Origin of the sequence: Neorhizobium sp. S3-V5DH (assembly GCF_004343065.1) — a bacterium.
GTDB lineage: Bacteria > Pseudomonadota > Alphaproteobacteria > Rhizobiales > Rhizobiaceae > Neorhizobium > Neorhizobium huautlense.
This window is the reverse complement of record NZ_SMCL01000009.1, coordinates 1-191,294: the sequence shown is the minus strand read 5'-3', so window position 1 is coordinate 191,294 and position 191,294 is coordinate 1. Positions and strand designations below refer to the sequence as shown.

Annotated in this window: 142 protein-coding genes, 1 tRNA gene, 1 pseudogene and 2 riboswitches; of the genes and pseudogenes, 64 read left to right on the top strand and 80 right to left on the bottom strand. The window is 58.8% G+C overall.

Annotated features, from left to right (window positions below; translation table 11 throughout):
- Window positions 1–268: 268 nt before the first annotated feature.
- Both EDE09_RS15170 and metA read right to left on the bottom strand, forming a co-directional pair.
- On the bottom strand, window positions 269–1,300 hold the full coding sequence (locus EDE09_RS15170) for an aldose epimerase family protein (protein WP_132411369.1): 1,032 nt from the start codon (window positions 1,298–1,300) through the stop codon (window positions 269–271).
- A 99-nt stretch (window positions 1,301–1,399) separates the two neighbouring features.
- Entirely contained in the window at window positions 1,400–2,320 is a 921-nt protein-coding gene (metA, locus tag EDE09_RS15165) for a homoserine O-succinyltransferase (protein ID WP_105374667.1), read from the bottom strand.
- 56 nt (window positions 2,321–2,376) lie between these two features.
- Window positions 2,377–2,454: riboswitch (SAM riboswitch) on the bottom strand.
- A 167-nt stretch (window positions 2,455–2,621) separates the two neighbouring features.
- Here metA and EDE09_RS15160 point away from each other — a divergent pair.
- From EDE09_RS15160 to EDE09_RS15130, 7 genes are all read left to right on the top strand, one after another.
- The gene (locus EDE09_RS15160) at window positions 2,622–3,272 is read left to right on the top strand and encodes a thiamine diphosphokinase (RefSeq protein ID WP_132411367.1); all 651 of its coding nucleotides are present in this window, start codon (window positions 2,622–2,624) and stop codon (window positions 3,270–3,272) included.
- Between the two features lie 3 nt (window positions 3,273–3,275).
- Window positions 3,276–5,093, top strand: coding sequence for an ABC-F family ATP-binding cassette domain-containing protein (locus tag EDE09_RS15155; RefSeq protein WP_132411365.1), 1,818 nt, complete (start codon window positions 3,276–3,278; stop codon window positions 5,091–5,093).
- Window positions 5,094–5,241: 148 nt separating this feature from the next.
- Window positions 5,242–5,691 carry a response regulator gene (locus EDE09_RS15150; protein ID WP_132411363.1) on the top strand — a complete coding sequence of 150 codons (450 nt, stop codon included), beginning with the start codon at window positions 5,242–5,244 and terminating at the stop codon, window positions 5,689–5,691.
- Between the two features lie 42 nt (window positions 5,692–5,733).
- A riboswitch (TPP riboswitch) is annotated at window positions 5,734–5,839 on the top strand.
- Between the two features lie 37 nt (window positions 5,840–5,876).
- Window positions 5,877–6,887: a thiamine ABC transporter substrate binding subunit gene (thiB, locus tag EDE09_RS15145; protein WP_132411361.1), complete on the top strand. Its 1,011-nt coding sequence runs from the start codon at window positions 5,877–5,879 to the stop codon at window positions 6,885–6,887.
- 7 nt (window positions 6,888–6,894) lie between these two features.
- Complete coding sequence (thiP, locus tag EDE09_RS15140) at window positions 6,895–8,517, top strand: thiamine/thiamine pyrophosphate ABC transporter permease ThiP (RefSeq protein ID WP_132411359.1); 1,623 nt, start codon at window positions 6,895–6,897, stop codon at window positions 8,515–8,517.
- The gene (locus tag EDE09_RS15135; protein WP_132411357.1) at window positions 8,510–9,217 is read left to right on the top strand and encodes an ATP-binding cassette domain-containing protein; all 708 of its coding nucleotides are present in this window, start codon (window positions 8,510–8,512) and stop codon (window positions 9,215–9,217) included. Before thiP ends, EDE09_RS15135 begins: the two co-directional genes overlap by 8 nt.
- Before the next feature lie 346 nt (window positions 9,218–9,563).
- Window positions 9,564–11,030, top strand: a complete 1,467-nt coding sequence (locus EDE09_RS15130) for a M48 family metalloprotease (protein WP_245423015.1) — start codon at window positions 9,564–9,566, stop codon at window positions 11,028–11,030.
- 11 nt (window positions 11,031–11,041) lie between these two features.
- Here EDE09_RS15130 and EDE09_RS15125 read toward each other — a convergent pair whose 3' ends face one another.
- The 5 genes from EDE09_RS15125 to EDE09_RS15105 all read right to left on the bottom strand — a co-directional run bounded on the left by EDE09_RS15125 (window position 11,042) and on the right by EDE09_RS15105 (window position 17,256).
- Window positions 11,042–11,905, bottom strand: coding sequence for an RNA polymerase factor sigma-32 (locus EDE09_RS15125; protein WP_105384511.1), 864 nt, complete (start codon window positions 11,903–11,905; stop codon window positions 11,042–11,044).
- Between the two features lie 288 nt (window positions 11,906–12,193).
- The gene (locus EDE09_RS15120) at window positions 12,194–12,766 is read right to left on the bottom strand and encodes a CarD family transcriptional regulator (protein WP_105374659.1); all 573 of its coding nucleotides are present in this window, start codon (window positions 12,764–12,766) and stop codon (window positions 12,194–12,196) included.
- A gap of 389 nt (window positions 12,767–13,155) precedes the next feature.
- On the bottom strand, window positions 13,156–13,494 hold the full coding sequence (fdxA, locus tag EDE09_RS15115) for a ferredoxin FdxA (protein WP_105374658.1): 339 nt from the start codon (window positions 13,492–13,494) through the stop codon (window positions 13,156–13,158).
- 209 nt (window positions 13,495–13,703) lie between these two features.
- The gene (locus tag EDE09_RS15110) at window positions 13,704–14,123 is read right to left on the bottom strand and encodes an RNA-binding S4 domain-containing protein (protein WP_132411355.1); all 420 of its coding nucleotides are present in this window, start codon (window positions 14,121–14,123) and stop codon (window positions 13,704–13,706) included.
- A 4-nt stretch (window positions 14,124–14,127) separates the two neighbouring features.
- Window positions 14,128–17,256, bottom strand: a complete 3,129-nt coding sequence (locus tag EDE09_RS15105) for a helicase-related protein (protein WP_132411353.1) — start codon at window positions 17,254–17,256, stop codon at window positions 14,128–14,130.
- Between the two features lie 699 nt (window positions 17,257–17,955).
- Here EDE09_RS15105 and EDE09_RS15100 point away from each other — a divergent pair.
- Both EDE09_RS15100 and EDE09_RS15095 read left to right on the top strand, forming a co-directional pair.
- Window positions 17,956–18,111 carry a DUF3309 family protein gene (locus EDE09_RS15100; protein WP_105374655.1) on the top strand — a complete coding sequence of 52 codons (156 nt, stop codon included), beginning with the start codon at window positions 17,956–17,958 and terminating at the stop codon, window positions 18,109–18,111.
- Between the two features lie 38 nt (window positions 18,112–18,149).
- Window positions 18,150–18,404 carry a YMGG-like glycine zipper-containing protein gene (locus EDE09_RS15095; RefSeq protein WP_105374654.1) on the top strand — a complete coding sequence of 85 codons (255 nt, stop codon included), beginning with the start codon at window positions 18,150–18,152 and terminating at the stop codon, window positions 18,402–18,404.
- A 246-nt stretch (window positions 18,405–18,650) separates the two neighbouring features.
- Here EDE09_RS15095 and EDE09_RS15090 read toward each other — a convergent pair whose 3' ends face one another.
- Entirely contained in the window at window positions 18,651–19,379 is a 729-nt protein-coding gene (locus EDE09_RS15090; RefSeq protein WP_132411352.1) for a beta-ketoacyl-ACP reductase, read from the bottom strand.
- 124 nt (window positions 19,380–19,503) lie between these two features.
- Entirely contained in the window at window positions 19,504–20,685 is a 1,182-nt protein-coding gene (locus EDE09_RS15085; RefSeq protein ID WP_105374652.1) for an acetyl-CoA C-acetyltransferase, read from the bottom strand.
- 248 nt (window positions 20,686–20,933) lie between these two features.
- Between EDE09_RS15085 and phaR the strand changes: the two genes are divergently transcribed.
- Complete coding sequence (gene phaR, locus EDE09_RS15080; RefSeq protein ID WP_105374651.1) at window positions 20,934–21,509, top strand: polyhydroxyalkanoate synthesis repressor PhaR; 576 nt, start codon at window positions 20,934–20,936, stop codon at window positions 21,507–21,509.
- Here the strand turns inward: phaR and EDE09_RS15075 are convergent, their stop codons facing one another.
- From EDE09_RS15075 to mtgA, 4 genes are all read right to left on the bottom strand, one after another.
- Window positions 21,510–21,917: a hypothetical protein gene (locus tag EDE09_RS15075; RefSeq protein ID WP_105374672.1), complete on the bottom strand. Its 408-nt coding sequence runs from the start codon at window positions 21,915–21,917 to the stop codon at window positions 21,510–21,512.
- Between the two features lie 123 nt (window positions 21,918–22,040).
- The gene (gene rpmF / locus EDE09_RS15070; protein ID WP_003535764.1) at window positions 22,041–22,226 is read right to left on the bottom strand and encodes a 50S ribosomal protein L32; all 186 of its coding nucleotides are present in this window, start codon (window positions 22,224–22,226) and stop codon (window positions 22,041–22,043) included.
- A gap of 148 nt (window positions 22,227–22,374) precedes the next feature.
- Window positions 22,375–23,022: a glutathione S-transferase family protein gene (locus EDE09_RS15065; RefSeq protein WP_132411350.1), complete on the bottom strand. Its 648-nt coding sequence runs from the start codon at window positions 23,020–23,022 to the stop codon at window positions 22,375–22,377.
- Between the two features lie 72 nt (window positions 23,023–23,094).
- On the bottom strand, window positions 23,095–23,841 hold the full coding sequence (mtgA, locus tag EDE09_RS15060) for a monofunctional biosynthetic peptidoglycan transglycosylase (RefSeq protein ID WP_207914851.1): 747 nt from the start codon (window positions 23,839–23,841) through the stop codon (window positions 23,095–23,097).
- A 130-nt stretch (window positions 23,842–23,971) separates the two neighbouring features.
- On the opposite strand from mtgA, the gene EDE09_RS15055 reads away from it, so the two are divergent.
- Window positions 23,972–24,886 (top strand): polyprenyl synthetase family protein, encoded by a 915-nt coding sequence (locus EDE09_RS15055; protein ID WP_132411346.1) that lies wholly within the window; start codon window positions 23,972–23,974, stop codon window positions 24,884–24,886.
- A 15-nt stretch (window positions 24,887–24,901) separates the two neighbouring features.
- Entirely contained in the window at window positions 24,902–25,534 is a 633-nt protein-coding gene (locus tag EDE09_RS15050; protein WP_207914850.1) for a LysE family translocator, read from the top strand.
- Between the two features lie 25 nt (window positions 25,535–25,559).
- Here the strand turns inward: EDE09_RS15050 and EDE09_RS15045 are convergent, their stop codons facing one another.
- From EDE09_RS15045 to EDE09_RS15025, 5 genes are all read right to left on the bottom strand, one after another.
- The gene (locus tag EDE09_RS15045; protein WP_105374648.1) at window positions 25,560–26,219 is read right to left on the bottom strand and encodes an OmpA family protein; all 660 of its coding nucleotides are present in this window, start codon (window positions 26,217–26,219) and stop codon (window positions 25,560–25,562) included.
- A 173-nt stretch (window positions 26,220–26,392) separates the two neighbouring features.
- Window positions 26,393–27,643, bottom strand: coding sequence for a flavodoxin-dependent (E)-4-hydroxy-3-methylbut-2-enyl-diphosphate synthase (ispG, locus tag EDE09_RS15040; RefSeq protein WP_132411344.1), 1,251 nt, complete (start codon window positions 27,641–27,643; stop codon window positions 26,393–26,395).
- 129 nt (window positions 27,644–27,772) lie between these two features.
- Complete coding sequence (locus tag EDE09_RS15035) at window positions 27,773–28,963, bottom strand: MFS transporter (RefSeq protein ID WP_132411342.1); 1,191 nt, start codon at window positions 28,961–28,963, stop codon at window positions 27,773–27,775.
- 217 nt (window positions 28,964–29,180) lie between these two features.
- Window positions 29,181–32,642: a pyruvate carboxylase gene (gene pyc, locus EDE09_RS15030; protein WP_132411340.1), complete on the bottom strand. Its 3,462-nt coding sequence runs from the start codon at window positions 32,640–32,642 to the stop codon at window positions 29,181–29,183.
- 128 nt (window positions 32,643–32,770) lie between these two features.
- Window positions 32,771–33,511, bottom strand: a complete 741-nt coding sequence (locus EDE09_RS15025) for a LuxR family transcriptional regulator (protein ID WP_132411338.1) — start codon at window positions 33,509–33,511, stop codon at window positions 32,771–32,773.
- 306 nt (window positions 33,512–33,817) lie between these two features.
- On the opposite strand from EDE09_RS15025, the gene EDE09_RS15020 reads away from it, so the two are divergent.
- Window positions 33,818–35,587, top strand: a complete 1,770-nt coding sequence (locus tag EDE09_RS15020) for a glucan ABC transporter ATP-binding protein/ permease (protein WP_105374644.1) — start codon at window positions 33,818–33,820, stop codon at window positions 35,585–35,587.
- A 76-nt stretch (window positions 35,588–35,663) separates the two neighbouring features.
- Here the strand turns inward: EDE09_RS15020 and EDE09_RS15015 are convergent, their stop codons facing one another.
- Complete coding sequence (locus EDE09_RS15015) at window positions 35,664–44,159, bottom strand: glucoamylase family protein (protein WP_132411336.1); 8,496 nt, start codon at window positions 44,157–44,159, stop codon at window positions 35,664–35,666.
- A gap of 406 nt (window positions 44,160–44,565) precedes the next feature.
- Here EDE09_RS15015 and EDE09_RS15010 point away from each other — a divergent pair, with 406 nt between their 5' ends.
- Complete coding sequence (locus tag EDE09_RS15010; RefSeq protein ID WP_245505148.1) at window positions 44,566–45,729, top strand: M20 aminoacylase family protein; 1,164 nt, start codon at window positions 44,566–44,568, stop codon at window positions 45,727–45,729.
- 73 nt (window positions 45,730–45,802) lie between these two features.
- Here the strand turns inward: EDE09_RS15010 and EDE09_RS28850 are convergent, their stop codons facing one another.
- The 6 genes from EDE09_RS28850 to EDE09_RS14985 all read right to left on the bottom strand — a co-directional run bounded on the left by EDE09_RS28850 (window position 45,803) and on the right by EDE09_RS14985 (window position 52,530).
- The gene (locus EDE09_RS28850) at window positions 45,803–45,937 is read right to left on the bottom strand and encodes a hypothetical protein (protein ID WP_281033654.1); all 135 of its coding nucleotides are present in this window, start codon (window positions 45,935–45,937) and stop codon (window positions 45,803–45,805) included.
- Window positions 45,938–46,113: 176 nt separating this feature from the next.
- On the bottom strand, window positions 46,114–47,088 hold the full coding sequence (locus EDE09_RS15005) for a threonine/serine dehydratase (protein ID WP_132411334.1): 975 nt from the start codon (window positions 47,086–47,088) through the stop codon (window positions 46,114–46,116).
- A gap of 80 nt (window positions 47,089–47,168) precedes the next feature.
- Entirely contained in the window at window positions 47,169–47,999 is an 831-nt protein-coding gene (locus EDE09_RS15000; protein ID WP_132411332.1) for an endonuclease/exonuclease/phosphatase family protein, read from the bottom strand.
- A gap of 73 nt (window positions 48,000–48,072) precedes the next feature.
- The gene (locus EDE09_RS14995) at window positions 48,073–49,533 is read right to left on the bottom strand and encodes a phosphatidylserine/phosphatidylglycerophosphate/cardiolipin synthase family protein (RefSeq protein ID WP_132411330.1); all 1,461 of its coding nucleotides are present in this window, start codon (window positions 49,531–49,533) and stop codon (window positions 48,073–48,075) included.
- 74 nt (window positions 49,534–49,607) lie between these two features.
- Entirely contained in the window at window positions 49,608–50,963 is a 1,356-nt protein-coding gene (locus EDE09_RS14990) for an aspartate aminotransferase family protein (protein WP_105373081.1), read from the bottom strand.
- Between the two features lie 133 nt (window positions 50,964–51,096).
- Window positions 51,097–52,530, bottom strand: a complete 1,434-nt coding sequence (locus EDE09_RS14985; protein ID WP_132411328.1) for a M20 family metallopeptidase — start codon at window positions 52,528–52,530, stop codon at window positions 51,097–51,099.
- 502 nt (window positions 52,531–53,032) lie between these two features.
- On the opposite strand from EDE09_RS14985, the gene EDE09_RS14980 reads away from it, so the two are divergent.
- The 5 genes from EDE09_RS14980 (at window position 53,033) to EDE09_RS14960 (ending at window position 58,436) form a co-directional block, all read left to right on the top strand.
- Entirely contained in the window at window positions 53,033–54,628 is a 1,596-nt protein-coding gene (locus EDE09_RS14980) for an ABC transporter substrate-binding protein (protein ID WP_105373083.1), read from the top strand.
- A gap of 159 nt (window positions 54,629–54,787) precedes the next feature.
- Window positions 54,788–55,792, top strand: coding sequence for an ABC transporter permease subunit (locus EDE09_RS14975; protein ID WP_105373084.1), 1,005 nt, complete (start codon window positions 54,788–54,790; stop codon window positions 55,790–55,792).
- Between the two features lie 15 nt (window positions 55,793–55,807).
- Window positions 55,808–56,725, top strand: coding sequence for an ABC transporter permease subunit (locus EDE09_RS14970; RefSeq protein ID WP_132411326.1), 918 nt, complete (start codon window positions 55,808–55,810; stop codon window positions 56,723–56,725).
- A gap of 2 nt (window positions 56,726–56,727) precedes the next feature.
- Entirely contained in the window at window positions 56,728–57,597 is an 870-nt protein-coding gene (locus EDE09_RS14965) for an ABC transporter ATP-binding protein (RefSeq protein WP_112800557.1), read from the top strand.
- On the top strand, window positions 57,594–58,436 hold the full coding sequence (locus tag EDE09_RS14960; RefSeq protein ID WP_132411324.1) for a dipeptide ABC transporter ATP-binding protein: 843 nt from the start codon (window positions 57,594–57,596) through the stop codon (window positions 58,434–58,436). Before EDE09_RS14965 ends, EDE09_RS14960 begins: the two co-directional genes overlap by 4 nt.
- Before the next feature lie 94 nt (window positions 58,437–58,530).
- Here the strand turns inward: EDE09_RS14960 and pbpC are convergent, their stop codons facing one another.
- The 12 genes and pseudogenes from pbpC to EDE09_RS14905 form a co-directional block, all read right to left on the bottom strand.
- Entirely contained in the window at window positions 58,531–60,612 is a 2,082-nt protein-coding gene (pbpC, locus tag EDE09_RS14955; protein ID WP_132411322.1) for a penicillin-binding protein 1C, read from the bottom strand.
- A gap of 15 nt (window positions 60,613–60,627) precedes the next feature.
- Complete coding sequence (locus EDE09_RS14950; protein WP_132411320.1) at window positions 60,628–66,063, bottom strand: alpha-2-macroglobulin family protein; 5,436 nt, start codon at window positions 66,061–66,063, stop codon at window positions 60,628–60,630.
- Window positions 66,064–66,200: 137 nt separating this feature from the next.
- The gene (locus tag EDE09_RS14945) at window positions 66,201–66,947 is read right to left on the bottom strand and encodes an SDR family NAD(P)-dependent oxidoreductase (protein WP_132411318.1); all 747 of its coding nucleotides are present in this window, start codon (window positions 66,945–66,947) and stop codon (window positions 66,201–66,203) included.
- Window positions 66,948–66,956: 9 nt separating this feature from the next.
- Window positions 66,957–67,274 carry a DUF296 domain-containing protein gene (locus EDE09_RS28665; RefSeq protein ID WP_245505150.1) on the bottom strand — a complete coding sequence of 106 codons (318 nt, stop codon included), beginning with the start codon at window positions 67,272–67,274 and terminating at the stop codon, window positions 66,957–66,959.
- A gap of 534 nt (window positions 67,275–67,808) precedes the next feature.
- Window positions 67,809–69,452 (bottom strand): annotated as a pseudogene (locus EDE09_RS28660) (acyl-CoA synthetase); the annotation flags it as partial.
- On the bottom strand, window positions 69,449–70,618 hold the full coding sequence (locus tag EDE09_RS14935) for an acetyl-CoA acetyltransferase (protein ID WP_105373092.1): 1,170 nt from the start codon (window positions 70,616–70,618) through the stop codon (window positions 69,449–69,451). The pseudogene EDE09_RS28660 and the gene EDE09_RS14935, both read right to left, overlap by 4 nt.
- Window positions 70,619–70,634: 16 nt before the next feature.
- The gene (locus tag EDE09_RS14930; RefSeq protein WP_132411316.1) at window positions 70,635–71,516 is read right to left on the bottom strand and encodes an IclR family transcriptional regulator; all 882 of its coding nucleotides are present in this window, start codon (window positions 71,514–71,516) and stop codon (window positions 70,635–70,637) included.
- A 35-nt stretch (window positions 71,517–71,551) separates the two neighbouring features.
- A complete protein-coding gene (locus EDE09_RS14925; protein ID WP_132411314.1) occupies window positions 71,552–72,571 on the bottom strand; it encodes a TRAP transporter substrate-binding protein in 1,020 nt (339 codons plus the stop codon).
- A gap of 47 nt (window positions 72,572–72,618) precedes the next feature.
- Window positions 72,619–74,475, bottom strand: coding sequence for a TRAP transporter large permease subunit (locus tag EDE09_RS14920; RefSeq protein ID WP_132411375.1), 1,857 nt, complete (start codon window positions 74,473–74,475; stop codon window positions 72,619–72,621).
- A 301-nt stretch (window positions 74,476–74,776) separates the two neighbouring features.
- Window positions 74,777–75,580: an SDR family NAD(P)-dependent oxidoreductase gene (locus tag EDE09_RS14915; RefSeq protein ID WP_132411312.1), complete on the bottom strand. Its 804-nt coding sequence runs from the start codon at window positions 75,578–75,580 to the stop codon at window positions 74,777–74,779.
- 144 nt (window positions 75,581–75,724) lie between these two features.
- Window positions 75,725–76,303 (bottom strand): DUF2239 family protein, encoded by a 579-nt coding sequence (locus tag EDE09_RS14910; protein WP_245505147.1) that lies wholly within the window; start codon window positions 76,301–76,303, stop codon window positions 75,725–75,727.
- A 49-nt stretch (window positions 76,304–76,352) separates the two neighbouring features.
- Window positions 76,353–77,441, bottom strand: a complete 1,089-nt coding sequence (locus tag EDE09_RS14905; RefSeq protein WP_132411308.1) for an acyltransferase — start codon at window positions 77,439–77,441, stop codon at window positions 76,353–76,355.
- A 191-nt stretch (window positions 77,442–77,632) separates the two neighbouring features.
- Here EDE09_RS14905 and EDE09_RS14900 point away from each other — a divergent pair, with 191 nt between their 5' ends.
- A complete protein-coding gene (locus EDE09_RS14900) occupies window positions 77,633–78,445 on the top strand; it encodes an MBL fold metallo-hydrolase (protein WP_105373097.1) in 813 nt (270 codons plus the stop codon).
- A 71-nt stretch (window positions 78,446–78,516) separates the two neighbouring features.
- Here the strand turns inward: EDE09_RS14900 and EDE09_RS14895 are convergent, their stop codons facing one another.
- The 11 genes from EDE09_RS14895 to mprF form a co-directional block, all read right to left on the bottom strand.
- Entirely contained in the window at window positions 78,517–79,440 is a 924-nt protein-coding gene (locus EDE09_RS14895; protein ID WP_132411306.1) for a methylenetetrahydrofolate reductase, read from the bottom strand.
- 89 nt (window positions 79,441–79,529) lie between these two features.
- The gene (locus EDE09_RS14890) at window positions 79,530–80,942 is read right to left on the bottom strand and encodes an aminomethyltransferase family protein (protein ID WP_105373099.1); all 1,413 of its coding nucleotides are present in this window, start codon (window positions 80,940–80,942) and stop codon (window positions 79,530–79,532) included.
- Window positions 80,943–81,070: 128 nt separating this feature from the next.
- Window positions 81,071–81,775 carry a GntR family transcriptional regulator gene (locus EDE09_RS14885; RefSeq protein ID WP_112800583.1) on the bottom strand — a complete coding sequence of 235 codons (705 nt, stop codon included), beginning with the start codon at window positions 81,773–81,775 and terminating at the stop codon, window positions 81,071–81,073.
- A gap of 187 nt (window positions 81,776–81,962) precedes the next feature.
- Window positions 81,963–82,835 (bottom strand): NAD(P)-dependent oxidoreductase, encoded by an 873-nt coding sequence (locus tag EDE09_RS14880; protein ID WP_132411304.1) that lies wholly within the window; start codon window positions 82,833–82,835, stop codon window positions 81,963–81,965.
- A gap of 15 nt (window positions 82,836–82,850) precedes the next feature.
- The gene (locus EDE09_RS14875) at window positions 82,851–83,906 is read right to left on the bottom strand and encodes a 4-oxalomesaconate tautomerase (RefSeq protein WP_132411302.1); all 1,056 of its coding nucleotides are present in this window, start codon (window positions 83,904–83,906) and stop codon (window positions 82,851–82,853) included.
- A 25-nt stretch (window positions 83,907–83,931) separates the two neighbouring features.
- Window positions 83,932–84,603 (bottom strand): 4-carboxy-4-hydroxy-2-oxoadipate aldolase/oxaloacetate decarboxylase, encoded by a 672-nt coding sequence (locus tag EDE09_RS14870; RefSeq protein WP_207914848.1) that lies wholly within the window; start codon window positions 84,601–84,603, stop codon window positions 83,932–83,934.
- Window positions 84,603–85,331: a PIG-L deacetylase family protein gene (locus EDE09_RS14865; RefSeq protein ID WP_105373104.1), complete on the bottom strand. Its 729-nt coding sequence runs from the start codon at window positions 85,329–85,331 to the stop codon at window positions 84,603–84,605. The genes EDE09_RS14870 and EDE09_RS14865 overlap by 1 nt, the downstream gene beginning before the upstream one ends.
- Before the next feature lie 15 nt (window positions 85,332–85,346).
- Window positions 85,347–86,303: a VOC family protein gene (locus tag EDE09_RS14860; RefSeq protein ID WP_132411298.1), complete on the bottom strand. Its 957-nt coding sequence runs from the start codon at window positions 86,301–86,303 to the stop codon at window positions 85,347–85,349.
- A gap of 266 nt (window positions 86,304–86,569) precedes the next feature.
- The gene (locus EDE09_RS14855) at window positions 86,570–87,223 is read right to left on the bottom strand and encodes a TerC family protein (protein ID WP_105373106.1); all 654 of its coding nucleotides are present in this window, start codon (window positions 87,221–87,223) and stop codon (window positions 86,570–86,572) included.
- Between the two features lie 352 nt (window positions 87,224–87,575).
- Complete coding sequence (locus EDE09_RS14850; RefSeq protein ID WP_132411296.1) at window positions 87,576–88,937, bottom strand: AcvB/VirJ family lysyl-phosphatidylglycerol hydrolase; 1,362 nt, start codon at window positions 88,935–88,937, stop codon at window positions 87,576–87,578.
- Window positions 88,934–91,516 carry a bifunctional lysylphosphatidylglycerol flippase/synthetase MprF gene (mprF, locus tag EDE09_RS14845; RefSeq protein WP_132411294.1) on the bottom strand — a complete coding sequence of 861 codons (2,583 nt, stop codon included), beginning with the start codon at window positions 91,514–91,516 and terminating at the stop codon, window positions 88,934–88,936. Before mprF ends, EDE09_RS14850 begins: the two co-directional genes overlap by 4 nt.
- A gap of 276 nt (window positions 91,517–91,792) precedes the next feature.
- On the opposite strand from mprF, the gene EDE09_RS14840 reads away from it, so the two are divergent.
- The 10 genes from EDE09_RS14840 to EDE09_RS14795 all read left to right on the top strand — a co-directional run bounded on the left by EDE09_RS14840 (window position 91,793) and on the right by EDE09_RS14795 (window position 104,123).
- A complete protein-coding gene (locus EDE09_RS14840) occupies window positions 91,793–94,141 on the top strand; it encodes a bifunctional salicylyl-CoA 5-hydroxylase/oxidoreductase (RefSeq protein WP_112800600.1) in 2,349 nt (782 codons plus the stop codon).
- A gap of 10 nt (window positions 94,142–94,151) precedes the next feature.
- Window positions 94,152–94,949, top strand: a complete 798-nt coding sequence (locus EDE09_RS14835) for an SDR family NAD(P)-dependent oxidoreductase (protein ID WP_132411292.1) — start codon at window positions 94,152–94,154, stop codon at window positions 94,947–94,949.
- On the top strand, window positions 94,946–95,794 hold the full coding sequence (locus EDE09_RS14830; protein WP_112800605.1) for an enoyl-CoA hydratase family protein: 849 nt from the start codon (window positions 94,946–94,948) through the stop codon (window positions 95,792–95,794). Before EDE09_RS14835 ends, EDE09_RS14830 begins: the two co-directional genes overlap by 4 nt.
- Window positions 95,794–96,969 (top strand): acyl-CoA dehydrogenase family protein, encoded by a 1,176-nt coding sequence (locus EDE09_RS14825; RefSeq protein WP_112800607.1) that lies wholly within the window; start codon window positions 95,794–95,796, stop codon window positions 96,967–96,969. The genes EDE09_RS14830 and EDE09_RS14825 overlap by 1 nt, the downstream gene beginning before the upstream one ends.
- A gap of 9 nt (window positions 96,970–96,978) precedes the next feature.
- On the top strand, window positions 96,979–97,410 hold the full coding sequence (locus tag EDE09_RS14820; protein WP_132411290.1) for a thioesterase family protein: 432 nt from the start codon (window positions 96,979–96,981) through the stop codon (window positions 97,408–97,410).
- Window positions 97,388–97,783: a RidA family protein gene (locus EDE09_RS14815; RefSeq protein WP_112740622.1), complete on the top strand. Its 396-nt coding sequence runs from the start codon at window positions 97,388–97,390 to the stop codon at window positions 97,781–97,783. Before EDE09_RS14820 ends, EDE09_RS14815 begins: the two co-directional genes overlap by 23 nt.
- A gap of 7 nt (window positions 97,784–97,790) precedes the next feature.
- Window positions 97,791–99,752, top strand: coding sequence for a 3-hydroxyacyl-CoA dehydrogenase NAD-binding domain-containing protein (locus EDE09_RS14810; protein ID WP_132411288.1), 1,962 nt, complete (start codon window positions 97,791–97,793; stop codon window positions 99,750–99,752).
- Between the two features lie 155 nt (window positions 99,753–99,907).
- A complete protein-coding gene (locus EDE09_RS14805) occupies window positions 99,908–101,302 on the top strand; it encodes a M20 family metallopeptidase (RefSeq protein ID WP_132411286.1) in 1,395 nt (464 codons plus the stop codon).
- A gap of 181 nt (window positions 101,303–101,483) precedes the next feature.
- A complete protein-coding gene (locus EDE09_RS14800) occupies window positions 101,484–102,170 on the top strand; it encodes a response regulator transcription factor (RefSeq protein ID WP_105373116.1) in 687 nt (228 codons plus the stop codon).
- A 12-nt stretch (window positions 102,171–102,182) separates the two neighbouring features.
- The gene (locus EDE09_RS14795; RefSeq protein WP_132411284.1) at window positions 102,183–104,123 is read left to right on the top strand and encodes an ATP-binding protein; all 1,941 of its coding nucleotides are present in this window, start codon (window positions 102,183–102,185) and stop codon (window positions 104,121–104,123) included.
- Window positions 104,124–104,168: 45 nt separating this feature from the next.
- On the opposite strand, the gene EDE09_RS14790 is transcribed toward EDE09_RS14795, so the two are convergent.
- Window positions 104,169–104,537 carry a hypothetical protein gene (locus EDE09_RS14790; RefSeq protein ID WP_105373118.1) on the bottom strand — a complete coding sequence of 123 codons (369 nt, stop codon included), beginning with the start codon at window positions 104,535–104,537 and terminating at the stop codon, window positions 104,169–104,171.
- Between the two features lie 242 nt (window positions 104,538–104,779).
- On the opposite strand from EDE09_RS14790, the gene EDE09_RS14785 reads away from it, so the two are divergent.
- From EDE09_RS14785 to EDE09_RS14765, 5 genes are all read left to right on the top strand, one after another.
- Window positions 104,780–106,657, top strand: coding sequence for a mechanosensitive ion channel domain-containing protein (locus EDE09_RS14785; RefSeq protein ID WP_132411282.1), 1,878 nt, complete (start codon window positions 104,780–104,782; stop codon window positions 106,655–106,657).
- 97 nt (window positions 106,658–106,754) lie between these two features.
- A complete protein-coding gene (locus EDE09_RS14780) occupies window positions 106,755–107,993 on the top strand; it encodes an alpha/beta fold hydrolase (RefSeq protein ID WP_157949062.1) in 1,239 nt (412 codons plus the stop codon).
- Between the two features lie 58 nt (window positions 107,994–108,051).
- Complete coding sequence (locus tag EDE09_RS28195) at window positions 108,052–108,336, top strand: EF-hand domain-containing protein (RefSeq protein WP_157949063.1); 285 nt, start codon at window positions 108,052–108,054, stop codon at window positions 108,334–108,336.
- A gap of 33 nt (window positions 108,337–108,369) precedes the next feature.
- Window positions 108,370–109,482 (top strand): efflux RND transporter periplasmic adaptor subunit, encoded by a 1,113-nt coding sequence (locus tag EDE09_RS14770; protein ID WP_132411278.1) that lies wholly within the window; start codon window positions 108,370–108,372, stop codon window positions 109,480–109,482.
- 20 nt (window positions 109,483–109,502) lie between these two features.
- Window positions 109,503–112,724 (top strand): efflux RND transporter permease subunit, encoded by a 3,222-nt coding sequence (locus EDE09_RS14765; RefSeq protein WP_132411276.1) that lies wholly within the window; start codon window positions 109,503–109,505, stop codon window positions 112,722–112,724.
- Here the strand turns inward: EDE09_RS14765 and kdgR are convergent.
- The gene (gene kdgR, locus EDE09_RS14760; RefSeq protein ID WP_105373183.1) at window positions 112,721–113,515 is read right to left on the bottom strand and encodes a DNA-binding transcriptional regulator KdgR; all 795 of its coding nucleotides are present in this window, start codon (window positions 113,513–113,515) and stop codon (window positions 112,721–112,723) included. The genes EDE09_RS14765 and kdgR overlap by 4 nt on opposite strands.
- 188 nt (window positions 113,516–113,703) lie before the next feature.
- On the opposite strand from kdgR, the gene EDE09_RS14755 reads away from it, so the two are divergent.
- The 8 genes from EDE09_RS14755 to EDE09_RS14720 all read left to right on the top strand — a co-directional run bounded on the left by EDE09_RS14755 (window position 113,704) and on the right by EDE09_RS14720 (window position 122,581).
- Window positions 113,704–114,822, top strand: coding sequence for a glycoside hydrolase family 88 protein (locus EDE09_RS14755; RefSeq protein ID WP_105373124.1), 1,119 nt, complete (start codon window positions 113,704–113,706; stop codon window positions 114,820–114,822).
- Between the two features lie 117 nt (window positions 114,823–114,939).
- Entirely contained in the window at window positions 114,940–116,223 is a 1,284-nt protein-coding gene (locus tag EDE09_RS14750) for an extracellular solute-binding protein (protein ID WP_105373125.1), read from the top strand.
- Between the two features lie 72 nt (window positions 116,224–116,295).
- Window positions 116,296–117,189, top strand: a complete 894-nt coding sequence (locus EDE09_RS14745; protein WP_105373126.1) for a sugar ABC transporter permease — start codon at window positions 116,296–116,298, stop codon at window positions 117,187–117,189.
- Window positions 117,190–117,316: 127 nt separating this feature from the next.
- Entirely contained in the window at window positions 117,317–118,087 is a 771-nt protein-coding gene (locus EDE09_RS14740; RefSeq protein ID WP_245422947.1) for a carbohydrate ABC transporter permease, read from the top strand.
- Window positions 118,088–118,099: 12 nt separating this feature from the next.
- A complete protein-coding gene (gene ugpC / locus EDE09_RS14735; protein WP_105373128.1) occupies window positions 118,100–119,194 on the top strand; it encodes a sn-glycerol-3-phosphate ABC transporter ATP-binding protein UgpC in 1,095 nt (364 codons plus the stop codon).
- Entirely contained in the window at window positions 119,191–120,486 is a 1,296-nt protein-coding gene (locus EDE09_RS14730; RefSeq protein WP_105373129.1) for a Gfo/Idh/MocA family oxidoreductase, read from the top strand. Before ugpC ends, EDE09_RS14730 begins: the two co-directional genes overlap by 4 nt.
- Before the next feature lie 5 nt (window positions 120,487–120,491).
- On the top strand, window positions 120,492–121,514 hold the full coding sequence (locus EDE09_RS14725) for a Gfo/Idh/MocA family oxidoreductase (RefSeq protein ID WP_105373130.1): 1,023 nt from the start codon (window positions 120,492–120,494) through the stop codon (window positions 121,512–121,514).
- The gene (locus EDE09_RS14720) at window positions 121,511–122,581 is read left to right on the top strand and encodes a Gfo/Idh/MocA family oxidoreductase (protein WP_132411274.1); all 1,071 of its coding nucleotides are present in this window, start codon (window positions 121,511–121,513) and stop codon (window positions 122,579–122,581) included. The genes EDE09_RS14725 and EDE09_RS14720 overlap by 4 nt, the downstream gene beginning before the upstream one ends.
- Before the next feature lie 51 nt (window positions 122,582–122,632).
- Here EDE09_RS14720 and EDE09_RS14715 read toward each other — a convergent pair whose 3' ends face one another.
- Both EDE09_RS14715 and EDE09_RS14710 read right to left on the bottom strand, forming a co-directional pair.
- A complete protein-coding gene (locus tag EDE09_RS14715) occupies window positions 122,633–124,219 on the bottom strand; it encodes a glycosyltransferase family 39 protein (RefSeq protein WP_105373132.1) in 1,587 nt (528 codons plus the stop codon).
- 27 nt (window positions 124,220–124,246) lie between these two features.
- Entirely contained in the window at window positions 124,247–125,278 is a 1,032-nt protein-coding gene (locus EDE09_RS14710; protein WP_132411272.1) for a glycosyltransferase family 2 protein, read from the bottom strand.
- A 294-nt stretch (window positions 125,279–125,572) separates the two neighbouring features.
- Here EDE09_RS14710 and EDE09_RS14705 point away from each other — a divergent pair, with 294 nt between their 5' ends.
- The gene (locus EDE09_RS14705) at window positions 125,573–126,694 is read left to right on the top strand and encodes a hypothetical protein (RefSeq protein ID WP_245422938.1); all 1,122 of its coding nucleotides are present in this window, start codon (window positions 125,573–125,575) and stop codon (window positions 126,692–126,694) included.
- 261 nt (window positions 126,695–126,955) lie between these two features.
- Here EDE09_RS14705 and EDE09_RS14700 read toward each other — a convergent pair whose 3' ends face one another.
- The 4 genes from EDE09_RS14700 to EDE09_RS14685 form a co-directional block, all read right to left on the bottom strand.
- Window positions 126,956–127,669, bottom strand: a complete 714-nt coding sequence (locus EDE09_RS14700; RefSeq protein ID WP_245422948.1) for a response regulator transcription factor — start codon at window positions 127,667–127,669, stop codon at window positions 126,956–126,958.
- A gap of 262 nt (window positions 127,670–127,931) precedes the next feature.
- Complete coding sequence (locus tag EDE09_RS14695; protein ID WP_165924184.1) at window positions 127,932–129,137, bottom strand: glycosyltransferase family 4 protein; 1,206 nt, start codon at window positions 129,135–129,137, stop codon at window positions 127,932–127,934.
- 476 nt (window positions 129,138–129,613) lie between these two features.
- Window positions 129,614–130,951, bottom strand: coding sequence for an oligosaccharide flippase family protein (locus tag EDE09_RS14690; RefSeq protein WP_245422939.1), 1,338 nt, complete (start codon window positions 130,949–130,951; stop codon window positions 129,614–129,616).
- A 174-nt stretch (window positions 130,952–131,125) separates the two neighbouring features.
- A complete protein-coding gene (locus EDE09_RS14685; protein ID WP_132411268.1) occupies window positions 131,126–137,671 on the bottom strand; it encodes a type I polyketide synthase in 6,546 nt (2,181 codons plus the stop codon).
- A gap of 308 nt (window positions 137,672–137,979) precedes the next feature.
- Between EDE09_RS14685 and EDE09_RS14680 the strand changes: the two genes are divergently transcribed.
- Both EDE09_RS14680 and EDE09_RS14675 read left to right on the top strand, forming a co-directional pair.
- Complete coding sequence (locus EDE09_RS14680) at window positions 137,980–142,590, top strand: MupA/Atu3671 family FMN-dependent luciferase-like monooxygenase (RefSeq protein ID WP_132411266.1); 4,611 nt, start codon at window positions 137,980–137,982, stop codon at window positions 142,588–142,590.
- Between the two features lie 2 nt (window positions 142,591–142,592).
- A complete protein-coding gene (locus tag EDE09_RS14675; RefSeq protein ID WP_112800647.1) occupies window positions 142,593–143,243 on the top strand; it encodes a 4'-phosphopantetheinyl transferase superfamily protein in 651 nt (216 codons plus the stop codon).
- A gap of 5 nt (window positions 143,244–143,248) precedes the next feature.
- Here EDE09_RS14675 and EDE09_RS14670 read toward each other — a convergent pair whose 3' ends face one another.
- The gene (locus EDE09_RS14670; protein WP_162712453.1) at window positions 143,249–144,049 is read right to left on the bottom strand and encodes a WecB/TagA/CpsF family glycosyltransferase; all 801 of its coding nucleotides are present in this window, start codon (window positions 144,047–144,049) and stop codon (window positions 143,249–143,251) included.
- Between the two features lie 184 nt (window positions 144,050–144,233).
- On the opposite strand from EDE09_RS14670, the gene EDE09_RS14665 reads away from it, so the two are divergent.
- Entirely contained in the window at window positions 144,234–145,532 is a 1,299-nt protein-coding gene (locus EDE09_RS14665) for a glycosyltransferase family 2 protein (protein WP_162712455.1), read from the top strand.
- A 29-nt stretch (window positions 145,533–145,561) separates the two neighbouring features.
- Here the strand turns inward: EDE09_RS14665 and EDE09_RS14660 are convergent, their stop codons facing one another.
- A complete protein-coding gene (locus EDE09_RS14660; protein ID WP_162712457.1) occupies window positions 145,562–147,148 on the bottom strand; it encodes a GMC family oxidoreductase in 1,587 nt (528 codons plus the stop codon).
- Between the two features lie 321 nt (window positions 147,149–147,469).
- On the opposite strand from EDE09_RS14660, the gene EDE09_RS14655 reads away from it, so the two are divergent.
- Window positions 147,470–148,912, top strand: coding sequence for an exopolysaccharide biosynthesis polyprenyl glycosylphosphotransferase (locus tag EDE09_RS14655; protein ID WP_245505146.1), 1,443 nt, complete (start codon window positions 147,470–147,472; stop codon window positions 148,910–148,912).
- A 6-nt stretch (window positions 148,913–148,918) separates the two neighbouring features.
- On the opposite strand, the gene EDE09_RS14650 is transcribed toward EDE09_RS14655, so the two are convergent.
- The 6 genes from EDE09_RS14650 to epsE form a co-directional block, all read right to left on the bottom strand.
- Complete coding sequence (locus EDE09_RS14650; RefSeq protein ID WP_132411262.1) at window positions 148,919–150,175, bottom strand: type III PLP-dependent enzyme; 1,257 nt, start codon at window positions 150,173–150,175, stop codon at window positions 148,919–148,921.
- Window positions 150,175–150,408 (bottom strand): phosphopantetheine-binding protein, encoded by a 234-nt coding sequence (locus EDE09_RS14645; RefSeq protein ID WP_105373145.1) that lies wholly within the window; start codon window positions 150,406–150,408, stop codon window positions 150,175–150,177. The genes EDE09_RS14650 and EDE09_RS14645 overlap by 1 nt, the downstream gene beginning before the upstream one ends.
- A complete protein-coding gene (locus tag EDE09_RS14640; protein ID WP_132411260.1) occupies window positions 150,405–152,042 on the bottom strand; it encodes an AMP-binding protein in 1,638 nt (545 codons plus the stop codon). The genes EDE09_RS14645 and EDE09_RS14640 overlap by 4 nt, the downstream gene beginning before the upstream one ends.
- Window positions 152,043–152,069: 27 nt before the next feature.
- Window positions 152,070–152,687, bottom strand: coding sequence for a serine acetyltransferase (locus EDE09_RS14635; protein WP_132411258.1), 618 nt, complete (start codon window positions 152,685–152,687; stop codon window positions 152,070–152,072).
- Window positions 152,684–153,682, bottom strand: a complete 999-nt coding sequence (locus EDE09_RS14630; protein ID WP_112800730.1) for a glycosyltransferase family 61 protein — start codon at window positions 153,680–153,682, stop codon at window positions 152,684–152,686. The genes EDE09_RS14635 and EDE09_RS14630 overlap by 4 nt, the downstream gene beginning before the upstream one ends.
- A gap of 180 nt (window positions 153,683–153,862) precedes the next feature.
- Window positions 153,863–155,113: an exopolysaccharide biosynthesis GT4 family glycosyltransferase EpsE gene (gene epsE, locus EDE09_RS14625; RefSeq protein ID WP_132411256.1), complete on the bottom strand. Its 1,251-nt coding sequence runs from the start codon at window positions 155,111–155,113 to the stop codon at window positions 153,863–153,865.
- Between the two features lie 427 nt (window positions 155,114–155,540).
- Here epsE and EDE09_RS14620 point away from each other — a divergent pair, with 427 nt between their 5' ends.
- From EDE09_RS14620 to EDE09_RS14605, 4 genes are read left to right on the top strand one after another with little or no spacing between them, the layout of a single operon-like run.
- On the top strand, window positions 155,541–156,758 hold the full coding sequence (locus tag EDE09_RS14620; RefSeq protein WP_162712459.1) for a polysaccharide biosynthesis/export family protein: 1,218 nt from the start codon (window positions 155,541–155,543) through the stop codon (window positions 156,756–156,758).
- Window positions 156,759–156,813: 55 nt separating this feature from the next.
- A complete protein-coding gene (locus tag EDE09_RS14615) occupies window positions 156,814–158,307 on the top strand; it encodes a hypothetical protein (protein WP_112800665.1) in 1,494 nt (497 codons plus the stop codon).
- A gap of 56 nt (window positions 158,308–158,363) precedes the next feature.
- On the top strand, window positions 158,364–159,149 hold the full coding sequence (locus EDE09_RS14610; RefSeq protein ID WP_112800667.1) for a hypothetical protein: 786 nt from the start codon (window positions 158,364–158,366) through the stop codon (window positions 159,147–159,149).
- Complete coding sequence (locus EDE09_RS14605; RefSeq protein ID WP_112800669.1) at window positions 159,149–160,138, top strand: glycosyltransferase family 2 protein; 990 nt, start codon at window positions 159,149–159,151, stop codon at window positions 160,136–160,138. The genes EDE09_RS14610 and EDE09_RS14605 overlap by 1 nt, the downstream gene beginning before the upstream one ends.
- Before the next feature lie 15 nt (window positions 160,139–160,153).
- Here the strand turns inward: EDE09_RS14605 and EDE09_RS14600 are convergent, their stop codons facing one another.
- Complete coding sequence (locus EDE09_RS14600; protein WP_112800670.1) at window positions 160,154–161,368, bottom strand: glycosyltransferase; 1,215 nt, start codon at window positions 161,366–161,368, stop codon at window positions 160,154–160,156.
- A gap of 210 nt (window positions 161,369–161,578) precedes the next feature.
- Between EDE09_RS14600 and EDE09_RS14595 the strand changes: the two genes are divergently transcribed.
- Window positions 161,579–162,592: a glycosyltransferase family A protein gene (locus EDE09_RS14595; protein WP_112800672.1), complete on the top strand. Its 1,014-nt coding sequence runs from the start codon at window positions 161,579–161,581 to the stop codon at window positions 162,590–162,592.
- A gap of 74 nt (window positions 162,593–162,666) precedes the next feature.
- On the opposite strand, the gene EDE09_RS28190 is transcribed toward EDE09_RS14595, so the two are convergent.
- Window positions 162,667–163,446 (bottom strand): O-antigen ligase family protein, encoded by a 780-nt coding sequence (locus EDE09_RS28190; protein WP_165924182.1) that lies wholly within the window; start codon window positions 163,444–163,446, stop codon window positions 162,667–162,669.
- Between EDE09_RS28190 and EDE09_RS28185 the strand changes: the two genes are divergently transcribed.
- The 3 genes from EDE09_RS28185 to EDE09_RS14585 all read left to right on the top strand — a co-directional run bounded on the left by EDE09_RS28185 (window position 163,429) and on the right by EDE09_RS14585 (window position 165,823).
- Window positions 163,429–164,022: a hypothetical protein gene (locus EDE09_RS28185; protein WP_165924181.1), complete on the top strand. Its 594-nt coding sequence runs from the start codon at window positions 163,429–163,431 to the stop codon at window positions 164,020–164,022. The genes EDE09_RS28190 and EDE09_RS28185 overlap by 18 nt on opposite strands.
- Before the next feature lie 22 nt (window positions 164,023–164,044).
- The gene (locus EDE09_RS28180; RefSeq protein ID WP_165924180.1) at window positions 164,045–164,182 is read left to right on the top strand and encodes a hypothetical protein; all 138 of its coding nucleotides are present in this window, start codon (window positions 164,045–164,047) and stop codon (window positions 164,180–164,182) included.
- A 402-nt stretch (window positions 164,183–164,584) separates the two neighbouring features.
- Entirely contained in the window at window positions 164,585–165,823 is a 1,239-nt protein-coding gene (locus tag EDE09_RS14585) for a glycosyltransferase (protein ID WP_105373156.1), read from the top strand.
- 485 nt (window positions 165,824–166,308) lie between these two features.
- Here EDE09_RS14585 and EDE09_RS14580 read toward each other — a convergent pair whose 3' ends face one another.
- From EDE09_RS14580 to EDE09_RS14565, 4 genes are all read right to left on the bottom strand, one after another.
- Window positions 166,309–167,649: an HlyD family type I secretion periplasmic adaptor subunit gene (locus EDE09_RS14580; protein WP_112800676.1), complete on the bottom strand. Its 1,341-nt coding sequence runs from the start codon at window positions 167,647–167,649 to the stop codon at window positions 166,309–166,311.
- 9 nt (window positions 167,650–167,658) lie between these two features.
- Window positions 167,659–169,824, bottom strand: coding sequence for a type I secretion system permease/ATPase (locus EDE09_RS14575; protein ID WP_132411254.1), 2,166 nt, complete (start codon window positions 169,822–169,824; stop codon window positions 167,659–167,661).
- 11 nt (window positions 169,825–169,835) lie between these two features.
- Window positions 169,836–171,905 carry a hypothetical protein gene (locus EDE09_RS14570; RefSeq protein ID WP_132411252.1) on the bottom strand — a complete coding sequence of 690 codons (2,070 nt, stop codon included), beginning with the start codon at window positions 171,903–171,905 and terminating at the stop codon, window positions 169,836–169,838.
- 106 nt (window positions 171,906–172,011) lie between these two features.
- On the bottom strand, window positions 172,012–173,703 hold the full coding sequence (locus EDE09_RS14565) for a hypothetical protein (RefSeq protein ID WP_132411250.1): 1,692 nt from the start codon (window positions 173,701–173,703) through the stop codon (window positions 172,012–172,014).
- A gap of 748 nt (window positions 173,704–174,451) precedes the next feature.
- Between EDE09_RS14565 and EDE09_RS14560 the strand changes: the two genes are divergently transcribed.
- Window positions 174,452–175,147 carry a response regulator transcription factor gene (locus tag EDE09_RS14560; protein WP_157949068.1) on the top strand — a complete coding sequence of 232 codons (696 nt, stop codon included), beginning with the start codon at window positions 174,452–174,454 and terminating at the stop codon, window positions 175,145–175,147.
- A complete protein-coding gene (locus tag EDE09_RS14555; RefSeq protein ID WP_245422946.1) occupies window positions 175,089–175,622 on the top strand; it encodes a hypothetical protein in 534 nt (177 codons plus the stop codon). Before EDE09_RS14560 ends, EDE09_RS14555 begins: the two co-directional genes overlap by 59 nt.
- 105 nt (window positions 175,623–175,727) lie before the next feature.
- Here the strand turns inward: EDE09_RS14555 and EDE09_RS14550 are convergent, their stop codons facing one another.
- The 3 genes from EDE09_RS14550 to EDE09_RS14535 all read right to left on the bottom strand — a co-directional run bounded on the left by EDE09_RS14550 (window position 175,728) and on the right by EDE09_RS14535 (window position 177,615).
- Window positions 175,728–176,021 carry a hypothetical protein gene (locus EDE09_RS14550; RefSeq protein ID WP_132411248.1) on the bottom strand — a complete coding sequence of 98 codons (294 nt, stop codon included), beginning with the start codon at window positions 176,019–176,021 and terminating at the stop codon, window positions 175,728–175,730.
- Window positions 176,022–176,454: 433 nt separating this feature from the next.
- The gene (locus EDE09_RS14540; RefSeq protein ID WP_132411246.1) at window positions 176,455–176,652 is read right to left on the bottom strand and encodes a hypothetical protein; all 198 of its coding nucleotides are present in this window, start codon (window positions 176,650–176,652) and stop codon (window positions 176,455–176,457) included.
- A 651-nt stretch (window positions 176,653–177,303) separates the two neighbouring features.
- Complete coding sequence (locus EDE09_RS14535; protein WP_132411244.1) at window positions 177,304–177,615, bottom strand: hypothetical protein; 312 nt, start codon at window positions 177,613–177,615, stop codon at window positions 177,304–177,306.
- A 353-nt stretch (window positions 177,616–177,968) separates the two neighbouring features.
- Here EDE09_RS14535 and EDE09_RS14530 point away from each other — a divergent pair, with 353 nt between their 5' ends.
- The 5 genes from EDE09_RS14530 to EDE09_RS14510 all read left to right on the top strand — a co-directional run bounded on the left by EDE09_RS14530 (window position 177,969) and on the right by EDE09_RS14510 (window position 182,054).
- Entirely contained in the window at window positions 177,969–178,178 is a 210-nt protein-coding gene (locus tag EDE09_RS14530; protein ID WP_105373168.1) for a cold-shock protein, read from the top strand.
- Between the two features lie 112 nt (window positions 178,179–178,290).
- The gene (locus EDE09_RS28175; RefSeq protein WP_165924179.1) at window positions 178,291–178,464 is read left to right on the top strand and encodes a hypothetical protein; all 174 of its coding nucleotides are present in this window, start codon (window positions 178,291–178,293) and stop codon (window positions 178,462–178,464) included.
- Between the two features lie 507 nt (window positions 178,465–178,971).
- Entirely contained in the window at window positions 178,972–179,643 is a 672-nt protein-coding gene (locus tag EDE09_RS14520) for a response regulator transcription factor (protein ID WP_132411242.1), read from the top strand.
- Window positions 179,643–180,980, top strand: coding sequence for a HAMP domain-containing sensor histidine kinase (locus EDE09_RS14515; RefSeq protein ID WP_207914847.1), 1,338 nt, complete (start codon window positions 179,643–179,645; stop codon window positions 180,978–180,980). Before EDE09_RS14520 ends, EDE09_RS14515 begins: the two co-directional genes overlap by 1 nt.
- A 225-nt stretch (window positions 180,981–181,205) precedes the next feature.
- Window positions 181,206–182,054: a DUF3313 domain-containing protein gene (locus EDE09_RS14510; RefSeq protein WP_245505149.1), complete on the top strand. Its 849-nt coding sequence runs from the start codon at window positions 181,206–181,208 to the stop codon at window positions 182,052–182,054.
- A 17-nt stretch (window positions 182,055–182,071) separates the two neighbouring features.
- Here EDE09_RS14510 and EDE09_RS14505 read toward each other — a convergent pair whose 3' ends face one another.
- The 5 genes from EDE09_RS14505 to EDE09_RS14485 are packed head-to-tail and all read right to left on the bottom strand — an operon-like array spanning window position 182,072 to window position 187,032.
- Complete coding sequence (locus EDE09_RS14505) at window positions 182,072–183,136, bottom strand: DUF2218 domain-containing protein (protein WP_132411236.1); 1,065 nt, start codon at window positions 183,134–183,136, stop codon at window positions 182,072–182,074.
- Complete coding sequence (locus EDE09_RS14500) at window positions 183,133–183,960, bottom strand: ABC transporter ATP-binding protein (RefSeq protein ID WP_132411234.1); 828 nt, start codon at window positions 183,958–183,960, stop codon at window positions 183,133–183,135. Before EDE09_RS14500 ends, EDE09_RS14505 begins: the two co-directional genes overlap by 4 nt.
- On the bottom strand, window positions 183,957–184,991 hold the full coding sequence (locus EDE09_RS14495; RefSeq protein ID WP_132411232.1) for an iron ABC transporter permease: 1,035 nt from the start codon (window positions 184,989–184,991) through the stop codon (window positions 183,957–183,959). The genes EDE09_RS14500 and EDE09_RS14495 overlap by 4 nt, the downstream gene beginning before the upstream one ends.
- A 2-nt stretch (window positions 184,992–184,993) precedes the next feature.
- A complete protein-coding gene (locus tag EDE09_RS14490; RefSeq protein WP_165924178.1) occupies window positions 184,994–186,037 on the bottom strand; it encodes an iron ABC transporter permease in 1,044 nt (347 codons plus the stop codon).
- Window positions 186,034–187,032, bottom strand: coding sequence for an iron-siderophore ABC transporter substrate-binding protein (locus tag EDE09_RS14485; RefSeq protein WP_132411228.1), 999 nt, complete (start codon window positions 187,030–187,032; stop codon window positions 186,034–186,036). The genes EDE09_RS14490 and EDE09_RS14485 overlap by 4 nt, the downstream gene beginning before the upstream one ends.
- A gap of 315 nt (window positions 187,033–187,347) precedes the next feature.
- Here EDE09_RS14485 and EDE09_RS14480 point away from each other — a divergent pair, with 315 nt between their 5' ends.
- Window positions 187,348–189,504 (top strand): TonB-dependent siderophore receptor, encoded by a 2,157-nt coding sequence (locus EDE09_RS14480; RefSeq protein WP_132411226.1) that lies wholly within the window; start codon window positions 187,348–187,350, stop codon window positions 189,502–189,504.
- A 47-nt stretch (window positions 189,505–189,551) separates the two neighbouring features.
- Here EDE09_RS14480 and EDE09_RS14475 read toward each other — a convergent pair whose 3' ends face one another.
- Together EDE09_RS14475 and EDE09_RS14470 are read right to left on the bottom strand one after the other, a co-directional pair.
- The gene (locus tag EDE09_RS14475; RefSeq protein ID WP_207914846.1) at window positions 189,552–190,445 is read right to left on the bottom strand and encodes an AraC family transcriptional regulator; all 894 of its coding nucleotides are present in this window, start codon (window positions 190,443–190,445) and stop codon (window positions 189,552–189,554) included.
- 366 nt (window positions 190,446–190,811) lie between these two features.
- Window positions 190,812–190,888 (bottom strand) — tRNA-Met (locus EDE09_RS14470).
- Window positions 190,889–191,294 lie beyond the last annotated feature (406 nt).

Sequence of the window (191,294 nt, the reverse complement as noted above, 5' to 3'; positions counted from 1 at the left end):
TTTGGACAGACCACGTTTTATCATCAGCTCGAAGCGCAGCACCTCCTGCATCACCGTGGAAGATGAGGCGAAAGCCGAATACCCCATCTCCGGTACGAAACGTCACCTATCTCTCAGGTCGGGCACTACGAAATCCCCAATAAACGCAGCCTCGGCGGGCAATGATTTATTCGGCTTAGATGCCATACGAGTCGAGAGACCACGACATGGCGCAGGCGGCCAGTCGCGCGGCCTACAAGATCAAGCCGCACGTCCTCATGCTTCCCGCTTAGTGCTTTGAAAAGACGTAGTCGGTCTCCTGCCGCAAGACCTCACCGGGGCGCAGGACGGCATTGGGGAATCTGGCATGGTTGATCGAATCGGGCCAGACCTGGGTTTCGAGGCAGAAGCCTGCGAAGGGGCCGTATTGCCGCCCGTCAAGTCCGGTCACCGGAAGCTTCTGCAGCTTAAAGGCCGCATAGAACTGCAACCCAGGTTCGGTCGTGCGCACTTCCATCGCAAGGCCGGAATAGATGCTGCGCACCAATGCCACGGGTCGTTTGGCTGTGCGTTCATGCGACAGGCAGAAATTGTGATCGAAAAGGACCTGATCGCCGCCGCCGAAGCGTTTCATCGGCCCCATTTCCCGCAGATCGAAAGGGGTGCCGGCAACGGCTAAAATCTCGCCAGTCGGCACCTGCCTGTCGTCGAGAGCAAGCACATGGTCGGCCGCGATCATGATGTCATGGCCGAGGGCGTCGTCACGGCCATCAAGATTGAAATAGGAATGCTGGCAGATATTGGCGAGTGTCGGTTGATCGGCCGTCGATTCGTAGATGACCGACAATACGCCGTCAGCGTTGAGCTGATAGGTGGCGGTGATGGTGCAGTTTCCGGGGTAACCGGCACGGCCATCCGGATCGGTGATGCGCAGCACCACCTTGTCGGGCGTGCAATCAACGATCGTCCAATTGCTGCGGCCGATGCCATCCGTACCGCCATGCAGGTGCGTAACGCCGCGTTCGTTGAGTTCAAGCTGATATTGCCTACCGTCCAAGGAGAAACGGCCGCCGCCGATGCGGTTGGAACACCTGCCGGGGGTCGCGCCGAAATAGGGCGAGTGTGCGAGATAGTCTTCGAAGCGCTCGAAACCCAATACAAGCGGCGGTTGATGTCCGTCGAGCCGCAGATCCTGGATGACTGCCCCCCAAGTGATGACATGCGCCGTCAGCCCACCGCCGGAAATCTTGAGGCGGTAGACCGCCTCGCCCTTCTCCGTCTGCCCGAAAACCTCGAAACCCTGCTTCGCTTGATCCGCCACGGCCTGCTCCTCCGAATTGTCGGCGTGCAAACTGCGCGATTTGTCCGGCAGCCGCAACGTCGTTGCGAACAAAATTATCCGCCGTCATCGGATCCAAGCTTATTGCGCGCCGATCTTCTCCATATCGTAGGGCGTCGTCTGGTAGATCTCATTGATCCAGTTGCCGAACAGGAGATGCGCGTGGCTGCGCCAGCGGTTCAAGGGTGTCAGCGTGTCGTCGTTATGCGGGAAGTAGTTATGCGGCAGCTTGATCGGGATGCCGGCGTTCACATCCCGGAAATATTCGTCCGCCAGCGAGGTGGAATCATATTCGACGTGATTGAACATGTAGAGCCGTCTGCCGGCCTTCTCATGCACCAGGCAAATGCCCATCTCCTCGGATTCCATCAGGATTTCGAGATCCGGCACCTTCTCGATGTCTTCCCGTCGAACCTCCGTCCAGCGCGATACCGGAACCTGGAAATCGTCGGAAAATCCGTTGAGATAGACGGACGACGGGCAGAGATTGCGGTGGCGGTAAACTCCGAACGCCTTCTCTTTCAATTCGTATTTCGGAACGCGATGGAAGTGATAGATGGCGGCCATCGCCCCCCAGCAGACATTCATGGTCGAATGGACATTGGTGGTCGTCCAGTCGAGGATCTTCTCCATCTCATCCCAATAGGTGACCTCTTCGAACGGCAGCGTTTCAATCGGCGCCCCGGTGATGACGAAACCGTCGAATTTGCGGTGTTTCACCTCTTCCCAGGTCTCGTAGAAGGCAAGCAGATGATCCTCGGAGGTATTCTTGGCCCTGTGGTTGCCGACGCGCACCAGTGAAAACTCGACTTGCAGGGGCGTCGCACCGACGAGGCGCGCCATTTGCAGCTCGGTCTTGATCTTGTTCGGCATGAGGTTCAGGAGCCCGATCTGAAGCGGACGGATGTCCTGCCGCACCGCCGCGGTTTCAGTCATCACTCGCACACCCTCTTCAACGAGGGTACTGAACGCGGGCAGCGTATCGGGAATCTTGATCGGCATGGCTCAACCCAACAAAAACAAAGCCGGCGGCGAAAAATCGCAACCGGCCCGTGGGAAGACATCTTCTCGCGGCCCTTTAGCGACTTTTTTAACGTGGCTGCAAGCCGGCCGGCCAAATCACCACGGAATTATGAGCTTTCAAATAATCCTTGCTAAGCCCCGCGTCAATGGTAGCAAAATCTACCTCACTTCCCGCAAGGAGCGTTCTGGCCGCGAGATCCGGCGCAAAGCGCTCGAAATTAGCGAGACAAGCTTGTGGCGACTTTCCCTTCGTGCCCCGTTTACGCTATGGGCAGTGGGCATGACCCATTCAACCTTTGCCATCCTGCTCGGCGGAAACCTCACCGTCACCGACCGCTTGAAAAAGGCGCTCGCAGACAGCCGCTTCATCGCGGCAGATAGCGGTATGCGGCACGCGGCGATACTTGGCGTGGAACCCGAATTGTGGGTTGGCGACTTCGACTCCACCGATGCCGAGCTTGCAAGGCAATGGCCGGGTATCAAACAGAAGACCTATCCCCCGGAAAAAAACGAGACCGACGGCGAAATCGCCACGGCCGAGGCGGTCGACCGCGGAGCCACACGGCTAGTTTTCGTCGGTGCGCTCGGCGGCGAGCGGAGCGACCATGCCCTCCAGCACCTGTTACATGCAATGAGTCTCGCCGAGCGCGGCGTCGATATCGTTCTGACCTCCGGCGAAGAAGAAGCCGTACCTCTTTTGCCAGGCAGGATCAGCCTCGATCTTCCAAAAGGCTCGTTGTTTTCCGTCATCGGTTTTTCTGCCCTGGAGGGGCTCGATATCATCGGAGCTCGGTATCCGCTGGTAAATTTCTCACTTCCATTCGGTTCTTCGCGCACGGTTTCGAACGTTGCAGAAGGGCGCGTCGAATTCCATCTAAGAAGCGGCAAGGGCATGATACTCGCCCGCCCCTATGACATGACAGGAGCCTGACTTTTGGCGCCCCCAATTTTGAAACTGGACGACATCTTCCTGAGCTTCGGCGGCGCACCGCTGCTTGCCGGCGCGGGATTGCAAGTGGAACCGGGCGACCGGATCTGCCTCGTCGGCCGCAACGGCTCGGGGAAGTCGACGCTGATGAAGATCGCCGCTGGAATGGTCGAGCCCCAATCCGGTGAGGTCTTCCGTCACCCCGCCGCAACCATCCGCTATCTTGAGCAGGCCCCCGATTTCGCGGATTTCAAGACGGTGCAGGCTTATGCGGAGGCCGGTCTTGGTCCCGGCGACGATCCTTACCGCGTCACCTATCTGCTCGAACATCTGGGATTGACGGGCCAGGAGGATCCGAAAAACCTTTCGGGGGGGGAATCCCGCCGCGCAGCGCTTGCGCGCGTCATGGCGCCGGAACCGGATATCCTGATGCTGGACGAGCCGACCAACCATCTCGACTTGCCAACGATCGAATGGCTTGAAGAGGAGCTGCGCAAGACGAGAAGCGCGCTGGTTCTGATCTCCCACGACCGGCGGTTCCTGGAAAAGGTGTCAACCGCCACCGTTTGGCTCGACCGCGGCACCTCCCGGCGGCTCGACAGGGGATTTGCTCATTTCGAAGCTTGGCGTGATGAAGTGCTGGAAGCGGAAGAACTGGAGCAGCACAAGCTCGGAAAAGCCATCGAACGCGAGGAGCACTGGCTGCGCTACGGCGTGACAGCGCGCCGCAAGCGCAATATGCGCCGGCTCGGCGAATTGCAGACCATGCGTTCGAATTATCGCGGTCACAAAGGCCCGCAAGGTACCGTGCAGGCAAAAATCACCGAGGGCCGGGAGTCCGGCAAATTGGTGATCGAGGCCGAGAACATTACCAAAGCTTATGATCGGCCTATCGTAGCACCGTTCTCGATCCGCGTGCATCGGGGCGATCGGATCGGCCTGGTCGGCCCGAACGGTGCTGGAAAGACGACACTTCTGAAGATGTTGACCGGCCAACTTTCACCCGATAGCGGAACCGTGAAGTTCGGTACCAATCTGGAAATTGCGACAGTCGACCAGAAACGCGAGGACCTGGACCCTGAAGAGACGCTGTCCCACTATCTGACGGACGGCCGTGGCGAAACCCTGCTCGTCAATGGGGAACAGCGCCACGTCGCCGGTTACATGAAAGATTTCTTGTTTCAGCCGGAGCAAATCAGGACACCGATCAAGAACCTGTCCGGCGGAGAACGCGCCCGCCTGATACTCGCCCGTATCATGGCAAAGCCATCGAACCTGCTGATCCTTGACGAACCGACCAATGATCTCGATATCGAGACGCTCGACCTGCTCCAGGAGATCGTGGCAAGCTACAACGGTACCGTCATCCTCGTCAGCCACGACCGCGATTTCCTGGATCGCACTGTGACCTCGACCATCGCGCCGGCCAATCCCGACGCACCGGATGGGCGCTGGATCGAATATGCAGGCGGCTACACCGACATGCTGGCACAGCGCAAAGGCGCTTTGGAGGAAAGGCGCAGGGCCGAAAAGGCTGAAAAGCCGAAGGCCGAATTGAACGCTTCCGTAGAAGCGCCGAAGGGCAAAGGCAAGCTTTCCTACAAGCAGAAATTCGCGCTCGAAAATCTGCCGAAGGAGATGGCGAAGACTGAAGCGGATATCGCCGCACGGGAGAAGAAGATGGCAGATCCTGCTCTCTTCACCAAAGACCCTGCCGCTTTCAACAAGCTCGCAGCTGAAATGGAAAAACTTCGGGAAAACCTGACAAAGATGGAAGAGGAATGGCTGGAGCTCGAAATGCTCCGGGAGGAGCTCGAGGGATAATTTAATAATTTGTTATGCTTAACAAATAGTTAGGCAAGAAAAGCATGTACCGGCCCGGAACAATCTCCCTCCTCTGGCGTTCGAAAGGCAATCAGCGCCGGGACGCACCTCACGTGCCGGCATAGTGAGAACCGAATTGGGGACATTCATGCTGACAAATGTTGAGAGTGGTCGGCTGGCCCGCGAGGCGCCAAGTCAACGCGTACTGATTGTCGAAGACGAGTTCCTGATCGCCCTCGACATTGCCGAAACGGTTGAACATATGGGACTGGAGGTCGCAGGATTTGCGCATGGCCGCCGGAATGCTCTCGAATTGGCACCGGAGGCGGATATCGCCATTGTCGACGTCAATCTCGCTGATGGGCGGACCGGGCCGGATATCGGTCGCATGCTCGCTGAACGTTACGGGGTCACCGTCATTTATATGACCGGGAATCCGGAAGACGTTGACGGTGTGAGGGGGCCTCTGGGTGTTCTGACAAAACCGGTGCTCCCCCATGTGGTCGAGCAGTCGATTGACTATGCTGTGGCAAACCGCCTCGGCCGTTCCGCGAAAGTGCCGCGTGAACTCAAGGTTTTTCGGCAAGGGCGGGCCTGAACCGGCCCCTTGCCAGCGGAACTTCCTACCGTTAAATCTTTCTCCGCTCTAACGGGGTGCCACACGATTTCATGTGGCTGAGAGGCATTGCCAACCCGCGGAACCTGATCCGGTTAGCACCGGCGGAGGGATTAGACGGCTTGTTGCCAGCGCCTATTCCCCAAACTTTTGAAGAGGAGGCGCTGATGCGCAATATCATTCTGTCGATGTTCGCGGCCGCGGCGGCGCTGTCCCTTTACACTGTCGCGCACGCTCAAGACAAAACGCTGACCGTCTATACCTACGAGAGCTTCCTTTCCGACTGGGGCCCTGGCCCCAAGGTCAAGGAGGCTTTCGAGAAGACGTGTGCCTGCAATGTGAAATTTGTCGGCGTGGCGGATGGCGTGGCGCTGCTCACACGCCTCAAGCTGGAAGGCCAGGATACTGATGCGGATCTCGCACTTGGTCTCGACACCAATCTCGTTTCCGAAGCCAAGGTTACGGGGCTTTTCGACGCGCATGGCCTTGATCTTGCGGCGGTCAAAGTACCTGGCAGCTACAGCGATGACACCTTCGTCCCCTATGACTATGGCCACTTCGCAGTCGTCTACGATACGGAGGCGATGAAGAACCCGCCGAAAAGCCTTCGGGAGCTTGTTGATGGAGACCCATCGCAGAAGATTGCGATTGAAGACCCTCGCACCTCGACACCTGGTCTCGGCCTCCTCCTCTGGGTAAAGTCTGTCTATGGCGATAAGGCCCCGGAGGCCTGGGCAAAGCTCAAGAACCGCATTCTGACGGTAGCGCCCGGCTGGTCCGAAGCCTACGGCTTGTTCACCAAAGGCGAAGTCCCGATGGTGTTTTCATACACGACCTCTCCCGCCTATCACATGGTCGAGGAAAAGACCGAACGTTATCAAGCAGCGTCCTTTGCCGAAGGCCACTACATCCAGATCGAGGTGGCCGGCATCCTGAAGGGCGCTTCGGAAAAAGAACTGGCGAAAGAGTTCCTGAAGTTCATGGTCTCGCCTGCCTTCCAGGATATCATTCCCACCACCAATTGGATGATGCCCGCCGCGAAGATATCCGGCGCTCTGCCGGACGCCTTTAACAAGCTGGTCCAGCCGCAGAAGACCTTCCTCATGGGATCGGACGAGGTCGCCAGGAACCGCCAAGCCTGGATAGACGAGTGGCTGACTGCCATGAGCATGAATTAAGAAGATCATGTTGCTGACGCGGGGAGAGCGAAGAAGGGGCATCGCCTGGGGTCTTATGAGCTTCGCCTCTATCGCCCTCTTCGTCGCCATTGCCGTTGTTGCATTGCTTTCCTGGGATGCCGACGGCGCCCAATCCCGGCTCTTTACGGCCTACACATGGCGAATCCTGCGCTTTACGCTTTGGCAGGCGATGCTGTCGACATTGCTTTCCGTAGGGCTTGCACTTCCCGTGGCACTCGCTCTTGCCCGCCGGCCCGACTTTCCCTGCCGAACCTGGATCGTCCGCCTCCTGGCGCTGCCGATGGGGCTGCCGGTTTTGATCGGCGCGCTAGGGTTGATCGGTATATGGGGGCGTCAGGGCCTGATCAACGGCCTGCTGTTGACGCTCGGCCTAGACCAGCCCATCAGCATCTACGGTCTTTCCGGAATCCTGCTCGCACATGTCTTCTTCAACCTGCCGCTCGCCACGAGGCTGTTGCTCGCGGCACTGGAGCGCCAGCCGGCGGAATACTGGCTTCTATCCGCAAGCCTCGGCATGAAACCGCTCTCGGTCTTCCGGTTTGTGGAATGGCCCGCCGTTAAAAACGTCATCCCAGGCATCGGCGCGCTCGTCTTCATGCTGTGTGCCACGAGCTTTACGCTGGTGCTGCTGCTGGGCGGCGGACCGGCAGCGACCACGCTCGAAGTGGCGATCTACCAATCGCTGCGTTTCGATTTCGACCCGCCGCGGGCGGTCGCCCTGGCGCTGCTGCAAATCGTCATAACAGGCGTTATTCTGCTCGGCATGGCATTATTGCCGACGCCGGATGACCCGGGTGCAGCCTCGGGCCGTACAAGCCGCCGCTTCGACGGTCAGGCGTTGTCTGTACGTCTTTGGGATTCATTTGCCATACTTGCTGCCACGGTATTCCTGATCATGCCACTGGCTTCGATCCTTGCCGCCGGGCTTAGAGCAAATCTCTGGAACCTCGCATCGAGCGCCGCCTTTCTTACCGCCGCCTGGACGAGCTTCTCCATCGCTTTGAGTGCCGGAATGCTGACGATTGTGACCGCGCTCGCCATAATCGCAGGAAGGGAAGCGGTGGCAGACATGAAAAAGCCCGCGGCGAGCGCTCGGGGCTTCGCTGCAATGCTTGCGGGCACGTCCTCGCTTGTTTTGCTGGTGCCGCCGGTCGTCCTCGGCACCGGTTGGTTCCTGGTGCTACGACCCCTTGGGGATGTTGGTCGCTTTGCCCCTCTGCTGGTCGCGGTGATCAACATGCTGATGGCGCTGCCTTTTGTGATGCGGGTGCTGGAGCCGGCCATCGAGACCCATCGTCAGCGGACAGCCAGGCTTTCCGCAAGTCTCGGCCTCTCCGGTCCTTCGCGGCTTTGGCATATCGACCTCCCTGTGCTTTTAAAGCCCCTGGCGACGGCACTTTCCTTCGCCATGGCACTGTCGCTCGGTGATCTCGGGGCCGTGGCTTTATTCGGTTCCAACGATCTCGTCACGTTGCCCTGGCTCGTTTACAGCCGGCTATCCAGCTACCGGACCAATGACGCCGATGGCCTGGCGCTTATGCTGGGCATCATTTGCCTGCTGCTGACCATATTGGGAACGACCGGCCGGAGAGGGGCGGAGAATGGCTGACGGCATCAAGCTGGAGAATGTCGAATTGAGGCTCGGCACCACGGATTTCCGGTTTGATTGCGCTCTTCCCTCCGGCGCGGTGACAGCCATTACTGGGCCATCAGGGTCGGGCAAATCCACTTTTCTCAATATCATTGCGGGTTTCGAAGTTCCCGACATGGGCCGCGTCTTCGTCGCTGGAGAGGACGTGACGGAAAAACATCCGTCCGAACGACCGGTTTCGCTGGTTTTCCAGGACCACAATCTTTTCGCTCATTTGAACCTCTTCACCAATATCGGTCTCGGCATCAGTCCTTCGCTGACCCTTTCGCCCGAACACCGAAAGGCAATTTCGCAGGCGTTGGAACGTGTGGGGTTAGGCGGATACGAAAAACGCATGCCAGGCACGCTTTCCGGGGGCGAGAGACAGAGAGCCGCCTTTGCGCGCGCCTTGGTGCGCAACAAGCCCGTACTGCTGATGGACGAACCGTTTGCTGCGCTCGATCCGGGTCTTCGCATCTCGATGGCGGGCCTTCTGCTCGACCTGCATCGGGAGACGGGCAATACCGTGCTGATCGTCACCCATGATCCGAAAGAACTGAACCGCTTGGCCGATCACGCCCTATTTATTGAGCAGGGACAGATCACGCTGGAGGCACCGGCAGAGGAATTTCTGGGCCGTCGCGACATCCCGTCACTCCTCGAATTTCTTTCGAGCTGATCGCTCCCGGCTCTCTTGAAGGAGTGTCTATCGACCTTTTTGACCGATCACGCCCGGAGACTCTTGCAAAAGCTCCGTTACATTTGCCGCCACAATTTGGACGTGGCGCAATGGCATCGCGAACTGGCTGTGGGGATTTTCTTTGCAAACACGCCGATAAGACATATCTCAATAATGTCTGTGCATGTGGTGCGAAAATCGCTAAGCGAACATGGAGAACAAACTCGCTTTGGTTCGAGAGAGCCATCCTAAAGCCGGATGGCAGACCTTGGAAATGACGGTGCGTGAAACGAGGACGATGAGGCGCGATACGGCTGGTTCGATGGTCTTGCCAAGGGCTCGCTTCATGCTGGGCTTTCGGACTGCGGGCGCCTTGCTGCTCGGGGGAACCCTGCTGGCCGGCTGTCAGTCCATCTTCGAGCAGGCCTATACTCCGAACGTCTCTCCTTCCGACTCGCCGCAGATCGTCGATGAAGTCCAGAAGAACGATCCCCGAGCGCAAATGGGAGCGCGGGAGCATCCCCGCATCGTCGCGAGCTATGGCGGAGAATATCGCGATGCCAAGACCGAACGGCTGGTCGCCCGGATAGCCGGCGCCCTGACCGCTGTCTCGGAAAATCCCAACCAGTCTTTCCGCATCACTATCCTGAATTCGCCGGCGATCAACGCCTTCGCGCTGCCCGGCGGCTATCTCTATGTGACCCGCGGGCTTCTCGCCCTGGCAAATGACGCTTCGGAAGTCGCAGCGGTCCTCTCCCACGAAATGGGGCATGTGACCGCTAACCACGGTATCGAACGGCAACGGCGCGAGGAGGCGGAAGTGATCGCCAGCCGCGTTGTCGCCGAGGTCCTTTCGAGCGATCTTGCCGGCAAGCAGGCGCTTGCCCGCGGCAAGCTCAGGCTTGCAGCATTTTCCCGCCAGCAGGAGCTGCAGGCTGACGTGATTGGCGTGCGAATGCTAGGCGAGGCAGGATATGACCCCTATGCGGCGGCGCGTTTTCTGGATTCCATGGCAGCTTATGCCAGGTATTCATCCGTCGACCCTGACAGCGACCAAAGCCTGGACTTTCTGTCAAGTCATCCCAATTCCACGCAGCGTGTCGATCTTGCGCGCCGCCATGCGCGCAATTTCGGCCAGGAGGGCACAGTCGGCGACAAGGGCCGCGACTATTATCTCGCCGGCATCGACGGCCTTCTCTACGGGGACAGCCCACAGGAAGGTTATGTGCGCGGCCAGACCTTCCTGCATGGTGGGCTCGGCATCCGTTTCGACGTGCCACCCGACTTCCGTATCGACAACAAAGTGGAAGCGGTACTGGCGACCGGGCCGGGTGAAACGGCAATCCGGTTCGATGGGGTCGCCGCCGGCGATAACAACAGCCTGACCAATTACCTGACGAGCGGTTGGGTGGCGGGGCTGCAGCCCGAGACGGTGCGGGAAATCCAGGTCAATGGATTGCCCGCGGCAACCGCTCGCGCTTCAGCCGACCGCTGGGACTTTGACGTTACGGTCGTCCGGGTGGGCGAGCAGATATTTCGCTTTCTCACCGCGGTGCCGAAGAACAGCGCTTCACTGCAGACCACGGCCGATCTGCTGCGCAGCACGTTCAGGCGAATGACGCCGGAGGAGACCGCAACATTGAAACCTCTGCGGGTCCGGATCGTGACTGCCGCTCAAGGCGACACGGTGGCTTCTCTCGCCGCCCGCATGATGGGAACCGACCGGAAACTCGATCTTTTTAAGCTGATCAACGCGCTATCGGCCGGCGCCACTCTGTCGCCAGGCCAGAAGCTGAAGATCATTTCCGAATAGCCCGCCGAATATCAGCAGACAGCGGCCATTTGCGGGTTGGCTGAAACCAGCGCCATCTTGAGTTTTTCGATCGCGCGACTCTCGATCTGACGTACGCGCTCTTTGGAAATGCCGAGTTCGGCACCGAGCGCTTCCAGCGTCGCACCTTCATCCGTGAGGCGGCGTGCCCGGATGATCTTCTTTTCGCGATCATTGAGCTTGGTAAGTGCACCCTGAAGCCATTTCAGGCGCCGTTCGCCGTCTATCATTCCGGAAACCTGTTCATCGGGCAGCGGCTCGGCACTGGCAAGCATGTCCAGCCGTTCGCCGCTGTCGGCGTCGCCGGCGATGGACGGAGCCTGTAGCGAAGCGTCATTGCCGGAAAGGCGGGCATCCATGGTCTGAACATCCGCGACACTAACCCCGAGAGCTACGGCAATTTCCTCGTGGATGGCGCGCGCCGTCAGATTGGAATCCCCACGGGCAAGCTTCGCACGCAACCGACGAAGATTGAAGAACAAGGCCTTCTGCGCCGAACTGGTGCCGCCGCGAACGATGGACCAATTGCGCAGGATATAATCTTGCATGGAAGCGCGGATCCACCAGCTAGCATAGGTGGAAAAACGTACATCACGTTCCGGTTCAAACCTTGCCGCAGCCTCGAGCAGCCCTACATAACCTTCCTGTACGAGGTCGCTCATCGGCAATCCAAAGCCGCGGAACTTGGAAGCCATGGCGATTACGAGCCGCATATGAGCAAGCGCGATCCGGTTGCGAGCGTTCTGGTCTTGATCGTCCTTCCACCGTACCGCCAGATCTCGCTCTTCATCTCGTGCAAGATAGGGTGCCGACATCGCTATCTTGATCATAGTGCGGTCTGCGGACATGGCTGTCATCGTGCTCTCCGTGAACGGTCTGATCCGACAAAAAGCAAAGCCCAACTCCAGCACCGTGCCTTCGAACGGCGATGAAGATTTTAAGGCTGCGCTTTTCTCCCCTCGTTGAATTCCGCGGGGATTCATCCGGCCGACAAGCCAAAAATCCGCCCGCACTGCTTCCCGCGGACGCGAATGATGCCGTTAACGCAATTCGCCATCCCGGCGGGACAACGCTGCAGCACGGAAAAAGTTCCAATAAAAAACCCGGCTGGAAGGCCGGGTTTTAAAAACAGGCGCAATAGAAGCTTAGGCGGCTTCTTCCTGTGCCTCGTCTTCTTCGATTGTCTTGCCGCGCTTGGGACCCTTGGCAAGATTGATCTCGACAACGCGAACGGCTTCCGTTTCAGACATTCTGTTAACGGCAGCGATTTCACGAGCCATGCGGTCGAGCGCGGCTTCGTAGAGTTGGCGCTCGGAATAGGATTGTTCGGGCTGGTTCTCAGCACGATAAAGATCGCGCACCACTTCCGCGATCGAGATCAGGTCACCAGAATTGATCTTGGCATCATATTCCTGAGCGCGGCGCGACCACATGGTGCGCTTCACGCGTGCCTTGCCCTGGACCACCTTGAGGGCACGCTCGACAAAATCCGTTTCGGACAACTTGCGCATGCCGATGTTCACGGCCTTGGCAACAGGCACCTTAAGGCGCATCTTGTCCTTCTCGAAATCGATTACGAAAAGTTCGAGCTTCATGCCCGCCACTTCCTGCTCTTCGATGGCCGTGATCATTCCCACGCCGTGAGCGGGGTAGACAATCGATTCACCGGTCTTGAAGCCCTGGCGCGCGGGAGAATTCTTCTTCTGCTGAGTCGTCATTCGTTTCACAAACTCCCTATTACTCACCCGTGTTTCGGGTCGGGGAAACCGGGTCTGTCAGGCCCGGATGAGACGGGGGAAACCGTCGGGTCACTCCATACTGGTCCGACCAACGCTAGCGAAAAACAAACCCCATCGCGAACTGCGACCGCCAACATTCAAGCGTTGCAATGTCACTTGTACCGCGTTTTGGATGATCTGTTGCTTTCGTGATGTTTTTTGGGCACGCGAGTGCCGCCTTGTGGAACAGTTCTTATTACCTACCACAAAAAAGTGCGGAAATCAATAATTTGCTTTTGCATGTGCACACAAGGCCACATTCGTCCTGTGCTCAACAAAAAGGCAATATGATTCCAGATGGCTGCCGAGCCATGCGAGGAAGGTATGGATCAATCGCCCTTGCCAGGCTCCGGCGAGAAGAATTGCTCGTATTTGCCAGCCACGCCGTCCATCTCTTTGGCTTCCGGTAAAGGATCGCGCTTGACGGTGATGTTGGGCCAGACCTGCGCAAAATCCGCATTCACCTTGAGCCATTTGTCCAGCCCCGGTTCGGTGTCCGGCTTGATTGCCTCGGCGGGACATTCCGGCTCGCAGACGCCGCAATCGATGCATTCATCCGGGTGAATGACGAGGAAGTTTTCACCTTCATAAAAACAATCGACCGGGCACACCTCGACACAGTCGGTGTATTTGCAACGGATACAATTGTCGGTCACGACATACGTCATGCGGCACCCCAGCAATATCTCGGATCAGCAACACGCCGGCAACAGGATGAGTGCCAGCATGCCGGAAAGCCGGGACAGGCGAAACCCTAACTGCAAAGAGGACAGGAGGCAGGCATTCCGGCTTTTCGACTGTCAGGTAAAGCCTTTGGCTTTGCTTAGCAAGGATAAAGCGTCCTGAAAACCGCAGCTCGGCAGGCGATTTTTCTAATCTAATCGCTATCTGCGTCCGGAAGCAGCCGGTCGGTTTCCCGACGCTCCTTCTTGGTGGGCCGTCCGCTTCCCTGCATGCGCTGCGCCTGCTCGAAGAGCGTCAGCCGCTGCCTCCCTTCCGGTGGCGGGCTGAGATCCTCGTAAAGAAGACGCGCCTCCTCGAAAGGGCCGCGCCGCTCGCCGCCCGACCTCACTACCAGCACGACATCGCGACGTTCAAGCGCAAGCTCAATGCGGTCCCCCGGCTTCACCTGGGAACTCGGCTGGGAAACAAGCTCTCCGTTCACCCGGACATGGTTCGAGCGGATAAGGTCCTGAGCGATGGAGCGTGATTTCGCCATGCGGGCAAAAAAGAGCCACTTGTCGATGCGCTGGCGCGAACCGCTCAACGACGCCGCTTGTGGCTCCTTTTCCGTCATAGCCTTACTTCTTCATTTGCTCCTTGAGAGCAGCGAGCTTTGCAAAGGGCGAATCCGGATCGATCGGCTTCTCCTTGCGCGGGGGCTTAGCCTCAAAACGCGTCGGCTGCGACCCTTTGCCGCGCTCGTTACGATCCTGGCGTGGGCCGCCCTCCGGGCGTTCGCCGCGGTTTGGCCGATCGCCACGGTTGTTGTCAGGTCGGCGATTGTTGTCGCGGTTCTGCCGGCCGCCGTCGCGGCGCTCACGATCCCGGTCGCCGCTTGGGCGCCCTTCCCTGCGCTCTCCATCGCGACGATCGTCACGGCGCCCTTGAGCACCCTGAGCCGCTTCACCGCCGGCCTGGCGTTGGCCACCGCCGTGGCCGCGCCGATCACCGTGTTGCTGGCGTCCAGTTCGCTGATTGTTGTCCCGACCACCACCAGGCCGCCACAGAAGAACGGGCTTCGGCTCCTCGGACTCATCAGCCTTTGCCGCATCAGCAGGGTCTGCCGAAGGCGTTTCCTCTACTGCCTCCGGTACCGCTTCGGATTGCGCCGTTTCAACAGCCGTATCGGGCGAAGCCTCTGCCGTTTCGGAGGCGTCCGCGTCGTCAGCCTCTCCGGTCTCCTGTGCGGCTTCGGCAGATGCCGGCGCTACACTATCGGCAGACGCCCCGCCTTGAGCAGCCAGGAAAGCCTGCGCCTCTTCCGCCTTGACGGCATCCGCACGGTAACCCAACCCCTTGAGGATCTCTTCCATGTCGTCTGGTGTGGCGCCTAGGATGGAAAGCATCGCGGTCGTCGTCGTGAACCGGCGGCCGTCATAAGCGCCCTCCGGACGTGGGGTGGTGCCGGGCTTCCACTGGAGGAGCGGACGGATCAGATCTGCCAGGCGCTCGAGAATATCGATACGAACCGCGCGTTTTCCGAGGAAGCGGAAGCCTGCCAGTTTGTAGAACATGCGTTCGAAAGCCGGATCCGCGACAACCGAAGTACGGCCGGCGGCAAGTGCCGGAATAAGGTCGCCGTAACCCGGCTTGTCGAGGCCGTCATTCTTCAAGGCCCAGAGAAGCGTGATCAGTTCGGCTGGAGCCGGTTTCAGAAGCGTCGGCATGAAGACGTGATAGGCGCCAAAGCGGATACCGTAGCGCCGCATCGAAGCGCGCGCGTCCTGATCCAGCGACTTGACTTCTTCTGTGACATCGCGCCGGAAGAGAACACCCAGATTCTCGACAAGCTGGAAAGCCAGCCCCTTCGCAAGACCCTGAAGGTCTTCGGCCCGCGACAGATCATCGAGCGGCTTCAGGATCGTGGCGACATGATGATTGACGAAGCGCTCGATGCGGGCAACCACATGATCGCGGGCATTGCCGGTGAGCTGTTCGTCCGACAGCAGGATAACGCGCGGACGCATGATATGATCGCTCGCTGTAAGACGGGCGACAGGTTCGCCCAGCCAACGCACGAAACCATCGGATCCCACGGCGAGATCGCCGTTGCCGGAGGCATAGAGCCTTGCGGCGCGGGCCTCGAATTCGAGGGCCAATGCCTTCTGGGCAGCCGCCTGCACCGCCCTGGCATCCGGCCCCTCGGCCCCTGCGACGGGTGTGAAGCGGAATCCCGCCAACTGCCCGACGTGATGTCCTTCCACAAAGACATCACCATTCACACTGATTTCAGCTTCCAGCATAGCATTCTCTCTCAGGCGCTTCATGAGCACAGATGTCCTGCGATCAACGAAGCGTTTCGTCAACCGTTCATGTAGTGCGTCCGACAACCTGTCCTCAATTTCCCGCGTCTTTTCTTGCCAGTGTGTCGGATCGGCAAGCCAGCCGGGACGGTTCGAGACATAGGTCCAGGTCCGAATTTGCGCAATGCGTGCCGACAGCGTGTCGATTTCGCCATCGGTCCGATCGGCACGGCGGACCTGCTCCGCCATGAAGTCCTCGTTCACAGTACCGAAGCGCACAAGATCGGAGAAAAGAGTCGAAATGAGGTCCGCATGCTGCGCCGGCGCAATCCGCCGATAATCGGGAAGAGCGCAGGCTTCCCATAGTTTCTCCACGCGTTCCGGCGTTGTCGCCGCGTCCCGAATCTCCGGATATCTCGAAAGATGATCAAGGGCTTGGCTATCGGTCGCGGGCAATGCTCGGGTAAGACCGGAAACCGTGGGCGCCGCATCGAGGCTTTCTCGCAAAGCTTTGAGCGAAGAAAAATCCAGGTTCTTCGAACGCCACTGAAGCACCTTCACCTGATCGAATTGATGCCCTTCGATTCGCTCGACCAGTTCATCGTCGAAGGGTGCAACCTGACCGGTGACACCAAAGGTTCCGTCTCTGACATGTCGCCCGGCGCGGCCGGCGATTTGGCCGAGCTCCCCAGGATTGAGATTTCGGAACTGGTAACCGTCGAATTTCCGGTCCTGGGCAAACGCGACATGATCGACGTCCAGGTTGAGACCCATGCCGATCGCATCCGTCGCAACCAGGTATTCAACATCGCCTGACTGATAAAGACCGACCTGAGCATTGCGCGTACGGGGACTGAGCGCGCCGAGAACGACGGCCGCGCCGCCGCGCTGGCGCCGGATGAGTTCTGCGATGGCATAGACCTCGTCAGCCGAAAACGCCACGATGGCAGAACGCTGCGGAAGACGGGTGATTTTCTTCTGGCCCGCATAAAAGAGCTGAGACAGGCGCGGTCGCTCAACGATCGTCACGCCCGGCAATAGCTTTTCGAGAATCGGACGCATCGTCGCGGCACCCAGCAGAAGGGTCTCGTCGCGCCCGCGAAGATGCAGGATCCGGTCAGTGAAGATATGTCCGCGCTCGAGATCGCCGGCCAATTGCACTTCATCGATTGCGACAAACGACGCTTTCGTCTCACGCGGCATCGCTTCGACGGTACAAACGGAAAAGCGGGCGTTCGGCGGAGTTATCTTTTCCTCGCCGGTCACTAGCGCCACCTGGGAGATCCCGACTTTTTCCACCAGGCGCGTATAGACCTCCCGCGCCAGAAGCCGGAGCGGAAGACCGATCACACCCGAACCATGGGCGACCATTCGCTCGATGGCGTAATGCGTTTTGCCGGTATTGGTGGGTCCGAGCACGGCGGTAACGCCGCGCCCACTTGTAATCAAGGGCTGAAAATTCAAAGCCTAGGTCCGCGCATATGTGGACCGGTCATTACATGAGAAAAAGCCGGCCACGCCACACATGGCGATCCCTGCCGATAAAGGCAAGCCTCCATTGCGGTTTTGCACGCCAGGTACGGGGTTTTCCGCGCGATTTAATCATCTCCTTCCACAAGGAAAATCGTAGCAAAGAACAGACGCGAACGAATCGGAGACGAATCGCAGACTCCACAGGATTCAACGTTTGTTCACGGCTATATATTGATGCACACCTGCTCGCACACACGACATCCTGAATCTCGTGCCGATTCCTACCGCTTTTGATGGATGCTCCGGCGAAATCGCCGTCACTCACAGAGAAAGACCGGAGTCAACATATTGATATAGTTAATTTTTGATAAACCAGCAACGCATGACTCCACTCCTAAAAGCGCCCGAATTAACGTTCGGGTCAAAGCCAGAACGAAACGTTGACGAATCAGAGACCGATCTTCTTTCCGGTTTTGTTCTCACAACATCTAGTATCTGCCAAGCCGCGTCCGACTCTAAAAATCCGAGGCGCAGTTAATCGTTAACGGTGGTCTCCGATGCGGGTGTTAACCCCGCCTAACATCCGTTAATCACACGTGAGAGACTGCGCTTCCGCCTCTTGGAACAAAAAACGCCAAGCCACGTTTCCTCGCCACATCCGAACCGGATTGCCCAGTGGAGTAAAAAGCCATGCTCGGAACCATATTGCTTATCATCCTCATCCTACTGCTCATTGGCGCTTTGCCGAATTGGGGTTATAGCCGAGGTTGGGGCTATGGTCCGTCCGGCGGATTGGGCCTCGTAGTACTGATCATCATCATCCTGCTATTGATGGGCAGGATCTAAAACGGCGTAGCCGTGCGTAAAAGGGAAGGGAAAATCACATGAAGAAGATTCTGGTAGTAGGCTGCATGATCGGCACGCTCGCCTCCTGCACGTCCACTGAACGGGGCACGGCAATCGGTGCAGGCACCGGTGCCGTTATCGGCGGTGCTGTGACCAACAGCTGGGGCGGCGCAGCGGTCGGCGCTGTCGCGGGCGGTCTCGTCGGCGCGGCAATCGGCGAGTCCGAAAAGCGGCGCGGCTACTGCGTCTACCGCGACCGTTACGGCCGCACCTACGAGGCTCGCTGCCGCTAAGCCGCACGAGCGGAAGATATTGGCGACCGGCGTAGGGCAACCGACGCCGGTTTTTCTTTGCCTTAACGCGCTGGCGTCAACCTTTGGAGTAAAGCCGGAACAAATCGCTGACGAATCGGCGACATCGGCTGCTTCTCGGTTTGTTCACCACAATATCTCGTATTATAACAACACGTTAACCATATTGGCAGGCGGGATCGCCTGCCAATATGGCCCCTAGTCACGGCAGACGGTTAATGGCGGAAATTATCCGGCCATAAACTGGCCGCCGTTTGCCGAAAGCGTCGACCCGGTAATGAAGCCTGCTTCGTCGGAAGCAAGGAAAACGACGCAGCGGGCTATCTCCTCCGGTTCGCCAAGACGACCGACCGGAATCTGCGGAATGATCCGTTCGTTGAGCACCTTTTCCGGAACAGCTCGCACCATCTCTGTGCCGATATATCCCGGGCAAACCGCATTGACGGTGATGTTCTTCGCCGCTCCCTCCTGAGCAAGCGCCCTGGTGAAGCCGAGATCACCTGCCTTGGCCGCGGAGTAATTCACCTGCCCCATCTGGCCTTTCTGGCCATTGATGGAAGATATGTTGACGATGCGACCGAACCCGCGGTCACGCATCCCGGCCCAGACCGGATGCGTCATGTTGAAAAGTCCTGTAAGATTGGTACCGATCACCTCGTTCCATTGTTCCGGGGTCATCTTGTGGAACATGCCATCGCGCGTGATACCGGCATTGTTCACAAGGACATCGATCGGTCCGAGTTCTGCTTCGACTTTGGCGATACCTTCAGCGCATGCTTGGTAGCTCGATACGTCCCATTTGAAGACCGGAATTCCCGTCTCGTTATAGAAGGCTTTTGCCTTCTCCTCATTGCCGGCAAAGTTGGCCGCCACCCGATAACCCGCGGCCTTGAGCGCAATTGAAATCGCCGCCCCGATACCACGCGTTCCTCCCGAAACCAATGCAACCCTGCTCATGCCACTTCCCTTCCCTTTGTGATACGGTCCTTCTGCGTAACCAAATGCTTACGGATTTTGACAGACTCGCGCCAGGAACAACTCCGCCTTCCGGCTTCGAGCAAGCGGAGCTATCCCGCGAAAATCACATTGCTTCGAGACACATGGCAACGCCCATACCGCCACCGATGCAAAGTGTTGCGAGACCCTTCTTGGCGCCGCGACGCTTCATTTCGAAGAGAAGCGTATTAAGAACGCGGGCACCGGATGCCCCAATCGGATGGCCGATGGCAATGGCACCGCCATTGACGTTGACGATCGAGGGATCCCAGCCGAGGTCCTTGTTGACCGCGCAAGCCTGCGCCGCAAAGGCTTCATTCGCTTCGACAAGATCGAGATCATTGACAGACCAGCCGGCTCTCTCCAGCGCCTTGCGGGAAGCAGGAATCGGGCCGGTACCCATGATCTGCGGATCGACACCGGCGGTAGCCCAGGAAGCGATGCGGACCAAAGGCGCAATGCCTCGGCGCTTGGCTTCTTCTTCTGTCATGAGCACGGTGGCCGCCGCACCGTCGTTGAGGCCGGATGCGTTGCCGGCAGTGACCGTGCCTTCCTTGTCGAAAGCCGGGCGGAGCTTTGTCATCGCGTCCATTGTTGCACCCGCACGGATGTACTCGTCGTTATCGACGGTCACGTCGCCTTTTCTCGTTTGAATGACGTAGGGAATGATCTCATCCTTGAAACGGCCTGCAGCTTGCGCCGCTTCTGCCTTGTTTTGGGAAGAGACGGCAAACTGATCCTGCTCTTCGCGGGAGAGCTGCCACTGGCGCGCAATGTTCTCCGCCGTAATCCCCATGTGATAGCCGTAGAAGGCGTCTGTGAGCCCGTCCTTGATCATCGTATCGATCATCTTGAAATCGCCCATCTTCACGCCACCGCGCAGATGAGCGCAGTGCGGAGCCATGGACATGGACTCCTGGCCGCCTGCGACGATGATCTTTGCGTCACCCAAAGCAATCTGCTGCATTCCGAGTGCCACGGCACGCAGGCCCGAACCGCAAAGCTGATTCACTCCCCAAGCGGTTGCCTCCTTGGGAACACCGGCTTTCATCGCAGCCTGGCGCGCCGGATTCTGGCCTTCGCCCGCCGGCAGCACCTGCCCAAGGATGACCTCGTCCACGTCGGACGCATCGACACCGGCGCGGGCAAGCGCGCCTTTGATCGCCGCAGCGCCGAGTTCGTGGGCCTGGACATTGGCGAAGGCACCGTTGAACGAGCCGACGGCAGTGCGGGCAGCCGATGCGATCACGATGGATGGATTAGCCATGGGAGGTCTCCTCTTATTCGATATTGCTCACGAGACTGGCAAAGCTTGGCCGCAGAGTCAAACGCCGGGGCGCATCAGCAGGCTGTGTTGGAAATTGGCCTTGAGATTTCGCGGATTTGCTGCGCAACAAAGCAATCGCCGCGCCGCACAAATCGATTGTCAGCCTGCTTCATTTAGGCTTACATTCCTCTTGGGAGCGCAACGCCATCGACAAAAAACAACCACGTTGACGGGAGCAGGAGGCAATTATGGCGAAGACCGAAGGCGAAATCATAATCAAGAAATATGCCAACCGACGCCTCTACAATACAGGCACCAGCACTTATGTGACGCTGGAGGACCTGGCAAAAATGGTCAAGAAAGGAGAGGAGTTCCTGGTTCAGGATGCCAAGACCGGCGAGGACATTACCCATTCCGTTCTGACGCAGATCATCTTCGAGCAGGAATCAAAGACGGGGAACACCCTGCTGCCCATCTCGTTTCTCCGGCAGTTGATTTCCTATTACGGCGACCAGATGCAGATGGTCGTGCCGACTTTTCTCGAACACTCGATGAAGACCTTTACGGAGCAGCAAACGCAGATGCGGGAGCAGATGGCCAAGGCCTTTGGCGATACGCCGCTCAGCAAAAACCTGCAGGCGCCGATGCAATTGATGGAAGAGCAGGTGCGTCGGAACACTGAGATGTTCCGTCAGGCGGTGCAGATGTTTTCCCCCTTCACGGGCCAGCCACCAGCCGCAGCTCAAAAGAAGGCGGATTCGAAGGATATCGACGAACTGAAAGAACAGCTTCGCAACCTTCAAAGCCGGCTCGACAATCTCTGATTAAAGCCCGATCGATACATCCCGCCCGGCCGAACGGATCGCGACTGCAAAGCCGCCGATGACGTCGATGAATGTTATGATCATCAAGATGAAGAATATCTGCGTTGCAGCATCTCTGACCAACAGGAATTCCGTCAGATATCCGACGAAGGTCAGCATTGAGAGCATGTGATTGAAAAGCGAGCCGCGACCGTTGCGGCTCGCCTTCAGGATTTCCACGAAGAGAAAAAACAACGCAACCACGATCAGAACGTCGCCCAGCGTCATCGTCCACTCCGCGCCGGAGAGCATCCGCAGCGAGATCAAGACATTGTCGAGCGAAGCCACTCCGCCCCCGCCCATCGTTCCCAACATCGCAAGATTGTAGAGAACGAACGGAATGATCATCAACGGCAGGGCAGCGAGCATGGCAGACTCCAAACAATGATTGGTCGGCCGGACTGTGATGGCTGCTCGCGCTTTCCGCAAGACATCGCTGAAACAAAAAAGGCCGGCAAAGCCGGCCCTCATGCAAACTGCCTGCTAAAACGCTTACGCGTTTTCCTTCGGCGTCAGAACCTGGCGGCCACGGTACATACCGGTCTTCAGGTCGATGTGATGCGGACGGCGAAGTTCGCCGGAGTTCTTGTCTTCGATATAGGTCGGAGCCTTGAGCGCGTCGGCGGAGCGGCGCATACCGCGCTTGGACGGGCTCGTTTTTCTCTTCGGTACAGCCATTTTCGTTACTCCACTTTCGTGCAAAACATGATCCCCGGCCGGAACTGAGGCCGATTGGGCATGTCTCGATCTCGGAAATTTGGGCGGCTTATACATGCCCTGCAGGGGTTTGACCAGTCCTCAGCGGGATTTTTTGTAAATATGAGGCTTACGCCTCGTCTTCCGGCACGATCCAAGTTTCGGCAAGCGCCGCTTCCTGCCATTGGAGCCAAGCGGGATGGGATTTCATCGCCGCCATGTAAGCGAGCGTATCTGCATCCGACACAAGATCATAAACGTCAAACCGATTAACGACCGGTGCGAACATCGCATCCGCTGCGGAGAACTCGCCGAATAGAAATGGCCCGCCGGACGTCGCGCGCAGTTCCCGCCAGATCGCGGAAATCCGGGCTACGTCGTCCATCACGCCTTCGGCCAGTTCAATTTTGCGCTTTGGCCGTCGGATATTCATCGGGCAGGCGTTGCGCAACGCTCTGAACCCAGCAAGCATCTCAACCGAAATCGACCGGGCTATCGCTCGGTCGGGCGCCGCTTTTGGCCAGACGCGCCTTTCGGGGAAAAGCTCGGCGACATATTCAATGATCGCCAGCGACTCCCAGACGCGCAGGTCCCCATGATGCAGCACGGGCACCTTGCCGGTTGGCGATATCGGCTTGAACCTCGGATTCCCTGCTGGAAAATCGAACGGTATCAGCACCTCTTCGAACGGAATCCCAGCTCCCGTCATCGCAATCCATGGGCGGAAGGACCATGACGAATAGTTCTTGTTGCCGATATAAAGGATGAGCTTTTCCACGACGGCGCCTCCAGCAGGTTTTACCTGCCTATAATCGGCCCGCCGGACAACAACCAATGAAATTGCGCGAAGTCAGCCATAAATGCATTTGATATAATCGGCGGAGCTGCGGGCACGCCGCTCGACGACTGCGGCCAAGCGCTGCATTCCGCGGCCGGGCTTGCCCGCGGCCCGGGTGATGGGATTGGGAAGCGCCACAGCCAGAAGCGCTGCCTGCCGCGCGTTGAGCTTTGCGGCCGGCACTTTAAAATGATATTGGGCTGCCGCCTCTGCCCCGTAGATGCCAGGGCCCCATTCAGCGATATTGAGATAAATCTCCATTATCCGACGCTTCGACCACACGAAGTCGCCGCCGATTGCGAGAGGCAGTTCGAGACCTTTGCGGATGAACGAACGACCATTCCAGAGGAACAGGTTCTTGACCGTCTGCATGGGAATCGTGCTGGCTCCGCGTGTCGCTTCGCCGTCAAGGGCATCCTCCACCACACCGCGCATCTGGGCCCAGTCAACGCCACCATGGAAGCAGAACTGTCCGTCTTCCGACATCATGACCGAACGCACCAGGTTGGGCGAGATGTCGTCGAGACTAACCCAGCGCCGATCATAGCCACGGAAAAGGATCAGTTCTGAGAGCATCAAGGTCGAGACAGGGCGAGTAAACGGTATGGCGTAGACCAGGATCAACAGGTAGGGCAGCACCAGGACGACGACCGCAATTGAGAGAAAGCGACGCGTCAGCCTATTGGACAACAGACGGTCCCGCCGCGTCCTCATGACGGACTCCTCTTCGTCCGCGTGCTGTTCGGGTGAAATGTCCAATATCCCGCTTATCCCATGCTTAGCAATTTCATAACCGGTGAATGCTTCCAAGGCGAGTCCGGCGCCGAAACTTCCGGTGTACTGGTAAATCTCCGTTGCTTGCCAACGGTTGGCATGCCAAACAGCGGCCATGACGGACACCAAACCTGCATTTGACGAGCGCTTACGACAAAGCGCTTCCGAGACGGAAGCCTTGCTTGCTTCGGTGCTTTCCGATGCCGCCCTGCCGGATGAGATCGCACGCCCGGCACACCTGATGGCAGCCATGCGGCACGGCTCCTTGAACGGTGGGAAAAGGCTTCGGCCCTTTCTGTTGCGCGAAAGCGCGGTTCTTCTCGGCGGGTCATCCGATGCCGCGCTTCGTGTCAGCGTGGCGCTCGAATGCCTTCACTGCTATTCGCTGATTCACGACGATCTTCCGGCCATGGACGACGACGATCTGCGGCGGGGCCAGCCGACCGTTCACAGGGCTTTTGACGAAGCGACAGCTATCCTCGCCGGCGATAGTCTTCTGACCTATGCTTTCGACATCATCGCGGCTCCGGAAACCACGCTTGCGGACAGGCTCAAGACAGAGCTTGTGCTGGCACTGGCGCGGGCAGCAGGCCCTGGCGGCATGGCAGGCGGACAGGCTCTTGACCTTGCCGCAGAAAAATCAGCGCCGGATGAAGCCGGTATCGTGACCTTGCAGGCAATGAAGACCGGTGCGCTGCTGCGGTTTGCTTGCGAGGCAGGCGCCATCGTCGCCGGGTCGCCGGCGGCCGATCGGGAAAGACTTCGTCTTTTCGGCCAAAAGATCGGCCTTGCCTATCAGCTCGCCGACGATCTGCTCGACCTCACCTCCGATGCCTCCACCTTGGGGAAGGCGGCTGGCAAGGATGCCGCGCGCGGCAAGGGAACGCTGGTCGGCCTCCATGGCAGGGATTGGGCTGAAAAGAGGCTCGAAGTACTGACCAATGAAGCTATCGGCCTTCTTGCGCCCTACGGAGAAAAGGCGCTTATTCTGCAGGAAGCGGCGCGCTTCATCGCCAGCCGAGACAATTGACCCCGAGGGAAGACCTTGCCTGAGATCCTGATCTATATGTGGCCCGCCTATGTCGCCTATATCATCAACGTCGCAAGCCCCGGCCCGGCCAATTTCGCGATCATCGGCGCCTCGATCTCGCAAGGCCGCCGCGCCGGGTTGATCACCGCACTCGGTATCGGATGCGGTTCTTTCACCTGGGCCTGCGCCGCAGCGCTTGGCCTAGCGGCGCTGCTGCGCAACTATGCGCTTGCACTGGAGATCCTGAAAATCCTTGGCGGGCTCTACCTGATCTATCTCGCCTGGAAGGCTTATAAATCCGCACGCTCACCGGATGCAAAAGCCGCAATCGGCAATGCCCGGACGGATTATACGGCACGCCAGCTTTGGTTGCGCGGCTACATGATCCACCTGACCAATCCGAAGGCTATCTTTGCCTGGCTGGCGATCATTTCGCTGGGTCTGCCCGAAAACGCGTCGACTTCGGCGATCATCCTGATCATTGCCGTCTGTATGATATCCAGCCTGACGGTCTTCACCAGCTATGCAATGGTGTTTTCGACGTCCCGCGCGCTGCGCGGCTACAGGGGGGCGCGGCGCTGGATCGAAGGCACGATGGCCGTCTTCTATAGCGTTGCCGGGTTCAAGCTTCTGACGAGCCGCATCTAGACGACTCGTCAGAGTTTTTCAAAAATCAGCCCTGCGTAATCGGAGCGATCGCCACTTCGACGCGGCGGTTCTGCGCGCGACCATCCGAGGTCGCGTTAGACGCAACCGGTTGCGACGGACCAAAACCCATCGTCGACATGCGGCGCTGGTCGACCCCGCGGCCTGCCAGATAGTTCGCAACCGACGCAGCACGGCGTTCCGACAGCCCTTGGTTATGCGAGAGGCTGCCGGTCGAATCGGTATGCCCGTTTACATCGATAAAGGTCTTGTTGAACTTGTTCAGCACGACCGCTACCGAATCGAGGGTTCTGTAGAATGGCGGGATCACCTGATCCTGGTCGGTCGCAAAGGTGATGTTGGACGGCATGTTGAGGATGATGCGATCGCCGACGCGCGTCACGGAAACGCCCGTGCCCTGAAGCTCGGCACGTAATTCCGCTTCCTGATTGTCCATATAGGCGCCAATCCCGCCGCCGGCCAGCGCACCGATACCGGCGCCGATCAGAGCATTGCGACCCGCATGGCGTCCTCCCGTCAGCCCGCCGGCAAGTGCGCCCAGGCCGGCACCGATCACGGCACCACCAGCGGTGTTGGAAACCTTTTGTTCACCCGTATACGGGTCGGTTGTGGTGCAGGCAGAGAGATAGGTCGCGCAAAGTGCGACGATTGCGATTTTCTTGAGCATGAAGTTGAAGTCCCCGTCGTCAATGGTGACATCTCATTTACCACGAATTGCGGCAATAGCGAGGAGAGGCTTCGGCACTCGGTAGCCCCTTTTGTCCAACAGCTGGCATTCCGGGACTGACCAACCTCGTCGACGATTGCAACGTGTTGGCGTGGCGGCTCTTGGGAACCAAATTACTCTGCAGCCGAGCGGTGCCCGAAGCGCTGTTCGATATACTCGATGACGAGTTTCTCGAAATCGGCGGCGATATTCGGGCCGCGCAGCGTCATAGCCTTCTGGCCATCGATGAAAACCGGTGCCGCCGGCGTCTCGCCGGTGCCGGGCAGCGAAATCCCGATATCGGCATGCTTGCTTTCGCCGGGCCCGTTGACGATGCAGCCCATGACGGCGACGTTAAGCGCTTCGACGCCTGGATATTTCTCGCGCCAGACCGGCATGTTCTTGCGGATGTCGTTCTGGATGTTCTGCGCCAGCTCCTGGAAAACTGTCGACGTCGTGCGGCCGCAACCGGGACAGGCCGCGACCACCGGCACGAACTGGCGGAAGCCCATGACCTGCAGCAGTTCCTGCGCCACCTGAACCTCGCGGGTGCGGTCGCCGTTCGGCTCCGGCGTCAGCGAGACCCGGATCGTGTCGCCGATCCCATGCTGCAGCACATAACCCATTGCCGCAGACGAGGCGACGATGCCTTTCGATCCCATGCCGGCTTCGGTGAGGCCAAGGTGCAACGCGTGGTTGGAGCGCTCGGCAAGCATGGAATAGACAGCGATCAGGTCCTGCACCTGGCTGACCTTAGCCGACAGAATGATTCGGTTGCGTGGCAGGCCGATCTGCTCGGCAAGCTCTGCGGAAATTAGCGCGGATTGGACGATGGCCTCATGCATGACCTGACGGGCGGAAAGCGGCGAACCCTCGGTGGCGTTGCGGTCCATCAACGTGGTCAGGAGATCCTGGTCGAGCGAACCCCAGTTGACGCCGATGCGCACCGGCTTGTCGTAGCGGATCGCCATCTCGATGATGTCGCCGAACTGCTTGTCCTTTTTGTCCTTGAAACCGACATTGCCCGGATTGATGCGATATTTAGCCAGCGCTTTGGCGCAGGCCGGATGGTCGGCAAGCAGCTTATGGCCGATATAGTGGAAATCGCCGACCAACGGCACGTCCATGCCGAGCCGCAACAAGCGCTCGCGGATTTTTGGTACCGCTGCAGCACTCTCGTCACGGTCGACGGTGATGCGGACGATTTCCGAACCAGCCTTGTAGAGCGCGGCGACCTGCGCGACCGTCGCATCAATGTCGGCAGTATCCGTATTGGTCATCGACTGAACGACGACGGGCGCGCCGCCGCCGACGATGACGCCACCGACATCGACCGCAACGGTGGCACGCCGCGGCTTGGGATCATAATCGACGGGTGAGGACATGGAGCTTCTCGTCGCCTTGAAAATAGGAGCGCCTTTCAGGTGGCGTATGGTTTGCGGGTTGTCAACCGGCCCGCCACGCACTTTATCGCAGCAGGCGCTCTTCTTCCATCAGCGCGCGATTGCGCCTTTTTAGTGATGGGCGTTGTCGGCGTGCCTTGCAAGCGGTGACAGCAGCAAGGCCACTGCGATCAGGATGGAGAGGGCTGCAAAGATCACAGCAAGCCCGGTGTGCTCGGCAATGAAGCCGATTGCCGACGGCGCCACGAGAATGCCGGAATATCCCATCGTCGTAACGACCGAGAGACCGACACCGGGTGCCATCCCGGGCAGGTTGCCGGCGGCGGAAAAGGCGATCGGCACAATGTTGGAAATGCCAATACCCGTCAGCGCAAAGCCCGCGATCGCCATTGCCGTATTCTCGGCAAAGCCGATCAACAGCAGACCAAGGATTGCAATCACTGAACAGACGCGAAGCGTCATGACGGCGCCGAACCGGTCGCGGATGAGGTCACCCGCAAAACGCATCGCCGCCATGGTCAGAGAGAAAGCAGCGAACGCGAAACCGGACAGCGTGACGGAGGCCGCAAGTTCGTTACGGAGATAAAGCGCACCCCAGTCGAGGATGGCGCCTTCCGGTATCATGCAGAACAGGGCCATGATGCCAAGGAGCCAGGGAAGCGGCGAAAGCGGCAGGCGACTCTTGCCATGATGCCCCTCGTCGGGATGCGGTGCGTCATGCAACACCGTCCGCCAAGCCGCGACGATCATCAGCGCCGCCAGTGCTGTGACGAGGATCGCATGGGGGGAAACCCCTATATGCTCGATCAGGAAGCCGCCGGTCGAGGAGCCGATCAGGCCGCCTAAGCTCCAGAAGGCGTGGCAGGAGGACATGATGGCACGCCGCATGCGCTTCTCGACCGACACCGCATTCGCATTCATCGCGACATCCATTGCCCCGATCAGGCCCCCAAAAAGGAAGATGGCGATTGCCCCGGTCCAGATCCCGCCGACCCAGGTGAGAAACAGCAACGTCGGCGTGAGCAAAACCGCCGTCCATTTGGAAACCTGGCTCGATCCGAAGCGGGCGATCTGGCTGCCGGCGAGCGGCATCATCACGATCGATCCGAGCCCGAATGTCAGGATCATCAACCCGAGAGCCCCTTCGTCCAGGCTGAGACGGCTTGCAAATTCCGGAATTTTTGGAGCCCATGCGCCCACCATGAAGCCGTTCATCAGGAACAGCAGCGATACGCCTACCCTTTCGCGGGTAATGAATTTTTCAGACCGAATAGGAGGGTTGAGAGGTGCGCGAGTATCCATACGTCCAATCCTTCTGGTTGTCGCGACCATATTTAAATCGATTGAAATTGCAACGGCGCATTGGCGGCCCGTCTCTCACAAATTATGTGCGAACGAAACCGGCGACGATCCAAAAGGTTCTCAGGATTGGCCGCAGGACAAAAGATTGGAGGCGCCATTCCGAATGGATGGCGCCTCTGGCCTCGATGCATTTCAAGAAATAACGTCAGTAAAAGAATCAGCCGCCGTAAACGATCAGCAGATCCTTTGCATCGATCTGGTCGCCAGCCTTGACAAGGACCTCAGCGATCACGCCGTCCTTTTCCGCATGAAGCGCGGTCTCCATCTTCATCGCTTCGATAGAGAGCAACACGTCGCCAGCCTTGACCGATTGGCCGGTGGAGACGGCGACTGTCGAGATCACGCCAGGCATGGGCGCGCCGAGATGCAGACCATTGCCAAGCTCAGCCTTGCGGCGAATCGCGCCCCCGGATGCGCCATGCGCCCGGTCCGGCACCTTGATGCGGCGCGGCTGACCGTTCAGTTCGAAGAAGGCCGTCACCATGCCCTGCGCATCGGTAGCGCTCATCGCCTGGTTGACGATGACCAGCGTCTTGCCTTTCTCGATATCCGCAAACAGTTCCTCGCCATCTTTCAGCCCGTAGAAATACGCAGGTGTCGGCAGGACGGAAACCGGTCCATAGGTATCGATCGCCAAGGCAAAGTCGGTAAACACCTTGGGATACATAAGATAGGAAGCGAATTCGAAGTCGTCGATCTTTCTGCCGAGCTTCTCCTCGATGACCTTGCGTTCTGCATCGAGATCGGCTTCCGCCAGCAGCGAGCCCGGACGCGCTGTATAGGGCTCTTCGCCCTTCAGCGCCTTCTTCTGCAACGCTTCCGGCCAACCGGACGGCGGCTGGCCAAGATCGCCCTTCAGCATGGAAACGACCGATTCCGGAAAGGCGATATCCTTGGCTGGGTTCTCGACATCGGCCACCGTCAGGTCCTGGGAGACCATCATCAGCGCCATGTCGCCGACGACCTTCGAGGACGGCGTCACCTTGACGATGTCGCCGAACATTTGGTTCACGTCGGCATAGGTCTGGGCGACCTTATGCCATTTCGTTTCAAGGCCGAGCGAGCGGGCCTGCTCCTTGAGATTGGTGAACTGGCCCCCCGGCATTTCATGGAGATAGACTTCGGAAGCCGGTCCCTTGAGATCGCTTTCAAAGGCTGCATATTGGCCCCGCACCGCTTCCCAATAGAAGGAGATGCGGCGGATCCATTCCGGATCAAGACCCGGGTCACGCTCGGTGCCCGACAGCGCCTCGACGATCGATCCGAGGCACGGCTGCGAGGTATTGCCAGATAGCGCATCCATGGCGGCATCGACGGCATCGACGCCTGCGTCGACTGCGGCAAGCACGGTGGCAGCAGATATGCCGGACGTGTCATGCGTATGAAAGTGGATCGGCAGGCTGGTGGCCTCGCGCAGCGCCTTGAACAGGACGCGAGCGGCGGCGGGCTTCAGAAGGCCTGCCATATCCTTCAGCGCGATGATATGGGCACCTGCCTTTTCCAGTTCCTCGGCCAAAGCGACGTAATATTTGAGGTCGTATTTCGGCCGGGCAGAGTTCAGGAGGTCGCCCGTATAGCAGATCGCCGCTTCACAGAGCCTGTTTTCCTCCTGAACGGCATCCATCGAGACACGCATGTTCTCGACCCAGTTCAGGCAATCGAAAACGCGGAAGAGATCGATGCCGCCTTTCGCCGCTTGGCGGACAAAATATTTGACGACGTTATCAGGATAGTTCTTGTAGCCAACGCCGTTGGCTCCGCGCAAAAGCATCTGCAGGAGCAGGTTCGGAGCCCCCTCGCGGATCAACGCCAACCGCTCCCAGGGGTCTTCGGTCAGGAAGCGCATCGAGACATCGAAGGTCGCCCCGCCCCAGCACTCCAGCGAAAAGAGAGTGGGAAGCGCCCGTGCATATACGCCGGCGACGCGGGCGATATCATACGTGCGCATCCGGGTCGCGAGCAACGATTGATGTCCGTCACGCATCGTCGTGTCGGTCATCAGCACGCGCTGTTCACTTCGCATCCATTCGGCGAACTTCTTCGGACCAAGGGCATCGAGGCGTTGTTTCGTGCCGTCTGGGATATCACCGTTGATGTAAGGGATGATCGGCTTTGCCATCTGTTCTGAAGGCACTGGCCGGCCCTTGGTTTCCGGATGGCCGTTCACCGTTACGTCGGCAAGATAGGTCAGCAGCTTGGTTGCGCGATCCTGCCGTTTGACCTGCTCGAAGAGCTCAGGCGTCGTGTCGATGAACCGCGTCGTATAGGAATTGTCGCGAAACTTCGGGTGACCGATGATCGCTTCGAGGAAGGTGAGATTGGTCGCCACGCCGCGAATCCGGAACTCGCGCAGCGCCCGATCCATGCGGCTGATCGCCTCCTGCGGCGTCGAGCCGGCGGCTGTCACCTTGACCAGCAACGGGTCATAATAGCGGGTGATGACCGCGCCCGAATAGGCCGTGCCGCCATCGAGGCGGATGCCGAAGCCGGCCGCCGAACGATAGGCGGTGATACGGCCGTAGTCCGGAATGAAATTGTGCTCGGGATCTTCCGTTGTGATGCGGCACTGGAGCGCATGACCGTTGAGGCGGATATTTTCCTGGGTCGGTACGCCCGATTCCGGCGTGCCGATCGCAAAGCCTTCGAGGATATGAATCTGCGCCTTGACGATATCGATGCCGGTGACAACTTCGGTCACCGTATGCTCGACCTGGATACGCGGATTGACTTCGATGAAGTAGAATTTGCCGGTTTCGGCATCCATCAGATACTCGACCGTGCCGGCGCCGATATAATTCGTCGCCTTGGCGATCTTCAGCGAATAGTCGGCCAATTCCTGCCGCTGCGCTTCCGACAGATAGGGGGCCGGGGCACGTTCCACGACCTTCTGGTTGCGCCGCTGGATCGAACAGTCTCGCTCGAAAAGATGCACGGCATTGCCGTGGGTATCGCCGAGAATCTGGCTCTCCACGTGGCGTGCCCGCTCCACGAGCTTTTCCAGATAGACCTCGTCCTTGCCGAAGGCAGCCATGGCCTCGCGCTTGGCTTCAGTCACCTCGCGGGCGAGATCTGCTTCGGCGCGGATGACGCGCATTCCGCGCCCGCCGCCGCCCCAAGAGGCTTTCAGCATCACCGGATAGCCGATCGTCGCTGCCATTCTGGCCACTTCCGCCAAGTCATCCGGCAGGGGCTCCGTTGCCGGAACGACCGGTACGCCGACTGAAATCGCCAGATTGCGGGCAGCCACCTTGTTGCCGAGCTGACGCATCGTCTCGGCCCTCGGGCCGATGAAGGTGATACCGGCAGCGTCGCAGGCTTCGACAAATTCCGGGCTCTCCGAAAGAAGCCCATATCCGGGATGGATGGCGTCCGCGCCGGACAATTTGGCAACGCGGATAATTTCGGGGATAGAGAGATAACTTTCGATCGGGCCCAGGTCCCGCGGAAGATGCGGGCCGCGGCCAACCTGATAGCTTTCGTCGGCTTTGAAACGGTGCAGCGAGAGTTTGTCCTCCTCCGCCCAGATCGCAACCGTTTTAATACCCAGTTCGTTCGCAGCCCGAAAAACGCGGATCGCAATTTCAGACCGGTTGGCAACGAGAATCTTCGAAATCGGCAAAACGGACCTCCCCAGGCGCCATCGAAATGCTGCACTGCGAAGAACCCATATCGCCTTAATCGCCTCAGTGCAATTTCCCTGGAAGCCTGGCGCTAAATTAATGTCATAATTCGGTCATCGGCGGTTGCTCAAGTCACCAATCCCATGCGGAAGGCAGAGGCAACGACATGCTGACGGTTCTTTGCCCGCAGCTTCTCCTGCAAACCGTTGATATACCAGTCGACGGTATGGCTGGATATCTCCAGCGACTTTGCGATTTCGTTGGAGGTCAAGCCCTCTGCAAGCAATCCGACGACTTCCATCTCTCGGCGCGTAAGCTGCGTGTCGACTTGGGTTGCGGCCTCAAGCGCTGCAGCCTCACCCCGCATCTCCATAAAGCGCCAGAAGACCTTTTTCGCTGCCGCATCGAAAAGCGCTATCTCCGCAGGCGAAAGATCGACGGGCCTGCCACCGACCGTCATCGTTCCCAGAAGCCCGTTACGACCATAGACCGGAAAGATGTAGCCGTCCTGTAGACCGTAACGAATTCCTTCCTGCATCATTCGTTGCATGCGCTGCCGGTGCGGATCGTTCCTGAGCGTAAAAAGCGCGTCGCGCCAGCGGAACGGCCTTTGGGCGATGCTCAACATCCGGATGGTCGGATCAATGAGAACATATCTGCGGGTGACATACACCTGCGGCCAACCGCTGGGCCAACGGCCTGCCAACAGCAGGTCCATAGGATTTTCGTTGATCCGGGGCTGTATCAGCACGCCATAGTATTCAAAGCCATAGGCGGCCAGCAGGGATTCTAGCTGGGCCGTCAACTCCGCTTCCGCCTTGGTCTCGCCTGCCAATACCAGGAGCTGTATGATCAGCTGAATGTTCAAGACTGCCCCCGAAATGCCCATCTGGCGTCTTTGCTTGCGTGAAATTTCAGTTAATTCCCCGGGCCATAGTTGACCAGCATAGTTATCATTCGTTGAAGGTATACCGCAAAATTTAGCCTCTTGACGGCTTGAAAAGAGTTACTTCGGGGTTAGCCGGGAGGTCAGGTTTACAAAGGCTTGCCGTATAAGGAACATTTCTGGCAGAAGGGCTATTAATCGCCCGCTTCGTCGCGGAATTGCCGTTTCCGATCTTTAAGTACCAAGCACGACCGCAGTTGCGGCTCCATAAGAATGAGGTGGTATTCGTTGACGCTGTTCCAGGTTTACGCCCGAGCACTGAAATATCTGGCGAAGAACAAATGGCGGGTTACCGCAGTGGTTGTCGCCAATATCGTGCTCGCGATCATTACTATCGCCGAGCCGATCCTTTTCGGCCGAATCATCGATGCCATTTCCTCAGGTGGCAACGTTACCCCTGTGTTGATGCTCTGGGCTGGATTTGGTGTTTTCAATACAATCGCCTATGTGCTTGTTGCAAGGGAAGCTGACCGGCTTGCCCATGGCCGCCGCGCATCCTTGCTGACCGAAGCCTTCGGCCGAATCATCTCCATGCCGCTCGCGTGGCACAGCCAACGCGGTACGTCGAATGCTCTGCACACCCTGCTGCGTGCCGCCGAAAGCCTGTTCGGTTTATGGCTCGAATTCATGCGCACGCATCTTGCCACGGCAGTCGCTTTGGTTCTCTTGGTTCCGACAGCCATCTCCATGGACTGGCGATTGAGCCTCGTGCTTCTGGTGCTGAGCATTCTCTACTGGATCATCGGCGTGACGGTGATGAATCGCACCAAGGAAGGGCAAGCCTCCGTTGAAAGCCACTACCACACAGTCTTTTCACATGTGAGCGACGCCATCAGCAACGTCTCGGTGCTGCATAGCTACAATCGAATTGAAGCAGAAACCAAGGCGCTAAAGAACTACACGAAAGACCTGCTCGCCGCCCAGTATCCGGTGCTCGATTGGTGGGCTCTTGCCAGTGCTTTGAATCGCACGGCCTCGACAGTATCGATGGGTGTTATTCTTGTGATCGGCACCGTGCTCGTCCAACAGGGCGAACTGCGTGTCGGGGACGTCGTCGCCTTTATCGGCTTTGCAAATCTTCTCATCGGGCGCCTCGATCTTCTGCGCCAGTTCGCCACGCAGATTTTTGAAGCCCGCGCCAAGCTCGAAGATTTTTTCGCACTTGAGGATTCGGTTGAGGAACGCGCTGAACCGGTCGATGCCGGTGAGCTCTCCGACGTTCGAGGCGAGGTGGAGTTTCGAAACGTCTCCTTCGGCTTCGCCAGCACGAGCCAGGGCGTCCACAACATCTCCTTCACCGCAAATGCCGGGGAGACGGTTGCGATCGTCGGCCCGACAGGTGCCGGCAAGACGACCCTTATCAACCTCCTGCAGCGGGTCTACGATCCCCAGGAGGGCAAGATCCTCATCGACGGCACCGATATCAGCAAGATCACGCGCAAATCGCTCCGCCAGTCCATTGCCACCGTGTTCCAGGACGCGGGACTGTTGAACCGTTCGATCAGCGAGAATATTCGCCTCGGGCGCGAGGGCGCCACCGAGGAGGATATCGCGAGAGCGGCCGAAGCAGCGGCGGCGACAGAGTTCATCGAAAGCCGGTTGGTCGGTTACGAGACCCCGGTCGGAGAGCGTGGCAATCGCCTCTCGGGCGGCGAACGGCAACGAATTGCCATTGCCCGCGCCATCCTCAAGAACGCACCTATCCTCGTTCTCGACGAGGCAACCAGTGCATTGGATGTGGAGACGGAGGCACGTGTGAAGGCCGCGATCGACAGGCTGCGCCAGGACCGTACCACCTTCATCATCGCCCACCGGCTCTCGACCGTTCGCGATGCCAACAAGGTGATCTTCCTCGACAATGGCCGGATCATCGAGATGGGCACCTATGACGAGCTCAGCCAGAGCGGTGGCCGTTTTGCTTCGCTTCTCAAGGCCAGCGGTATTCTCAATGACGAGGATGAGAAACAGCCCGAAGGGCCGCTGCCGCAAACGGCCTGAACCGTAGCGGACGACGCGACAAAGCCCGCCGTCATTTCCATGGCGGCGGGCTTTTTTGTTTCACCGTGACCTGATCTCAGTTGGTGAACTCAGTTACTCGTGTCGACGACGTATTGAGGAGGAACCCTTCTCCCTCGCTGACGGACTGCCCATTGATGGTGACTTTGCCACTTTCCACCGCGATCTTGTGCGCGACTTCATCAATGGTGATTTCAGCAGTGAAGCCGTTCCAGCCTGCCGGCAGCACGGGATTCACGAACAACCGGTCGCCTTGGCGCCGGATGCCGAGAATGCCTTCGACTGCAGCACGATAAAGCCAGCCGGCGGAACCCGTATACCAGCTCCAGCCGCCTCTGCCGGTATAGGAGCCGTGCCCATAGACGTCGGCGGCAACCACATAGGGTTCCACGCGATAGGTATCAGCCGCCTCACGGCTGAGCGCGTGATTGATCGGATTGAGGATCTGGAAGCATTTCCAGGCATCCTCTCCCCGCTTCAAAGCAGCAAGAGCCAGCACCACCCAGATCGCCGCGTGCGTATACTGGCCGCCGTTTTCGCGGACGCCGGGCGGATAGGCGCGGATATAGCCGGGATCTTTGCGCGTTTCCTGGAAAGGCGGGGCGAAGAGACGGATGATCCCTGCCTGCTCGTCAACGAGCTTTTCCAGAACGGCGTTCATCGCTTGGCTCGCCCGCTCGGGATCGCCTTCGCCCGAAAGCACGCTCCAGGACTGTGCCAGCGAATCGATCCGGCATTCGTCGCTCGAAATCGAGCCAAGCGGAGAACCGTCGTCGAAGTAACCGCGGCGGTAATAGCTCCCGTCCCAGCCCGCTTTCTCCAGCGCCTGCTTCAGAGTCTCCAGATGCGCCGTCCAGCTTTCGACACGCGGTTGGTCGTTTCGCTCGGAAGCGTATGGCAGGAAGCTCCGCAAGGCACTTGCCAGGAACCAGCCTAGCCAGACGCTCATACCGCGGCCGCCTATACCGACACGGTTCATGCCGTCGTTCCAGTCGCCGCCGAGGATCAAAGGCAGGCCTTTTTCCCCGGTGCGGGCAACGGCAATATCGAGTGCCTTGGCGGCATGCTCGTAAACGGTAGCCGTTTCTGAGGATATCTCCGGCTTGAAGAACGAGTCGTGCTTGTGTTTTTCGAGAATAGGACCTTCAAGAAAAGCAACCGGCTCATCCAGCAGCGATTTGTCGCCTGTCGCCGAGACGTATTGATGCGCCGCATAGGCGAGCCAGACCACGTCGTCCGAAATCATCGTGCGGACACCGGCGCCGGAATTCGGCAACCACCAATGTTGCACGTCGCCTTCGTGGAATTGGCGCGACGCGGCGTGAAGGATTTGATGCCGCGCCAGCGACGGCTCCTGAACCAAGAAGGCCAAAGTGTCCTGCAGTTGGTCGCGGAAGCCATAAGCTCCGGACGACTGATAGAAGGCGGTGCGCGCCATGATGCGGCAACCGAGCGCCTGATATGGAAGCCAGTGGTTGACCAGGTTATCGAGAGACTTGTCCGGCGTGGAAATCTTCAGGCGACCGGTAAATCCTCTCCAAAACTCGCGATTTGCGTCGAGAACCGTTTCGAAATCCTCTGCCCGCAGCTCGGCGACAAGCGCCCGAGCGTCTTCCTGGGTCTCGGCATCGCCCAGGAAGAAGGTTATCCTCTTCTCTTCGCCGGGCGCCAACTCGATGTCATAGGAGAGTGCCGCGCACGGATCGCCATCAAGATCGAGAGAACCGCTAAGAGCGGAAGCGGACACGACTGCCGCGGGCAGCTGTACCGAACCGAAGCGGCCGATGAATTCGCGCCGGCTTGTCGTAAAGCCGGATGGCATCTCCCGCATGGCCATGAAGGCAAAGCGGCGGTGGTCGATGCTGTAGGGATTCGTGGCAAAGAGCGTGCCCGCTTCCTCGTCGCGGGTAGACAGAATGAACGGGATGGTCCGGGCAGGATTGTTACCCAGCAGCCATTCCGCATATCCGTACACGCGCAGCCTGCGAACTTCGGAACCGATATTGCGGAGGAAGAACGACGTGAGCTTTGCCGGGCGCGTGCGGTCAACCGTCTGCGTCAGCTCGAGTTTCAAACCGTTGTCTTCTGATGCGAACACCGAATAGCCGAGCCCGTGCCGGGCTTCGAATTTTATTTCCGGCTTGCGCGACAGAGCCGCGAAGGGGGTCGACACAGTGCCGCTGTCCTGGTCGCAGACGTAGAAGGCCTCGCCCGGCCGATTGATGACCGGATCGTTGCTCCACGGCGTAAGCTGGTAGTCGCGAGAGTTCCGAGCCCAGGTGAAGCCTGCCCCTTCCGCCGACACATGGAAGCCGAACTTTTCGTTTGGGATCACGTTGATCCACGGCTGCGGGGTTGCCTGCCCGCCCCTGAGGCGCACGACATATTCGCCGCCGTCCTTTGAGAAGCCGCCATATCCGTTCCAGAACTCAAGGTCGGCAGGTGCTTCCGCCTCAGCGGGCGGCTGGAAGACTTCGCCGTTCAGCAGCGGACGCCGGTCTATCTCGATTACCTGATCCTTGGCGGGTGCGAAAATGGATGCTGTCCGGTTGAGCTGGTCACTGATCTTGCCGTTGCGCGCATGCAAAACGACGCGCGATGCGGCTACAAGACCTTCCGACGCCGTCTCGTCCAGGATGTCGCGGCGAAGGGAGAAGACATGCTGACGCTGCCCTTCCTGCTGACCGAGACGACGGGCATTCTCCGACAGATACTCGATCGCGTGCTGCATTTCCTGCGCATAGGAGGCCGCGCGTTCGTTGAAGATCACCAGATCCGAGATGACGCCACGCGAACGCAGGTATTCCTGAGCGCTCATCGCCTCCTTCGCGACCGCCATATCAGCATCGTCGTTGATACGCAGCGTGAAGATCGGGAAATCGCCCGAAATCGCCGAAGGCCACAGAGACGATTGCGGCTGCATTGAAGTCTGAATCGTCGCCTGGTCCGCCCGGAGCTGCATATCCGGATAGATCAGGTAACGCGCCAGATGCTGGAAGGCCGCGGCATCCTGGGACGATACGCCGAGATGGCGCATCTGCACCTGCGTACGGGTCCAAGCCTGCGTCAGTTCAGCCTGGAAAGCGTCCGGATGACGATACCGCTCGATCGCCTGGTCAAGTTCCTCGCGTTTGGGAGCGGCAATCGTCCAGAAGATGACGCTCACCTTCTTGCCCGCCGGTACCCTCACGACGCGGCGCAGCGACAGGATCGGGTCGAGCGTAAAGCCGTCCGTTCCGGAAAGCGTCGCGCCGGGGTCGAAGGCTGCCGCTTCCGCAAGCGTGCGACCACGGCCGAGGAACTTCCGTCTGTCGGTCTCGAACTCCGTGGGCCGTGCAGACCCTGCGTTGTCGGCAGCAAGATGCGCAATCACCATGTCGGGATCGCCGGGATTTCGCTTGTTGCGCCACGCCCGGATCACATCGCCGCGTTTGCCGATCTCGGTGCGGACAAACATCCGCGAAAAGACCGGGTGGGCATTGTCGTCATCTTCTGACGCCAGCACGGGCTCCATATAGGAGGTGACCTCGATGAAGCGGTCTTCCGTGCCCATGTTCAGCAAGGTCAGGCGGCGACCTTCCGCATCGTGCTCGGTCGCGACGATGCACTCCACGGTGCTGGTAAAATCGCCGATGGTCTTGTGGAACTCAGCGCGCTCGTCGCTGAATATCGCCTTGCTCGTCTCGCCCTCCGCACGACGGGGTTCCGACGTTGCAGACCACCATTCGCCGGTCGCGGTATCGCGAAGGAACAGGAACTGGCCCCATCGATCTTCCGTGGGATCCGGCTTCCACCGGGCAACCGACATGCCGTTCCAGCGGGAATAGCCGGAGCCGGTTGCGGTGAGCATCACCGAATAGTGACCATTCGACAGAAGAACCAGTTCGCGGTCTTTGGTCGCCGGATTGGTGATCGTGCGGATTTCTGGACGCAGCAGCTCGCCCTGACCCTTGCCAGGCGTTTCCTCGTGCTTTGCGCTCATGACCGGTATGTCGCGCGGAGCTTTTTCCTGCAGAAGCAGTTCGGCTGCCTCGATCACGGGATCGGAATGGAAGAATTCGCGCAGCAGACCGTTCATCACGACGTTGGCGATCGCAGCAATCGACATGCCGTGATGGTGCGCATAGTAGTTATACACCACCGCACAACGCTGCCCCTCCGGAACGCGGGTCGGCGTGAAGTCGACGGCGTCGTGGAAGCCAAACATGCCGAGCGCGCCGAGGGAGCGCAGCTCCGCCAGGTTTTCAGCAGCCGAGATTGGATCATATTGACTGGCGAGGATCGAGGCATAGGGAGCGATAACGGCGTTCTGGCCGAGCCCTCGCTTGAGACCGAGCGTCGGCACACCGAAATTCGTGTACTGATAGTTGAACAGATGATCGCGGGCGTTGAAGGCCGCTTCCGAAATGCCCCATGGCGTGCCAAGCCGCTTGCCGTGGTTCATCTGCTCCTTGACCACGAGATTGTTGGTCTGGTTCAGGATGCCCCCTTGCCGCTCCTGCATGACGAGCGGCGGCATCAGATATTCGAACATCGAGCCCGACCAGGAGACCAGGGCCCCCTGCGCACCGATCGGCACGACCTGACGACCCAGGCGATACCAGTGCTCCGTCGGCAGGTCACCCTTGGCGATCGCAAACAGGCTAGTCAGGCGGCATTCGGACGCCAGCAAATCATAGCAAGCTTCGTCCAATTCGTTGCTGTCGACACGATAACCGATCGAAAGCAGCCGGCGTTCCTTGCGGAACAGGAAGCTGAAGTCCATCGAGAACGCGATCGTCCGGGCACGGTCCCTCAACGCAGCCAGCCGCCCGCGCAGTGACTCCATATTGGAATTATCAAAGACGTTGTCGGCGATATGCGCTTCGCAAACGTTGACGAGGGATGCTGACCAGCGGGTTACCTCGTCACTCTGAACCGAACGAACCTCATGATCGAGATTGGTCGCCAGTTTCTGGATCTCACGCGCCAGAACCGTCAGGTTGATGATCCGGATCGAAGCAAACTCGTGCTCCCGTTTGACGGCGGCAAGCGCGTTTCCGAAGCCGGCGATGCGCTCCTCAAGCCGGCGGCGCAACGGGCGCACTGTCTTGCGGTCATCGGGCAGAGCGGTCAACGTTTCGGCGAGGATGCCGGCGACATCGCCGATACCATCGAGATTGCCCTGCAGGTGAGCTGACGGCGCTTCGGCCCACATGCGGCAGGCGGATGAAATCGCAATCAGATGACCGGCAAGATTGCCGCTGTCGACTGCCGAGATATAGGGTTGGCCAAGCGGCTTCAGCGTATCGCTATGATACCAGTTGTACAGATGCCCACGGAATTTCTCCATTTTTTCGATCGTCGAGATCGTCTGCTCGAGACGCTCGATCGTATCCGTGAAGCTGATCCAGCCAAAATGGCGCGCCGAGATCGTCGACAGCAAGTAGACCCCGATATTGGTGGGCGAAGTGCGCTTGGCGATGATCGGATCCGGGCGTTCCTGGAAATTGTCCGGCGGCAGGTAGTTCTGCTCGAGCGTTACAAAGGTCTCGAAATACCGCCAGGTGCGGCGAGCGATCTTGCGCAGTTCAACGGAGACCGTATCCGGAACGAAAAGGCGATCTTCCGTTTCCGCCGACTGGCTCACATACCATGCAACGAGCGGCGAGAAGATCCAGAGCACCGCGAAGGGAATGCCCACCAGGAACGCGTTGTCGCCGGGCAAAGCTGAGAGAATGATGCTGAGAACGGCAATCGTGGGCGCGTGCCACATCGCGCGATAGTAATCCTGAGGGCTTCCCTGAGCGCTCGACTGGATCGATGCGGCCGTACGCCATTCCAGCATCAGCTTGCGGCTGAAGAACAACCGGTAGAGGGAGCGAGCGGTCGCGTCCGTCATGATGCAGGCGGTATCGGCAATGAAGACGATGCGAAGCGCAACCTGAGCGTTGGCCGAGCGCATATCCGACCAGAGCGAATAGAAATGCGCTCCGGGCACGATATCAGTCGAGCGAGGCAGCAGACCAGTCACCAGAGAAAGCGTCGGTGCCACAAAGAGCAGGAAAATCAGCAGGATCTGCCAGATCAACGCACCGAGCGGGTCCATGAAATACCAGCCTAGAACCGATGCGAAGAACCAGGCGATCGGAGTAAGCGAGCGACGCAGATTGTCGATCATTTTCCAGCGGCCGAGTGCAGTCACGCCGCGCGTCGGATCGAGAATATAGGGAAGCAACTGCCAGTCGCCACGGGCCCAGCGATGCTGACGGGAAACCTCGACCTCGTATCGAACCGGGAAGTCTTCGACCAGTTCAACGTCGGTGATGAGCGCGCAGCGCGCGAACGAACCTTCCAGAAGGTCGTGCGAAAGGACGGAATTTTCGTCGATCCGGCCTTTGAGCGATGCTTCGAAAGCATCGACATGATAGAGGCCTTTACCGGTAAACGTGCCCTCGCCGGTCAAATCCTGATAAACGTCGGACACCGTGAAGACATAGGGATCCAGCCCTCGGCCGACAGAGAAGACGCGCTGGAAGACGGATGCCTCCTTACCGGTCGTCAGCGATGGCGTGACGCGCGGTTGCATCAGCCCATAACCATGGATCACGCGATTGCTCTTCGGATCGAGCACCGGCCGGTTGATCGGGTGATGCATTTTGCCGACGAGCTTCGTCACCGCATCCCGCATCAGGCGCGTATCGGCGTCGAGCGTCATGACGTATTGGACGTCCGCGGGAACCATGTTGGCGCCCGGCAGATAGGTTGTATCCTGGTCACCCCGAAGCAGCAGGTTCAGTTCGTGCAGCTTTCCGCGCTTGCGCTCCCAGCCCATCCACGCGCCTTCGTTCGGATTGAAGAGGCGACGCCGATGCAGGAGATAGAAACGCGTCTTGCCGTCATGAGCATATTTGGCGCTGAGTGCCGCAATCTCGCGCTTGGCATAGTCGAGGATTTCCAGATCCGCATCCGTCTCCTCGAGCTTGCTGTCACGCCAATCGCTCAAAAGCGCGAAGTAGATTTCACCGCGCGGGTTGGCGAGATAATGGACTTCGAGGTTGCGCACGAGCTCGTCAACCGTGTCGCGGTCGGTGATCAGGCAGGGCACGGCGACGAGCGTTCTGGCGTCGTCAGGAATGCCTTCCTTGAATTCATAGCCCACAAGGCGGGCCGGACGCACCACATAGGTCACGAGCGTATTGAAGAGGCCGGTGGCACCTTCCGAAGCAGGGAGGGCGAACATCAGCAGAAAGAAGAACACGACCGGCAGCGGCATATTCGCCTGGACGAGGAACCAGCCGGCAATTGCCATCGCCAGCACGGTCAGGAATATGACCGGACCCGCAATTGCGAACCAGTTGAGCCGTCGAACAAGACGGACCGTCTGCTGCACGATAAGCGGCTTGTAACCGACTGCAGCTTCCAGTTCCCTGCGCCGGCGTCCGACGATGAAGGCGCCGATATTGCTTTCGCGTGGATCGTCGCTTTCCCCGGCTGCTTGCTCTGCAAGGCTGATGGCCGCATTGGCGACCTCGCTTTCGCTCCTGCGGGAGCGGCGGGCGATCTGTTCGATACGGTTGCGGTAGGCGTTTCGCGAACCGAAATCGAGGGCTTCGTAATCCGTGCGGTCTCGGAAGATCTTGTCGATCTGCGAAACTTGTTCGAACCAGACGCTCCACTCCGTGTCATCGATGTGACGCAGGCTCTTGATGATATTGCCCATCGTCACATTGCCGGACGAAAGCCGGTTCTGTTCGGCGAGCATCACCTCTTCGACATCGGTGCCGGCCTGCTCGAGCCGCTGCTCCAGCCAGGTTACCGCAAAACCTGAGGTCTGGGAGGCATTGCGCAGACGATAAAGAAACTGGGTGATGAACGTGTTGTCGCTGGTGAGCGCCTCAATGCTCTTGAGCACATCCGCACTGGCGGCCTCGTCGTTCAGCCTGATGACTTCGTCGGCTACATCGTTCGCACGACGGCGCATGTTGCGGGAACGGTCGACGCGGGTGGCGATACGACGAAGGTTTTCGATTAGAACGAAGCGGATAAAAGACGGCAGAGCCCAGAGTTCACCGATCTCGAGCGGCTCTTCGACCTGGAATCCGTCGACCATGGCAGCCAGAGCGTCCTGTGAAACGCTGCTGTGGGTGTGGGCGACATAGAGCCATGCCACCGCGAGCACGCGGGGAATTTCCTGCCCCGCGACCGTCATCGTCGGAAGCTGCCGATAGAACTTTTTGGGGAAGTCGCGGCGGACTTCCTGGATCGCTTCCTCGACAATGTAATAATTGTCGAGAAGCCACTCGGCGGCGGGCGTGATCGACGCTCCGGCATCCACATCCGCAGCGGTTGCGCGGTAGACCCGGAAGATTTCCTTCTCGTTCTCCTGATGGCGCTTGAAGAAGTCGAACTCCAGGAAACCGGGTAGGCTGGAAGTGCCCTCCTTGCCGAGCTTTTCGCCGCACTCCCTCAACGCGTCTATGTTGAAATAAGTCGAACGGATCGAATCGTTATGATCGATCTGCTTGGCTTCGGTATCGCGCGAGGAAGCTGGCTGCGGATTCTGAAAGGACATGGACACGGGCTTCTGGGTGAGAAAACTTTAAGGGTTCGTCGGCCTCGCCTTACTCGGCCTGCATTGGAAGCGCCAGTCATCATTTTGATTATGGTGACTGGCCCGACGCAAATTCGCGAAGAGGGGAAATAGAGGGCAGTAACGATATTGCAAATAACTGACCAAAATCTATTGCCCGCTTCTGGCGGATTAACACATCAACGCCTCTAATGGCGCAAGCCTGAATGAAAGCTGAACAACAGCAGGGCCTTGATAAGACGGAAGATTCACCTTCGGCGACGACCACGGGCCGCCCACACGAAATTTGATCCGGAACTGGGTTACCTCCGTACGACGGCGCTGCTATCCATGGTGGAGCGGAAGGTTTTCAAGCGCCGCAGACAAACTAGCGAAGGCAGTTTTTGCGATGACGGTACAATTTTCAAACTACATGGCCGAGGTGGTGGCAACCCGCCGCTATCTTCATCAGCATCCGGAACTGGGACTTTCGGAGTTCAACACGTCCGATTTCGTGGCCCGGCAGCTCACGGAGTTCGGCTACGAAGTCACGCGCGGCCTCGCCAAGACCGGACTTGTAGCGACCTTGAAAAACGGCACAGGTAATCGGTCGGTCGGTATCCGCGCGGATATCGACGCCTTGCCGATCGAAGAAGAGACAGGCGCCGAATACGCCAGCAGGAACAAGGGTCTGATGCACGCCTGCGGGCATGACGGCCACACGGCGATGCTGCTCGGCGCGGCGAGGATTCTCGCTGAACGAAGGAATTTCGACGGTACGATCCATTTGATTTTTCAACCGGCAGAGGAAAATTTCGCCGGCGCAAAATTGATGATCGAGGACGGCCTGTTCGATCGCTTCCCCTGCGATGCAGTGTTCGGCCTTCACAACGACCCTACTTTGCCATTCGGAAAGATCGTTGTGAAGGAAGGACCGATACTGGCCGCTGCCGACGAGTGCCATATCGTCATCAACGGGCGGGGCGGCCACGGCGCGGAACCTCAATCGACATCCGATCCGATCGTCTGCGGCGCAAGCATCATCATGGCTCTCCAGACAATTGCCTCCCGGAATATCCATCCGCTCGACCCGGTGGTAATCACCGTCGGGTCTTTTCGTGGTGGTATGGCGAGCAACGTGATTCCGGAACGCGCCGAGATGCGCCTTACGATCCGGTCCTATGACCCTGCGGTGCGCGACAGACTGGAGGAACGTGTCCGCATGATAGCGCAAGGCCAGGCCGCAAGCTTCGGCATGACGGTCACGATCGACTACGAGCGCGGTTACGACGCGACGATCAACCATCCGGCCGAAACCGACTTTGTCCGCGAGCTGGCAAAAGGGATTCTCGGGGAAGAGAATGTCGAAGATCTGGAAAGGACATCGATGGGCAGCGAAGATTTTGGTTTCATGCTGAAAGAGCGTCCCGGCAGCTATTTCCTGCTGGGCACGAAGCGGACCGACAATGACCCGCCGTTGCATCATCCCCAGTTCGACTTCAATGATGAGGCGCTGCCGATCGGGACAAGCTTTTGGGTAGAACTCGCGGAAGCGTATCTGCCGGCGAAATAGCCTTGAAGAACAAAACACCTCCCGAGCCGGCGGAGCGCGGGAGGTGTCGCACAGTCTTGGGAAGACCGGAAGCTTACGGAAAGAGCCCAAGCACTACGGCGCCGACGAAGATGAAGGCTGCGGAAACCAGTGCGGTATTGGCTGCCCACTGCCATTTGCTGGCGCTACCAACGGGAAAGGACCGTGTCTGATGTTGTAGCTGGCGCATAAATGCCTCCCGGGTTCTGGTGCCGCCCTTTGCGAGCGTTCTCTATGCTACCTTATCTCGATAAACCCGATAGAGATAATGTTTCACTCAGCTATGCGTTCCGTAGAAAATCCTTTTTTCTTAACGAGCATTCCAAGGGATTAACGGTTTGTTATTCCCTGAGCCTCGTATCGCTTCTAAATTGCACTCTGGTCGAGGGCCAGACGAAAGACATTCGGGTCAATATTCCCGCCCGAGCAAATGGCTATCACCGTTTCCCCCAGCGTTTCCCCATGGAACAGCGCTGCGGCCAAGGCTACAGCACCTCCTGGTTCCACGACGATCTTAAGGCGGTTGAAGGCTAGCGCCACCGCATGAAGCGCTTCACTTTCCGTCACCACAAGGCCCGAACCGCAAAGCCGCGACATGATTGGAAAAGTAATGGCACCTGGCTGGGGGGTGATGATTGCATCGCAAAGCGAGCCCGACTGGGTAGAATTACGCTCAATCTTCCCGGACGCCAGGGAACGCGTGACATCGTCGAAGCCTTCCGGTTCGCACGGATGCACCACAAAATCGGGGGCTTTGGCTTCCAGGGCCAAGGAGACACCCGAAATAAACCCGCCGCCGCCGGTCGGCACCAGCACATCTGCCTTGTCGATGCCCAGTTCTTTCGCCTGCTCGGCGATTTCCAATCCGGCAGTGCCCTGCCCGGCAATCACATATGGCTCATCGAAAGGCTTGATGAGGGTGAGCTGACGCTCCTGCGACAATCGAGCGCCGATAGCATCTCGATCCTCGCTGGCGCGATCGTAAAGCACCACCTCGGCGCCATAGGCGCGGGTGTTGTCGATCTTGATGCGAGGTGCGTCGGACGGCATGACGATAACGCTCGGAACGCCATGGATCTTCGCCGCCAGCGCGACGCCTTGCGCATGGTTACCTGAAGAGAAGGCGATCACGCCTTTGGCACGCACCTCAGGCGAGAGAGCCGATATCGCCGACCAGGCGCCGCGGAACTTGAAGGAACCGGTATGCTGCAGACATTCCGGCTTCACGAATATGCGCCGCCCTGCAATCTCATCGAGGAATGGAGAAGACAGCAACGGCGTGCGGCGCACCTGCCCATCCAATCGGGCCTGCGCGGCTTCGATCATGCTGATATCGGTCATATGGAAATTCCAAGGAAAGACGAAGCAGATGGCCGACAGCCTATCGACGCTTTCCGTCCTGGTAAAGGCTGTAGAACATATCAGCCGGCTTCAGCGTGATCGCTGGCAGGCAGCATGCCGAGCTTCAACACTGCCTTGATCGGCAGGTGGTCGGAAGCAAGCCTTGCGAGGGGCGTGTCGTGGGTCTCTACGGTGTCCAGCAGACCCGGCCGGTTCGCCATGATTCGATCAAGAGCCAGCACCGGCAAACGCGACGGAAAGCTCGGCACAGCCGCCGGCAAACCGAACACGCTCGCGAGCGTGTTGAGGGAGGACCGGTCTCCCAGCCGCCATTCGTTGAGATCGCCCATCAGAACGGTCGGCTGTTCATCACGCGATCGCAGGATGTCGATGATGACGCGGGCCTGCTGGTGTCGCGAGCGGTTGAGAAGCCCGAGATGGGCGGCGATGATGCGGAAGGCACTGCCGTCCTTCAATTCCAGTTCGGTGATAAGGGCCCCTCGTGGCTCGAGCCCCGGCAATTTGACCTGATGCACGTCGCGCACCAGCCCTTCACGAAAGAAGACAACATTGCCGTGCCAGCCATGCGCCTTGGCAACGCCGCTGATCGGAACAGGAAAGAGCCCGGTTTCACGCTCCATCCAGGCGAGGTCGAGCAGCCCGCGCCGTTCGCCGAAGCGGGTATCCGCCTCTTGAAGAGCGATCACGTCGGCGCCTATCTCGCGGATGACATGGCTGGTTCGAGCGGGATCGAACTTGCCGTCGATGCCCACGCATTTATGCACGTTATAGGAGGCAACCAGCATGCCCTTGGCCCGGTCATGCGGTGCATGGACGCCGGCTCCGCGGTCCTTGCGGGCGCGGATTGATGCCAGGATGTTTGTGGGAAGATTGGTGCGCTTTTCCCGCATGGTTCCGAAGGTTATTCGCAAAGAGGTGGATTATACGACAATCCGCTCATTGATCTAGCATTTCCAGCTCAGTCTAAAGATAGGGTGACCCGAGCCATAGCACGCGCTCAATGAGACGTACCACAAAGGGTCTTGCCATCAACGCCTCAAGCGTCACTTCAGTTGCGGAGGAAATCGCCAGGTCGATCCTTCGCTCCAAAGCTACCACAAACGCGCAATCCAGAACTTCGAGATCCACCTCGAAATTAAGCCGAAGGGAGCGGGGATCGAGATTGGACGAGCCGACATAGCCCCACCGACCATCGATGGCCATGAGTTTCGAGTGATTGAAGGGACCGGAAGCTCGCCAGATCCGACAATGGTTTTTCAACATCTGGTCGAATTGCGCAGTCATCGCCCGGTCGACTAGAACGAGATTGTTGGCAGTCGGTACCACTATATCAACCGTTACACCTCGTCGCGCCGCAGTGACCAGCGCGGTGATCAGCTCCCGATCCGGCAAAAAATAAGGCGAGACAATACGGACGGAGGACCGCGCCACCGAAAAGGCGCCCATCAACATCTTGTGGTTCGTCTCCACGCTGCGGTCGGGGCCGGATGACACAGCTCGCACGAAGACGGCTTTTCCCGGCTCCGTTTCCGGCGGATCAAGAGCCCAGGCCTCCTCGTCCAACATCTCGTCGGTAGCGAACCGCCAATCGGCTGCCGCAATCGCGAAGAGATCGGCCACGACCGGACCGGTGACCCTGAAATGCGTATCGAAGGAGCACATGTCTCCGCTGAATTCGCTTGAAAAGCCTTCGCGGATGTTCATGCCGCCCGTAAAGGCTGTCTTGCCATCGATCACCAATATTTTCCGGTGCGTTCTGAGATTGGCATAGGGCAATCTAAGTCCCATGATGACATTGCCGTTGAAGACGTCGACGATGACGCCGCCGTCGCGCAACCGGCCGAGAACGCTCGGGACGGAATACCGAGCGCCAACCGCATCAATGAGGACACGGACCTCAACGCCGCGTTTCACGGCCTCGATCAAGGCGCGGGCGAAACGCTCACCGATCCTGTCGCGATCGAATATGTAGGTTTCCAGGATGATGCTTCGCTGAGCACCGTCGATGGCACTGAGCATCGCGCGATAGGCCTCGTCCCCGGTATCAAGCGCAATGATCAGATTGCTGGTCGTCAAGCGATGATGCGTCACACGATCGCCAAGCGTCTTCATGGCTACGAACCGGCGGCCGAATCCGTCGGCGACTAGGTCGTCCGTAGCATCATAAGAAGCGAAATGGGCACGAATCTCCCCCTGAAGCAGCGCGCGGCGATCACTGATGACGGTGCGTCGGATGCGGTTGATCCCAGCAATCAGGTAAAGCAGGGCTCCGATGATCGGGGAAAGGATGATGACGCCGACCCAGCCCACGGCCGAACGTACTTCCTCCTTTGTCATCGCGGCGTGAATTGCCGCCGCCGCCCCCGCCAGGACCGATGCAGTGAAGAGGATGTGCGGCCAATAGCCCTCGGCGAGATCAAGCATAACGCTCAATATAGGAGCGCAAGTGCTTTCCGCAATCGAGCCGGATCAAGAGGTTATCCAGATCCGGTACGATGTCAGGCGGCGAGCTGTTTCTGGAACAGGTCAAGCGAAGCTTCAAAGGTGTCGAAAATGGCGTCTACCTGCTGCTCGTTGACGATCATCGGTGGGCAAAGTGCCATGGAATCTCCGATCGCGCGGGAGATGAGGCCCTTTTCCACCATGATCGAAAACAGCTTCGGACCAAGCTGTCCGGCGGCAAAACCGTCACGCGGCTTCAACTCCAATGCGCCGATCAGGCCGACGCCGCGCGCTTCGATCGCCAGCGGATGGCCTTCCAGCGCCTTCAGGCGGCTCTGGAATTTCGGCGCCAAGGCCCGCACGTTACCGACGAGATCGCGCTCCTCTATGATCGCGATGTTTTCCAGCGCTACGGCGGCCGCCACTGGATGCCCCGCGGCCGTCACCCCATGGCCGAAGGTGCCGATCTTCGCCGATTCATCGGCGAGCGGTTGGTAGACGTTCTCGTTGATAAGCAGTGCCGAAATGGGTTGATAGGATGAGGAAATCTGCTTGGATAACGTCATGATATCCGGCTGAAGCCCGTATGTCGTCGTGCCGAACATCTCGCCAGTCCGGCCAAAACCGCAGATCACTTCATCGGCGATCAGAAGAACATCATATTTCTTCAACACCTTCTGGATCGCTTCCCAATAGCCGGCCAGCGGCACGATGACCCCGCCGGCACCCATGACCGGCTCACCGATAAAGGCCGCCACGGTTTCCGGGCCCTCCTTCAGGATCAGATCCTCAAGGTCCTTTGCGCAGCGCTCCACGAACGCTGCCTCGGTCTCGCCTTCCTGCTTGAAGGTGCGATAATGCGGGCAGGTCGTGTGGAAAATTCCGGGCAATGGAAGATCGAAGGAACGATGATTGTTCGGTAGGCCGGTCAGGCTCGCAGCTGCGATCGTCACCCCGTGATAACCCTTGATGCGGGAGATTATCTTCTTCTTTTCCGGTTTGCCGAGCGCATTGGAGCGGTACCAGACCATCTTGATCGCGGTATCGTTGGCCTCCGAGCCGGAATTGGTGAAGTAAGCCTTCGACATCGGAACCGGCGCCATCTGGATCAGCTTTTCGGCGAGCTCAATGGAAGGTCCGTGGCTGCGGGCCGTAAAAGTATGATAGTAAGGCAGCTTCGCCATCTGCCTGGTGGCCGCATCAACGAGACGGCTTTCGCCAAAGCCGACGGCGACGCTCCAAAGCCCTGCCATCGCTTCAATGTATTTCTTGCCGTTGTTGTCGTAGACGTAGATGCCTTCGCCGCGATCCATCACCAGGGAACCGTCCCGTTCCAATGCGCGGGCATTGGTATAGGAGTGAAGGTGATAAGCCTTGTCCCGGGCTTCGATGGAGTTCGGCTGAATAGTCACGGGTGACCTCCTTTGAGACATACCACGATAGATGGATTTTCATAGGAGCAAACCACGGCGTTGGACAGTCCCAATTGCCGTTTTCAGCCCAGTGAACGGTCAAAAGAATTGACGGTTCGATCAATGGATTTGGCTATTTCACCGTCATCGCCGCGACTGGCGGCTCGGCACCCGGCGGAATTGGGCTTGTATAAACCTGTCCCTTGCGCCGTCTCTTCAAGTCGGCCCAAGCGGCTTCGCGGAGCTGCTCGCTCTCGATCGCGGCAAGACCGGTAGCAGCCATAGCCTTGGCTGCAGAGATCATTCCTTTATGGGCAAGCGGGCTCTTGCCCTGCGCGACGACCTGCCACGTGTGAAGTTGGGTCCCTACGGCAAGCGTTGCGCCGTAGGCCTGCACCGTCGGCACCACCCAGCTGACATCGCCCACATCGGTGGAACCGCCCATCTGGCGATTTTCGCTGTGAGCCGGCAGGATGAAATCCGCAAGCGGGACATCCCGTTCCTCCAGCCGCTCCTGGTTCCAGCTCGCCGAAATGTCCTCCGGGGTTAATGTTGCGCGGATTTTTTCCGCGAATATTCGATCTTCCTCATCGAATGGAGGCGGGCCAATGCTGTCCCAGACGTCCTGCATCACGTCCATCAACGGCGTGTTGACGATGAGGTTGGATACGCCCGCAAGGATGGTGCTCTCGACCTTCGTCTCGGTCATCAGAGCCGCGCCCTCCGCGACTTTCTTCACGCGCTCGATCAGTGAGAGGAGGCCCGGCAGTTCCGGCGCGCGGACGACATAACGAACCTTGGCATAAGCCTGCACCACATTCGGCGAAATGCCGCCGGCATCAAGCACCGCATAATGTATGCGGCAATCGGACGGCATGTGTTCACGCATATAGTTGACGCCGACATTCATGAGTTCCACCGCATCGAGGGCGCTGCGCCCAAGCTCCGGCACCGCGGCTGCATGAGCGGCGCGTCCAGTAAAGCTGAAATCGATCCTGCAATTGGCGAGCGAAGTCTCGCGCTGCACGCCTGCAAAGTTGCTGGGGTGCCAGCTGATGGCAATATCCACGTCTTCGAAGGCGCCGGCGCGAACCATGAAAGCCTTGGCCGCACCGCCTTCCTCCGCGGGGCAGCCGTAGTAGCGCACGCGGCCGGGCGTTCCCGTCTCTTCCAGCCAATCCTTGAGCGCCGTCGCCGCAAGAAGCGAGGCGGAGCCGAGGAGATTATGGCCGCAGCCATGCCCGTTTGCGCCAGCAACGATCGGCTCGTGGTGGGAAAGTCCCGCCTTCTGGCTCAGTCCTGCCAATGCATCATATTCCCCGAGGAAGGCGATGACCGGACCACCTTCACCCGCTTCCCCGATCAGTGCTGTCGGTATGTCGGCCACATCTTCAGTAACGGCGAAACCTTGAGCTTCCAGCATTTCCCGATGCGCCGACGCTGACAGCTTCTCCATGTAGCAGGTTTCAGGCGTCTCCCAGACCCGGTCCGCCAAATCGATAAAAACCTCGGTCTTGCGGTCGATGAAATCCCAGATAAGCGGGAGATTGGAATTGCCTGTCCTCATGAACCATCGCCTCGATGCAAGTAATGCTGATTGGAGGGCCGAACCGTACTCCATTCTCACCCGATGGCAATGCGCCAATGCAGCACTCGTCAGGATCACACATCTGAAATGAAAAAGTGACCGAAAAGGCGAATTTTCGCATCTCGACAACAGAATGATAATCGCTATGCTCCCGCGCCGTTGCCGGTCGAGAATCTAAAGATCGGGCCAAAAATGGTAAGAACACATGGGGATTGTGTCGAACTTGCGGAAAATTTTCTAAGAAACGCTGTCGCTACAAAAATAGACGGAGCTGTAGCCTTGCGAAAACTTGGCGCTCTGGAATTACGTGGACGTAAAATGACATCCGCCGGAAGGAACAATCGAAGCACACGCGGGTCCAATTCGCCCACCGGGAGGTAAATAACAAGAATATCAAGCTTGAAGCGCACCGTTGCGCATCTAGTTCAATGACAGATTACCTGGGCCGCAAGAGGCCACAGGTCACACGGGAGAGACTATCATGAAATACAAACTGACCCTTGCCGCGGCGCTGCTGTCGGCGACCTTCTTCGCGGGCGCTGCCAGCGCCAAGACCTTCGTTTACTGCTCCGAAGGTTCCCCGGAAGGCTTCGACCCCGGCATCTACACGGCCGGCACCACATTCGACGCTTCGGCTCATCCGATCTACAACCGCCTTCTCGAATTCAAGCCCGGCACGACGCAGCCGGAGCCAGGCCTCGCCGAGAGCTGGGAAATCTCCAGTGACGGCACTGTCTACACCTTCAAGCTTCGCCCGAATGTGAAATTCCAGACCACCGACTTCTTCACCCCGAGTCGCAACCTGAACGCCGACGATGTTGTCTTCTCGATTGGCCGCCAGATCGATACCAAAAACGCCTGGAACCAGTATATCCCGGGTGCCGCCTGGGAATATGCCGCCGGCATGGGCTTCCCGGAACTCATCAAGTCGGTGGAAAAGGTCGATGACCTCACCGTCAAGATCACGCTGAACAAGCCGGAAGCGCCTTTCCTCGCCAACCTCGCCATGCCGTTCGCATCGATCATGTCGAAGGAATATGCCGACAGCCTCGACAAGGCCGGCAAGAAGGAACAGCTTAACCAGATGCCGGTCGGCACCGGTCCGTTCACGTTCGTCGGCTATCAGCAGGACGCGGTTATCCGCTACAAGAAGAATGCCGACTACTGGGGTCCGGCTCCGAAGATCGACGATCTGGTCTTCGCAATCACCACCGACGCAGCCGTTCGCTATCAGAAATTGCAGGCTGGCGAATGCCACCTCATGCCGTATCCGAACGCAGCCGACGTCCAGTCCATGAAATCCAATCCGAACCTCACGGTTCTGGAGCAGGAAGGCCTGAACGTCGCCTATCTCGCCTACAACACAACCCAGGCTCCATTCGACAAGGTCGAAGTCCGCAAGGCGCTGAACAAGGCGATCAACAAGAAGGCGATCGTCGATGCCGTCTTCCAAGGCATGGCGACCCCGGCGAAAAACCCGATCCCGCCGACCATGTGGTCTTACAACGAGGCCACCCAGGACGACGCCTATGATCTGGACGCTGCAAAGAAGATGCTCGCCGACGCCGGCGTCAAGGATCTTTCGATGAAGCTCTGGGCGATGCCGGTTTCGCGCCCCTACATGCTGAACGCCCGCCGCGCAGCGGAAATCATGCAGGACGATTTCGCCAAGATCGGCGTCAAGGTCGAGATCGTTTCGTATGAATGGGCCGAATATCTCGATCGCTCCAAGGCCAAGGACCGTGACGGCGCCGTCATTCTCGGCTGGACCGGCGACAACGGCGACCCGGACAACTTCCTCGACACCCTGCTCGGCTGCAATGCCGTGGGCGGCAACAACCGCGCTCAGTGGTGCAACAAGGAGTTCGACGAACTCGTGAAGAAGGCCAAGGTCACGTCCAACGACGAGGAACGTACGAAGCTCTATGAGCAGGCACAGGTGATCTTCAAGAAGGAAGCCCCCTGGGCCACACTCGATCACTCCCTCTCCATCGTTCCGATGCGCAAGGGCGTGACGGGCTTCACCCAGAGCCCGCTCGGCGACTTCACCTTCGAAGCCGTCGATATCACCGAGTAATTTAGCGGCTCACAATGTTTTTGCCGCGGGGCGCGTTGCGTTTCCCGCGGCATTTTCTTATGAGACGCCAAAAAATGTGGCACAGACGCCTCAATCGCCGCTTCCATGGCTTGACAAAGCCTTGAACCGGCCAAGACCGAAACCATCGAAGGTTTTAGAATGTTTGGCTTCCTTTTGCGGCGCCTCGCCGTGCTGGTCCCGACTTTTATCGGGGTCTCTATCATCGCCTTTGCCTTTATCCGGCTGCTGCCGGGCGATCCCGTGGCCCTTCTTTCGGGTGAACGAGTCATGTCGCCGGAGCGCCATGCCGTTATCAGTCAGCAACTGGGTCTCGATCGGCCGCTGGTGGTCCAATATCTGGATTATCTAGGCGGCGTGGTGACCGGCGACTTCGGTTCTTCGATCGTGTCGAAGAAACCGATCCTCGACCAGTTCCTGGCCCTCTTCCCAGCCACGATCGAACTATCACTCTGCGCAATCATCATCGCGGTTGCACTTGGCATTCCGGCTGGCGTAATCGCGGCCATCAAGCGGGGATCGTTCTTTGATCAGGCGCTGATGGGCGTCGCTCTCGTCGGTTATTCGATGCCCATCTTCTGGTGGGGCCTGCTACTGATCATCCTCTTCTCGGGCACCCTGCAGTGGTTCCCGGTCTCCGGACGCATCTCGTTGATGTTCTTCTTTCCGCCGGTGACGGGCTTCATGCTGATCGATTCGCTGCTGTCTGGCCAGAAGGGTGCTTTCGCATCGGCACTGAGCCATCTGGCGCTGCCGTCGATCGTGCTGGCCACGATCCCGCTGGCAGTCATTGCGCGGCAAACGCGCTCGGCCATGCTGGAGGTCCTGTCTGAAGATTACGTCCGCACCGCCCGGGCAAAGGGGCTTTCGCCCTTCCGCGTCGTCGGCATCCATGCTCTGCGCAACGCCATGATCCCGGTCATCACCACCATCGGCCTGCAGATCGGCGTCATGCTCGCCGGCGCGATCCTGACCGAAACGATCTTCTCGTGGCCCGGCATCGGCAAATGGATGGTCGACAGCGTCTTCCGCCGAGACTACCCGGTCATCCAAGGCGGCCTGCTGCTCATCGCCGCCATCATCATGTTCGTCAATCTCATCGTTGATTTGCTCTACGGCCTGATCAACCCCCGTATACGGCACTAAGAAGGAGAAAATCCCATGGCCGATACCATCATCGACAAGCCGCCCGCGGCCGTTTCGACCGCCGCCATGCGCCGCCAGATGCTCAAGGAGTTCTGGTTCTATTTTTCCGAAAACCGCGGCGCCGTCATCGGGCTTTTCGTCTTCCTGGCGCTTGTCGTGATCGCGGTACTCGCACCCATCATCGCGCCGCACTCACCCTTTGAACAGTATCGCGATGCGGTACTGGTGCCGCCGATCTGGACCGAAGGTGGCCGCGCCGGATACCTGCTGGGCACTGATCCTGTTGGACGCGATATTCTTTCACGCCTGATCTACGGCGCTCAATATTCGCTGTTCATCGGCGTCTTCGTAACCACACTGTCGCTGGTGGGCGGTATACTGGTTGGTCTGATCGCCGGCTATTTCCGTGGCTGGGTCGACACAGTTATCATGCGCCTGATGGATATCATCCTGGCCTTTCCGTCGCTGCTGCTCGCCCTGGTGCTCGTTGCCATCCTGGGACCCAGCCTGACGAACGGAATGATCGCCATCGCGCTAACGCTCCAGCCGCATTTCGTGCGTCTCACCCGCGCGGCTGTGATGGCCGAGAAGACGCGCGACTATGTGACTGCGGCCCGCCTTGCCGGTGCCGGCCCGTTACGCCTGATGTTCCGTACGATCCTGCCGAACTGCACCGCGCCGCTGATCGTTCAGGCAACCCTTTCCTTCTCGAACGCCATCCTGGATGCGGCTGCCCTCGGCTTCCTCGGCATGGGTGCTCAGCCACCGGCGCCGGAATGGGGCACGATGCTCGCAGAAGCACGGGAATTCATCCTGCGTGCCTGGTGGGTGGTCACCTTCCCTGGCCTGGCGATCCTCATCACCGTCCTTGCCATCAACCTGATGGGCGACGGCCTGCGCGATGCGCTCGACCCGAAACTGAAGAGGTCCTGATCATGGCGCTTCTGCAAATAGACAATCTCACAGTCGAATTCGAAACCGCAACCGGCTGGTTCAAAGCCGTGGACGGGGTCTCGCTGTCGGTCCAAAAGGGTGAAGTGCTGGCGATCGTCGGCGAATCCGGGTCCGGCAAGTCGGTCGCCATGCTTGCGGTCATGGGGCTTCTCCCCTGGACTGCGAAGATCACCGCAGACCGCATGCTCTTTGAAGGCCGCGACATCCAGAAGATCAGCCCGGCCGAGCGGCGTAAGCTGATCGGCAAGGATATCGCCATGATCTTTCAGGAACCGATCGCCAGCCTCAATCCGTGCTTTACGGTGGGCTTTCAGATCGAGGAGGTACTACGCGTCCACCTCGGCCTCGACAGACAAGCCCGCCGCGCCCGCGCCATCGAACTCTTCAAGCAAGTGGGCCTGCCTAACCCGGAAGAGCGGCTGGGCAGCTTCCCGCACCAAATGTCGGGCGGGCAGTGCCAGCGGGTGATGATCGCCATCGCCATCGCCTGTAACCCGAAGCTCTTGATCGCCGACGAACCGACCACGGCTCTCGACGTGACGATCCAGAAGCAGATCCTGGACCTCATCATGTCGCTGCAGGCCAAGAACGGCATGGGCCTCATCATGATCACCCATGACATGGGCGTCGTGGCCGAGACAGCCGACCGCGTGGTGGTGCAATACAAGGGCCGCAAGATGGAGGAAGCCGACGTGCTCTCCCTCTTCGAAAACCCGAAGAGCAATTACACGAAAGCCCTGCTGGCGGCGTTGCCGGAAAACGCCACCGGCGACCGCCTCACCACCGTTTCCGCTTTCTTTGACGGAACTCCGGAACCTGCCCAGGAAACGGGATTGGGAGTAAATGCATGACCGATAACACCATGCTCGAGGTGCGCGACATCAAGCGCGATTACGAACTCTCCAGCGGTCTCTTCAAGCCCAAGAAGATCATTAACGCGGTGAAGGGTGTCTCCTTCAAGCTGGAACGCGGCAAGACGCTGGCAATCGTCGGCGAATCCGGCTGCGGAAAATCGACGCTTGCTCGCATGATCACCTTCATCGACGAGCCGACTGCCGGCGACCTCCTGATCGACGGAAAGAAGGTCGATACGCGCCCGGGGCGCCTCACCCATGAAATGCGTCAGAAGGTGCAGATCGTCTTCCAGAATCCGTATGGCTCGCTCAATCCGCGCCAGAAGATCGGCGATGTGCTCGGTGAACCGCTAGCGATCAATACGGATATGTCGGCGGAAGAACAGCGGCATCGCGCAAACGAGATGCTGAAGAAGGTCGGTTTGGGGCCGGAGCATTATAACCGCTATCCGCATATGTTCTCTGGTGGTCAGCGCCAGCGTATCGCGATTGCGCGCGCATTGATGCTGAATCCAAAGCTCCTCGTGCTCGACGAGCCGGTCTCGGCGCTTGATCTTTCGGTCCAGGCACAGGTGTTGAACCTGCTTGCCGACCTGCAGGACGAGTTCAATCTCACCTACGTCTTCATCAGCCACGATCTCTCCGTCGTTCGCTATATCGCTGACGAGGTCATGGTGATGTATTTCGGAGAGGCGGTTGAATACGGTACGCGCGATGAGGTCTTTTCCGACCCCAAGCACGAGTATACCCGGACACTGTTTGCAGCGACACCTCGCGCGGACGTCGAAACTATTCGCCAGCGTATTGCGAAAAAGAAGGCAATGGCCGCGGCCTGACTACTCCCCTGAAGGAGGTGGGGTGATCCATCTGAAAGATTACACCCCACCCACCGTTTCGCGGCGACCTCCCCTTCGGGGAAGGTTACAGCTTTCACTCCACGAATACCCTGACGCTCGCGGCTCTTCCCACGGCATCAATCACCGTCAGTGTCGAAAAGCCTGCCCCTTCCGGCATCCATTGATTGGTTCGCCGACGCGACAAATCGGTGAGCGGTCTTCCATTCGCCAGCCAGCGGAAGGGCGCCCGCCCGCCCTGCAGTTTCAGTGCCAGCGGCGAGATTTGCCCGGACCGAGCGCCAAGATCGACCCTTGCCCCTTCGGGGGGATAGACGATCTGCGGCGGCGGCTCTCGAGTTGAGGCCGAGATGAGGCCGGCCGCCGTCATCGAAAAGCGTCGCTGGCTGATCGGAAGATCGGCCTGCGCAAGCCGCACGACACCAGCAGGAGCCGACGGCAAAGGCGCGATCGGAACGCCTGATTTGGAAAAGGCTTCGAAGAGGATCGGCGCAGCGGTTTGATAGCCGGCAATGCCCGGCACCGCCCCATTGTCCGGCCGACCGACCCAGACTCCGAGCACATAACGACCGTCATAGCCAACGGACCATGCATCACGATAGCCGTAGCTCGTGCCAGTCTTATAGGCGATGCCGAGTCTCGGGCTCCCCTGTGGCGGCAGAACGTCCGACAGAATATCTGCGACGTGCCAGACAGCCTGCGGCTCGAGCAATGGCTCGCCCTCGATGAGACCCGGCGCCCGATCGACCCCGTTTCCGAGCAAGACGGGCTGTCCCTGATTTGCCAGCGCGGCATAAGCCTGCACGAGATCCTTGAGCGTGATGCCGACGCCGCCAAGCCCGATTGCCAGACCGGGTGCCTCATTTGGTGGCAGGACCGGCCGTATATCGGCTCGCCGGAAACGGATCATCAGCCGTGACGGCCCGACCGCATCGAGCAGACGCACGGCCGGCACATTGAGCGACAATTGAAGTGCCTGCCGTATGCTGACGTCGCCCTGGTAGCTCATGTCGAAATTTTTCGGCCGGTAGCCGAAGAAATCCGCCGGCCGATCTTCAATGATCGTCTCCTGGGAGACGATCCCCTGCTCGAAGGCTAGTCCGTAGATGAATGGTTTCAGGGTCGAGCCAGGCGAGCGCAGAACCCGCGTCATATCGATCCAGCCTGAACGGCTCGCATCGAAATAGTCCGCGGAACCCACCTCGCCGACGATTGCGCCGGTCGTCACATCCGCCATGACCATCGCGAGCGAAACCCGGGGGCTGAGCCTGGAGGTCGCCTCGCGGGCGACTTGTTCCAGTCCCTGCTGGATGCCGCGTCTGAGCGTCGTCTTGTGCTGTTTGATATCCGGTCGCTTTCGAGTAGCCGCTTCGGAAAGATGCGCGGCATAGGCCGGCAATTGCAGCCGCCGCAGCGGGATTGCCTCGCTCAGGGCACGCTCCGCCTCGCCCTCGCCCGTCAAGTCCGCGACGGCCGACCTCACCAGCACCCGCTCACGCGCTGCCTTCGCGCTTTGGGCATGCCGATCCGGACGCCGGCCTTCAGGCGATTGCGGCAGGGCCACGAGCAGGGCTGCTTCCGCCACCGTCAATCGGCGCGGCTCCTTGCCGAAATAGGCGAGGCTTGCGGCACGAATCCCTTCCAGGTTGCCGCCATAAGGCGCGTGGGTGAGATAGATTTCGAAAATCTCCTGCTTGCTCAAGCGCCGCTCTATTTGCAGAGCACGGACAAGCTGAATGAGCTTTGCAGAAAAGGAACGGGTTTCGCGCGGCTCTATCAGCCGAGCCACCTGCATGGAAAGCGTGGAGGCTCCGGAAACGATGCGGCCGTTCGTGATGAATTGCAGCGCCGCCCGGCCGAGAGCCAGAGGGTCGACGCCTGCATGGTCGTAGAAACGCTGATCTTCATAGGCAACCAGCATTTTGATAAACCGAGGATCGACGTCCTCCGCTGCGGTCTTCAGTCGCCAGCGACCTTCCGGCGTGGCAAAGGCCCGCAACAGCACACCATCCGCGTCCAGCACTTCGGTCGAGACGACCTGCGCCTTTTCAAGCGGCGGCGGGAAGGCCCGGTCGGCGGCATCAAGACCGGCGACCAGCCCGGCCACGAGGACCAAGCCGGCACCGATGCCGATCGAGAGCTTCCACCTGCGTTTCATGGGATCGAGCCGCCGCTATTGCGCGGCGAGCACCTCCATCTTGCCAGTTGCAGTCCGCGCCGAGAACTGCGGCCGGTACATATCTTCGACCTGCGCCGCCGGATGGTCATAAACGCCCGGCGTCACGGCGCGCACGACATAGGCGAGCGTGATCTGGCGATTATCGCCGGCGCTGCGATCGAATGCGGCAACGAAACGGTCGTTGCGGAACTCCGTATGCGCAGCCTGAACCTCCTCCAGCCAATCGAAATTCGAAAGGTTGGCGCTGTTGACGACGCTCGGATTGTCGATCTCAAAACCGGCCGGCAGCAGATCGGTCACGACGATGCGCGACGGCCACTCGTTCGTCTCGGTGATGGTCAGCACCGCCACGTAACGTTCATTCTGCTGCGCCTCGCTGACATTCACTTCCTCGCCATCCATATTGTAATAGGTTCGGGAGATTTCGAAACCTTCGCCACCGGCAGGAAGCGGCTGGGCAGGCGCCGCAACCGTGGTGATCGCCGCGGAAAGGGTTTCGCCGCTGTCGTTCCTGATCGTTACCGGATGGTCGATCAGCGCGTCACCCGTCATCTGCGACATCAGCGTCCCGCGGTGAGAAGCGCCATTGACGTTAAGCCGCAGGCTGTCGTCGCCGTTCTGCAGAGCACGGGCGGCGAGCAGCATCCAGGTCTGTTCTTGGGTGCTGGTATATTTCTTGGCGGCCCACTCCTTGGCAACGATATTCGCCAGCGCCGGCACGATCGGCGACACGGGTTTGCTCTCGGCGGCCAGTGCCAGGACCGCTGCGCCGTCCCGCAACGACGAACCATAGTCGGAGCGAGCCAGGCTCACCTTATGGATCTGCGCCTGTTCCGACATCTGCAGGGAATCTGCAAAAATGCTCTTTGAGCGCTGGGCATCCCCGTAAAGCGCCAGCGCCGCAGCAATATGGGCTTTGGCGAGAGGCGTCGGGAAGTCATTGAGCGCCGTGTCCGCGTAGTAGCGCAGATCGCTGATCGCGGCTTTCCGGTTTCGCGCGAGCACGTAGAGCGCATAGGCGATTTCGTTGCCCTGGTCCTTGATGTTGTTGGTATAGCCGAGCGTATTCTGCAGGTTCTCCAACGCCTGAACCAACGTCTTTTCCGGAACGTCGTAACCTTGCTCTCGGGCACGAGAGAGGAAGTCCGTCACATAGGAATCGAGCCACAAATCGCCGCCGCCCGGAGCCCAGAGGCCGAAACTGCCGGCCGAGGACTGGTACGAAAGCACGCGATAGATGGCGTCCTGCACCCGCTTCTTGATATCCGCATTGTCGGCCAACCCGTTCTGCACCGCCATTTCGCTGAGATAAAGAAGCGGAAGCGCGCGGCTCGTGGTCTGTTCGGCGCAGCCGTATGGATAACGGCTGAGGCCCATCAGCAGCGCCGGAATGTCGAAGGCGTTCGACCGGCTGACATTCACACTGACGGAGCCCCCGGGCAGGACACTGTCCGCAAGCAAGTTGGAATCAACTGTGAGGCTCGCCCCGGGCCGAAGCTCAACAAGCCGACGCTCCGTAATGGGCATCGACGCCGGCCGCACCGGGATATCAAGCTGCTGATACACGGAAGGTCCTGAAACGCTCGCCAGACGCACATAGACCTCACCATTGCCCGGTTCGATACCGGAAAGCGGGATTGTGAGATTTGCCTTTCCGCCTGCTGCGAGCTTTAGGTTCTTGCTCCCGTTCTGCCCGACTGAGACCGGATCGGTCGTCATGACAGTAAGCTGATAGTCGCCGGCCGGCGCATCCGTGTTGGCGATATCGAGACGCAGATTGCCCTGATCTCCAGGGGCGAGGAAACGCGGCATGCTTGCGGTTACCACGATCGGGTCGCGGATGATCACATCCTTGACGCCATGTCCGACCCCCAATTTCGACCAGGCGACCGCCATTATGCGGGCGGTGCCGTTGAACTGCGGAATATCGAAGGAAACTTTTGCTTTGCCCTCGGCGTCGAGTTTTACGGGGCCTGAGAAAAAGGCCACCAGCTTCTCCTTTGGCGGGCTCGCCTGCAGGGCAATGCTGCCGCCATCACCGCCGGTGCGCAGGCGGCCGGTGGCGCCGAGCGAGCCGTCGATAAGCCGGCCGTATATGTCGCGAATCTCAATCCCGAGGCGGCGCTGGCCGAAATACCAGTCGTCCGGTGCCGGCGGCTCGTAGCGCGTCAGGTTGAGGATACCGACATCGACCGCGGCGACCGTTACATAGGCGTTTTCATTTGCCCCGGCTCCGGCTACCTGCACGGAAATATCGAGCGGCTGACGCGGCAGCGTCTTTTCAGGCGCATCAACCGAGACCTGCAGGTCCCGATTTTCCGGATCGACCTTCAACCATGTGATACCGATCGCGCGCATCGGCATCCGGCTTTGCTGTGCCTCGCCCGGACGATAGAGCGTAGCTGTTACATAGGCGCCGGCGCCCCAAGCCGCCGTGACGGGAATTTCCACCTCACCGCCCTGCTCGCCCATGCTCGCCGCCTGCACGGTGATCAGCTCTTCAGAGCCTGCCGTCAGCATCAGTTCTCCGGCATAACGCGAGGAGACTTTGAGCTTCGCAGTGTCGCCGATTTTGTAGCTCGGCTTGTCGAGAGCGATTTCCAGTGCATCCGGCGTTTCGGTCGAGGTCGCGGTCACGAACCAGCCGGCGTCGAATTCCACGCTCGACGCGGGTCCGCCGACATCGGCAGTCTCGACCTCGAGCCTGTAACGTCCCCAGCCGACCGGGACGGAGATCCGGCCGCCATCGGCGGTGACGTTGACGGCACCATCGGCAATCTGGCTCGTGCGCGTTACCGGCTCGAAACGCCAGGAAGACCCGTCGCGATACCATTGGTAGTCGCGGTCGACCTTGATGAGCTTCCACGAAAGGCCGCGCATCACCTGCTTATTGCCGTCGGCGCCCACGACGATGACCGTGAAATTGCCGACCGAATTTTCTGCCAGATCTCCCGTAAACTCCGGCTTGATCCCGATACGAGAGCCCTCTGACTTGACGGGTAAGGTCATCGTGCGCTCGACGGCCCGGCCACCTGCCTCCTGCATCCGCACGACAATATCTGCGTTGACAAGCTGCGTGATCGATGGGATTTCGCTCACCAGCGCTTCGATGATCGATTTCCCATCCTCATCGGTCGGCTCCAGCTCATCGAGCGGTATCCTTACCGTCTCGGTTTCCTCTTCATCCGCCAATCCGAATTGATAGCCGGGAAACGCCGAATTTTCCCGGGTAGGCTTCAGCGCAATCTCACCTTCCAGATTGAGACCGGCTGCGGGCGCACCATAAAGGAAGCGCCCGTCGACGTTGATCGACGCCGGCTTGCCCGCTTCGATCTCCTTCGCATCGCTCGCCATCTCGAACTCGATGCGATCAGGCACGAAGTCATCGACGAGGAACGTCTTTTCGCCGATTGCGGAGCCCTTCGGATCCGTGAAGATCTGCATTGTCCAGGTGCCACGCATGGACGTCTGCTGCAGCGGCAGGCTCACGGCATAGCCGCCGAGCAAACCATTGCTGACCATCCGTCGATCCTCGACGCCGTCCGGACGCAGGAAGACAAAGGTGAGCGGTAGATTTTCGATGGCCGCGGCATCGACATCGCGGGCGAGGGTACTGGCGTAAACCGTTTCGCCGGGGCGGTAGATGCCCCGTTCCGTCCAAGGCAGGACATCGATGGCACCCGGCGCCGGGCGGCCTGTTACGCCGCGGTCCGAGAGATCAAAACCGGCGCGGGTCATATCGAGGAAGACGAAATCCTGGCCGCTGTTCTGTGCCGTCAGGACCGCCGGCACCATCCCTGCGGTGCCGCGCATCAAGCCGGCAGTGAAAACCGCGCGGCCATCCGCATCCGTCTTCGCGGTGCCAAGGATTTCATTGTTCTTGGCAAGAAGCTGAAGATCGACGCCGCTGATCGGCTTGGCGGAACCAAGCGAGCGGGCGAAGACATGCAGGCCGTCCGTACCGGCATAGGTGGTAAGACCGATATCGGAAACGACGAACCATTGCGTCGCTTTGCTGTCCCATTCCTGCGAGACCGTATTGGAAGCGGCCGCCGTCAGCACATAGACGCCCGGCTTTCGGGCGGGCAACGCTTCATCGACCGGCAAGCTCGTCACCACATCCTTGTTGAGTTCGGTGCCAATATCAATCGTTCCCTGCCAGACGAGCTCGCCGCTTTGCTGCTCGATCTGGCCGGCATTGTAGCCGTCCATCTGGGTGAGAAACTGCGAATTGGCGAGAAGCGAGGCGATATTCCGGTCGCCTATCCGGTAGAGCTTCAGGTCTGCCTTTTCCGTATTGACCGAAACGATCGGAATGCCGCGGCGGGCCGTCGAAGGCAGGACGAAACTGTCGCCGGTGAAGCGTACCGTCGCCGACCGGTCCTTGACGTAGAGATCAAGATCGATCTGGGCGACGAGCGGCTCGTCGACCGATGACGGGAGGCCGCGGCGGAGCGATAGCTTGTATCGCTGGCCGTGCGTCAGACCTTCGACGCAGATCTGGTTGTCCTTGGCTTCCATAGCCTTCGGCGCCTGGCCGTTGAGCACCACGAACGGAGCGTAATCGACACCGGCTTTCACCAGCGGCTCGGAAAATTGCACGCAGGCGCGCGGATTGGCGCTGTCCGCATCGACCGTATTACCCGTCACGCGGAAACCCTGGCGCTCGCGAAGGTCATTGTAGGCCGTCTGCACGGTACGGGCCTTCACCAACGCGAGGCTCGCTTTATAGGCATTCAGTGCAGAGCGGTAATTCTGCTGCTTGGTAAGCGCTGCTCCAAGAACCGCCAGTGCATCGGCGCGGCTTTGGGCCGTGCGGGACAGCTGGTAGCCGTTGATCGCAGCAAGGGTACCTTCGCTATCGTCCCTTGCGGTGCCGGCAGCACGCGCCAGCTCGATCCAGAGCGCACCATTATCGGGGGTCAACGTAAGCGCACCTTTGAGATTGTAGATCGCGGTATCGACATTGCCGCGGAGGAGTTCCGCCTGGGCGATCGTCTTCAGGTTTTCGACACCATAACCCTGCTGGTTATCCCCGAGCGTCAGGCCCTCTTTCTGCTCCCTGGCCTGCTGCAGCAGGTCCTCGGACAGGAAAGAGAGCTTTTGTGGTGCGCCTATGTCCGGCTCCGTGGCGACGTCAACGATCTTGCCCGCCACGGCGCCGGGAAAGGGATTGAGCTGGCCGTAGTCCGTCTTCAGGAAACACCACTTGGCCTTGACGTTATAGGTGAAGGCTTTGCATGCATTGTCGCCGATGCACGCCGCCTCGCATTGCGGCTGGCTGACGTTCTTCACGGTTCTGAGATCGAAACCGAGATAGTCGCTATCCGGTGTGCTCTCGATACGCCGCTCCGCAGCCGTCAACGGCAAGGCGAGAGCGAATGCGGAAAAGAGAAGAGCGGAAAAGCCGAAAAACGCGCGCCTGGACATGAACCGTCCCCCCAATGGCTGTCGTTGAATGCGCCAGTTTTCCGATGTGTGCGGGAACTTGTCAAACGAAACTAAGGCGGTTCACGCACCCCTTTTCATGAAGATATTGTCATACAGGAAAACTGTGCCGGATCGGATCAGGCCATCAGTCCGGCTGCCGTAAAACCACCATCTACGGCCAGGATCTGGCCGGTCACATAGGAGGACTGTTCGCCGTCAACGAGGAAGGCGATAGCCGATGCAATCTCCTCCGGTTGACCATAACGACGCAATGGAACCGTGCGCTGCCATTCCTCCCGTGTCACCGCAGTATGGTTTTCCTTGACCATCGGGGTTTCTATCGGCCCGGGTGCGATCGCGTTGACGCGGATCAGGTCGTCAGCGAGTTCAACGGCCATGATCTTCGTCAGCGTGATCAACGCGCCCTTGGAAGCGCCATAAGCCGAGCGACCGAGATTGCCTTTTATCCCGGAAACCGAGGCAATATGGACAATCGAACCGCCGCCATTCTCCCTGAGAACCGGGGCCAGCGCCTGCGATAGCGCAAAGGCGCCGATAACGTTGACCTCATAGATCTTCCGCAGCATGTCGGTCGTCGTATCGGCAAAACGCGCATTGGCGGCAATACCTGCGCTATTGACGAGCGCGGCCAGCGGCGCATTGAGCGTTCGGCATCGGTCGGCCAACTGCGCGACCGCCGCTTCGTCCGTCACATCAAGCGGCGCAAGCGTGATCGCGTGACGATTGCTAAGCCGCTCGCCCAGACGCGCGAGGGCCGAGGCATCCCGGTCGGCGGCAATGACATGCCAGCCGGCGTCAATCAGAAGCTCCGTCGTCGAAAGGCCGATACCCGATCCCGCACCCGTCACGACGACACTTCGCATGCCATTCTCCTAGTTTCCGACAATGACCAATTCGAAGGTGACGCCAACCGGATTATCGCCGCGCGCAAGCCGCCCCTGGTAGATGACGCCGTCCGTATCGACGACCGCCGCATCCAGCGTTGCGCGCGGCCCCTCGGCTGTCTGTTCCAGCAGCCCCGTCTCGACAGCGATCTCGGTCGCCAGGCAGGCAACTCGTCTCCCATCCTCGAACACCGGCTCATTGATGCTGCCGATGCCGAAGATCCTCCCGCTTTCAATCCCGTGCTGATGACACACGTCCTCGATTACCGTTGCGATATCTTCGTTCGGCCGCACCCGCAGCAGCATGCCATTGCCTGACCCGCTTTCGCCCTTGGCGGAAAACAGGGTGAAATTTGTTTCCGGGTCGGGGATCGAATCGAAGGTAGCGGTTGCGCTGCCGTAGCCCTTGACCGTGACTGGCTCACTCACCACGCTGTCGAACGGCAGGACATGGCCCATTCGAAGCCTGTTCTCGCCTGTATCCCAGATACCGTGGCAATGAAGGAAGGGCACACCATCGCGTTCGCCGAATATGGCGGTGGCCTTCTCGAATCTGCCGCCCGCCGACGGCGCAAAAGTCGCGCTGTACCAGGCGGCATGGTCCTCGTCCGGGGAAAAGGCCGGAAGCACGTAGCTGAACGGGTCGCAGGCTCCGCCTTCGATATTGACGAAACCGCCTTTGCAGCCCGCATCTGCAAAAACTCGCGCTACGCCGGCGAGAAAGACTTCGCCCGGTCGCAGCTCGCCTTCGACAGGCCTCAATTCAGTCCGCACCGCCTCATGCCGGATTGGCGCTACAGGTCCCGGATGTTTGAGCTGACGCAGCATCGGTTTTTCATGAGCCGGCTTGTGATCAAGCTCGCCTCTCGCCTGAAGTTCTTCGCGGATCATCTTCTTGGTGATCTTGCCATAGGCGGATTTCGGCAGCACATCCCAGAAGATGAAGCGTTTCGGGATCTTGTAGCGAGACATCTTGCCGTCGATGAATGCAAGCATCTCTGCTTCTGTAACGGTCGTGCCGGGCTTTACGACGCAGACCGCATAACCCACCTCCCCCCAAAGCGGGTCCGGCACGCCGAGCACCGCCACCTCACTGATCGCAGAATGGGTGAGCAGCTTCTCCTCGATCTCGCGGGGATAGACGTTCGAGCCGCCGGATATGTACATGTCGGATGCACGCCCGGTGATATAGAGAAAGCCTTGATCGTCCATGTGGCCAAGGTCACCCGTTCGAAACCAACCGTGGCGGAACGCTTTTTCGTTCGCTTCTGGATTATCGTAGTATCCGGCGAAGACCGCCGGTCCGACGACGCAGATTTCCCCAGTCTCGAAGGGCGGGACCTCTTCACCTGTATCATTCTGGATCGACACCTGCATGCCGGTACGTTCCATACCGCAGGTCCCGATCTTCACGCCTTCCCCGTCTTCCGCCGAATGAAGAGCCGGCGGCAGAACGGTGATCGCGCCCGTTACCTCACCGAGACCGAAATACTGCACGATGACGGATCCCAGGCTCTTCAGCGCCCGTTTCTGATCCTCGCGGTACATCGGCGCACCCGCATAAATCACATACCGCAGCGAGGAGTGATCGTATTTCTCCGCCGCCGGGTGCTCGACCAGGAGCTTGAGGATCGTCGGCACGGTGAACATGGTCGAGACGCGCCATTTCTCGATCAGCGCCCATGCCGCATCGATGTCGAACTTTTCGGTCGGCAACAGGATCGTCTTCGCCCCATGCGCAACCTGGGTCAACTGGTGCACGCCGGCCCCATGCGACAGCGGCGCGACGACCAAAGCCGCATCGGCGGAAGTAACGCCCGGCATCAGGTCGCAGAGATGGTTATTAACCACGAAATTCATCTGGCCATGGGTCAACACCGCCGCCTTGGGCCGCCCCGTCGTACCCGAGGTGAAGAAGAACCAGCAAGGATCATCTCTCTCGACCCGCTCATCGAGAGCCGCCCGTCCAAGAAATTCCTCGACAATTTCGTCGTATGAGGGACCGAATTCCGCTTCGCCGATGGCGATCACGAACCCGATCTGGGCACTCGTCTCGCGCGACACGCGCGCGTGATCGGGAAAAGAGACGTTGCAGATCATGCCCTTGGCGCCGCTGGCCTTGGCGAGATAGGCCACTTCTTCCGGGGTCTGCCGAAAATTGGTCGGCACCCAGACAGCGCCAATCCGGAAACAGGCGAACATGGATTCGAACATCTGGTTGCAGTTCTGCGACTGAACCAGGATGCGGTCACCCTTGGAGACCCCAAAGCGCTGTTGCAAGGCAGCGGCCATGGCATCGATACGCGTCTCGAATTCCTCCCATGTCCAGGTCTTCTCCGCCCAGACGAGTGCCACCCCCCGGGGATCGCGGCGCCTGGCCTGCGTCACGAAATGCGCGAGATTCATGACTCGTGTCGAGCAGGGCACAAGCCCTCCCTTCGGCTCGGCAGGATTACTGGCAGACACCGAAGTGACGGCGTTCATTTCGTCCGCTCCAGAATGGAGACGTAGTTGGCGACAGCCGCACCGCCCATATTGAAAACCCCGGCAAGGGTGGCGTTCGGAATCTGCATCTCGCCTGCGTCGTCACAGAGTTGCATTGCCGCCATCACATGCATGGAGACGCCAGTGGCGCCGATCGGATGCCCCTTGGATTTGAGCCCGCCCGATGGATTTACCGGCAAACGGCCATCCTTGCGGGTAATGCCTTCACGAATAACCCGATAACCCTCTCCGGGTGCCGCAAGTCCCATGGCTTCATATTCGATGAGTTCTGCGATCGTGAAGCAGTCGTGCGTTTCGACGAAATCTAGATCGTCGAGCGACACACCCGCCTCACCAAGCGATTTCTGCCAGGCCCTGCGCGCTCCCTCGAAGGCGATCGGATCGCGCCGCGACATGGCGAGGATGTCGTTGGCATGGTTGCGCGCCTTGAAGGCGACAGCCCGTTTCATGCCGGCGGCAACTTCGGGTGTCGCGATGACCAATGCGGCTGCTCCATCCGATACCAGCGAACAATCGGTACGGCGCAGCGGCGCTGCTACGTAAGGATTCTTGTCCGACACGGTGTTGCAGAAATCGAAGCCGAAGTCCTTCTGCATATGCGCATAAGGGTTCTTCACGCCGTTTGCATGGTTCTTCGCGGCGATCATCGCCAGCTCTTCTGAACGGTCACCGTACCGCTGAAAATAGTGGCTGGCGATGCGTCCGAAGAGGCCTGCAAACCCCCCTTCGACATCCGCCTCCTCTTCGCGATAGGAAGCGGAAAGCAATATATCGCCCGTTTCCTTTGTCGGGAGCGCCGTCATTTTCTCCGCGCCCACGACGAGGGCGATCTTGCCTCGGCCGGAGGCGATAAAATCGAGCGCTGAATAAAGGGCCGCCGAACCCGTTGCGCAGGCGTTCTCCATCCGCACCGCAGGCACGTGGTCCAATCCGTCGGCAGCCATCGCGACGAGAGCGCCTTGAAAGTCCTGCTTGGAAAAGCCGTTGTTGAACACCCCGACGAAGATCCCGTCGACGTCCCTTGCCGTGATCCCCGCGTGTTCGAGCGCCGGATTGATCACCTCGGCCATCAGCTCCCTGGTCGATCCGGCTTCGGACTTGCCGAATTTCGAATGAGCCCAACCGACGATCTGTGCTCCTGCCATGACCTTCTCCCTTGTTTCAGACCCGTTCTGGCGCCCGTGTGCGCGCCGCCAGCTGCGGCTTTGGAATCGGCGCTTTTTCGCCGCCGAAAAGCGCCTTCAGCTTGCCTTGGACTCGCTCCACCTCCTGGCGCAGCAGTGCCATCAGTTCTTTCTGCCGCATTTCATTCATGCGGCTGTCGATGGCCGCTATGGACAACGCCCCGGCGAGACGGCCATCCGGCAGCAGGATCGCCATTCCTATTCCCCAGGAATTGGCAATCACTCTTCCTGGGTTCAAGGCGTAGCCCTGTTCGCGCGTCCGGGCGACATCTCTGCCGATGATTTCCGGAGAATAGCCGGGATACTGGGCCGCGACGACCCCTTCTATTCGGTCGATTATCGCCGCCACTTCTGCATCCGGCAGAGCCGCGAGCATAGCAAGCGACCCCGCACCGACACCCAGTGGATTTTGATCGCCCGCGAGAAGAGCGTGCGTTCGGACTGGAAACGCCCCTTCCTCGCGATGCAGGCAGACGGCATAATCGTCGCGCCGCATGGAAACGAAACTGGTGTCGCCTGACGCGGCGGAAAGCCGCTTCAGGCTTTCGCCAGCCATTTCCAGCAGGCCATGCCGGCGCGAAGCCAGCATGCCGAGCACGTAGAGCTCCCCTCCGAGATAATACCGGCGGGTTAGCTCATCCTGTTCCACCAGGCGGGACCGCATCAACGCCATGAGCAATCGCCGGGCGGTGGGTTTGTTCAATCCGCTTTCGGAAACCACATCGCCAAGGGCAATGCCCTTTTCCGCACGGCGGCCGACGATGGAAAGTAGCTGCAAAGCCCGTTCCACCGCTTGCGCGCCGGTTCCCGAAGCCGCGCTCTCCGACAGGATCGACGGGATTTCCACATTCCGCTCCATAGATGAGCCTCTATCTGGCGCCTGGTTAGTCCTGCTTAGCCCAGCGTTTTGCCGACGGCTTTTTCCAGGATCGCCCAGGCTTCGTCACCATACTTGGCTTTCCAGTCCTTGTAGAAATTCGCGCTGCGCAGCTTTTCCTGGAAAAGCGCACCGTCCGGCTTGTTGAATTTCATACCCTTACTCTCGAGCTCCACTTGGACGGTGGCATTCAGTGCCATGACGTCCTTGCGCTGCAGCTCGGCTGCCGCGTTGAAGTGCTTGGCGACGATCTGCTGCAGGTCTTCAGGTAGCGCCTGCCAGGAGCGGCGGTTGAGCAGGATCCAGAAACCGTCCCACATGTGGTTGGTCAGCGAGACATATTTCTGCACTTCGTAAAGCTTCGCAGTCGCAAGGATGGCAAGCGGATTTTCTTGGCCATCGACGATGCCGGTCTGCAGGGCCGTATAGGTCTCTGCGAAGTTAATCGATGCCGGTGCCGAACCAAAGGCGGTGAACATCGAGGTCCAGAGCGGGCTGACCGGCACGCGAATCTTGAACCCTTCGAGGTTTTTCGGAGACTCGATCGGTCCCTTGGATGAAGTGATCTGGCGGAAACCGTTGTCCCAGATCTTCTCAAGCGTCAGCAGGCCCTTCTTCTCGATCTCTCCGCGGACGTATTTGCCGAGCTCGCCGTCCATCGCCGGCCAGACCTGATCGTAGCTGGGGAACGCGAACCCTACACCGTTCAGCGACGCATTCGGGACGAGCGTCGAAAGAATGATCGGCGACAGGCTGAACATTTCGACGCCGCCGGAACGCACCTGGCTCAGCATGTCGGTATCGGCACCGAGCTGGCTCGAGGGAAAGATGTTGATCGCCATGCGGCCGCCGCTCTCCTCCTGAATCTTCGCCACCGCTTCCTTGGCGCGAATGTTCATCGGGTGGGTCAAAGCCTGGTTGTTCGCGAACTTGTAGGTGAACTCGGCGGCATTCGCGGGCCGCGTGCGGATCGAAAATGTGGTGGCGAGACCGGTCGTGGCCGCGCCCAAAAGAATAGTTCTGCGATTGACGTTCATGAAATCCTCCTCCGATTTCAGTTCCCGGTTATGCGTTTCCTGCCCTCTCACAAAAAGGCGGTGGAAAAATAGGGCACAGCTGCGATCACCAGAAGGCCGATCATCAGCGCGCCGATATAGGGCCAGATGGCCTTCATGGCTTCGTCCGGCGAAACATTGCCGATTTTACACGCGATGTAGAAACCGATGCCGATCGGAGGGGTCATGAGACCGATATTCATCGCCGTCACCACCACCATGGAATAGTGAATGTCGTTGATGCCGAGCGAGCGAGCGACGGGGAACATGATCGGTGCCATCAGCACGATCGCCGGCAGCCCTTCGAGCACGCAGCCGAGCACCAGAAAGATGAGGATGGTGACGCCCATGAAGGTCATCCAGCCGCCCGGCAGTCCCTGCACCGCATCAACGAGCTGGGCGGCAAAACCGGTCTGCGTCAGCGCCCACGCCATGGCCGAAGCAGCTCCCAGGATCATCAAAATTGCACCGGAAAGTGCCGCGGTCTCAACCAGCATCGAATATAGCCGGCCATAGCTGATGCCGCCATAAAGCAGGACGCCAATGATCATGGCGTAAAGCACGGCGATGGTCGAAACTTCGGTAGCGGTTGCAATGCCCTCACCGACCGCCGTGCGGATCAGGAAAGGCAGCACGAGGGCCGGCGCCGCGACCAGAAGGGCTTTCTTGACGACCGGCAACGGCGCCCGGCGCACGCCGGCCATGGATTCATGCCGCGATTTCCACCGGGCAAGGACAGCCAACACCAGGAGCAGCACCATGGCGATTGCAAAGCCGGACGTAAACAGGCCCGCGATGGAAACTCCGGCTGCTGATCCCAACACGATCAACACGATCGAAGGAGGCACGGTCTCGGCCATGGCCGCCCCGGTCGCGAGCAGCGCAATCATCTCCGGCGGCTTGTGACCGCGCCGTTTCATTTCGGGAAACAGCGCCGGCGCAACCGTCGCCATGTCCGATACTTTAGAACCGGAAATACCGGAAACGAGAAAAAGCGACCCGAGCAGCACATAAGACATGCCGGCGCGCACATGCCCAAGCAGCGAGGCCAGGAATTCGACGATCGCCTTGCCCATGCCTGTCGCGTCGAGGATGCAGCCGAGAAGGACGAAGATCGGCACCGAGAGCAGGATAATGCTCGACATGCCTTCGTCGATGCGACCGATCATCACGAAAACCGGTACCGAAGTGGTGAAGGTGAGAAAGGCGAGCGTTCCGAGGCCGAAGCAGAAGGCTATCGGCACGCCGAGCACCAGAAACAATCCCACGAAGCCGACCAGAAAGATTGGAATATTCCAGTTGCCGATCTGCTTGAGACTGGGTCCCGCAACCCACAGAAGACCTGTGATTGCCGCGATCAGAATTATACTACCGGCAACGCGCCTGACGCTTGACCCTCTAAGCCCCTTGGCCAGCGCCAGGATCAGCATCAGGGCGATACCAACAGGCAAAGCGGCTGCTCGAAAACTCATCGGGATATTGAGCGCAGCAGACGTAATGAAGGACTCCTCGATTGCATATTCGTAGGCGGGCAGCAGCATGGCCGCGAGGAACACCGCCATTAATAGCATCGTCAGGGTATGGGCCAGGTCCTGCAGCCTTCCGGGCAGCATCCCCACGAACAGGGTAAGCCTCAGATGCTCATTGCGGTCGACCGCCATTGCGGCTCCGAGCATTGCGAGCCAGAGGAAGGAAATCGAGGCAACCTCGTCGATCCAGACGATCGGAAGCGAAAAGACATAGCGCGAAACGACCCCGGTCAGAAGCAAGCCAATCACCGCCACAAGCAGCATGGCTGCGACCCACTCCACGGGACGCATCCAGATCGACCCGCGCTGCTGTGGAGCTACACCTTCAAGGCCGGCAAGCAACGAAGCCTCGTCCATGGACTCGATCACGTTGTTCGCTGCCGTCACAACTCACCCTCCTCCGAACAGGCGCACGCGAAGGCCGAAAGCAGACGGGGAAAGCGGCTCACCGCGAATTTGAAACCGCAACGCCTCCTCACCGGCGTCGCCGTTCCTCCCTGTCTCAGGCTCCTCCAGCCTCAACAATAGTCCACTTTCTGGACCTGGTTCTCTCCGAACTCCCCAAACTCTGCGCGAGCTTCGTCAACTAGGCAAGCGTAAAATCGGTACAGAAGGAAAAATCTTCTTTTCTGGTTCATATCATGGAACAAGAATCAGCTCAGGTGATGCTCCCGGAGACCGTGACATGCAGACCTCCGTCCACCGGCAATTCCACGCCGGTGATGTATTTCGCCTCATCAGAGGCAAGGAAGACGGAGGCCCAAGCAATGTCCCAGCCGTCTCCCTGCTTTTTCATAGGTGCCAGAGCATCGCGTCTGGCTTTCATTTCTTCCGCCGAACCATAATAGCCACTTATCTGCTTCTGGATGTGAGGCGTATCCATGACGCCGGGAAGGATCGTGTTGGCGCGGATGCCTTTTGCGGCATATTCGATCGCGATGGCCCGCGTGAAGTGGTTGAGGCCTGCCTTCGATGCATAATATGAAACATAGGGATAGCCGGTCCACCTGATGGATGCGAGCGACGAGATATTGATAATAGCACCACCTCCCTGCCGCTCCATAATCGGCAAGACCGCCTTGCAGGTCAGGAAAGCGCTGGTCAGATTGACGTCGATCACGCGCCGCCAGCTTTCCTCGGTCGCCTCCGCGGCACCGCCCGGAAGATTGATGCCGACATTGTTGTGCAGCACATCAATGCGACCGAACCGCCCCATGGTCTTTTCGATTACGGCAGCGATATCATCGGATTTGGTCACATCAGCGGCAAGCGCCAGACCGACGCCACCCTCGGATTCGATCACCTCAAGAGTATTCTCGGCAGCGTCCCTGTTGACGTCGACACAGACGACGCTTCCGCCTTCGCGAGCGTAGGCAACAGCCGCCGCCTTGCCGTTTCCGAAGCCAGGTCCTACTGACCCCGCGCCGAACACGACGACGATCTTGTTCTTCATGCGATCCATGCGTTAATCCTCCCGCTCGCCCTCCAGACGGCGAGACGCAACTTAAGCACCTCGGAGCTGCCGGTCCATGTTCAATCCCGAACAGGATATGTGCAGAAACGTGCCCGCTTGGCTGAGCCAGTTGCCGAAGCATTGCCGCAATCGCTATTCTTGCTCAGGGCTCGAAGTCGCGAAAGCACCTTCGGCCAGATGTCTGGCATGGTCGCGGATATCCTTCGGCCATGGCGCGACCAGATCGGCAAACCGGTCAGCCTGCCCTGCATAGAGCGCTCGAGCCGCCTCTTCGTAGCCCGGCTGATCGCCAGCGAGCGCCTGCATGAAGCGATCGGCAGCCTCCTGAGCCTGTCGCTTGCGATTGTCGGGATCACCGGCAGCCCGCGCAGATTCGACCAGTTTCCGCAATGCGACGGATGCACCTCCCGGTTGCCGGTTAAGCCATTCCCAATGCCGCGGCAACAGCGTCACTTCGCGAGCGACGACACCAAGCTTCGGACGCCCCGGCCGCCGTTCCGTCGGCTCAACGGAACTTTCGGCGCCCGTCGGTAGGCGCGCAAGGCACTCCTCCACATCCCCACGCAGGTCGAGATCGACTGGCCGCCCAGTAGCGTCATCGAAGATCAGAACTCCGCTTGTTTCCTCGGCTTTCAATGCCGTGACGACTTCGACCGGCGAGCCGCCGACGATGCGTTTATCGCCCTGAAAGGCGGTCCAACTGAGCTTCACCCCGCTTCTCCTCATTTCGGAAATGATTTATCCGGGTAAAACTGCAGGGTCAATCGGCTTGGATTGCCCGCTGCCTCAGACGAGAGACGCCATCCTCGAGCCGCCGGGCGAATTGGATGATGACCCGCCGAGCGGCCGGTTCCAACCCCCTGGCGATCAGCCATGACAGGAGGAAGAGGACCGCAACCAACGCGACGCCGACTATCCAACGATCATCTTCCGTGCCGAAATGAGCGAAGACGGAGTAGCCGATGTTTTGATGGAGCAGATAAAGGGGGTAGGTCAGTCCGCCCAGGCCCATAGCCAGGCCAGGAGCAATCCGCAGTGACGGCGAGAGCGCGGCAATGGTCATGACCGCAAGCGCTGCCGGACCTATAATGGCCAGGCCGACAACCTGCCGGCTCAGGCCATAGGTCTCGACGAAATCCGATTCGGTGAGGAAAGGCGTAAACATGGCCCAGATAGCGGCTGCGCCGAGGACGCAAAGATTTCCAGCCGAACGATGCCGCTGGGTTTTGTAGAGCACCAAGCCGAAGGCGAAGTAACCGGAATACTCTGTGATCAGCAGTTTTTGCAGGACGCCGCTTCCGATTGCAATTTCATTGCAAGCGGAAATGCTAAGCCACAGCAGGATGAGCATGCGCCAGCCGCGGTCGAAAAAGCCTGTTGCAATCAGCAGAAATATCCAACCGTAGAAGATGATCTCGTACGCAATCGTCCAATAGGCACCATCGAGGAAAGGCTGGCCTAGCGCTCTTGACAGGATGACAGCATGCGCCATCCACTGCTCAAGCGTCGGGGGCTGGAGGGACGGTACCGGCATGGCTGTCAGAACGATGGCGGTAATCGTCGCGCAGACGATAAAAGTCGGCCAGAGCCTGGCCACCCGCCCGACCGCAAATTCGTAAGCCGAACGTCCTTCTGCCGACATCGTGATGACATAGCCGGAAATGGCAAAGAAGATCAGGAGGCCGGTGTCGAACCACATGGCCAGCGGCGCAAGCTCCGGAAAACCGATGCCGCCGCCCTCCCCGGAAATCTGCATGCGGAATCCGTAGTGGAACAGCAGCACCATCAGTGCCGAAATGAGGCGCAGCAGATCCAGGTTAAGGATACGTGGCGTCTTCCCAATCGTCATCGACACCTCTCACAGGACAATTTGCGGCATCTTATGGAATGAGCCTTTGAAAACCGTGAATCCATCGGAAAGAATATGAATAGATCTGACCGGTGAGATCTTCCCGCACGCAACGTCTTCCCTTTCCGCCGTGAATGGCGTTTCCTCTTGTCTTGCGAGCGGATTCGGTCAGGACATCGAGGAGGATTCCCATGACGATCTTTGTTTGCTCCGCCTGCGGCACATCCTTCGATGACGGCGAGCATCCACCAAGAACATGCCGGATCTGCGCCGACGAGCGCCAATATGTGCCGACCTCCGGACAGGTTTGGACGACGCCGGAAAAACTTGCTCTCGCACACCGGAATACGTGGTTTCAACTCGAGCCGGGATTGATGGCCATCCAGACTGTTCCGGCCTTCGCCATCAACCAGCGTGCGCTGCTTCTGCATACGCCGGCCGGAAACGTGCTCTGGGATTGCATTGCTCTGCTTGACGAAGCAACTAAAGCAATTATCCACGCGCTTGGCGGCCTGAGCGCAATTGCCATCTCGCACCCTCACTACTACACGACGATGCAGGACTGGGCCGCCGCATTCGACGCGCCTATTTATCTTCACGCCGCGGATAAAGAATGGATCTGCCGTTCCTCTGATTACATCCGCCTATGGGAAGAGGATGCTCTCGTCCTTTCCTCCGCCGTCACGCTTGTTCATGGCGGAGGACATTTCGCCGGCGGTACCGTATTGCATTGGGCCGGCGAAGATGGGCAGGGCGTGCTGCTTGCTGGAGACATCGTCCAGGTAACTCCGGGAGCAGATCACGTGTCATTCATGTGGAGTTACCCCAACATGCTGCCGCTCAGTGCCGCGGAGGTAGCGGATGTCGCCGAACGATTGGCGCCATGGCCTTTCGAACGAATCTACGGCGCCTTCTCTCACCAGAATGTGCGACAAGGCGGGCAGGATATCGTGGCGCGCTCTGCGCGCCGCTATATCGATCGGATCAAGAACCCCAACCAGTGATAGGCAATCTGTCGGCCGAGAACACTCGTGTCTGCGACATCTGCGATTGATGCCTTGCCCGACTGACGCCATCACGGCGTGATCGCGCGCTCCCCGGATATCTGTTCATTCATCCATTCGGCGCCGGCACGAATACCACCAAGCGGGAAGACATGGATGCGGTCGATCAGGCTTTCCGGATGAGCCGCTTTGTATTCGGCGATCTCCGTCAGAAAATCGGTGGGCTCATATGGCACCAGCAGCTTGCTGAGATCCATCGCACGCCGCTGCAACACGCTTAACGAGGCACCAACACCGCAGGAGACAGCAAACTTGATCAATGTCTGCAGCTTGGTCGGTCCGGCGACGCCGAGATGGATCGGCAACTTGATGCCGGCCGCAGCAATCCGCTCCGCCCAGGCGATCACGGGTTTGGCATCGAAAGCAAACTGGGTGACGATTGCCATCTCCGCATCGGTGCGCTGGGAAAAAGCCTGCTTGAACTGCAGCGCTTCGTCGACGATCTTCGTACCGCCGCCGGTATCTATGTCCTTGTTGCCTTCCGGATGGCCAGCGACATGCAGGCGTTTGAAGCCATAGCGATCGAATAGACCGGATTCGATCAGCTGGATCGAGCTGTCGAAATCGCCTGCCGGCGTCGTCACCCCACCCCCGAGCAACAACGCCTGATCGACACCGGCTTCGTTTCTGTAACGCTTGATCCAATCTTCAAGCGTTGCGACACTTGGAATGATGCGGGATGGGAAGTGCGGCATCACCGCAAAACCGTCCTTGGCCAGACGCTTGGCCGTTAAAACCATATCTTCGATTGGCGTGCCATCGATATGGGCGATATAGACCCGCGTGCCTTTTGGAAGAAGGACCTTGAAGTCTTCTATTTTAGCCGCTGTGCGCGGCATGACTTCGATGGAGTAGTCAGTGATGAGATCCCTGAAGCCAGCCGGCTCGGTGGATTTCTCCTCCTGCTTTCCCTTGAAAAGATTCAAAAGTGCCATAATCGATCCTCCCCCGTCTAATCCGAATGAACCTCCGGCCAAGATGGACGGAGCGGCGTGCGAGACCCATGTTCTCGCACGCCTGAAGATCAGAGGGCTTTCTTTGTGCGCCAGCTTTCGGCGTAATTTTCACGTGCTTCCTGTGCGTAGGGCACTGCAGCGACGCGAACGCGGATCTCGGCCTGGCCGTGGCCTTGCTCAACAGAGGTCTTGGAGGTCCCGCCGTCGGGCTCGCCCCAGACGAGCGTCAGGATATCGTTTTCCTTGATGTCAGCATCAACGACGCCGAGCGACAGCATTGAACGCTCGTTGTAGCTATAGCCGTTGAACATCGACAGGCCGACGACCTTGCCGTCCTTCAGAACCTTGTCGAAGCTCGAGGAGGCGTAGTTGGAGAGTGGGAAGTCGATCCACTTCTTGGCCTGTTCGCCCGGCTGGAAGGCCGAGGCAATTATTTTGACGACGTCGTCGGAATTCCATTCGAAGGTGACCTTGCGGCGCTGCGGGGTTGCCTTCTGCTTTTCGACGGCGGCGCGGCCGACGAAGTCGTGGTCGAACTTGACGTAGACGCCATAACCCAGCTCGTAGGGGTTCAGGTAATAGTCTTCGATATTGTCGGAAACGTAGCTGCCGCCGATCGAGCCGCTGGCTTCATAGCTTTGGGCAGAAAGCCAGTCGCGATATCCTTGCAGTTCATCACCGGTGTAAATCGCCGGAAGCGGCGACGGAATCCAGCCGGATTCCAGGGTGTTTGTGGCGTAGGCGCGGCTGCCGACCGGGCGCAGGTCGACGCCGGCTTCTTCAGCTGCCTTGATGATGGCGGCGCGGACTTCGTCCTTCTCCGCATAGGGACCCCAGATTTCGAGACCCGGAGCGCCGGCCATGCCGTGGCGCAGAGCCTGAACCTTGCGGCCGCCGACATTGATCCAGTCGACGTGGAAGAACTTGATCTCCGGGATCGGCCCGCCGTTCATCTTTTCGAAGACCTTCGGCGCGTCCGGTCCCTGGATCTGGAACCTATAGTGGATGCGGGTGACCTCTTTGCCGTCCGGACGGGAGGGAGATCGCGGATCGTGTGTCAGCTTGACATTATATTTGCCGAGAGAAGCATTGTAGAGCAGCCAATTGGCAGTCGGCGCGCGACCGACGAGAACGAACTTCTCCTCGGTTTCGCGGAAGATGATCATGTCACCTATGACATGACCGGCCGGCGTGACCGGAACGTAGTGTTTGGCGCGGTCGACACCGAAATTGGCGAAGCTGTTGATCGCCAGGCTCTCCAGGAACCTAGCGGCATCGGGGCCTTCGACGACAAGTTCGTCCATGTGATGGGACTGGTCGAAAAGAACAGCCGTTTGCCGCCAAGCAGCTTGTTCGGAGCGCCAGTTGGAGAATTCTGGAGCAACCACAGGGTATACATAGATCCCTGTTTTGGAATTGCGAAGATGCGTGACCGTGTTGCCCGCATCCTTCAAAACTTGGGTGAGATTGGCCTTGGTCATAGAATTCCTCCCTATGGCATGAAGTTTAATGTATACATGACGCCATCTGGGAGGAAATTCAAGGGAAAATATTCGAGGTCAGCGCAGCCTCCGGCCTGCGCCGTCGGAAGTGCAAACGTGGTGCTGCATCAGGAGTTGAGCAGAACGAGGCCGGGGACGGTCAGCAGCAGCTCGGGATTCTCATAGACTGCGTATTCGAGGTTCTTGCGGGCAATGCGCGCATGTTCCCGCGCGAGAAATTCTGCTCGCGCTCCCTCCCGCCCGACGATCGCAGCAACCAGAGAACGGTGCTGGTCCTGAGCGATATGCAGAGACTGCCGGAACGCCGCAACATGCGTTCGGCTGGAAAGAAATGCCGATGGCGACGCGAAGGGCAAGCGCGTCGCTCGCTCCACTTCCCGCTGGATGACTGGGCTGTTGGAAAGTGCGACCAGAGCCGCATGGAATTTTGCATTCGCCTCGGAATAGGCTTCCAGGTTCACCTCGTCCGGGCCATCCCCGAAACATGTCTCGAGCCGCGCCAGGATTTCATGAAGCTGATCTATTCCCGCCTGCGACGCCCCGCGCTCAGCGGCAAGCCGCGCTGCCGTTCCCTCCAGGACTCCGCGCAGCTCAATGGCGTCCACGGCGTCCGCGTAGGTGAAGCTGCGTACGACGAAGCCACCGTTCGTGAGCCGATCAAGCAATCCCTCCTCGGCAAGACGCGACATAACCTCGCGGACGGGTGTGCGGGAAATTTGCAGCGTCTCCGCCAGCGGAACCTCGAAAAGCCGGGTGCCTCCGGGATAATCGCCGCTCAATATCTTCTTGCGCAACTCCATCAGAGCCCGCATCGTATGAGTGTTTCTCGAAGTTTCTTCCAAATCAGCACCTGTGCTCTGCGGCGAGGTCGGCACAGCCCCACCCCTCGATCCCGAAATCTTAGCCACATCTGATCAATTGGCCAAGCGCCATGTATACAGCCTGGCTGTGCATGCCCAGCACCGGCAGATCAGAGACAGGGGCTGGAGGATGAGTACGCTATCTCGACTGACGGCGGGCAGCCAGAACGCGCGCGACTGTCTGCCTGAGATTTCCCGCAGTTTTTGGGCCGGTTGCTGCCATCTCGTCCTGCACGGCGGCAATTTCCCGGGCAAGCCCGCCGTTGAGGCCCAGGGCATCAAGCGTCACGCCGCTTTCCCTCATTTCAGCTGCACGACGGCGGCCATGGCGCGTGGTTCGTTCAAACTGGTAGTCGGCGAATCTGGACCAATCGAGGCCAGGGAAGCTCCGAGACAAGGATGACAATATCTCTTCGAAACAGCCAGATGCCTCTGCCGCCAGGAGGGCCTCGACCGTGATCGCTTCCAGTCCTTTGACAAACACGGAACGCACCATCTTGATGGCAGTCGCCGCTCCAGGCGCGTCACCAACCAAATCCGCCTCGAAACCGAGACTGCGAAAGTGCCCCAACAATTTTCCTGCCTCTCTGCCGGCAAGAAGTACCGGGGTCGCGTGCCCCTTCGGATGGACCGGGGCCATGACGGCCATGTCGAGATAACCGGCGCCCGTCTCGTTGATAAGCGTGGCAGTCTCCCGTTTGCGGCCGGGCGAGACAGAATTGATGTCGATCAGTAGCGCGCTTTGACCGAGATACGGCGCGATCGACTGGGCAGCCTTGAGGCTCTGGTCGGCGGTCACGGCGCTGAAGATCCACTCGGCATCCGCAAGTCCCGCAGGTGATGCTTCCGGCCGGACCCCACGGCTCCCCATCGCCATCCGCATCTCGCCCGCCCTCTCGGCATCATCGAGCAGGAGGTCATAAGCGCGGAATTCGCCGTTATCGAGCTTCGGCGCAAGACTGTCGTGAAAGGCGCGTGCCGCTTCGCCAAATCCCAGAAATGCGATCCTCATAGCCGTATCCTACTCTCAATCGCCGAAAACCACGCCGTCGAACAGTTTGCGCGCCGTGCGCAGCACCGCCGCACGATGCACCTCGCCATCCCTCATCGTGGCGATGACGCTCATCTCGCCGGTGGGGTGCTCGATCGACAGCAGCTTCTCGTCACCGTCTGGAATGACGGCTAGTTCCGAAGCCGGCCCTTCCGGCAGGAGGCAGGCCGTCGCCACGCTGACCGCGCCGAGCACGCCGATCGCGTCGTGGCACGTATGCGGGATGAAAGTGCGGGTCGAAATCGCTCCGCCGGCGGTTGGCGCCGAAACCATGGTCATCTTCGGCACCGATTTTTTGGTGACATCGCCGAGGTTCATCATCGGCCCGGCCTTCAGCCGGATCGCCTCCAGCCTGGCGCGAAGCTCCTGGTTGGCTTCCAGCTCCTTCGGGTCTTCGTCGCCTTTTATGCCGAGCACGTCGGCACGCATGACGACACAGGGCATGCCGTTGTCGATCAGCGTGCAGGCGACGCCTTCGATCCCATCGACCGCATTCCCGGTCGGCAGCAGCGCGCCGCAGGAGGAACCGGCCGTATCCGCGAACACGATCGGCACCGGCGCGGAGGTTCCCGGCACGCCGTCGATCCGGGCTTCGCCCTTGTAGGTCACCCGGCCGCCGGGCGTCTCGATCGTCGCAATGGCGATCTGCCCGGTATTTTCCATGAAGATCGAAACTTCGGTCTTCTCGCCCTTCACCGGCACCAGCCCGCGCTCGATGGCGAAAGGCCCGATGCCGGCGAGGATATTGCCGCAGTTCTGCGCATCGGTGACGATCGGCTGGTCGACGAAGACCTGCAGGAAGAGATAGTCGACATCGACCCCTTCCCGTTCCGACTTCTGCACCACGGCCACTTTCGAGGTCAGCGGATGAGCGCCGCCCATTCCGTCGATCTGGCGGGAATCGGGCGAGCCCATCGCCCGCAGCAGGAAACTGTCGCGATCGGCCGGCAGGTCTTCGGCCAGAAAGTATCCGCCTTTGGATGTGCCACCCCGCATCCACATGCATCGGACGCCGGTTTCGGTTTTACTCATGACCGCCTCCGCTCTTTTGCAGCGCTCAGATATACTTCAGGCCCTTTTCAGCCAGCCGGCCCCGCATCTCATAAATGTCGAGCCCGAGTTCGCCGGCGGCGAGCCTTTTGCGCTTGTCGTCCTCGGCCGCAACACGGGCTTCCGCCTTCTTTGCAACCACTTCAGCTTCCTCGCGCAGCACGACACAAACGCCATCATCATCGGCAACGATCACATCACCCGGGCGAACATAGGCGCCAGCGCATACAACCGGTACGTTGACCGAGCCGAGTGTTTCCTTGACTGTGCCCTGTGCGAAGATCGCCTTCGACCACACGGGAAACTTCATCTCCGTCAGATCAGCCACATCCCGAACACCCGCATCGATGATCAATCCCTTGCAACCGCGCGCCTGCGCAGACGTGGCGAGGAGATCACCGAAATAGCCGTCCTCGCAAGGGCTGGTCGGGGCGAGCAGCAGAATGTCGCCGGCCTTCAGCTGTTCGATCGCCACATGCAGCATCCAGTTGTCGCCCGGAGGTGCGGAGATAGTGACGGCACTCGCCGCGAGGCGTGCACCCGGAAAGATCGGCCGCATATAGCTGGCGAGCAGGCCCTTGCGGCCCTGCGCTTCATGCACCGTGGCAACGCCGCAGGCGGCCAGCCGGTCGATGACCGACTGATCAGCACGCTCGATGTTCTGAACGACAACCGACATCAGAGTTCATCCACAGTACGGGGGAAGACGGACTGGAAGCCTTCGGCGTGGGTGGACTTGCGCCCGCCGGACTGCCCGCCCGAATTGCGCATGAAATGGTTTCCGCGGTTTTCCGCGACGTTCTTGTAGTAGTGCCACAGGTGCTCCTGGCCCTCCATGCACTGGATAGCCGCCCACTTCTTTTCCCAGACGGGCGAGATGTCGAGGAAAACATCCGGTTTCCATTCCATCTGTTCGGTCTGGTGCGGCTCGAACAGGTAAAGCTGCGGCGCGCCGAGAACCTTTTCCCCGGGATTGTGGCCCCAGGCCTGGGCAATCATGCGGGCGTCAAGTGCCACCTGTGTCGCGTACATGTGGTCGGTATTGTACGGGTCCCATTTCGAATGAGAGAGCATGAATTCCGGCTGAACCTTGCGGATCACGTCGACCAGCTTGAACTTGGCGTCCTGATCGACGACCAGTGGATAGTCGCCGAGATCGAAAAACTGGATGTCGGTAACATCGAGCGCTTTTGCCGCGTTTTCCGCTTCCCTGCGGCGCTCGGTCTTCACCTTTTCGAGCGTCATGCCCGGGTTTTTCCAGAGCTTGGCACTTTCGCCGCGCTCGCCATAGGACAGGCAGACTACCGTAACGTCATAGCCCTTTTCCTCGTGCAGCGCGATCGCGCCGCCGCAACGCCAGACGAAATCCGCCGAATGGGCGCTGATGACCAATGCTGTCTTTGCCATGGGATGCCTCTTGATTTACTTATGCAGAGCCGGCGGCGTGCCGTGCGTGTGGAAGGTTTCGATCGTCTTCATCCCCCAGGCCTGGCCCTTCTTGCGGTCGGCTTCGGTCCAGACGACCGGCTTCCAGTCGGGCCGCAAGATCAGGCGGGCGCCTGCATTGGCGAGTTCAACGCGATTACCGGCCGGCTCCCAGACATAGAGGAAGAACGTGCCCTGGATCGCATGCTTGTGCGGGCCGGACTCGATGTGAACGCCATTTTCCAGGAAGATGTCGGCGGCGCGCAGGATATCTTCGCGCTGGTCGCAGGCATAGGTGACATGGTGGAAGCGACCATGCGAACCGGTTTGATCCTCGGAGCAGGCGAGGTCATAGGTCTTGTTGTTGATGGTGAACCAGCAGCCGCCGAGACGGCCGTTGTCGAGCTGGATCATTTCCGTCACCCGGCTGCCGAGCGCCGTGATCATGAATTCTCGCATGAGGCTGACATCGGCGGCGAGCAGATTGACGTGGTCAAGGCGCCGAGGACACGTTCCGCGGCCATGGTAACGCTGGGCGATGTTTTTTAGTGCCGGCTTTTCCTCCGGCGGCGCCACATATTCCCTGGTGTCCCAGTAGAGTTCGAACAGGTGACCGTCGGGGCTCTTGAACTGGTAGGCGCGGCCATGGCCAAGATCGCCTTCCATCCAGCCGACGCCCCAGCCCTTTTCCTCAATTACTTTGACGCGCCGCTCAAGCGCTTCCACGGACGATGTGCGATAGCCGATATGACCGACACCCGTGGTATGGTGCTTGGTGAGCTTCAGGGTATGGAATTCGTAGTCGTCGAAAGCTCGCAGATAAACGCTATCGCCTTCACGCCCATTTTCCGTGAGCCCGTAGATGCGGGTGAAGAAATCCAGACTTTCATCGAAACGATCAGTGTAGAGTTCCACGTGACCCAGATGGGCGACATCGTAACAGGGTTCGGTCATTGGGTCTGTCCCGAGCGGTTAGCTCATAGGCGCCAGGCGGAAAGACGCCTTCTCCTCCAAACGAAAGCCGCGTCCTCCACCTCAACGCGGCCGGCGACGAACGCCGCATCATGGTAAAGGCATAAAAGCAGATCGTCGGCATGACGAATAGGTTCTGCTGCAGGGCCATAAGTTTTGATTGAGGAGGGGATAGGCTCGCGAGCAGCGAGCAAGAGTACCGGTCGTGCAAAGGCGGCGCGGTGAAGATCTCACCGCGCCGCGAATAATCAGCCGCCGAGATAGGGCATGACTTCCACCGCGCCGCGCCAGATCATTTCGAGCGCCACGTAGAGGATCACGGCAAGACCGACATAAGCGATCCACCGGTGCTTGTTGAGGAGACGCGCGATAAAGCTTGCGGCGACACCCATGAGAGCGATCGACAGAACCAGACCGAAGATCAGGACTTCAGGGTGCTCGTGGGCTGCGCCGGCGACAGCCAGGACGTTGTCGAGCGACATTGAGACGTCTGCGATAACGATCTGCCAGGCAGCCTGCGAGAAGGTTTTGCGCGGCGCGCCACCGGCAATGGTGCCGTCTTTATTGAGATCCACCCCTTCGAGCGCCTCAGCCGCCTCGTCCTCCTGCTGATGCGGTGTACGCAGTTCTCGCCACATTTTCCAGCAAACCCACAGGAGCAATACGCCCCCTGCAAGCAGCAAGCCGACGATCTGCAGCAACTGCGTGGTAGCAAGCGCAAACCCGATACGAAGAACAGTCGCGGCAATGATACCGACGAGGATTGCCTTGGCCCGCTGTTCCTTCGGCAGTCCAGCTGCAGCAAGACCGATGACGATCGCATTATCGCCGGCAAGGACAAGATCGATCATGATAACTTGCAGGAGGGCAGATAACGCCTCTGCGGTGAAGATTTCCATCATTTGGCACCCAATCTCTTATGGCGTGGAATGCCTCATGTCGCGATGGTAGTTCAGCAGGAGCATACGACTGACATTTTGCCTGCCGTAGGTTCACTGCCGTTTTCGTTGGAGACCGCCACGAACACCAGGCACCTAACTTGGACGATTCCAGTCCGACATCACAGTTCAAGACGAACTGCCAGAGGGGCCCGGTCTGGTGGCGTGAGATTTAACGGCCCGACGACAGAAACTCAAGTGTTGAGTTGAGGTCTCTGTTGCCACTCCCATATTCCCACTGACCGGCCTAAAGCCAGACAAGATCATCCAGGAACTTCCACTGTTGTCGGGCAGAATAAGCGCGGAATCGCAGGCGCTATTTAAGACGTGTCTGGAGACTGTCGCGAATGCGCTTGCCCAGAGCTTGATAGTTTTCATCGAAGTGATGACCACCCTCGATCGGTGCGACTTCGACGCCTCGATCCTTCAACATGGGACAGGGATCGTCATCTTCATCCGTGCCATAGACGCATTGGATGAGTTTGGGATCGATCTTCGCAATGTCATCCACGGGATCTCCACCCTTGCCGGATCCCTCGGCTCCCAGCCAACCGGTCACGGAAATTTCGTAATCAACCTGGTGCGACAAGCCCAAAAGGGTGATCTGTTTCACTCGTTCCCGGTCCGAAGGCGCGAGGCGATTGTAGGTGGCCGGCAACACGTCCGCACCGAAGGAATAGCCGACAAGGAGGACGTTCTGAACATTCCATTGGCGACGATAGTGCTCGATGATCCTTGCAAGATCTTCCGCCGTCCCCTGGGGGGACCGCTCCGACCAGAAATAGCGCAAGGAGTCCACCCCGATGGTTGGTATGCCCTGCGATTGCAGATAGCCGCCAACCTCGCTGTCCAAATCGCGCCACCCGCCATCGCCGGAATAAATCACGGCCATCGTGTTTATTGCTGGTTTGGCTTCCAGCACGGTCAGCGGCAGGTCGAGCGGCAGGTCGTTCATACTTGCTGCTGAGAGGCCGACCGCCAGCGCTTGGGAGAGCGCCGCCTCGGGGGGTGAGGCAGAATCATCAAGCTGCACTTCCGGATGTTCCTGCTTCAGTCGTTGGGCATGCGCCTTTCCGGCAATATCGGCCGCTGCGGTCGAAATGATCGTAACCGCCGTCGGCAAGGAGCCGCCGTCGAAGCCGTAGATCGTGCGATCACCGACTTTCTGTTTCGGAGCTGGAGTGCAAAGCTCCTTGGAGAGCGGTATGCCCGCAACCGGGTCGACTGCAATCGCCTCGCCAATCGTAGCATTGGGACTCTGCGAGACCATGGCCAGCGCCAGCGCTCCTCCCTCACCGAGGCCAGCCACGATCGGATGGCGATAATTCGAATTGCCGATCCGCCGCTGAATCTGCTGGGAGAGGTCTTCGACATCGGAAACCATGTAGACGCAGCCGCCGTCGTCCGCCGCGAGCGATTTGATGTAGGACGGGAAATCGATACCGACCACTGCGGCACCGGCATCCACTGCAGCCTGCGCCTGGACATCCTCGCGAGCGCTCCAACCTTCGCCGCCGGATATCAGAAAGACAATACCGTTGAGATCGGCGCTATTGGTCGGCAACAGGATACGAGGCGCCGGGATCATTCCCGTATTGAAGCCTGGCTGCTGACCGGCAGCCCCCGTGATATACAACCATGCGGCAAGCGAGATGACGAGAAAACGTATAGACATCATTTGCCGACCACTCCTCTCAAGCCGCCGCTGATCAGAAGCGTCGCGTCCATCATCACGATGGCAGGGCTCACGCCACCTGCAACGGCCAGGTACCGTGGCTTCCAGATCGGATGGAACTTCGACTTGAAGGCCTTTAATCCCCTGAAATTGTAAAACCGTTCGCCATGTTCAAACACGATGCCGCCGATCCGGTCCCAGACCGGCGCTGCCTCGCGTGCAGCCATACCCGAGAGCGGCGCCATGCCAAGATTGAACTGCGCATAACCGGCGTCGCGGAGATATTCCATGATCTTCGCAAATAGAAAATCCATAGATCCCCTGGGAGCTTCGGGCGCAAAACGCATCAGATCAACGGTTCCTTCCTGCTTCGTATCAGTGACCGACAGCGTTGCGAAAGCAACGATACGATTTTCTTTTCGCAAAACGGCAACGGCCTGAGAGCTCACATAGTCGTCGCGGAAGGAACCGAGCGAGAAGGTCTTTTCACGGGTATTATGCTCCGCAAGCCATGCATCGGAAACCGCTTTAAGATCCTCGATCGAAGCCATGACCTCCGGCTGGTCGATCACCGAAAATTCCAGTCCTTCCCGCGCTCCCTTGTTAACCGCTTGACGAAGGCTCGCGAGGCGACTGCCTTTGAGATCGAAACGCGTGAGGTCGACGATTGCAAGTTCACCCAGCTTGAAAGCCCTCAGCCCCGCATCTGCACAATGGGAAAGAAGATCTGGCGATATCTGGTAGAAGACGGCCCGCCCGCCTCGGGCACGTGCCTCCTCGATGAAACGCCACACCAGATCGGCGGTTTCCTCTCGGGCTCCTACTGGATCGAAAAGTGCAATCCAGGATCGGCCCTGAATCCCATACATGATGAACGCATGTCCGCTTTCGGAAAACATCAGCCGCTTATCGCCCATTCGGACCAGGTTGGCGTCGGCGTTGTCCTGCGACATCGCAATCCGAATGGCCGCCTCAAGGTCGCCGGTCGTTGACGGTGGCGAGCGAAATGCCGCCGGTCGGAGCAGACTGAAAAGAGAGAGCATTCCCGCAAAGATCGTAAGACCGAGCGCAGCACGCAGGCCACGTGGCGCCTCTTCGGCAAATTCAAACTGCCACCACAGCTCGTGGGTGTATTGCACCTCGCGATATACAAAAAGCAGGACAGTAACGGCTGCGGCAACAATGACCAGCATTGCGGTCATCCAGCTCGGTGTCAGAACCTGACCAAACATCGAAGACCGCCGATTGAATTGTTTGGCGCTGAGAGCTAGCCCCGCAAGAAGAATGATCAAGAACACTGCTTCGAAAAGAGCAACCGCACGTACAAAGGCAAAGACAAGAGCGAACGCGGCACAAACCAGCCCTGTCCACCAGGCTCCGTCGAGCCTCTGCCCAATGCCGCGCGCAGCGACGAACAACACAAGTCCGAAAATGCTTGACAGGAAATGCGCGCCTTCCACCAACGGCAGCGGCAGATAGCTGGAAAGCAGGTTAAGATCGGAATCCGGCGTCGGAGTGACGCTGGAAAAGATCAGCATTGCCCCCGCGATCATCGCAAAAGTGGCAAGCAGGGGCGGTGCCAGCCGGAATTCCAGCTTTCGCAAGGTCGACGTAACCGGATGATGGGCTAACTGCCGAATTTCAAGACCGATCACGACGAGTGTCGCGATCAGCAGAGGCAGAACGTGGTAGATGACACGGTAGAGGACGAGGCTGCCAAGAACCTCGTCGACTCTGACCGTGCTGCCAAGAGCCGCGATGATTACGGTTTCGAAGACACCAAGACCTGCCGGCACGTGGCTGAGTACCCCAATTCCCACGGCGGTAGTATAGATTGCCAGGAATGACGGCCAACCGATTTCGGTCTGCGGCAAGAGGACGTAGAGGACCGACGACGAAGCGGCGATATCGAGCACAGTGACCAGAAACTGCTGCGACGATGTACGGGTGTCCGGCAGCCGGATGTTCACGCGGCCTATCGCTATGGTCCGACCGTTCTTCCCCAATACAACCAATGCAAAAAGAACCGCGATGATCAGAACCGCCACGGCTCGCACCCAGCCTTGGTCTATATGGACGATTGCCGCGATCCGCGGGGCCGTAACGAGCGACGCGAAAGCAGTAACCGCCAACAATCCGATACCGAAAGCAAGTGTAACGAAGGCGATGACCCGGCCGATATCATCGGGAGAAAGCCCCAGACGCGAATAGGCCCGGAATCGAATAGCCCCGCCGCTGAGCGCCCCGAAGCCAGCGGTGTTGCCGACCGCATAGGCGCTGAACGCGGTCATTGCGACCGGCACCGGCGGCAATGACCGACCGATATAGGCAAGCGCGTTCATATCGTAGCCGACGAGCGCCGCAAAGCTCAACGCGGTAAAGAAGATCGCCAACCCGATCGAAGACCAACGGGTATGGCCGAGCGCCTCAATCACGTCGTCATAGCTGACCTCGGTCGTGAGATCGTAGATCGCAAAGGTCGTAAAGGCGAAGACCAGCAGCACCGCGAGCGCTATGAGGTAAGAACGATACGTTTCAATGAGGTCTCGAAAGCGGTTGGGCTGACGATCCGTGGATTCCATTTTGGTTGCCGATACTGAGAAAGATTTCGCGCCCGGATTTTGATCAGACGCGCAGCAAAAGCAACGGGATCGCGGCTATAATGTGTCTGATATCGTTAAAGCGCAGTCCCAGTCTTCAATATGCCGTCGGGCGCACTGATCCCACCGGCGAGAGGGGCGCTCGCAAGACGACCATAGCCAGAGCCGTTCACGAATTATAAGCTTGACGGCCAGATCCGAAGCCATATAGTTTAAACTTAAAATAATTAAGTGGTGAACTGTCAGGAGGACTTGGATATGCGCATCGTCTGTATCGGTGGCGGCCCAGCCGGCCTCTACTTCGCGCTCCTGATGAAGAAGTTTCATCCCGAGCATTCGATCTCGGTGGTCGAGCGCAACAAACCTTACGACACGTTCGGCTGGGGCGTGGTGTTCTCTGACGCCACCATGGTGTCGATGAAGGCCTGGGACCCGGAAAGTGCCGCCGAAATCGAGGATGCATTCAATCACTGGGACGATATCGAACTGCTGTTCAAGGGCACGCGCCAGCGCACGTCAGGCCACGGCTTCGTCGGCATCGGCCGCAAGAAGCTCTTGAACATCCTGCAGCGCCGCTGCGAGGCGCTCGGCGTTGAACTGGTTTTCGAGACGGAGGCCAACGGCGATATCGACTATCCGGATGCGGACCTGATCATCGCTTCCGACGGCTTCAACTCGAAGATCCGCAACCGTTATCCGGAAGTTTTTGAGCCGGATCTCGTTGTGCGCCCGAACCGCTATATCTGGCTCGGCACCAACAAGCTGTTTGACGCCTTCACCTTCGATTTCCGCAAGACGGACCACGGCTGGTTCCAGGCGCATATCTACAAGTTCGACGACAAGACCTCGACCTTCATTGTCGAGACCACCGAAGAGGCCTACGAAAAGCACGGCCTTGGCCAGATGGACCAGCAGGGCTCGATCGACTTCTGCCAGGACCTGTTCTCGGAAGTGCTCGAAGGCTCCGAACTGATGACCAATGCGCGGCATCTGCGCGGATCCGCGTGGCTGAACTTCAACCGCCTCATCTGCGGCAAGTGGAGCCATTTCAACGGCAACTCGCATGTCGTGCTGATGGGCGACGCCGCCCACACCGCCCATTTCGCGATCGGTTCCGGCACCAAGCTCGCCATCGACGACGCGATCGAGCTCACCAACCAGTTCAACAAGCTCGGCCATTCCAAGGACAAGATCCCGGCGGTTCTCGATACCTACGAGGAAATCCGCCGCGTCGATGTCGCCCGCATCCAGAATGCGGCCCGCAACGCCATGGAATGGTTCGAAGTGGTCGGCCAGCGTTATGCCGATACACTGGAGCCGGAACAATTCATGTATTCGATGTTGACCCGCTCCCAGCGCATCAGCCACGAAAACCTTCGCCTGCGCGATCCGAAATGGCTGGAAGGTTACGAGCGCTGGTTCGCCGGGAAAAACGGCATCGACGTCAGCGGCAACGGCCGCACCCTGCCGCCGATGTTCACGCCCTATTCGCTGCGCGAAACACATCTGCCGAACCGCATCGTCATGTCGCCGATGGCGATGTATTCCGCCAAGGACGGCATGCTGGACGATTTCCATCTGGTCCATCTCGGCTCCCGTGCGCTTGGCGGCGCCGGCCTCGTGTTTGGGGAAATGACCTGCGTCTCGCCGGATGCCCGCATCACCCACGGCTGCCTCGGCCTTTGGAACGATGAACAGGCGGCGGCCTGGAAGCGTTTCGTTTCCTTCGTTCATGAGAATTCCGCCGCCAAGGTCGGCATCCAGCTTGGCCATGCGGGCCGCAAGGGCTCGACCAAGGTCGCCTGGGAAGGCATCGACCAGCCGATCGAAGAGGGTGGCTGGCCATTGATCTCGGCTTCGGCACTCCCCTACCTCAAAAGCAGCCAGACCCCGAAAGCGATGGACCGAGACGATATGGATCGCGTCAGGGCGGATTTTGTACGGGCGGCTGGATATGCGGCCGAAGCCGGCGCCGACTGGCTGGAACTGCACTGCGCACACGGTTATCTGCTCTCGAGCTTCCTCTCGCCGCTCACCAACATCCGCACCGACGAATACGGCGGCAGCCACGAAAACCGCGCTCGCTATCCGCTCGAAGTCTTCCGCGCCATCCGAGAAGTCTGGCCAGACGACAAGCCGATTTCCGTCCGACTTTCCTGCCACGACTGGTTCGAGGGTGGAAACACACCCGAAGACGCCGCCATCTTCGCAAAAATGTTCAAGGGAGTGGGAGCCGACCTGATCGACTGCTCCTCCGGTCAGGTCTGGAAGGAAGAAAAGCCGGTCTATGGCCGCCTCTTCCAGACGCCCTTTTCCGACAAGATCCGCAACGAGATCGGCATCCCGACCATCGCCGTCGGCGCGATTTCCGAGGCCGACCACGCCAACTCGATCATCGCCGCCGGCCGTGCCGATCTTTGCGCCGTCGCCCGCCCGCATCTCGCCGACCCCGCCTGGGTTCTGCACGAGGCAGCCAAGATCGGCCTGACCAGCATTCCCTGGCCGAAGCAGTATTATTCCGGCAAGGCGCAATACGAGACCAACCTCGCGCGCGCTGCGGCAGCGGCTGCCCCTCCGGCCGCCGGCCCGACGGCTGCAGCGAAATAAGGATCACGTCATGACCGAAGCGGCCCCGGCCAGGCTTGCCAACCGCCACGCCCTCGTCACCGGCGCGGGTTCGGGCATCGGCGCGGCGATCGCGACGGCGCTGGTGGAAGCCGGCGCGCGGGTGACGCTGGCGGGCCGGCGGACCGAACCACTGGAGGCGCTGGCCGAAAAGCTCGGTAAGAATAAGGTCTGCGTCGCCGACGGTTTCGACGTAACCGACGAAATCGCCATCGACAACGGCCTCAAGACAGCCCGCGCTGCCTTCGGCCCGGTCGATATCCTCGTCAACAATGCGGGAGAAGGCCCGAGCGCGCCCTTCGAAAAGACCTCGCTGGAGATGTGGAACCGGGTGATGACGGTCGACCTCACCGGCGTATTCCTCATGACACAGGCCGTGCTGCCGGATCTCAAGGCTTTTGGGTCAGGCGCCCGCATCATCAACATCGCCTCGACCGCCGGGCTCACCGGTTATGCCTACGTCTCTGCCTACGTGGCCGCCAAACATGGCGTCGTCGGCCTCACCCGTTCCCTGGCGCTGGAGCTTGCCAGGACCGGCATCACCGTCAACGCCGTCTGCCCCGGCTTTACCGACACACCTCTGATCGCCCGTTCGATCGAAACAATCGTCGCCAAGACCGGACGGACGGAGGAGCAGGCGTTGAAGGAATTTACCAAAAGCAATCCGCAGGGGCGGCTGGTGAAGCCGGAGGAGGTCGCGGACACGGTTCTGTGGCTGGCATCGCCCGGAGCTGCATCAATCAACGGACAGGCAATCGCGGTTGCCGGTGGGGAGGTATTGGCAGGATGAGCGAACAGGCTTCGATGGCGGGACATCTCCGCCCCTTCAAGGACTACCAGCCGAAGCACTTTCTCTGGGAAGTGAGCGAAAATGACCGCGTCGCGACCATCCGCCTGAACCGGGCCCAGCGCAAGAACCCGCTGACCTTCGAAAGTTATGCGGAATTGCGCGATCTTTTTCGCGATCTCGTCTACGCCTCCGATATCCGCTCGATAGTCCTGACCGGTGCCGGCGGCAATTTCTCCTCCGGTGGCGACGTCTTCGAGATCATCGAGCCGCTGACCCATATGGCGATGCCGGATCTGCTGGCCTTCACCCGCATGACCGGCGACCTCGTCAAGGCGATGAAGAAGTGCCCGCAGCCGATCGTCGCCGCCGTCGACGGCATCTGCATGGGCGCCGGGGCGATCCTTGCCATGGCCTCCGACATCCGGGTGGCGACGCCGGAAGCCAAGACCGCCTTCCTCTTCACCCGCGTCGGCCTTGCCGGGGCGGACATGGGCGCCTGCGGGATCCTGCCGCGCATCATCGGCCAGGGCCGCGCCGCCGAGCTTCTGTTCACCGGCCGCACGATGAATGCCCGCGAAGGCGAGGCCTGGGGCTTTTTCAACACGATCCATCCGGCCGATGTCTTGGAAGCCGAAGCCGTGAAGCTCGCCCATTCGCTGGCCGACGGCCCGTGGTTCGCCCACACGATGACCAAAACCATGCTGAACCAAGAATGGGCGATGGGCATCGACGAGATGATCGAATCGGAAGCCCAGGCCCAGGCGATCTGCATGGCCACCAAGGATTTTCGCCGCGCCTTCGAGGCCTTCGCCGAAAAGCGCAAGCCGGTCTTCGAGGGCAACTGATGACCGCGCCAACGACGCTCAAAGGGCCGGCACGCGATTTCCTCGACTGGCCGTTCTTCGACGAGAGCCACAAGGTGCTTGCTGAAAAGCTCGACGCCTTTGCGGCGTCAGGCGCGCTGAGCCATATCGACCATTCGAATACCGACGGCGCCTGCCGGGCGATCGTCAAGGCGCTCGGCCAGGCAGGCCTTCTGGATGCCGCGACCGGTGCCGGCGGCAGCCGGCCGATCGACAGCCGCGCCGCCTGCCTGACGCGCGAGACGCTCGCCTGGCACGACGGGCTTGCCGACTTCGCCTTCGCCATGCAGGGCCTCGGCACCGGCGCGATCGGCCTCTCCGGCTCCGAGGAGCTGCGCCGCACGGTTCTGCCGAAAGCACAATCCGGCGAATGGATCTCCGCCTTCGCGCTCTCCGAAAAGGAAGCCGGCTCGGACGTCGCCGCCATGGCCTGCGCGGCCCGCAAGGACGGCGACCATTATATTCTCGACGGCGAAAAGACCTGGATCTCCAACGGCGGCATCGCCGATGTCTACACCGTCTTCGTCCGCACCGGCGAGGCCCCCGGCACGCGCGGCATTTCCGCCTTCGTGGTCTTTGACGACGATCCCGGCTTCTCGATCGCCGAGCGCATCGACGTCATCGCCCCGCATCCGCTGGCAACAATCCGTTTCGAGAACTGCCGCATTCCGGCTTCGCGCCTGCTCGGGGCGCCCGGCGAAGGTTTCAAGATCGCCATGCGGACGCTCGACATCTTTCGCGCCTCCGTCTCTGCCGCGGCGCTCGGTTTTGCCAAGCGGGCGCTCGACGAAGCCGTTGCTTATGCGAAGAACCGACCGATGTTCGGCAACCACCTTTCCGACCTGCAGCTCACTCAGGCCGCTTTCGGCGACATGGCGGCTGAGATCGATGCCGGAGCACTCTTGACCTACCGCGCCGCCTGGCGCCGCGACGTACAGGGCCTGCCGACCACCAAGGAGGCCGCGATGGCCAAGATGGTGGCGACCGAGAATGCACAAAGCGTCATCGACCGCGCCGTGCAGATCTTTGGCGGTCGCGGCGTAAAAAGCGGCGAGATCACCGAAAGCCTCTACCGGGAAATCCGGGCGCTGCGCATCTACGAAGGCGCGACCGAGGTCCAGAAGCTCATCATTGCCCGCGAACTTCTGAAGGCGTGAGGAACGATCATGGCTTACACGACCTCCCGCCGCCTGAACTTCGGAGATTGCGACCCCTCCGGCATCGCCTATTTCCCCTCCTACCTGAACATCCTGGTCGGGGTTTGCGAGGAGTTTTTCGGCTCGCTCGGCGCGCCATGGCCTGACATGATCACCGACCGCAAGATCGGCGTGCCGACCGTAACTCTGGACGTCGCGTTCAGGAGCCCCGGTTACCACGGCGATATGATGGATTTCACCGTTAAGGTCATCCGGATCGGCAACAGCTCCGCCGATCTCGAATACGAAGTACGGGTCGGCGATCGGCTGCTCTGGACGGCGAAGCAGCGGCTCGTCGCCACCTCGCACGAAACCCATAAGGCCCTTCCTTGGCCGCACGATATGCGCGCAGCGCTGACACAGCATTTGGAGAACGATGATGCACACGATTCTGCAGCCTGAAGGCTGGGCAAAACCGATCGGTTACGCCAACGGCGTGGCCGCCAGCGGCCGCCAGATCTTCGTCGGCGGGCAGATCGGCTGGAATGGCCAATGCCAGTTCGAGACCGACGATTTCGTCGGGCAGGTGAAGCAGACGCTGCAGAATGTGGTCGCCGTGCTGGCCGAAGCCGGCGCAGGACCCGAGCACATCACCACCATGACTTGGTATTTTACCGACAAGGCCGAATACCTCGGCAACCTCAAGGGTATCGGCCAGGCCTATCGCGAAATCATCGGCAAGCATTTCCCCGCCATGGCCGCCATGCAGGTCGTGGCGCTGGTGGAAGACCGCGCCAAGATCGAAATCCAGGCGACCGCCGTCATTCCGGCCTGAGGCAATCATGAACGAGACGATCGAATTTTCCGCCACGGTTTCCGCGACGACCCGCAACGGAGTTCTGGTCGTCACGATCGACAACCCGCCGGTCAACGCGACCTCCGTCGATGTCCGCAGCGGGCTTGCGAAAGCACTCGCCCACGCAGAAGCGGTCGCCGAGGTGACCAGCGTCGTGATTACCGGTGCTGGAAAGACATTTGTCGGCGGCGCCGACATCAGGGAATTCGGCACGCCGGTCATGGAGCCGACCCTGCCGGCGGTCATCGAAAAGATCGAGAACCTGTCGAAACCGGTCGTGGCTGCCCTGAATGGCGCAGCACTCGGCGGCGGTCTCGAAGTCGCACTTGCCTGCCACTACCGCGTCGCCGCACCGGCCGCGCAGGTCGGCCTGCCCGAAGTCAAACTCGGCATCGTCCCCGGCGCCGGCGGCACGCAACGCCTGCCGCGCCTGATCGGCATCCCCGCGGCGCTCGACCTGATCACCTCGGGACGCTCGGTGAAGGCCGAGGAGGCCCTGAAACTCGAGATCATCGACGTGGTAGCCGCAGAGGATCTCGTTGAAGCCGCAATATCCGCTGCTTCGGCATTGGGCAGCAAACCACTCCGCCGCACCGGCGAGTTGACCTTAGCCGCCGCCGATCCCGCCGAGATCGAAAAGGTCTCTGCCAAAATTCTCGCCAGGGCACGCGGCCAGAAGGCGCCGGCCGAAGCGGTCCGGCTTGTCACCTCGTCCAATCGTCCCCTTACCGAAGGCCTGGCGGATGAACGCGCCACGTTCCTCGCACTCCGCGACAGCAGCGAGGCAGCCGCCCTTCGTTATGTCTTCTTCGCCGAACGGGAGTCCTCCAAGGTCGAAGATCTGGAAGGCGTCCAACCTCGCCCGGTGAACACAATCGGCATCTGCGGCCTTGGCCTGATGGGCAGCGGCATTGCCGTTGCCGCCCTTGGTGCCGGTTATTCGGTGATCGGCCTCGACCAGACCGCCGAAGCCGCCGAAAAGGGCAAAGAGCGCATCATCGGCCTGCTGGAACGCAACGTCGCCTCGGGCCGCCTCGATCAGACCGGCTTCGAAGCCCAGAAGGCACGGCTTTCCGTGACTGCGACGGACCCCGAGCTTGCTCCCTGCGATCTCGTCGTCGAAGCAGTGTTCGACGATCTCGCCGTCAAGACCGACCTTTTCCGGCGCCTCGACAAGGTCATCCATCCGGATGCGGTGCTGGCAACCAATACCAGCTACCTGAACCCGGACGAGATTGCCGCCGCGACCGCCCATCCGCAGCGGGTGCTCGGCCTGCATTTCTTCTCGCCCGCCCATGTGATGCGGCTCCTGGAGGTCGTTCGCTGCGCCGAAACGGCGCCGAATGTGCTGGCAACGGGGCTGGCGGTTGCCAAGAAACTGCGAAAGCTGCCGGTCGTCACAGGCGTCACCGAAGGCTTCATCGGCAACCGCATCTTCTCTGCCTATCGCCGCGAAGCCGAATTCTTGCTGGAAGACGGCGCCCTGCCGCACGAGATCGACGCCGCGCTGGAAGACTACGGCTTCCCGATGGGCCTTTTCGCAGTCTACGACATGGCCGGCCTCGAAATCGCCTGGGCCCGCCGCAAGCGGCAGGCGGCGACCCGCGATCCTTCCGCGCGTTATGTCGAAATCGCCGACACGCTCTGCGAAGCGGGCCGCCTGGGCCAGAAGGCCGGCCGTGGCTGGTACGCCTATCCGGATGGCAAGCGCACAATCGATCCGGAGGTCACCGCAATCATAGAAGCCGCTCGGACCAAAAAAGGCATCACACCCCGTACCTTCCCGAGAGAAGAAATCCTTGGTCGCTTGTTGAGCGCTATGGCTGCGGAAGGAAAGGCCCTGCTGGCTGAGGGCATTGCGAACCGTGCCAGCGATATCGATCTCGTAATGATCAACGGCTATGGCTTTCCTGCCCACAGGGGTGGACCAATGTTCCTCAACGGCTGAGGAGTCCAAGGTCACATCTGCCAGAGCGCCTTTTCGCCGCAGAAGGCCGCCGAACCTCATGCATGTTTCGTTGTCACCTCGGCTTCGATCTGTCACATATTTCGACAACAGCATCGCCCGAGTGGGCCACAACGACCTGACAATCCAGGAATTTCATGATGAGGATACCCCCTTCCCGTCAAGCGACCATCGACAAGGCCGTCAGCTATGTGGACGACGGTTCCTTTGAAGCCACGCTGCGTGAGCGGGTCATGATACCCTCGGCAAGTCGCGTTGCCGCCAATCGGCCGGACCTATGGCATTACGTGACAAAGGACATGCAGCCCTTCTTTCAGCGCCTCGGTTTCACCACCAAAATCTATGAAAACGAGATGGCCCCAGGGCCGTTCCTACTCGCTGAACGCATGGAGAATCCGAGCTACACGACGGTCCTGCAGTACGGCCATGGCGACGTGGTCGCCGGACTTGCGGGCCAGTGGGACAATGGCCTCTCGCCCTTCGAGATGACCGAGAGAAATGGTGCCTGGTATGGCCGTGGCACCGCAGACAACAAGGGCCAACATACGGTAAACCTGGCTGCAATCGAGGCGGTGTTGGCAATCAAAGGTGCCCTCGGCTTCAACCTGAAATACCTGATCGAGATGGGCGAAGAGTCCGGCTCGCCCGGCCTGGGGGAGATATGCGCCGCGCATGCCGAGGAGTTGAAGGCTGATGTGTTCATCGCATCCGATGGACCCCGGCTCTCATTTGACCGGCCGACGATATTCCTTGGCGCCCGAGGCGGCATCTCCTTTCATCTGGAAATCAACACGAGAGAGACGTTTCAGCACTCGGGCAATTGGGGCGGTCTTCTTTCCGACCCGGCTATCGAACTTTGCCATGCGATCACAACGCTCGTGGATCGGGCCGGCCGCATCCAGGTGCCCGAGATGACACCGGGAATGATCCCCGAAAACGTCCGGGTAGCCTTAAAGGACTGCCACATCGCACCCGCCGACGGCGACCCGCCAGTCGAACCTTGGTGGGGAGAGCCGGGCCTGACGCCGGAGGAAAAGGTCTTTGCCTGGAGTTCCTTCGATGTCATGGAGATGGAATGCGGCAATCTCGCTCAACCGCTCAATGCCATACCGCCCAGGGCAAGGGCGCGGGTCCAGCTACGTTTTCCGGTAGGCGTTGATCCGGATGCGGTCATCCCCGCCGTCCGCAAGACATTGAAGGCGGCCGGCTATGACCGGGTGGTCGTCAAAGACCCGACAGATGCTACCTTCCGCGCAAGCCGCCTGGACCCGGATCACCCTTGGGTAAAGCGGGTCGCGGCATCCATTGAGAAGACGCTGGGTGCACCACCCGCGATCCTTCCCAACCTGGGAGGCTCGCTGCCCAACAACGTCTTCTCGGACCTGCTCAGACTGCCGACGATCTGGATTCCACATTCTTATCCAGGTTGCTTGCAGCATGCGGCCAATGAGCATCTGCCGATATCCATCGTCAGGGAAGGGTTGGCGATCATGGCGGGACTTTACTGGGATATCGGTTCAGACGCCGTCTGAGCATATAGTTGGATGTATTCCTTCGTTACTTGAAGTAAGTCGCCGACGCTCGTGCAGACCGATGAGTACGGCCGAGCGTGCAACCAAGGGGAATGCACCGCTCCCCATGATCATGGCTGGTCTGGCGGGATGATTTACGCGATAGTCCCGCAGGGCATCAAATGGGCGGAGAGGAATTCAAGTGTCATCCGTACGGTCGAATGGGGGTACCGGCAATCCGGTATCGATTCTGATCGTCGAAGACGACGCGCCGACCCGTTGGCGCATCAGCGATGCACTGTCGCGCGAGAGCGAATTCAGCGTTGCAGAGGCGGCAACCCTCGGCGAGGCCCGTCAGATCGTCAACGCTTCCGTGCCGGACGTATTGCTGACCGATCTCCAGCTTCCTGATGGGAACGGGATGGAGCTGATCCGTGAGGTGAAGCAACGCAACGGCACCACCGAGATTATGGTGATCTCCATACTCGGCGATGAGGAGAGCGTCATTTCCGCAATTCTGGTGGGCGCAAACGGCTATCTGCTGAAGGATGCATTTCCGACGGACATCGCCGATACGGTGCGAAACCTGTTGCGGGGTCATTCGCCGATATCGGCGTCGATCGCCCGCTTCATCGTGAGGCGCACGCAAGGAGGGCCGGGCACCAACTCTCGTGTCTCCGACCTCAACACCGCGAAACTCACCCGCCGCGAGATCGATATCCTCTGGGGCATCGCCAAAGGCTTCAGCTATGCGGACATAGCCGATCATCTTGGGATATCGCGGCAAACCGTTCCGGGTTATATCAAGAACATTTATCGCAAGCTCGAAGTCAACACCCGCGGCGAGGCAGTATTCGAGGCTCTTCAGCAAGGGCTGATCAAATTGTAGAAACAATTTTTAATGACCGATACTTTAACCATTGCTCGCCCGCGGGATCTGAGGCTGCCGACCTATCTCGGTCTGCAGCTCATTATTATGGCTGCGTGTATCTTCCTCCTACAGTTGGATCCACCCAGACCGCCGGCACAATACCAAGTGTTGAGCGCCGAACTTCGCCAGGACGAAGCGGTTTGGCTGGCAATCGCCCTGCCTCACCGGCACCAGCGGACAAGGACCGACGCGCCGCCTTTCATCTACAGAATGAGCTTTGAACGCGCACCCACGGAAGCATCGCAACCTTGGGCGATTTTCCTCCCCAGATTTACCAGTGGGGTGGAGGTGGCGGTCAATGGGGCCACAATCCTGGATAGCCGCCTCAATCCGACCGCTGGACGCGTGGATCGCAACATTCCAGCCATAGCCCCTATTCCATCCGCACTCCTGCGGGACGGGCCGAACGAAATTACACTGCGGCTCTTCGTCTGGGGGCCACTCACGGGATACCTGGACACTATCTATGTCGGCCCGGATACAGAACTGAGGTCTTCGTACGATAAGCGGATGCTCCTGTTCCAGACAATCCCGCTCATCCTGGCTGCCTGGCAGGGAACTGTCGGTGCGATCCTCGGTTTTATATGGCTCAGCAGGCGCCATGAACACGCCTATGGTTGGCTTGCGGCGGCTATGGCGGTGGGGGTTATCCAACAATTCATCCCTTTCCCCACCCATCAGATATTGCATGGCTTTCTCGGCGCATCGGTCCCGCTGGAAAGCGCTCTCGTGCTCCATTTCGCAGCGCGTTTCACTGGCCTTAAGGTCTCGTCGCGGCTGGGATGGTTCGTCTTCCTTCCAAGCCTGATCATCTTGGCAGCCAGCGCGATTGGCGATCCCGAAGTCGTCAGAACAACCTATATGTTGCTGGGACCCGCAAGCATCGGCGTGTTCGTTGTACTGACGGCTGTCATTCTTGGCTGGTCTGCGTTGTTCCGAAGCGAACGAAGCAGCTTTTTCCTCGGATCGACGCTCACTGCAGTCCTGGTTTTCTGGGTCCACGATGCGCTGACCGTGCTCGATGCACTGCCGGGCGAGCGTATATTTCTCGGTCGTCTCTCCTACTCGGTAGTGCTGATTGCAATCGGTATCGGCCTCACCCTGCGCGTGGTCCAGGCCTTGAACCAAGCTGACGATTTTGCGGGCCGCCTGTTCAGGCAGGTCCGGGACGCGGAGGAGAAGCTGCGCGCCAGTTTCGCGCGCGAGGAGGAACGATCCCGCAAGGAAGCATTGGCTGCGGAGCGAACACGCCTGATGCGCGATCTGCACGACGGTTTAGGGGGGCAGCTCGTCAGCATCGTCGCGCTCGCGGAACAGCAACATGGCGGCAGCGCAACAGTGATAGGAGACGCGGCGCGTGCCGCACTGAAAGACCTACGCCTCGTCATCGATGCCATGGAGGAAATCGACGGCGACTTGATGCTGGTACTCGGCTCATGGCGCGAACGCATTTCGGCACAGCTACGCGCACACAGCATTCAACTCGAATGGCAGGTGCTGACGCCGGGTGGTCTGCCTATTTTTCCGGGGTTACGGCCGTGGCACGTGATCCAGGTGATCCGCCTGCTCGATGAAGCGGTCACCAATGCCGTGAAGCACTCAGGGGCCAAGAAGCTCCGGGTTATCATCGAGACCATTCATGATGTCCCTGAGGAGGCAAGCGGGCGGATCAGCGTCGAAGATGATGGCAGCGGGTTCGACCTCTGCATACCGCGCGTCGCTGCCTCACCGGCTCATCCGCGGACAGGGCGGGGACTTCTGAACATGAAGAGGCGCGCCGAGCTGTGCGGCGCACTTCTTACCATATCCTCCGGACAGCAAGGTACGAGGGTAAGCCTGATCCTGCCCAGTCACTTCGGTACGACGCCTTCTGCCGATGACAGGGATGGCGCTGCAGGCGAGCGGCACTGACCGGCATAGGACCTGCCGTCCAAGACGGACAGGTCATACGCCGTCCTATCGTCTGCCTACCCGGTTAACTGGGCCGCCCCGATTCATCGGTGTTCCGACGACGCCCACGCCCGGAGCCCCAACGCGGGGAGCGACAGCAACGGGATGGGGCCGACATCCAACCGGCACGCCGGGTGCAGTGCAATAGATCGCGGTCGCCGTCCTCGGACGAACCACGCAGCCCACGGGAACGCCGGGCGCGGTGCAATAGATCACCGCCGCAGCCGGCGGTCGGACCACGCAACCCTTGGGGATACCTACCGCTTTGCAATAGACCACGGCCGATGCCGGTGCCGGCACCAATCCGGCGATCGACAACGTCGCTAGATAGACGAACGCCAATCCGGCGCGCACGGGACCCGTTTTGCGACCCATCATCTTCCTCCTGTCGAGACCTTCAGAGCCCAAGCCATCCTGAGCGTGAACCTCACCATGCGGAAAACCGTGACGTCGGGACATGCCATGTTCATGGGGTGGCTCGGAAAGTGTTCTCAGGATATTCCGCTCCGGTTCAAACTCGATCACCGCGCATTGGAGAACCTGAAATCGCCGCGGCTGGTTGGAGGAGTCGGGGGTGATATGCAATCGACTGGAGTATCGAGAGGGGGATCGCTCCCGTGAGCGCACCGCCTCAACTGGTGGCGTCAGAATTCGGCTCTCCGCTGCAATTGATTCAAGCCTTTGCCGATCGGCTGGAAGCTGAACTCGTTGCGGCCATACTGGCGTTTCCCCGCCTGCCCGAAGACATTCTCCGGACATTCCAGTCGAACGCCGGGCATGTTTCCGCTCATCTAACCGCAACGGCGACAATCAGTTGTGCGGCGATATTGGCCTTTGCAACGGTTGCCCATCTGCTTCGCGACAGAAGACAGGCTGCGGCACGCGAACGGCTGCCCTTCATCGGCATGCTCAAGCTCATGGGATGGGATCTGCTGCCGCTGATTGCCGCTATCGTCGTCGCACGCCTCTTGCTCGTGCGCTGGTTTGGCTTTGCCCCGGGCGAAGCGACGTTTCCCGTGGATCTTGCCGGGGGAATGATCAGATGGTTGGCAACCCTGACGTTGATGGGCGTGATATTTCGGCCGAATATCTCGTCGCTCAGGCTCATAGCGCTCGATGACGAGGGCGCCCAGAAGGCCGTCTGGTATGGCAGCGCCATCCTCGCCGTCGGGCATCTGCATGCCGTTGTGCTCGAGGCCGCCGGCCGCAACGGATTGCCTCTTGATTCCGTCAAGCTCCTGACCTTCACGATTTCTTCCGCAATGCTGGCCGGCACTTTCCGGCTGTTCCATGTCCTGCGACAGCATGGGCTTCGGCCGGAACTCTATCTGTTCGGCATTTGGCTTGCCCTCCTCACCCTCCTGTTGTGGACATGGGGCTGGATTGCCGACGACTTCGATCTCTATCGAGGCATCAAGGGCACAATTGCCGCCACCTTTGTTACGCTTGTTTTTGATCGAACGCTGGCGCTCAGCATTGCGTTGTCGCGCCGCCCCGCAACCATGCGCCTGCTATTTGTCCTGCGCGTAGCGATCGACAGCATCGCCATCGCGGTAATGTTGCGCGTCATCGCAGAATATTGGCTCGTAGGGACCTTCGGCTTCGTCACACCAGCAGACTGGCCGCATTTTTCGCGACGCCTGACATTCGCTTCCGTCGTGCTGGTGGTCGCTGCCTGGCTTGGGGCTGCCACGCATGTCTGGATCGAAGCACAGATGACGCCACCAGAAGCCCTAGAAGCCGCAGCGGCGAGGGAAACACGACAGGCGCGGCTTTCGACAGTTCTGCCTGTGGTTCGGTTCACGGTCCTCGCATTGATTGCATGCGTATTCTCTTTGATCGCACTCTCCGCCCTTGGCATCGATATCACGCCGGTTATGGCTGGCGCGGGCATCCTCGGGCTTGCGATCAGCCTTGGCTCGCAGGCCCTGGTCAAGGATATCATCAACGGCATTTTCTGCATGCTGGATGACGTATTCCGGCTCGGAGAGATGATCGAAATCGGCGATGTCCGAGGCAGAGTTGAGCAGATCAAGCTCCGGAGCCTCCGGCTGCGCGATGACGATGACCGGTTGCATACGATACCGTTCGGAGAAATTGCGACGGTGGCCAGCTACAGCCGCCGCCTGTCGAGCGTCACCGCGACCGTTCCGGTCGCGAGGCTCCCGAACAGAGCGGACCAGGAGCGATTTTCCCGGCTCGCTGCGGCAACAATCCGTAGCGAACCGGTCATTCAAGCCGCGCTAATCGGCAAGATCAGCACCACCGCGATGAATGATGAACAGGAGCCTGGCGGGCGGCTCCTGTTGTCCTTCCACATGTCCCGCCCTGTTGCGCTGCATTCGGAAGCGTTGATCGCCAGCCTCGTCGAAGAGGCGATCGGCGACGCGGGCTTGGATAAGCTGCTGACCGGGAAGGTGAATGTCTTTGTTTCCGATGTGCGGGAGGCAAATGGCTCAGTCCCCGTCCCCTCGCCACGAGCGTCTACACCATGAACATGGGATAGCCTGAGCGGCAAGCCTTGATAAACCTTCAGCCGCCTGAAGTTCCGTATTCGCGGACGTTCGGCCACTGAATATGGGGGAAGCCAACATGCTGAAGAGGGCCCGTCTTGCGACGGCAGGGCGACGGGGCGCCATAGCGGATCGCCTTTTGAAGAGACCCGACCCAAGGCTCTCGGCTCGGGCGATCAACGGCAGACGCCGGCGCCAGCATGGAGCCGCCGCCATCGTGCCAATGCTTGTCATTGCAGCGATGAGCAGTTGCAGCACGCCGGACGCCGGCGTGCTGATTCCGCTGAAGAGTGGGGCTGATGTAAGTTGGACAAAAACGATTTTGGCGGTCACGACGCGCCGGGCTGCAGAAAAAAGCTCACCCGGTTTCCTCTTCAGCGGAGAGCGCGACAATCGCGTCCATTTCCTGAGCCTGACCATCTCAATGCCACCCCAGCGGGAACCAGGCACCCTGCCTGTGGCTGATGATCACCCGGATCCGAAAAAGGACATCGCTCTCGTCTCCTCAGAAGAGCTGAGCTATTCCGATTTTATCGCGCAAGCGAAAGCGTGGCCCTCCGCTGATCCAGTAGCCAAGCCCCGAGCTCTCGTCTTCACACACGGATACAGTACCCGCTTCGATTCCTCGGTCGTGCGCTTTGCCCAGATCGTCGAGGATACCGGCTTCCAGGGCGTCCCCATCCTCTTCAGCTGGCCTTCACGCGGGCTGACCGCCGCTTACGGATATGACAAAGATTCCGTCAACTTCAGCCGCGACACCATGCAGCAGCTTCTCGAGACGCTGACGTATGAGCCCGCACTGGGTGGCGTGGATATGGTCGCCCATTCAATGGGCGGCTGGCTCACGATGGAAACGCTCCGCCAGATCGCCTTATCGAAAGGGGCGAAGACCCTGGACCGGATCGGAACCGTCGTCCTCGCCGCGCCCGACGTAGACATGGATGTTTTCAGGACACAGGTCAGCCAGCTTGGACCGCTTCGTTCCCGCATTCAGATCTACGTATCCCAGGACGACCGTGCGCTCAGGATCTCCAGACGCCTGTTTGGCGGCAAGATCCGTGCCGGTGAGAATACCGATATCGTGCAGTTTGAAGAGCTCGGCATAACGGCCCACGACATTTCCGGCGTGAAGGGTGGCATCGGCAAGAACCACGGCAAGGCATTCGGTGACGATGCCACCATTGCCGGCATCGGACGAACGCTCGCCGATGGAACCCGCAGCAGCCCGCTTCTCAATGGCTTGGAAACGATCGTGCTCTCCGTTCCCAGACTCGACAATGCCCTGCTCTCCGCTTCCGCGGCGGCGGGACACCGCTGAACGCCGCCCAATCTCGGGTGACGAACGATCAACCGCAAACGACACCAGGAGAAATGCAATGTCTGTAATCAGAACTCTTTCGCCGGCTTTTGCCCTTGCCGCTGCTCTTGTTACCGCACTTCCGGCGGCCGCTCAGGAGCAGGCTTTCCTTACCGCAGATAAAAGCGGTGACGGCTCGCTTACGCAGACCGAATTCAAAACGTTCGTGGATACGATCGCCCAATCAGGAAAGCCGATTGCAGCCAAAATCAAGGCCTCCGGCCGCTATGGGCTCGCCTTCGGCCGCATTGACAAGAACAAGGATGGCCTCGTCTCGGTGGACGAACTCTCATCGCTCAAGTGATCGGCTGACGTAACTGCATCGGGAATCGAAACCATGTGCCGGTCGACAACTGTATTTGCGATCCTGCCTCTCCTTTGCATGCTCAACGGCATCGCCGCCGCACAGGAGGTTCAGAGGAAAGTCGTCGCGCAATCGCCGACGCGCCAACAGGTGACGCGATATCTTCATTCGACCGGCACATTGAAGGCGGTCAACGCCGTCGATCTTGTCGCCAGGGTGTCGGGAACGCTTGAAAAAATCAACTTCGAGGATGGCGCACGCGTGCGCAAGAACGACATCGTCTTCGTGGTCGAACAGGAGCCTTACCGGATCGGTCTGGCGTCAGCCGAAGCGGAACTTGCCCAAGCGCAAGCCAATCTGCAGCAGTCGGATGCCAATCTGATCCGGCAGGAGGCGTTGTCCAAACAGCAGGTGACCGCCCAGGCGGCGCGCGAATCTGCTGTCGCGCAGAATGAGATTGCCAAAGCCCAGGTAGCCGCTGCCGAAGCGAAGGTCCGCAGCGCACAGCTCAACCTCAGCTACACCGAGATCCAGGCCCCGTTTGACGGAATTCTTGCAGCTCGCGCAACCGACATCGGAGCGTATGTCAACGCGGCATCGGCTCCGAAACTAGCTGCCCTCGTCCAGCCCGATCCAATGCATGTGCTTTTCTCTGCCAACGAACGGCAGGTCATCGAAATTCGCAAGGCGCTGGCAGAACGGAATATGACGATCGGCGATCTTAGCAAGATCAGAGTGGAATTTGGCCTCCAGGCCGAGGAAGGATACCCCCACTCCGGCAAGCTCGACTACATCTCTCCCGAGATAGACCCCGCTTCGGGAACTATGACCGTGAGGGGCATCATCGATAATCGTGACTACCTTTTTTCCTCGGGCATGTTCGCAAAGGTTCGCATTCCGCTTGCGACCCATACGGCGTCTGTCGTCCCGGAAACCGCCGTCGGTAATTCGCAGCAGGGGCGGACCGTTCTTGTCGTGAATGCGGATAATCGGGTTGAACTGCGCAAAGTGGTCGTCGGCGAAAATGCAGGAGCCGGTTCCCGGGAGATTGTGGAAGGGCTCTCCGACAAAGACCGCGTTATCGTCCAGGGAGCTGCAGGTGTGCGGCCCGGCGAGACGGTCACGGTGGTCGAGAAACTCCAGTAATTCCACCCTACAGGCTTGCTATGATCGCCAAGTTCTTCATCGATCGACCGATTCTTGCCAACGTCATCGCCATTCTGACGATGATTCTCGGCATCGTGGCGCTAACGCGGCTGCCTGTATCCCAGTATCCCGATGTGGTGCCGCCATCGGTCCAGGTCACCGCTCGTTATCCCGGCGCCAATGCCGAGACCATTGTTCGCGACGTGGCCCTGCCCATCGAACAAAAAGTCAATGGTGTCGAAGGCATGCTCTATATGCAGTCAACCGCGACGAGCGATGGGTCCTATACGCTCACCGTCACCTTCGCGATCGGCACCGATCCGGACCAAGCGCAGATCCTGGTGCAGAACCGGGTGGCAGGGGCCGTTCCCTCGCTACCCGACGCAGTGCAGGCTCAAGGAGTGCAGACCGCCAAACGTTCGACGGCAATCCTTGCGATTGTCGCCCTCTCGTCCTCCGATCCAAGCCATGACAGTCTGTTCATGGCAAACTACGCGACGATCAACGTTATCGACCAGATTTCGCGCATCCCGGGCATTGGCAACGTGGTTGTCTTCGGCGCCGGACAATACGCGGTCCGCATCTGGATGGATCCGGAACTTCTCGCCGCCCGAAGCCTCGTTCCGGCCGACATCATCAACGCGATCAACAGGCAGAGCCGCTCCACGTCGGCGGGACAACTCGGTCTTCCGCCGGTGCCGCAGGGTCAGAGTTTTCAATATACCCTCAGGCTCGATTCCAGGCTGACCGATGTACCCGCGTTCGAAGACATCATCGTCCGCGTGTCGGATGGCGGGCAAGTGATAAGGCTGCGCGATGTGGCGCGTGTGGAGCTGGGTGCCCAGCAATACAACCAGGACTTCTCGATGGACGGCCGGCCGGCCGCAGGGCTCGCGCTCTTCCTGTTGCCGGAAGCTAACGCCCTTGACGTCATGGAGCGCGTCAACATGAAGATGGCGGAACTGTCTGGCGATTTTCCGCAAGGCATGACCCATTCCATTCCCTTCGATACCACCCGTTTCGTCTCCGCCGCGATCGACGATGTCTATCATACGCTGGCGGAAGCGGCGGTATTGGTGCTCGTGGTCATCCTGATTTTTCTTCAAGACTGGCGAGCGACCTTGGTACCGGCAACAACCGTCCCGGTCACCATTATCGGTGCCTTCGCTGCGCTCGCGATATTCGGCTTCACCGTCAATCTCTCCACCCTCTTCGCGATTATTCTTGCCATCGGCATTGTGGTCGATGACGCCATTGTGGTTGTCGAAGCGGCGGCGAAGCACATCCGAGAGGGTCATTCCCCGCGCGACGCAGCCGTTCTCGCGATGCGGGAGCTGACAGGCCCCATTCTCGGCATCACGCTTGTTCTGCTGGCCGTATTTCTGCCAGCTTCCTTTCTGCCCGGCCTCAGCGGCGAAATGTACAAGCAATTCTCGCTTGTGATAGCGGCAACAGCGCTCATTAGCGCGGTCAACGCGATGTCGCTGAAACCTGCCCAATGCGCCCTCTGGCTGAAGGCACGCCCACCCGGATACCGCAAGAACATCCTCTCTCGTGGCTTCAACAGGGTCTACGACGCGAGCGAACGCCTCTATGCCGCTATGGTGGCGCGGATGATCCGTGTCAGCACAGCGCTGACACTCGTCACCGCCCTACTGGTAGCCTTTTCAGTCTATCTTCTGTCCCGCGTGCCGACGGCTTTCCTGCCCGTCGAGGACCAGGGTTATTTTCTGGTATCGGTGCAGCTTCCGGAAGGAGCCTCTTTGGAACGGACCCGCGCCGCGCTCGAAACCGTCCGCAAGCGGATCGAGACCGCGGAAGCCGTTGAGACGGTCATCGCCATCAGTGGACTATCCGCCCTCAACAACAATGCAGGCCTCGCCAACGCCGGAATCCTCTATGTCATTCTCACGGACTGGAGCGCTCGGAAAGACGGAGAAGATCTGCTTTCTCTCTACACGAAACTCCACCAGTTGACCGCCGATCTGCCGGATGGTCAGGCGCTGGTCCTTCCGCCGCCTCCGATCCAGGGCATAGGCAACGCGGCCGGCTTTTCACTGCAGATCGAAGCGCGCGACGGCAATTTCAACTACGCGGCTCTGCAGGAGGTCGCCGCTTCGATTACCGAAGCGGCGCGGATCAACCCGGTCTTTCGCCAGGCATTCAGTCCCTTTAGGGCCGATGCCCCCCAATTCGCCGTATCCATCGACCGAACCAAGGCCGAAACGGCGGGCGTCGACATCGGCAACGCCTATGACACGGTCAGTCAGTTCATCGGCTCTTCCTACGCCGGCCAAGTCAATCTTTTCGGGCGGGTTTTCCAGGTCTACGTTCAGGCAGAGGCGGGCAAGCGGATCGAACTTGCCGACCTCCAGCAATTGAGGCTCCGGAGCGCGACCGGCCAAATGGTGCCTCTCGGCTCATTGGCGGAGGTAAAAGCCGTAAGCGGACCTTCACTGATCAGCCTTTACAATCTTTATCCCTCTGCACAAATCATCGGCACGCAGGCCCAGGGCTACAGCACGGGTCAAGCGCTGGATGAACTGGAAAGGATGACCAGCGATCTACTGCCTGGTGACTTCTCGACCGAATGGACTGCCGTCTCCTATCAGGAGCGCGAACTCGGCGGGCAGATTTACCTGGTCTACGCCCTCAGCCTCATCCTCGTCTATTTCGTGCTGGCCGGCCAATACGAGAGCTGGTACGCACCCGTTTCGGTGATCGCCACGGTCCCTCTTGCGCTGATCGGCACAGCGGCCACGCTTCTGGCCGCCAACGCTGCCGTCAATCTCTATACCCAAATTGGTCTCGTGTTGCTGATCGCACTTTCTGCGAAAAACGCGATTCTCATCGTCGAAACGGCGCGGCATATAAGGCTGACTAGAGGCAGAACGATCCTCGAGGCCGCAGTGGATGCCGCTCGCAGCCGCTTCCGTCCGATCCTGATGACGTCAATTGCCTTCATTCTCGGGGTGGTGCCCTTGGTGCTTCAGACCGGCGCAGGTGCCAGTGCCCAGAAGTCCATCGGCATCGCCGTGCTGACCGGCATGCTTGGTTCCACATGCTTGACGGTTGTCTTCGTACCGTCCTTGTTTGTGGTGATGCAGCGCCTGGAAGAAAAATTCAATCGAAAGCGCCATTTCCTTGCAAACGACTCTGACACCGGGGGCAGCCGACCAATCGCCGGCAAAGTCTCGACGCAACATGAAAACTGCGTCGAAACTCGCAAAGGCGGTATCTAGTTTCTTTCCGGCTGGTAGCCGAGCCCGGTGGAGGCAGCAAGCCCCGCCGCGCGCAAGAGCTCGACATATTCGGATTTCCGGCTTTCATCGAACCGGAACATCGGAAAGGAAATCGACATCGCCGCGACCGGTTTTCCCAAGTAGTTGAAGATCGGCGCCGCCATGCACCGCACGCCCGCCTCGCTCTCTTCCACCTCCTCGGCAAAGCCGCGGCTGCGGGTTATATGCAGTTGTTCAAATAGTTCCTGCGGATCGGTGATGGTGCGCGGCGCGAGCTTCGTCAGTTCCATCTTGTTGATCCGCTCACGGATCTCCTCGTCGTCCCGCCAGGCAAGAAGGGCTTTTCCCAGAGAGGTGCTGTGCAACGGGTTGCGTAGCCCCAGTGTCGATTTCATCGAGAGACTGTAGGCGGAATCGTATTTGTGAATATAAACCACCTTTTGATCGCGGTCGTCGAGAATGCCGAGATTGATGGATTCGCCGGTTGCTCGGGAAAGTTTTCCCATCGCCGGGTCCGCCACACGCAGCAGGTCGGTCTGCTCGGTCAGCGAACGGGCCCCGAGGCTGAAGAGTTTCAGCGTTAAGCCGTATTTTTCCGTCTCCGCATCCTGCTCCACATAGCCGAGATCGACCATGGTCTGCAGCAGGCGATGCGCCGTGGTTTTCGAGGTCATGGCTCGTTGGGCGAGATCCGCAAGGCTCACCTTTTTCCCCTCGACCAAGGCCTCCATCACGGCAAAGACCTTAAGGACGGCAGCGACATTTTCGGTTTTCGAGTGCAGCTCTGACATCGCTTGTTCTATTTTTTTCGAAATCTCATTCTGGAATTTAGAGAAACCGATGTCAAGATAGACAGGCGGCACCCGGAGGCTCCGTCAGGAAGCAGACTGCAGCAGAAAAACATGGTTGAAAAGCCAGCAGGAGTGTGATTTCCTAAAATCCGGAATAACGTTCCGAATATTTTAAAGGAGGCTTCCGGATGCATCCGCTGCTGCGGCAGAAGCAACACCTGATCCAGCGCAGTGATGTGTGCAGCCTTATCGATCGGCTAATTGACAACCTTGTCCATATCGAGGATCGCACCGGCGAATTTCTCCTGCGTCTCGATGACGGCCGCGTTATCGACACCAAGGGCTGGGCGGGTTGGGAATGGACCCATGGCGTCGCCCTTTTTGGACTTCTCAAATATTGGCAGCTGACCGGCAACCAGAAAGTGATGGATATCATCGTCGATTGGTTTGAAGCTCGGCTTGCTGAAGGAACGCCCACGAAGAACATTAATACCGTCGCACCGTTCCTGACGCTTGCCTATCTCTACGAGATGACGGGGGATTCCCGGTGGCGGCCATACCTGGAAACCTGGGCCGAATGGGTGATGTACGAGATGCCGCGTACCCGCGAAGGCGGGCTGCAGCATATCGTCTATAACAGCGTCAACGATCAGCAGATGTGGGATGACACGCTGATGATGAGCGTGCTGCCGCTTGCCAAGATCGGCCTTGTGCTCAAGCGGCCGGAATTCGTGGAAGAGGCAAAATACCAGTTCCTGGTCCACGCCCAATATCTCTCCGATACGGAGACCGGCCTCTGGTTCCACGGCTGGACGTTCGACGGCAATCATAATTTCGCCCGGGCTCGCTGGGCACGCGGCAATAGCTGGATCACGATCGCCATTCCGGAATTCATCGAGCTCCTGGATCTTTCCGAAAACGACCCCGTCCGCCGTCACCTGGTGTCCTTGCTCGGCCGGCAGGCAGCCGCGCTGAAACTGCACCAGCATCCATCGGGCCTGTGGCACACGCTGATCGATGATCCGTCGAGCTATCTGGAAGCCTCGGCGACTGCCGGCTTCGCCTATGGCCTGATGAAGGGCGTGCGCAAGCGGTATTTGGGCATCGAATATCTGGAGACCGCCGAGCAGGCAATGAAGGGCGTGATCGATAACATCAGCCCCGACGGAGAACTTCAGCAGGTATCTTTCGGTACGGCGATGGGCGGCGATCTCGATTTCTATCGGCAGATCAAGCTGACATCCATGCCCTACGGTCAAGCGATGGCCATGCTCTGCCTGACCGAACTTTTGCGCAGCTTCATCTAGCAAGCTGTGCGGACAAGAATGAAGCGTATCCGGCAGGAGGAGCCGTCACGCAAACATGAACGACCGCAACGAATCCGGTGCCGAAAAGGCGCTCCGGATTAGAAGGAGGAGGATGAAATGACCAAACTGACAAGACGTGCCGTGCTGAGCACCATCGGAGCGGCGGCCGCTGCTTCTGCACTTCCAGCCACGCCGCTTTTTGCTGCCGATCGCACGATCCGGCACTATTGGTGGGGCAATCCGGAGCGAGACAAGCGCACCTTTGCAGTCATCGACACGTTCCAGAAGAAGAACGCCGGAATAAAGGTTTCGGGCGAAACGATCGGCTGGGGCGACTATTGGACCAAGATGGCGACTCAGACCGCAGGCCGGAACATGGCCGACCTCGTGCAGATGGACTATCGGTTCCTGTTCGAATACGTCCATCGCGGTGCGCTGAAGCCTCTCGATGAATTCGTCGGCAAGAGCCTGATGATCGCCGATTTCGACAAAGGCCCGCTTGACGGCGGCAAGGTCGATGGAAAGCTCTACGCCCTCAACATCGGGTCGAACAGCCAGGTGATGGTCCATAATACACGCGCCTTCAAGGAGGCCGGTATCGATGCCGACCTGATCAACTGGACCTGGGACGACTTCGGCAAGGTTTGCGAAAAGATCACCGCCAAGTCCGGAGGCAAGATGAAGGGGTCGGACGATCTGTCCCTGATGATCGAGACCTTCGAATCCTGGGTTCGCCAGAATGGCCGGGAATTTTATGGCCCGGAGGGCAAGGTCACGGCGACGGCTGAGGACGTGGCCGGTTGGTGGCAGATGTGGGCCGACCTGCGCAAGGCCGGGGTCGTCCGCGACAAGAACAAGACCGTCATTCTCGACCCGCCGATTGCGGAGTCCGGCATTGCCGTTGGCGACACTGCCATGTCCCACTACTGGTCCAACCAGATGGTCGGCATCCAGGCTGTCGCAAAGGACAAGATCGGCGCCGCCATGGTGCCCCACAAGGCTGGCGGCAAGCCTGGGCAGTTCATCAAGCCCTCGATGTTCCTGTCGCTCAGCCGCGACGCAAAGGACACGGAAGCCGCAATCGCCTACATGAATGCCTGGGTTAACGATCCCGAGATCACCGGTATTCTCGGCCTGGAACGCGGAATCCCTTGTTCGCCCAAGGTCCGCGCAGCGCTGACCCCGAAGCTGACCGAGGTGGAGAAGCTCTCCGTCGACTACTTCACCGCGATTCAGAGCAAGGTAGGCCCGCTGCCGCTGCCCGCCCCCAAGGGAGCCGGAGAGGTACGAGACGCCTTCATGCGTATCGGCACTGATGTCGTGCTGGGCAAGGCGGAAGTTGCGGAAGCCGCGGGCATGTTCATCGAGGACGCCCAGGCAATCGTCGAGCGCGCCCAGTAAGAGGCGCCGGGATATCAAGGCCCCGGTCATTCCTGCCGCCGGGGCCTCTCTTCCGACAACAAGGTCGTTTCGATGAAACGTTTTTTTGCCCGCAATGCACCGGCCTATGTGTTTCTTCTTCCATGGTTGATCGGATTTTTCCTGCTCGCTTTGGGGCCGATCCTGGCATCGCTTTATCTTTCCTTCACCCGCTATGACATGGTGAGCGCGCCCCGATGGATCGGTTGGGGCAATTACGAATATATGTTCACGCGCGACCGGCGGTTCTGGAAAGCGCTGGAGGTGACGTTTACCTACGTTGCGCTGGCTGTGCCCGCTCGCCTGATCATGGCGCTGGGTGTCGCCATGCTGCTCGACAAGGGTCTGCGGACGATCGGCCTTTACCGAGCCATATTCTACCTGCCGTCGCTGCTCGGCGCTTCCATTGCCATCGCCATCCTATGGCGCCAACTTTTCGCTGCCGATGGTGTGGTCAATCAGGTTCTGGCGATGGTGGGAATTCAGGGAGCGTCGTGGATCACCGATCCCGACACCTCGCTTTATACGCTGGTGGTGCTCGCTATGTGGCAATTCGGCTCGCCGATGCTGATCTTTCTGGCGGGCCTGCGCGGCATACCGCGCGATCTTTACGAGGCGGCGGAAATCGATGGCACACCTCGCTGGCGGCAATTCACCCGCATCACTCTGCCGCTTCTTGCCCCGGTGATCTTCTTCAATCTGGTGCTGCAGACCATCGATTCCTTCAAGACCTTTTCGAGCGCCTTCATCATCTCCAACGGCACCGGCGCTCCCGCAGACAGCCTCCTGTTTTATACGGTCTACCTGTTCAACGAGGCCTTCAAGTTCTTCCGCATGGGCTACGCATCGGCGCTAGCCTGGTTCCTGCTGGTCATCATCGCGACCTTCACCGCGATTGCGTTTTTCACGTCTAAATATTGGGTGCACTATGAAAACGAGCGCGACTGATCTGGAACTCGCCATCCAGATGGATGAGGCCGCGCGGGTGGCTCACGAGCTGCGGCTGAAACGCGACCGGCAAGAACGCAACGGTCGGATCCTGAAGCATATCTTCCTGATCATCGTCTCATGTGTCATGCTCTACCCGCTGTTCTGGCTGCTCGCTTCCTCCTTCAAGCCGGAGAACGAGATCTTCGGCAGCCTGACGCTTTGGCCTTCCGAGTTTCAGTTCGAGAATTACACCAAGGGCTGGTATGCCCTGCCCATGTCATTCACGGTCTTCTACGTGAACTCGGCAATCGTCACCGGCCTGTCGGTGATCGGCAATCTGGTCTCATGTTCGTTCGCGGCCTATGCCTTCGCTCGGCTGAACTTCACCGGGCGCAGCTTCTTCTTCGCACTGATGATGATGACCCTGATGATCCCCTATCACGTGGTTCTCATCCCCCAATATGTTCAGTTCCTGAATCTTGGCTGGGTCGATACCTATCTGCCTCTGGTCGTGCCGCGCTTCCTCGCCTCCGATGCCTTCTTCATCTTCCTGATGGTGCAGTTCTTTCGCCAACTGCCGCGGGAGCTGGACGAAGCTGCGATGATCGACGGCTGTTCGCCCTTCAAGATCTATTGGGCGATCATATTGCCGCTTTCGCTGCCGGCCATGGGTACCGCGGCGATCTTTTCTCTGATCTGGGTTTGGGAGGATTTCCTGGCCCCGCTCATCTACCTCAACGACATCAAGAGCTACACAGTGCCCTTGGCGCTTCGACTGTTCCTCGATCAGGAAGGACAGTCCGCCTATGGCCAGATGTTTGCGATGTCGGTCCTTTCACTGGTCCCGGTCGTCATCTTCTTCGTCCTGTTCCAGAAACTCATCGTGCGCGGCATCGCCACCTCCGGAATGAAATAGGGAACAAGACGCATGGCAGGATTGACGCTTCGAAACGTCGGCAAGCGCTATGGAGCGCTGTCCATCATCCAGGGGCTGAACCTGGGCATCCACGATGGTGAGTTTCTTGTTCTCGTCGGTCCATCGGGCTGCGGAAAGTCGACGCTCCTGCGCATGATCGCGGGCCTCGAAGACATCAGCGAGGGAACGATCTCGATCGGTGGAAAGGTCGTTAACGACTTGCCCGCCTCGAAGCGTGAGCTCTCCATGGTCTTTCAAAGCTACGCCCTCTATCCGCATATGAGCGTGCGAAAAAACCTGGCTTTTGGCCTTCAGAATTTCAAAGTGTCGCGCAGCGAGGTGGAACGCCGGGTGGCGGAGGCGGCCCGTATCTTGCAAATCGAGCAGCTTATGGACCGCAAGCCGCGCCAGCTTTCTGGCGGACAGAAGCAGCGTGTGGCGATCGGCAGGTCGATCGTGCGCGAGCCGCAGCTTTTCCTGTTCGACGAGCCGCTTTCCAATCTGGACGCGGAACTGCGCGTCCAGATGCGGGCGGAACTTGCCTCGCTCTACGCACGCCTTGGCACTACCATGATCTACGTGACCCATGACCAGGTGGAAGCGATGACCATGGCGAGCCGGATCGTTGTTTTGCGCGGTGGCAAGATCGAGCAGCTAGGGACGCCCCAGGATCTCTATACCCGACCGCAGAACCTCTTTGTCGCGGGCTTCATCGGCTCTCCGAAGATCAATATGCTGCAGGCGAAAGCGACACGCGAAGCGGGCAGGACCGTGGTGTCAGTGGCCGGCATGCCTGATTTTGCGATTGCCGAGCTTCCAACCGGTGATCAGGCGCTGACTTTATGCGTGCGGCCTTCGTCTCTGCGCGTCGGCAGCGGCGATGTCACGGGCGAAGGCACGATTCGGCTGGTGGAATATCTGGGCAGCGAGACCCTGCTGCATATCGCCCTGTCTTCAGGCCAGGTGCTGCTGGTCAGCGACAATGGGCGCACGTCCTACCGAATGGGTGATCCGGTCACGATCGGATTCGACCTCCCCGACCTCCACTATTTCGATAGCACAGGCCAACGCATCGAACCCATCCAGAAAGAAAGCCAAGCCCAGTGAAGATCGCCATTGTTGGATGCGGCTCGCGGCATCAGATGTTCCGCAATTCCGTTGTTGAAGATTATGCTGACAAACATGAGATCGTCGCGCTCTGCGACAGCAATGCTCATCGTCTTGGAGAGGCAGCGCAGGCGGCCTCGAAGCCCGGGACGAACGGTGTCGCGACTTACCTCGCCGCCGATTTCGACCGGCTGATCGCGGAGCAGAGGCCGGATACGGTTGTCGTCGCCACGCCGGATTTCCTGCACGCCGATTACATTGTTCGTGCCTTCGAAGCCGGCTGCGACGTCATTTGTGAAAAGCCGCTGACGATCGATCTCAGCCGTCTGAAGCAGATCGTCGACGCTCAGGCGCGCACGGGCCGAAAGGTCACCGTGACCTTCAACTACCGCTATTCGCCGGCACGCACCCAGATCAAGGAACTGATTTCATCGGGAGCGATCGGCACCGTCACGGCGGTGGATTTCCGTTGGCACCTCGACCGGGTTCACGGCGCTGATTACTTCCGTCGCTGGCACCGCCAGAAGGAGAATTCCGGCGGGCTGCTGGTTCACAAATCCACCCACCATTTTGATCTTCTCAATTGGTGGCTGGGGACCGTGCCGACGGAAGTCCTGGCTTCCGGGCGCCGCGTTTTTTATCGTCCGGAAATGGCGACGGAACTTGGTCTCGCAGGCCGTGGACCACGCTGCAGCGACTGTCCCGTCGCCTATAAATGCGATTTCCGGCTCGACCTTGCAGCCGACGAAAACCTGCGCAACCTCTATGCCGAGGCTGAGCACGAAGACGGCTATTTCCGCGATCTTTGCGTGTTCGACGAAGAGATTGGCATCGAAGATACGATGCAGGCGCATATCCGCTACGCCTCGGGCGTCACCGCCAATTACACTCTGACGGCCTATTCGCCCTGGGAAGGGTTGGAGATCAAGTTCCAGGGCACCAAAGGCGACATCACCCATCGCCATGTCGAGGTCCATGGGGTGTTCGGTGGCAAACGCGCCCATGCGGATGAAGATGCGATCACCACGGAACTTCACTTGGCCGGCGAGCCTCCGCGCCAGCTTGCCGTCCCGAAGGCTGCGGGGGATCACGGCGGCGCGGATCCGGTCATGCTGGGTTATATCTTTGATCCGGAAAGCATGCAGCCCGACCTCTACGGCCGCGCCTCCGATCATGTCGCCGGCGCCTGGTCCATCCTCACCGGCATCGCCGCCAATGCTTCCATAGAGACGGGTTCGTTGGTCAATATCCAAACCATGCTCCGCGCGCGCGGCATTCAGCTGAACAGGTAAGCTCCATGGCCTTCAACCTTCGCATCGGCGTCATCGGCATAGACCATGGACATATCTACGGCATGATCAACGGCATGCTGGATGCCGGGGCCACGCTCGTTGCGTGGACGACGGGCGAGGAGACCCCGGAGGCGGCTCGCAAGACATTCCAGGAAACCTATCCGGATCTGCCGGCCCGTCCGATGCAGGCCATCCTCGAGGATAAGAGTATAACCCTTGTGCTTTCGGCCGGGATTAACAGCGAACGCGCCGAAATCGCGGTGGCGGCGATGTCGCACGGCAAGGACGTTCTGGTCGACAAACCCGGCTGCACCAGCCTGGATCAGCTGGCAGACATCCAGCGCGCCGTCGGAGAGACCGGTCGGCGCTGGGTCGTATCCTTTTCCGAACGCATCTCCGTCGAGAGCGCTACCCTGGCGGATCAGCTGATTGCCGAGGGCCGCATCGGCAAGGTGGTTCAAACGGTTGGCCTCGGGCCGCACCGCTTGAATGCGCATCTCCGGCCGGACTGGTTCTGGGACAGAGCCCGCTGCGGCGGGATTCTCGCTGATATCTGCGCCCATCAGTTCGACCAGTTCCTGCATTTCACCGGATCGACAGAGGCACGTGTGGTTTCTGCCCATGTGACCAATGTCGCAAATCCGGATCGGCCAACATTTCAGGATTTCGGCGAGGTGCTGCTCGAAGGCAATGGCGGGCGCGGCTATGCCCGGGTGGATTGGCTGACGCCGGACGGTCTTCCAGTCTGGGGCGACGGCAGGATGACCATTCTGGGAGCGGAAGGTTATATCGAGCTTCGTAAATACATTGATATCGCCGGCCATGACGGCCAGGACCACGTTTTCCTTGTCGATAAGTCGGGCGTGCTGCGGTTCGAGGCGAGAGGCGCCGGAAAACCATTCTTCGCCCATTTGGTTGCCGACGTGGAAAGGCGAACCGAGACCGCCATGGCACAGTCTCACGCGTTTCTGGCCACCCGACTGGCATTGGAGGCGCAACTTATCGCGGAAGAGAAAGCAATTCGATGACAGAGCGTATCCGTGTCGCCGTCATCGGCGCGGGAATTGGCAAGGCTCATATCGCCGCTTACGCCGAATTGGCCGATCTGTTCGATGTCCGGTACGTCTGCGACCTTAACCTTCCCCGCGCCGAGGAAGCAGCGCAACAAGCTCCGGGCAGCCGGGCAGTTCCCGATATCAGCGAGGTCTTCGCCGACCCCAAAGTGGATCTGGTCGACATCTGCCTGCCGCCTCAATTGCATGCGCCAATGACGCTCACCGCGCTTGAAGCAGGCAAGCATGTCGTCTGCGAAAAACCCCTTGCCGGTTCAATAACCGAAGTGCGCCGGATCGCCGAGCTTTCCACACGAACGGGACGCCAGGTCTTTCCGGTATTTCAGTATCGTTATGGCGCCGGCTACCGCGCCGCGCATGAACTGAAGGTCCGCGGTCTCCTGGGCCGGCCTTACGTGGTAGCGCTGGAGACGCATTGGCAACGCGGATCTGATTATTACGCGGAACGCTGGCGGGGCACCTGGAAAGGCGAACTCGGCGGCGTGCTCGTCAGCCATGCCTGTCATATCCACAATCTGACGACTCATCTCGTAGGAGATGTGGTGGAGGTTGCCGCCTTCCTTGATACCCGCGTCAATCCGATCGAGACGGAAGATTGCGCTGTGCTTTCGATGCGCACTGCAACAGGTGCGCTGATCACGTCCTCAGTCACTTTGGGTGCGGCTGGAAACAGCTCGCGGCTGCGGATGTGTTTCGAGCATGTCACAGTTACCTCGGGCACCGAGCCTTATCAGATCGGGGCCGGGCCGTGGACGTTCGAAGCCACCGATTCTTCGCGGCAGGCGGAGATCGACGCGGCAACTCGTCAAGTACCCGAGGTCCGTCCACGATTTCCCGGACTATTCGCGGATGTCCATGCAAGACTGACCGGAGAACCGGACCTATATCTGCCATCGATTCAGGAAAGTTATCACTCGATCGAGCTTGTGACAGCAATCTATGCGTCGGCCAGAGAGCGCCAGATCGTGCGCCTGCCGCTTTCCGTGGATCACGCGTTGGCAGCAGGCTGGCTGCCAAAATAAGCAAGGCAATGCCTGCATCGGTTTCCCGCCGATGATCCTTCCAAGATCGAACTATTGTTTCAAGCCGAATTGAAGGTTGCGGCATTTTGTAAGATTGTGCCCCGCCAAAGAAAGTGCGTCGCGTTGCTCAAGCGGGATTTCCGCATCGCCAAGCACGCAATTCTCCGATTTCGGATTGAGAATCCATACCTCTGGGGAAACGGCAATTATGTCCTGCGCCACATAGGGATAGACGTGCCGCTTGCCCACCACGGCATGGTCCGCCTTGCCGAACAACCCGAGGCTTGCGGCTCCGAAGCCATCCAGCTTCTCCCTGAGGCGCAACATGCCATCCCGCACGGGCGGCTGGATCTCAAGTGCGCTGACCCTTCCCGTACCGTCGCCCAGGTAACGCAGAACAGCCCAGAATTCAGAGGGGCCATTGGTCATGATGATGGCATCCTCTGCCGACCGGGCTTCCCAGGCTACGACGACCTCGCGGTACCCCCGTTTTTCGAAGGTCATCGTGTAGTTGACGCCGCCGAAAAGCATCAGGAGGACGATGACCGAAGCCGCCACACGATGAGCAACTATCCTCTCCTTGAAAGCGGTATCCGCATAAAGCGCAAGCGAGATCGCTAAAAACGGGAGGAAGAGGCCAAGCGTCCGGTAGATGAAGACCGGTTTCGCCAACAGAGATATAGCAAGCAACACGCCGATCGGAACGACAACCAGGAAGATTCCGATCCAGCGGTCGCGGGTTTTGGTCAAAGGCAATAGAACCATCAGCGGCAGAGCGAGCAGTCCCGCGATCGTCGGCCATGGAAACTCCAGTCCCAGCAAGGTCAGCGTCAGATGGATGCCAATCGCTGGAAGATCAAATCCTGAAACGCCTTCGGTCTGCCGGACGGCACCAATCGCCAGAGGATAAAGGGCAGCCAGGGCAACGACCACATAGGTGGCTAGCAAGAGACGGAAGTCTCGTGCCGGCGTGGCTTTGAAGAGGCGTAAACCGGCATGAAGGAACAGGAAGAATGTAACAAAGAAGCCGAGGCCATGCGTAAAGGTCACAGCAAGACCGAGGCACAGCGCCACGAACAACTGCCGCATCGTCGCCCGCTTTTCCACAATCATCTGCTGAAGCACATACCAAAGCCCGATCTGCAGCAGGGCAAGCATCGGATACATCCGTACGTTTTCCGCAAAGAAGAGCTGTAGCGGCATCAATGCGAAGATCGCAGCGGCCCAAAGGCCGACAGTCCAGCCATAGATCCGCCGGCACGTCTCGAAAAGCGCTATGATGGCTATGATGCTGAACAGCGTCGAGTTGAGAATATACCAGCGATCACTGTCATCCAGCGCCGCCCACAGGTGCAACTGAACATAATAGAGAGGTGGATGCGTGTCGAAACGTAGCGCCGCCAGAAGCAGATCGGTTACCGGACTTTCGGCCATAGCCACCGAAAATATCTCGTCTTCCCAAAGCGACGCTTCGAAAAGCAGGTTGATGACCCTCAGCGTTATGCCCATAACCACGAGGGCGATGAGGGTGATCGGAAGAACATGTCCCCACGCCAACTCGCGGAAGTTCGGCGACACGGGAACAGCGCGCCAGGAACTTTGGCTCGCAGGCAGCTGATCAGTTGGGGGAAAGCTCACCGCGATGCCCTCCGCTAAATTCGATTTTCATACGGATCTGGTGGACCGGCGGCGGCGCGTGCGCTGGCCTATCGGAACAAGATTGTCTTGCGGCTGTGGGCTGATTTCCCGCCGGACGATATAAATCGGCCGCTGTTTGATCTCGGCGTAAACGCGGCCTAGATATTGACCAAGAATACCGATCCCAATCAGTTGAACGCCGCCAAGAAACAGCATGCTCACCAGCAGCGAAGCATAACCAGGCACTTCCACGCCGAAGTAGAGTGTCTTTATGATCGTCAGGAGCCCGTAGCCGAACGAGAGGGCAGAGATCGATGCTCCGACATAGGTCCAGATTTCAAGAGGCACGCTGGAGAACGAGGTGATCCCTTCGAGCGCCAGATTCCACAGGCGCCAACCGGAAAACTTCGATTGTCCCGCCACACGCGGCTCACGCGCATATTCGACAACAGCCGTCCGGAAGCCCACCCAGGCAAATAGCCCTTTCATGAAACGGCGCCGTTCGGGAAGCTGCCGCAGCGCATCGATCACCTGACGATCCATCAACCGGAAATCACCCACGTCCGGCGGTATCTCCTGGGAAGCGATCAGGTTGTGCAGGCGGTAGAACATCGAAGCGGTGCTGCGCTTGAGAAAGCTGTCGCTCGACCGGTCTGAGCGTTTGGCCACGACCACTTCGTAGCCCTCACGCCATTTGTCCAGCAGCAGCGGGATGACATTGGGAGGATCCTGCAGATCGACATCGATAGGAATGGCGGCATCGCTTCGGCAGGCATCAAGCCCGGCCGTCATCGCGGCCTCCTTGCCGAAATTGCGAGACAGATCGATGATCCGGATGCGAGGCTCGGAGCGCTGAGCCTCGATCAGGCGATCGGCGGTCCTGTCCCGGCTACCATCGTTGATAAAGATGAACTCGAACTCGATGCCTTCGGCATGTAAGGGATCGAGTTCCGCCCTGGTCGCATCCAGGAATGGGCCGATTGCCGCCTCCTCGTTATGGACGGGAATGATCAGGCTAATGACGGAGGTCGATCTGCCGTTGATAGGATTTGTGGACATCGGGGTTCTCGCGGTTCCAGCTCGATATCCTAGGCTGCTGCGCCGAACCTTGCCCACTTATGCTTTGGATGGAGGTGCCGCAGCACCTCGGCCGCTTCTCCCCCAAAAGGGGTAGGAATACAATTGCACCTCTTGGACAGGGTGAAGAGGCGCTTGGCTCCAGTATATGCTGCCACCAGCCACACGTCCCGGCTCTCCTTCTTCCGGCAATTTACGCAAGTCTATGCAATGGAGCGGACGAAGCATGGCAGCCGGGTGGACTAAACCCTGAAACCTTAGGAAAGGCGAAAGCTGGTGATTGCTCCCAAGAAGCCTCTATTTGCCGTTGCCTCTGCCCTTGCATTGCTGCTGGCAATCGACGCGCGACCGCAGGATGGAGGATCACTCGCGGACCGGCGGGATTCCGCCCAGATTTTCTTTACCGGTCACAGCCTCATCGACAATCCGTTGCCGGACTGGGTCGAACTGATCGCGAAGAGCAAAGGCAACAAGATCGCCTGGGAACAGCAGAATATCCCCGGCGCTCCTCTGCGGCTTCGCACCTGGGGCGGCGAGAACGATAAGCCCTGGGCCGGCTACGGCTATGGGAAAAACCGCGACGGCGAAGGCTTGAATGTCGCTGACGAATTGCGTCACGCACGCCATATCAAGACGGGACGACCTTATGACACGCTGGTCATTGCGGAGAATCACGGCGTTCTCGGCAATGTCATTTGGGAAAACGCGATCGGATATCTCCGCCATATCCACGACCGCCTGATGGAAGGCAATCCTCAAGGAAGAACACTCTATGTCCATACATGGCTCGCCGTTGATGAGAACAAGCTGCCGATATGGCTCGAACATGAGAAGAACGTATCCGTCGCGTGGCAATGTGTCGCCGAGAAGGTGAGGCTGACGTTACGGTCGGAAAACCGACCGGCCAATCTATCGGTCGTGCCGGGCGGTACCGCCCTGATTGAGCTCGTGGATCAGGCGCTTCAGGGAAAAATCCCCGGTATACAGGGAAACACCAAGGAAGTCCTCGGCCAGATCTTTCGGGATGACGTGCATCTGACTGATGCAGGCATCTACTTCATGGCAGCTGTTCATTATGCCGCGATCTATCACCAGTCGCCGGAAGGAGCAAAGGCGCCTGCGACAGTTTCGCCTGCCCTGGTGGCCGACTTGCAGAGGATCGCGTGGGAATCGGTGCAGGACTTCCTCAAACGGGAACAGAGACATTCACCAAGCATGGAAGAATGTCGCCAGGTGATCGTCGAAAAAGTATGCCACACCTATTGGACTCTTGCTCGAGAGCCCGATGAGGTCGGCCGCTGCCGGAGCTATTTCGCCGAGACCCGGCCACAAGCGGACGGCAATCCCTTCATCTGGCCGGACCCAAACTGGAAACCTCTCCCGAAACCCTCGCTTTGATTTTGATCCCGCAACGATATCGGCCCGAAAATCGGAATGGATTTTCGGGCCGATGCCGTAGATTCTGTTGAGATAGAGCATCCTTTGTACGTCCGCCTGGACGCACAAAGGACACTCTAAGCGGATTGCTGTGCAATGGCAGCCAATCCTTTCCCCGAACAATTGCCGGCCCCACATGAGCCCGGCGGAGACTTCGATACCACAACTGCGAACCCGCCGTTCGCAGCTGGAATATTCAAGGATAAGCCCAACGGGCAGCGGCTAGTTTACCTGTCCGTACGGAAACATATCATTGAGTTTATAGGCGACTTCCGTTCGGTTTGTAGCCTTCAACTTCTTCATGATGTTCCGGATATGAACCTTGACTGTGCTTTCGCGCAGATTGAGTTCATAGGCGATAATCTTGTTAGCCTTGCCCTTGCGAAGCGCCTCGACCACCGCTTCCTGACGCGTCGTGAACATCCCCGAAAGAGATCGCTGTTCGCTTGTCGGCGAAGTGTTCACCAAATGCCGCATGGATAGGATGCTGCTGGCAGGAATGAAGACACCGCCGGCAACAGCCAAGCTGATGGCTTCAACACAGACACCGATACCGACGCAGGACGGGATGAAACCGCGGATGCCGTATTCCAGCATTTTCACGATTTGCCCGAGATCATCGGAGTCCGAAAGGACGATGATCGGCGGAGATCTAAACTCTGCCATCAATTTGGAAATGTCGTTTGCAAGTGCGGGATCGTCTGCCTTCCGGCTGCCAATGTTGAACAAGACGGCCTGAACCGGAGGATAAAGATCCTTTTCCCTTCTCCATTCTTCGATGGAGCCGACGGCGCAGACCTCCATCTGCAGACCCCGCCCGACAAGCGCTTTTGCGAGGCATTCACGATCAAGAGCTCTCGCATCGATGATGACGAGCGACTCGTTATGACTGAGATCGGCCTTGCTTGCGTTCTCTTTTTCCGCAAGCTTCGGCATTTCACTCATAATTCGAAAGGTTTCAGACACGGCAGGAGAGCGGCCATAGCCGCTTGTCGTTGAACTCATGCTACCCCCTCCCCAGGCAAGGGCGCACCCCCCTGGGAACTGCAGTTACAACTACCCCAAACAGACTGCCATTTTTTTCTTCGACTATTTATGGAGCTTAATATACGACTAAAACGTACTTTAGTCTATATTCAATTACCATTTCCTTTACCAAGAGATCAAAATAAAGTTCTGATAAAGTATTGGTTTCGCTTTACGTAGGGTCATCTACATCCAGAGTTGGCTTGGGAGCACTCTCCACAACCCATTTGTAGATCTGCAACATTTCATTCGCCTTTACATCCCAAGTGTATCGTTGTCGTACACGCAGCGCCGCGCCGTTGCTCAAAAGAGCGACGAGCTCTGGGCTGGCTTCTATCCTCTGGAATGCAGCCAGGAAGCCGGTGGTCAACGTCTGTCGGTCGCTGAAATCTATCGATATTCCAGACTGTTCATCAAGCAACTCCGGCGGCCCGCCGTAGTTGGCAACGATCGGAACGAGCCCCATCGACATTGCTTCCAGGACGACGCCGCCTCCGAATTCGCGGACACTTGGCAGTGCCAGAACGTGAGATTCCGACAGCACCGCAGCCAAATCCTTGTGATGAACCCAGCCTGCAAAACGAACCCTGTCGCCAAGCCCCTTCCGCCGAACGGCGTCCTCCAATTCGCTCCTTTGAGGACCATCACCGATTATCAGCACATCGATCTTCAGGCCGCCGGGATAGGCGGCGACTGCCTCGATCAGGATGTCGGCCCCCTTATACGGAACCAGCCGGCCAACAAAGGCGACAGTCAGCCTGTCGCCAGAAAGCTGACGCAACCGGAACGGAAACAGTTCCGGATTGACCGCGTTTTCAGGAATCAGAAAGGCTCGTTTCTTGCAGCTTTCCGGAAGCTCACTGAACGTGTGACGGGATCCGGCAACAAGCGCTGCGGCGTGCATCCTGGTCGCCCGATAGAAAGGCATTAGCCGATAGAACCTCCTGAATAGCGACAACCATTCGCGTTCACGGCTGCGCACCTCTGTAAAACCCTTCGGCCAGGGCAAGCCTCCATTGAGAGGCCCTAAAATGAAGGGTATTTTGTGTTTGCTCAGTCGGATAGCAATTGGGCTTTGGCTGGTCGGGCTAAGCGGCGTAATCCTATGTACGAGATCGAACTCGCCCGCTTTCAGTCGGCTGCCGAGCAACCGCCAGACCTCTCGCTCAAAGCTGTAGTAGGAGAAGGAAGAAAGCGCCGTGACGACCGTCCAACCTTTGTTCTCCCCTCCTCTCAGATATTTACTGAGCCAATGGAGAAGACGAGCAACCCCTTCGTTGTCGATGGTCAGGAAATCGCGGCCTTCAACGAGACCGGCCCGGAGGAAAGCCTCACGATTTCTGATCTGAGTCACTATAAGGCCGTTGGTCCTTTCCATGATCGACCTTGCGAGGTTCCAGCCGACCAAGGGCACGCTCGTCCATTCCGGGTTGGCTGCCTCTGCAATCAACAGAGGCCGAAGCATCCTGGCGGATGATCTCGAAATGTTATCAGGAAAGCCGCCGTCACAGTCATCGCGGGTAGGGCCACCTATGTCCGGCTCCCGCGATCCGCTTGCCCAAACCCTTTCCACATGCCCCCCTTCCGCGGTCATCTCATGACAGTCCTATCGGTGAGCACGATTGGGCACTGGAACGCTTTCGCTTCTCAGGCACGAATAGCCGGGAGGACATATGCTTCATGCAAGGAGCCTCGATTTGAAAGACGAGCTTGTTCGAATGCGGATAGATAAGCTTGTTCGGCGGCGCTATTGTTACGAGAATAATATTTTCCCTTTATCCGCCAGCAATATACAGGAATGAGAAGTACACTACGTCTTTGGCGGTAGAATTTTACTATCCCTCTCCGCACTCACTAAAAGCTGATCCCGATCATCTCGACCGCCGTCACCGCCAAATGTCCGGCAAGATATCCGACGGGCCAAACAAACAGCACGCTGATCTCATAAAGAGGATTGTTAAGCCGATTGCGTCTGTTGAAGTAAAAGACGAAGGGCAGGATCGGCAGGCTGTGAAGAGCGATTGCCCACAGAGCTCCTTCGAATCCAAATCCATAATAAGCGACAGGCAGGCACACGAAAATCGAGATCGCACGGACAAGATTGAGGACGCTTTGGTTTCGGGGTTCGTTGACGGCTTGGTAGACTGCCGACAACATAAGAAACCGCCCAGCAATTAGACTGAAAGAGAGGATTTCGATAATCAGAGCGGCATCGACATAACGATCGTCATACAGGAACTCGATGAGCATTCGTCCGCCCGAATAGACCGCGCCAGCACTGCCTATAAAAACGAGATCGAAAGGCAGGCGCATTTTCAGGAAGACGGCAGGCAAATCTTCCGGCCGCTCCCTGGCAATTTTGCTCAAGGCAGGCATAGCCACGCTGGAAAAAAGGCGCCCTCCGGCCCCCTCGAGCATCGCAATAAGATTGAGGGCGAGGATATAGAGCCCCAGCATCGTGGGACTGGTCCAACCTGCTAGCAGAATGCGGTCACCATTGGCAGCTATGACCGTTAATATCGACGATAGCAGGATCCAGCGGCCGAAGCGGAGCAGATCGCTCAAAGCTTCCCGCTGCACACGGAAACGGTTCGAAACTCCAGGCAGCCAGACATGACTTAGGATGGTCGTAACCAAGGATGAGACCAGGGCAGAGATCACAAAAGACCAGATTGAGCCGGTGTAGAATGCCAGCAAGACGGCGGTAGCCAGGCTTATGATTTGAGCCACAATCTCGATGACGGTCAGGCGTCCGAGATTGAGATTCCGGTAGGCCGTGATGATCTTTGTGGATTGCAGGCCCATGATGATGGTGCCGAATGATGCGGCGATGATGACTGTCGGAAGTTCGGGCGCAGTATAGACCGATCCTTCAGGAAACCATTCGTATCGGGCTCCATATCCCACGATGATGGCGACCAGGATGCAGGCAAACCAGATCAGGCACCCATGCAGGAACTGGAGCACCCAAGCCGTATCGAGATAGGATTGCTCGTCCCCCATCCTACTCTGGATCGCAGCCGGCCTCAGCCCCAGATCCGACAGCATGGCTATCGAGACCTGCACCATGATGGCGACGCCCATTATTCCGAACATTTCCGGGACCAGCAGACGGGTGAGGATCAGGCTGCTTGCAATCCTGAGAAATTGCGGAAGGACATACCCAATCACCGTCCATCCCGCGGCACGCATGATGAGATTGCGAAAGCCGCGAGACCCCGGATCCGATACCGTCGGAACCGGCTGAATTCCGGATCCCTGATCGTCTCCGGGTCCGGAAGGCTCCGGTTGCCAGTCACGGGAAGTCACTGCTTCGGCCAAAGGAATCTCCTCGCTCCTTGCACCTGCGGATGCAAAATAGGAGCACTATGCAAGTTCGATGACCTGTTGCGGTTCGACCCGTTCTCCATCGCGGGCGTGTGAGGCATCCGTTCTTATCCCAGAGTTTGCCGCAGCGTCGGCCACGACCGCACGCATCCGCTCCGCGAGGACGCGGACATAGGGATCCAGGACCATGCTGTCGTGATCGCCCGGCACCTCCGAAACCCTCAAGGCGCCGACATGCTCGCTCCAGCCGTTGTCCGGCAGCAGAATGGCGCGGTTCTCCCTGAGACAACGTCCTCCGCTGAGGCGATAGAAGACGGCCGGCTTGGGACGGAAGAGCGTGACAGAACCCGCATACGGCTTTACCTGATACTGGAAGGCAGCTCGTCGGAACGCCATCTCGATCTTCTCGTTGTTGAAATGCTCCGTTGTGCCGACCTGCCGTTCGGCCTCTTGCCTGGCAAGGTTTTCAGCCCGGGAGCGCCGGCGGTCGCGGAGATATTTTCCGAGATAATTCCTCTTGTGGCGGCGGATATCCTGCATTTTCATCACCACCCGGTCTAGGAAGGCCAGTTCCGGCTCCCTCGGCTGGGGCGTATCCAGCATGACCACATGCGCAACCTGTTCGCCCGCCTCCACCAGCTGACGGGCAATCTCATAGGCGGCTATGCCGCCGCCCGAATATCCGGCGAGCAGATACGGCCCATGCGGCTGTACCGTTTTAATCTCGGCGATGTAGTCGGCGGCCATTTCCTCGAAAGTGAGATGCGGCTCGTTGTCCCCGTAGAGCCCGCGTGCCTGGAGTCCGTAGACAGGCCTGTCCGCGCCCATGCACATCGCCAGATGGCGCAGGTTCAAGATGTTGCCGAACATGCCCGCGCAGATGAACAAGGGAGCCGCTTCGGCATTGCGGCCAGGATTCATCAAGACCAGGTGAAGTGGTTTACTCCTCGAAACTTCTGCTGCCTTCGTTTCTGGCCGGACTGTCTCGTTTCCTTGCGGTCGCTCGGCAGCAATGCGTTCGGCACATTGGGCAATGGTAGGCGCTTCGAACAACATCGAGATCGGCAGGTCCAACCCGTATTCCTTCTTGATCATGCGGAAGAGTCGAACTGCGATCAGCGAGTGCCCTCCCACATCGAAGAAGCCGTCGTGAATGCCGATCCTGGCAATGCCGAGAAGTTCGCGCCAATATCCGGCCAGTGTCTCCTCGATCGGATTGCGCGGCGCTACAAATTCACTGTCGAGGTCAGGTCTTTCGAAATTGTCGCCGGTCGGCGCTGCCGGCTCGGCGGTTGCAGCAACCCAGTTCCGCAACAATTCAAGATCGATCGAACTGATGATCGGCTGCGGTTCTGACGTCCCCAGCGCACGCAGAAGTGCTGTGAAGCCCTCTTCGGGGAGGATGCCGTTTCTGACCTGTGTGCCGAGCTTCAACAGAGCCGGGGACGGCGTTGCATGTTTTTTATGAGAAGCCGTTGGCACCTCTGGATGAGATATTCCAAGCGCAACATCGCTTTCCAGCCGACGCATGACGAATCGCTCAGCTTCGAAGACAAGATTGCCCAGCCGATCCATGATCATCACATCGAAGGCGGCATATCCCTCGCCGAGATCGCTGCTGTCGGAGAGGCGGACATGGCTGATGATTTCAGTCGGAAGCCGCTTGTGGAGCACTATTCGTCCATAGGCGGCAGGTGCCCAGAGGCCAGCTGCGGCGGCATAGCCCGCCGCGAGTTCCAACGCGAAACCGGTTGCGATATCCAGGAGCGCCGGATGCAGGACCATGCCTTTCGTTAGATCTTCCGCGAAGCAGGAATCCAAACGCAATTCGGCAAGGGCTTCGCGCTTGTGGATCGCCACCGAGTGAAGAACTGCCCAACGGGGACCAAACCGGATGTGGTTCTCCTGCACGGCCCGCAACGTCTCGTCGCCAACCGCCACGCGCCTTTCCCCAAATGAAAGAGCCAACGCCGGAACATCGACAACGCGAGATTCTTGCACTTCTCGGGGCGTGAGCGTTGCTTCGGCATGCTTGACGAAAAGAGCCGTTTCGCCGCCTTCTGCCGGCCCGGCGACAATGGCGACACGAAAACGCTCCCCGACCGATTCAAGCCGAACCCGCAGGGTCTTGGTGTCTCCGTCGGCGAAGACTAGCGGCTTCAGAAAGACGAGATCTTCCATATCGGCCTGCAACGGCAATCCGTACTCCCGCGCCGCCTGCGCAATCAGTTCGAGATAGCCCGTACCGGGCATCACGGCTTGACCTGAAACCAGCCGGTGTTCGTTCAGCATCCATTCGGTCTGTGGGCTGATCGTTGCCTCGAGCCACGGCGTTCCGGTCTCGTCCTCCGTCCAGTGTTGAAAAAATGGGCCGGACGCCGGCCCGGCAACAGGCCGCACACGGTCTTGATCGACTGCCAGACCCAAGGCGCGGGCCGCAAGCCCGACCTCGTTCCAGACCCCCCAATGAAGGGCGATGGTGGCCCGATCGGTTCGGCGTGACCGGCTTTGCGCAAATGCATTGAGATAGGCGTTTGCGGCAACATAGTCGACTTGGCCGGCTCGCACGACGTCGGTGCTGGTGGACGAGAACATCAGGAAGAAGTCGAGTTTCACATTTTCGAAGGCCGCATCGAGTACTGTGGTGCCGAGCACTTTTGGCGTCAGTACTCTCTCGACTTGATCCCGTGTTTTCGTCTGGATAAGGCCATCATCCACCACGCCGGCTGCATGAAACACGCCGTTGATTTCACCAAAACGAGCAAGCGACGCCTCGACGGCATGCGCCATCTGCTCGGGGTTTCCGACGTCACCTTGGAGATAGAGCACCTCTGCACCCTTTTCCTCCATTGCTCGGATCGCCGAAACCGCCCTTCGGATATTGTCATGGCCATGGGTGCGTTCGTAGAAATCCCACTCTTCACGCGGCGGCAAAGCTATCCGGCCCACTAGGACGAGCCGCGCCTGGAACTGGCTCGCAAGCTTTCCGGCGAGCGCAAGGGCGATCTCACTCAAGCCGCCGGAGACGAAATAGACACCATGCCGGCGGAGCGTTGTCCCCTCCGACGCTATCTCTCTTAATGGCATCCGTTGATGGATTTGGGTCCAGCGACGCCCGTTGCGGTAGGCGACCAGCTCGGACCCGGGCTTGGCATGAAGGTCTTCCCAAAGCTGCTCAACGAGCGAGGTCTCGCCCAACATCCCCTGTCCGGAGCCTTTGCCTTTCCGGCGGGAGAAGAAGCCGGTCTTGCCTTCCCCCCCATCTCGCGGCAGATCGACGTCGATCACCTTGACGGTAACCCCGGCCATCTCCTTGGGCATGACGAGGCCCGGGCCGAGGATCGTGGCTTTCTCCGGATAAGGCAACGGCTCGTCGCCCACCTGATGCATTCCGTTGGTCACGAGCGTGAAGTGAACATCCGCGGTCCCGCCCGCGTCACCCAGGGCTTGAGCGAGGTGCAGCAGGCTGTCGAAACCGCATTCCTGATTACGATGAAAGAAGTTCGAACCGGACCGGAAGGTCTCCTGCTGCGTAAGAAGCCACATATGGACGATACGGGTCGGAAGGTTCTTGTCAGCTGCAAGCCCGGCGATCAATGCGTCATATCCTGATCGCCCGAATTCGGGGCAAAGCATGTACGCTGCTGAACCGTGACGAACGAAGGCGTCGCCCAAAGATACGGTCACGACACGGTGGCCTTCCGAGCGAAGCCGCTCGACCAGCCGAAGGCCAAAACCTCCCTCGTCGAGGAAGAAAAGCCATGATTGGCAATCCTTCTCGTTACCGGGCTCATAGTCTGCCAGTGTCCGCTTCCAGGCGGGACGATACCCCCACCGTTCGATATCCGGCTCCTTGGAGAGAATAGACTCGGCAGCCTGTTGACTATTGCTGACGGCCGCGCGGTCAATGAAGAACCGCCGATGCTGGAACGGATAGGTCGGCAGCCGGACACGTCGGGGAGAACGTCCCTCCCAAATGCGGTCTATGTCGACTTCAATCCCCACGGCCCAGACCCTGCCGACGGCTGAGAGAAAATAAAGTCTGTCGTCCGTATTCTCGTCCGGATGCGGGAGGCTGTTGATGACCTGGTTCGCCGGGACGGAGCCTTGCGCCTTTGTCAGCGACGACAGGACGCGCCCGGGGCCCACCTCGATATAGACCAATCCGGGATCGGCCGAAAGCGTCGCCAATCCGTCAGCAAAATGAACGGTCGAACGAAGGTGACCGACCCAATACATCGGGTCGGTCGCCTCTTCGGCGCTGAGCGGCAAGCCCGTACGATTCGATAGGATCGGGATTGTCGGAGCGCGAAGAGCAATACTACGAAGAAAGGTCTCGAACGGCTTGAGAATGGGGTCGACCAGACGGGAATGCGCGGCGATGTTGATGGGAACGCGTGTCGCATCGATACCCTGTTTCGCCAAAGTTTCCCGAAACGCTTCGAGATCCTCATTGAGGCCGGAAACGACGCAGAGCGACGGAGCATTGATCGAGGCCACGTCAAGCGACGGCGGCCGGAGTTCTGCGAGCCTTTCCCGATCGATCGGCACGCTGAGCATACCGCTCGGACGAATTGTCTCGAACAGCTGGCCGCGCAGATGCACGAGGTGCACCGCATCCTGGAACGACATCACGCCCGCCACGCATGCCGCAGCGTTCTCGCCCATGGAATGGCCGATCAGAGCCTTTGGCTTGACGCCCCACTCCATCCACAACCGAGCCAGGCCGATCTCCGCAATCAGGATCGCCGGGAGCTGGAGCGAGGGGCGAAGGAAGGCTTCCGCTGCGGCGGGGCTCCCCTCCACCAGCCAAGTTTTCCGGATCCGGGCCGCCACATCGGCTGGCAGGTAGGAAAGGCCTTCATCGACCGTCGAGCGAAATTTCGGATCTTCCGAATAGAGCCGTTTCGCCATGCCGACATATTGGACGCCGCCACCAGGGAAAAGGAACACGGTGCCGGATTGGGCCGGTACATGCTGATGAACAAAACCTCGGCTCGCCGCATTTGAAAGCGCCGTTATGGCATCCTGCCGATTGCGGACAGCAAGCACCATGCGATGATCGAAGTGCCTGCGGCCATGGCGCAGGGTGTAACTGATGTCGTCCAGCGAAATATCCGGCTGGCTCGATATTGTAGAAGCAAGCCGCTCAGTCATTGCATCAAGCGTCTTGCGCTGACGGGCGGAAAGAAACAGGAGCAGCGGATCCGCGTCGTCCGCCTGGGAACCCACCGTCTCGCTTGCGGGCACGTAGCGGCACGGAGCCTGCTCCAATATGGCGTGGGCATTTGTGCCGCCCACGCCGAGAGAGTTCACAGCGGCGCGGCGCGGCCCCGATATCTGAGGCCATTTCAGCAGCTTGCTGTTGACCCGGAAGGGGCTTCTCTCAAAGTCGATGGATGGGTTTGGGCGCTCGAAGCCAAGCGTCGGCGGGATTTCACCATGCTTGATCGCCAGAACTGCCTTGATGAGGCCAACGACGCCGGCGGCAGTGTCCAGATGGCCAATATTCGATTTGACCGACCCGACATGGCAGAAACCTGTTTTGTCGGTGCTCTGGCGGAAAGCCGCGGTCAAAGCCTCGATCTCGATCGGGTCTCCCAGGAAGGTACCCGTACCGTGACACTCCACATATTGGATCGTCTCCGCCGCAACGCCGGCCAACCCATGGGCTTCAAGCACAGCCTCAGCCTGCCCGCTGACGCTGGGCGCCAGGTAGCCGGCCTTGCTGTTTCCGTCATTGTTGACCGCGGTTCCTTTGATGACGGCGTGGATGACATCTCCATCGCGCAAGGCATCGGAAAGTCGACGCAGAACCACGACCCCGACGCCACTCCCGAATACGGTTCCGGCTGCTCGGTGATCGAACGCGCGGCAGTGTCCATCCGGCGAGAGAATTTCTCCCTCTTGGAACAGGTACCCGTGTCGATGCGGAAACTCGATTGTCACGCCACCGGCGAGTGCCATGTCGCATTCACCGGAGATGAGGCTCTGGCAGGCGTAGTGCGTGGCGACGAGCGAGGTCGAACAAGCTGTCTGCACATTCACACTCGGACCGCGTAAATCAAAGGTGAAGGATGCCCTCGTAGCGAGAAAATCCTTGTCGTTGCCGGTATGGCGCAGCAGGAACATGCCCACCTGATCGACAAGATTGCGATTGCTGCAGACGTTGAAGAAAAAATAGCTACCCATGCCACAACCGGCAAAAATGCCGACCGGACCGGAGTGGGCATGCGGGGTGGGGGTCCGGCCGGCATCCTCCATGGCCTCCCAGGCGCATTCCAGAAACTGGCGATGCTGAGGGTCCATGATAGCGGCTTCCTTCGGGTTCAGACCGAAGAATTCTGCATCGAACATTTCCATGTCGGGAAGCTCAGCGCCGCGGGGCACGTAGTTGGGATGATGGATGCGCCCGGGATCTTCTCCGGCGGCCACCAGTTCTTCCGGTGAATACGTGCGGATGGATTCCACTCCACCTCGCAGGTTCTTCCAGAACTCATCTACATTTCGGGCGCCCGGTACTCTCAAAGCCATGCCGACAATTGCTATATCGCCAGCTGAGATCTGGTTGGCCCCTTCAAGCATCGATAACGCCCCACCCCGGATGAACGCGGCCCGAGGATGTCATGCAATGACCCATGGGCTATGTTCCACTTCCCTTCAAAAATGTCCGCGAGCGTCCACTCGCCATGTTCAGTGTGCTGCCAGCGCTGACGCAATCGCAATTACGTCTTTGGGAGCCGGCATCATTCAAAAGACGGAGGTGCCGATGCCCCCTGCAATTCAAGCTTAGTCGCGATCATCCGGATGGCTGGCCCGGCGCATGTTGAAATTTGTACCGCCCCCCGGTTCTATCGGAGTTCCTTCGACACAACAGAGCGGGGATGAGCTTCATGGGCGAGTTAACATGTGTTCTGATCGGTGACGGGTCGTTGCTCGTCCAATGCGCCGAGATCCTTAAGGCGCGCGGGCACAGGGTTCAGGCAATCGTCACATCAAGCGGACCGGTCAGACGATGGGCCGAAGTTGAGGAGGTTCCCGCTGTCAGCCTCCAAAGCGACTACGCTTCCAGCCTCGCCGATATCTCGTACGACTGGCTTTTCAGCATTGCCAATCTGACCATTGTTCCCCGTCCGGTTTGGCAACACGCCCGCTGCGGTGCCGCGAACTTCCATGATGGCCTGCTGCCCCAGATGGCAGGGCTCAACACGCCCGCCTGGGCGATTTTGGAAGGTCACGACCATCACGGCGTCACCTGGCATGCGATCAATGAAGGGATCGACGAGGGCGATATCTATGCCCAGCAGGGCTTCGATATATCCGGCGACGACACCGCGCTGACACTGAATACCAAGTGTTTCGAAGCCGGCATCGCAACTTTTTCCACGATGCTCGATGAAATCGAGCGCGGCGGTTTGACACCGCGCCGGCAGGATTTCGGCACCCGCGTCTATTATGAACGCCTCAAGCGCCCGGCTGGGGCCGCAACCCTTGATTTTTCTTCGTCCGCAAAGGCTCTTTCCCGCCTCGTGCGGGGTTTGGACTTCGGAAGCGGATATCTGAATCCGCTCGCCACGCCTAAGGTTCGTCTCGGGGACGAGGTCTTCACCGTCGCCCATTTCCGCGTGCTCGAAGGAGAGATGAACGGTGAGCCCGGGCTTGTCATGTCGGTCGGCGCGCACGGTGTCACGGTGGGAACCGGCGACGTACCCGTCCTGCTGGAAGGATTCCGGAAAACCGCCGCAGACAGAATTGCGCTTTCCTCAGTATTACGCCCCGGCGATCGGTTACTTGTTCCCGGAGAACCAGAAACGATTGCGCTCTCGCAGACAGTGGCGGATCTCTCGCGGCATGAAGGCTTCTTTCTCCGGGCGCTTGAAACCTCAATCGACCTCTCCCTGCCCCAGGTCAAGGCATCGGAGCAGGCGCCCGATATTCGCTTGAAGTCCCTCTCTCTTCCGATTGGGCTTGCGAGGAATGAACGAGTGGCACTCCTTCTGGCCTTCCTGGCGCGTTTTTCCGGACAGCCGGCTTTCAATGTCGCTTATCAGGATGATGGTCTCGCAGATCTCTCAAAACGCCATCCCGGCTATTTCGCCCAGTCGGTGCCGTTGCATATCGATACTGCGGACCACCGGACAACCGATGACTTGACGGGAGAGCTCGATCGAAAACTGACCGAGATCGGTAAACGCAAGGGTTACTGCCGTGACCTCCCCGATCGTTATCCAGGCATTGTCACCGCGGATCTAACGATTGGTATCATGAACACAACCGATCCAAGCCAGGGCGGAGCGATATCGGGGTGTGCCCTGACTTTTTGCCTGCGCGAGAACGGCACCGACCTCCACTACGATCGGACGCGCATCGACGACCGGCAAGTGGAGGATCTGGCAAAGGCCCTGCACGTTTTGGCCGGCGCCTTCAAGACCGGCGCAATACTGCAGGATCTGCCTTTGATGTCGGATGAAGACGCGAAGATCATCCTCTACGACTGGAACAAGACGGAGCGGGAATACGAAACGACAGCCTGTGTCCACGAACTCATCGAACGTCAGGTCGAGCGCACGCCTGGCGCGGAAGCTATTGCGTTTCGCGGCCGCACGCTGACCTATCGTGAAATGGACGAGCGCGCGAACCGGATTGCGCAGGCACTCATTGCGCAGGGCGTTGGGCCGGATATCAGCGTCGGTCTTTATCTGCCGCGATCCGTGGACCTCGTTGTCGGCGCTCTGGCCATCATGAAGGCCGGGGGTGCCTATATTCCTCTCGATCCGCATTTTCCAGCTGACCGGCTGGCATTCATGATCAAGGATAGCGGTGCGAAGCTCGTCCTGACGGAACGGAGCCTGGCAAAGTCGCCAATTCTCGCCGAGGCCAGCTTTCTCTGCGTCGACGACATTCTCAGAAGCAAGGCATCTGCGGAACGTCCGACGAGTGGAGTTGCTTCAAACAATCTCGCCTATGTCATCTATACCTCAGGTTCGACCGGCCTGCCGAAAGGCGTGATGATCGAACATCGAAACGTCGTCAATTTCTTCATAGGTATGGACGAACGGGTTCCGCGTGAGACGGACAGGCAGAATGTCTGGCTCGCTGTCACCAGCCTTTCCTTCGACATCTCCGTGCTGGAGCTTTTCTGGACTCTTGCTCGCGGCTTCAAGGTGGTGATCCATTCGTCCGAGGTGATCGAGGCCAAGGCGCGAGGCGCAACCGTTTCGGGAAGAACCGCCAATCTCGATTTTGGCTTGTTCTATTGGGGGAACGATGGCGGAGCCGGCCCTGAGAAATACCGGCTGCTCCTCGAGGGAGCAAAATTTGCCGATGCCAACGGCTTCGATTCCATTTGGACGCCGGAACGGCATTTCCACGCATTCGGCGGCCCTTATCCGAACCCTGCCGTGACCGGCGCGGCCGTCGCCGCTGTCACCAAAAATCTTTCGATCCGCGCCGGCAGCTGCGTCTTGCCGCTTCATCACCCCGTGCGTGTGGCCGAGGAATGGGCCATCATCGACAATCTCAGCAATGGCCGGGTCGCTCTTGCCTTCGCCTCGGGCTGGATGCCGGAAGATTTCGTGCTGCGGCCGGAAAATGCCCCTCCGAAGAACAAGGCAAGCCTGATGCGCGACATCGAAACCGTCCGCAAATTGTGGCGGGGCGACAAGGTGGATTTTGACTTCGGCGGCGGCATGGCGGGCGTCGTTACCCAGCCCCGGCCCGTTCAAAAGGAACTCCCCGTCTGGCTGACGACGGCCGGCAACCCGGAGACCTATCGGGAGGCTGCGAGGCTCGGCGCCAATGTTTTGACGCACCTGCTCGGGCAGTCGGTCGAGGAACTGGCCGAGAAGATCCGGATATACAGGGAGACGCTTGTTGAGGTCGGACGCGATCCGAGCCACTACAAGGTGACGCTGATGCTTCACACGCTTCTCGGAAACGAGCGGGAAGAGGTACGGGAGTTGGCCCGCGGCCCGATGAAAGACTATCTGCGCAGTGCTGCCGCTCTGATCAAGCAATACGCATGGGCATTCCCGGCCTTCAAGAAACCGCAGGGCGTCGCCCAGCCGATGGACATTGATCTGCAGTCGCTCGCCCCGGATGAGATGGACGCCATCCTGGAATTTGCTTTCCTTCGTTATTTTGAAGACAGCGGCCTCTTCGGAACCGTCGAGGACGCACTGGAACGATTGGCGGAGGTCGGCGCAATTGGCGTCGACGAGATCGCCTGCCTCATCGATTTCGGCCTGCCTGATGAGACCGTTCTGGGACGGCTTCCGTTACTGTCGGAAGTTGTGAAAGCCAGCAAGAAACCTGCAGGCGATGACCCCGTCGAGAGCTTCGCCGAGGCGATCCGCAAGCACAGAGTTACGCATCTGCAGTGCACACCGTCGATGGCGCGTATGTTCATGATGGTCGATGAAGACCGGGCAGCGCTGAGTGACATCAGCCACGTCTTCTTGGGCGGCGAAGCGTTGCAGGGGTCGCTTCTCGCGGCCCTGAGAACGGTCACGGATGCAACCATTGAAAACATGTACGGCCCGACAGAGACTACTATATGGTCCTCGACATTTACCGCCGGGCCCTCAACAGGCATCGTTCCCATCGGCCGTGCGATTGCTAACACCCAACTCTACGTCCTCGATGGCGCGCTGAGGCCGGTTCCGCCGGGTGATATCGGCGAGCTTTATATCGGCGGCGACGGCGTCGCGAGGGGATACTTAAACCGCGAGCAGCTGACCAACGAGCGCTTCCTAGCAAACCCCTTTGCGGAAGGCCGGATATACCGGACGGGCGATCTTGCCCGTTTCGACCGAGATGGGACCCTCCACTTCCTCGGTCGAACGGATCACCAGGTCAAGATTCGCGGTCACCGCATCGAACTCGGCGAGATCGAAGCCCGGATTGCGACATTCCCCGGCATCCGGGAAACCGTCGTCGTGGCCCGCAAGGACACTCCAGGCGATGTTCGCCTTGTCGCTTACATCAGAACCGACGGAGAAGAAGTCTGCGGACAGAGTTTGCGGGCTCATGTTGCGGAAGCGCTGCCCGATGTGATGGTTCCCTCGCATGTCGTCACGATGGAGGCGTTTCCGCTGACGCCAAACGCCAAAGTAGATCGCAACAGGCTACCTCCCCCCGTGGAAAAGGTTTCCTCGCCCGTCGTCACGTTCATCGAGCCGTCCAACAACCTGCAGCGCGAGATCAGCGAAGTGTTCGGCCGGGCCCTCGGCCTGGAGAAGGTCGGCATATTCGATAACTTCTTTGCTCTGGGCGGGCATTCGCTTCTCGCGGTACAGGTGCATCGGGAGATGAAGGCCAGGCTCGCGCCGGACCTGACGATTACCGACCTCTTCCGTTTCCCGACGGTCGCCCTCCTGGCCGAGCACATCTCCGGCAAGGGGAAAGCTCAATCGCAATTGAGCAAGGTGGCCGAACGAGCCGCACTGCGCAGAAACATGATCGACCGGCGCCTTACCGTGCTCGGCGCGGACACGAAAGTCTAGCGATGCTGCTCAAAGGCATATTTGATGCTTCTGTCTCGGTAGCGGAATCGACTCTCAGCGAAGACACCGCAACGCTTTATCCGGAAGAGCGGGTGGCAATGGTCGGCGCGTTCAAACGCCGGCTGCGGGAATTTACCGCCGGCCGTTCCTGCGCCCGAGAGGCCATGAGACAATTGGGATTGCCCGAAATGGCGATACCCATCGGGCCCGATCGCGCGCCGATCTGGCCGCTCGGCATTACCGGAAGCATCAGCCACTCGTCGACCCGGTGCGCCGCCGCCGTCGCGCGGCATTCGGATGGCATCAAGGCCGTCGGTCTGGACGTGGAAGAGGAAACGCCGCTTGATGATTTTTTTGCAGAGGAGATTTGTACATCACGCGAGCGCGATTGGCTGGATCAGCAACCCTCGAGCAAACGCGGCAAGCTGCTGAAAGCAATTTTCAGTGCAAAAGAATGCACCTATAAATGTCAGTATCAGCTTACAAGAAGGATGTTCGGGTTTGAGGCGGTGCACATCGAACTAAGCCTCGCAGAGGAGGCATTTGCGGCATATTTCGACCACGAGGTTCCGCCTTTCCGGCTCGCCGATCGCCTGCGCGGAAGCATCAGATTCCATGAGGGCCACGTCGTCACCGGCATGATTGTCCGTTAGCCGCCTCAGTACGGACCAAGCCGCGGCCCTCGTCCAGTCACCTCATGATAGAAAAGAGTTACCAGCGGCAGAACTGCGTGGGCATATCTCCGCCACAACCTCTTTGGATCGGTCGTAAGTCTGTGCAGCCATTCGAGGCCGAGATGCTGCATCCAGATCGGCGCCCGTTTTTTTGTCCCGACGAGAAACTCCAGAGATGCGCCGACGCATAGTCCGATGCCCCGCGCGTCTGGATGACGCGACAGTTCATAAGCTATCTTCTCCGCCTGGGGAGAACCGATTGCGATAAAGACAAACCGTGCTTCGGCGCGAGCGGCAAAATCGACGCACGCTTGCAGAGCATCCTCATTGTTCCACAGCCCCTGGGGCGGCAGATGAGCACGAAACCTTACTTTGGGATACCGGAGACGAATGTCGCGCACGACGGCGTCATCGGAAGCTATCAGCGTTATCAAGTCGCCATCTCGAATAACCGAGTTGAAGATGCTCGCTGTAAGATCGGATCCGGTAACGACAGGCAATCTCAGGAAAAGCAACCGTGCAAGTCCGGCGATTGGGCGGCTATCGCAGACCGAAAGCCACGCCTGCTGGTAATAACGCCTGATTTGCGCATTTCCTCGCAGTCGAACCACATGATCGACGTTGGGTGTCACAACGTAGCGAAACCCTGTTTCCGGGCCGCTGTTGGCTACAAAGTCCAACACAGCAGCAGGCGTCATAAGATCGAACGGGGCGCCTAGAAAGCTACGCCTGCCGCTCCTGGCAGGACGCTGCATTTCATATGGCGCTGCTTCAATTACAGCCATGAATCTAGCCCCCTCTAACCCTCAACTCCACACAGACCATCAGCCAACCGGACTAATCCGTTTGATCTAAATGCTTGGTTTTATTGGATAAACAGTATCTTCTACGGCCATGAAGGCTCAATTGGCCCAATCCCATCAAATGGGTGTAGGACCGCTGCGAGCCTTATCTGCCAGCCTAAAAAGGATGAGGCCGCTTTCGTTCAAACGTCGTAGTCCGGACGAACTCACGCGTTGCGCCTTTGGACTATTATGGCTCCGAGATGCCAGCGGGGGCGAAGCCATGTCGCAGTACGTATTGAATTCCTTAGCTATCTTATTGTCGGTAGTCCTTCTGATTCCCACTGCAGTGCTTGCGGTCGAGTGTTTCGCCAGCAGCCTCCGAGTGCAACGGAAATTGCGGCAACGGGGAACAGTGAGGCCGACGGTCGGGATTATTGTGCCCGCTCATAACGAAGAACTGCAAATCCTGGACGCAGTACAAAATATCAAAAGACAGATGCACAAAGGGGATCGGCTGGTAGTGGTGGCTGACAATTGCAGCGACCTGACTGCGTCCCTGGCCCGCGATGCCGAAGTTGAGGTGATCGAACGTTTCGATGCGGACCATCGCGGCAAGGGTTATGCGCTTGCTGCTGCAATCCGGTATCTGGCCGAAGCGCCGCCCGAGGTTGCCGTCGTGATCGATGCAGACTGCTGGCTGGAGCCGGGAGCACTGGATGAACTGGCCTACATGACCGCCGCGACAAACCGGCCTTCGCAGTCCCGCTATCTGATGATCGCACCGCACAATGCAGGCATAAATCTTGCCGTCTCCGAATTCGCTTTTCTTCTCAAGAACCGCATCAGGCTTCTTGGACTCTCAAAGCTCGGCCTTCCGGCGCAGCTGACCGGATCCGGCATGGCGTTTCCCTGGACCATATTGCAGAACGCGCAACTTGCGAACGGCAACCTGGTGGAGGACATGAAACTCGGCTTGGACCTGGCCTGCACGGGCCATGCGGCCCTCTTCTGCGATGCGGCTGTCGTCAAGAGCACGTTTCCCTATTCCAGGGACGGCCTGCGCGCCCAGGCATCGCGTTGGGATACCGGGCGCTTCGCCCTCACCCGGTCGCTGCTTTCGGCATTGACCTGCGCCAGCACTTTCAGAAAGAAAGATTATATTGCGTTGGTAGTGGATGCCCTCGTACCTCCCCTGACTTTGCAGGCGGCGCTTCTTTTCCTGGCGCTCGTCGCAAGCGCCGGCCTGGCAACATCAGGCATGCTCAACTTTCCACTTTTGATCTGCATAGCAAATGTCCTGATCTTCGGCATGACGCTGATCGTGATCTGGTGGCTTCACGGAAGAACGGTGCTTCCGTTACGCACCATGATCCAGATCCCCGGCTATGTAGCAGACAAACTGAGGCTCTATCCCCGTCACATCTTTGCACCGGTGAGCACCCAATGGGTTAGAACTGACCGAAACCGGCCGACGGGCATGTGACGAGATCCCGCACGGATACCGAAGCCATTTCAGCAAGGTGTGGGAGAAATCTCGTCGTCTCCCGACTTCGCATCCACCTTCAAAAGTTCATCGGCAATATGCGCGCCGACTCGTAACGCGTTTGCCGCTACCGTCAAGCTCGGATTGGCTCCCCCGCTCGTCGGGAAGAAAGAGGCGTCGACCACATAGAGATTTGGGAGGTCGTGGGTTCGATTGTTGGCGTCGACGACCCCATTCGAGGGTTCGGCACCAAAACGGCAGGTCCCACAGGCATGGCCATAGTTCAGATTGACCTCCGGGCCCAGGATCATCATCCGGTGCCGCTTGAATGCCCGGCGATAGTGACGGCGGAATGCCTGAATCCGCTGGCGCAGCTCCTCGTGAATTGTGTACTCGAAAAAGATGCCGTTCGGCTCTCGAGGATCGGGTTTCACGCGGTTTTCCGGATAGGGGAGATCCTCCATTATCGACGCGAATATCGTCGCCTTGCCGGATATCAGGGCTCCGATCATTGCGGGAATGCGAAGGAAAGGCTTGAGTGGCTTGAACCAGATCCAACCGTTGCGATCGATCGCGGATTTCAGAAAATGGAGAACATTATTCGCAGTGGCTGTCAGACCCGTTGACTGGATGACACCAAATTTCGTTCCGTCATGTTCATAGAAATCACGAAGGGCGATAGATTTCCCCGGCGCCGAGACGCGCGTCAGGCCACGTGGCCAGACCGCAAAGAAATCCGAAACATGGAACATCAGACAGCGTCCCACCATATCGGATGTGTTGGCCACGCCGTTTGGCCAAAATTCGCTGGTGGAATTGAGAAGAAGCAAGGGCGTCGATAGTGCTCCGGCTGCCAAAACATAGAATTTGGCCGCGATCGTGACAGCTTCACCGTCTTTCCGACAGGACAGGGCTGTGACCGAATCCCCGTTGGCTTCGACCTTTTCAACGCTGCACTGGTCCAGGATGGTAACATTGCCTGTCGCGACAGCTGGTTCAATGAATGCACGCCGCGCATCGAACTTGCAGGATTTGTGACAAATAGAACCGCCGCAATTGCCGCAGTCTTCAATATACCGACATGCGGTATGGACTCGATAGGGATGCATGCCATTCGACTGGGTCGAATCGAAGAAGTGCTGATCGCATCTGGTCATCACCGGAGGTTCGACGAGATGCGATCTCGGTTGCAGCGGATCCTGAGTGCCTCGGACCTGCAAAAGATGCTCCGCCATTTGGTAATAGGGTTCGAGAGTTCTGTAGTCCGTGGGCCAGATGGGCCGGCCAAGATCCTCGCCGGACTTGAAATCGGTGGGCGAAAAACGTTCCAGCGCTGCAGAATAGAGAAGCGTCGAACCGCCGAGACCGCATCCAAGGGCGGGAAAAAAGCGGACCGAACGGGCATTGACCGAACCCGTTATCTGGTGTGGCCATCGTCCGTTCCGCAGGCGTCTCGCCTCGTCGAACGTATCCGGATCGTCGTCATCGTCTTGCGAAAACTCCGCAAGACCTTTCTCGATGAGCAGCACCCGATGTCCTGCTGTGGCCAATGCATAACCGACTGCCGCGCCACCCATCCCTGCGCCGACAATGGCAACGTCCCATTCGAACTCCATTACGCCCCCAACACAATCAGAGCTAAGCCGAAGGCCTATCAACCGCCTGATCCCCATCGGCGGCAAAGGCCAGCGCTGCTATCGAATAACCCGAAGTAAAGTGAGTATAATTACAGATATTCCACAATATAAAATGAAACTCGTGTAAACGTTGAAATTCGTTCGCATGGTTGCGCGAGCGAATGATCGCTCACTTCAATATAACTATATACAGTTTCCTTCATACAAAAAGTAGATAATAGGGACATCATGCTTAGGAGGTATCCTGCCCCCGTTGCCGAGCTTCTTCCCTCAGCTATACTTTCTGGCTGGGGGCTCAAGATGATGTTCACGCAAACCGAACCAACTGTAGGCAGGTACGACACGCCGCTTGAGCAGCCGCGTCAGCGGAGTGGCCTCGAATATCGCAGCATTGCCTACGTCGCCGCAGTTGCGGATTTCATTTATCTCCTCGGTGCATGGGCAATTGGTTTCACGGGTTATCAATATGTAGCTTTCGGTTCAGCACCCGACCCGTCGCTTTTCATCGGGCTCGGGCTCGTCATGTCGACTATTTTCCTGCTTGCCATGCACAGCGCCCAAGCCTACAGCCCCGAAAGCATACAACTCCTCAGGCCGCAGATCCGGCTGATCTGCATCCTGGTTCCGAGCACATTTGCCTTCCTGCTGACGGTAATCTTCTTCCTGAAGATTGGTGAAAACTACTCGCGCGGAGCAATGCTCATTACAGCGGTGATCGTACTTGCGGGTCTGATCTCGATGCGCTGCTTCTGGCACTGGTATCTGCCATCGGCTGCCGCTGCAGCCTACTTTAGAATGAGGCGCGTCCTCCTGGTCTGCAACGAGGATTTCCCGGTCGAGCATTGGCAGTATGAAGCCATGGCGAGCGGCATGACCCTCGTTCAGATCCTGCATCTGTCCGGCGACAGCCTGCTCTCCCCAAGCGCCTTGGAACGGTTGTGGCAAAGCGAAGCTGAGCATCTTGACGAGGTTTTTATCGTCTGGCGTGACCCGAATGTCGCCAACCTGGAGCTTTATCTCAACGAACTCCGGCGCTCGGTATTGCCCGTCAACGTCATCTTCGACGGTGTGGTTGGCCGGCTGACCAATGCTCCCGCCCGCAAGATCGGCAGCATGACTGCCTTCCAGACGCAACGCCCGCCGCTCAGCCTCTACGAACGTGGCACGAAGAGAGCCTTCGATATCGCCTTCTCTCTCTTCGCCATCGTTTCACTGCTTCCGCTTCTGATGGTGGTGGCGATCGCCATTAAGCTGGATTCCAAGGGGCCCATCCTCTTCAGACAGGTTCGCAAAGGATATGGCGGCCGGTCTTTCCGCATTCTCAAGTTCCGCAGCATGACAGTAATGGAAGACACCGACGACATTCGCCAGGCTACCAGAAATGATCCACGGGTAACCCGAATTGGTGCAGTCATCCGCACATTGAGCATTGATGAACTGCCGCAATTTTGGAACGTCCTCCGAGGTGAAATGTCGATCGTCGGCCCGCGTCCGCATGCGCTGGCCCATGACGCCCTATACGACTCGCTGATCGCCAAATACGCCTACCGGCGGCATGTCAAACCGGGATTGACGGGATGGGCTCAGATCAACAACTGCCGGGGTGAGACCCCTAATATCGAAAAGATGGAAGAGCGTATCTTCCATGATCTCTGGTATATCAACAACTGGTCATTTTGGCTGGACATGAAGATTGTCGTCCGGACGTCGATCCAGATCTGGGACACGGGAAAAGCGTACTGACGGAGGTTAGATCGGCGGTGAGCCGGCAGCCAACGGCAAGGCGGGAATATAGGTTATGTCCCGCAGACCGCCGGCCTCCGCCATAACCTCGCACGGCGGTGCGTGGCTGATGAAATGGATGGGACTGGCCGTCAGTCCGTAGGCACCGCTGTTGTGTACGGCAACCAGATCGCCCTCCTCTATCCGAGGCAGCACGACACCGATCGCCAGCCGGTCGATAGAGGTGCAGAGAGGCCCGACGAGATTGATTTTTTCCGGCTCGCCATAACCTCCCACCTTATGCATCGCGTAGTTGCGGTGCATGACCATTCCGAAATGGCCGGAGGCAGGCAGATGATTGTTCATCCCACCGTCGCAGATGCCGATCCTCACACCACGGGACTCCTTGATGGCGATGACACGCGTCAGGAAATACCCGGCTTCGCCGATCAGATAGCGTCCGAGCTCGAGTACCAGCCGCGTATCTGCAAACCGTGGCTGCGAGGTGAATGCGTCGAGATCGGTGGAAATGCCGGCAACGACGGCGCCAAGATCAAGCGGGAGATCCCCGTCGTGATATGGAATACCAAGTCCGGATCCGAAAATCAGCTTTTCCGGGGGCGGGAGGCCAGTCTCGTAAGCCTCACCGAATAACTGGAGAAAGTTGCGGTAATTTTCGCAGACCGCTTCCGCCTTCAGGCATTGCGTGCCCGAATAGATATGAAGGCCGACGATCTGCAGATTGGCCAACTTTGCGATCTTTGGAATCTGTTCCGCCGCGACTTCCCAATCTATCCCGAAAGCCGAAGGCCGGCCGGCCATCTGATCGCCAAACCCCTTGGGGACAGACGGAGGCGCGATGCGGATGAGAACACGTTGGACACGGCCGAGCTTCCGCGCCGCCTCATCCGCCAAAACGGCTTCGCGGAGCGATTCCAAAATCAGCTCACCCACGCCGCCTTCGATTGCTTCCCTGATCTCAAAGCCGCGCTTCCCGGGACCGGTGAAACTGATCCTCTCCGGGAGCCACCCTGCGGCAAGCGCCGTTCTGAACTCGCCGATCGAGGAGACATCGAGGAACTCCACGTGATGCCGCATGAAATCGAGCACAGCCGGATTGGGATTGCTTTTGGCGGCGAAACTCAACGCGAAACGGTCGCCGAACGCAGCCCGCAGCATGGCTGCCCGTTGTTCGATAGCCGACGCGACATAGACATAGGAAGGCGTGCCGAACGTCTCGGCCGCATTTTGTAGCCAGAAATCCAGCGACGAAGAGTAATCCATCAAGCGCTGGCTTCGGCAAAGCGCAGAATGCGGTCGGGCGTATCGAAGTTCTCGAGCGTCACGTCTTCGGCACGGATCGAAATTCCGGTCGATTGCTCGATGAAGGCCAGAAGGTTCACCATCGAGACCGAGTCGAGCAGGCCGGAGGAAAACAACTCGCTTTCCCGGTCGGCATCATTGATGCTCAGAGAGTCCCGCAGGTATCCGATCAATGCCCCATAGGTAAGGCTCATCGCACATTCTCCTCAGTCTGATTCCTGTTGATCCTGGCTTTGGAAGTACCGGTGGCCGGAACGCCGCCGCCACAACTCATCCATTCGCGACAAAGACGCACAACGTCGGGCCGGGCAATTTTTCCGCTGGATGTCCGCGGCATGCTCTCCGGCCAGATGTGGAAGCGGCGCGGAACCATGTAGGACGGCATAGCCCGCCGACAGTAGAGAAGCAGCGCTTCCTCATCAAAATTGCCGACCGGAAGGATAGCCACATGCACGGCCTGGCCGAGATCTTCATGCTCCACGCCAAAGGCGACCGCCTCCGCGATTACACCGCTGCGGCAGACAAGATCCTCGATCTCATCGGGGCTGACGCGAAAGCCGTTCGTCTTGATCATCGCATCATTACGGCCGATAAACCAGAGATCACCGTCGGCATCGACCCTGACGATGTCCCCGCTGTAGACGACGGGTTCGTCTCCGATCAGGTGCCAGAGCTCCGGACACGGCCTTATTTTCTGCTCCGTCACCTCCGGTTTGCCCCAATAACCAAGGCTCACGAGTGGACCCCGGTGGACGAGTTCGCCCTGTTCGCCGGGATGGGCAATACCTTCGCCATGTTTGATGACATAGACTTCGGCACCAGGGATAGCCTGGCCGATGGCACCCATCTTGCGTTGAAATTTTTCCGGAGACAGATAGGTGGACCGGAAAGCCTCGGTCAGCCCATACATCAGATAAACATCCACATCGGGAAATAGCCGCGGGATTTGCTGCAGGATGTTGAGCGAAATTTTCCCGCCGGAATTCGTAATCCGGCGCAACGCGGGGAATTCTGTCGGCGTTTCCGCCAGCAAACGCACGATCTGGCTCCACAGCGGCGGCACTGCGGCCACCCCTGTTACGCGATGCTTCTGCATCGTCCGGACGATCTCCGCTGCCATCGGCACAGCCTGATGCACCACCGTACCGCCCATGAGCATCATCGTCGTAAGCTGGTTCAGGCCATAGTCGAAACTGTAGGGCAGAACGCTGAGCAGACGGTCGTCTTCCCTCAACTCCAGATAGCGGGCCACGGATCGGGCGCCGGCTATGATGTTGCGGTGGGTGAGCATCACGCCCTTGGGCATGCCTGTGGAACCGGACGTGTAAATGATCATCGCAAGTTCCGTATCGAGACGCGGCACCTCGTCGCCCGAGAGGTCTTCTGGAAGATGATCCCATATATCGAACCCGGTTTCTGCCGACAGCTTACCTCTGACCAGGACGCTCTCTACCGTTTTCGAAACCCTACGTGATGCCAGCGCTTCCGCCACCCTTGCCTCAACGATCATCACGCGCGCACCGCAGTCGGCGGCCACATAGTCGAGCTGCTCGACAGTCCACTGGGTATTCACATTGACGATGACGGCTCCGACCTTCGCGATCGCGAACATGGCGGTAACTTCGGCGATACTCTTGCGAAGATGCACGATCACTCGGTCGCCCGGCCGGATATTCCGGCTTTGAAGGTAGCCCGCCAGCCGATCCACCTCGGCCGCGATTGCGGCATAGCTCGCAGCCCGATGCCCATCGATGATTGCCGGCTTGCCCGGTCGCACATCCAGGTTGTCTGCCAGGAGCTGATAGAAGTTGGTGGTCAGTGCATTCATGGCCATTCCTCCGACAGGGCCGCTTCATCAGGTGTCAGCATCGCCCCGTACGAACGGGCCGAGGCGAGGGTAGATCTTGGCGGGCGAGCCAATGACGATCGAGTCCGAAGGTACATCCGTGGTCACAGCGGTATTGGCCCCGATCCGCACACGGTCGCCGATGCGGATATTGCCGAGAACGGTAGAATTCACCCCGATGAAAACATCATCGCCGATCTTCGGCACGCCGGCGATCATGTTGGTACCGATCGTCACATTATGCATGATGCCGCAGCGTTTCCCGATGACGACGTCCGGGTGAATGGAAATCGAGCCTTCGGCATGAATGATGTGGAACCCATCTCCGAGGGTTACCTGGGCCGGAAGCCACACGCGGGTTACAGTCGAAACGACCATACTGATCGCGCCGTAGATCTTCTGAGCCGACCGCCGGGCCAGCCGATTGTTGCGGGCATTCGCCCATCGGCCCAACCGATAGACCAGCAACGTAACGAAGCCGGCATTCAGAATTCTGCCTCCATGCCGACGGAAGTCCTTTCGTACTTGCGCCAGAAAAGAAACGGGCTCCGGTCGCTTGTGCGTGGCATCATCGGAAACACCGGCGGCTCGTGATTGAGAAGGCAAAGAACGAAGCCGTGAAGTCATTTGAGCACCATATCCAAGGTACGGTCTACGTCGTCCCATCCGACACTGAAGCTCTCGCAGGTCCCCTCGCCAACGACGAAGGCAAAGCCTTGGCCCTGACGATCGGTGATGACCTTGAGAACCGAAACGACCCTGTCCGCTGGCTGAATCACGAACAGTGCCGCATCCTGAGGCATGACGGTCAGTCCGTGGACAAGCTGGCTGCCTTCCACGCCGGCAACCACGCGCGCGCCGGCGCAAGCCCGGATGAGGTCGTCAACGGACGAGGCAATCGGATCGATGATCTGAAAGCCATATTTTGAGGCGAAGCCTTGAGCTATTTCCATCTCGTTCGACAGTATCCGATGGTCACCCTTGCTGCCGCGCAGGATGAAGACGCCCGGGTGATGCGGAAACGACGGCCCGGACGCCAGGAGCATCTCGCGGATCTGGATGCCCCGCCGCCTCTTTCCATCGTTCTGCCCCTTGTCTCTGAAGAGTATAAGTTCATCGAAGTGGACGTCGCCGACATGGACCGGTTTCAGATTGAGCTTTCGTGCATACTGCGGCTCGTGACCGCGTGTAATTGGCCTGGTGGTTACGGGAGTGCCGTATTCATCCGCCAACGGATAGGTCAGGCAGTCGTCCAACAACCAATTGCCAAACCAGCGATTGCCGACCCAGCTCTCGAAGAGAGCCCCCTTGGCCGCTTCCTTGGGAGCTGCGTAAAATGGAAGTCTGCGGCTGCGTGGTTTCAAGCTCTTGGAGGATTTTGGGGTGTAGATCACCCCATCGATCAAATCGACATTCTTCAGCCGGTACCCGATCGTCGCTTCCTGTGTCGTTTCGTAGTTGCCCCGAAAACCTTTCAACACCTCGGCGATGGAACCAAACTCTGTTCCCTTGATCCTGTCGAGATGATGCGGGAGAAATGTTGCCGGGCGAATAAATCGTTTGGTGGCCGGCGCAATGGTCCAGCGATCGGGGGCAACCGCCTCTATGTCTGGAAAAGGCATGCCTGCTGCCTTTCTAAGAGAATTCACGATCGGCAGAAGAGCTATCAATCCAGTCATCCTAGCAGTTTTTGATTCAGCGGATGGCGGGCGGTCTTCCCTCCAAAATTCCGCGTCTGAAGAAGATAATCGCATGGAAACCAATGGTTTCGCCGTAGCCATTGGGGGATCGGGCCTACTCATTTAGGCGTATCGGGAAGCGGTCTGGTCGGGACGACCGAGAAGTGAAGAGATGGCCTGAGCACTAATGCGATGGTGAAATTTCGCGGCAATCTTAGCGCGGGACGCTTCTCTGAGACGGCGCGAGAAGTCCTCGTCCTGGAGCACCCTTTCGATGGCGGCGCTCATTTCTTCAGGTCGCTGCGGTTGCACCAATATTGCGTCCACGCCATCGTCGATCAGCTCGCTGTTGCCACCAACGTCGGTTACGATCACCGGCATCTCCATCGCCATCGCCTCCATAATGGCTACGGAAATCCCCTCGTTGAGGCTTGCGAGAACAAAAATATGCGCCTCCTCCAGACCCTGGCGCACGCGGCTTTCCGGCACCGCTCCAAGCAATTCCACGCAGCCGGTAAGTTTCTTTCGCCATATCAGCGTTTCCAGCGCCTTGCGGTATCCGTTGCCGCCAAGCTCGTCTTCGCCCGCAATCTGCAGACGAACATCGAACCCGCGGTCACGCAGCATTTCCACTGTCTGAAGGAGAAGATCATGGCCCTTGACGGGATTGAGCCTACCGCAGGAAAAGAGCCGGCATGGCTCCCCCGCTTTCCAGGGGACGTATTGTCGGTTCCGGCGAATCTGTTCGAGGTCCACGCCCATGGGCGCAATGGCGATCCGAGCCGGTTTCGCTCCGTTCAGCTTGGTATCGATGTCATCGAATAGGCGTTTGGAGATAACGGTCGCAAAGGCCGCGCCCTTCCACTTCTGCCGCTGGTTGATGCCATATCCTTCCAGAGTGGGCCCATGCAGGGTCAAGCTGTAGGGGATTCCCGACAAGAGTGAAGCGAACGCGGCCACATTGGCCGCATCAGCGCAGGAATGGACGTGAATGTGGGTCCATTTCGCCTGCCGGGCAAGCCGCACGAGCTTGCCCGCCACGAGCAGGATGGCAAGCATCCGCAACCTGCCTAAGGGAGATCGGACTTCCGCTTCGCTAACCGCTGCAAGACTTCTGGCGATACGTCTCGGTCCCGCTTTCACAATTTCGGACGCCGCTGCGAACGCATCTCCGAACCCGAGTGGGAAAAGATATTCGGTCTTCCCTCGCGCTTCGTCGGCCCAGGCATGCGACGCGATGGCCGCTGGCGGACGCGATGTCGAAACGAATTGAGCCTCGACGCCGAGTTCGGCCAACGCTCTGTGTTCACGCCAGAGGAAGATGTGGGTCTGCCCGGGAAATTCGGGAATGAGGAACCCAATCCGGCGGCTCATGAAGCCCCCGCGATCTGCATATATCTTGACTGCGCGTAGGACATTACTTCCCCATCAGATGCCATTTCTGAAGTTCCGGAAGACGTCGATGACGTCAGCGGGCGCAACGGGATAAAGTGGCGCTGTCGAGGTCACGCCCACATTGTTTCCCGTCCGGAAAAGATCCGCGAAAGAATGGTCGAGGCTGTCTCGCCGTTTCACAACCGTTCCCTTCGGGGGAAATTCTTCATCCGAAAGGAGGGGGGAACCCCTGTCTCATCCGTTTGGGCTAGTACATGACCCGCTTGCGTACTTCTTTGTGCCTTGTATGCAGGCCTATTCCATCGCCGTACTATGATTTGGTCCTATCCCGGCTGGGTGGGATCAGCGAGCCATTGGGGGTGAATGGATGCGTGGGATAGCGAGTCTTGCGGCGCTTTTGTTTTGCTTGACGTTTGGCAGTGCAGAGGCCCAGACAATCTATCGATTGCAGCCCGGGGATGTGCTGCAGGTCTGGATCGCTCAGGAGCCTGAACTCGCCCGGGAAGTGGTGATCGCTCCGGATGGCTGGTTGTCTTTTCCTCTTGCCGGCCATCTCAAGGGCGTCGGCCTTTCGGTTCCCGAATTGGAAGGGCAGTTGTTGGCGCGGCTGAAGCAATACTTCAACGACACCCCAAATCTGACGATTATGCTGCGTTCCAACGCACAACATCAGCCGCTGATCTACGTTACCGGCGAGGTCGTAACTCCTGGCGAATATCCCTACCGTGCGAATATGACCGTTCTGCATGGTGTCGCCGTTGCTGGTGGCCTTTATCGAACAGCCATGCTGGCCGCCGATCAGGACCGGTCGGTGCTTGTGCGACGCGAGGTCGAACATTCGCAAAAACGTCTGACGGAGCTTAAGGCCCGCATCACCCGTCTGGAGGCGGAATTGCGAGGGGAACGGTCGCTTGGCAGCCCAGAGGTTCTGGCTGCCGATCCTGCCCTTTCACAGGAGCAGTCACTTCTGAATGCCAGGATGGAGGCTCTTGACATGCAGGAGAGAGCCCAGCGCCAAGGCAACGAACTCTCGGAACGGACCGCCGTTGCGCTGCAGGAACAGATCGATACCGTCTCCAAGCGCATCGACCTCGGCAGGCGCCGGCTCCAAAGCATAACCAATCTTATTGCAAAAGGCGGCGCCGAGGGCTCTCAGCAAGCAGTCCAGGAAGGCATAATCGCCGAGCTTGAGGGGCAGGTGAGCCGCCTGATGTCGGAAATGGCAACTGCCGAGCGGACCAGGATAGCGGAAATTGCCCGTTACGACGCCGCCCGCCAGGATCGCCAGACGCAATTGCTCATCGAGCTTAATGCGGTGCGCCGCGAACAAGAAGACACCGCCGCAAGGCTCACCGACAGCACAAGCATCATGGGCATCTACGGCCAGAACGCAGCTGCGAATGAAGAAAGGCAGCGACGCGTCATCGGCTACCACATACTGCGATCGGTTGATGGTCAAACGCAGGAATTGAGGGCTAGTGAAACGACGCCGATGATGCCGGGCGATCTCCTGCGGGTGCTCTACGGCGATCCCGATCACACTGCAGCCACCTCCGATACTCGGGCGCCGGCGGCAGCTACCGGCTCCGCGGTGCCTAATCCTACGATAACGGCCGCTCGATGAGAGGGCTTCATGATGATCAACAGTATATCGGACGCGACGCAGTGAGGCGACGGGCATGATCAACGAGCTGGCACGCAACATCCTGTATTATGTAGAGATTGCATTCGCAAAACCCCTTTATGCCATCCTGCCGGCACTGATCGCCATTCTCGTCGGCGTCTATTTCATCCTGATGACCCCGCGGACCTATCAGTCCGAAGCGCTGCTGATCATGGAATTTCAACAGATACCGACGACGCTCGTGTCGCCGACGGTATCGAACGATCGGCTGCAGTTCATCGAACAGCGGGTATTGTCTCGCAACAATTTGCTTGCCCTCGCCGAAAGGCACCATCTCTTTGCGGATGTTGCGCAGGCCTGGTCGAAAACCCAGCTCGCCGGCACGATCCGGCACCAGATCTCGCTGGACATCCAGTTCACCGAAGGAGCGGATCGCACCGCACGAAACGCTTCGGTTCGAATCGGATTTAAGTATGCCGACCCTATCGTCGCCACCGATGTGGTCTCGGATCTCGTGTCTCACATCATCGAAGAGAACAAGCGAATCCGCGTCGCACGTGCTGCGGAAACAACGAAGTTCCTCACGCATGAAGTCGATAGCCTTGAGCAGCGGTTTCGCGAACGTGAAGCCGTTTGGGCAAGATATCTAACCGAGAACAACGATTCCCATCCCAGCCGGATACCGGCGCTGTTGATCGAAATGCAGGCGAAGGAACAGGAGTTCGCGACGCTGGACCGGGCAGTGGTGACAATCAACGAGGAAATCGGTCTTCTCGAAGCGCAGTTGCGCATGGGTGCGGGCGAGACGAGCGAGGCAACCCGCCTTCACTCTCAGCTCACCGAACTCGAGACGGATATGGCTGCCAAGTCGGTGATCTATTCCCAATCCCATCCGCAGATCCGCGCCATGAAGCAACGTATCGAGGAGGTGAAGGCCCAGGTTGGGAAGACAATTCCCACCGCCTCGCCGCAGGCTCTGACAGCGGAAGAAATCAAATCCCTTCCGCCGGCGCTCATTCTTGTTGCAGAACGCATTGCGGGCATAAAGCCGCGACAGGAGCAGACTCTTGCCCAAAGAGCCGATCTTGCCGAACGCATAAGCCGGTTGCGTTCCACCATTTCCCGTGCCCCCGAGGTGGAGTCTCAGATCGCGGCATTCGAAGCCGAAAAGGTTTCTTTGCAACGGACGCTGGACGATATGCAGGCCAAGCTGAACACCGCGCGTCTTGGCGAGCGTCTGGAGGAAGGTGAGGCAGCTCAGCAAATCGATATCGTGGAAGCGCCTGAGATTCCAAACGGCGCCGCCGGACCGAGACGTCTCCATTTGGCGATGGCGGTTCTCGCGGCAGCTTCCGCTGCGTCCGCCGCGGGGATCTATGCTGCGCATCTGTTCGACCGGACCATACGAGGCACCTTTGATCTCGCCAATGCTCTCGCCGGAGAAACACTGGTGGTCATTCCACGCTGGAACCCCCGGAAATACATCGCCAAAGCCTTCCGCGACGCTGGAAACGCCAGCGTCAGCCCATCCGGCGGGGGACGGTATTAGCAGACTTAAGGTTCCGACCGAAAGCAAACCATTGATTGGGATAGGGTAAGAAATTCATGGAAGTCATCAAGAATATCTCCCCTCGCAGCCGAGTGGCGAACCATGTGGATGGCGTTGGTCTGACCGATTTCAACACTGCCTTTCCGAACGGCCAAAATCGTATTGAGGAGCGGCCGTCCCTTTTGGACGTCGAGCCACTGTCCCCCACATTCCTGTATTCCAACCGCGTCATTGCTTTCGACAGCAGCAATTCGATGACCCATGCCTATGATGTCCTGCGCAACCACCTGCTGAACGGTAAGACGGAACCAGACGAGCGGGTGATTTCGGTCAGTGCACCTTCCACGGGCTGCGGTACCACGGTGACGGCGGTTAACCTGGCGATCAGCCTCGCCCGGGTGCCGGGATCAACTGTGCTGCTGGTGGACGTCAATTGTCGGGATCCCGGGGTTGGCAAGATTTTAGGCCTGCCGCAAGAGCCATCCTTTTACGATCCGATCAAAGGCTGGCTGACGACGACCGATATCCGGGGCATTCGCGTACACCTTTTGCGCGCCGCCTGGGGATCGGCGAAAATCCCGCTGCCTGCAGACCTCGAACGGATGACAGCTCAGATCGAGGTAGCACGCCAATTGCTGAGGCCGACGGTTGTCCTTTTCGATCTGCCTCCGATGCTGAATTCAGATGAGGTCATACCGTTTCTCGACATGTCCGACACCACTGTTATCGTGCTGGCGGTAGGAAAGTCGAAACTTACGGATCTCGAAATATGCCGCAGCTACCTGGGCACTGAAAAACGCACCCAGGTGGTTTTGAACAAGATGAGAAGGCATGGTCTCTAATGACTACTGCAAACGGCGCACAATCCGATAGCGCGCGATTGAAGCTCGCCGTCGTTATCGTCAACTACCGCACCGCCGAACTTGCCATAGACTGTCTGGCATCCCTCCACGCCAGCCACACAATTCCAGCAGGAACACGGATCGTGGTTGTCGATGGGGGTTCAGGCGATCATTCGGCCGACGATATCTCCTTTGCGATAGAAGAAAACGGCTGGACGGACTCGCTATGCCTTCCACTGGAAACGAACGGCGGCTTTGCCTTTGGCAATAACCGAGGCATCGAGCATGTTCTGGCCTATTTCGGCCGACCTGAATACGTTCTGCTCCTGAACCCGGACACACTGGTGCGACCAGGCAGCATCATCCGGCTCGTGGATTTTATGGACGCTCGCCGTGATGTCGGAATTGCCGGCAGCAGGCTTGAGGATCCGGACGGAACGGCGCAGGCATGTGCATTCCGCTTTCCCTCGATAGTCAATGAGTTTGAAAGCGAGGCAAAGCTTGGTCCGATCACTCGCCTGCTTGAAAATTGGCGCGTCGTGCCGAAGATGCCGGCTCGGCCCTCGCCGATAGATTGGGTGTCCGGCGCTTGCATGATCGTCCGCACGGACGTGTTCCAGCTAATCGGCTATCTTGATGAGGGATATTTCCTTTACTACGAGGAAGTGGACTTCTGCCTCCGGGCAGCGCGCGCCGGATGGACCTGCTGGCACGTACCGCAGAGCCGGGTTATCCACTTGGTTGGTCAATCAACAAACGTGACGCGGCACATCCGTCCTTCCAGGCGTCCGACCTACTGGTTTGAATCCCGCCGGCGGTATTTCCTGAAGCATCATGGCGGCGTCTACGCGCAATTCGTGAATCTTGCGTGGCTCGCTGGCCATATCGTCTTCCGCATCCGCTTTCTCGCCGCAGGCAAGCACTCGAATTTGCCCCCACATCTGCTGCAGGACTTCATCCGCCACACAGCCCCGTTCCGTCGGATCTGACGCAGGGGCCAGTTTTCATTCTCCCGCCATTCTTGGCGCTTTGATCAGCGCTTCCAGCAGTGCCGCCGATTGATGGATGTTGTGCCGCTCCAACGTGCGGCGGCGCCCTGCTTCGCCCATCTGCAATATCTGGCCATCGCTTTCGGTCAACGCGCGCCGCATCGCATCCGCCAGACCGTCGACGTCTCCGGCGGGAATCAGCCAGCCGTTGTCCGGCCGGACGAGTTCCGGGATGCCGGCGATATAGGTGGAGATCACCGGGCGCTTGAGCGCCAGGCTTTCCATCAAGACCACCGGCAGGCCTTCTGCAAAGCTTGGCAGCACCAGGGCTCTCGCACGGAGGATCTCCGTTTTCACTTCATCCTGGGTAATCGTACCGGTAAGCGTGACGGATTGGCCGAGACCGAGCCGTTTGATCTCGCGTTCGATCTCGCTCCGCAACGGCCCATCGCCTACGAGGACAAGCTCGAATGTCAGGCCCTGCGCCCGCAGATTGGCAGCAGCCTGCAGAAGCAAAAGATGGCCCTTCTGCTCCGAAAGCCGCGCGATACAGACGAGGCGAGGGGAAGCATTACGCTGCTGCGCCGTCTCGTCGCAAAGATAATGCCGGTCCACGCCACACCGCACGACCTGGATCTTTTTCCAGTCACTGAGGTCCGCCCACCGAAGTAATTGGCTTCGGCCATAGGAGCTCACTGCGACGACAAATGACGAGGCGCGAATTTTCTCCGACAGCGCCAGAGTTTCCGGACGGTCGAATTCCTCAGGCCCGTGGACGGTAAAGCTGAACCGGATGCCGCCGATCTCATGGGCGAGCACAGCAACCGTTGCCGGATTGGTACCGAAATGCACGTGCAGGTGGTCGATCTTCTCCCTGCGACACCAGTCCGCCAGAACCATCGCTTCCCCAAAATAGACGAGATGCAGAAGAAAGCGCCCACCCGAAGCCCGTGCGAAGCGGAAAGCGCTTTTTAAAGCCTTGAGCGTCGAAGCAGGATGAATAGCCAGTTCCCGCACGAGGCTTGCCACGACTGCCTTTGCGGGGCTGGCAAGGAGGTGCTTCGTCTTTGCCGCCTCCAGGATATCGTCGCAATCCTTCAGCTGACCACGGAAGGGACGCACCGCATATCTTGCGATATGGTGCCCCCTCTCCTCCAACGCATTGATTTCCCGTCGAATGAAGGTGTGGCTCGGCGCCGGATACTGATTGGTGAAATACGCTATACGCATTCCACAAGCGCCCCTTTTCTGCCTGCTGATTGTCAGCCAGCTCTCATATTTTTATAGCAAAAACACTGAGATAGGCTCAGCCCCACAAAGAGCTTAGCAGGGATACCGCAGCTTCCACCAAAGGGGTAAATTTACAGCGCCGGTGGTCGATCCTAAAAATGGGAGGCACTTTAATCGAGGCCGTGTCTACAAGACCATCGGAGGCACCGAATGAAGCCAGACACTCTGCGTCTCGAAGATAACAGCGATCTTCATCATAATGTCGGCATCGTGGTCATCGGACGAAATGAAGGCGAACGCCTCATCAATTGCCTCAGATCCTTGGGCCCATATGCGAAGCGGGCGATTTATGTCGATTCGGCATCTTCGGACGGAAGTGCCCAGGCGGCAGCGCACCTTTGCGCGAAGGTGCTGCCCCTCGATCTGTCAACGCCATTTACGGCCGCACGCGCACGCAATGCCGGTTTCGATGCCCTCATGCAGCTTTGGCCGCAGACAACCTTCGTACAATTTGTCGATGGCGACTGCGAGCTCGACAGCGACTGGATCGATACCGGGGTTGCCTTCCTCTCGACGCACGAGGATGTTGCGCTTGTTTTCGGGCGCCGTCGCGAACGGTATCCGGAGCGAACCTTGTTCAACGCAATGTGCGACCGCGAGTGGGATGGAAAGCCTGGTGAAGTCGCGGAATGCGGCGGGGACATACTGGCAAGAGCCTCCGTCATCAGGGAATTTGGCGGCTACTCCGGTCATCTGATCGCAGGGGAAGAACCTGAACTTTGCGTCCGCTTGCGGGAAAGGCGCTGGAAGATCTGGCGGCTCCCATCCGAAATGACCCGTCATGATGCGAACATGAGCCGCGTGAGCCAATGGTGGCTTAGGAGCGTTCGTTGCGGGCACGCCTATGCTCAGGTGTCTTATCTCCACCGCAAGTCGCCCGTCCGAATATGGGCTCGCAACGTTAGGCGCGCCGTTTTCTGGGCTGGCGTCCTGCCGCTTGCAACGGCTCTAGGCACGCTCCTGCATCCAGCCGCCATCGGGCTTCTGCTGGCCTATCCGCTCCAGTCTCTGCGGATGGCACAGCGGATGGCCCCGACCACGTCAAATCGGTGGTCTTACGCGACCTTCGATGTCCTGGGGAAATTCGCCGAATTGCAAGGAATAGTTCAGTTCCACATGAACCGATTGAGCAACCGTCAGCAGCGGATCATCGAGTATAAGTAGAGCCGATGAAGCTAATCACGGGAACTGACGGCCTCTGCATTCGCGAATAAAGCCTCTTTCCATAGCTGCGGCTATCAGCGTGGGTCTATCACCCGCATTTTTCCGGAATCGGCGGCGGGCCGAATGAGAATCGGCGCCAAACCGACGCCCATGCGCCTCATCCGCGCTTTGACCGTCGGCCGCACTTCCCACTCAATAGTGGGGCCGCGTGCAAGAACCGCAGCCGTTATCCCTGAGAAAGCCCAATAGATATACGGAATGATCGTTGCGCTGCTGGTGGTGGCTATGGTGAACAGCATGGCTATCAAGATGGCAAGAATTCCCTGATAGCTCACAAGAGCGGACTTGTTTGCCAGGAAAAGGCCCCAGAGTTTGGCTGCCAACAGCCCGAAGAACATCACGAACAGGAAAAGGCCAATCAACCCGTGGTGGAGGGCGATCTGCAGATAGGTATTGACCACATCCACGATGCCCTGACCCTGTATCATTCTCAACATCTCCGGCTCCGTGAGAAATGTCTCAGAACCGAAAAGCGGGTAACGCTCGATGACGAGCAGTGAATTCTCAACAAGCATCGCGCGATAGGTCTCGCTGCCCCTGTCGGCAGAGCCGATAAATGGGAGCAGGTTGGTGAATCGATCGATGAAGGACGGTCGCAGAAATGCCAGGATAATCATCCCAGGGGATGCCGCGGCGAGCAGTTTGAGCGAAGCCCGCGGATTGGTCAGCAGCAGAACCGTAGCACAGAGCGCAAGGCCCAGCCAGGGGCCACGGGAGACGCTCGACAGCAATCCGACTACAAGTATACCGAGAGCTAAATAGCGCCAGGAGTCCCAATGGCGCTGGTTGCGCAAGGCGAGCAGACATCCGCCTCCGGTCATGCAAAGAAAGCCAAAAGCGATGGATTCAACCGATGTGGTCGCAGCCCGCAACAGACCGTCGCGGAAAAGGTAGCTCGTCATGAGAACAAAATCCCACTCGAGGATGACCACATAATAAACCCGCCAGTTTCGCCAGATTTCGAAAAAACCGATCGCGGCAAGAGGCAGGGTGGCAACCACAAAAGCCAGCAGGACGCGGTTGATATCGAGCGCCGACCGGAGCGACCGGCTGAAAACGAAATAGGTAAGCAAAATATCAAGGAAATATGTCGGCACAACACGGAGGATCGAATTGATATCGTTCAACCGCAGGGAAAGGACGGTGATAAACCCGAAATACGCGAGCACCGGCAGATCAAGACCCCGCATCCGCCTGTTTTCGGGCTCTCGCCAGAGTTTGATTGCGAGGGGAAGGAGGATGAGTATCGCCAACAGCCGCGGCGGCTCAAGATCGATGATCCTGTTGAAGACGCCGGGGATGCCGACGCCGATCGGTACGCATGGCGCCACAAACATGAGAACCACATAAAGCAGCAAGGGCTGCTTTGAATTCCGATGGATGTATATGCTGATGAGCGCAAGCCCAGCAGAAAAATCAAAAAAGCTGCTCGAGATAAAAGTGACGCAAGTGGCGGCGAGCCAACAGTTCCGCCACAAATTAAATTCCGCCTCCTCTATGAGCGGCAAAGCGATTTTCTTCGCTACATAGAGCACGGGGACGCTGATAAGCAGAACATATACCAGCGCTCGAATATATTCAGGCATAGCTAGAGTCCGCGCGCCGAAAAGGTGGACGGAACAACAACAGGCCCGTGGCTGATCCTCACCATGTGAGCGTCCCTTGCCGTTGCGCAGGAATTGCGCATCCAGGCTCAGGCTACACGTATGGATCACCTTCCCCCACCTGTCCAAAAGAATGAGCGCCTAGCACGATAGGTGACTGCCGTATCCATTCGGATTGCTTGCTCAAAACCGAATGAGATCGCTGGATAGGAAGCACGGCAACTACCAGGCAACGCGGCGTCCGACGCTGTGCCTAAGGAGCGTCAGCCGGGAAGGTAACCAAAGCGATCCCACGAGATATCTAAAGTCGTGACGGCGGTGCCAAGCAATGGAAGACAATATTTCGGATCTTGTCGTAGTGCCGGATGATGCAGGCGATCGCCTGAGAGCCAGTCTCGGCCTAAGGCCGAGTGAAACTCCACGGATTGCGTTTATCGCTGGACCTGGCGATGTCGCAGGGACGTTCGACTATTGGATGGAAGGACGTTTCGATCCTCGCACGCCCGTCGTCGCCTATTCGACCATGTTCTACACGCTTGTAGAGAAACTGGAGGCCATGGCGCTCGTCATTGCGGAACCGGAGAAACTGCCCCGACATCGCGATCCTCGCTTCCGTTTCATAAGCGTTCCCCGCGCCCGGCCTCCCGGCCGCATCGCTTATCGAAAGGCCGGCCTCGCCTTCAGCTGGAAAGTCCTTCGAGAACTTCGCAAGTACGAGCCGCATATCGTGCTGCTGGGTGTGGATACGCCTTGGCTGTTGATCGCCTCTATCCCGAAAAACACTCGTATCATTTTGACGGCCCATACCAATTTCTGGCCTATGGGCCTCAAGCCGGTTTCCCTCAAAGCGCGAATCAAACACCAGATAGCAAGCGTGCTGATGCATCGGGTATCGGCAGGCGTTTGCACCTCCGAGGAAACCAGACGACAGGTGATCGAAATTCGACGTGACCTGATTGGCAGCCTATACACGGAAGTCCCCCAGGTGCTTTCGAGATTTCTAAAGCCCCCCCGCCAACTGGAGCGGCTGAGAAACATTCTGTTTCTGGGGCGGTTGCAGGAAGAAAAGGGTGTCTATGATCTTTTGTCCGCGTTTGAAAAAGCAGCATGCCGCCACCCCGACTTGACCCTCTCCTTTGCCGGCAAAGGCGAGGCCGATGATGGGTTACGGCAGCGGATTGCCGCCTCGCCCGTTCGCAATCAGATCAGGATGCTTGGCCAACTGGATGCGCAAGAGGTTCATCAACAGCTGGAGCGGGCGGACGTTCTGGTTTGCCCGACCCGCAGCAATCTTCCCGAAGGCCTGGCCCTTGTCGTGGTGGAAGCAGCAGTACATGCTGTTCCCGCGGTACTCAGCTCAGTGGTGCCGGCAAAGGAGCTCGTGGAGAACGCCTGCATCGAATTTCCGGCCGACAATATCGAGGCGCTTGCTTCTGCTCTCATGATGCTTGCTGACGATGCCGGCAAACTGCATGAGCTGCAGGAAAGGTTGGCCGTAGACCGAGAGAAATTCTTCGATAGGTCATTATCCTGGGGCAGCCAGCTATACAGCGCCTTTGTGACCTAGGATTCAGAGGCCTCAGCCGGCTGTTCAGTATATTACCGGATCCACCGCGTCCTGCCCAGAATCAACAATGAAGTCACCTGCAACTCTAGATCAGAATTAAATAATCCCGGGGGAACGGGAGTAGATATTAGAGATGAGAAATTCTAGTGGAACGCGCTCATTTGATTATTATCAATTCTACACCCTCTTCAACTGACTATTAGCTTCCGACCCACGACCTAATCCATTTGATGGAGTTGATATTGGCCGCGAGTAGGCGAATATTAGCTCTACCAAACAGATTGCTGAAGGCTCGAACGGGAAAAACGGTCGGGCCTTCTCCTTTTGGAAGAACCAACATCACGCCAGCGTTATGTTGAGGCCGCCGGGATCGGCTCTTCCATCCACCCTTGAGTTCCAGAAGCTTAGATCACCCCCCGGGCGGACTATTGGCATCCGCATGGGCGAAGAGCCTGCGATGAATTGCGATAGAGTGACGTCCCAATTCAGCGTTCGGTAAATGCTCTCGACATGCTGTCAGTGATGGGCTTGACCAGATAGCTGAAGAACGTCCGCACGGCCGTTTGAATCATGATCTCCGCCGGCATCCCTGGCTGGGGAGAAAAACCTTTCACGCGCGAGATTTCCTCTGAGGAAACCTTGATGCGGGCAATGTAGACGTCTTGGTCTGCCATAGCCATCTTGTTGTCCTCCAGAGCATCGGCCGAGATATAAAAGACCTCGCCGTTCAGGACAGGCGTGGTGCGCTGGTTGAGTGCGGTGAGCCGGACAGTGGCTTTCTGACCGACCTTGACGCTGTCGATCTCATTACGCCGTACTTTGGCTTCGATGATCAACGGCACGGCGGCGGGCAGAATCTCCATGATTCCTTTGCCGCTTTCGATGACGCCACCGTTTGTATGATAATAAGTTCGAACAACCGTGCCGGAGACTGGTGCCAGGATAGTAGTTCGACGCAGGACGTCATCTGCTTCGCGCGATTGTTCCCGTGCTGCGTCACGCTCACCCTGGATCGATTGCAAACGATCGAGGGCGTCCTCGCGATATGCTTCTTCAGCCTGCGCGATCTGCTGCTGTCCCTTCAGCGACTGAGCGCCGGTTTCGGCAATCTCCGAGGTGAGACGCCCTATCTGGCCTTCGGCATCGGCGATCGCTCGCTGCAGTGCCTTGACCTCCGTTGCCCGGAGAAGACCTTTTACCAACAAGGCCCGTTTCGTTTCATGTTCGTCCTGCAACAGCACGAGCTGCCGCGATATGGCCTCGCGATGTCGTACATATCCTTCGGCCCGGAATTCCAGAGCCTTCATGTTCTGCCTCAGCAATGTCAGTTCCGTCGCAAGCTTGATGCGCTGAGCCTTGAAGTTAAGCTGCTGTGTCAGCACGATCGAAGAGACGTCCGGATCATCCTTGAATTGCTCCAGGATGCCCGAAATTTCCATATTCTCGGCGCCCTGCGCCTGAGCTGCGAGGCGGGCTGCTGTGGCCTCCAGCCTGATACGGCGGAGGAACAGCTCACGTTTCTTGGAGAGCGCCGCCGTCTCGTCAAGCAGGACCAGGGGCTGGTTTTCGACCACCTGGTCGCCTTCCTTCACCAGCAGCTCCTTGATGATGCCGCCCTCGAAATGCTGCACGACCTTGTTACGGCCGGTAGCCACGAAACTTCCCTGGGAAATGACCGCAGCGGCCAGCGGCGCCGTCGCAGCCCAGGTTCCGAACCCTCCAAACGCCACCGCGGTCAGCACCAATCCCGCCACTGTCTGCTTCCAGACCGAGCGAGGGACTTCGGAATACCACTCTAGATCATGAACCTTTACAACGGCCGACATCTCTTGCTCCTATTGTAACTGGTGGCCAAAAGAGCCGGAATTGATGTTGATCCCGCGAGCCTCTATCGCGTTCAGCACGTCCATTCGCATGCCGAACAACGCCACTGTGCCGTTGACGAGCAGCAGGATCTTGTCGACGCTGTTCAGAAGTGCAGGCCGTTGGGTGATCGTCGCCACGGTAATCCCGCTTTCCTTGGCATGCTGGAGAGCCCGCAGCAGAGCGGCATCGCCGGCATTGTCGAGGTTCGAATTCGGTTCATCCAGCACGACGAGGCGAGGATCCCCGAAAAACGCTCTGGCGAGAGCGATGCGCTGCTTTTGACCGCCCGAAAGCGGCGAACCATCGGCGGCGACCACGGTTTCGTAGCCATGCGGCAAACTGGCGATCATTTCGTGGACATCGGCAAGCATGGCTGCGCGGTAGATCTGTTCGTCATCGACGTCCTGCCTCATCCGCGCGATATTCGACTTGATGGTTCCGGGGAAGAGCTGAACGTCCTGCGGCAGGTAGCCGATATTTTCCCCGAACTGCCTTTGATCCCAGTTGCGAAGATCCATGAGATCCAGCCGAACGCTGCCTGAGGTCGGAAGAATCGACCCGACCAGCATCTTGCCAAGCGTTGTTTTTCCGGCTCCCGAATTGCCGATGATGGCGAGAGAATCGCCCGGCTGAAGGGAGAACGCGATGCCATTCAGAACAACCCGCTTGGTGCCCTGCGGGACATAGAGCAACCTCTCCACATCCAGCCGACCCTCCGGCTTCGGAAGATTCAGCCGATCGAAGTTGAGAGGCGACGATTTCAGCAGGGCGGTGATCCGGCCATAGGCGGATTTCGACTGGCTGTATTGATTCCATCCTTCGATCGCGCCTTCGATCGGCGCCAGCGCACGTCCGGCGATGATGGAGGCCGCAATAACCATACCGCCGGTGAGTTGGCCCTCGATCGACAGGAATGCTCCCCAACCAAGCATGGCGATCTGGGTCAACAGTCGGCAGGCTTTGGAAACGGCGGCGATGGTGATGTTCCGGTCCTGGGCAATAACCTGCGCTCGCAAGGAGGAGGCCGTGTCTTTGCCCCACATCTGGACAGTCTCGGGGATCATAGCGAGCGCATTGATGATCTGCGAATTGCGGGACATGGATTCCAGGTGAAGATTGGCCTTTATCTGGGCGGTATTGGCCTCCGCGAACGGATCCGCTGTCATACGCTGGTTGACCATCGTAAAGGCGAGCAGCAGGACTGCCGTCAGGATCACGATAGCACCGAGATGCGGGTGGATCAGGAAGACGGCAAGGACGAACAGCGGAGCGATCGGCGCATCCAGGAATGAAAGAAGGGTGCGGGATACGAGGAAGGACCGAACCTGCTGAAGGTCGCCGAGCACCTGATATTCCCGACCGTTGCTTTGAAGCGAAGCCCTTGCCGCAGCACTGAGGATCGGAGCGCCGAGCTGCGCGGCCACTTCGACGGCGGTCCGCATGAGGATGAAACGGCGAAGTGCATCAAAAGCGGCCTGCAGGATGACCGCACCCACGATCACGACCGTCAGCATGATCAGCGTGTCGAGAGACCGGCTGGTCAGCACCCGATCCGATATCTGGAACAGGTATATGGGGATCGCCAGCACAAGGATATTACTTGCGATCGTAAACAGCATCACGATCGCCAGATTGATCCGGACAGCCTTGATACCCGCGCGCAGGCTCGCCGAGAAGTCTATCGGCGCCAGACGCTTGTGGAAGGAGGTCCCGCCACCGCCCGAGCCGGCGCCACCGCCGGTAGAGGGTGATTTCGCAAATTTGCCGCTCTCGGTGCGAAGAGGGCCGGTGTCACCGTCGATGGTGATCATTCCCTCGGGCGCCTTGGCTTCGGTGGCTTCCCGCACTGCGGGTTTCGGTTTGACCTCGATTTGGGGCTCAATGACTTTGTCCGTCACCGGCAGAGCAACGATGTCCGCTCCTTCAGGATTCTGAGCGTCGCGTGGCGGGTTCTGGAGAATTTTCTTGGTTTCAAGTCGGGACACGGTTGCCGAGGTGGCGGCGTTATCGTTCGATAGCTTCAGACACTCTTCCACGGCGTGCTCCAGCTTGACATAGATATCCTCATCATTGAGTTGCGGGTTTTGGTTGTCGGTTGGCTGCGGTCGCTCAACCCGTGTTTGGGTATCCGGCATGCTTCCCCCCTTCATCCGAGCACATGTTGCAATCCATCATTCTGATAGTGCCCGTTGTCTTGTTCTGCGGGCGTGACGCCCATTTCTTCAAACTCGCCATCCAGCATGCTGTCATCCAGGAAGACCACCGCCTCGTTGACGAGCGTATCGGGGTCCCCCGTGAGCAGGTCCGGCTGATGGGAAATCAATTCCGCCTGGAAAAGCGTTTCTTCGGAATATTGCTGCCCTCCGACATAGGTGTGCCCGAAGGAATCGAAATCGAGGATGGCAGCGTTGTTGATCAACGCATTTGCGCCTGTTGAAACCGTCCACGCAGCGTCGGTTTGCGGATCGAGCGCATTCATTGCGAGCGCGATCTGGTCGCTGTCTCCGACGATGTTCGTCTGACTGATGTATTGAATGTTCAGGAAATCGCCGCTGATATAAAGGACACGAAGGCCGCCAAGGCCTGCGAAAGCCGGATCGGTCAACACTCCCTTCGATAGATCTCTGCCTCCCGCGGCCATATCGTTGGCGGCATCGAGGTAGGCGGAAGGCAATTCTCCGAAGCGGTCCGCGCCACCGACGTTGTAGATATGCGCCTGATTCCAGAGCAGGTTTCCCGAACTGCCAATGCTGCCCTGACCTGTCGTCTCGAAACCCGACACTGCCCCGACCACGTCGTTGTCAAACAGTACATTCGTCTGGTGGATGATATTGGCGTCATAGAGCGAACCACCGACAATGATGAGGTCGAAGGAGAAGCCCAGCTCGAAGATCGAAGTCTGGTTTACGCTTGTATTGTCCCCCGCGATGACGCTTGTCGTGACACCCGACGAAGACAATATCCCGACATCGTTGTCGGTCATGAACACGTATTGTTCCAGCCAATTGGTGATCAACAGATCCCCTTGGATCTCGGTGATCGCCCAAGCGCTCGGGAAACCTCCTGCGGCGGCCTGATCTCCAGAGCCTTCCTCGAGCGGATCCGTACGCTCGAAAGTCGCAATGTTGAAAAGCTCGTTCGGGCTGTCTTCGCTATTCCACCCGTCGATTGCGGACGTGATGGAGTCGGTGTCCCAAATTGCATTGGTCTGGACGATCGCGTTGATTTCCACATGATCGCCGACGACCGCCGTTACGGTTGCTCCGGTCCAGAGGTTCTTCACCACGGCCTGGTTGACGACGGTGTTGTCCCCGGCAATGAGTTCGACGGAATTGTCGATGGTGATCGAGCCGTCTTCGGAAATCACCACATTGGGCGGCGGTCCATCATCTTCGTCGGCATCGGCCCCTACGGCGTCGTCGTTATCGGCATCCTCGTCGGCTGGGCTCTCCGCGTCATTCTCTTCCGCATTCTCCTCATCGTCGAAGGAGAAGTAGTCTTCAAGCTTTGGAGCATCCTCGACGAGCTCTCCGTTGACATAGACGCCCTCGATGACAGGAGAGTGCTCGATGAATGTTTCCATCGGACTGCCGGGCGCCGCGACCAACGCTTTCAGCTGGAAGGCAATGTCATTGATGACATCAATGAGTTCCGCACTGGAACCGGGCATTTCCGGATGGCCGATTGGCGCGTGGGAAAGCACATCGTCAGCAGCTTTCAGCAGAGCGGCGTCATTCACTGGATCGGGGTGGAATTCCAGATTGCTTCCCCCGACGTTGAAAGTGTCGTCGTCCGACAGCGACGCTGCCTGAATGATGTAATTGACGACAGACCCTGGAGGCTCGATCGGCGGCACGGTGAACGCTTGTCCAATGCGCGCGCCTGGAAGGATTTCCTCTGTCTGTTCGGGAGGGAAATATGGCGAATCGTCTCTCACCACCAGAATCGGCGGATGATGTTGCCACGAAGCAAACGAAGGGTGCTCCAAGGGCCTGAGATAAGCCGGCGCCTTATAGAAAACGTCAGGGTCAAAACCCAGAAACTCATACGGCGCGTCGAAAGTCGATGAAATGAAAGGCTCGGTATGAAGGTGATCTTTTTGCGTGTAGTAACTGAAATCCAGGTAGGCATCGCGCTGTCGCGCCTCTTCGACCGTCGTATGGAATAGGCCGATGAAATGCGCAATTTCCTCGGTGATCTTGTCCATAGCCGTCATGACACGGACCCCTTATTGCCTGCTAAGCATTTAGATGGAGTGGACTGCGCAGAGACCGCGCAGTCCGTTGATGTCCCTCTTGACGTGCAAGAGATTGCCGCTCGCGTTAAGCGGAGGTGTCGTCGTCACCGATCGACGTGCTGGTGAGGTCGCCGCCAACAATCGTCATATCGATCGCGTTCTGCTGCAGGTTCGCGCCAAGAACGATTTCCTGGTTGAACGCAGATGTTTCGACAAAGGCATCGGACGAAGCGCTGCTCGTGCCGGTAACGTATCCGTCGTCACCGTTGTTGGAGCCCCAGGTCCCGCCGGCACCGCCTGCTCCACCGTAGCCGGTGCTTGCAATGCCGCCCATGCCGCCTGCAGCACCAGCACCGCCGATAGCCCAGCCGCCCATGGCATCACCGCCGGTGCCGTCGGCCCATGCACCACTGAGTGCATCGCCGCCTGCGCCTCCGGTAGCCCAGGCGTCACCGCCGGTGGCATCGCCGCTCGTCGCGTCGCCACTGATGGCTCCGCCGCCTACGCCTGCACCGCCTGCTCCGCCGGCACCGCCGGAACCGCTACCAGCACCAGCACCGAAGCCAGCGCCAAGGCCTGCTCCGAGAGCATCGCCGCCGGCACCACCAGCGCCGCCAGCACCGCCGGCACCGCCGTTACCACCGGCCCCGCCGGCCGGGTCGCCGCCGTCGCCCGCATCGTTGGCACCGCCTGCACCTCCGGTGCCGCCGGATCCGGCATCGCCGTCGGAGAAGATCGGATTGATGAAGCCGAGGCTGCCCATCAGGTTGGTCGCAGCACCGCCGGCGCCTCCATTGGCATTGCCAGCATCGGAAGCGTCGCCCCCGTTGGCATTACCAGCGTCGCCGCCGCTTCCACCGTTTCCGCCTTCGCTGTCGCCACCGTCGTCGCCATTACCGGCAAAAGCGAGGCCAGCTCCAAGTCCGAGGCCAAGACCAAGGCCAAGGCCCAGACCGTCGCCGCCGCGGCCACCGTTGCCACCGGTGCCATCGCCGCCTGTAGCGTCGCCAGTATCGGCATCGCCGCTGTCACCGTCGCCGCCGTCCGCGTCGCCGCCGTCGCCTTCACCACCGACCGCCGCACTTGCAGCAATGCCGCCAAGACCGATACCGCCGAGCGCGAAGCCACCCAGGGCTGCACCGCCGTCTCCGCCGTCGCCGCCATCGGCGTCGGCCTCACCGCCACCACCGCCGCCGCCGCCTCCGGCACCGATCCCTTCGGATGCGATTGCAAACCCGCCATGGGGATTGGCATCGAGGGTGAACTCGCCGCTGTTGTTGACCTCGGCATTTTCGAGATGGTCGTTATCCTGGATATTGGCAACCTGCGAAATGACGTTGCCAACGTCGTTTCCAGCACCCGTAAGGGCATCGTTCATGACATCGTCGATCCGGATGTTGAACATCCCGTCGATCTGGCTGCCTTCCATATCGATATCGGCAAAGTCATTGTCTTCAGGCAGATAGTCTTCGAGGCTCATTCCGACATCGACGGTCACGTCGACTGTGGTCTCATTGACATTCGCATTGAAATTGGCGTTGCCGTTCAGGTTGGCATTGCCGTTGCCATTGAGATTCAGGTTGCCGTTACCGTTGCCGTTCAGGTTGCCATTGCCGTTGAGATTGTAGGACTCACTGCTCTGGTGCTGGCCCTGTCCCTGACCTTGGCCCTGATGCTCCGACTGCTGCTGTTGCTGCTGTTCCTGCTGGCGCTGCTGCTGCTGCTGTTCCTGGCTGTCGTCATCAAACAGCGTGTTGAGGCTGCGTTTGTCTGCCATGACGGTATCCTCTTGATATTGCGACGCCTTGACCGCCATTCATCTTTTTTGGGATCTTTGGTCGCCGCTGTTGGAATGGCTAACTGCTTGAGGCTATGGGCGCGCATCTACGCGACCGTTCGCCGGTTTCCGGGTTCCAATCTCTGATTTTTCAGGTCCTCCCCTGTCTTCTCGGAAGGCTTGAAAGGGCGCAACAATGAGGTGGCTACTTGCTACACACGCCACCCACTCTGAGCGTTGGCTCTCCAGTGCCTTTCGGGATGGCGCACACTGTGTCCCGATTGAGGAGAAGAAATAAGGTGCTATTTCGAGCTAGCGCAGTGGATCAACTGACTGTTGATGCTAACACCATAGGTGTAAGGATATAAATAAGAAGAGGTAGATGTATTCCTGACGTTTTCGTCTTACGGAGGGTGATAGATTGCTTGCCCTCCTGAGAAATTAGCCTTCGATCATGCTTCGTTCCTAAAAACGAACCTCAACGAGCTAAATTCCTTGCTAGTTTGATCTAATCGATAGCTCCTTCGGTCTATTCCCACCTCAGGAGTCTTGGTTTACCGTTTCCTAAAAGAAGAATCCGGAGCGTCTGTTGCGTATAGCTTCAACGAGGGGAGAGGGCCCAATCATGCAAGTTCCGCATAGCGTTTCGCAACATCTTGATGTGGATCTGGCTACAAAAGCCTTGAACAGAATGAAAGCTGTCAGGACAATACTTTTCATTTGCTCGCCAGGAACGATATCTACTGCAATGACGGCTGCCATAGAGAGCGAATTTCCATGGCTGTCGGTCAAAACAGTGCCCAATCTGCCGTCGGCTTTGACGGAGTTCGACAATCCAGTGCAGCTTGTCCTGGCAGATGTTGCACTGATCCATGTCATAAAAGAGCATTGGCAGAAGCTCGTCCGACTTCATGTCGGCGCTACGCTCGCTTTCATCGGCAGCGATGATGAGGTACCCGCAATAAACAGGATTGAGGATCTGGGGTTCGTCCAGGGTGTCGTGCCGTTCAATGTGAATCTCGATGTCTTCCTGTCGGCTCTGCGCATCATCCTCAAGGGCGGCACATATTTTCCGTCAAATCACCACCAGCAGCATAAGAGCTTATCGTGGGAAGGAATTGAGGATCGGGCCGAACCGGAACGCACCCAACCTTCGCTTGGCAGGTCCTCCGCCCGAATGATCGACAAGCTGACAAAACGTGAGACCGAAATCCTTGCCCGGATCGCGATGGGCAATCAGAACAAGATCATAGCAGCGGCACTGGGCCTGTCGGAACATACGGTGAAGATCCACATCCACAACATCATCACCAAACTGGGCGTGCACAATAGAACTGAGGTCGTGGCTCTCTATTTCGAGCATAGGCGCAAGGATAGTGCTGACAATGCATCCGAATCGATCCACCGCCAGGACGGCGGCTCGCTCCCCGGCGATAAACTCTAGGCTTCAGGCCATACTGCTCCTGATCGGGCAGCTGAACTATACCTGGACCAATACCGAAAGCCTGCTGATCCATATGATTGCAGGGCTTGCCAAGGTTGATAAGGAGACGGCAATCGTCGTCTTCCTTACATTGAACACGACCCGGGCACGCATTGATCTTGTCGAAAGGCTGGCCAAGATGAAAAAGACTTCCGCCGTCTGTCGGCGCGAAGTCCTGGAAACAACGCAGCGCCTGTCGGACGAAGCGAAGCTTCGCAACAAATACAACCATTGCATCTATTCGTTCGATCCCGACAGCGGTCGTAACCTTACCCAATCCATGCGCATCTTCGAAAGCAGAGACGAGATCAAATACGGGAAAATCGAAGAACTTGATGTCCGGGAAATCGGCCGAATTCAGTCGAGCATCAATTCCCTCATCGAGATCAATCATATGCTTTGGAGCATTACCGAACGATACGATTTTCCCAAATAACAAGATGCCGAAGCCGGCTGGGTATCAACAGCGGCCCCCGTGGGGCCGGAACATCCAATTACGGTCGCGCTTGAGCGTCCGTAGTATGGGAGCGCCTGCCGGGATTTATTTGTTCTTCAGAAGCCATATCTTGCCGACCATGGTGATCCCGTGGGCGGCCTCCTCTGTCTTCACGTCCGGATTGAGACTGCGCATAAGCCCGAGTTCCCGCAATGTATCCAATGTCGCCGTCGTCAGAAATTTGATCTTCTGCGGCCGTTCCCGAAACCGGTCGTTCCTTGCATAGGTCACGGCGGCATTCAGATGTGTCCACTTATTGGCCTCCTGCGGAAACAGATCTCCCTCCTTGGCGAGCTTTAGCCCTCGGATCTGGGCAGGCGTAAGCGTAATTGTGTTCAATGTTCAGTCCTTGAATTGAGTAGAGTAAGCTGTTGGAACCGCCCACGAGGCGGAATTGGCTAGCTTGGCGAACCGTGCCAACATGGCAGTCAGCCCGGCAAATCCGGCATCATGTCGGCGCGCTAACCTCACGCTCGTCTTGTAAGCGGATATCCCTCGGCGTCGTAGAGCTTTCGCATCTGCACACCGTCGAAACGGGCTTCCTCGACCTCAAGAACGGAGCCACGGAGAAGGGCAGCCGGCATGTCCTCGATTGCGAAGCGAAGAGCTTCAGCGGCAGACTCGAATCTTTTATAGCGGAGACTACTCCGCCTCTTGACGGTTTTGCATGGGTACAGCCCGGCGCTGGCATTGTAGTCGAAAACTGCCATGTTTTATCCCTTGCAATCGGAGAAGTTGTCGGGAGGTCAATGGCTTGACACCCCAGGAAATTTCAACGGAAGAAGGAAGGCAGCCTAACGGCGCCTACAACACGTTTTTCGAGACGCTGTTGCATCTCCGCAAGCTTTGTCTCACGTTTTCGTAGAATTTGTCTACTGCGCAAGTCTTGCAGCTTCGCCGCGTTGGATCCTTCTTCAGCGTCCGGGCGCTTGAACAGGCCTGCGGCAGCATGGCTGGCGGTATTGATCATAATGGCATCCTTGTTATGGCATGCGAGACCGAAACAATGTCAGCCGCAAGCATCTCCCGCCGGTAGACGGAATTAGAAACGTTCGCAAAATCAGGGTTAGCCAAGCAACCGGCTGAGCCGGGAGGATCAGATAGCCGAAAAGGCTGAAAACGCAGACCCTGTATATAGCGATGAAAGACATCTCTTTCAAGCCGGCTCGAGATCACCGGCAATCGCTCGGAGACGACCGCCATATAATTCTACGAAGCAGTAGCCTTGACGATACCAAGGCTACCTGCTGTTTGCCGGCGTTCAACCCGAGAGGAGATCACGCTTCTGCAACCGCACACCTCAAAGGGGAACAGCTGGGGTTGCGATGGGTCTTATCAACTCCGCAGCGGCGTCTGCACCATGGAGTGAGCGGCACACCGGAGCGTCGAAATCCAGCGCACCGGTCAGTTCATTTCGGCTTTTTTCCGAGGCTAAGGCTGCTCCCCGCAAGTTTGACCTGAGCTCCCTGGACCGAAGCCGTCGGAGCTACACTCTTATCCTTTTTAGGTTTTCGCGTTTCTCGATTGCTGCGTATCTGTCCCTTGGCCATTTTAGTCTCCTGGAGTGTTCCGATTGCGAGGCCGCTTCTGTTTGCAACCACGGGCCTGAGGCCTCACGTCGCTAAGAAGTGGGATCGACGTGATTCTTTGATAGAGGCAGGAGGGTATCCCGGCGCCCGCTCAGGTAGGACGCGATGTCGACTGATTGCATACCCCTCGACACGGCAGTGTGAAACTGCGTTTCAGGTCGGTGGCTGAACCGGGAGAACGCGATCACTGCCGGGGTAACGCCGGCTTCAAAATGACTGACATCCAAGTCTGCATCTCGAGCACGCTCATCAGCTTCCCCGAGTTCGATATTTTCCCGGTATCCTGGACCGCTGATCCGGACCAGATTGCGAGAGATGCTTTCGGGGTGAAGGGTGGAAGACATAACGTCCTCCTTTCATGGGGGCTGGAGTATAAAACCTTGAAGCCACAGCGCTCTTGAACGGCGACTGACGCTTTCAGCATGCGCTCTTGTCTCGACAAAGGCAATGGCCGAGCAATGGCGAAGGAGATGAAGATAGCTGAGCCTCATAACAACGGTGACCGATCTGATGCCGCTCGGCGTGCCCCCGCCTTTGTGTCAACACAGTTGGGATTTATAGACGGCATATCGAAATTGCTTGTCGAGCTTCGTTTTTGTGCTTTCCCGCACGAGCTTATCTTTCCTTTCAAAATCGATCTTCTGCCGCTGGCATGTCGCCGGACGGCTGACCTATGCGATTGAAAGGATTGATCGTCATGAACAACGGCATCGTAAAATTTTTCAATACCTCCAAAGGCTTCGGCTTTATCCAGCCGTCGGACGGCTCCAAGGATGTGTTTGTTCACATCTCTGCGGTTGAGCGCTCTGGCATGACATATCTCGCAGAAGGCCAGAAGGTCAGCTACGAGCTGATCGAGGATAAGCGGTCGGGCAAGAGCGCGGCGGAAAACCTGCAGGTCGCCTAAAACAGCATCGCTTCAAATCCTTGGCCACGGATGTACTGGCGAGGTTGCCGAAGCGGTCGACAAGGTCGGGCTTTCGCCCGGCCTTTATTTTTGTTTAACGAAAGAATTTTTCATGAAAAAAACCAATGCGGAGCAACTCCTGAGGAAGGCCCATCGCCAGGTTGCAAATACCAGCGGTGGCGGCCATCTCGGCGGCACGAACCATGGCCAAGGTTATGATGCCAAGACGTCTTCGGCCAGCAGGACCAAGACGGACAAGGGTCGTAGGGCCGGCAGCAAGAACTGAGTTTGGCCAGCATAGGCTATAATGGCCCGGTACCGGTGAGAAGGGACGCAAATACGCCCCTTTCTGCCCTTGTCGTTTTGATACCGTTCGCGCCTTGAGTTTAGATCAAGGCGATTTCCATTCGGCCTCGGCACACGCTGCAAGGAAATGGCGACGCACTTCCTCGGGGTCCACTTCCCGCCGGACAGCCGAATAACACGTGAGGAGTGCTTTCCAGTAAAGTGGCCCTGACCTGCACCTGAAGCGCAACTGCATATACCGGATAGCTTGAGCAGGTCCCTCTATCCCTATGTTCGGATAGCCGCCCTGCTCGATAAAAACCGGAAGATTCCAATGCGCGGCAAAGTTGATCGGAATGATCTGACCCAAAGGCCTGCCTCCGGATTAGCCGAGGAAAGCCCCAGCGATGATAATCTTGGGTATCACGAATACAAGCCACTGTCGCGCTATTTCGCCACAAACCGGTCCCGTAATGCTGTCGCAATCTCTTGGGCGGACAAGGCGAGGATGAGGCTTTTATTGATAGAGGACGAGAAAGAGCTGGCGGATGCGCTGTCCAGGGCGTTGAGCAAATACGGCATCCTCACCGACCACACGATGCATCTCGCCGACGCGATCGAATTGACGTGTCAGAATGTCTACGATGCAATCCTTCTGGATCGCCGCTTGCCCGATGGCGAGGGACTGACCTTTATTCCCCATTTGAGACGAACGAGAACGGACACCCCGATTATCGTGCTGACGGCGCGCAATGAGCCGATGGAGCGTGTCGAGGGGTTGGATATCGGCGCTGACGATTATCTGGGCAAGCCGTTTCTCGTCGAAGAATTGATGGCTCGCTTGCGAGCCGTGCTGCGACGGCCGGCAAGTCTGGCGGAACTCCAAATCACAGTGGGACGAATAGTGATTGACCCCTTGCATTTAGGCGTGACCGTAGACGCGATCCCGCTCGATCTGCCCCGACGCGAACTTCTGGTTCTGACGGCGCTGGCGAAGCGAAAGGACAAGGTCGTCCTTCGATCGACGCTTGAGGCGGCGGTCTACAATTACGAAGAAGAAATCCAGTCGAACGCACTCGATGCGCATATTTCCAGGCTGCGCAAGCGGCTGCTCGATGCCGGCGCGGGCATCGCGATCCACAACATCCGCGGCGTCGGGTATCTCCTGAAGGAGGGATGATGCGCGAGGCGCTGAACTCGAACCCTTCGCTTTGGTGGAAACTGAGTTGGCAACTCAGTCTGGTCATCATCGCAGTTAACGCTGCGGTGATCCTCGGGCTTTGCGTATGGGCTGCTACAATCATGTCGCCGAATATTGCCATGGAGGAGAAGATCAGTTCAGCGATAGCGGCGGCCACGACACGCGACAGCCAGGGACGTTTGCGGTTGCAAGAAACGCTGGAGCTAAGGGCGCTCAAGAAGCAGAACACTTCACTCTGGTATGTGGTGGCCACGATAGACGGAGCGTTCGTGTCTTATGGCACCATCCCCACACCCTATAACGAGCTCGCGCATCTGGTTCATTGGTTCTACGACGCCGACATACGCGGGTCCGCTGCGACAAGAGAGGTTGCCACGATTGACGATGCCGAAACAGCAGTCGGCGAGGTTCGGATTCTGTTTGGCGGCGTTGCGGACAAAGGCTCGCCAGTCTTCGCCCTTTTGGTCAGGGCTTACCCGATTTATGTCCCTCTGCTCGGGCTCTCTCTGCCCGCGATTTTTCTCGCCGTTCCGCGGATCGTTGGCCGTGCCCTCGCAAGAGTAAGCGATGCCGCTGACAAAGCATCGCAGATCGGACCCCGCCAGCATGGGGCACGCCTGCCGGTGGAGGGAATTCCCAAAGAAGTCGCTCCGCTGGTGATTGCATTTAACGGAACGCTCGAGCGGCTTGAGAGTGAGCTGAAGAAACGTCAGCGCTTCCTGATTGATGCGTCGCATGAGCTCCGGACGCCGATTGCAATCATGCAGACGCGGATCGACGGAATGCACGACGGACAGGAACGTAAGCGGTTGTTGAGCGACGTGGCTCGCTTGGCTGAAACGGCGGAGCAGCTTCTCGACTTCGAGCGCAACGACCAGGCGATTGCTTCTTACGAGACGATCGACCTTGTCGAAATCGCACGAATGGTGGTTGCCGACTTGGCACCCCAGGCGATCGCTGCCGGCTACCAGATCTCGTTTCAAAATGAGGTGGAGAGTCTCGAACGGCTCGGCAGTCCCTCCGCTTTATCGAGGGCGATTAGCAATCTCGTTCGCAATGCTATCGATCATGGCGGCAACCGCGGGATGATCACCGTCTCGGTCTCGGCCGACGTGCGGATTAACGTGTCCGATGAAGGCCCGGGCATACCGGTAGAACATCAAGAGCTGGTTTTTGAACCCTTCTATCGTGTTACGCCCAAAAACAGAGGCGCTGGCCTGGGGCTGAGCCTGGTGAAACAGATTGTCGCAAACCACAGGGGCCAAGTCAGCCTCAAAAGCGGCATGACCGGAACCCAGGTGACGATCCAGCTCTGATCGGCGTTAGAAGTAACTGGAACCGTACGTGGCGCAGCGCCGCCGCCTGCCGGCGACAGCTCTTCGATTGGAAATGGCCGATGGGCACGGCGATATCCTTGGCTCGAAAACGATCTGTAATGTTGCGGCAACCCTCCGCTCGCACTGTCGCCCGAATACCGCGACGGAGACCAAAGAATGCACAGAAATCCCCAACCCTTTCGCCGATTTCTCGACTATCCGCCAATGCCATCATTGTTCGCATGTCTGGCGCTACTCATCTCCATGGCCGTCACCGGATGTACGTCGATTCCAATAAAAGAAAGCGGCACCCTTACATCATACAGCAATCTTGGCGCTCCAAAAGGAAAGCTGGGCAAGAAGCAACGGCTTTATGTCGATGGCGGGCAGCTAGCCAAGGTGAAGACGGTCCGGATCGTCCCGACAAGTTTTACCTTCATCGCTGCATCGAGGATCAAATCGGAAACTGACCGATCTCTCATCACGAACGCGCTGGACCGAGCCTTATGCGTTGCGCTCAGCGACAAATATCAAATGGTCCCTTCCGACCAACCGGCGGATTTGACGGTGCGCTCCGTCGTCACCGAGATAGTTCCGACGAATAAGGGTGTGGCGGCCGCTGCGACCGTCGTTAGCGTTGGCGGCGGCTTTGCGCTTCCCGACAATATACCTCTTATCGGCATTCCTCGTATACCGTACGGTCTCGGTGGCCTCGCCGTCGAGGCAGAAGCGGTCGATAACTTCAATGTCCAGCGCGCGGCGATGATGTGGGGGCGTGGAGCGAATTTCATACAGGACAAACCCCGTTATTCCGATGTGGGCGACGCCTATAGCCAAGCCACGAAGTTCGCGAGCGATTTTTCGCGAATGCTGATCACTGGCAAGGAACCGAAGATGCTCGACATTTCGGTTCCTTCAAGACATCGAGTGCAGTCCTGGTTCGGTGGGAAGCCGAAATACGCAGCGTGTGAAGCGTTCGGTCGCGCTCCCGGTGTCCAGGGTGCCGTATCGGCCAGATTCGGTCTTCCGCCTGAATGGACCGACAGGAAACCAAAAACGGTCCTAACGCACTGACGCCGGATGCTATGGATTCAGGCGGGATTGCGCTCCCAATACCAGGCTACATACATGTTTTTCCGATCATGCCTGCGGCTTTTCAGGAAGGCGCGGATAGACCGGACATCTTCCTTTTCGCAGGCAACCCAGACAAACGTTTGGTCATCGATGGAAGTGATCGCTTTTTTGGTCTCCTCGGCAAGAACGCCTTTTGCTCCGGGCGGATAGCTCTTCCGATGCAGCCAACGGACTTCGATCATACCTGCCGACGGAAGAGGCTGTTCTTCAGCCTCATCCAACACTTCTATGATCGCCTGGATACGCGTATCCGGCGGCACCTCGGCGGCAATGCGCGCAATGGCGGGAAGTGCACTTTCGTCCCCGGCCATAAGAATGGACTTTGCCTCCGGAAGGCCGCCACCCCCTGGCCCGAGCAGTGCGATTTTTTCCCCGGGCTGCACATCCCGGGCAAAATCGGCTCCGGGAGTTTCGACGCCCGGCGCGGGGTGCTGCAGGAAGTCGATCCAGAGCTCTCGGCGTTCGATGTCGACGGCGCGGATCGTATAGACGCGGACCAGAAGTTCGTCCTCTCCCTCCGGCCATGCCACGCGGCCATCCTCGCGAAGTCCCGGCCACACCGGATGTCTCCCCTTAGGCGGGGCGAGGAGTCGGACATGCATATCCCCGCCGACGAAGGGTGCGACATCGGAACATGCGAACTTCACCCGACGCATGCGGGGAGTCACATCTTCGGCAGAAACGACGGTGACCTCGTGGATATTCGGCAGTATCGACAATGATGCCGGTTCGGACCAAATCAACTCGAGCGGATCGTCCCCGGCAAAATAGAACAGGTGCTCCGCGATAATGGTGCGGCTCATCTGAAGCTCCGATTCCGACGGGCAGGCCAGCTCAATCAGAAGCTTGTGGTCTTGCACGCGAATGCTCGCAGTCCCGGTCTTGCTCGAAAGCAATGCGAGGTTCCCGGTCCGCTGCACCTCTGCATGCTCAACGAAATGCTCGCAAATTTCGTCGAGCATGCTTCCGGCGTCCGTCGGAAGCGCTGTGCCAGAAAGTTTGAATTGCTGAACCGCGTTCATGGCCGGCTCTCCTTAAGATCCTGCTTCATTACCATCCTGTGGCGGCTGATCGGGAGCATGATCGGCCGGCCCGAAGTGGGATCGGCGATGATGCGGCTTTCGAGACCGAAAACCCGTCGCACATTCTCTTCCGTCAGCACATTCTCCGCAGTGCCGGAGACATGTATGCGGCCGTCCGCCATCGCGACGAGATGATCCGCGTAACGAGCCGCAAGATTGAGATCGTGCAAAACCATGACGACGGTGGTTCCGCGGGAATGGTTGAGATCGGTCAATAGATCCAGCACTTCGACTTGATGGCTGATATCGAGAAATGTCGTCGGCTCGTCCAACAGCAGGATTTCCGTCTGCTGTGCCAACGCCATGGCGATCCACACTCGCTGACGTTGCCCGCCGGAAAGCTCGTCCACCGGCCTTTCGGCAAGATCAGAGGTTTTGGTTGCGGCAAGTGCGTCGTCCACCGCCTCGTCGTCCTTACGTGTCCAGCGTGAAAACAGGCTCTGATGCGGATGCCGGCCACGGCTGACGAGATCGGCAACGGTGATGCCTTCTGGAGCGATCGGCGATTGGGGAAGCAACCCCAATGTCCTGGCGAGTTCCCGCGGCGGCGTCCGGTGGATCGACTTGCCGTCCAGCAGGACGTGCCCCCGATGCGGCGATAACAGGCGCGACATTGCACGCAGAAGCGTGGACTTGCCGCAAGCATTGGCGCCGACAATTACAGTCACCTTGCCGGGCGGTACGGCAAGATCGAGTTCATGCAAAATCTCGGTGTCGCCGTAGCCGACCGAAAGTTGGCTGGCGGTTAGAGAATGGACGGTCAAAGCGAACTCCCGGTCCGGTTGGCGCGTACGATCAGAAACATCAGGTAAGGAGCACCCAGGGCGCCAGTCACTACGCCCACCGGATAGCGGCTTGGCAAAAGGAACTGGCCGACGTAGTCCCCTGACAACACCAGCATGGCACCAATCAGAGCCGAAGGAATCAGCAGCGATCCGCGGTTCCCCACGATGCGGGCAGCGATCGGCCCGGACAGAAAGGCCACAAAGGCGATGGGGCCTGTCACCGCTGTCGCAGTCGCAATCATGCCGACCGCCGCCACGATGATCATGATACGGGTCCTCGCGACATCCACCCCCAGGGCGGCGGCGGTATCGTCCCCCAGCCGCAGCGCCTCCAGATCTCGGGTGCGGCTTAAGAGAAGCGCGCCGAAGACAGTGAACGCCATCAGAAGCGGCAGCGCCTGACCAAGCTGTGCTCCGTTGACGCTCCCTGTCAGCCAGCGGACCGCCTCTTGCAGGGTCCAAGCCGGAGCCTGGGAGAGAATGTAGGCGATAAAACTTTCCAGCATCGCCGAAACGCCGATTCCGACCAGTATGAGCCGGGTTCCTGCGGCACCGTTTCTGGAAGAGAGAGCGTAAACCAGCAGCGCGATGCCCATGCCGCCGCCGACGGCAAAGATCGACACGATCGGCCCCTTCAGCGACAGAACGACGATCGCGAACGCGGCGGCTGCGCTCGCACCCCAGCTGATGCCGATGATATCGGGGCTCGCAAGCGGATTACGCAGCATGATCTGAAAGGCCGCACCGCCGAGCCCGAAGCTCAAACCCGCCAGCATCGCAAGCATAGCCCGCGGCAGCCTCAATTGCCCGACGGCGAAGCTCGCTCCCGGGACGTTTTCGCCAAGGAGCACGCGGACGACATCCCCGGGCCGGGTGAAGGATTGTCCGAGCGACAGGGTAAGCGCAAAAATCACGACCACGAGGACCAGTAGGATTGCGACCACAAGAACGTGCCTGCGCGCACGACGGCGGCGGCTTCCAATGATGCGATCGAGGGTGGGGGAGAGCATCGTCACAACTCGCGCACCCGCTGCCGCCGGACTATCCAGATGAAAAACGGCGCACCCACGAGGGCCGTGACAATGCCGACGTCCAGTTCGGCCGGCCTGGCGATGATGCGCCCGACGACATCAGCAGTCAGCAACAGGCAGGCTCCGCTCAATGCGGAAAAGGGCAGCAGCCACCGGTGATCGACCCCGACCAACACCCGGCAGAGATGGGGCACGATCAATCCGATGAAGCCGATGGGCCCGCAAATCGCTGTGGTTGCGCCACACAATAGGATCGCCCCGAGCGCTGCAACGGCACGGGCGGCTGCGACCCGCTCGCCAAGCCCGGCCGCTGTTTCGTCCCCCAAAGCCAGTGAGTTCAGCTTTCGTGCCGACAGAAGGCTAACCGCAAAACCGGCCGCAAGAAACGGCAGAACGGGCAAAACCCGCTCGAAGGTCGCTCCGCCGACGCCGCCTATCTGCCATGAACGGATGCCGCCGGCGATATCGTTTTGGGGCAGCACCACCGCAAGGACCATGGAGGAGAAAGCGACCGATGTCGCCGCCCCGGCTAGCGCCAATTTGAGGGGAGTCGCTCCGCCGCGCCCGAGCGATCCTATAACGTAAACAAAGATCGCCGCACACGCGGCTCCGAAAACCGCTGTCCAGATATAGGCAGCGGCGGAGGCGATGTTGAACCATGCAACGCCCACGACGACGGCAAGCGAAGCTCCCATATTGACGCCGAGAATACCCGGATCGGCGAGAGGATTGCGCGTCACGCCCTGCATCACGGCACCGGCAAGCCCGAGTGCGGCTCCGGCAAGCAGGCCAAGCAGCGTCCGAGGAATACGGACGTTGACCGCCGCCTGACCGATGCTGTCAATCCGTCCGCCTAGAGCCGCGATGATGTCTGCCCAGCCGACGTCGCGCGTTCCGACCGTGCACGAGAGCGCCAGGAGCGCGGCAAGAAGCGCAAGCAGACCCGCCATCCAGAGGCTCCGGCTATGGTTCGAACGCCTGGAGGCCGACCACCGGCGGGATGATTTTAGACCTGCGGCTGTCATTTCGACGTTCTGGCAGCTTCGGCCAGCAGGGCCAGATAATCCCTCAATACCCAAGAGATCGAAAGCGGTGTCGGATTTGCCGCCGTGCCGAGTGGATTCCTGCCCAACATGACAAGCGCTCCCTTTTCGACAGCCTGCATTCTGGCCATCAGCGGGTTCGCCGCCAGCGCATCGAGCAGTTTCTGGTTGCCATAGGTTACGACAAGATCGACATCGTCGAACGCGTCGATGCGCTCCGCGCTGATGGAGCCTGAAAACTTTCCCGGAGCAGAGGCCGCAATGACGCTCCTGGGTGATTTCAGCCCTAGATCCGCAAAAAACTTAACCCTGGTGTCGTTTGTTGTGTAGAAATTGACGATACTCAGATCCGTTGCATCGAGATGGGTGATGAACATCGCCGATTTCCCCTGAAGCTGGGGATATTCGGCAACCGTCCGGGCGATCTCGGCCTCGATCGTCGCGATCAAAGCCTCGCCCTCGGCGGCCATGCCAAGCCCAGCGCTGTTGAGGCGGATCATCTCGCGCCAGTCGGTCGACCACGGAGCTTCGGGATAGGCGACAACCGGAGCAATCTGACTCAGAGTGTCGTAATCCGATTGGCTCAGGCCGGAATAAGAGGCAAGGATCACATCGGGATTGGTGGCAGCGACTGCCTCGAAATCAATTCCGTCACCCTCATCGAAAAGCACCGGTTTGTCCGCATCGAGCTCGGCCAGTTTTTCTGCCACCCAAGGCAGGATCCCATCACCGTCATCATCACCGAAATTGGCTGCAGCAAAGCCGACGGGTACGATTCCCAGCGCCAATGGCACTTCATGGTTCGCCCAGGCAACCGTCGCTACCCGCTCGGGCTTCTTGGTGATGGTGGTCGTGCCGAGAGCGTGCCTGATGGTGATCGGGTAGGAGGTGTTCTCGCCAGCAGCAGCGCCGCTGAACGCTATAACCCAAACGCACGCCGCCGCCACCTGCACGGCAGGAAGAAAGAACCGCAGCATCGCGCAAACTCTGCCTCGTATTGTTAAGTGGACTTCAATTCTCAGGTTCATTGAGCGGCGTCAAGTCAGATACTGAGGGCGTATCAAACAGCAGCGAAGTTTCCGTAGGTTTGTACAAAAACGGAGAAATCTACAATACTGGATAAATTCGCTCCAGTTAATAGCTGTAGCTTGGGGACTATCAGACCAGCCATCTCCGTTGTCCGGCCCGGAAAGAGCTCTTGCTTGGCTGGGTGGCCAAGGATGATTTGCGAGACGATTCCCAGAACTCAACATCGGTACTCACCCGTCATTGGTCACAGTTGGAACTGAAACATGGACATCGAAAGAACAGGCAGCCGCTCAAGCCAGGCCCTTATCCGCTACCGGAATGCGGTCCTTTTGGGTTGCACAGCTCTTGCAGCCTTCGTGCCGACGCTCTTGCTTGCCCAGGACACGGAGAGTTCCGGTTCCGATACGACGCTCAAGCCGATTGTCCTTCAGGGCAGCAGCAATGCCGCCGTGCTCGACGTCGAAAACGACTCCAAGTCAATCGTCGCAACGGAGACGACAGGCGTCGGCAAGATGCCGACGGATATCCTTGAAACGCCCGCCTCGGTCTCCGTCATTACCTCAAAGGAAGTCAGGGAGCGCGCCGCTGACAGTATCGAGCAGGTCGTGCAATATACATCCGGCGTGATTACGGACTATTACGGTTCGGATGATCGTTTCGATTATTTCAAGATCCGCGGTTTCACCCCGTTTACCTACCGCGACGGTTTGGTCATCGGCAGAACCTGGAGCGGGATTCGTGAGGAGCCCTATGCCTTCGAACGCGTCGAGGTTCTGAAAGGAGCCAATTCTACAGGCTTTGGGGTTTCCGATCCCGGTGGGTCTGTGAATTATGTTACCAAGACGCCGAAGAGCGAGCGTTTCGGCGAGGCCTATGTCACGGGTGGCTCGTTCGAGCAGAAGGAGGCGGGTTTTGACTTCGGGGATAACATCACCGAGGACGACACCCTCTCCTACCGCCTGACCGGCAAGTTGCAGCGGTCGGACGCCGAATACGATTATTCGCAGGACGACGAAAACTTCATCATGGGCGGCCTGACCTGGCGTCCCACCGATGCGACGAGCCTGACATTCGTGTTCGATCACCTCGACAGGGACGGCACTCCCAGTGGCGGCGGTCATCCGAGGGGCACTGATTTCGACAGGGACCGTTTCTTCGGCGAGCCCGATTATAACTACGACACCACGAACAGGAACACCTACAGTGTCATGTTCGACCACGATTTCGGGGATGGCCTGACCTTCAATTCCAGCGCGCGCTACAGCAAATCCGATACGGGCTTCGGCTACGCCTACATTTATGACGCGTTGGGTGCCGCTGACCCCTCCGACACCATGGTGGACCGCTCGTTCTTCGGCAGCGACAGATCCACTAAGCAGTTCATCGTCGACGCGCATCTGATCTACGAGACGCATGTCAACGACGTGGACAGCCGCACCCTTGCAGGGGTCGAATACAATGCGTTCAACTCGAATGGCGATACCTACTATGGTGCCGCCCCGGGCATAGATTGGGAGAACCCGGTCTATTCAGGTGTGCCGGGTTCGGTTCCGCTCTATACCACTGTGAAAAATGACCAGAAAACGACGGCTATCTATCTCCAGCAGGATCTGACCTTCTTCGACAAGCTGACCGCAAGCGTCGGCCTGCGCAATGACTGGCTTGACCTACGTGAGGACGGCGTGAATGCCTATACCGGCCCATATGGCGGCGAATCCGATCTCAGCGAATTCACCAAGCGCTTCGGCCTGAGTTACAAGATCACCGAGGAGCTCGCGGTCTATACGAGTTATGCCGAGTCTGTCGCGCCGCCGAGCGCAGGGACGGAGCCGACGACCGGCACGCAGTATGAAGTCGGGCTCAAATACCGGCCGGACGCATTCCCTGCTTTGTTCACCGCCTCCGTCTACGACCTGACGATGGAGAACATCACGACATACGAAGCTCCCGTATACCTTCCGGCAACAGTTGAGAAGATCCGGCACCGTGGCATCGATCTTGAGGCGAAAGCGGAGATAACTAACAATATCAACCTGATAGCCGCCTATTCCTATATCGATTCCGAAATCGTCGAGGAGGGCGGCGCCTACGACGGCAAACGCTTCGCACAGGTTCCCGAGCACCTCGCTTCAGTGTGGGGCACATATACGATGGAAGGAAACGGACGCCGCGGCGACATCACCCTTGGCCTTGGCGCTCGCTATACGGGTTCGTACTATTTCGACAACGCAAATACGCGAAAATCGGAAGACGCCGTGGTCTTTGATGCGGCCTTCACCTACAAGATCCAGGAGAACACGACCTTCCAGCTGAATGTCAGCAACCTGTTCGACGAGAAGCATGTCGCCAACGATGACGGCGGGGCGTATTACTACAATCCCGGCCGCGCAATCTATGCGACGCTGCGCCAAACCTGGTGATCAAGCTGGTCCCATCGGCAATACCGCCGGCGGGACATATCCCGAATTCACCGGGGTTGCCTTACCCTGCGCCACGCCGCTGGCGTGTCGCCGGCCAGCTGCCGAAAGGCCTTCGTGAAATGGGCCTGATCGGAAAAACCGAGCCGGGCCGCAATGTCGGCCACCGTCATCTCGCTTTCCGCCAGCAGTTTCTGCGCAAGGCCGATGCGTTTTCCAAGCTGCCACTGCAGTGGCGTTTTGCCCGTTGTCTGCTTGAAGACCGTGGCGAACCAGCTTTCGGACAAGCCTACCGTCGCCGCCATCTCGGTAATGGTCAGGCGGCAATCGCCACGGGCCTCGATGCGCGAAAGGAGCTTGTTCATTTGTGCTTGCGTCAGCCTGCCATTGGCGGCCTTGCCGTCGTTTTCGGGGATATCCAGAAGACCCGCGACAATACTGCCGACGAGGCTCTCGGCATAGACTGCATGCTTCGAGGGACTTGATATCTCGTCGACCAGCAAATCCGCCAGCGTTTCTATCGCGCCGATATCCTGAATTTCGACGGGCCGGCGCAAGGCCGTCAACGCCGCCGAAGTTCCCACCGATGGCGACAGAAATCTCAGCAGCCGATCCCTGTGCATGTGCAGATTGAGATGCGAGAAGCGGCGTATGGACTTGCTGTTTGTCCACATCGGGACACCGGCGGGAACATAGATCGCTCGCGTCATGGGCCGATGATGCTGCGCGAACTCTCCGTCGTGATTCGAGATTCGAATTCGGGACGACACGTCGTCGAAGAATATCATGATGCGCGGGTCGTCGGACAGATAGTAGCCCGTGGCGCCCGACTGGCTCTCAGCCTCCCAAAAGACGCTCACCAGCCCGTCGAACTGGCGCCATTTAGCCGGCGTCACCACCCGAATGCCCTCGGTGCGCCAAATCATGGAATGCCAATAACTCAATTTTCAAATCCACTCTTGCTCGGCATGAATATTGCCGCCTGCGGACGAAACATCCCGAAAAACCTCTCACGCAATGACTTCTCCGGATAGCCCCGAAGCGTCTGTCCGGAGACCCATCTTCTATCCGAATATCCGATATAATATGAGTATTCTTATTGTGTTTACTCATCTTGACAAGCTGCCCCGCCAAAATCGCCAGTCCTAACAAGCCCGTTTTGCCTTAGAATATCAGATACTGGCTCCGCGCTATGAAGATTACGCGCAATTGTTTTTCTGAGAGGTGATGTGTTTCCGTGGCATTGCGTTTCCGGCGCCTGAAACGCAAAAAGCCTCTTGCTAGGGGCTTTTGTGGATCGCAGGGATTTTTGGTTGCGGGGGCAGGATTTGAACCTGCGGCCTTCAGGTTATGAGCCTGACGAGCTACCGGGCTGCTCCACCCCGCGTCACCAAGAATACGGACCTTTGAGGCCCGGAAGCAAGTCAGGCGCGAGCCTGATGAGGTGAGGCCGAAGAGCAATCGATTGAGTATCGATTGCCGGCCGAACGGGCTGCTCCACCCCGCGCCATTTAGGTAAGCCGCTTTGCGGCTTATCCGGTGCGTAAATCCGTGATCGGATTTATCGCGACTGCGTCACAGCTTTGCTGTGACGCGCACTGCCGGAGCAAATTGCAGAGCAATTTGTCTCCTGTAAGGGATGCACCGGCTATAGGATGGTGAGTTCCCTTGGCATTTCAAGTATTCTGCTCTGTGCCTTTGAACGACGAAAGGCCGCTTTGGGGCGGCCCTTGAGTTTGGCCAGGGGCCTTAGGTTTCGTATTGAGAAGATTTTCGATCCACATTTTCATGTG

Excerpts from the sequence above, each read along its gene's own strand:
- EDE09_RS14575 (WP_132411254.1), bottom strand. The coding sequence starts at position 169,824 with ATGCCGGATACCCAAACACGGGTTGAGCGACCGCAGCCAACCGACAAC.
- kdgR (WP_105373183.1), bottom strand. The coding sequence starts at position 113,515 with ATGTCAGAGCTGCACTCGAAAACCGAAAATGTCGCTGCCGTCCTTAAG.
- EDE09_RS14570 (WP_132411252.1), bottom strand. The coding sequence starts at position 171,905 with ATGACGGCTATGGACAAGATCACCGAGGAAATTGCGCATTTCATCGGC.
- EDE09_RS15110 (WP_132411355.1), bottom strand. The coding sequence starts at position 14,123 with ATGACGGAAAAGGAGCCACAAGCGGCGTCGTTGAGCGGTTCGCGCCAG.
- EDE09_RS15015 (WP_132411336.1), bottom strand. The coding sequence starts at position 44,159 with ATGTCCTTTCAGAATCCGCAGCCAGCTTCCTCGCGCGATACCGAAGCC.
- thiP (WP_132411359.1), top strand. The coding sequence starts at position 6,895 with ATGTTGCTGACGCGGGGAGAGCGAAGAAGGGGCATCGCCTGGGGTCTT.
- EDE09_RS14765 (WP_132411276.1), top strand. The coding sequence starts at position 109,503 with ATGATCGCCAAGTTCTTCATCGATCGACCGATTCTTGCCAACGTCATC.
- EDE09_RS28195 (WP_157949063.1), top strand. The coding sequence starts at position 108,052 with ATGTCTGTAATCAGAACTCTTTCGCCGGCTTTTGCCCTTGCCGCTGCT.
- EDE09_RS14720 (WP_132411274.1), top strand. The coding sequence starts at position 121,511 with ATGACAGAGCGTATCCGTGTCGCCGTCATCGGCGCGGGAATTGGCAAG.
- EDE09_RS14975 (WP_105373084.1), top strand. The coding sequence starts at position 54,788 with ATGTTTGGCTTCCTTTTGCGGCGCCTCGCCGTGCTGGTCCCGACTTTT.
- EDE09_RS14905 (WP_132411308.1), bottom strand. The coding sequence starts at position 77,441 with ATGACGATTGGGAAGACGCCACGTATCCTTAACCTGGATCTGCTGCGC.
- EDE09_RS14945 (WP_132411318.1), bottom strand. The coding sequence starts at position 66,947 with ATGCGAAGTGTCGTCGTGACGGGTGCGGGATCGGGTATCGGCCTTTCG.
- EDE09_RS14865 (WP_105373104.1), bottom strand. The coding sequence starts at position 85,331 with ATGGCAAAGACAGCATTGGTCATCAGCGCCCATTCGGCGGATTTCGTC.
- EDE09_RS14770 (WP_132411278.1), top strand. The coding sequence starts at position 108,370 with ATGTGCCGGTCGACAACTGTATTTGCGATCCTGCCTCTCCTTTGCATG.
- EDE09_RS14690 (WP_245422939.1), bottom strand. The coding sequence starts at position 130,951 with ATGCGTGCCGCGGGATGGACGGTGATTGGGTATGTCCTTCCGCAATTT.
- EDE09_RS14850 (WP_132411296.1), bottom strand. The coding sequence starts at position 88,937 with ATGATGTCTATACGTTTTCTCGTCATCTCGCTTGCCGCATGGTTGTAT.
- phaR (WP_105374651.1), top strand. The coding sequence starts at position 20,934 with ATGGCGAAGACCGAAGGCGAAATCATAATCAAGAAATATGCCAACCGA.
- EDE09_RS14915 (WP_132411312.1), bottom strand. The coding sequence starts at position 75,580 with ATGGATCGCATGAAGAACAAGATCGTCGTCGTGTTCGGCGCGGGGTCA.
- ugpC (WP_105373128.1), top strand. The coding sequence starts at position 118,100 with ATGGCAGGATTGACGCTTCGAAACGTCGGCAAGCGCTATGGAGCGCTG.
- EDE09_RS14505 (WP_132411236.1), bottom strand. The coding sequence starts at position 183,136 with ATGAACGCGGTTCAGCAATTCAAACTTTCTGGCACAGCGCTTCCGACG.
- EDE09_RS15090 (WP_132411352.1), bottom strand. The coding sequence starts at position 19,379 with ATGAGCAGGGTTGCATTGGTTTCGGGAGGAACGCGTGGTATCGGGGCG.
- EDE09_RS14790 (WP_105373118.1), bottom strand. The coding sequence starts at position 104,537 with ATGGGTCGCAAAACGGGTCCCGTGCGCGCCGGATTGGCGTTCGTCTAT.
- EDE09_RS14595 (WP_112800672.1), top strand. The coding sequence starts at position 161,579 with ATGAAGCCAGACACTCTGCGTCTCGAAGATAACAGCGATCTTCATCAT.
- EDE09_RS14985 (WP_132411328.1), bottom strand. The coding sequence starts at position 52,530 with ATGAGGACAGGCAATTCCAATCTCCCGCTTATCTGGGATTTCATCGAC.
- EDE09_RS14925 (WP_132411314.1), bottom strand. The coding sequence starts at position 72,571 with ATGAACGTCAATCGCAGAACTATTCTTTTGGGCGCGGCCACGACCGGT.
- EDE09_RS14930 (WP_132411316.1), bottom strand. The coding sequence starts at position 71,516 with ATGGAGCGGAATGTGGAAATCCCGTCGATCCTGTCGGAGAGCGCGGCT.
- EDE09_RS14815 (WP_112740622.1), top strand. The coding sequence starts at position 97,388 with ATGCACACGATTCTGCAGCCTGAAGGCTGGGCAAAACCGATCGGTTAC.
- EDE09_RS28185 (WP_165924181.1), top strand. The coding sequence starts at position 163,429 with ATGGCGCTGGTTGCGCAAGGCGAGCAGACATCCGCCTCCGGTCATGCA.
- EDE09_RS14855 (WP_105373106.1), bottom strand. The coding sequence starts at position 87,223 with ATGATGGAAATCTTCACCGCAGAGGCGTTATCTGCCCTCCTGCAAGTT.
- EDE09_RS14745 (WP_105373126.1), top strand. The coding sequence starts at position 116,296 with ATGAAACGTTTTTTTGCCCGCAATGCACCGGCCTATGTGTTTCTTCTT.
- EDE09_RS14630 (WP_112800730.1), bottom strand. The coding sequence starts at position 153,682 with ATGCCTTTTCCAGACATAGAGGCGGTTGCCCCCGATCGCTGGACCATT.
- EDE09_RS15035 (WP_132411342.1), bottom strand. The coding sequence starts at position 28,963 with ATGGATACTCGCGCACCTCTCAACCCTCCTATTCGGTCTGAAAAATTC.
- EDE09_RS14920 (WP_132411375.1), bottom strand. The coding sequence starts at position 74,475 with ATGGACGAGGCTTCGTTGCTTGCCGGCCTTGAAGGTGTAGCTCCACAG.
- EDE09_RS14950 (WP_132411320.1), bottom strand. The coding sequence starts at position 66,063 with ATGTCCAGGCGCGCGTTTTTCGGCTTTTCCGCTCTTCTCTTTTCCGCA.
- EDE09_RS14965 (WP_112800557.1), top strand. The coding sequence starts at position 56,728 with ATGGCGCTTCTGCAAATAGACAATCTCACAGTCGAATTCGAAACCGCA.
- EDE09_RS14585 (WP_105373156.1), top strand. The coding sequence starts at position 164,585 with ATGGAAGACAATATTTCGGATCTTGTCGTAGTGCCGGATGATGCAGGC.
- EDE09_RS14555 (WP_245422946.1), top strand. The coding sequence starts at position 175,089 with ATGCATCCGAATCGATCCACCGCCAGGACGGCGGCTCGCTCCCCGGCG.
- EDE09_RS14835 (WP_132411292.1), top strand. The coding sequence starts at position 94,152 with ATGACCGAAGCGGCCCCGGCCAGGCTTGCCAACCGCCACGCCCTCGTC.
- EDE09_RS14885 (WP_112800583.1), bottom strand. The coding sequence starts at position 81,775 with ATGCGGGCTCTGATGGAGTTGCGCAAGAAGATATTGAGCGGCGATTAT.
- EDE09_RS14640 (WP_132411260.1), bottom strand. The coding sequence starts at position 152,042 with ATGAATGCACTGACCACCAACTTCTATCAGCTCCTGGCAGACAACCTG.
- EDE09_RS14980 (WP_105373083.1), top strand. The coding sequence starts at position 53,033 with ATGAAATACAAACTGACCCTTGCCGCGGCGCTGCTGTCGGCGACCTTC.
- epsE (WP_132411256.1), bottom strand. The coding sequence starts at position 155,113 with ATGAGCCGCCGGATTGGGTTCCTCATTCCCGAATTTCCCGGGCAGACC.
- mprF (WP_132411294.1), bottom strand. The coding sequence starts at position 91,516 with ATGGAATCCACGGATCGTCAGCCCAACCGCTTTCGAGACCTCATTGAA.
- pbpC (WP_132411322.1), bottom strand. The coding sequence starts at position 60,612 with ATGAAACGCAGGTGGAAGCTCTCGATCGGCATCGGTGCCGGCTTGGTC.
- EDE09_RS14660 (WP_162712457.1), bottom strand. The coding sequence starts at position 147,148 with ATGGAGTTCGAATGGGACGTTGCCATTGTCGGCGCAGGGATGGGTGGC.
- EDE09_RS15010 (WP_245505148.1), top strand. The coding sequence starts at position 44,566 with ATGACGGTACAATTTTCAAACTACATGGCCGAGGTGGTGGCAACCCGC.
- EDE09_RS14750 (WP_105373125.1), top strand. The coding sequence starts at position 114,940 with ATGACCAAACTGACAAGACGTGCCGTGCTGAGCACCATCGGAGCGGCG.
- EDE09_RS14710 (WP_132411272.1), bottom strand. The coding sequence starts at position 125,278 with ATGTCCACAAATCCTATCAACGGCAGATCGACCTCCGTCATTAGCCTG.
- EDE09_RS15045 (WP_105374648.1), bottom strand. The coding sequence starts at position 26,219 with ATGCTCAAGAAAATCGCAATCGTCGCACTTTGCGCGACCTATCTCTCT.
- EDE09_RS15120 (WP_105374659.1), bottom strand. The coding sequence starts at position 12,766 with ATGACGACTCAGCAGAAGAAGAATTCTCCCGCGCGCCAGGGCTTCAAG.
- EDE09_RS14970 (WP_132411326.1), top strand. The coding sequence starts at position 55,808 with ATGGCCGATACCATCATCGACAAGCCGCCCGCGGCCGTTTCGACCGCC.
- EDE09_RS14665 (WP_162712455.1), top strand. The coding sequence starts at position 144,234 with ATGAGGCCGCTTTCGTTCAAACGTCGTAGTCCGGACGAACTCACGCGT.
- EDE09_RS14485 (WP_132411228.1), bottom strand. The coding sequence starts at position 187,032 with ATGCTGCGGTTCTTTCTTCCTGCCGTGCAGGTGGCGGCGGCGTGCGTT.
- EDE09_RS14685 (WP_132411268.1), bottom strand. The coding sequence starts at position 137,671 with ATGCTTGAAGGGGCCAACCAGATCTCAGCTGGCGATATAGCAATTGTC.
- EDE09_RS15000 (WP_132411332.1), bottom strand. The coding sequence starts at position 47,999 with ATGCGGGAAAAGCGCACCAATCTTCCCACAAACATCCTGGCATCAATC.
- EDE09_RS14615 (WP_112800665.1), top strand. The coding sequence starts at position 156,814 with ATGATCAACGAGCTGGCACGCAACATCCTGTATTATGTAGAGATTGCA.
- ispG (WP_132411344.1), bottom strand. The coding sequence starts at position 27,643 with ATGTCCTCACCCGTCGATTATGATCCCAAGCCGCGGCGTGCCACCGTT.
- EDE09_RS14535 (WP_132411244.1), bottom strand. The coding sequence starts at position 177,615 with ATGTCTTCCACCCTTCACCCCGAAAGCATCTCTCGCAATCTGGTCCGG.
- EDE09_RS14645 (WP_105373145.1), bottom strand. The coding sequence starts at position 150,408 with ATGAGCCTTACCTATGGGGCATTGATCGGATACCTGCGGGACTCTCTG.
- EDE09_RS14935 (WP_105373092.1), bottom strand. The coding sequence starts at position 70,618 with ATGGCAGGAGCACAGATCGTCGGTTGGGCTCATTCGAAATTCGGCAAG.
- EDE09_RS14530 (WP_105373168.1), top strand. The coding sequence starts at position 177,969 with ATGAACAACGGCATCGTAAAATTTTTCAATACCTCCAAAGGCTTCGGC.
- EDE09_RS28175 (WP_165924179.1), top strand. The coding sequence starts at position 178,291 with ATGAAAAAAACCAATGCGGAGCAACTCCTGAGGAAGGCCCATCGCCAG.
- fdxA (WP_105374658.1), bottom strand. The coding sequence starts at position 13,494 with ATGACGTATGTCGTGACCGACAATTGTATCCGTTGCAAATACACCGAC.
- metA (WP_105374667.1), bottom strand. The coding sequence starts at position 2,320 with ATGCCGATCAAGATTCCCGATACGCTGCCCGCGTTCAGTACCCTCGTT.
- EDE09_RS14560 (WP_157949068.1), top strand. The coding sequence starts at position 174,452 with ATGACGGCTGCCATAGAGAGCGAATTTCCATGGCTGTCGGTCAAAACA.
- EDE09_RS14755 (WP_105373124.1), top strand. The coding sequence starts at position 113,704 with ATGCATCCGCTGCTGCGGCAGAAGCAACACCTGATCCAGCGCAGTGAT.
- EDE09_RS15135 (WP_132411357.1), top strand. The coding sequence starts at position 8,510 with ATGGCTGACGGCATCAAGCTGGAGAATGTCGAATTGAGGCTCGGCACC.
- EDE09_RS28665 (WP_245505150.1), bottom strand. The coding sequence starts at position 67,274 with ATGCTGCTGCGGGTGCGGCCGAACGAAGATATCGCAACGGTAATCGAG.
- EDE09_RS14960 (WP_132411324.1), top strand. The coding sequence starts at position 57,594 with ATGACCGATAACACCATGCTCGAGGTGCGCGACATCAAGCGCGATTAC.
- EDE09_RS14605 (WP_112800669.1), top strand. The coding sequence starts at position 159,149 with ATGACTACTGCAAACGGCGCACAATCCGATAGCGCGCGATTGAAGCTC.
- EDE09_RS14700 (WP_245422948.1), bottom strand. The coding sequence starts at position 127,669 with ATGCCGAAGCTTGCGGAAAAAGAGAACGCAAGCAAGGCCGATCTCAGT.
- EDE09_RS15100 (WP_105374655.1), top strand. The coding sequence starts at position 17,956 with ATGCTCGGAACCATATTGCTTATCATCCTCATCCTACTGCTCATTGGC.
- EDE09_RS28850 (WP_281033654.1), bottom strand. The coding sequence starts at position 45,937 with ATGCGCCAGCTACAACATCAGACACGGTCCTTTCCCGTTGGTAGCGCC.
- EDE09_RS14635 (WP_132411258.1), bottom strand. The coding sequence starts at position 152,687 with ATGACTTCACGGCTTCGTTCTTTGCCTTCTCAATCACGAGCCGCCGGT.
- EDE09_RS28180 (WP_165924180.1), top strand. The coding sequence starts at position 164,045 with ATGAGCGCAAGCCCAGCAGAAAAATCAAAAAAGCTGCTCGAGATAAAA.
- EDE09_RS14490 (WP_165924178.1), bottom strand. The coding sequence starts at position 186,037 with ATGACAGCCGCAGGTCTAAAATCATCCCGCCGGTGGTCGGCCTCCAGG.
- EDE09_RS15005 (WP_132411334.1), bottom strand. The coding sequence starts at position 47,088 with ATGACCGATATCAGCATGATCGAAGCCGCGCAGGCCCGATTGGATGGG.
- EDE09_RS14810 (WP_132411288.1), top strand. The coding sequence starts at position 97,791 with ATGAACGAGACGATCGAATTTTCCGCCACGGTTTCCGCGACGACCCGC.
- EDE09_RS14520 (WP_132411242.1), top strand. The coding sequence starts at position 178,972 with ATGAGGCTTTTATTGATAGAGGACGAGAAAGAGCTGGCGGATGCGCTG.
- EDE09_RS15075 (WP_105374672.1), bottom strand. The coding sequence starts at position 21,917 with ATGCTCGCTGCCCTGCCGTTGATGATCATTCCGTTCGTTCTCTACAAT.
- EDE09_RS14895 (WP_132411306.1), bottom strand. The coding sequence starts at position 79,440 with ATGGCACTTTTGAATCTTTTCAAGGGAAAGCAGGAGGAGAAATCCACC.
- EDE09_RS14695 (WP_165924184.1), bottom strand. The coding sequence starts at position 129,137 with ATGGAAAGGACCAACGGCCTTATAGTGACTCAGATCAGAAATCGTGAG.
- EDE09_RS14610 (WP_112800667.1), top strand. The coding sequence starts at position 158,364 with ATGGAAGTCATCAAGAATATCTCCCCTCGCAGCCGAGTGGCGAACCAT.
- EDE09_RS14805 (WP_132411286.1), top strand. The coding sequence starts at position 99,908 with ATGATGAGGATACCCCCTTCCCGTCAAGCGACCATCGACAAGGCCGTC.
- EDE09_RS14670 (WP_162712453.1), bottom strand. The coding sequence starts at position 144,049 with ATGGCTGTAATTGAAGCAGCGCCATATGAAATGCAGCGTCCTGCCAGG.
- EDE09_RS14580 (WP_112800676.1), bottom strand. The coding sequence starts at position 167,649 with ATGTCGGCCGTTGTAAAGGTTCATGATCTAGAGTGGTATTCCGAAGTC.
- EDE09_RS15160 (WP_132411367.1), top strand. The coding sequence starts at position 2,622 with ATGACCCATTCAACCTTTGCCATCCTGCTCGGCGGAAACCTCACCGTC.
- EDE09_RS14795 (WP_132411284.1), top strand. The coding sequence starts at position 102,183 with ATGACCGATACTTTAACCATTGCTCGCCCGCGGGATCTGAGGCTGCCG.
- EDE09_RS14725 (WP_105373130.1), top strand. The coding sequence starts at position 120,492 with ATGGCCTTCAACCTTCGCATCGGCGTCATCGGCATAGACCATGGACAT.
- EDE09_RS14875 (WP_132411302.1), bottom strand. The coding sequence starts at position 83,906 with ATGAGTAAAACCGAAACCGGCGTCCGATGCATGTGGATGCGGGGTGGC.
- EDE09_RS14740 (WP_245422947.1), top strand. The coding sequence starts at position 117,317 with ATGCTCTACCCGCTGTTCTGGCTGCTCGCTTCCTCCTTCAAGCCGGAG.
- EDE09_RS15095 (WP_105374654.1), top strand. The coding sequence starts at position 18,150 with ATGAAGAAGATTCTGGTAGTAGGCTGCATGATCGGCACGCTCGCCTCC.
- EDE09_RS14780 (WP_157949062.1), top strand. The coding sequence starts at position 106,755 with ATGCTGAAGAGGGCCCGTCTTGCGACGGCAGGGCGACGGGGCGCCATA.
- EDE09_RS14655 (WP_245505146.1), top strand. The coding sequence starts at position 147,470 with ATGATGTTCACGCAAACCGAACCAACTGTAGGCAGGTACGACACGCCG.
- EDE09_RS14510 (WP_245505149.1), top strand. The coding sequence starts at position 181,206 with ATGCCATCATTGTTCGCATGTCTGGCGCTACTCATCTCCATGGCCGTC.
- EDE09_RS14880 (WP_132411304.1), bottom strand. The coding sequence starts at position 82,835 with ATGAGGATCGCATTTCTGGGATTTGGCGAAGCGGCACGCGCCTTTCAC.
- EDE09_RS15085 (WP_105374652.1), bottom strand. The coding sequence starts at position 20,685 with ATGGCTAATCCATCCATCGTGATCGCATCGGCTGCCCGCACTGCCGTC.
- EDE09_RS15125 (WP_105384511.1), bottom strand. The coding sequence starts at position 11,905 with ATGACAGCCATGTCCGCAGACCGCACTATGATCAAGATAGCGATGTCG.
- EDE09_RS14650 (WP_132411262.1), bottom strand. The coding sequence starts at position 150,175 with ATGGATTACTCTTCGTCGCTGGATTTCTGGCTACAAAATGCGGCCGAG.
- EDE09_RS14825 (WP_112800607.1), top strand. The coding sequence starts at position 95,794 with ATGACCGCGCCAACGACGCTCAAAGGGCCGGCACGCGATTTCCTCGAC.
- EDE09_RS14830 (WP_112800605.1), top strand. The coding sequence starts at position 94,946 with ATGAGCGAACAGGCTTCGATGGCGGGACATCTCCGCCCCTTCAAGGAC.
- EDE09_RS14480 (WP_132411226.1), top strand. The coding sequence starts at position 187,348 with ATGGACATCGAAAGAACAGGCAGCCGCTCAAGCCAGGCCCTTATCCGC.
- EDE09_RS14565 (WP_132411250.1), bottom strand. The coding sequence starts at position 173,703 with ATGGCAGACAAACGCAGCCTCAACACGCTGTTTGATGACGACAGCCAG.
- EDE09_RS14600 (WP_112800670.1), bottom strand. The coding sequence starts at position 161,368 with ATGCGTATAGCGTATTTCACCAATCAGTATCCGGCGCCGAGCCACACC.
- EDE09_RS14860 (WP_132411298.1), bottom strand. The coding sequence starts at position 86,303 with ATGACCGAACCCTGTTACGATGTCGCCCATCTGGGTCACGTGGAACTC.
- EDE09_RS14870 (WP_207914848.1), bottom strand. The coding sequence starts at position 84,603 with ATGTCGGTTGTCGTTCAGAACATCGAGCGTGCTGATCAGTCGGTCATC.
- EDE09_RS15130 (WP_245423015.1), top strand. The coding sequence starts at position 9,564 with ATGCTGGGCTTTCGGACTGCGGGCGCCTTGCTGCTCGGGGGAACCCTG.
- EDE09_RS14675 (WP_112800647.1), top strand. The coding sequence starts at position 142,593 with ATGCTGCTCAAAGGCATATTTGATGCTTCTGTCTCGGTAGCGGAATCG.
- EDE09_RS14840 (WP_112800600.1), top strand. The coding sequence starts at position 91,793 with ATGCGCATCGTCTGTATCGGTGGCGGCCCAGCCGGCCTCTACTTCGCG.
- EDE09_RS14680 (WP_132411266.1), top strand. The coding sequence starts at position 137,980 with ATGGGCGAGTTAACATGTGTTCTGATCGGTGACGGGTCGTTGCTCGTC.
- EDE09_RS14515 (WP_207914847.1), top strand. The coding sequence starts at position 179,643 with ATGCGCGAGGCGCTGAACTCGAACCCTTCGCTTTGGTGGAAACTGAGT.
- EDE09_RS14900 (WP_105373097.1), top strand. The coding sequence starts at position 77,633 with ATGACGATCTTTGTTTGCTCCGCCTGCGGCACATCCTTCGATGACGGC.
- thiB (WP_132411361.1), top strand. The coding sequence starts at position 5,877 with ATGCGCAATATCATTCTGTCGATGTTCGCGGCCGCGGCGGCGCTGTCC.
- EDE09_RS14995 (WP_132411330.1), bottom strand. The coding sequence starts at position 49,533 with ATGCTTGATCTCGCCGAGGGCTATTGGCCGCACATCCTCTTCACTGCA.
- EDE09_RS14820 (WP_132411290.1), top strand. The coding sequence starts at position 96,979 with ATGGCTTACACGACCTCCCGCCGCCTGAACTTCGGAGATTGCGACCCC.
- EDE09_RS15150 (WP_132411363.1), top strand. The coding sequence starts at position 5,242 with ATGCTGACAAATGTTGAGAGTGGTCGGCTGGCCCGCGAGGCGCCAAGT.
- EDE09_RS14495 (WP_132411232.1), bottom strand. The coding sequence starts at position 184,991 with ATGCTCTCCCCCACCCTCGATCGCATCATTGGAAGCCGCCGCCGTCGT.
- rpmF (WP_003535764.1), bottom strand. The coding sequence starts at position 22,226 with ATGGCTGTACCGAAGAGAAAAACGAGCCCGTCCAAGCGCGGTATGCGC.
- EDE09_RS15055 (WP_132411346.1), top strand. The coding sequence starts at position 23,972 with ATGACGGACACCAAACCTGCATTTGACGAGCGCTTACGACAAAGCGCT.
- EDE09_RS14890 (WP_105373099.1), bottom strand. The coding sequence starts at position 80,942 with ATGACCAAGGCCAATCTCACCCAAGTTTTGAAGGATGCGGGCAACACG.
- EDE09_RS14540 (WP_132411246.1), bottom strand. The coding sequence starts at position 176,652 with ATGATCAATACCGCCAGCCATGCTGCCGCAGGCCTGTTCAAGCGCCCG.